The 225557-nt window shown below is 58.1% G+C and carries 232 protein-coding genes and 2 pseudogenes (2 of these 234 cut by a window edge); 126 read left to right on the top strand and 108 right to left on the bottom strand.

Features of this window, described 5'->3' with window-relative positions; all coding sequences use genetic code 11:
* The 6 genes from pyrC to Q0903_RS03025 all read right to left on the bottom strand — a co-directional run.
* On the bottom strand, positions 1–1073 hold the 5' portion of the coding sequence (gene pyrC, locus Q0903_RS03050; protein WP_299412746.1) for a dihydroorotase. Its footprint begins 202 nt before the window's first position; the window shows 1073 of its 1275 coding nt (coding positions 1–1073); the start codon lies at positions 1071–1073; the stop codon falls past the left edge of the window.
* Positions 1070–1579, bottom strand: coding sequence for a hypothetical protein (locus tag Q0903_RS03045; protein ID WP_299412743.1), 510 nt, complete (start codon positions 1577–1579; stop codon positions 1070–1072). The genes pyrC and Q0903_RS03045 overlap by 4 nt, the downstream gene beginning before the upstream one ends.
* Entirely contained in the window at positions 1576–2010 is a 435-nt protein-coding gene (locus tag Q0903_RS03040) for a hypothetical protein (protein WP_299025008.1), read from the bottom strand. The genes Q0903_RS03045 and Q0903_RS03040 overlap by 4 nt, the downstream gene beginning before the upstream one ends.
* Positions 2011–2107: 97 nt before the next feature.
* Positions 2108–2641 (bottom strand): hypothetical protein, encoded by a 534-nt coding sequence (locus Q0903_RS03035; protein WP_299412740.1) that lies wholly within the window; start codon positions 2639–2641, stop codon positions 2108–2110.
* Positions 2638–3132 carry a hypothetical protein gene (locus tag Q0903_RS03030; protein WP_299412738.1) on the bottom strand — a complete coding sequence of 165 codons (495 nt, stop codon included), beginning with the start codon at positions 3130–3132 and terminating at the stop codon, positions 2638–2640. The genes Q0903_RS03035 and Q0903_RS03030 overlap by 4 nt, the downstream gene beginning before the upstream one ends.
* Positions 3129–4067 carry an aspartate carbamoyltransferase catalytic subunit gene (locus tag Q0903_RS03025; protein ID WP_299412735.1) on the bottom strand — a complete coding sequence of 313 codons (939 nt, stop codon included), beginning with the start codon at positions 4065–4067 and terminating at the stop codon, positions 3129–3131. Before Q0903_RS03025 ends, Q0903_RS03030 begins: the two co-directional genes overlap by 4 nt.
* Before the next feature lie 108 nt (positions 4068–4175).
* On the opposite strand from Q0903_RS03025, the gene Q0903_RS03020 reads away from it, so the two are divergent.
* From Q0903_RS03020 to Q0903_RS03000, 5 genes are all read left to right on the top strand, one after another.
* Positions 4176–4958 carry a uracil-DNA glycosylase gene (locus tag Q0903_RS03020; protein WP_299412733.1) on the top strand — a complete coding sequence of 261 codons (783 nt, stop codon included), beginning with the start codon at positions 4176–4178 and terminating at the stop codon, positions 4956–4958.
* The gene (locus Q0903_RS03015; RefSeq protein ID WP_299412730.1) at positions 4955–5560 is read left to right on the top strand and encodes a LysE family translocator; all 606 of its coding nucleotides are present in this window, start codon (positions 4955–4957) and stop codon (positions 5558–5560) included. The genes Q0903_RS03020 and Q0903_RS03015 overlap by 4 nt, the downstream gene beginning before the upstream one ends.
* A 3-nt stretch (positions 5561–5563) precedes the next feature.
* Positions 5564–6106, top strand: coding sequence for a molybdenum cofactor biosynthesis protein B (moaB, locus tag Q0903_RS03010; protein ID WP_299024997.1), 543 nt, complete (start codon positions 5564–5566; stop codon positions 6104–6106).
* 119 nt (positions 6107–6225) lie between these two features.
* Entirely contained in the window at positions 6226–7677 is a 1452-nt protein-coding gene (locus Q0903_RS03005) for an HlyD family efflux transporter periplasmic adaptor subunit (protein ID WP_299412727.1), read from the top strand.
* 3 nt (positions 7678–7680) lie between these two features.
* Entirely contained in the window at positions 7681–11337 is a 3657-nt protein-coding gene (locus Q0903_RS03000; RefSeq protein ID WP_299412724.1) for an efflux RND transporter permease subunit, read from the top strand.
* A gap of 18 nt (positions 11338–11355) precedes the next feature.
* Here the strand turns inward: Q0903_RS03000 and Q0903_RS02995 are convergent, their stop codons facing one another.
* Positions 11356–12165, bottom strand: coding sequence for a protein-disulfide reductase DsbD domain-containing protein (locus Q0903_RS02995; RefSeq protein WP_299412721.1), 810 nt, complete (start codon positions 12163–12165; stop codon positions 11356–11358).
* 130 nt (positions 12166–12295) lie between these two features.
* Here Q0903_RS02995 and Q0903_RS02990 point away from each other — a divergent pair, with 130 nt between their 5' ends.
* On the top strand, positions 12296–12850 hold the full coding sequence (locus Q0903_RS02990; RefSeq protein ID WP_299024989.1) for a YqgE/AlgH family protein: 555 nt from the start codon (positions 12296–12298) through the stop codon (positions 12848–12850).
* On the opposite strand, the gene Q0903_RS02985 is transcribed toward Q0903_RS02990, so the two are convergent.
* Complete coding sequence (locus Q0903_RS02985; protein ID WP_299412718.1) at positions 12847–13791, bottom strand: L-threonylcarbamoyladenylate synthase; 945 nt, start codon at positions 13789–13791, stop codon at positions 12847–12849. The two genes, Q0903_RS02990 and Q0903_RS02985, sit on opposite strands and share 4 nt — an antisense overlap.
* Before the next feature lie 138 nt (positions 13792–13929).
* Here Q0903_RS02985 and Q0903_RS02980 point away from each other — a divergent pair, with 138 nt between their 5' ends.
* From Q0903_RS02980 to Q0903_RS02960, 5 genes are all read left to right on the top strand, one after another.
* Positions 13930–15645 carry an acyl-CoA dehydrogenase gene (locus Q0903_RS02980; RefSeq protein ID WP_299024985.1) on the top strand — a complete coding sequence of 572 codons (1716 nt, stop codon included), beginning with the start codon at positions 13930–13932 and terminating at the stop codon, positions 15643–15645.
* Positions 15645–16697, top strand: a complete 1053-nt coding sequence (locus tag Q0903_RS02975) for an MBL fold metallo-hydrolase (protein WP_299024983.1) — start codon at positions 15645–15647, stop codon at positions 16695–16697. Before Q0903_RS02980 ends, Q0903_RS02975 begins: the two co-directional genes overlap by 1 nt.
* Before the next feature lie 3 nt (positions 16698–16700).
* Positions 16701–17165 (top strand): DUF6173 family protein, encoded by a 465-nt coding sequence (locus tag Q0903_RS02970; protein ID WP_299024981.1) that lies wholly within the window; start codon positions 16701–16703, stop codon positions 17163–17165.
* 110 nt (positions 17166–17275) lie between these two features.
* Positions 17276–17410, top strand: a complete 135-nt coding sequence (locus tag Q0903_RS02965; protein ID WP_299024979.1) for an aa3-type cytochrome c oxidase subunit IV — start codon at positions 17276–17278, stop codon at positions 17408–17410.
* A gap of 25 nt (positions 17411–17435) precedes the next feature.
* Positions 17436–18032 carry a hypothetical protein gene (locus Q0903_RS02960; protein WP_299024977.1) on the top strand — a complete coding sequence of 199 codons (597 nt, stop codon included), beginning with the start codon at positions 17436–17438 and terminating at the stop codon, positions 18030–18032.
* On the opposite strand, the gene Q0903_RS02955 is transcribed toward Q0903_RS02960, so the two are convergent.
* On the bottom strand, positions 18021–18350 hold the full coding sequence (locus Q0903_RS02955; RefSeq protein ID WP_299024975.1) for an AzlD domain-containing protein: 330 nt from the start codon (positions 18348–18350) through the stop codon (positions 18021–18023). The genes Q0903_RS02960 and Q0903_RS02955 overlap by 12 nt on opposite strands.
* Positions 18347–19063 carry an AzlC family ABC transporter permease gene (locus tag Q0903_RS02950; protein ID WP_299412714.1) on the bottom strand — a complete coding sequence of 239 codons (717 nt, stop codon included), beginning with the start codon at positions 19061–19063 and terminating at the stop codon, positions 18347–18349. The genes Q0903_RS02955 and Q0903_RS02950 overlap by 4 nt, the downstream gene beginning before the upstream one ends.
* 54 nt (positions 19064–19117) lie before the next feature.
* On the opposite strand from Q0903_RS02950, the gene fdhD reads away from it, so the two are divergent.
* The 7 genes from fdhD to Q0903_RS02915 are packed head-to-tail and all read left to right on the top strand — an operon-like array spanning position 19118 to position 24792.
* Positions 19118–19999 carry a formate dehydrogenase accessory sulfurtransferase FdhD gene (gene fdhD, locus Q0903_RS02945; protein WP_299412711.1) on the top strand — a complete coding sequence of 294 codons (882 nt, stop codon included), beginning with the start codon at positions 19118–19120 and terminating at the stop codon, positions 19997–19999.
* A complete protein-coding gene (locus tag Q0903_RS02940) occupies positions 19996–20547 on the top strand; it encodes a hypothetical protein (protein WP_299024969.1) in 552 nt (183 codons plus the stop codon). Before fdhD ends, Q0903_RS02940 begins: the two co-directional genes overlap by 4 nt.
* Positions 20544–21101: a hypothetical protein gene (locus Q0903_RS02935; protein ID WP_299412708.1), complete on the top strand. Its 558-nt coding sequence runs from the start codon at positions 20544–20546 to the stop codon at positions 21099–21101. Before Q0903_RS02940 ends, Q0903_RS02935 begins: the two co-directional genes overlap by 4 nt.
* On the top strand, positions 21098–21700 hold the full coding sequence (gene mobA, locus Q0903_RS02930) for a molybdenum cofactor guanylyltransferase MobA (RefSeq protein ID WP_299412706.1): 603 nt from the start codon (positions 21098–21100) through the stop codon (positions 21698–21700). Before Q0903_RS02935 ends, mobA begins: the two co-directional genes overlap by 4 nt.
* The gene (gene mobB / locus Q0903_RS02925) at positions 21697–22188 is read left to right on the top strand and encodes a molybdopterin-guanine dinucleotide biosynthesis protein B (RefSeq protein WP_299412704.1); all 492 of its coding nucleotides are present in this window, start codon (positions 21697–21699) and stop codon (positions 22186–22188) included. The genes mobA and mobB overlap by 4 nt, the downstream gene beginning before the upstream one ends.
* Entirely contained in the window at positions 22185–24296 is a 2112-nt protein-coding gene (gene glp, locus Q0903_RS02920) for a gephyrin-like molybdotransferase Glp (RefSeq protein ID WP_299412702.1), read from the top strand. The genes mobB and glp overlap by 4 nt, the downstream gene beginning before the upstream one ends.
* Positions 24297–24303: 7 nt before the next feature.
* Positions 24304–24792, top strand: a complete 489-nt coding sequence (locus tag Q0903_RS02915) for an aggregation factor core (RefSeq protein WP_299412699.1) — start codon at positions 24304–24306, stop codon at positions 24790–24792.
* Positions 24793–24812: 20 nt separating this feature from the next.
* On the opposite strand, the gene Q0903_RS02910 is transcribed toward Q0903_RS02915, so the two are convergent.
* The 3 genes from Q0903_RS02910 to Q0903_RS02900 form a co-directional block, all read right to left on the bottom strand.
* Positions 24813–25883, bottom strand: a complete 1071-nt coding sequence (locus Q0903_RS02910) for a hypothetical protein (protein WP_299412697.1) — start codon at positions 25881–25883, stop codon at positions 24813–24815.
* 41 nt (positions 25884–25924) lie between these two features.
* On the bottom strand, positions 25925–26395 hold the full coding sequence (gene greA, locus Q0903_RS02905; RefSeq protein WP_299024956.1) for a transcription elongation factor GreA: 471 nt from the start codon (positions 26393–26395) through the stop codon (positions 25925–25927).
* A 143-nt stretch (positions 26396–26538) separates the two neighbouring features.
* Entirely contained in the window at positions 26539–26919 is a 381-nt protein-coding gene (locus Q0903_RS02900) for a VOC family protein (protein WP_299024954.1), read from the bottom strand.
* 87 nt (positions 26920–27006) lie between these two features.
* Between Q0903_RS02900 and soxR the strand changes: the two genes are divergently transcribed.
* From soxR to Q0903_RS02875, 5 genes are all read left to right on the top strand, one after another.
* Complete coding sequence (gene soxR / locus Q0903_RS02895; RefSeq protein WP_299412694.1) at positions 27007–27471, top strand: redox-sensitive transcriptional activator SoxR; 465 nt, start codon at positions 27007–27009, stop codon at positions 27469–27471.
* 128 nt (positions 27472–27599) lie between these two features.
* A complete protein-coding gene (locus Q0903_RS02890; RefSeq protein ID WP_299412692.1) occupies positions 27600–29252 on the top strand; it encodes an electron transfer flavoprotein-ubiquinone oxidoreductase in 1653 nt (550 codons plus the stop codon).
* Positions 29253–29254: 2 nt separating this feature from the next.
* Positions 29255–29671: a DUF1493 family protein gene (locus tag Q0903_RS02885; RefSeq protein ID WP_299412689.1), complete on the top strand. Its 417-nt coding sequence runs from the start codon at positions 29255–29257 to the stop codon at positions 29669–29671.
* A 95-nt stretch (positions 29672–29766) separates the two neighbouring features.
* A complete protein-coding gene (locus Q0903_RS02880) occupies positions 29767–31491 on the top strand; it encodes a tetratricopeptide repeat protein (RefSeq protein WP_299412686.1) in 1725 nt (574 codons plus the stop codon).
* Entirely contained in the window at positions 31481–32287 is an 807-nt protein-coding gene (locus tag Q0903_RS02875) for a 4-(cytidine 5'-diphospho)-2-C-methyl-D-erythritol kinase (protein ID WP_299414457.1), read from the top strand. Before Q0903_RS02880 ends, Q0903_RS02875 begins: the two co-directional genes overlap by 11 nt.
* Here the strand turns inward: Q0903_RS02875 and Q0903_RS02870 are convergent.
* Positions 32280–33278: a polyprenyl synthetase family protein gene (locus tag Q0903_RS02870; RefSeq protein ID WP_299412684.1), complete on the bottom strand. Its 999-nt coding sequence runs from the start codon at positions 33276–33278 to the stop codon at positions 32280–32282. The two genes, Q0903_RS02875 and Q0903_RS02870, sit on opposite strands and share 8 nt — an antisense overlap.
* A 52-nt stretch (positions 33279–33330) precedes the next feature.
* Here Q0903_RS02870 and Q0903_RS02865 point away from each other — a divergent pair, with 52 nt between their 5' ends.
* The 3 genes from Q0903_RS02865 (at position 33331) to Q0903_RS02855 (ending at position 34557) form a co-directional block, all read left to right on the top strand.
* A complete protein-coding gene (locus Q0903_RS02865) occupies positions 33331–33546 on the top strand; it encodes a DUF2007 domain-containing protein (RefSeq protein WP_299024942.1) in 216 nt (71 codons plus the stop codon).
* Positions 33543–34283: a methyltransferase gene (locus Q0903_RS02860; RefSeq protein WP_299412681.1), complete on the top strand. Its 741-nt coding sequence runs from the start codon at positions 33543–33545 to the stop codon at positions 34281–34283. Before Q0903_RS02865 ends, Q0903_RS02860 begins: the two co-directional genes overlap by 4 nt.
* Positions 34284–34392: 109 nt before the next feature.
* Positions 34393–34557 carry a DUF465 domain-containing protein gene (locus tag Q0903_RS02855; protein WP_299024938.1) on the top strand — a complete coding sequence of 55 codons (165 nt, stop codon included), beginning with the start codon at positions 34393–34395 and terminating at the stop codon, positions 34555–34557.
* On the opposite strand, the gene Q0903_RS02850 is transcribed toward Q0903_RS02855, so the two are convergent.
* The 5 genes from Q0903_RS02850 to Q0903_RS02830 form a co-directional block, all read right to left on the bottom strand.
* Entirely contained in the window at positions 34558–35424 is an 867-nt protein-coding gene (locus tag Q0903_RS02850; protein ID WP_299412678.1) for an EamA family transporter, read from the bottom strand.
* On the bottom strand, positions 35421–36359 hold the full coding sequence (locus Q0903_RS02845) for a transcriptional regulator GcvA (protein ID WP_299412676.1): 939 nt from the start codon (positions 36357–36359) through the stop codon (positions 35421–35423). Before Q0903_RS02845 ends, Q0903_RS02850 begins: the two co-directional genes overlap by 4 nt.
* A 336-nt stretch (positions 36360–36695) precedes the next feature.
* A complete protein-coding gene (gene phbB / locus Q0903_RS02840) occupies positions 36696–37418 on the bottom strand; it encodes an acetoacetyl-CoA reductase (RefSeq protein WP_299024932.1) in 723 nt (240 codons plus the stop codon).
* Positions 37419–37504: 86 nt separating this feature from the next.
* On the bottom strand, positions 37505–38680 hold the full coding sequence (locus Q0903_RS02835) for an acetyl-CoA C-acetyltransferase (RefSeq protein WP_299024930.1): 1176 nt from the start codon (positions 38678–38680) through the stop codon (positions 37505–37507).
* Positions 38681–38839: 159 nt separating this feature from the next.
* Positions 38840–39682, bottom strand: coding sequence for an EAL domain-containing protein (locus tag Q0903_RS02830; RefSeq protein WP_299024928.1), 843 nt, complete (start codon positions 39680–39682; stop codon positions 38840–38842).
* A gap of 114 nt (positions 39683–39796) precedes the next feature.
* Here Q0903_RS02830 and Q0903_RS02825 point away from each other — a divergent pair, with 114 nt between their 5' ends.
* The gene (locus tag Q0903_RS02825) at positions 39797–40384 is read left to right on the top strand and encodes a DNA-3-methyladenine glycosylase I (RefSeq protein ID WP_299024926.1); all 588 of its coding nucleotides are present in this window, start codon (positions 39797–39799) and stop codon (positions 40382–40384) included.
* A gap of 34 nt (positions 40385–40418) precedes the next feature.
* On the opposite strand, the gene Q0903_RS02820 is transcribed toward Q0903_RS02825, so the two are convergent.
* Positions 40419–41279 (bottom strand): hypothetical protein, encoded by an 861-nt coding sequence (locus Q0903_RS02820; protein WP_299412671.1) that lies wholly within the window; start codon positions 41277–41279, stop codon positions 40419–40421.
* A gap of 319 nt (positions 41280–41598) precedes the next feature.
* On the opposite strand from Q0903_RS02820, the gene rpsD reads away from it, so the two are divergent.
* From rpsD to Q0903_RS02800, 4 genes are all read left to right on the top strand, one after another.
* Positions 41599–42219, top strand: coding sequence for a 30S ribosomal protein S4 (gene rpsD / locus Q0903_RS02815; RefSeq protein ID WP_299412669.1), 621 nt, complete (start codon positions 41599–41601; stop codon positions 42217–42219).
* Positions 42220–42389: 170 nt separating this feature from the next.
* Positions 42390–43472: a histidinol-phosphate transaminase gene (gene hisC / locus Q0903_RS02810; protein ID WP_299412666.1), complete on the top strand. Its 1083-nt coding sequence runs from the start codon at positions 42390–42392 to the stop codon at positions 43470–43472.
* A gap of 3 nt (positions 43473–43475) precedes the next feature.
* Positions 43476–44399, top strand: a complete 924-nt coding sequence (locus Q0903_RS02805; RefSeq protein WP_299412664.1) for a prephenate/arogenate dehydrogenase family protein — start codon at positions 43476–43478, stop codon at positions 44397–44399.
* Entirely contained in the window at positions 44396–45157 is a 762-nt protein-coding gene (locus Q0903_RS02800) for an extensin family protein (RefSeq protein ID WP_299024917.1), read from the top strand. The genes Q0903_RS02805 and Q0903_RS02800 overlap by 4 nt, the downstream gene beginning before the upstream one ends.
* On the opposite strand, the gene Q0903_RS02795 is transcribed toward Q0903_RS02800, so the two are convergent.
* A complete protein-coding gene (locus Q0903_RS02795; protein WP_299412661.1) occupies positions 45154–46149 on the bottom strand; it encodes a DUF2125 domain-containing protein in 996 nt (331 codons plus the stop codon). The two genes, Q0903_RS02800 and Q0903_RS02795, sit on opposite strands and share 4 nt — an antisense overlap.
* Positions 46150–46215: 66 nt before the next feature.
* Here Q0903_RS02795 and Q0903_RS02790 point away from each other — a divergent pair, with 66 nt between their 5' ends.
* The 3 genes from Q0903_RS02790 (at position 46216) to Q0903_RS02780 (ending at position 49878) form a co-directional block, all read left to right on the top strand.
* Positions 46216–46746: a gamma-glutamylcyclotransferase gene (locus tag Q0903_RS02790; protein ID WP_299024914.1), complete on the top strand. Its 531-nt coding sequence runs from the start codon at positions 46216–46218 to the stop codon at positions 46744–46746.
* 70 nt (positions 46747–46816) lie between these two features.
* Entirely contained in the window at positions 46817–48040 is a 1224-nt protein-coding gene (locus tag Q0903_RS02785) for a biopolymer transporter ExbB (RefSeq protein ID WP_299024912.1), read from the top strand.
* A 2-nt stretch (positions 48041–48042) separates the two neighbouring features.
* The gene (locus Q0903_RS02780) at positions 48043–49878 is read left to right on the top strand and encodes a peptidoglycan -binding protein (protein WP_299412658.1); all 1836 of its coding nucleotides are present in this window, start codon (positions 48043–48045) and stop codon (positions 49876–49878) included.
* Positions 49879–49937: 59 nt separating this feature from the next.
* Here Q0903_RS02780 and Q0903_RS02775 read toward each other — a convergent pair whose 3' ends face one another.
* From Q0903_RS02775 to gloB, 3 genes are all read right to left on the bottom strand, one after another.
* A complete protein-coding gene (locus Q0903_RS02775; protein WP_299412655.1) occupies positions 49938–50870 on the bottom strand; it encodes a M23 family metallopeptidase in 933 nt (310 codons plus the stop codon).
* A 23-nt stretch (positions 50871–50893) separates the two neighbouring features.
* Positions 50894–53215 (bottom strand): ATP-dependent Clp protease ATP-binding subunit ClpA, encoded by a 2322-nt coding sequence (gene clpA / locus Q0903_RS02770; protein WP_299024906.1) that lies wholly within the window; start codon positions 53213–53215, stop codon positions 50894–50896.
* A 215-nt stretch (positions 53216–53430) separates the two neighbouring features.
* Complete coding sequence (gene gloB, locus Q0903_RS02765) at positions 53431–54240, bottom strand: hydroxyacylglutathione hydrolase (RefSeq protein WP_299412653.1); 810 nt, start codon at positions 54238–54240, stop codon at positions 53431–53433.
* Positions 54241–54300: 60 nt separating this feature from the next.
* On the opposite strand from gloB, the gene Q0903_RS02760 reads away from it, so the two are divergent.
* The gene (locus tag Q0903_RS02760; RefSeq protein WP_299024902.1) at positions 54301–55035 is read left to right on the top strand and encodes a methyltransferase domain-containing protein; all 735 of its coding nucleotides are present in this window, start codon (positions 54301–54303) and stop codon (positions 55033–55035) included.
* Position 55036: 1 nt separating this feature from the next.
* Here Q0903_RS02760 and Q0903_RS02755 read toward each other — a convergent pair whose 3' ends face one another.
* Positions 55037–56947, bottom strand: coding sequence for a calcium-binding protein (locus Q0903_RS02755; protein ID WP_299412650.1), 1911 nt, complete (start codon positions 56945–56947; stop codon positions 55037–55039).
* A gap of 458 nt (positions 56948–57405) precedes the next feature.
* Between Q0903_RS02755 and Q0903_RS02750 the strand changes: the two genes are divergently transcribed.
* The 6 genes from Q0903_RS02750 to Q0903_RS02725 all read left to right on the top strand — a co-directional run bounded on the left by Q0903_RS02750 (position 57406) and on the right by Q0903_RS02725 (position 62752).
* A complete protein-coding gene (locus tag Q0903_RS02750; RefSeq protein WP_299412648.1) occupies positions 57406–57966 on the top strand; it encodes a F0F1 ATP synthase subunit delta in 561 nt (186 codons plus the stop codon).
* The gene (atpA, locus tag Q0903_RS02745) at positions 57967–59505 is read left to right on the top strand and encodes a F0F1 ATP synthase subunit alpha (RefSeq protein WP_299412645.1); all 1539 of its coding nucleotides are present in this window, start codon (positions 57967–57969) and stop codon (positions 59503–59505) included.
* A gap of 14 nt (positions 59506–59519) precedes the next feature.
* Positions 59520–60395 carry a F0F1 ATP synthase subunit gamma gene (locus Q0903_RS02740; RefSeq protein ID WP_299024896.1) on the top strand — a complete coding sequence of 292 codons (876 nt, stop codon included), beginning with the start codon at positions 59520–59522 and terminating at the stop codon, positions 60393–60395.
* 19 nt (positions 60396–60414) lie between these two features.
* Positions 60415–61839: a F0F1 ATP synthase subunit beta gene (gene atpD, locus Q0903_RS02735; RefSeq protein ID WP_299024894.1), complete on the top strand. Its 1425-nt coding sequence runs from the start codon at positions 60415–60417 to the stop codon at positions 61837–61839.
* Positions 61840–61851: 12 nt separating this feature from the next.
* Positions 61852–62280 carry a F0F1 ATP synthase subunit epsilon gene (locus Q0903_RS02730; protein ID WP_299024892.1) on the top strand — a complete coding sequence of 143 codons (429 nt, stop codon included), beginning with the start codon at positions 61852–61854 and terminating at the stop codon, positions 62278–62280.
* A gap of 121 nt (positions 62281–62401) precedes the next feature.
* Positions 62402–62752, top strand: coding sequence for an H-type lectin domain-containing protein (locus Q0903_RS02725; RefSeq protein ID WP_299024890.1), 351 nt, complete (start codon positions 62402–62404; stop codon positions 62750–62752).
* A gap of 103 nt (positions 62753–62855) precedes the next feature.
* Here Q0903_RS02725 and Q0903_RS02720 read toward each other — a convergent pair whose 3' ends face one another.
* Entirely contained in the window at positions 62856–63875 is a 1020-nt protein-coding gene (locus tag Q0903_RS02720; RefSeq protein WP_299024888.1) for a ribose-phosphate pyrophosphokinase, read from the bottom strand.
* A 106-nt stretch (positions 63876–63981) separates the two neighbouring features.
* Here Q0903_RS02720 and Q0903_RS02715 point away from each other — a divergent pair, with 106 nt between their 5' ends.
* On the top strand, positions 63982–64578 hold the full coding sequence (locus Q0903_RS02715; protein ID WP_299412642.1) for a 2-hydroxychromene-2-carboxylate isomerase: 597 nt from the start codon (positions 63982–63984) through the stop codon (positions 64576–64578).
* A complete protein-coding gene (locus Q0903_RS02710) occupies positions 64575–65363 on the top strand; it encodes an alpha/beta hydrolase (RefSeq protein ID WP_299024885.1) in 789 nt (262 codons plus the stop codon). The genes Q0903_RS02715 and Q0903_RS02710 overlap by 4 nt, the downstream gene beginning before the upstream one ends.
* A 52-nt stretch (positions 65364–65415) precedes the next feature.
* Here Q0903_RS02710 and Q0903_RS02705 read toward each other — a convergent pair whose 3' ends face one another.
* From Q0903_RS02705 to Q0903_RS02675, 7 genes are all read right to left on the bottom strand, one after another.
* Positions 65416–66456 (bottom strand): beta-eliminating lyase-related protein, encoded by a 1041-nt coding sequence (locus Q0903_RS02705; RefSeq protein WP_299412640.1) that lies wholly within the window; start codon positions 66454–66456, stop codon positions 65416–65418.
* Positions 66457–66927, bottom strand: a complete 471-nt coding sequence (locus Q0903_RS02700) for a YcgN family cysteine cluster protein (RefSeq protein ID WP_299024881.1) — start codon at positions 66925–66927, stop codon at positions 66457–66459.
* Positions 66924–67856 (bottom strand): bifunctional riboflavin kinase/FAD synthetase, encoded by a 933-nt coding sequence (locus tag Q0903_RS02695; RefSeq protein ID WP_299412638.1) that lies wholly within the window; start codon positions 67854–67856, stop codon positions 66924–66926. Before Q0903_RS02695 ends, Q0903_RS02700 begins: the two co-directional genes overlap by 4 nt.
* A gap of 37 nt (positions 67857–67893) precedes the next feature.
* Positions 67894–68337, bottom strand: coding sequence for a MaoC family dehydratase (locus tag Q0903_RS02690; RefSeq protein WP_298858094.1), 444 nt, complete (start codon positions 68335–68337; stop codon positions 67894–67896).
* 90 nt (positions 68338–68427) lie between these two features.
* Entirely contained in the window at positions 68428–69300 is an 873-nt protein-coding gene (locus Q0903_RS02685; protein WP_299412637.1) for a TIGR01459 family HAD-type hydrolase, read from the bottom strand.
* Between the two features lie 138 nt (positions 69301–69438).
* A complete protein-coding gene (locus tag Q0903_RS02680; RefSeq protein WP_299412635.1) occupies positions 69439–70359 on the bottom strand; it encodes a manganese-dependent inorganic pyrophosphatase in 921 nt (306 codons plus the stop codon).
* A gap of 173 nt (positions 70360–70532) precedes the next feature.
* On the bottom strand, positions 70533–70889 hold the full coding sequence (locus Q0903_RS02675) for an MmcQ/YjbR family DNA-binding protein (RefSeq protein WP_299024872.1): 357 nt from the start codon (positions 70887–70889) through the stop codon (positions 70533–70535).
* A 54-nt stretch (positions 70890–70943) separates the two neighbouring features.
* Here Q0903_RS02675 and Q0903_RS02670 point away from each other — a divergent pair, with 54 nt between their 5' ends.
* From Q0903_RS02670 to Q0903_RS02645, 6 genes are all read left to right on the top strand, one after another.
* Positions 70944–71621 (top strand): DUF2161 family putative PD-(D/E)XK-type phosphodiesterase, encoded by a 678-nt coding sequence (locus tag Q0903_RS02670; RefSeq protein ID WP_299412633.1) that lies wholly within the window; start codon positions 70944–70946, stop codon positions 71619–71621.
* Positions 71622–71799: 178 nt separating this feature from the next.
* Complete coding sequence (locus Q0903_RS02665) at positions 71800–72087, top strand: co-chaperone GroES (RefSeq protein ID WP_299024869.1); 288 nt, start codon at positions 71800–71802, stop codon at positions 72085–72087.
* 73 nt (positions 72088–72160) lie between these two features.
* Positions 72161–73807 (top strand): chaperonin GroEL, encoded by a 1647-nt coding sequence (gene groL / locus Q0903_RS02660; protein WP_299024867.1) that lies wholly within the window; start codon positions 72161–72163, stop codon positions 73805–73807.
* Between the two features lie 314 nt (positions 73808–74121).
* On the top strand, positions 74122–74850 hold the full coding sequence (locus tag Q0903_RS02655) for a HAMP domain-containing sensor histidine kinase (protein ID WP_299412631.1): 729 nt from the start codon (positions 74122–74124) through the stop codon (positions 74848–74850).
* Positions 74851–75026: 176 nt separating this feature from the next.
* The gene (locus Q0903_RS02650; protein ID WP_299412629.1) at positions 75027–75680 is read left to right on the top strand and encodes a response regulator; all 654 of its coding nucleotides are present in this window, start codon (positions 75027–75029) and stop codon (positions 75678–75680) included.
* 56 nt (positions 75681–75736) lie between these two features.
* Complete coding sequence (locus Q0903_RS02645; protein WP_299412627.1) at positions 75737–76567, top strand: DMT family transporter; 831 nt, start codon at positions 75737–75739, stop codon at positions 76565–76567.
* On the opposite strand, the gene Q0903_RS02640 is transcribed toward Q0903_RS02645, so the two are convergent.
* Positions 76557–77015 (bottom strand): NUDIX hydrolase, encoded by a 459-nt coding sequence (locus tag Q0903_RS02640; RefSeq protein WP_299024859.1) that lies wholly within the window; start codon positions 77013–77015, stop codon positions 76557–76559. The two genes, Q0903_RS02645 and Q0903_RS02640, sit on opposite strands and share 11 nt — an antisense overlap.
* A gap of 71 nt (positions 77016–77086) precedes the next feature.
* Here Q0903_RS02640 and Q0903_RS02635 point away from each other — a divergent pair, with 71 nt between their 5' ends.
* Together Q0903_RS02635 and Q0903_RS02630 are read left to right on the top strand one after the other, a co-directional pair.
* Positions 77087–77872 (top strand): alpha/beta fold hydrolase, encoded by a 786-nt coding sequence (locus Q0903_RS02635; protein WP_299024858.1) that lies wholly within the window; start codon positions 77087–77089, stop codon positions 77870–77872.
* A complete protein-coding gene (locus Q0903_RS02630) occupies positions 77859–79001 on the top strand; it encodes an alpha-D-ribose 1-methylphosphonate 5-triphosphate diphosphatase (protein ID WP_299412625.1) in 1143 nt (380 codons plus the stop codon). Before Q0903_RS02635 ends, Q0903_RS02630 begins: the two co-directional genes overlap by 14 nt.
* A gap of 69 nt (positions 79002–79070) precedes the next feature.
* Here Q0903_RS02630 and Q0903_RS02625 read toward each other — a convergent pair whose 3' ends face one another.
* From Q0903_RS02625 to Q0903_RS02615, 3 genes are all read right to left on the bottom strand, one after another.
* Complete coding sequence (locus tag Q0903_RS02625) at positions 79071–80138, bottom strand: 5-(carboxyamino)imidazole ribonucleotide synthase (protein WP_299412613.1); 1068 nt, start codon at positions 80136–80138, stop codon at positions 79071–79073.
* Positions 80131–80619, bottom strand: a complete 489-nt coding sequence (gene purE / locus Q0903_RS02620; protein WP_299024853.1) for a 5-(carboxyamino)imidazole ribonucleotide mutase — start codon at positions 80617–80619, stop codon at positions 80131–80133. The genes Q0903_RS02625 and purE overlap by 8 nt, the downstream gene beginning before the upstream one ends.
* Positions 80620–80723: 104 nt before the next feature.
* Positions 80724–80948, bottom strand: a complete 225-nt coding sequence (locus Q0903_RS02615) for a YdcH family protein (RefSeq protein WP_299024851.1) — start codon at positions 80946–80948, stop codon at positions 80724–80726.
* Positions 80949–81112: 164 nt separating this feature from the next.
* Here Q0903_RS02615 and Q0903_RS02610 point away from each other — a divergent pair, with 164 nt between their 5' ends.
* From Q0903_RS02610 to Q0903_RS02600, 3 genes are all read left to right on the top strand, one after another.
* Positions 81113–81526 (top strand): Hsp20 family protein, encoded by a 414-nt coding sequence (locus tag Q0903_RS02610; RefSeq protein ID WP_299024849.1) that lies wholly within the window; start codon positions 81113–81115, stop codon positions 81524–81526.
* A 4-nt stretch (positions 81527–81530) separates the two neighbouring features.
* Positions 81531–81752 carry a DUF1150 family protein gene (locus Q0903_RS02605; protein WP_299024847.1) on the top strand — a complete coding sequence of 74 codons (222 nt, stop codon included), beginning with the start codon at positions 81531–81533 and terminating at the stop codon, positions 81750–81752.
* A gap of 80 nt (positions 81753–81832) precedes the next feature.
* Positions 81833–82705 (top strand): PhzF family phenazine biosynthesis protein, encoded by an 873-nt coding sequence (locus Q0903_RS02600; protein ID WP_299412609.1) that lies wholly within the window; start codon positions 81833–81835, stop codon positions 82703–82705.
* Positions 82706–82730: 25 nt separating this feature from the next.
* Here Q0903_RS02600 and Q0903_RS02595 read toward each other — a convergent pair whose 3' ends face one another.
* The 5 genes from Q0903_RS02595 to trxB all read right to left on the bottom strand — a co-directional run bounded on the left by Q0903_RS02595 (position 82731) and on the right by trxB (position 87705).
* Positions 82731–83111, bottom strand: a complete 381-nt coding sequence (locus Q0903_RS02595) for a VOC family protein (RefSeq protein WP_299024843.1) — start codon at positions 83109–83111, stop codon at positions 82731–82733.
* Positions 83112–83179: 68 nt separating this feature from the next.
* Complete coding sequence (locus Q0903_RS02590; protein WP_299412605.1) at positions 83180–83920, bottom strand: AraC family transcriptional regulator; 741 nt, start codon at positions 83918–83920, stop codon at positions 83180–83182.
* Positions 83921–84052: 132 nt separating this feature from the next.
* Positions 84053–86128 (bottom strand): bifunctional sulfate adenylyltransferase/adenylylsulfate kinase, encoded by a 2076-nt coding sequence (locus Q0903_RS02585; protein ID WP_299024839.1) that lies wholly within the window; start codon positions 86126–86128, stop codon positions 84053–84055.
* A 129-nt stretch (positions 86129–86257) separates the two neighbouring features.
* Positions 86258–86704: a ribose 5-phosphate isomerase B gene (gene rpiB / locus Q0903_RS02580; protein WP_299412602.1), complete on the bottom strand. Its 447-nt coding sequence runs from the start codon at positions 86702–86704 to the stop codon at positions 86258–86260.
* A complete protein-coding gene (gene trxB, locus Q0903_RS02575; RefSeq protein WP_299024837.1) occupies positions 86701–87705 on the bottom strand; it encodes a thioredoxin-disulfide reductase in 1005 nt (334 codons plus the stop codon). The genes rpiB and trxB overlap by 4 nt, the downstream gene beginning before the upstream one ends.
* A gap of 275 nt (positions 87706–87980) precedes the next feature.
* On the opposite strand from trxB, the gene Q0903_RS02570 reads away from it, so the two are divergent.
* Positions 87981–88481 carry an Lrp/AsnC family transcriptional regulator gene (locus Q0903_RS02570; RefSeq protein WP_299024836.1) on the top strand — a complete coding sequence of 167 codons (501 nt, stop codon included), beginning with the start codon at positions 87981–87983 and terminating at the stop codon, positions 88479–88481.
* Positions 88482–88510: 29 nt separating this feature from the next.
* Here Q0903_RS02570 and Q0903_RS02565 read toward each other — a convergent pair whose 3' ends face one another.
* The 5 genes from Q0903_RS02565 to lgt form a co-directional block, all read right to left on the bottom strand.
* On the bottom strand, positions 88511–89287 hold the full coding sequence (locus Q0903_RS02565) for a Hint domain-containing protein (protein ID WP_299412600.1): 777 nt from the start codon (positions 89285–89287) through the stop codon (positions 88511–88513).
* A 327-nt stretch (positions 89288–89614) separates the two neighbouring features.
* Positions 89615–89761, bottom strand: a complete 147-nt coding sequence (locus Q0903_RS02560; protein WP_299024834.1) for a hypothetical protein — start codon at positions 89759–89761, stop codon at positions 89615–89617.
* A 293-nt stretch (positions 89762–90054) separates the two neighbouring features.
* Entirely contained in the window at positions 90055–90807 is a 753-nt protein-coding gene (gene pgeF, locus Q0903_RS02555) for a peptidoglycan editing factor PgeF (protein ID WP_299024833.1), read from the bottom strand.
* Positions 90804–91865 (bottom strand): SAM-dependent methyltransferase, encoded by a 1062-nt coding sequence (locus Q0903_RS02550; RefSeq protein WP_299412597.1) that lies wholly within the window; start codon positions 91863–91865, stop codon positions 90804–90806. Before Q0903_RS02550 ends, pgeF begins: the two co-directional genes overlap by 4 nt.
* Positions 91862–92746, bottom strand: coding sequence for a prolipoprotein diacylglyceryl transferase (lgt, locus tag Q0903_RS02545; protein WP_299024829.1), 885 nt, complete (start codon positions 92744–92746; stop codon positions 91862–91864). The genes Q0903_RS02550 and lgt overlap by 4 nt, the downstream gene beginning before the upstream one ends.
* Positions 92747–92837: 91 nt before the next feature.
* On the opposite strand from lgt, the gene Q0903_RS02540 reads away from it, so the two are divergent.
* From Q0903_RS02540 to Q0903_RS02520, 5 genes are all read left to right on the top strand, one after another.
* Entirely contained in the window at positions 92838–93077 is a 240-nt protein-coding gene (locus Q0903_RS02540; RefSeq protein ID WP_299024827.1) for an accessory factor UbiK family protein, read from the top strand.
* Positions 93078–93403: 326 nt separating this feature from the next.
* Positions 93404–93904, top strand: coding sequence for a YbjN domain-containing protein (locus Q0903_RS02535; RefSeq protein WP_299024825.1), 501 nt, complete (start codon positions 93404–93406; stop codon positions 93902–93904).
* Positions 93905–93936: 32 nt separating this feature from the next.
* Positions 93937–94752 carry a pyrroline-5-carboxylate reductase gene (gene proC, locus Q0903_RS02530; protein WP_299412594.1) on the top strand — a complete coding sequence of 272 codons (816 nt, stop codon included), beginning with the start codon at positions 93937–93939 and terminating at the stop codon, positions 94750–94752.
* Positions 94745–95083, top strand: coding sequence for a tRNA-binding protein (locus Q0903_RS02525; RefSeq protein ID WP_299412592.1), 339 nt, complete (start codon positions 94745–94747; stop codon positions 95081–95083). The genes proC and Q0903_RS02525 overlap by 8 nt, the downstream gene beginning before the upstream one ends.
* Positions 95080–96030 (top strand): D-glycerate dehydrogenase, encoded by a 951-nt coding sequence (locus Q0903_RS02520; protein WP_299412589.1) that lies wholly within the window; start codon positions 95080–95082, stop codon positions 96028–96030. Before Q0903_RS02525 ends, Q0903_RS02520 begins: the two co-directional genes overlap by 4 nt.
* Here the strand turns inward: Q0903_RS02520 and Q0903_RS02515 are convergent.
* Positions 96027–96608, bottom strand: coding sequence for a thymidine kinase (locus Q0903_RS02515; RefSeq protein WP_299024817.1), 582 nt, complete (start codon positions 96606–96608; stop codon positions 96027–96029). The genes Q0903_RS02520 and Q0903_RS02515 overlap by 4 nt on opposite strands.
* A gap of 139 nt (positions 96609–96747) precedes the next feature.
* On the opposite strand from Q0903_RS02515, the gene Q0903_RS02510 reads away from it, so the two are divergent.
* Together Q0903_RS02510 and arsH are read left to right on the top strand one after the other, a co-directional pair.
* Positions 96748–97206: a hypothetical protein gene (locus Q0903_RS02510; RefSeq protein WP_299024815.1), complete on the top strand. Its 459-nt coding sequence runs from the start codon at positions 96748–96750 to the stop codon at positions 97204–97206.
* Positions 97193–97915, top strand: a complete 723-nt coding sequence (arsH, locus tag Q0903_RS02505) for an arsenical resistance protein ArsH (RefSeq protein WP_299412585.1) — start codon at positions 97193–97195, stop codon at positions 97913–97915. The genes Q0903_RS02510 and arsH overlap by 14 nt, the downstream gene beginning before the upstream one ends.
* Here the strand turns inward: arsH and Q0903_RS02500 are convergent.
* From Q0903_RS02500 to carB, 3 genes are all read right to left on the bottom strand, one after another.
* Positions 97912–99036, bottom strand: a complete 1125-nt coding sequence (locus Q0903_RS02500) for a beta-ketoacyl-ACP synthase III (RefSeq protein WP_299412583.1) — start codon at positions 99034–99036, stop codon at positions 97912–97914. The two genes, arsH and Q0903_RS02500, sit on opposite strands and share 4 nt — an antisense overlap.
* 212 nt (positions 99037–99248) lie before the next feature.
* Positions 99249–99719: a DM13 domain-containing protein gene (locus Q0903_RS02495; RefSeq protein ID WP_299024808.1), complete on the bottom strand. Its 471-nt coding sequence runs from the start codon at positions 99717–99719 to the stop codon at positions 99249–99251.
* A 71-nt stretch (positions 99720–99790) separates the two neighbouring features.
* Positions 99791–103123 carry a carbamoyl-phosphate synthase large subunit gene (gene carB / locus Q0903_RS02490; protein ID WP_299412580.1) on the bottom strand — a complete coding sequence of 1111 codons (3333 nt, stop codon included), beginning with the start codon at positions 103121–103123 and terminating at the stop codon, positions 99791–99793.
* 180 nt (positions 103124–103303) lie between these two features.
* Between carB and Q0903_RS02485 the strand changes: the two genes are divergently transcribed.
* On the top strand, positions 103304–104155 hold the full coding sequence (locus Q0903_RS02485; RefSeq protein ID WP_299412577.1) for an EamA family transporter: 852 nt from the start codon (positions 103304–103306) through the stop codon (positions 104153–104155).
* Between the two features lie 12 nt (positions 104156–104167).
* Here Q0903_RS02485 and Q0903_RS02480 read toward each other — a convergent pair whose 3' ends face one another.
* Positions 104168–104929 carry an alpha/beta fold hydrolase gene (locus Q0903_RS02480; RefSeq protein ID WP_299024804.1) on the bottom strand — a complete coding sequence of 254 codons (762 nt, stop codon included), beginning with the start codon at positions 104927–104929 and terminating at the stop codon, positions 104168–104170.
* 55 nt (positions 104930–104984) lie between these two features.
* On the opposite strand from Q0903_RS02480, the gene Q0903_RS02475 reads away from it, so the two are divergent.
* The gene (locus Q0903_RS02475) at positions 104985–105359 is read left to right on the top strand and encodes a hypothetical protein (protein ID WP_299024802.1); all 375 of its coding nucleotides are present in this window, start codon (positions 104985–104987) and stop codon (positions 105357–105359) included.
* 21 nt (positions 105360–105380) lie between these two features.
* On the opposite strand, the gene Q0903_RS02470 is transcribed toward Q0903_RS02475, so the two are convergent.
* Positions 105381–105785 carry a cupin domain-containing protein gene (locus Q0903_RS02470; protein WP_299412574.1) on the bottom strand — a complete coding sequence of 135 codons (405 nt, stop codon included), beginning with the start codon at positions 105783–105785 and terminating at the stop codon, positions 105381–105383.
* Positions 105786–105968: 183 nt separating this feature from the next.
* On the bottom strand, positions 105969–106808 hold the full coding sequence (locus tag Q0903_RS02465; protein WP_299412571.1) for a LysR family transcriptional regulator: 840 nt from the start codon (positions 106806–106808) through the stop codon (positions 105969–105971).
* Between the two features lie 106 nt (positions 106809–106914).
* Between Q0903_RS02465 and Q0903_RS02460 the strand changes: the two genes are divergently transcribed.
* From Q0903_RS02460 to Q0903_RS02440, 5 genes are read left to right on the top strand one after another with little or no spacing between them, the layout of a single operon-like run.
* Complete coding sequence (locus Q0903_RS02460) at positions 106915–107514, top strand: amino acid synthesis family protein (RefSeq protein ID WP_299412568.1); 600 nt, start codon at positions 106915–106917, stop codon at positions 107512–107514.
* Positions 107486–108262: an alpha/beta hydrolase gene (locus Q0903_RS02455; protein ID WP_299412565.1), complete on the top strand. Its 777-nt coding sequence runs from the start codon at positions 107486–107488 to the stop codon at positions 108260–108262. The genes Q0903_RS02460 and Q0903_RS02455 overlap by 29 nt, the downstream gene beginning before the upstream one ends.
* On the top strand, positions 108259–108777 hold the full coding sequence (locus Q0903_RS02450) for a flavin reductase family protein (protein WP_299412562.1): 519 nt from the start codon (positions 108259–108261) through the stop codon (positions 108775–108777). The genes Q0903_RS02455 and Q0903_RS02450 overlap by 4 nt, the downstream gene beginning before the upstream one ends.
* A gap of 2 nt (positions 108778–108779) precedes the next feature.
* On the top strand, positions 108780–109814 hold the full coding sequence (locus Q0903_RS02445; protein WP_299412559.1) for an LLM class flavin-dependent oxidoreductase: 1035 nt from the start codon (positions 108780–108782) through the stop codon (positions 109812–109814).
* Between the two features lie 25 nt (positions 109815–109839).
* Entirely contained in the window at positions 109840–111318 is a 1479-nt protein-coding gene (locus Q0903_RS02440) for an aldehyde dehydrogenase (protein WP_299412556.1), read from the top strand.
* 169 nt (positions 111319–111487) lie between these two features.
* On the opposite strand, the gene glyA is transcribed toward Q0903_RS02440, so the two are convergent.
* Complete coding sequence (gene glyA, locus Q0903_RS02435) at positions 111488–112777, bottom strand: serine hydroxymethyltransferase (protein WP_299024785.1); 1290 nt, start codon at positions 112775–112777, stop codon at positions 111488–111490.
* Between the two features lie 217 nt (positions 112778–112994).
* Between glyA and Q0903_RS02430 the strand changes: the two genes are divergently transcribed.
* Positions 112995–113756 (top strand): NAD kinase, encoded by a 762-nt coding sequence (locus tag Q0903_RS02430; RefSeq protein WP_299024782.1) that lies wholly within the window; start codon positions 112995–112997, stop codon positions 113754–113756.
* 76 nt (positions 113757–113832) lie between these two features.
* Here Q0903_RS02430 and Q0903_RS02425 read toward each other — a convergent pair whose 3' ends face one another.
* The 3 genes from Q0903_RS02425 to Q0903_RS02415 are packed head-to-tail and all read right to left on the bottom strand — an operon-like array spanning position 113833 to position 115414.
* A complete protein-coding gene (locus Q0903_RS02425; protein WP_299412553.1) occupies positions 113833–114396 on the bottom strand; it encodes an SCO family protein in 564 nt (187 codons plus the stop codon).
* Positions 114393–114968 carry a hypothetical protein gene (locus Q0903_RS02420; protein ID WP_299412550.1) on the bottom strand — a complete coding sequence of 192 codons (576 nt, stop codon included), beginning with the start codon at positions 114966–114968 and terminating at the stop codon, positions 114393–114395. Before Q0903_RS02420 ends, Q0903_RS02425 begins: the two co-directional genes overlap by 4 nt.
* Positions 114965–115414, bottom strand: coding sequence for a hypothetical protein (locus Q0903_RS02415; RefSeq protein ID WP_299024776.1), 450 nt, complete (start codon positions 115412–115414; stop codon positions 114965–114967). Before Q0903_RS02415 ends, Q0903_RS02420 begins: the two co-directional genes overlap by 4 nt.
* Before the next feature lie 178 nt (positions 115415–115592).
* Here Q0903_RS02415 and Q0903_RS02410 point away from each other — a divergent pair, with 178 nt between their 5' ends.
* Positions 115593–115790, top strand: a complete 198-nt coding sequence (locus tag Q0903_RS02410) for a CsbD family protein (protein ID WP_299024775.1) — start codon at positions 115593–115595, stop codon at positions 115788–115790.
* Positions 115791–115842: 52 nt separating this feature from the next.
* Here the strand turns inward: Q0903_RS02410 and Q0903_RS02405 are convergent, their stop codons facing one another.
* Positions 115843–117735: a propionyl-CoA synthetase gene (locus tag Q0903_RS02405; protein WP_299024773.1), complete on the bottom strand. Its 1893-nt coding sequence runs from the start codon at positions 117733–117735 to the stop codon at positions 115843–115845.
* Positions 117736–117954: 219 nt separating this feature from the next.
* Between Q0903_RS02405 and Q0903_RS02400 the strand changes: the two genes are divergently transcribed.
* The gene (locus Q0903_RS02400; protein WP_299024771.1) at positions 117955–118422 is read left to right on the top strand and encodes a hypothetical protein; all 468 of its coding nucleotides are present in this window, start codon (positions 117955–117957) and stop codon (positions 118420–118422) included.
* Between the two features lie 67 nt (positions 118423–118489).
* Here the strand turns inward: Q0903_RS02400 and Q0903_RS02395 are convergent, their stop codons facing one another.
* Entirely contained in the window at positions 118490–120763 is a 2274-nt protein-coding gene (locus Q0903_RS02395; RefSeq protein WP_299412546.1) for an NADP-dependent malic enzyme, read from the bottom strand.
* A gap of 176 nt (positions 120764–120939) precedes the next feature.
* Between Q0903_RS02395 and Q0903_RS02390 the strand changes: the two genes are divergently transcribed.
* From Q0903_RS02390 to Q0903_RS02370, 5 genes are all read left to right on the top strand, one after another.
* Positions 120940–121332, top strand: a complete 393-nt coding sequence (locus tag Q0903_RS02390; RefSeq protein WP_299412543.1) for a cytidine deaminase — start codon at positions 120940–120942, stop codon at positions 121330–121332.
* The gene (locus tag Q0903_RS02385) at positions 121333–122637 is read left to right on the top strand and encodes a thymidine phosphorylase (protein ID WP_299412540.1); all 1305 of its coding nucleotides are present in this window, start codon (positions 121333–121335) and stop codon (positions 122635–122637) included.
* Positions 122637–123854: a phosphopentomutase gene (locus Q0903_RS02380; protein ID WP_299412538.1), complete on the top strand. Its 1218-nt coding sequence runs from the start codon at positions 122637–122639 to the stop codon at positions 123852–123854. Before Q0903_RS02385 ends, Q0903_RS02380 begins: the two co-directional genes overlap by 1 nt.
* On the top strand, positions 123851–124486 hold the full coding sequence (gene upp / locus Q0903_RS02375; protein ID WP_299024761.1) for a uracil phosphoribosyltransferase: 636 nt from the start codon (positions 123851–123853) through the stop codon (positions 124484–124486). The genes Q0903_RS02380 and upp overlap by 4 nt, the downstream gene beginning before the upstream one ends.
* A 202-nt stretch (positions 124487–124688) precedes the next feature.
* Positions 124689–126077: an SPOR domain-containing protein gene (locus Q0903_RS02370; protein WP_299024759.1), complete on the top strand. Its 1389-nt coding sequence runs from the start codon at positions 124689–124691 to the stop codon at positions 126075–126077.
* A gap of 17 nt (positions 126078–126094) precedes the next feature.
* On the opposite strand, the gene Q0903_RS02365 is transcribed toward Q0903_RS02370, so the two are convergent.
* On the bottom strand, positions 126095–126805 hold the full coding sequence (locus Q0903_RS02365; RefSeq protein WP_299412536.1) for an SGNH/GDSL hydrolase family protein: 711 nt from the start codon (positions 126803–126805) through the stop codon (positions 126095–126097).
* The gene (locus tag Q0903_RS02360; protein WP_299412533.1) at positions 126802–127815 is read right to left on the bottom strand and encodes a hypothetical protein; all 1014 of its coding nucleotides are present in this window, start codon (positions 127813–127815) and stop codon (positions 126802–126804) included. Before Q0903_RS02360 ends, Q0903_RS02365 begins: the two co-directional genes overlap by 4 nt.
* Before the next feature lie 79 nt (positions 127816–127894).
* Between Q0903_RS02360 and Q0903_RS02355 the strand changes: the two genes are divergently transcribed.
* Positions 127895–128356, top strand: a complete 462-nt coding sequence (locus Q0903_RS02355) for a GNAT family N-acetyltransferase (RefSeq protein ID WP_299024753.1) — start codon at positions 127895–127897, stop codon at positions 128354–128356.
* 54 nt (positions 128357–128410) lie between these two features.
* On the opposite strand, the gene Q0903_RS02350 is transcribed toward Q0903_RS02355, so the two are convergent.
* Complete coding sequence (locus tag Q0903_RS02350; RefSeq protein WP_299412530.1) at positions 128411–130039, bottom strand: AMP-binding protein; 1629 nt, start codon at positions 130037–130039, stop codon at positions 128411–128413.
* Between the two features lie 102 nt (positions 130040–130141).
* On the opposite strand from Q0903_RS02350, the gene Q0903_RS02345 reads away from it, so the two are divergent.
* The 4 genes from Q0903_RS02345 (at position 130142) to Q0903_RS02330 (ending at position 135364) form a co-directional block, all read left to right on the top strand.
* A complete protein-coding gene (locus Q0903_RS02345; protein WP_299412527.1) occupies positions 130142–131077 on the top strand; it encodes a DMT family transporter in 936 nt (311 codons plus the stop codon).
* Positions 131074–131724 (top strand): sulfotransferase family 2 domain-containing protein, encoded by a 651-nt coding sequence (locus Q0903_RS02340; RefSeq protein WP_299412524.1) that lies wholly within the window; start codon positions 131074–131076, stop codon positions 131722–131724. Before Q0903_RS02345 ends, Q0903_RS02340 begins: the two co-directional genes overlap by 4 nt.
* Positions 131725–131992: 268 nt before the next feature.
* Entirely contained in the window at positions 131993–132676 is a 684-nt protein-coding gene (locus Q0903_RS02335; RefSeq protein ID WP_299412521.1) for a Hint domain-containing protein, read from the top strand.
* A gap of 306 nt (positions 132677–132982) precedes the next feature.
* A complete protein-coding gene (locus Q0903_RS02330) occupies positions 132983–135364 on the top strand; it encodes a M10 family metallopeptidase C-terminal domain-containing protein (protein WP_299412518.1) in 2382 nt (793 codons plus the stop codon).
* A gap of 67 nt (positions 135365–135431) precedes the next feature.
* On the opposite strand, the gene Q0903_RS02325 is transcribed toward Q0903_RS02330, so the two are convergent.
* From Q0903_RS02325 to Q0903_RS02280, 11 genes are all read right to left on the bottom strand, one after another.
* On the bottom strand, positions 135432–137636 hold the full coding sequence (locus tag Q0903_RS02325) for a 3-hydroxyacyl-CoA dehydrogenase NAD-binding domain-containing protein (RefSeq protein ID WP_299412515.1): 2205 nt from the start codon (positions 137634–137636) through the stop codon (positions 135432–135434).
* Positions 137637–137650: 14 nt separating this feature from the next.
* On the bottom strand, positions 137651–138115 hold the full coding sequence (locus Q0903_RS02320) for a hypothetical protein (protein ID WP_299412513.1): 465 nt from the start codon (positions 138113–138115) through the stop codon (positions 137651–137653).
* A gap of 4 nt (positions 138116–138119) precedes the next feature.
* Positions 138120–139331, bottom strand: coding sequence for an acetyl-CoA C-acetyltransferase (locus Q0903_RS02315; RefSeq protein ID WP_299024738.1), 1212 nt, complete (start codon positions 139329–139331; stop codon positions 138120–138122).
* 27 nt (positions 139332–139358) lie between these two features.
* The gene (gene yidD / locus Q0903_RS19730) at positions 139359–139736 is read right to left on the bottom strand and encodes a membrane protein insertion efficiency factor YidD (protein ID WP_366141470.1); all 378 of its coding nucleotides are present in this window, start codon (positions 139734–139736) and stop codon (positions 139359–139361) included.
* Between the two features lie 3 nt (positions 139737–139739).
* Positions 139740–140378 carry a glutathione S-transferase family protein gene (locus Q0903_RS02310; RefSeq protein ID WP_299412508.1) on the bottom strand — a complete coding sequence of 213 codons (639 nt, stop codon included), beginning with the start codon at positions 140376–140378 and terminating at the stop codon, positions 139740–139742.
* A 165-nt stretch (positions 140379–140543) separates the two neighbouring features.
* Positions 140544–141701, bottom strand: a complete 1158-nt coding sequence (locus Q0903_RS02305; RefSeq protein WP_299412506.1) for an acyl-CoA dehydrogenase family protein — start codon at positions 141699–141701, stop codon at positions 140544–140546.
* 4 nt (positions 141702–141705) lie between these two features.
* Positions 141706–142239 carry a hypothetical protein gene (locus tag Q0903_RS02300; RefSeq protein WP_299412503.1) on the bottom strand — a complete coding sequence of 178 codons (534 nt, stop codon included), beginning with the start codon at positions 142237–142239 and terminating at the stop codon, positions 141706–141708.
* A gap of 58 nt (positions 142240–142297) precedes the next feature.
* On the bottom strand, positions 142298–142510 hold the full coding sequence (locus Q0903_RS02295; protein WP_299024730.1) for a hypothetical protein: 213 nt from the start codon (positions 142508–142510) through the stop codon (positions 142298–142300).
* 51 nt (positions 142511–142561) lie between these two features.
* A complete protein-coding gene (locus Q0903_RS02290; RefSeq protein ID WP_299412501.1) occupies positions 142562–144343 on the bottom strand; it encodes an acyl-CoA dehydrogenase C-terminal domain-containing protein in 1782 nt (593 codons plus the stop codon).
* Positions 144344–144376: 33 nt separating this feature from the next.
* Entirely contained in the window at positions 144377–144775 is a 399-nt protein-coding gene (locus tag Q0903_RS02285; protein WP_299024726.1) for a MerR family DNA-binding transcriptional regulator, read from the bottom strand.
* Between the two features lie 484 nt (positions 144776–145259).
* Positions 145260–145640, bottom strand: coding sequence for a MerR family DNA-binding transcriptional regulator (locus tag Q0903_RS02280; RefSeq protein WP_299024724.1), 381 nt, complete (start codon positions 145638–145640; stop codon positions 145260–145262).
* Positions 145641–145773: 133 nt separating this feature from the next.
* Between Q0903_RS02280 and Q0903_RS02275 the strand changes: the two genes are divergently transcribed.
* The 3 genes from Q0903_RS02275 to Q0903_RS02265 are packed head-to-tail and all read left to right on the top strand — an operon-like array spanning position 145774 to position 148029.
* Positions 145774–146196 (top strand): PaaI family thioesterase, encoded by a 423-nt coding sequence (locus Q0903_RS02275; protein WP_299412497.1) that lies wholly within the window; start codon positions 145774–145776, stop codon positions 146194–146196.
* Positions 146193–146717 (top strand): PaaI family thioesterase, encoded by a 525-nt coding sequence (locus Q0903_RS02270; protein WP_299024720.1) that lies wholly within the window; start codon positions 146193–146195, stop codon positions 146715–146717. The genes Q0903_RS02275 and Q0903_RS02270 overlap by 4 nt, the downstream gene beginning before the upstream one ends.
* Positions 146710–148029 carry an MATE family efflux transporter gene (locus tag Q0903_RS02265; protein ID WP_299412493.1) on the top strand — a complete coding sequence of 440 codons (1320 nt, stop codon included), beginning with the start codon at positions 146710–146712 and terminating at the stop codon, positions 148027–148029. The genes Q0903_RS02270 and Q0903_RS02265 overlap by 8 nt, the downstream gene beginning before the upstream one ends.
* Before the next feature lie 2 nt (positions 148030–148031).
* Here the strand turns inward: Q0903_RS02265 and Q0903_RS02260 are convergent, their stop codons facing one another.
* From Q0903_RS02260 to Q0903_RS02250, 3 genes are read right to left on the bottom strand one after another with little or no spacing between them, the layout of a single operon-like run.
* On the bottom strand, positions 148032–149075 hold the full coding sequence (locus tag Q0903_RS02260; RefSeq protein WP_299024716.1) for a quinone-dependent dihydroorotate dehydrogenase: 1044 nt from the start codon (positions 149073–149075) through the stop codon (positions 148032–148034).
* Positions 149072–149503, bottom strand: coding sequence for a DUF1330 domain-containing protein (locus Q0903_RS02255; RefSeq protein ID WP_299024714.1), 432 nt, complete (start codon positions 149501–149503; stop codon positions 149072–149074). Before Q0903_RS02255 ends, Q0903_RS02260 begins: the two co-directional genes overlap by 4 nt.
* Positions 149500–149850, bottom strand: a complete 351-nt coding sequence (locus tag Q0903_RS02250; protein WP_299024712.1) for a DUF952 domain-containing protein — start codon at positions 149848–149850, stop codon at positions 149500–149502. The genes Q0903_RS02255 and Q0903_RS02250 overlap by 4 nt, the downstream gene beginning before the upstream one ends.
* A gap of 82 nt (positions 149851–149932) precedes the next feature.
* On the opposite strand from Q0903_RS02250, the gene Q0903_RS02245 reads away from it, so the two are divergent.
* Positions 149933–150400 carry a hypothetical protein gene (locus Q0903_RS02245; RefSeq protein ID WP_299412491.1) on the top strand — a complete coding sequence of 156 codons (468 nt, stop codon included), beginning with the start codon at positions 149933–149935 and terminating at the stop codon, positions 150398–150400.
* A 105-nt stretch (positions 150401–150505) separates the two neighbouring features.
* Complete coding sequence (locus tag Q0903_RS02240) at positions 150506–152062, top strand: bifunctional metallophosphatase/5'-nucleotidase (RefSeq protein WP_299024708.1); 1557 nt, start codon at positions 150506–150508, stop codon at positions 152060–152062.
* Between the two features lie 57 nt (positions 152063–152119).
* Here the strand turns inward: Q0903_RS02240 and Q0903_RS02235 are convergent, their stop codons facing one another.
* On the bottom strand, positions 152120–152593 hold the full coding sequence (locus tag Q0903_RS02235; RefSeq protein WP_299024706.1) for a DUF1203 domain-containing protein: 474 nt from the start codon (positions 152591–152593) through the stop codon (positions 152120–152122).
* Positions 152594–152697: 104 nt separating this feature from the next.
* Here Q0903_RS02235 and Q0903_RS02230 point away from each other — a divergent pair, with 104 nt between their 5' ends.
* A complete protein-coding gene (locus tag Q0903_RS02230; RefSeq protein WP_299412488.1) occupies positions 152698–153384 on the top strand; it encodes an SOS response-associated peptidase in 687 nt (228 codons plus the stop codon).
* A gap of 15 nt (positions 153385–153399) precedes the next feature.
* On the opposite strand, the gene Q0903_RS02225 is transcribed toward Q0903_RS02230, so the two are convergent.
* Both Q0903_RS02225 and Q0903_RS02220 read right to left on the bottom strand, forming a co-directional pair.
* On the bottom strand, positions 153400–153783 hold the full coding sequence (locus tag Q0903_RS02225; protein WP_299024702.1) for a hypothetical protein: 384 nt from the start codon (positions 153781–153783) through the stop codon (positions 153400–153402).
* 117 nt (positions 153784–153900) lie between these two features.
* Entirely contained in the window at positions 153901–154794 is an 894-nt protein-coding gene (locus Q0903_RS02220; RefSeq protein WP_299412485.1) for a LysR substrate-binding domain-containing protein, read from the bottom strand.
* Positions 154795–154902: 108 nt separating this feature from the next.
* Here Q0903_RS02220 and Q0903_RS02215 point away from each other — a divergent pair, with 108 nt between their 5' ends.
* The 17 genes from Q0903_RS02215 to Q0903_RS02135 all read left to right on the top strand — a co-directional run bounded on the left by Q0903_RS02215 (position 154903) and on the right by Q0903_RS02135 (position 171639).
* Positions 154903–156126 (top strand): acyl-CoA dehydrogenase, encoded by a 1224-nt coding sequence (locus Q0903_RS02215; RefSeq protein ID WP_299412483.1) that lies wholly within the window; start codon positions 154903–154905, stop codon positions 156124–156126.
* A 272-nt stretch (positions 156127–156398) separates the two neighbouring features.
* Complete coding sequence (locus Q0903_RS02210) at positions 156399–157445, top strand: ABC transporter ATP-binding protein (RefSeq protein WP_299024696.1); 1047 nt, start codon at positions 156399–156401, stop codon at positions 157443–157445.
* A gap of 94 nt (positions 157446–157539) precedes the next feature.
* The gene (locus tag Q0903_RS02205) at positions 157540–158757 is read left to right on the top strand and encodes an extracellular solute-binding protein (protein ID WP_299412480.1); all 1218 of its coding nucleotides are present in this window, start codon (positions 157540–157542) and stop codon (positions 158755–158757) included.
* A 184-nt stretch (positions 158758–158941) separates the two neighbouring features.
* Complete coding sequence (locus Q0903_RS02200) at positions 158942–159967, top strand: sugar ABC transporter permease (RefSeq protein ID WP_299024692.1); 1026 nt, start codon at positions 158942–158944, stop codon at positions 159965–159967.
* On the top strand, positions 159967–161127 hold the full coding sequence (locus tag Q0903_RS02195; RefSeq protein ID WP_299412477.1) for a carbohydrate ABC transporter permease: 1161 nt from the start codon (positions 159967–159969) through the stop codon (positions 161125–161127). The genes Q0903_RS02200 and Q0903_RS02195 overlap by 1 nt, the downstream gene beginning before the upstream one ends.
* A gap of 85 nt (positions 161128–161212) precedes the next feature.
* On the top strand, positions 161213–161746 hold the full coding sequence (locus Q0903_RS02190) for an ester cyclase (RefSeq protein ID WP_299412474.1): 534 nt from the start codon (positions 161213–161215) through the stop codon (positions 161744–161746).
* Positions 161747–161816: 70 nt separating this feature from the next.
* Positions 161817–163145, top strand: a complete 1329-nt coding sequence (hisD, locus tag Q0903_RS02185; protein WP_299412472.1) for a histidinol dehydrogenase — start codon at positions 161817–161819, stop codon at positions 163143–163145.
* Positions 163146–163238: 93 nt separating this feature from the next.
* Positions 163239–164288 carry an ester cyclase gene (locus Q0903_RS02180; RefSeq protein ID WP_299414454.1) on the top strand — a complete coding sequence of 350 codons (1050 nt, stop codon included), beginning with the start codon at positions 163239–163241 and terminating at the stop codon, positions 164286–164288.
* Positions 164285–165046: an SDR family oxidoreductase gene (locus Q0903_RS02175; RefSeq protein ID WP_299412469.1), complete on the top strand. Its 762-nt coding sequence runs from the start codon at positions 164285–164287 to the stop codon at positions 165044–165046. Before Q0903_RS02180 ends, Q0903_RS02175 begins: the two co-directional genes overlap by 4 nt.
* A complete protein-coding gene (locus Q0903_RS02170) occupies positions 165046–166062 on the top strand; it encodes a LacI family DNA-binding transcriptional regulator (protein WP_299412467.1) in 1017 nt (338 codons plus the stop codon). Before Q0903_RS02175 ends, Q0903_RS02170 begins: the two co-directional genes overlap by 1 nt.
* Entirely contained in the window at positions 166059–167027 is a 969-nt protein-coding gene (locus Q0903_RS02165) for an ester cyclase (protein ID WP_299412464.1), read from the top strand. Before Q0903_RS02170 ends, Q0903_RS02165 begins: the two co-directional genes overlap by 4 nt.
* A gap of 42 nt (positions 167028–167069) precedes the next feature.
* Entirely contained in the window at positions 167070–167492 is a 423-nt protein-coding gene (locus Q0903_RS02160; RefSeq protein ID WP_299024679.1) for a RidA family protein, read from the top strand.
* Positions 167489–168472, top strand: coding sequence for a cupin domain-containing protein (locus Q0903_RS02155; RefSeq protein ID WP_299412461.1), 984 nt, complete (start codon positions 167489–167491; stop codon positions 168470–168472). The genes Q0903_RS02160 and Q0903_RS02155 overlap by 4 nt, the downstream gene beginning before the upstream one ends.
* Positions 168472–169500, top strand: a complete 1029-nt coding sequence (locus Q0903_RS02150) for a membrane dipeptidase (protein WP_299412458.1) — start codon at positions 168472–168474, stop codon at positions 169498–169500. Before Q0903_RS02155 ends, Q0903_RS02150 begins: the two co-directional genes overlap by 1 nt.
* 12 nt (positions 169501–169512) lie before the next feature.
* Entirely contained in the window at positions 169513–170640 is a 1128-nt protein-coding gene (locus Q0903_RS02145; protein WP_299412454.1) for a cobalamin-independent methionine synthase II family protein, read from the top strand.
* Positions 170637–171329 carry an RraA family protein gene (locus Q0903_RS02140; RefSeq protein ID WP_299412451.1) on the top strand — a complete coding sequence of 231 codons (693 nt, stop codon included), beginning with the start codon at positions 170637–170639 and terminating at the stop codon, positions 171327–171329. Before Q0903_RS02145 ends, Q0903_RS02140 begins: the two co-directional genes overlap by 4 nt.
* A 58-nt stretch (positions 171330–171387) precedes the next feature.
* A complete protein-coding gene (locus Q0903_RS02135; protein WP_299024669.1) occupies positions 171388–171639 on the top strand; it encodes a hypothetical protein in 252 nt (83 codons plus the stop codon).
* A 1-nt stretch (position 171640) separates the two neighbouring features.
* Here Q0903_RS02135 and Q0903_RS02130 read toward each other — a convergent pair whose 3' ends face one another.
* The 9 genes from Q0903_RS02130 to Q0903_RS02090 all read right to left on the bottom strand — a co-directional run bounded on the left by Q0903_RS02130 (position 171641) and on the right by Q0903_RS02090 (position 181179).
* Complete coding sequence (locus Q0903_RS02130) at positions 171641–172873, bottom strand: mandelate racemase/muconate lactonizing enzyme family protein (protein ID WP_299412448.1); 1233 nt, start codon at positions 172871–172873, stop codon at positions 171641–171643.
* A gap of 102 nt (positions 172874–172975) precedes the next feature.
* On the bottom strand, positions 172976–174064 hold the full coding sequence (locus tag Q0903_RS02125; protein WP_299412445.1) for a zinc-binding dehydrogenase: 1089 nt from the start codon (positions 174062–174064) through the stop codon (positions 172976–172978).
* 101 nt (positions 174065–174165) lie between these two features.
* On the bottom strand, positions 174166–175365 hold the full coding sequence (locus Q0903_RS02120) for a TCR/Tet family MFS transporter (protein ID WP_299024663.1): 1200 nt from the start codon (positions 175363–175365) through the stop codon (positions 174166–174168).
* A gap of 4 nt (positions 175366–175369) precedes the next feature.
* Entirely contained in the window at positions 175370–176695 is a 1326-nt protein-coding gene (locus Q0903_RS02115) for a lyase family protein (RefSeq protein ID WP_299412444.1), read from the bottom strand.
* Positions 176696–176725: 30 nt separating this feature from the next.
* Positions 176726–177514, bottom strand: coding sequence for a 3-oxoadipate enol-lactonase (gene pcaD, locus Q0903_RS02110; protein ID WP_299412441.1), 789 nt, complete (start codon positions 177512–177514; stop codon positions 176726–176728).
* Complete coding sequence (locus Q0903_RS02105) at positions 177514–178707, bottom strand: endonuclease/exonuclease/phosphatase family protein (RefSeq protein ID WP_299412438.1); 1194 nt, start codon at positions 178705–178707, stop codon at positions 177514–177516. The genes pcaD and Q0903_RS02105 overlap by 1 nt, the downstream gene beginning before the upstream one ends.
* Positions 178704–179672 (bottom strand): threonine/serine dehydratase, encoded by a 969-nt coding sequence (locus Q0903_RS02100; RefSeq protein ID WP_299412435.1) that lies wholly within the window; start codon positions 179670–179672, stop codon positions 178704–178706. Before Q0903_RS02100 ends, Q0903_RS02105 begins: the two co-directional genes overlap by 4 nt.
* Positions 179669–180493 carry an alpha/beta hydrolase gene (locus tag Q0903_RS02095; protein WP_299412432.1) on the bottom strand — a complete coding sequence of 275 codons (825 nt, stop codon included), beginning with the start codon at positions 180491–180493 and terminating at the stop codon, positions 179669–179671. Before Q0903_RS02095 ends, Q0903_RS02100 begins: the two co-directional genes overlap by 4 nt.
* A complete protein-coding gene (locus Q0903_RS02090) occupies positions 180493–181179 on the bottom strand; it encodes a haloacid dehalogenase type II (RefSeq protein ID WP_299024652.1) in 687 nt (228 codons plus the stop codon). The genes Q0903_RS02095 and Q0903_RS02090 overlap by 1 nt, the downstream gene beginning before the upstream one ends.
* Positions 181180–181359: 180 nt before the next feature.
* Here Q0903_RS02090 and Q0903_RS02085 point away from each other — a divergent pair, with 180 nt between their 5' ends.
* Complete coding sequence (locus Q0903_RS02085) at positions 181360–181794, top strand: peptidylprolyl isomerase (protein ID WP_299024650.1); 435 nt, start codon at positions 181360–181362, stop codon at positions 181792–181794.
* Between the two features lie 165 nt (positions 181795–181959).
* On the opposite strand, the gene irrA is transcribed toward Q0903_RS02085, so the two are convergent.
* A complete protein-coding gene (irrA, locus tag Q0903_RS02080) occupies positions 181960–182379 on the bottom strand; it encodes an iron response transcriptional regulator IrrA (protein ID WP_299412429.1) in 420 nt (139 codons plus the stop codon).
* Between the two features lie 205 nt (positions 182380–182584).
* Between irrA and fabA the strand changes: the two genes are divergently transcribed.
* Entirely contained in the window at positions 182585–183094 is a 510-nt protein-coding gene (fabA, locus tag Q0903_RS02075) for a bifunctional 3-hydroxydecanoyl-ACP dehydratase/trans-2-decenoyl-ACP isomerase (RefSeq protein WP_299412426.1), read from the top strand.
* Positions 183095–183485: 391 nt separating this feature from the next.
* On the opposite strand, the gene Q0903_RS02070 is transcribed toward fabA, so the two are convergent.
* From Q0903_RS02070 to Q0903_RS02060, 3 genes are all read right to left on the bottom strand, one after another.
* Positions 183486–183947, bottom strand: coding sequence for a hypothetical protein (locus Q0903_RS02070; protein ID WP_299412423.1), 462 nt, complete (start codon positions 183945–183947; stop codon positions 183486–183488).
* Positions 183948–184210: 263 nt separating this feature from the next.
* Positions 184211–185065, bottom strand: a complete 855-nt coding sequence (locus Q0903_RS02065; protein WP_299412421.1) for a DUF481 domain-containing protein — start codon at positions 185063–185065, stop codon at positions 184211–184213.
* 128 nt (positions 185066–185193) lie between these two features.
* Positions 185194–186123 carry a LysR family transcriptional regulator gene (locus Q0903_RS02060; RefSeq protein WP_299412418.1) on the bottom strand — a complete coding sequence of 310 codons (930 nt, stop codon included), beginning with the start codon at positions 186121–186123 and terminating at the stop codon, positions 185194–185196.
* 713 nt (positions 186124–186836) lie between these two features.
* On the opposite strand from Q0903_RS02060, the gene Q0903_RS02055 reads away from it, so the two are divergent.
* Positions 186837–187031 carry a hypothetical protein gene (locus Q0903_RS02055; protein WP_299024637.1) on the top strand — a complete coding sequence of 65 codons (195 nt, stop codon included), beginning with the start codon at positions 186837–186839 and terminating at the stop codon, positions 187029–187031.
* A 776-nt stretch (positions 187032–187807) separates the two neighbouring features.
* On the opposite strand, the gene Q0903_RS02050 is transcribed toward Q0903_RS02055, so the two are convergent.
* Positions 187808–190645: a DUF4214 domain-containing protein gene (locus Q0903_RS02050; RefSeq protein WP_299412415.1), complete on the bottom strand. Its 2838-nt coding sequence runs from the start codon at positions 190643–190645 to the stop codon at positions 187808–187810.
* Positions 190646–190970: 325 nt separating this feature from the next.
* Here Q0903_RS02050 and Q0903_RS02045 point away from each other — a divergent pair.
* A pseudogene (locus tag Q0903_RS02045) lies at positions 190971–191304 on the top strand (transposase); the annotation flags it as partial.
* Between the two features lie 541 nt (positions 191305–191845).
* Positions 191846–192472 (top strand): annotated as a pseudogene (locus Q0903_RS02040) (terminase small subunit); the annotation flags it as partial.
* Between the two features lie 667 nt (positions 192473–193139).
* On the opposite strand, the gene Q0903_RS19725 reads toward Q0903_RS02040, so the two are convergent.
* From Q0903_RS19725 to Q0903_RS02000, 9 genes are all read right to left on the bottom strand, one after another.
* The gene (locus tag Q0903_RS19725; protein WP_366141469.1) at positions 193140–193310 is read right to left on the bottom strand and encodes an SPW repeat protein; all 171 of its coding nucleotides are present in this window, start codon (positions 193308–193310) and stop codon (positions 193140–193142) included.
* A 21-nt stretch (positions 193311–193331) separates the two neighbouring features.
* Entirely contained in the window at positions 193332–193526 is a 195-nt protein-coding gene (locus tag Q0903_RS02035; protein ID WP_299412413.1) for a hypothetical protein, read from the bottom strand.
* Positions 193523–193771: an EF-hand domain-containing protein gene (locus tag Q0903_RS02030; protein WP_299412410.1), complete on the bottom strand. Its 249-nt coding sequence runs from the start codon at positions 193769–193771 to the stop codon at positions 193523–193525. The genes Q0903_RS02035 and Q0903_RS02030 overlap by 4 nt, the downstream gene beginning before the upstream one ends.
* 114 nt (positions 193772–193885) lie before the next feature.
* Positions 193886–195529: a chaperonin GroEL gene (groL, locus tag Q0903_RS02025; protein ID WP_299412408.1), complete on the bottom strand. Its 1644-nt coding sequence runs from the start codon at positions 195527–195529 to the stop codon at positions 193886–193888.
* 44 nt (positions 195530–195573) lie between these two features.
* A complete protein-coding gene (locus Q0903_RS02020; protein WP_299412405.1) occupies positions 195574–195861 on the bottom strand; it encodes a co-chaperone GroES in 288 nt (95 codons plus the stop codon).
* A 189-nt stretch (positions 195862–196050) separates the two neighbouring features.
* Positions 196051–196179 (bottom strand): hypothetical protein, encoded by a 129-nt coding sequence (locus Q0903_RS02015; protein WP_299412402.1) that lies wholly within the window; start codon positions 196177–196179, stop codon positions 196051–196053.
* Between the two features lie 109 nt (positions 196180–196288).
* On the bottom strand, positions 196289–197110 hold the full coding sequence (locus Q0903_RS02010; RefSeq protein WP_299412399.1) for a phosphocholine cytidylyltransferase family protein: 822 nt from the start codon (positions 197108–197110) through the stop codon (positions 196289–196291).
* 35 nt (positions 197111–197145) lie between these two features.
* On the bottom strand, positions 197146–197913 hold the full coding sequence (locus tag Q0903_RS02005; RefSeq protein WP_299412396.1) for a CDP-alcohol phosphatidyltransferase family protein: 768 nt from the start codon (positions 197911–197913) through the stop codon (positions 197146–197148).
* A complete protein-coding gene (locus tag Q0903_RS02000) occupies positions 197910–199100 on the bottom strand; it encodes an alanine--glyoxylate aminotransferase family protein (protein ID WP_299412394.1) in 1191 nt (396 codons plus the stop codon). The genes Q0903_RS02005 and Q0903_RS02000 overlap by 4 nt, the downstream gene beginning before the upstream one ends.
* A gap of 554 nt (positions 199101–199654) precedes the next feature.
* Between Q0903_RS02000 and Q0903_RS01995 the strand changes: the two genes are divergently transcribed.
* From Q0903_RS01995 to Q0903_RS01940, 12 genes are all read left to right on the top strand, one after another.
* Positions 199655–200539 (top strand): TIGR01459 family HAD-type hydrolase, encoded by an 885-nt coding sequence (locus Q0903_RS01995; RefSeq protein WP_299412393.1) that lies wholly within the window; start codon positions 199655–199657, stop codon positions 200537–200539.
* A 957-nt stretch (positions 200540–201496) separates the two neighbouring features.
* Positions 201497–201664: a hypothetical protein gene (locus Q0903_RS01990; RefSeq protein ID WP_299412390.1), complete on the top strand. Its 168-nt coding sequence runs from the start codon at positions 201497–201499 to the stop codon at positions 201662–201664.
* A complete protein-coding gene (locus tag Q0903_RS01985) occupies positions 201661–201825 on the top strand; it encodes a hemin uptake protein HemP (protein WP_299412388.1) in 165 nt (54 codons plus the stop codon). Before Q0903_RS01990 ends, Q0903_RS01985 begins: the two co-directional genes overlap by 4 nt.
* Positions 201822–202301, top strand: a complete 480-nt coding sequence (locus Q0903_RS01980) for a hypothetical protein (RefSeq protein ID WP_299412385.1) — start codon at positions 201822–201824, stop codon at positions 202299–202301. Before Q0903_RS01985 ends, Q0903_RS01980 begins: the two co-directional genes overlap by 4 nt.
* 11 nt (positions 202302–202312) lie before the next feature.
* On the top strand, positions 202313–203575 hold the full coding sequence (locus Q0903_RS01975) for an imelysin family protein (protein ID WP_299412383.1): 1263 nt from the start codon (positions 202313–202315) through the stop codon (positions 203573–203575).
* A gap of 60 nt (positions 203576–203635) precedes the next feature.
* A complete protein-coding gene (locus tag Q0903_RS01970; RefSeq protein ID WP_299412380.1) occupies positions 203636–204643 on the top strand; it encodes a porin in 1008 nt (335 codons plus the stop codon).
* A gap of 10 nt (positions 204644–204653) precedes the next feature.
* Positions 204654–204920 carry a (2Fe-2S)-binding protein gene (locus Q0903_RS01965; protein WP_299412378.1) on the top strand — a complete coding sequence of 89 codons (267 nt, stop codon included), beginning with the start codon at positions 204654–204656 and terminating at the stop codon, positions 204918–204920.
* Positions 204895–205380, top strand: coding sequence for a bacterioferritin (gene bfr / locus Q0903_RS01960; protein WP_299024580.1), 486 nt, complete (start codon positions 204895–204897; stop codon positions 205378–205380). Before Q0903_RS01965 ends, bfr begins: the two co-directional genes overlap by 26 nt.
* Complete coding sequence (locus Q0903_RS01955; RefSeq protein ID WP_299412374.1) at positions 205367–206893, top strand: di-heme oxidoredictase family protein; 1527 nt, start codon at positions 205367–205369, stop codon at positions 206891–206893. Before bfr ends, Q0903_RS01955 begins: the two co-directional genes overlap by 14 nt.
* On the top strand, positions 206890–207906 hold the full coding sequence (locus Q0903_RS01950; protein WP_299412372.1) for an imelysin family protein: 1017 nt from the start codon (positions 206890–206892) through the stop codon (positions 207904–207906). Before Q0903_RS01955 ends, Q0903_RS01950 begins: the two co-directional genes overlap by 4 nt.
* Before the next feature lies 1 nt (position 207907).
* A complete protein-coding gene (locus Q0903_RS01945) occupies positions 207908–208990 on the top strand; it encodes a DUF1513 domain-containing protein (protein WP_366141468.1) in 1083 nt (360 codons plus the stop codon).
* A 372-nt stretch (positions 208991–209362) separates the two neighbouring features.
* On the top strand, positions 209363–210265 hold the full coding sequence (locus Q0903_RS01940; RefSeq protein WP_299412370.1) for a polysaccharide deacetylase family protein: 903 nt from the start codon (positions 209363–209365) through the stop codon (positions 210263–210265).
* A 106-nt stretch (positions 210266–210371) separates the two neighbouring features.
* On the opposite strand, the gene Q0903_RS01935 is transcribed toward Q0903_RS01940, so the two are convergent.
* From Q0903_RS01935 to Q0903_RS01915, 5 genes are all read right to left on the bottom strand, one after another.
* Positions 210372–212009, bottom strand: coding sequence for an ABC transporter ATP-binding protein (locus tag Q0903_RS01935; protein ID WP_299024573.1), 1638 nt, complete (start codon positions 212007–212009; stop codon positions 210372–210374).
* Positions 212006–212821, bottom strand: a complete 816-nt coding sequence (locus tag Q0903_RS01930) for an ABC transporter permease (RefSeq protein WP_299024571.1) — start codon at positions 212819–212821, stop codon at positions 212006–212008. The genes Q0903_RS01935 and Q0903_RS01930 overlap by 4 nt, the downstream gene beginning before the upstream one ends.
* A 121-nt stretch (positions 212822–212942) precedes the next feature.
* Positions 212943–213899 (bottom strand): ABC transporter permease, encoded by a 957-nt coding sequence (locus tag Q0903_RS01925; RefSeq protein WP_299024569.1) that lies wholly within the window; start codon positions 213897–213899, stop codon positions 212943–212945.
* 4 nt (positions 213900–213903) lie between these two features.
* Positions 213904–215511: an ABC transporter substrate-binding protein gene (locus Q0903_RS01920; RefSeq protein WP_299412367.1), complete on the bottom strand. Its 1608-nt coding sequence runs from the start codon at positions 215509–215511 to the stop codon at positions 213904–213906.
* A 122-nt stretch (positions 215512–215633) separates the two neighbouring features.
* The gene (locus tag Q0903_RS01915) at positions 215634–217631 is read right to left on the bottom strand and encodes a CocE/NonD family hydrolase (protein ID WP_299412364.1); all 1998 of its coding nucleotides are present in this window, start codon (positions 217629–217631) and stop codon (positions 215634–215636) included.
* Between the two features lie 328 nt (positions 217632–217959).
* On the opposite strand from Q0903_RS01915, the gene Q0903_RS01910 reads away from it, so the two are divergent.
* From Q0903_RS01910 to Q0903_RS01895, 4 genes are all read left to right on the top strand, one after another.
* Complete coding sequence (locus tag Q0903_RS01910; RefSeq protein WP_299412361.1) at positions 217960–221142, top strand: Ig-like domain-containing protein; 3183 nt, start codon at positions 217960–217962, stop codon at positions 221140–221142.
* A gap of 141 nt (positions 221143–221283) precedes the next feature.
* On the top strand, positions 221284–222576 hold the full coding sequence (locus Q0903_RS01905) for a TolC family protein (RefSeq protein WP_299412359.1): 1293 nt from the start codon (positions 221284–221286) through the stop codon (positions 222574–222576).
* The gene (locus Q0903_RS01900; protein ID WP_299024560.1) at positions 222573–224792 is read left to right on the top strand and encodes an ATP-binding cassette domain-containing protein; all 2220 of its coding nucleotides are present in this window, start codon (positions 222573–222575) and stop codon (positions 224790–224792) included. The genes Q0903_RS01905 and Q0903_RS01900 overlap by 4 nt, the downstream gene beginning before the upstream one ends.
* Positions 224789–225557, top strand: partial view of an HlyD family efflux transporter periplasmic adaptor subunit gene (locus Q0903_RS01895; RefSeq protein WP_299024558.1) — the 5' portion only. Its footprint extends 413 nt past the window's final position; only the first 769 of its 1182 coding nucleotides appear in the window; it begins with the start codon at positions 224789–224791; the stop codon falls past the right edge of the window. The genes Q0903_RS01900 and Q0903_RS01895 overlap by 4 nt, the downstream gene beginning before the upstream one ends.

The raw sequence follows: 225557 nt of genomic DNA, 5'->3' as shown, positions 1-225557 counted from the left end.
GGATTATACGATAGGGCACGCCAGAGCTGGGGTAGGGGTATCATATCCGAATGCCAAAGGCGCAGTGCTGCGGGCAACAGGGTTTCCAGCCCCACAGCGCCTGAAGCCGCCTCTTCAAAAGGCAGTCGTTTGCTTTCTTCGTCCTGTGGTGTGTGCATGGAGCAAACAATATCAATCAGTCCGCTCGCAACGGCATCAACCATGGCAAGCCTGTCATCTTCATCACGCAAGGGCGGCTTTAGCTTGAAGAATGTGCGGTAGTCGGCCACGTCTAGGGCGTTGAGCGTCAGGTGATGGATGCCGATACCGGCTGTCACATCCAGCCCGTTGGCTTTGGCCCGTTCCAGCGCAGGCAGCGCGCGCGCGGTTGTGATCTGGTCCGCGTGATAGCGAGCGCCCGTCATTTCGACCAAGGCCATATCGCGGTCCAGCCCCATACGCTCAGCCATGGGTGAAACGGCTGGCAGCCCGCGCAACGAAGCGAATTTGCCTGACGTCGCAACCGCGCCACGGCTTAGCACGGGTTCTTGGCAATGGGCGATCACCAGCGCTCCCAAGCTGCGTGCATATGTAAGTGCGCGCGAAAAAACCCGCGTGTCGGATATGACATGATCGCAATCGGTAAAGGCCACCGCACCGGCATCCATCAAAAAACCGATTTCAGTCATCTCGCGGCCTGCGCGTTCCTTTGTCAGTGCGGCCATGGGCAGCACATTCACGGGAGAGGCTTCATTTGCGCGGCGGGTTACAAACTCGAGTGTTTCGGGGCTGTCGATAGCAGGGTTGGTATCGGGGCGGGTTATCATGGTGGTTACACCGCCTTTTGCCGCCGCCAACCCCGCCGACCGATAGCTTTCTTTGTGCCGTTCGCCTGGCTCACATACTTTGACACCCAGATCCACGATGCCCGGAGCAAGGTATTTGCCGCCGCAATCCACGACCTGGCCTTTGGGGTTGGCGATGCCGCCTATTGTGACGGCGGTAATACGGTTGCCCTCGACGCTGACCGATCCGGTACTTTCTGTCTGTGTTTCAGGATCAATCAGGGTTGCATTGATGAAATGAAGCGTCATGGCGTGTCTTTCTGGATCTCTTGCATCAGGCTGAGCACATTTTCTGCATCGTCAATGCGCGTGAATTGCGGTCTGCGCAACGGTAAAGGATACAGCGAACTGTACTTTGGGACACCGAAAACAACAGTGTGGCCGCGCTGCAAGTGGATGGGTGTACGAGAAGTGACTTTGGTTATCATCAGCCTCTTGAAAGACCATGGATACGAAGTCCCCACAATCGCCCGCTGATTGGTGAGAGTATAAAAGCTGTAGCGCCTTGCGACTGTGTCGCGCAGAACTGAATAGCATGTGAACGCAATTCCGATGCCCAACGGGACCAGATCCAGCCATGTAAAGCGCCCTGCATCGCTAACCATCATGATCCAGAACACGCTAAAGGCCAGACAACATAAACCGTATATCAATGCCGGTATATCGGGCTGGGCCAAAGCAAATCCGTGTGCAGGGGTGCCTTGCCACAGGATCTCTTCGTCCTCGTTCAATATGCCGTCCCACGGATCACTCAAGGCGTTAGCCGTGTCCGCGCGGCGAGAATTTGTGAAACGATCTCGGCAGGTTTGCGGACATACACGATCCGTACCCGCATTCCGCCTTTCAGAAATACAACAACGCTCCACCCCAACCGTTTTCGCACGTCGGTAATGTCTGCCAACGGGATGCGTGTTTCCTCGTCTGGGCCATAGTGGATCAAGGCATCACTGCGCAGATGCCAGCGGTTCTGGCGTGCGGCACGCCAGCGGGCCGGGTCCTCAAAGCCGATGTTATAGGCCAGGGCCAGAACCGGCCCCACGTAAAGCGCCTGCCAATAGCCCGTAGTGGTGCCGATACCCCAGCCAGCCAGTGCGACAACCAACAATGTCAGCACCCCGACAATCAGGCAACGGCGGAGAAACACCGGCAAGGACGGTGTCCATGCTGCCAGCGCGTCACTGTTCATCCGGCCATCCATACCATGCCTGCTGCAACAGCAAAAGCGACCAGCAAGGCGATTGTCGCCACACGGCCGGACATTTTCGGATCGGGTTTCGGCTCTTTCATCTCAGTATCCAATATATCAGAATTGCGATTATTATAGCTGCAAGTGCTGTAAAGATGCTGCCGCGCGGGCCGCGTTTGGTTGGCTGTGTAGATGCTGCAACGCCAGAATAAGGTTTGGCTGCCTCGGCCGCAATCGGCACAGCGCTATGGGCCGCCTTTGGCTCGCTATAGGTGCCGATCAGCGTCAAGTCTGCGGAGGGGTTCAATGTAACGTCCCCTGTTTCGCTGACCTTTGAAAACAACAGCAGCACATAGCCATCCAATGCCTCCAGCCGCGCACGGTCGGCTTGTATCACGTCGTCGTCCACATCATATCCATCGTTCAGATAGCGGGGCAGACCTACACCTGTGAGGTCAGCCAAAGCAAAAAGCTCTACTGCTTCGTCTTTGATATCATGACCTAAAAGATCAGACGCAATCATCGCCTTGGGGCGCTGTTTGAGCGCGCGCGCCATATCGGACATGGGTCTTGAGATTGAAAAGATGCGGATAACACCGCTCTCGTACTGGGGGATGAATAGGGTGCTCACTGTGTCATCCGCTCCAAATGGGTGCGTAAATCACCGGATTTCTCGACATAATCAAATCCGATCCTGTAGTCCTTGCCGCTGCCTAACTGCAAAAAAGTGATGCTGGGTGGCAATGTGTTGCGTCTTTTGGGCGCGGTCATTGCGCTGGCAGGATATGCTTTCACGCGGGTTTCTTGCGCGCCAACATGAAAAAACAGCGCGCGCCTGTCGGTGAGAGCATAGCGTGTCGCAGCATAAGTTTGCAGCTGTTGTCGTGTCGCACGCAGGGGGATCAGCACCAACAAGGCAGGCAGGATCAGCAGCCACATGTCGCCCTCTGCACCGACAGTGGCAATAATAAACCAAGCCGCCACAAGCAGGCCAGTTGCGGCCATAGGAGCCGAACCATAGAGGCGCCAGTTGCGCCAGTGCAGCCTTGGTTTGGGCCGACCCGTCCAGAGCAGCTCTTCATCTTGCTCCAGAACGTTATCCCAAAAGTTCGCGCTGCTCATGCGCGGTTGGCCGCCAAGTTGCGCGCGAGCAAATCCATTGCTGCCATGCGCACGGCCACGCCCATCTCGACCTGATCCTGAATAACACTGCGATTGATGTCATCGGCCAGCGTCCCGTCGATCTCGACGCCGCGATTCATCGGGCCAGGATGCATCACAATAGCATCGGGCTTGGCGTGGGATAACTTCTCCGCGTCAAGCCCGTAGCGGTGGTAATATTCCCTTTCGCTGGGGATAAACCCGCCATCCATGCGCTCTTTTTGCAAGCGAAGCATCATGACAACATCTACGTCTTTCAGCCCTTCTTGCATGTTATCAAAAACCTCGACGCCGAATTCGCTGATACCCGAGGGCATAAGCGTAGGTGGACCTATCAGGCGGATGCGGTTTTCCATCTTGCCCAGCAACATGATGTTGGACCGCGCCACACGGCTGTGTGCAATATCACCGCAGATCGCGATAGACAGGCGATGCAGGCGGCCTTTGGCGCGGCGGATGGTCAACGCATCCAGCAACGCCTGCGTCGGGTGTTCATGCCGTCCGTCACCTGCATTGAGCACTGCGCAGTTCACCTTTTGCGCCAGCAGATCAACCGCGCCCGATTGCGGGTGGCGTACAACCAGCAGATCGGGGTGCATGGCGTTCAACGTCATGGCGGTATCAATTAGGGTCTCGCCCTTTTTAATGCTGCTGGCCTGCATTGCCATGTTCATGACATCTGCGCCCAGCCGCTTGCCTGCAATCTCGAAACTGGCCTGTGTGCGTGTCGAGTTTTCAAAGAACATGTTAATCTGGGTTAGGCCATGCAGGGCTGATCCGTGCTTGTCAGGCTTGCGGTTCTGCTCGGCATAGCTGTCGGCAAGGTCCAGCAATGTGGTGATTTCGGTCGGGTGCAGCGGCTCGATGCCAAGCAGATGGCGGTGGGCGAAACTCATGCGGGGAAACCTTAGACTGTTTGCGGTGTTATAGGGGCCTGTGTACAGCGCGGCAAGAAGCGCACGAAGGCCATTTTGATCTGGGCGGGTGAGGCGTAGAGTGCGCTTATGGAATCACTGGATTTTCACACAAGCCGTGCATTGCTGGAATGGCAGATGGAACTGGGGGCGGACGAGTGTATCGTTGATGCGCCCGTGGACAGATATGCCTTGCCGGACCGTTTGGCCAAACCCAAGGCAAAGCAGGAAGAGGCGAAACCACACCTTACCAAAGGCCCCGTCGCTTTGAGCGAGAGGGATGCAGTCGCCGAAGCGCGTGCTGCCGCGGAGGGGGCTGTGACGCTGGAGGACTTGAAGGCTGCGATGCAGGCGTTCGACCTGTGTGATCTCAAACGTGGTGCACGCAAAATGGTTTTCAGCGATGGGATTGCAGGCGCGCCTGTCATGATTATCGGCGAGGCACCGGGGCGTGAGGAAGACCGATCCGGCAAACCGTTTGTCGGCGCAGCGGGGCAACTGCTGGACCGTATGTTTGATGCCATCGGCATGGGGCGAAATAATCCGGCTGCACCGCTATATATCACCAATATTCTACCTTGGCGTCCGCCGCACAACCGCGACCCCAAGCCGGAAGAGATAGCGATGATGCAGCCATTCTTGATGCGCCACATTGCGCTGGCTGATCCAAAAGTTCTTGTGGTGATGGGGAATTGGGCCTGTCAGGCGCTGCTCGCGAAACGCGGCATTACACGGCTGCGCGGGCAGTGGACCACGGCTGTGGATAAACCTGCTCTGCCGATGTTTCACCCTGCCTACCTTTTGCGAAATCCGCCAGCAAAGCGAGAGGCTTGGGCCGACCTTTTAAGCCTCAGAAATGCTGTGGATAAATGATAGATCCCGTTGTCCTGATCGCTTTCCTGCCTGCGGCGCTTGCGCTGATCCTGACCCCGGGACCAGACATGATGCTGTGCCTTGCGCAAGGTCTGCGCTCGGATCGTACTGCGGCATGGGCGGCAAGCGCGGGGATCAGCACCGGCTCTATGGTGCACGTGACCATCGCGGGTCTGGGGCTGGGCGCAGTAGTGGCCGCTTTTCCATGGGCATTCGAGGTCATTCGCTGGATAGGTGTCTGCTACCTCGTCTATCTCGCGGTGCAAGCCATACGCCCTCAGCCGCCGCATGTGAAAGGCAAGGGGATGAACCCGTTGCGGGCCTTTCGCGCGGGACTATTTACAAATCTGAGCAATTTCAAAGTGATCTGGTTCGTACTTGCCTTCATCCCGCAATTCGTTGTGCCGTCTGCGGGGCCTGTGTTTGTGCAGTTCCTTGCATTTGGCATGATGATCGCGATTGGGGGTTTTTTCGTAAACGGCATGGTCGGCGCGTTCGCAGGCAGCCTTGGAGCCAAGCTGTTACGCTCTAGCAGAGTTTTGGGCTATGTGACGGGCAGTATATATGCCGCATTGGCCGCGCGGCTGGCTGTGATGGAGTGATTGATGAGCAGAATTGACGAAACCGAAACGTTTATCCCTGTGCGCATCGCAGTGCTGACCGTGTCCGATACCCGCAGCGCAGGCGAGGACCGCTCGGGCGATGTGCTCGTGGCGCGGTTGCAAGCGGCAGGTCACGTTCTGGCTGCGCGCGCAATTATCCGCGATGAACGCGTCGAGATTGCCGATCAATTACGCGCGTGGTGTGCAGACTCCGCTATTGATGTGGTAATCTCGACGGGTGGGACGGGCCTGACGGGGCGTGATGTCACCGTGGAGGCGCACCGCGATGTATATGAAAAAGAGATTGATGCCTTCGGGACCATCTTTACGATCGTTTCGATGCAAAAGATCGGCACAAGCGCCGTGCAATCACGGGCAACGGGGGGGGTGGCAAATGGCACTTACCTGTTCGCCCTGCCAGGCAGCCCGGGTGCATGCAAGGATGCATGGGATGAGATATTGCTCAAGCAGCTGGATTATCGCCATAAACCCTGCAATTTCGTCGAAATCCTGCCAAGGCTGGACGAGCATCAGCGGCGGAAATAGCCACCCGTCACAATTTTTGCCGTAAATGTGACGGAAAGATCGGGTAGCTGCGTATATACTAGGCTTGGAAGCGCCGCATGCCGCGCTATTTTCAAGTGTAACACAAAGGCAAAGACGCAATGCGTTTCTTACGACAAAGCATGATTGGTCTGTTTCTGGCGTCGGTGACGCTGGGCCTGTTGGTCTGGGCAGTGCAAATGGTTGGCGGGGCTGTGCAAACCCGCATGGCCGACAGCCCCGCTGGTCCGCCCGCGCGGGAACGTGTTTTTGCGGTAAATGTTCTAACTGCCCAGGCGGACACCCATTCTCCCGTATTAACCAGCTTTGGTGAAGTCGCGAGCCGCCGGACACTAGAGCTGCGTGCGCCCGAAACAGGGCGCGTCATAGCTCTTGCTGAGGGATTTGAAAACGGCGGCACGGTACGCAAGGGCGATGTTCTGGTGCGTCTTGATCCCGCGGACGCACAGTCTGCCGCGTCCAGCAGTGAAAGCGATCTGGCCGATGCAAAAGCAGAGCAGCGCGATGCCGCGCGTGGCCTTGATCTTGCCCGAGATGAACTGTCGGCGGCGGAAGAGCAGGCTGCATTGCGGGTGCGCGCCGCCCAGCGTCAGGTCGATCTGGCAGCGCGCGGTGTCGGCACTACCGCTGCATCCGAGACTGCCGAGCTTGCGGCCTCTGCTGCGCGTCAAGCTGTGCTGGCGCGTCGTCAGGCGCTCGCTCAGGCCGAGGCCCGCGTGGACCAAGCGGCGACGCGTACTGCACGTGTCGAGATTGCATTGGCAGAGGCACAGCGGCGTTTGGATGAAACCGTTCTGCGCGCCCCGTTTACCGGCACGTTAAGCGGTACGAATGTTGTCGAAGGTCGCCTTGCCACTGCAAACGAGCGTTTGGCAGATCTAATTGATCCAGAAGATCTGGAAGTGTCGTTTCGCCTGTCCACCGCGCAATATGCGCGTTTGCTGGATGCTCAGGGCGCGATTATCAAAGCCGAGGTGCGCGTTCTGCTTGATGTAACAGGCGTTGATCTGGTGGCGCGTGGCCGCATCACCCGTACCGCTGCGGCGGCTGGTGAAGGGCTGACTGGGCGGCTTGTATTTGCTGCACTTGAAACCTCGGCGGGGTTTAAGCCAGGGGATTTTGTGACCGTAGAAGTGCAAGAGCCGCCGATCGAGAATGTAGTCCTTTTGCCTGCATCGGCGGTCGATGCATCGGGCAACGTGCTGGTTCTGGGTGCTGAAGACCGTCTTGAGGCAGCTACTGTGCAGGTCCTGCGCCGTCAGGGTGATGACGTTCTGGTGCGCGGGGATATCGTGGGTCGCGAAGTAGTCGAGGCAAGATCGCCTTTGCTGGGGGTTGGTATATCGGTCAAGCCACTGCGCAAAGACACTAAACCCCCCGAAACACCTGCGATGCTGGAATTGACCGAAGAGCGCCGCGCAAAACTGGTGGCCTTTGTTGAGGGAAACAAGCGGATGCCAAAGGATGCCAAAGCACGTGTTCTAGCCAAATTGGCCGAGCCTCAGGTCCCCGCCCGTATGGTTGAGCGGATCGAGAGCCGGATGGGGGGCTAGACCATGGCGCGGCCAATCTCCAAAACTGCAGGTGGTATCCTGTCCTATTTTACGCGGCACAAGACCGTCGCGAACCTGCTTTTGGTACTGATGTTGGTCGCAGGGATCAGTGCCGCCCCGAACATGCGCGCCCAGTTCTTTCCCGACGTGATTGTCGACAGTGTGACGGTCAATACCGTCTGGCAAGGCGCGGGTGCAGAAGATGTGGACGAGGCGATCAGTCAGGTGCTGGAAACCGCGCTGCTGTCGTTGGAAGGCGTCGAAAGCTCGACCAGTACGGCAAGAGAGGGGAGTAGTTCGATCTGGCTTGAGTTTGAGCCAGGTTGGGACATGGCGCGTGCCACCGCAGATGTGCAAACCGCAATAGATGCAATCACCAGTCTTCCGTCGGAGGCAGAGGACCCGAATGTGCGCCGTGGCGCATGGCGTGATCGTGTGACCGATGTCGTGATCACAGGGCCGGTTGCGCCTGAGCAGTTGGGTCGTTTTGCAGATGAATTTGTGACGCGCCTCTTTGCGGCAGGGGTGACGCGCACAACAATCCAAGGTGTCGCATCGCCGCAAACACTGGTTGAGGTGCCCTCGTCGAAACTTATCGCCTATGATGTCAGCATGGCCGAGATCGCAGCGGCCATTGCCGAGGAAGTGGATGCCGATCCCGCGGGCGATGTAACGGGGGCAAACGCACGCGTGCGTACAGGCACAGCGAAACGCACGCCGCAGGAAATTGCAGCGATTACACTGCGCTCTAATCCTGATGGGTCCAAATTGCTGATTGGCGATGTGGCGGTTGTGCGTGCGCAAGGTATTGACCGCGAGCGCAGCTATTTTGTCGGCAATGACCCCGCGATGTCCGTGCGGGTTGACCGCTCGGACCGTGGTGACGCTATCGCCATCCAAGAGCAGGTTGAAAAGGTGGCAGAGCAGTTGCAAGCAAGCCTGCCTGCGTCGGTCTCGGTTGAGCTGATACGCACCCGCTCTGCTGCTATTTCCGGTCGATTGGACCTGCTTATCGATAATGGGCTTATGGGCCTCGGGCTTGTTGTCTCGCTGCTCTTTTTGTTTTTGAACGCACGCACGGCCTTCTGGGTGGCGGCGGGTATTCCGGTGGCGATGGGGGCGGCTATTGCTTTCATGTATCTGGGTGGTTTGACGATCAACATGATCTCGCTGTTCGGGCTGATCATCACATTGGGCATTGTCGTTGATGATGCTATTGTGGTGGGCGAACATGCGGACCATCGCTATCGCCTTGGCGGGATGAGTGCGGCAGAAGCGGCCGAGGGTGCTGCACAGCGTATGGCGATGCCTGTTTTTGCAGCCACGCTGACGACGGTTATCGCGTTCTTTGGCCTTGTAGCCGTGGGCGGGCGGTTTGGCGATTTGATCCGCGATATTCCATTTACAGTGATCGCTGTGCTGATTGCCTCGCTGATCGAGTGCTTCCTGATCCTGCCCCATCATATGAACCACGCGCTTGCAGGTGTCGAGAAACGCTCGAAATTCTCGGTTGCCAAGCTGGTTGTAGGCGGAATCGTGAGTGCGCTTGTCCTGAGCGTGTTTCTTTGCGCTGTCATTTTTGGCGGCAGCTACCTCATGCTGCAGATCACGGGGGCGGATACCACTTTTTCCTATGAGGGGTATCTGGCCTACGCCGGCGTTGTGCCCTTTGTGATTGCGGCACTTTTGCTAGGGGTTGTGGTTTCGCAGAGGGGTGGCGTACGGGGGGCTGTCCAGACCATCGGACAACACGGTATTGATACACCTTCCTATGTGGTCAACACAGGGTTTGTCTGGGTGCGCGAACGCCTTTTTCGACCCTTCATGGCGGGGGTGATAAAGGCACGTTATGTCGTGCTGGCAGGCGTTATGGTGGTGCTGGCCAGTCAGGTTTCCTTATTTATCAAGGGTGATGTCCAATGGCGTTTCTTCAATGCGCCCGAGCGTGGATCGGTCACCGGTAACTTCATTATGGCCGAAGGGGCTACCCGCGCTGACACGCTGGAGATGATGCGCGAGATGCAGCGCGCTACCGATGCAGTCGCCGCGCGACTTGAGACCGAGCACGGTGTTAACCCGCTTGATTACGTCATGGCGCAGATCGGTGGCAACGGCGGGCGTGGTATGGCGGGGGCTGACAACAAAGATGCCGATCTGCTGGGCGGCATCGCGATTGAGCTGATCGACGCCGATCTGCGGCCCTATTCCAGCTTTGCGTTTGTAGCTGAGTTGCAAGACGAGGTTGTGAACCACCCGCTTGCCGAAGCTGTCAGCTTTCGCGGTTGGCGGTCTGGACCCGGTGGCGATGCGCTGGATGTTCAGTTTTATGGCGCACAAACACAAACGCTAAAAGACGCCTCGGAGGCTTTGAAAACCGCGCTTTTGCAATACCCCGAAGTCAGTGCCGTCGAGGACAATCTGGCCTATGACAAGGAGGAATTGATCCTTGATCTGACACCACAAGGTTTGTCGCTGGGATTTACCATTGACCAGTTGGGCCGCGTGTTGCGCAACCGTTTGGGCGGGATCGAGGCGGCGACCTATCCCGATGGTCCCCGTTCGGCCGCGATACGGGTGGAGCTGCCAGAGGGTGAATTGACGGCTGACTTCCTTGACCGGACCCAGCTGCGCACGCCTGCGGGCAACTATGTGGCGCTGGGCGATATTGTGAGCGTTCAGCAGCGCACAGGTTTTAGCACCGTGCGGCGCGAAAACGGGATCAGGCTGATATCGGTGACGGGGGATATCTCGGAGGATGATGCAAACCGCGCAACCGAAATCAACACAGCGTTGGTCGAAGATATCCTGCCGCGTATCGCGTCGGAATATCAGGTAGAATACCGCGTTGCTGGGCTGAGCGAGCAGGAAGACCAGTTTCTGAACGATGCGATGACGGGGCTTATTCTCTGCCTTACAGGGATTTTTCTGGTGCTGGCATGGGTGTTTGGCAGCTGGACGCGGCCCTTGGTTGTGATGGCGATCATTCCGTTCGGGCTGGTTGGGACGATCTATGGTCACAACGCATGGGATGTGCCGCTGAGCATGTTCACGGTCGTGGGATTGCTGGGCATGACCGGCATTATCATCAACGATTCCATTGTGCTGGTCACAACCATTGACGAATACGCGCAAGATCGCGGGTTGATCCCATCCATCATCGACGGCGCGGCTGACCGTTTGCGCCCTGTGATGCTAACCACGCTGACAACGGTGCTGGGCATGGCACCCTTGCTGTTTGAGCGGAGCCAGCAGGCGCAGTTTCTCAAACCAACGGTCATTACGCTGGTCTATGGTTTGGCGTTCGGGATGTTCCTTGTGTTGCTGGTGGTGCCTGCACTTGTGGCAGCCCAGCATGATATTTCGCGCCAGATCATCGCAATGCGCCGTGGCCTGCGCGCACCTGCGCGTGGGTTGCAAGTTGGGCTGGCACTGCTTTGGGCGCTTGTTCTGGGTTGGGGGGCTGCGACTTTGGGGTATGCTGCCGTCACGGGGGGCTTGCTGGCGCAGATATCGGATGCTTTGCCGGCTGTCGCAGATATGTCGGCGATGCTGGCAGGGTTTTTGCTGTTTGTCGCGGGGGCAGCGGTGATTGCGCTACTGGGGTATATCTTGGGGGCGTTCGCGATGCTGATGCGGGGCCGCAGGACCCAGCGCGGCTAAAGACACGTCGCCGCTGCCTTAGCTCGGCGTGCAGCCTTTGATGTCCACTGCATGGGAAGCGCCCAGCACGGTAAAGCGCATGGCGGAACGATCTAGCGCCAGCGCGCCTTTGCGGTTTGGGATCATTTCGGCTTTTGCGGTTAGTGTGCTGCCGCTGCGGGTCGCTGTGGCCTCTGAAACCCAGACATCCGCACGACCAGCTTCTATCACTACAAATTCCGTTCCGCCCGCGTGTGGCACGGTTATGTGTGCCGTGATGTTCAAGCCGTCTTCCGATGGGCTGATCGCACACACCACGCCGCCTGCGCCTGCTTCACTCGCGGTATAAGGCCGCTCGGCAAGTGCTGCTGCGATCGCTGGTACGGGTGTATTGCCTGATGGTGCTATCGTGCCCGTGACCTTTAATGTCTGCGGCACGCAAATATCTTTGCAGACCCCGATTTCAAGCGCGAGCTTTATATGCACGGGTTTGCCGGACCGCTTTGCCGCAATAGACAGTGGCAATGTCACCCGATTTGCGTAGCCGACCGACCGCATACCGTTCTGCCCAAATACTTTTGGTGTTGGCCAGCTGACTGCTACTCCTACCAGATTGCGTGAACCATTCCAGTTGAACGCGGGGGGTATCCCTGCGTCGCCCGGCGCGCGCCAGTAGGTTTTCCACCCGTCCTCCAACGTGATCTGGACCGCACTTACGATTGTTCCATCCGCCTGCTGCCACCCTTCAATCAGGGTGGCGGTGGCAGGAGCGCCCACGGGATCCGCCGCAAAGGCCGCGGTGGAGGTAATGGCAAAAAGCGCTGCTGCGCAAAGGGATGATCTTTTCATCCGTCATATGTGGCTGTGCGCGCACCATTTGCCAAGTCACAACTCGGTCAGCCATGTTTCGCTGATCGTGCTTGCAGCCGCTGGTTGCGCTGGGCAAACTGCGCAGGACAAGCGCGGCAGAGGGGCAGACATGGATATTTCAGGGCAGCTATTGATCGCCATGCCTGGCATGGGCGATCCGCGGTTTGCGCGCTCGGTAATCTTTATGTGCGCCCATTCTGATGAAGGTGCGATGGGGCTGATGCTTAACAAACGCGCGGGCGATATGACCCTGCGGGAAGTGTTTTCGCGTTTGGATATTGCAGGTGCCAAGGATGCGGGGCGAACGCCCGTACATATCGGCGGCCCTGTCGAGACCGAGCGGGGGTTTGTGTTGCATGGCGACAAACGGCGGCTGGCACCTGATGCGTTGGCCATTGACGGGCAGTATGTTTTGACAGCAACGCAAGATATTCTGAAAGACATCGGAAACGGCAAAGGGCCGCTGCCGTTCTTTTTTGCGCTGGGATATGCAGGGTGGTCGGCAGGGCAGCTAGAAGGTGAGATCGCCCAGAACGGTTGGCTCACTGCGCCTGCGACGCCTGATCTGGTATTTGCAACATCGCATGACGCACTTTGGGATGCTGCGCTGCGCAGCATCGGGATTGATCCGGTCACATTGTCCGCGACTGCAGGACGCGCCTAACCGCGTGGCGCTGCGGCGCGGGCCAATCGGTCATTGATTGCGCGGCCCAATCCCATTTGTGGGATCGGTGCGACAGCTATAGCGCCACCCAATGCGTCAAGACGGTGGAAATATTCGAACAGATTTGCTGCGGCTTCGGCCAGATCGCCGTCAGGTGACAGGTTTAGCACACCATCGACAGCGCCAAAGCCCAGCATATGCTCTCCCTTATGCGGGGTCTGCGCGTTCAGTCGCACATTGCCGCGCGGTGCATAGTGCGAGGCCAACTGACCGGGGGCGGTGATATTGCTGCCTTGCGGCGCAGCGGGTGCTTGGCCCAGCAGATCGGTGATCTGCTCACAGGTGATACCACCTTCGCGCAACAGTACGGGCGTCGACCCGTCAAATCCGATAATCGTACTTTCTACGCCGACAGTGCACGGTCCATCGTCAAGTACAGCCGCTATGCGCCCTGACAAACCCTCTAATACGTGACCCGCCGTTGTCGGGCTGATCTGTCCCGACGGATTGGCCGATGGCGCAGCAACAGGTCCGCCGAATGCAGTTAGCAGGCGATGGGAAGTTGGATGGGCAGGCACCCGTAGAGCCACCGTAGGTAGGCCTGCAGTGACCAGCGAGGACAACCCGTGGTCTGGCAAAAGGGGTAATACAAGGGTCAACGGGCCAGGCCAGAAGGCGCGCGCCAAGGCCTGTGCGGGTGCGTTCCAGACGACATACTTCTTTGCGTCGTCTGGTGCTGCCAGATGCACAATCAAAGGGTTAAAAGAAGGGCGTCCTTTAGCGGTATAAATCGCAGCGACTGCCGTACCATTGCGCGCATCAGCTCCAAGGCCATAGACAGTCTCCGTAGGAAGCGCGACCAGAGCGCCGTCCTTCAACAGCTGTGCTGCACGGTCCAATCCGGTGTCTGTTGCATGCAGGTGGAGCGTCTGCTGGGGCATGGCTTGATCCTGTTGCTATGACGCCGCGTTTTGGTTGCGCTAGCATGTGTGCCTCTTCATGCTGGTAGTGTATGGCGTGGGGTGGCAGGTTTAGTCTGTTTGGTCCTTGGGGCCGCACATTGTTTGAGGATCACTACTATGACGTATCGCGCGCCTGTTGAAGACTACAATTTTCTGTTCGACCATGTGGTCGGGCTTGAGGCGCTACGCCAAACAGAGAAATTCAGTGATGCAACGGCAGATGTGACGCGCGCAATTCTTACCGAAGCGGGCAAAATGTGCGAAGAGGTTCTCGCTCCACTCCAACGCTCGGGTGATCGCAACCCTGCCTATCTGGAAAACGGTGTAGTGCGCACATCGCCAGGTTTTCGTGAAGGTCTGAAAGCGATTGGTGAGGGGGGCTGGGTCGGCATGTCGGCTGATCCCGAATACGGCGGAATGGGGCTGCCGATGGCACTGACCGCCGCCGTGGGCGAAATGATGAGCGGCGCGTGCCTGTCGCTGCAGCTTGCGCCGATGTTGACGCAAGGCCAGATTGAGGCGCTGGAACATCACGCAAGTGACACGCTCAAAGAGATATACCTGCCAAAGCTCATCAGCGGTGAATGGACAGGCACGATGAACCTGACAGAGCCGCAGGCAGGTTCCGACGTTGGCGCGCTGAGTACCAAAGCTGTCGATCAGGGCGACGGGACCTATGCTGTCACGGGGCAAAAGATTTATATTTCATGGGGGGATCACGATCTGGGCGGCAATGTCTGCCATCTGGTGCTGGCGCGCTTGCCCGATGCCCCCGCGGGTGTGCGCGGAATCAGCCTGTTTATGGTGCCGAAACTGCTGCCTGATGCGCAGGGCAATCCCGGTGCGCGTAATGGCGTCAGTGTGGTCAGCCTAGAGCATAAGATGGGGCTGCATGGCTCACCTACCTGCGTAATGCAGTATGACAATGCCACCGGTTGGCTGGTGGGCGAGCTGAACGGCGGCATGGCTGCGATGTTCACAATGATGAACAATGCGCGGCTTGGGGTCGGCGGGCAGGGGATCGGGGTGGCGGATGCTTCGTATCAGCACGCGCTGGCCTATGCCACGGACCGCAAGCAGGGCAAAACCTCGGCTCCGGCTGAAAAGGATTCGATTCTCGGCCATGCAGATGTGCGGCGGATGCTCACGATGATGAAGGCCGATGTATTTGCTGCCCGTGCGATTGCTGTTTGCAATGCTGTGGCGATTGATATGGCGCAGGCTACGGGTGATACTGCATGGAAGGCCCGTGCCGCGTTGTTGACGCCGATCACCAAAGCCTTCGGGACGGATACGGGCATTGCTGTTGCCGATATGGGCCTTCAGGTGCATGGCGGTATGGGGTTTGTCGAGGAAACAGGTGCTGCGCAATTCTGCCGCGATGTTCGGGTGACGGCGATTTACGAAGGCACCAACGGTATTCAGGCTATGGATCTTGTCGCACGCAAAATGATGGACGGGGGCGAAGCGGCAATGGCCTTGCTCGACGAGATCGAGGATGACGTGGAACAGGCGCGGCAAGTCTTTCCGCGCCTTGCCGAAGATGTCTGGCAGTCATGCGAAAGCATGCGCGAGGCGACAGAATGGCTTGTTTCACAGACGGACCTGCAAGAGCGGTTTGCTGGGGCTGTGCCGTATTTGCACGCCTTTGCACGTGTTTTGGGGGCACATTTGCACCTCAAGGCTGCGCTGGCAGACCAGGGCGGTGCGCGTGAAAAACTGGCAAGGTTTTACATCCAGCGCATGTTGCCCGAATACGCGGCCTTGTTGGCTCATGCGCAAGCGGGGGCGGAAGATCTATACGCCCTTACGGCGGAAGAGTTGGCAATCTGATGTCGCAACACGTCAAAACACCGCAAGGTCTGCGCTATCCATGGGAGACACCGCCAAGCGGCGCCGAGGCCATAGAGGTGGCCGAAGGTGTGCTTTGGATGCGTCTGCCCCTGCCGATGAAGCTGGACCATGTGAATGTGTATGCTTTGGATGAGGGCGACAGTTGGACCATTATCGACACAGGGTTCGCGTCTAAGAAAACCAAGGCCATCTGGCAAGAAATTATGGAAGGCCCACTGGGAGGCAAGCCTGTATCGCGTGTTGTAGTCACGCACCATCATCCCGACCATATCGGGCTTGCGGGCTGGTTCCAGAGCGAGCATGGGGCCGATTTGGTAACAACCCGTACCGCATGGTTGACTGCGCGGATGCTGACGCTGGACGTGCAGGATGTGCCGAACACCGAAAGCCTTGCTTTCTACCGATCAGCTGGGATGGCCGCCGAGATTTACACCAAACGTAGCACGGACCGTCCGTTCAACTTTGCCGATATCGTAGCTCCGCTGCCATTGGGCTATACCCGCATCAAGCAGGATGACACGATCACCATGGGGGGGCGGCGTTGGCAGATCCATATGGGCAACGGCCACGCCCCCGAACATGCGACGTTCTGGAGCCTGGATGACAATCTGGTGATTGCCGGCGACCAAATCCTTCCCTCCATCAGTCCCAATGTGGGCGTATACGCGACCGAGCCTATGGCCGATCCCATCGGTGAGTGGCTTGAGGCCTGTGAGCGGTTGGCCCAACTGGGGCGTGCGGATCACCTTGTATTAGGGGGCCACAAGCTGCCATTCACGGGGTTGCCCACGCGAATGCGACAGCTGATCGACAATCATCATGGCGCGCTAAAACGACTGCTTGCCTATATCGACACGCCCAAAACCGCAGGCGAGGTTTTCCCCCCCTTGTTCAAAAGAGCGATAGGTGAGGGGGAATATGGCCTCGCACTGGTTGAAGCCTTTGCGCATTTAAGTCACCTTCACCAAGAAGGTCAGGCCATTCGCACCCAGCGCGAAGATGGCGCATGGCTATACCAGCGTAAGGGGTGATCCATGGGTGAAAAGATAGAAACCGCAGCCGAAGCGGCCGAGGCCAACGCATTGCCGCGTGTGCATGAGGTTCACAATGATCCGGCGGCCAAAAATGCCAAGGACCAGCCCGTGCCAAAAGGTGTGTCGGGAAAACCCGTAGCACAGAAGTCACCTGCACAATGGGCTTATGAACGCACTGTTTTGTACCTCAAGAAATTTGAGGAAGGACTGGACGAGAACCATGAAATCGCCATGGGTTTTGCGGGAACGGACGCAGGTGTGCTCAAGATCGAAGGCATGGGCTATTTTGACCCCGATGTTGTGACTTTCTACGGCGCCGATCCTGCGGGGGGCAAGATGCAGCTTGTACAACATGTGAGCCAGCTGAGCGTTGTCTTCCGCGCGGTGCCCAAAGCCGTAGAGTCCGAGACACCCAACCGCATCGGCTTCAAGCTGCTTGCTGATTTGGAGCAAGGCGAGGCCTGAAGCATACGCGGCATCTTAGACACATTCGCCAAATCTGGCGTGACAGGGCAGACGAAATGCCGTAACCCCTGCGCAAACGACCAGCCAAAGAAGACGAAAGGGACTTTCCAATGGCCGAACATGAACATGGTACAATGAACTCCGACAGCCAGCAGAAAACCTTTGACGGTTTTGTCACCTTTGTGACACGTGCCGTTATCGTGATTATCGGTATCCTTGTCTTTATGGCGATTTTCGCGCGCTGAACTGACTGAGACTGAGACTGTGAATATGAAAACTTTTCTGGCGCTAAGCCTGTCTGCCGTGCTGCTTGCTGGATGTGCGGAAGCGGTAAAAGAATCATCTTCACAGGCGATAGACGCAGCTGCGTTTGCGCATACTGGCCAGCCAAAGCTGACGTTGATTACCATGATCAACAACCGTACTGGCGCGGGCGGGCATACCGCATTGCTGGTTCAGGGCAAACAATCGGTCATGTTTGATCCCGCAGGCTCGTTCGAGCATGAGCGGATCCCCGAGCGCGGTGATGTTCTGTATGGCATGTCACCGAAATGGATCCAGATTTACAAATCTGCCCATGCACGCACGAATTTCCATGTCGTTAGCCAAGAATTTACCGTGACACCTGCGCAGGCCGCGCGGGCGATGCAGCTTGTTGAGGCGAGCGGCCCTGTTTCAGGCGCCTTCTGTGCCAGCGCCACTTCGGGTATTCTGCGCCAGATACCCGGATTTCAATCGATCAAGCAGGGTTTCTATCCCGTTAAGTTGATGGAGCAGGCAGCCAAGCTGCCCGGTGTCAAAACCACCCGCTACTATGAGGATGACGAGGGCAACGTCACGGACGGGATCGTCGCCTCAGCCGAGTAGATAGAGCAATCCGTAGAGTGTGATTGCGCCGCTTAACATCGCCATAATGACATTTCGCGTGTAAAGCCCCACCGCAAACGCGACGGAGGCCGCCGCCGCGCGGGGAATATCGAACACACCATCCGTAGCGACAGGCCAGACAACCTGTGGCGCCACCAAAGCAGGCAGTATTGCCACCGCTGTGTAACGCAGATGCCGTATCAGCCAGTCGGGCATGGCGCGATCACCGACCAGTCCGGTGAAGACAAAGCGCAGGCCAAAGCTGCCTAACCCCAGCAGGATGATTACAGTCCAGAGTGTGCCCGTCTCGATGTTCATTTCGCTGCCCCCCTACGCTCTGCCCACAACTCGGTTTGTGCACCTGCCATCATGCCAGCTATCCCTGCGATGATCAGGCCCAGTGAATAAGGGACGCCAGCCGCCAGCAACGCGACCACCACTGCCACCAATGCGGCAACGATATGGGCAGCCGTGCGGAACATTGGCGCGATCATCGCCAGAAAGGCGATGGGAATGGCAAAATCCAAAGCCCAGCTATCGGGGATGCGTGTGCCAAGCAGCGCACCGATGAGGGTAAAGGCATACCACAACGGTACAATTGGTGTGACCGCCCCTAGAAAATAGGCCACACGTTCGGGTACGGTCATGTCCGGTTCTCTTTCGAACTTTGACACGGCCACGACATAGGATTGATCCACCGTCATATAGGCACACAGCGCGCGCTGCCACAGGGGCGCTGCCCCGATGTAGGGCGTCAGCGATGCAGAATACATCGCCATGCGCAGGTTCACCGCTAGCGCCGAGATCAGCACGATGGCCGTCGGCACGTTTTCTTGCAGTAATTGCAGTGCAGTGAACTGCGCGGCCCCCGCAATGACAACAATAGAAAAGGCCATCGTCTCGACCACATTCAGGCCCGCCTCGGTTGCCAATACGCCAAAAAGGCTGGCGAAGGGGATAATGATCAAAATGAACGGGGCCGAGTCTATCACACCTTGGCTGTAGGGGGATTTGCGGGTGGAACTGCTCATGCGATAGCCCTAGGTTGCTGTAACCTGCGTAGCGTTTTGCCGAAGGAGGCGCAATTGGCTGAACTTGAAGATTTGTCCGACTACCTGATTGCGCCTGACCCCGCCGCGCGGCGCTTGACGCGGGCCGTGACAGGCACTGATCATTTGGGCGAGAGCCAACAAATCAACGTGGTCGAGGAACGGCCTTTGACCATCTACCTCAACGGGCAGGAAATCGTGACCGCCATGACGATCGGCGATTACCCTGATTATCTTGCGCTGGGTTTTTTGCGTAATCAGGGCATGTTACGCAGCAATGATGAAATCACGCGCGTCGACTACGACGAAGAACTTGAAACAGTTGTGGTCCGTACCGCACGCAAGACCGACTACGAGGATAAGATGCGCCGCAAGACCCGCACCAGCGGATGTGCTGTGGGCACCGTCTTTGGCGATATGATGGAGGGGCTGGAGGGCGTTGTGCTGCCGCAGACCCAAGTGCGCACCTCATGGCTTTATGCGCTGTCGGCCAAGATCAACCGCACACCCAGCCTGTATTTGGAGGCGGGGGCAATACACGGCACGGTTCTGTGCCACGCGGACCGCCCGCTGGTCTATATGGAGGATGTGGGCCGTCACAACGCCGTTGATAAGATCGCGGGCTGGATGATGGCCGAAGGGATCAGCGCGGAGGACAAAATCCTCTATACAACGGGCCGTCTAACTTCCGAGATGGTGATCAAAACGGCGATGATGGGTATTCCTGTGCTTGCCTCGCGCTCGGGCTTCACGGCTTGGGGCGTGGAGATTGCACAACAGGTGGGGCTGACGCTGATCGGGCGTATGAAGGGGCGGCGCTTTATGTGTCTGTCGGGCGAAGCACGGCTGCTGCGCGATGCCGATCCCGCCGCAATCGCGGACGAGCCAAAGCGCAGCGGTCGAAAGGCTGCATCTTGAGCGTGCCGCGATGGGATTTGTCGGTCGCCCCAACCGCGGCTGAGAATTATGACGCCATGATCACTGCGGGTCGGCATGTGATCAAGGGACGGGGCCGTTTGTTGATGATGCTACAGTCCCTTTTCGTCGGATGCTTTGCACCAATCGGGGCCTGCCTGTTCTTTTGGGCTATTGCCAGTGGTGTAAGTGGCATCGAGTTCTCGGAACTTCCTATTGCTACAATTCCCGTGACAGTGATCGTTTTTGCCATTTTGGCGATCTGGCTTCTGCGGCAGGGGCATATGATCACTGCGCGGGCCACTGCTGCCTCGCGGTTCGGGCGGGCCTATAATCTGCTGATCTCGCAGGACGGCGTAACGCTTACGACCGATCACAGCCGCTGGCACTCGGGCTGGCATGATGTTGAGGTTGTGAGGGCTGGCAAAAAGACCCTGACAATCGGGATATCGGGCATCGCGATCCCCGTGCCGCGCCACGCATTTCTGGGGCCACAGGATGCCGACGAGGCGCTGCGGGTCATGCAAGGCTGGCAGGGGGCCACAAGATGACGCAATACGAGGTACGCTTCCAGCTGCCGCCAGCCATGCTGGAAGCTGCCATGCGCTCGTTCGGTGCGCCAGACACACAAGAAAAGCCGAAACGCAAAAACCCTGTTTTCGGCCTGCTCCTTTGGGTGGCTTTGTTTATTGCTACCTTTCTGCTTTTCAACCTAGAGATCATCGTGATCAGTTCCGACCTTTTCGACCTTTTCGACCTTACGGTGGTGCTTTTCACGGTGCTCGGGTTTTGTGCGGGGTTTCTGGTGGTGGACAGGATTTATAAAGGTCAGATGCGGACGATTGTTAAAACTGCGCAGGACGCGGCAGCGCGGCAGGGACCTGTTCACATGGTTTTGCGCCCCGAACAGGTCACGGTCTCATCCAGGCTGAGCGAGACGACAATGGACTGGCGCTCTGTCGATAGAATTGTGCGCTTGCCGGATGCAACGGTATTGCAGCTTGGCGGCGGTGTAACCGCGGTGCCAGATAGCGCGCTGCCGGAGGGTGTGACGCCCGAGCAGTTTCACAACGATGTGACCAAATGGCTGGAGGCCGCACAATGAAGCAACCTTTGGGTGTTATCCTTGCAGGGGGGCAGGCCACGCGCATGGGCGGTGGCGACAAAGGGCTGCGCGTATTGGGCGGCCAGACCTTGCTGGCGCGTGTACATGCGCGCCTGGCACCGCAAGTGGCGGATGTCGCATTGAACGCAAACGGGGATGCTGGGCGGTTCGCGGACGTCGGACTGCCCGTAGTTTCTGATAGCATAGATGGCTTTGCAGGACCGCTGGCCGGTGTGCTGGCTGGCCTTGATTGGGCTGCGGAACAGGGGGCGGATACAATCGTCACGGCAGCGGCGGATACGCCGTTCTTTCCCTGTGATCTGGTCCCGCAACTGCAGCTGGCCTCCGAAGGGATGATCCATCCGCTTGTCCTTGCTGCCACCCCTGATCCCAAGCGCGGCACAGCGCGCCATCCTACCTTTGGTCTCTGGCCTGTCGCCTTGCGCGATGATTTGCGGGCTGCATTAAACGGTGGTCTGCGCAAGGTTGTTCTGTGGACCGCAGAGCATGGTGGCCGCGAGGCAGTGTTCCCAGAGGAGGAGGCGTTTTTCAACGTGAACACACCTGATGATCTGGCCCGAGCCGAGGCGATGTTATGAAAGTCTATGGCGTTGTCGGCTGGAAGAATGCGGGCAAGACGGGCCTGATGGAGCGGTTGGTAACGGATATCACCCAACGCGGCTATTCTGTCTCGACGGTCAAACATGCCCATCACAGCTTTGATGTGGATCACGCAGGCAAAGACAGCTATCGCCACCGTGTGGCGGGGGCCACGCAGGTCTTGTTGGCCTCGCGCAATCGCATCGCCTTGATGCATGAACTGCGCAATGCGCCCGAGCCGCCGTTGGAGGCGCTGCTGGCGCAGCTTGCGCCCGTAGATCTCGTACTGATCGAAGGATACAAGCGTGATGCGCACCCCAAGGTTGAGGCGCACCGTGCTGTCACAGGTAATCCGCTGATTGCGGTGGACGATCCGACAATTCGCGCCGTGGCCAGTGATATTGCGCTTGAACTCGACCGGCCGGTTTTCGATCTGGATGATACTGCCGCTATTGGTGATTTCATTCTGGCCGAGGTCGGTTTGTGAAAGGGTTTGACACTGTCCTTGTGGCCGATTGGTCCGCTGGAAAACGCGCAGGCCCCACGCCGCGCAAAGATGCCATATGGCTGGGTGTGACCCGCAGCGGGGTCAGCCAACCGCCACGCTATTGCCGCTCGCGCCAGGAAGCCGAAGCACTAATCGCCGAAATTATCACGCATGAGCAAGCCGCGGGTCGCCGCTTGCTCTGCGCATTTGATTTCCCGTTTGGCTATCCTGCGGGGTTCGGGCGGCGTGTCACGGGCTCGGATGATCCATTTGCGCTATGGGACTGGTTTGAGGCTCGGATAACCGATGCGCCCGACGGCTCGAACAACCGATATGACGTGGCCGAAGAACTAAACCGCCTGTTCGTAGGCGTGGGACCATTCTGGGGCAAACCACACAAGGACAGATGGCCCGACATCCCCTACCGCAAGGAGGGGATCATCTATGATGAAGTGGCCGAAAAACGCGAATGTGATAGCATCGCCAAGGCGTCCTCATCTTGTTTTCAGCTGGCATTTCCACCGACAGTTGGCGGCCAGATGATGATGGGGCTGCCGACGCTCAACCGCTTGCGGCGGATCGGGGGCGTGGGGGTATGGCCCTTCGAGCGCACAGAAAACACTGGGGTTGTCCTCGCTGAAATATGGCCTGGTGTGATCGAAGATGCGGTCAAAGCTACGCTTAAATCCCATGAAACGAAGGCGATCCGCGATAGTGTTCAGGTCCGGTTGTTGGCTGACGCGATCGCGCGCATGCCCGCAGAGGAGCTGGCAGCGCATATGCGCGATGTCCCGGATGCAGCGGCGCAAGAGGCGTGGATCTTGGGCGCTGGCTTGTCTGATAAGCTCAACGCACTGGCGGGCGCGCCCCCGCCCCTGCGCAACGATTGTTTTGCATTGCCCCAAGGCGTTGTCTGGACACCCGTTGAGGATGCCTTGGCACTGCTGCGCGACAGGTTAGAGTGTGTGACACCTGTCCAGACCGTGCCATTAGGCGATGCAATCGGGCGGATCGCTGCCAAAGATATCTATGCACAGCGCGCCAATCCACCGCTGCCAAATACGGCAGTGGATGGGTATGGCTTTGCCGGAGCGCGCGACGAGGGCGTGCATCGGTTGCCTTTGGTGCAAGGGCGCGCAGCAGCGGGGGATGCGCCTGTGAACGTGCCGCAGGGCCATGCCATCCGTGTGCTGACGGGGGCTGCGCTGCCCGAAGGTGTGGATACTGTGATCTTGCAAGAAGACGTCACAGTGAATGGTGAATCCATCGCCTTCCACGGTCCGCTGAAACTGGGGGCCAACTGCCGCCAAGCGGGAGAGGACGTGCAGGAAGGCGACGAGATTTTGCCTGCGGGTCGGGTGATCACGGCTGCAGATCTGGCACTTCTTTCTGCAACGGGTGTGTCGCGTGTTTGTGTGCGTATGCCGTTGCGGGTGGGTGTTCTGTCCACGGGGGACGAGTTGGTTGAGGCTGGTGAGCCAGCCCGTGCAGGCCAGATCTACGACGCGAACCGCCCGATGCTGTTGGCTCTTTTGGCGCAAATGGGGTTTCAGACGGTTGATCTGGGCCGCGCGCCCGATGATCGTGACGCGCTGCGGGCAATGATGGACCATGCCGCGACACAGGTAGATGCCATCCTGACCAGTGGCGGGGCGTCTGCTGGCGACGAAGATCACGTCTCGGCCCTGTTGGAAGAGACAGGCAGCATGACGCTGTGGCGGATTGCCATCAAACCGGGCCGTCCGCTTGCGTTGGGTTTGTGGGGCGGTGTGCCTGTTTTCGGTCTGCCGGGTAATCCTGTGGCCGCGATGGTCTGTACCTTGGTATTTGCGCGGCCTGCGCTGGATGTGCTTGGTGGCGCGGCATGGGCGCAGCCGCAGGGCTTTGACGTCCCCGCCGCCTTTGCCAAGCGAAAAAAGGCAGGACGCCGTGAATATTTGCGTGCACGCATGCGCAGTGGTCAGGTTGAGGTCTTTTCGTCAGAAGGGTCGGGACGCATTAGCGGGTTAAGCTGGGCAGAAGGACTGGTCGAGCTAACTGAAGAGGCGCAGGAAATTAAAGTTGGGGATATGGTACGTTTTATCCCGTGGGCAAGTTTTGGAATTTAGGAGAGATATGATGTGGAAGGCCGGATTGGTACTGCTGATAACAGCAACAGGCGCGCAGGCGGCGGAATGCACGGGCGCTTCGTTGCAGTTCATTGAGAGCGCACCGCGCGACCGCTTTGAAATTTCGGTTGGCGGCGAGCCTCTGCGCGCGGTGAGCATTGACTTGCGCGGCTCTGCGGGCCGGTTGATTTTTGACACGGCAAGTGGTGGCACAGGTGTCGAAGTATTCCAGCCGTTGCGTGACGAGGGCGGTACAGTGGCAGGTAATGTGGCCGATGGCGCCGAAGTTATCAAAGTCGGGCTGCGCAGCGCAAAAGCGGGAGGGCGTGCTGCGTTCTCGATTGATGTTGATGACAGGCTTGCTGCGTCCGATCTGGGGCAAATACGTGTGACGGGCGGTGAGATGGCAGGCGCCGTTGCAACGTTTGAAACCGTGAATGGTCAAGTATTTACGGCAGTCTTTGATGCCAAAAACCGCGCTGTTGCCTGTCCCTAAGGCTCCTTCGCAGGTGCGTTTTAGTCGAACGTACCTGCGACACGGCCCAACAGCATAAACGCACGCGCAGTACGTGTGTCGGCCATGGCTGAAATCTCGCTGTCGGTGGCGACCTTTTCGAAATCCGCGAACAGCTTGTCAAAGCGGCGCAGGAAGTGGTGGGCCGCATCGCGGAAGATGGGGTCTTGCTTCATACGCCCCGCCGTCAGAGCCAATGAGGATCGGTCGCGGATGCCACCCAAGGCTGCGACGGGGCGGCCCCGCGCCCCTTGACCGAACATGCGCCAGATTTCCGGCCGCGCGCGGTCTGGGCGCAGATCATCCATGTAAATGCCGTCTTGGCTCAGCAGGGTAAGAATATCCTGTGCCGCCTGAATGAGCTGTGCAGCGTTGCGATCTTTCATGGCGCGGCGCAGCGCGGCAAAGCCCGCTTCGTCTTCGGCGGTCTCGGGGAAATTAAGTGCGCGGATCAGGTCATCGCCCTCTACTGGGGGGGCGGTGTCGACACTCTGGGTGCCGAGCGCCAGTGTCGGCTGATCCTCTGCGGGGGGGGGCTCAACAGGTTGGGCTGAGCGAGGCGCCTCTTCGCGGCGGGTCGAAAATGTTGCGAGCGCTGTTTCGGTTTTGCGCGTTGCAGCTGCAATTTCATCCAGCTTGCGGCTGACGGATGGCTCGGACGTAAGTCGCCCGCCTTGCTGCTGCGCAATATAGGCGTGGCGGATTGCATCAATAGCAGCCTGCAAACGCTGGCTTTCCTCGCGCATGACGCGGCTGGCGCGGGCTGCCGTGGCAGCAACCCAGATCATCGCGACAGGCATAAATACGGCCAGCATAGTCATCAGGAAGCGCAAGCCACCCTGACCCTCGACAGCGGGAGCCTGATCCATGAAGACAAAAAAGATCAAACATCCCAGCAGCCAAACAGCGGACAGTGCAATTGCCACAATCTCGATGCTGGTGATCCCGTCAGGGCGCGCTTTGTCATAAATGCCCAGCGGTGTAGGTCGCGCGCTCGCAGGTTTTGCTGCACCAGTGGCGCGGGCACCAGCGGAGGGGGCGCGCACTGTTTCAGGTGGGGTGGCGTCAGACATGATATCTGCTCCGCTCTGGGGTCGCGATGCTGCTGTTGCGCTCAGGCGTAAACGATTTTGAGAACTTCATAGGATTTCTGGCCCCCCGGTGTGCGGACTTCGACACTATCGCCCTCGTCCTTGCCAATCAACGCACGCGCAATCGGCGATTTGATGTTCAGCAAGCCCTGCTCGATATTGGCCTCGTATTCGCCAACAATCTGGTAGGTCTTTTCCTCGTCGGTGTCCTCATCCACTAACGTGACACGCGCCCCGAATTTGATCGTGCCCGACAGCTTTGCCGGATCAATGACCTCGGCCAGCGAAATAACACCTTCCAACTCTTTCACGCGCCCTTCGATAAAGGACTGTTTTTCCTTGGCCGAGTGATACTCTGCGTTCTCGGATAGATCGCCATGCTCGCGGGCTTCGGCAATGGCTTTGATGATGGCAGGACGTTCCACTGTCTTGAGATGCTTCAATTCAGTCTCAAGGGCGGTGTGACCGCTACGGGTCATCGGGATTTTTTCCATGCGCGTCTGTCCGTCATACTAAGGCGCGCCCCGAAGGAGGTTCGGGGCGCGCGTTTGCGTTTAACTTAACTGACCCAACTTGACCGCCAAATGCAAGCGGATAAGGCGCGCGGGCGGGCGCGGTTTCGCCGAAGCACGCGGTGTTAGTCGTATTGAACTACCTCGTACTCGATCCCGTCGGCATCATAGAAATAGAACCTGCGTCCTGGCTCGTAGTCATGGTGCGTGCCCATCTTGAAGCCATGCGCGCGTACTTTGGCCTCAACAGCGTCCAGATTGTCGACAACCACTGCGATATGGTTCAATCCGCCAGTGCAGGAATATGTATCGGGTTTTGGCGCAAGCGCCTCTTTCGGTTTATAGAGCGCCAGATATTGCTCCTTTGTGCCCACATGGATCGAGTGGCCGTCAGTGAGGGACGCGCCCTGCCATCTGATGTGCCAACCAAATATTTCCTCCATCCATGCCGCTGTGGCGGCGGTATCCGAGACTGTGTAATTTGCGTGTTCCAATAGCGCTTTCATGGTGGGGTTTTCCTTTTTAAATGACGTGACCCCTCTTACCGTAATTGCTAAACCTAACTTTAGGTCAAGGAACAAATTGGAGAATTTATGGGTGTGTCTGACGGGCTCTCAATCGGCGCATTGGCGCAGCGAACCGGCCTCGCTGTTTCTGCTATCAGATATTACGAGGCGCAGGGGCTGATTAAGCCGTGGCGCAATGCGGGCGGGCAGCGGCGGTTTGCACGCGCGGACCTTAGACGCCTCAGCTTTGTGATGATCGCTCAGCAATTCGGCTTTACCTTGCCGCAGATCCGCGCGCAGCTCGACCAGCTGCCAAACGGGCGTACACCGACCAAGGCTGACTGGGCCGCGATAAGTGCGGGGTTCCGTGAGAGCCTAGATGCCCGCATCGCTACCCTGACCAAGCTGCGGGACAATCTGGATGGATGCATCGGCTGCGGTTGTCTCAGCCTTGAGGCCTGTGCGCTATACAACCCTCACGATGCCGCAGCAGCGCGGGGGCAGGGGCCACGTTATTTGATGGGGGACACACCATCGCAGACTTCTCGTTAGCGCTCACTGGGCAAAGTTTACGCAAAAAGCCCCGCCTGCGACCATTTTAACGCTTCGTCGTGATTGCAATGACGGGTGCCAGCCGCTACCTCGGATAAAACCGTTTTTAGGGATTGGGAGCGCCTGATATGTCTGAGATTGAACGCGAAGCGATGGAATATGACGTTGTGATTGTCGGAGCGGGTCCTGCGGGCCTGTCGGCGGCGATCCGTCTGAAGCAGCTTGATGCTGACTGTAGCGTCGTCGTCTTGGAAAAAGGCTCCGAAGTGGGCGCGCATATCCTGTCTGGTGCAGTGCTCGATCCTTGCGGTCTGGACGCCCTTATGCCCGATTGGAAGGAAAAAGGTGCGCCGCTGAACGTGCCTGTGATCGAAGACAACTTTTATGCTCTGGGTGAAGCAGGCGAAGTGCGCATCCCCAACTTCCCCATGCCACCGCTGATGAACAATCACGGCAACTATATCGTCTCCATGGGCAACGTATGCCGTTGGATGGCCGAACAAGCCGAGGAAATGGGCGTTGAAATCTTCCCTGGTATGGCGTGTTCCGAGATCGTCTATGGTGACAACGGCGAGGTCAAAGGTGTGGTTGCCGGCGAGATGGGCCTTGGTGCCGATGGCAAACCTGGCCCCAGCTATGAGCCCGGAATGGAGCTGCACGGCAAATACGTGTTCCTCTCCGAAGGCGTGCGCGGCAGCTTGTCCAAGCAGGTGATCGCGAAATACGATCTGGCAAAAGGCAAAGAGCCACAGAAATACGGCCTCGGCATGAAAGAAATCTGGGAGATTGACCCCGCCAAGCACAAAGAGGGTTCGGTCACGCATACGATGGGCTGGCCGCTGGGCAAAAAGGCGGGCGGAGGATCGTTCATCTACCACCTTGAGAACAATCAGGTCTATGTAGGCTTTGTGGTGCACCTTGGCTACAAAAACCCGCATGTCTTTCCGTACATGGAATTCCAGCAGTTCAAGCATCACCCGATGGTTGCCGAGTTGCTCAAAGGCGGAAAGCGCGTGGCCTATGGCGCGCGCGCGATCACCGAGGGTGGATACCAGTCCATGCCCAAAATGGTAGCCCCCGGTGTGGCGCTGCTGGGCTGTTCCGTCGGCATGGTCAACGTGCCGCGGATCAAGGGCAACCACAACGCGATGCTGTCCGGCAAAGCCGCAGCAGAAGCAGCCTACGCAGCAATCACGGCAGGCCGTTCCGGAGACGAGCTGCCTGATTACGAAAAAGATGTGCGCGAAGGCGAGATCGGCAAAGACTTGTGGAAGGTGCGCAACGTCAAGCCGCTGTGGTCCAAATTCGGGCTCTCCGCGTCTCTGGCGATTGGCGGCTTTGACATGTGGTGCAATACGCTGTTCAACTTCTCTATCCTCGGCACAATGCACCACGGAAAATCCGATGCCGACGCGACAGAGGAAGCGTCGAGGCATCAAGAGGTCGCCTATCCAAAGCCCGACGGCAAACTCAGCTTTGACAGGCTTACCAATGTGGCGTTCTCCTTTACGAACCATGAGGAAAGCCAGCCTGCGCACCTGACTTTGAAAGACGACACAGTGCCGGTCGGTGTGAACCTTGCGAAATACGCAGGCCCCTCAGCGCGGTATTGCCCTGCCGGTGTTTACGAATTCGTTGAAGAAGCTGGCAAGGACACGCGCTTTGTCATCAACTTCCAGAACTGCGTGCACTGCAAAACATGTGACATCAAGGACCCTAGCCAGAACATCGTCTGGACGACACCTCAGGGCGGAGATGGGCCGAACTATCCCAACATGTAATCGTGTCACACCGCGATGAAATCATACAAATGCTGTCCGAGGAAATCGGGCAGCATTTTATCGTTGAGCCAGATGAAGATTTGTTTGGTAAGCTGTATCTTTCGGGCGATGATGTGAATGAATTTCTCGAGGCCTATGCCTTGCGGTTCAACGTCGATATGAGTGCATTTTTATGGTATTTCCACTATAACGCGGATGAGCCACCGCAAGGCCGCCGTGTTTTGCCCGTGCTGTCAGATGGCCGCGTGGCGGACTACATGCCGATCAGCCTCGATCATCTTGTTGATGCCGCGCAGGCGGGGCGGTTGGCCTACGCCTATCCTGAACATAGCCTGCGCCTGAACCGCTTTTACTGGATCACGCCGCTTGTGATTGTTTGCAGCCTCATGGTTCTTTTGATGGCATGGGTTATTTTTTGATCCGAATGCTTCACAGCCCTGTGTGTGCGGACTGATCCCATTGCGCGGGCGCGGAAACATGCTAGCCTGACAAGAAAACAACGAGGCCCGAGCAAATGAGACATTTCCTGCAATCTGTAAGCGTGGCCGCCCTTGTGCTGAGCCTTGGCGTCGGCACAGCGGCACCTGTTGCCGCCCAATCGTTGGCAGGGTCCTATCTGGCGGGTCGCAGTGCGACTGTCGGGAATGACTTTGAGGCGGCTGCACAGTATTTTGCAGCAGCCCTTGCGCGCGACTCCGCCAATCTAGAACTGATGGATAACACAACCCTAGCCTATATTGCGCTGGGTGAAGTCGAAAAAGCAGTGCCCTTGGGCCGCGCGATACTCGCGACAGGTCAGCAATCGCAAGCTGCGCGTATGGCTGTCACGGCGGGTCTGATCGGGGCGGGCGACTACGCGGCGATCATTGATATGGATGTGCGCTCGGACGGGATCAACCCTTGGGTCGACGGGCTGATAAGAGCTTGGGCTTTTATTGGTGCAGATCAGGTTGATGCGGCGATTACTGAATTTGACGGCATTTCCGTAGATGGCGGAATGCAGGGCGTAGTGATGTTTCACAAAGCTTTGGCGTTGGCCACTGTCGGCCGCTATGATGATGCCGAAGCTGTGTTTGGCGCGGATGGCCCCGGTGCTGCAGCGCGTACGCGGCGTGGCGTGTTGGCGCGCACAGAAATCCTGTCTCAGCTGGGGCGTAACGACGACGCGGTCCAGATGATTGGCGATGTTTTCAATGGTGCGACCGATCCTGAACTTGATGTGCTGATCGAAAGGCTGAAGGCTGGCGAGACGCTGCCTTTTACCCATGCGCCAACCGCGCGTGCAGGTCTGGCCGAAGTGTTCTATACCTTTGCGGCGCTTCTGCGGGGCGAACGCGCCAGCGACTATTATACACTTCTTTATGCCCGTGTGGCCCGCCATCTACGCTCCGATCATGTAGATGCATTGCTGCTCACCGCAGATCTGCTGGAAGATTTGGGCCAATATAAACTGGCCATTCAGGAGTTTCGCGCCGTTCCAGCAGATGATCCCGCCTACCATGTCGCAGAGCTGGGCCGTGCCGCCGCTTTGCGCCGTTTGGAGAAGGCAGATCAGGCAATCGAGGTACTGGAGCAACTGACGCGCAGCCACGGTGATCTGGCTGTGGTTCATTCAACGCTGGGTGATACACTGCGCAGTCAGGACGAGGATCAGGCGGCTATTGCTGCCTATACCCGCGCACTGGACCTCACCGCCGAAGGCGACAACCGCGCGTGGTTTTTGTATTTCTCGCGGGGCATCGCCTATTCCCAAGACGGCGACAGCGTCGCCGCCGAGGCCGATTTCCGTGCTGCACTGGCCATCAATCCCGATCAGCCGCAGGTTCTCAACTATCTGGGATATTCGCTGGTTGAGGAAAAGCGCAAGCTGGACGAAGCGTTGGATATGATTGAACGTGCTGTCGCTGCCAGCCCTGACAGTGGCTACATCGTTGATAGTCTTGGCTGGGTTTATTACCGCCTTGGCCGCTATGACGAAGCTGTCGTGCAAATGGAGCGCGCAGTAGAGCTGGAAGCGGTAGATCCCGTAGTCAACGACCACCTTGGTGATGTCTACTGGGCAGTTGGCCGCAAGCGCGAGGCGCAGTTTCAGTGGCAGCGTGCATTGTCATTCATCGAATACGGCCAGACCGATACCGAAGCCGAGCCAGAGCGCATCCGCCGAAAGCTCGAAGTAGGGCTGGACGCTGTCTTGAAAGAAGAAGGTGCAGCGCCGCTAAATGTCGCCAATGACGACTGAGGGGTTTGCGCCAGCCAAGATCAATCTCACTCTGCATGTGACTGGTCAACGTGCAGACGGTTATCATCTGCTCGACAGTCTGGTCGTGTTTGCTGATCGAGCGGACCGTTTGTGGTTCACGCCTGAAACGCAAATGCAGATCACCGTCACTGGCCCGTTCGCGGATGGTGTCCCGCTGGATCACCGAAATCTTGTTTGGCAAGCAGCTGAACTGTCAGGCTGGACGGGTCATATCAAGCTGGAAAAGAACCTGCCCCATGGTGCAGGTATCGGCGGGGGGTCTTCTGATGCGGCTGCTGTATTGCGGGCTTTTGGCGGTGCTGAAAACGCCTTGACGTTAGGTGCTGATGTGCCCGTGTGCATGCATCGGCGAGCGGCGCATATGTCTGGAATAGGTGAGGTCGTGACGCCTGTTAAGGATGACCTGACTTTCTTTGCTGTACTGGTTAATCCGGCGGCTCATGTGCCGACACCAGACGTTTTCCGCGCCTTGCGGAAAAAGGAAAATCCGCAAATGACAATCTTTCCCGAGGTTGGATCATCGCTAAAAGACTGGTTGGAATGGCTTCGTCGTCAGCGCAATGATCTAGAAGCACCGGCGGTCGCAGTCGCTCCGGTGATTGCTGATGTTCTGCGGGTGCTTGGTGACACACCCGATATCCTGCTGGCGCGCATGTCTGGTTCGGGTTCAACCTGTTTTGGGCTTTACCCTACACGACAGGCTGCACGTGATGCTGCGTCCGCCATCGCGGTGAGCCATCCGGACTGGTGGGCTGTAGAAACAACGCTTAGCTAATGCGTGCAACCACGTAGTCTGCGAGATCGACCAGCATATCCTTGATGTCATGCGCGGGTAGGGGGGCAAGTGCATCCTTGGCCTTTGCAGCCCATGCAAATGCGTCTGCTTGTGTGGCGGCAAGTGTGCCGTGTTTGTTCAGCAGGGCCAACGCATGGTCCAGATCGCCGTCTTCTTGCTTACCTTTCTCGATGGTGCGCACCCAAAAGGCACGCTCTTCCTCATCGGCCTGTGCAACAGCTTTGATGACGGGGAGGGTAAGTTTGCGTTCGCGGAAATCATCACCGACGTTCTTGCCAGTGGCACCTGTATCGCCCTGATAATCCAGCAGGTCATCGACAATCTGGAAGGCAATTCCAAGCGCGTCACCATACTCGAACAACGCGCTGACATGCGCCTCTGGCGCATCGGCAATCACGCCACCGACCTCGGTCGCGGCCGAAAACAATGCAGCTGTTTTCCCGCGAACGACCTGCAAATATATCGCCTCATCCGTGGCCAGATTTCGCGCTGCTGTCAGTTGCAGCACTTCGCCCTCGGCGATGGTGGCGGCGGCGTTTGAAAGGATGCGCATTACGGGCATCGAGCCTGGCTCGGTCATCAGCTGGAAGCTGCGGGCAAACAGATAGTCGCCCACCAGAACTGACGACTGGTTGTCCCATAACAGGTTCGCAGTGGGCCGCCCGCGGCGCTGCTGGCTTTCGTCGACCACGTCGTCATGCAGCAGCGTAGCAGTGTGGATGAACTCTACCGTTGCGGCCAGATGGATGTGGTAAGGGCCAGTGTAGCCGCACATCGTAGCCGCAGCGAGCGTCATCAAAGGACGCAATCGTTTGCCGCCGGCCTCGACGAGATGTGCTGTGACTTGGGGAATGCGTGGCGCGTGTTTGGAGGCCATACGTTCACGGATCAGAAGGTTCACGGCCTCCATCTCGTCTGCAAGTGCAGCAGCGAGGCGGTCATGTGGCTTCTGGCTTAACTCGCTGGTCATTTTCCCGCGTCCTACCTCGACAAGGGGCGCTGCCCCAGATTACATCACTGCCATGAAAGAACTTTTACGCAGCACCGATCCTACGATCATCGCCTTCGCTTCAGCCCTGTTGCAGGGCGAGGATATAGACTGCTTTCAAATGGACGTAAACATGAGCATCCTTGAGGGTGGCATCGGAATTTTCCCGCGCCGCCTGATGGTCCGCACTGATGATCTGGATGCAGCGCAGCGCGTCATGCGCGATAACGAGATCCCGCTAGGCCTATGAGCGACGCGCATCTGAGTTATGATGCATTCCTCGGGGGGCTGGTGCAGCTGTGGCAACCTCGAAACGGATACCGCGCTGGCGTGGATCCTGTGCTGCTTGCAGCCACTATACCTGCGGTTTCAGGGCAAAATGTGCTTGAATTGGGCTGCGGTGCGGGGGCTGCCATCTTGTGTCTGGGGGCACGGGTAAAAGGTCTGAACCTGACAGGGGTCGAGCGCGAAGCAAGCTATGCCGATCTGGCCTTGCGCAACGGGAAAGGCACGTTGGAGGTGGTGACAGCCGATATTGCGGCCCTCCCGCTGACGTTGCGGCAGCGGCAATTTGACCATGTGCTTGCCAATCCGCCCTATTGGCGACGCGACGCCTCGGTGGCTGCAAACGATCCCACTCGGGAAGCTGCGTTGGGTGAACAGACACCGCTGGTCCGATGGGTCGAGGTTGCGGCAAAGCGGCTGGTCCCTAAGGGCATGTTGCACATTATCCACCGCGCTGAACGTCTGCCTGATCTGCTGGCCGCTTTGCCCCATGACATGGGAAGCATTGAAGTGCTGCCCATTGCTGCCCGCACAGGCCGCGCCGCAGAGCGGGTGATTGTGCGTGCGCGCAAGTCGGGACGCGCGGATTTCCGCCTGCATGCACCGCTTATTCTGCACCGCGGCGATGTCCATATAGATGGGGACCAGTATACGCCTGCGGTCCGCGCTGCACTGCGCACAGGCGCTGCGCTACCTTTTTGAGCGGTATTAACCGTCTGTTCACCATACCTCGCGTTATGCTGCGGGGCGGCGTGACTTTGAAAACACTTCATGCTTCACTGAACCTGCACTTTTAACAACCGGAGGAAGTATGTCCCTAAACGCACATCTTGAAACGTTGAAGAAAAAGCACCGAGACATGAGCGAGGCAATCGAGCAAGCCCAGCGTGCGCCCGGCGTTGACGGCCTTGAAGTCGCTGCAATGAAAAAGAAAAAGATGCGACTGAAAGAAGAGATCAACCGATTGTCGGACTGACTACTTTTCGGCAAAGCTGGCGCGCGCTGCAATCAGCGCGCCGCCAGTAATAAGCAGGGCGGCCCAAAGCAGTGTCATGCTTGGTACTGCGGTTCCCGCGATGATGAGCACGAGCGTAGAGAGCAATGGCGCCGCATACGAGCTGGTGCCAAGCAGCTGGATATCGCCACGCTTGCATCCGATATCCCACACATAAAACGCAAAGCCTACAGGCCCAAGTCCCAGACCAGCGATGCTGGCCCATCCTAGTAGCGATGCAGGCAGCACAGTTTCTTCAAAGATAAAGTGAAGCGGCAAGGACAGCGCGGCAGTGGCAAGGCAAAACACGGCAACACTTGCCGTCGGGGCGGTTCCTACAAGCCGTGAGAGAACAGAATAGCCAGCCCATGTAAATGCAGCCAACAACGCCAGCAGATACCCCGACAGATACGCGGGGCTGAGGCCTATGCCCCCACCTGTGATGATCAGTGCAGCACCGGCAAAGCCCAGCACAGCGCCAATCACATGCCCTGCGCGCAACCGCTCGGACGGAAGCAGGCCCGAAAACACGACGATAAGCAATGGCCACAAATAAGCGATCAAGCCCGCCTCGGCGGCAGGGGCAAGGCGCAGCGCCGAGAAATAGAGCAGGTGGTACGCGAAAAGGCCAAGCGCCCCAAAGACGTAAACGCGCAGCGGCACAGCGCGGAGTTGTGATGCGCTGTCCGTGATCCATGCCCAGATCAGCCCGACACATCCGCCGATGCCAAAACAAAGAGCATTTAGTAGCAAGGGAGGCGTAGGAGCAGACCCTACGGTAAACAGCGCTAAAAGGGACCAAAGCAGCACTGCGACAAATCCCGTTCCGGTGGCCTGCGCGCGCGTCATGGTGTGGCGGGGTCCAGAATGGTGAGGCCTAGCGTGACATGGGCGGTCTTTTCAATTTCGGCCAAAATCCATTCCCTAAAAACTTTTATCTGCGGACGGTTTTCCATACCTTTCAGGCATAGGAAACTAAATCGCGCCGAGGTTTTGAGTGCCGTCGGGAAGGGGGCGACCAAACGCCCCTCTGCCAAATCTTTAATTACCAACGCGCGGCGGCCCAGCACCACACCCACGCCCGCCATTGCAGCATCAATCGCATGATCTGCCTGAGAGAAACGGGGCCCCAGCGTGGGTGAAAAAGCCACGCCCATCGCCTCAAACCACTGGGACCACCCAATGGGCGGCGTCAAAAAGTTGATCGAATCGTCAAAAATTATCGGCGCATCCTGCAAGCTTTTGATTGTTGGATACTGGGCTGCCATTGCGGGGGTCATAACGGGCATGACCCATTCTTCGGCCAAAGGCAGCGCATAGAGATCGGGCGTCTGCGCACTGCTAAACCTGATCGCCACATCGACGTTGTCTCGTGTCAGGTCCATCCGGCTCAGCGATGCGGCAAACCGCAATTCAATCTCTGGATGGGCCTGTGCAAATTCGTACAAGCGTGGCGCAAGCCATTTGGCGGTGAAGGCAGGACCTGCTGTGACAGTGAGCGTTTGTGTGTCCTGTGTGCGCTGTGCGGCGCGCCATGCGGTCGCCAAAGTCTGAAATCCCTCTGCTGCCCCTTGCGACAGAGCGGCCCCTGCCTCCGTAAGCTCTACCGCGCGGTTGAGGCGACGAAACAATGGCGCGCCCAAATGTTCTTCCAGCGATTTGATCTGAAAAGACAGCGCAGCAGGTGTCACGTTCAGCTCAGCCGCCGCTTGCGCGAAAGACATATGGCGCGCGGCAGCATCAAAAGCGCGCAAAGCGGTGAGCGGAGGCAAACGACTGGACATGGTCAGTTAAGTATATCTTATCTGATGGGTTGGAAAGTCTCGTTTGTAAGAAATGATTGCGAAGGACATATTGAGTTCAAGAAAGACACACTGATCCGATCTGGATCGCAATCAGGAGAAGATGACATGTTCGAAGGTACAACAAACCCTGCCGCCCGTGACGCAATGAAGACCGCTCATGCCGAGCGCAGCCGTGCGATCAGTGACTTCTTTGCATGGTTGCGCGGCCCGATGCGCCGCTAAAGTTTTCCGCTGGCTGTGTGCACACGGTCTTACGGAATAGCAAAGGGCCAGTGGTTTGATCCACTGGCCCTTTTTTTGTCATACGCGACTAAATTAAACGAAAAACTGTGCGCCGTTCGCCGAAATTGTGGAGCCGTTGATAAAGCCCGCATCGTCGGCCACAAGGAAGGCCACCGCGCGTGCGATCTCCTCAGGCTCGCCCAAACGGCCAGCCGGGATTTGTGCAATGATGCTTTCGCGAACTTTCTCCGGCACGGCCATAACCATATCTGTACCGATATAGCCGGGGCAGATGGCGTTGGCTGTGATGTTCGCGCGTGCGCCTTCTTGGGCCAGTGATTTCACAATGCCCAGATCGCCTGCTTTTGTTGCAGCATAGTTTACCTGTGCAAACTGGCCTTTTTGACCGTTGATTGACGAGATAACGACGATGCGACCGAATTTGCGCTCGCGCATGCCGGGCCAGATCGGGTGCACTGTGTTGAATACGCCGGTAAGGTTTGTATCGACGACCTCGTGCCACTGCTCTGGCGTCATTTTGTGGAAAGGCGCATCGCGTGTGATGCCTGCGTTTGCCACGACGATTTCAACAGGGCCTAGATCTGCCTCGACTTGTGCAATACCCGCTTTGGAGCTGTCATAGTCGGCGACATTCCATTTGTAGGTCTTGATGCCTGTTTCCGCAGTAAATGCTGCGGCGGCGTCATCATTGCCTGCGTAGGTCGCAGCGACCGAATAGCCTTTTTCTTTCAGCTCTTTGGATATAGCAGCGCCAATACCGCGGCTGCCTCCGGTAACTAGTGCGACACGCGACATATGATTCTCCTGATCTGCAATTCTTGCGGTAATGTTATTGCCCCGAGGGGCGTAGGCGCGCAATTATCTTGCGCACCCATTCCGTTTTAGGGGCGTTCAAGGCACATGGCAACACCCATACCGCCACCAATACACAGTGTGGCGAGACCTTTTTTCGCATCGCGGCGTTTCATCTCGAACAACAGCGTATTCAGAATACGTGCGCCTGAAGCACCGATAGGGTGGCCGATCGCGATGGCGCCGCCGTTCACGTTCACAATTGCAGGGTCCCAGCCCATGTCCTTGTTCACGGCGCAGGCTTGGGCTGCAAAGGCCTCATTGGCTTCTACGAGGTCAAGATCTTCGGCATTCCAGCCTGCTTTCTCAAGCGCTTTGCGTGATGCATAGATCGGTCCCACGCCCATGATCGACGGGTCCAAACCAGCAGTTGCATAGGAGGCGATGCGCGCAAGTGGCTCGATCCCGCGCTTTTCCGCTTCTTCCGCGCTCATCAACAATGCACCTGCCGCGCCATCGTTCAGGCCCGAGGCATTGGCAGCAGTAACCGTGCCGTCTTTTGTGAAAGCGGGGCGCATTTTGGCCATCGCGTCAATGTTTGCACCGTGACGGATGTACTCATCGGCGTCGACGATCGTATCCCCTTTACGGCCCGGCACCGTGTAGGCAAAAATCTCGTCTGCAAAACGACCCTCTTTCTGGGCGGCCTCTGCCTTGTTCTGGGAAGCAACGGCAAATTCATCCTGCTGGTCGCGGGTGATCTGCCATTTGTTCGCGACGTTCTCGGCGGTCTGCCCCATGTGATAGCCGTTGAAGGCATCCCAAAGGCCGTCTTTGATCATGGTGTCGACCAATTTCATATCGCCCATCTTCTGACCTGCGCGCATCGCTTGGGCGTGGGGGGACATGGTCATATTTTCCTGGCCACCGGCAGCAACAATGTTCGCATCGCCCAATTGGATATGCTGGGCCGCAAGTGCAACTGCGCGCAAACCCGAGCCGCACACCTGATTGATCGACCAAGCGGCAGATTCGATGGGCAAGCCTGCATTTACATGCGCCTGACGGGCGGGGTTTTGCCCTTGGCCTGCGGTCAGGACCTGACCCAGAATTGTCTCGGACACTTCGGCGGCATCGACGCCTGCGCGCGCTACGATCTCTTTCAGCATCGCAGCGCCCAGATCATGGGCGGGCGTGTTGGCAAACGAGCCACCAAAGCTGCCGACGGCAGTTCGGGCAGCAGAAGCGATAACGACATTGGTCATGGAATGCAGTCCTCTCAATATGACGCATGGCCGAGGGAATGTATCGGCGCCTGCACGATTGGTCGTGCCGCCGCATCTCGGCCTTGTATCATTGAATTACCGCAACAGGCCCCGCGCGGCAAGAAGGCAGGCGCGACCATGGGGCCAAGTTACCTTTTGCTAGGCGTGCTTTTGCCTCTGGCGATCTTGCAGCCAATGGGGTTGGGTGGTGGGGGCTGCGAAAAAGTAGCCTTGCAAACAATCAATTCCGATCTGCGTGGCAAGTGCGGCGTCTTCGGCAGTCTCTACCGATTCCGCGACTGTTAGCATGCCCAGTTCGCGCGCGATGGCATTCAGGGCGCGGGCCAGCGATTGCTGGTCGGGGTCTTGTGCAATGCCGCGAATGAATTGCCCGTCAATTTTGAGGATATCAAAGTCAAACTCGCGAAAATACTTGATTGCAATCGCACCAGAACCGAAGTGGTCCATCGCAAAGCAGATGCCCTTTGGCTGCAAACGGTGCATGAAATCAACCACCAGTTCCGGCACCATCATGGCCGAGCTTTCAGTGATCTCAAGGATCAATCGCTCGCCCACTTCCGGTGCGTCGTTGAGAAACCTGTTGAGGCAGTTCATCCATGGTTTGTACCCGATAGAGCGTGCAGACATATTGATGGAGAGGCGCACCGAAGGGTTTTTCTTAAGAGTGTTTAGCCCGTGACGCAGGGCCAGCACATCAATCTCGCGGCCCGTTTCGGTGTCCTCGATCTTGCCCATAAACTCGCCTGCGGGAATGACGCGGCCCGTGGGGTCCAACACACGGATCAGCCCTTCGTAAAACCCGATGCTGGTCTGGTTGGAGCTGTGCATGACAGGCTGAAATGCAAGGAGGGTCTGGTTGTGTGCAATCGCCTCTTTCACCATGCCCAGTGCGCCCTTGTTGCGTTGGGTCACAGCATAGTCCAGCGGGCTATGTGTGCCAGGGGCCATGCCCGCCATCTGACGTTTGCTTGCGCCATTCATTCCCGCGTCCTTCCACTGTTTGGGTGATTTGTGCAGACATTGACGGCCAGCCGCTAAAAAGGTGTTAAGGCTCCAATTTTGTGCCAAATGTAGGCAAATAGCGGGGAGCATGAGATGACGCGGTGCGAATGGGCGGGGCCCGAGCAGATATACATCGACTATCACGACACCGAATGGGGCGTGCCCGAATTTGACAGCCGCGCGCTTTGGGAAAAGCTGATTCTGGACGGGTTTCAGGCGGGGCTGAGCTGGATCACGATTCTGAAGAAAAGGGAGGCGTTTCGGGAGGCATTTGAAGGGTTTGATCCGGACATCATCTCACAGTGGGGCGAGGCGGACGTGCAGCGGTTGTTGGGCAATGCAGGGATTATCCGCCATCGCGGCAAAATCGAAGCGGCCATCACAAACGCCCAAGCATGGCAGAACATCGAGGCCAATGGCGGTTTTGATACCTTCATGTGGCGCTATGTCGGCGGAACCCCGATGCAAAACAGGTTTGAGCGCCAGTCGGATGTACCGCCCAAAACCGCATTGTCAGAGCAGGTGAGCAAAGACCTCAAGAAAGCAGGCTTCAAATTCTGTGGCCCCACAATCGTCTATGCTTGGATGGAGGCCTGCGGGCTGGTCAATGATCATCTGGTGGGCTGCCCACGACATAGTGTTTGTGCCCAAGTAGGGCGTGAGGGCAATGAAGTTCCCTAGAGTAGAATAGAAACCTGACTTGCTTTCGCGGGGATTATACCGCGCAGTTGGATGGCGAAATGTTGAATTGTTCCAGGGTTGAGCCGTCTGGCTTCGCGATTGTGAGTGAGATTTCACCACCCTTTGCCATAAAGGCTTTGTTTCGGCGCGACTTGCAAAATGACTGCGCCCGTTCGCGAACAGCATCTTCGTCGTAGTGTTTAACAACAATTTCGGGGACTTTGTAGCTCAGACGGAGAATTCCACCAACTGCTGTTGCCTCTTTTAGCTGCGCACCGCGAAGCCAGTAGGCTTTCGGGCTACGTTTATATTCCAACGCCGCATAGAATGTTGCGTCCTCTAGTGTTGATGCGCGTTTTTCAAAAGCGAGGAGTGTTCTTTGCTGGAACGATATTTCGCCCAATTCATCCAGAATTTCATTGCCCGCGAAAAAGGGGATCACTGCTGCCGCCAAAATGAAAATATCGCGTACCCCGTGTTCCAGCCAGATGCGGTTTTCGCGCTGCTGGCCCTTTTTGAAGATCAACCATAGGTCGGCGATGGGAATAAACCCCAGCCATGCAAGGCTGGTATCGCTGGTGATGTCATTCGAACGGGCCGCCGACACATAGTAAAGTGCCACACCATAAAGCGGGAATATCAAGGCAAGACCGATGAACATGGGCACAAACAGCCCTTTTTCCGCGGCGGCAGGCAAAAAGCCGAACCCGATAAGAAAAATCGTAAAAGCGCAATAGATAAGTCCCAGTAACGCGTAATGGGTCACGCGGCGGTATTGCGCCTGCACGTTTATAAAACGGCTCGCAAGGAAACCGCCAAGGCCTACAAGTGCAAACAAGAGAAAAGTGATTAGAAACGGGCTTGCGAGCCAGAGGGTCAGAATTGTCTTATCCATGTCAATCTTCCTATCGCCTGTTTGCTGTTTATATCGCGGCGGCGCATGCGACCCCATGTTGCTGACATAAGGAACTGGATGCCTGACGCAAATTGGGCAGCTTTGTGTTTATTTGCAGCTGTGTAGCCGGCTGCGTGTAAAACAGGTTTTCTGTCCAAGTTGGGCAGATCTGCTAAACTGGCATTGACTCTGTCTTGGGCGCTTGTATACGGGCGCTTCATTGGTGTTGGTGGACTTCGCAAGAGGAACCCTGTCGGCGTAATAGCGCAGAGGACAACGCCCTTTACCGCCTTTCGAGGCTCTTAAAAGGAGAACAGCCGTGACCAAACGCACCGCTGCCAAGCACAAAATTGACCGCCGCATGGGCGAAAACATCTGGGGCCGTCCAAAGTCACCAGTAAACCGCCGTGAATATGGCCCCGGCCAGCACGGTCAGCGCCGCAAGGGCAAGATTTCCGACTTCGGTATCCAGTTGAGCGCCAAGCAGAAGCTCAAGGGCTACTACGGCGACCTGACCGAAAAGCAGTTCCGTCGCATCTACGGCGAAGCTGAGCGTGTAAAAGGCGATACAGGTGAGAACCTGATTGGTCTGCTCGAGCGCCGCTTGGACGCGGTTGTGTATCGCGCCAAGTTCGTTGCAACAGTATTTGCTGCGCGCCAGTTCGTGAACCACCGCCACGTCCGCGTGAACGGCAAGCTCGTGAACATCCCCTCCTACCGCGTGAAAGAGGGTGACGTGATCGAAGTGCGTGACCGCTCCAAGCAGATGGTCGCATTGATCGAAGCCACACAGCTGGCCGAGCGTGATGTTCCTGACTACCTCGATGTTGACCACTCTAAAATGACAGCAACATTCGTGCGTACGCCTGCGCTGGGCGATGTGCCATACCCTGTTGTCATGGAACCGAACCTCGTCGTGGAATTCTACGCGAAGAACTAATCTTCGCCGCCACGGAACACGATTTGCATGCGCCCTGTCGGTTCTCCGGCAGGGCGTTTTGCTATCTGTGATCCTCTCACAGTCGGACAGATGCGCGCGGGATGTAAATCGCGGGTGGTTGTGGCGGTGTGGAGCGGCTAAAAGACACCAAGCAACCAAAGAGCCTGTATATGACACATATGATCACGCCCCAGCCCGGTATTATGGATATCGCCCTGTATCAGGGGGGCGCGTCCCATGTGGCGGGTCATGATAACGCGCTCAAGCTCAGCTCTAACGAAAACCCGTTTGGCCCGTCGCCCGCAGCACTCAAAGCCTATGAGGCTGCCGGGCGCGAATTGCACCGCTATCCCAGTTCGGATCATGCCGGATTGCGCACGGCCATTGCCGATGTCTATGCCCTCGACCCCGCCCGTATTGTCTGCGGTGCGGGCTCGGACGAGATCATTTCATTTTTGTGCCAAGCCTATGCAGGGCCCAACACCGAAGTTGTGCACACCGAACACGGCTTTGCCATGTACCGCATTTCCGCGCTGGCCGCAGGGGCGACCCCTGTCGAAGTCAAAGAGCGCGAGCGCGTTACAGATGTGGATGCGATCCTTGCCGCGTGCAATGATAAGACGCGCCTTGTGTTTATGGCCAACCCCAACAATCCGACTGGCACCATGATCGGCCCTGCCGATATTGCGCGCCTTGCTGACGGCCTGCCGCCGCAGGCATTGCTGGTGTTGGACGGTGCTTATGCAGAATATGTCGAAGGCTATGATGGCGGTGCTGCGCTGGTGGATCAGCGTGAGAATGTCGTGATGACGCGCACGTTCTCCAAAATCTACGGGTTGGGCGGGCTGCGCATCGGTTGGGGCTATGGCCCTGCCCATGTGATTGACGTTCTGGGGCGGATGCGTGGGCCATTCAACCTCAGCAGTTCGGCGCTTGCTGCTGCCGAGGCCGCGGTGCGTGATGTATCCTATGTCGACCATTGCCGCGCCGAGAATGCGCGCTGGCGCGCTTGGATGGCTGATGCACTGGCCGAGATCGGTGTGCCCTCCGATGTTTCGATGGCGAACTTTATTCTTGCCCGGTTTGCCAGCCAGACCGAGGCGGAGGCCTGTGATATTCACCTGCAATCCCAAGGGCTGATCGTGCGGCGCGTAGCGGGTTACAAACTGCCTACATGTTTGCGCATTACCGTCGGCGACGAGAGCGGCTGCCGCCGTGTGGTGCATGCCGTGCGCCAGTTCAAGGAAGGCTGAGCAATGGCACATATTTATGACCGCGTGGCCCTGATTGGCCTCGGGCTGATCGCCTCGTCGATGTTTTGGGCGATGCGGCGTGGCGGCATCGTCGCCGAAGTTACCGGCTTTGCGCGCTCTGCCGAGACGCGCGATACAGCGCGCGAAATCGGGCTGTGCGATGTGGTTTATGACGACATCATAGATGCTGTACGCGATGCCGATCTGGTTGTGCTTTGCGTACCGGTGGGTGTGATGGGCAGTGTGATGCAGCAGATTGCAGGGGCGCTCAAGCCTGGGGCCACTGTAACTGACGTGGGCTCGGTCAAGCGTGATGTTATTGCGCAAGTGCTTCCACATCTGCCCGAAGGTGTGCATTTTGTCGCTGGCCACCCGCTGGCAGGGACGGAACACTCCGGCCCGCGCTCGGGCTTTGCCGAATTGTTTGATAACCGCTGGTGCCTGCTGGTCCCTGCTGAGGGGTCCGACCCCGAGGCCATTGCCCGCCTGCGTGCCTATTGGGAGGCGCTTGGCTCAAACGTCGAGGAAATGGAGGCCGAGCATCACGATCTGGTCGTCGCCGTGACCTCCCATGCCCCGCACCTGATTGCCTATACAATGGTGGGTGTTGCAGATGATCTGCGCCGTGTGACCGATGGCGAGGTGATCAAATATTCTGCGGGTGGATTTCGTGATTTTACCCGCATTGCCGCATCTGACCCTACCATGTGGCGCGATGTTTTTCTGACCAACAAAGATGCGACACTCGAAATACTGGGTCGCTTCACCGAAGAGCTGTTCGCACTGCAAAGGGCTATTCGACAGGGGGATGGCGATCACCTGCACGCCTACTTTACCCGTACACGTGCGATCCGCCGCGGTATCATCGAGGCAGGCCAAGACACTGACGCCCAAGACTTTGGTCGCGGTGGGGGGCGGAAGCCATGAAGCGTTTGGCAGTTCTGATGTGTGTTATGGCGACAGTATCATGTGCGGGGCCAGACCGGTCCGCGAGACCGGAGGCACGGCCCGGGACGGGCCAGCCTGAAATCGTTGCCGACGGGACAATTGACCGCTCGGCGCAGGAAAACAAGCAAGGCGGCTTTTGGAAATCCCTCCGACCTGTGTTCCGCTCACCCAAAGCAGGGCGCGAGTTGCGCCAACAGCAAGCAGTTCTGGCGGCAGGGGCTGTGTGCGGCGACATCTCCATTCAGGGCGAGGCCGTGGGCCGTGTGCCCGGGCGCATCGCAGGCTGCGGTGTGGACAATGCGGTCCGCATTTCTTCTGTTTCGGGCATATCGCTCAGCGTGAAATCGACGATGGATTGCCGCACGGCCCGTGCGCTCAAATCATGGATAGACGGCAGCGCAAAGCCTGCGTTGTCCAGCAAAGGCGGCGGTCTGCGCGAAATCAAAGTCGCCGCGCATTATGCCTGTCGGCGCCGGAATAACGCCAAAACGGGCAAGATTTCCGAACATGGCAAAGGCCGCGCGATTGATATCTCGGCCTTTCGTTTGATGGACGGAAGTGAAATTACAGTGTTAAAGGGGTGGAACGCGCGCAGCAGTCGCAAAGCGATGCGCCGGATGCACGCTGAAGCCTGTGGACCGTTCGGGACCGTGCTTGGCCCCAAGGCCAACCGATTTCATCTGGACCACTTCCATTTCGACACGGCGCAATACCGCTCGGGTAGCTACTGCCGCTAGCGGATAATCAGGCGCGGGGCAGGGCCGAGGGGGAAGAACCCCATGCGCATTTGGCCTTGGGCAATTGTGACGTTCAGGTTCAATGTGCCGTCGCTGTCCGACATGGATTGTAACCCAAGCTGGGCCGTTGCGGCCCACTGGGGCACCGTATCCAGACCCGCCATGGCCAGATCAAACAGCTGCTGCCAGTTGCGCAAGTTCACCGTTATGGTCCCAGTGGGCACGCCTGCGGCATCAACGGTCAGATCACCGGTCATACTGGCACCTATGTCGCCCCAAATTGCAGTGATCTGTTCAATCTGGATAACGCGGGGTTGGGGGCGACTGGCCTCTAGTGCGCTGCGGTCCCATGGGCGGTCAAAGGTTACGGTCATATCTGCGATAACAGGCTCGAACATGTCTGGCAGGGTGGCGGGGAGTTGCAAACCCTGACGGACAATGCTGCCGACCGACAGCCCCATCGCCGTAAGGTCAATGGTGTATGTCGAAGGGTTATCGCCCTGCTGAACCTCCGCTTGCAGCGATTGCAGAGCCAGAATGCGCCCTTCTACCAGATCAAGGGATACCGCACCGCTTTCGCTGCTCAAGGCTTCCAGCTGTAAAGACGTACCAGGATGAAGCTGCACCTGTGCATCCAGACCGGCAAGCGATAGCGTTGCCTCGGCCTGTGGCGTGCTCAGGATGATCGCTTGCTCTGGCATTTCGATCCGCGCGTCGCCAGGCCAGTAGATGGGGGTGGACAGGGTTGCAGCCGGAATTTGAACCGAGGTATTGCGCTGCGCGTCTGTCCACTGGGTGTTTTGCGCAGTGGTTGCGATCCGCAGTGGAAAGCCGCCGCGCGACCATGTCTCTGCTTGTGCTGTTATGCCTTGATCGCGCTGCGCCTCCAGCCATGCCGCCGCGCCGCGTTGCAAACCGCCTGTGGCAATCCACCACCATCCGCCCCATGCCAATGCCACCAGTACGAGTATTTTGATCGCCAGTCTGCGCATGGGCGGCTGCCCCTCTTTTCATTTGGTTGTGCATCGGGTTTACCTGTCCCAACACAGGAGAACCAGATGAGTATGTGGGTATTCGGCTATGGCAGCCTGCTTTGGAATCCGGGTTTCGAAGTCGCGGAGAGCGTGATTGCCACGCTGCCTGACTACGCGCGCTCGTTCTGCATGCGTTCGATCCATCACCGTGGCACGGTCGATGATCCGGGGCTGGTGCTGGCTTTGGACCAACAGGCAGGGGAGGCTTGCGAGGGCGTTGCCTTGCGTGTGGTGGCAGACCAAGAGGAGGAGACATTGGCCTATCTGCGCGCGCGGGAGCTGATTTCTTCTGCCTATATGGAGAAGGAGCTGGCGGTGCAATTGCAAGACGGACGTACGGTCACTGCGCTGGTCTATGTGATCGACGAAGATCATGACCAGTACTGTGGTGGCCTGCCGCTGGAGGAGCAGGCCCAGATCATCGCTCATGCGGTGGGCGGGCGCGGGCCTAATACGGAATACCTTTATAATACCGCCGAACATTTGACCTCTGTTGGTCTGCATGATCCGGCGCTGGAATGGTTGGCAGCACGGGTAAAAACCATCGCTGCATAAACGCTTTGGCTTGGCCCTGTTTCGGGGTAAGCTGCACGGCAATAACAATAAGGTCAGGAGCACGGAGCGCATGGCGCAGCCAGACCGCGAGGCAAAACCGCAATTCTCCCAGCCAGTGCGTCAGATCACTTTGATGCTGCTGGTTTTGGGGCTGTCAGGCTTTGGCGCCTTTATGGCGCTGCCACGGGTGCTGCCTGTGTTTCAGGCCAATCCCTATCTTAACGGGTTCATCGCCTTTGTTTTTCTAATCGGTGTTGTGGCTTGCTTCTATCAGGTTCTGCAGCTGATCGGCTCGGTTCGCTGGATTGAGAGCTTTGCCTCGGACAATGAAACAGCTGACGAAAAGCCACCGCAAATGCTGGCACCGCTGGCGGCTTTGTTGCGCACGCGCGGGGCGCGGATGCAGGTGAGCGCATCTTCGACCCGCTCTATCCTCGATTCAGTTTCTACCCGTATCGACGAGGCGCGCGAGATTACGCGATATATCGTCAACACGCTGATTTTCCTTGGCCTTTTGGGTACGTTTTACGGCTTGGCAACGACGGTCCCTGCCATTGTCGACACCATCCGCAGTCTTGCTCCGCAGGATGGCGAAGGCAGCACTGATGTGTTCAACCGGCTGATGACAGGTCTTGAATCACAGCTGTCAGGGATGGGCGTGGCTTTTGCCTCGTCGCTGCTCGGCTTGGCGGGATCGTTGATTGTGGGCCTGCTTGAGTTGTTCGCGGGCCATGGTCAGAACCGCTTTTATCAAGAGCTTGAGGATTGGCTCAGCTCTATCACGCGGGTCGGTTTTGCCTCGGGCGATGACAGCAGCCCCGAACAAGCGGTGATGGCGGGCATGGTTGATCACATGGCCGAGCAGATGGAGAACATGCAAGATATGTTCAGCCGTTCCGAAGCGGGGCGCGCAGAGGTTGAACAGCGACTGGGTAGTCTGGCACTGGCGATTGAGCGGATGGCGGTGCAGCTGGGTGATCAAGGCGGATCATCAGACGCGATAGACAGGATGGTCAACGCGCAGGAACGGATGATTGGCGCGCTGGAAGACAGCCGCACCGAGCATGCGGATACCAGTGGGCCGGATGCCGAAAGCCGGATGCGGCTGCGGTCAATAGACGTTCAGATGCTGCGCATTCTTGAGGAAATTTCAGCGGGTCGTCAGGAAACCATGGCGGAGCTACGGCAGGAATTGTCCTATCTGACCAAAGCGTTATCTTCGCCGCGCAGCAGCACCGAGCCGCGCCGCATGAGGGCCACCAGCTCCAAACCAACCGGCGGCGGGGAGCGTTAGGCATGGCCCTGTCGCGACGCACCGGCGCGCGGTTTCAGGCGTCCATCTGGCCTGGCTTTGTGGATGCCATGACAGGTCTTTTGCTGGTGCTGATGTTTGTGCTTACCATCTTTATGGTGGTGCAGTTTGTTCTGACCGAACAGATTTCGGGTCAAGAGACAGAGCTGGACGAGCTATCCTCTGAAGTGGCTGCGCTTGCGCAGGCTTTGGGATTGGAGCAGCGCGAAAACAGTGATCTCGAGGCGCGCGTCGGGGCGTTGCGGGCCTCGCTGGGCGATGAGCGGAGCCGCGTTGCCGAACAGGCTTCGCTGATCGCCTCGCTGCAATCCGAGCGTGATGCACAGGCAGAAGCCTTGGGGGCAGCGCAGACGCGCATCACCAGTTTTGAGGCGCAAGTCGCTGCTTTGATTGCAGATCGTGATACGGCTCAGGGTCAGGTTGCTGACCTCCAAGAGCAAACTGCAACACTGCTGAGCGAACAGGAAGCCCTGAACCTAGCCCTTGCCAGTAGCCGCGAAGAAGTGGATGCGCAGCAAGAGGCCGCCCGTCTGGCCGCCGCGCGCCGTGAAGCGTTGGAGGCCCTGATGGCCGACCTGCGCGCGCGAAACGCCGCAGCGGATGCCGAGATTGCAGACCTGACCGCTGATGTAACCCAAGCGCGGGAAGCATTGAGCGCGCAAGAGGCGCAGCAACTGGCGGATGCTGCCGCTGCCGAGGCGCTGCGTGCGCGGCTTGAAAATGCCGATACCGAATTGACAGCAATGACGCTGTCGCTGGAAGCGCAGCGCAAACGCGCGGAGGAAACTCTGACCCTTCTGGCCGCTGCACGGGCCGCTGAGGCGGAGCTGGATAGCCGTTTGGCTGCTGCGTTGAGTGATGCGCAAGATACTGAAACGACGCTACAAACCAGCCTGCAAGAGGCCGAGGCGCGTATTGCTGCGCTGGAGGCTCGGCTGGGTGCTGCACAGGCGGATGCGGGGGCGCAGATTGATGATCTGCAGACCCGTCTTGCGGCGGCGTTGGCGGCGAAACTGGCGGCTGAAACCGATGTCGGTCAGACCCAAACAGAGGCCGAGCGCCGCGCGGCTTTGCTGGCCCAAGCGCAGACAGATCTTGCACAAGAGCGGGAGACATCGCTGGCCGCCCAACGCCAGACAGAACTCCTCAACCAGCAGGTCGCGGCCTTGCGGGTGCAGCTGGGTGATTTGCAAGGCTTGCTGGATCAGGCCGTGGCCGAGGATACGGCCCGCGAGGTAGAGCTTCAATCGCTTGGATCGCAACTGAACACAGCACTTGCGCGGGTTGCCGCAGAAGAGCGCCGCCGCGCAGAACTGGAGGCGGCAGAGCGCAAGCGACTGGAGGCTGAGACGAAGAATCTTGAGCAGTATCGCTCTGAATTCTTTGGACAATTGCGAAGTGTTCTGGGTGCGCAAGAGGGGGTCCGGATTGAGGGCGACCGCTTCGTCTTTAGCTCTGAGGTGTTGTTCCCGCCCGGCGGCGCGGACCTGTCGCGCGCAGGGACACGCGAGATCGCCAAGGTCGCCACAATCTTGCGGAACGTGGCGGCAGATATCCCCGACGGGATCGATTGGGTGATCCGTGTGGATGGCCATACGGATAATGTGCCGCTGTCGGGTCTGGGCGAGTTTGCGGACAACTGGGAGCTGAGCCAGGCACGTGCTTTGTCGGTGGTCAAATATATGGCGAATTTTCTGGCTATTCCGCCTGACAGATTGTCGGCGAACGGGTTCGGACAGTACCAGCCTGTGGATACTGCCAACACCGATGAGGCGCGGGCGCGCAACCGCCGGATCGAGCTGAAATTCACCGAAAAATAGGGGGTGCCATCGGTACACCCCCTGTACACCCCTTGTGCAGCGTATGGCGGATGCGGATTTTAGGGCAGGGTGAGTGTCAGGCTCTGGCTGTCGATGGTCGCACCATCGCGCAGCAGGGTGGCCGTGCCGCTATACTCCCCCGCTGGCCAGCGGGGGCCGCGGCGCTTCTTCCCGATGGCGCGGAACGATTGGGCGCGCTTGCGGTCAAGCGATGCGTCGCGGGTTATGACGCTGCCTTCGGGGCCATCGAGGGACAGGCGGATCACATCGCCGGGCTGGGTACCGAACAAAAACGCATAGATCACCATCGCGTCACCGTCGGCTTGTGCGGGGGGGACCGTATTGGCGCGGATTGCGTCAAACTCGGGTACAGCGGCGGCGGTGCCTATGCTGACGATGCCGCCCGCGCGGTAGGGAGGCACATCGGACCAGAGGGTTTCTTCATCGCTTTGGCCGCAAATTATGGTGCCGTCGGGGTCATAGGGATCGACCACCTCGCCATTGCGGCGGACGGACAGATGCACATGGGGGAAGGCGGCGCGGCCTGACATGCCGACTTGGCCCAGCACATCGCCCGTATTGACCTGTTGACCGCGCTTTACGGTGATGGAGCCTTGGCGCAGGTGGCAATACTGGGTCTCCCAACCGTCTTCATGGCGCAGGACAACGCCATTGCCACACTCGCGGCCTTCGCTGGCAGCGGCGGTTTCAGAGGTATAGCGGATATCGGGCATGCCATCGCGCAGACCCGTCACCGTGCCTTTGGCCGAGGCTAGAACATCGACGCCTTGTTCGATCATATCATAGGTTGGAAGGGCAAAATCCGTACCCTTGTGGCCGTCATAGCTGAGGCCAGAGCATGTAAAATCGGAGGCTGTTTCGGACGGGTCATGATCAACGTATTGCTGAATATAGCAGGGGCCGTCGAGATCACAGTCGATGGGGGAGGATAACAAAAAATCCCCCGCCGTGGCGGGCACGGCGAGGGACATTAGGGCCAAAAGACCATTTCGCATTATTCAGCTGTGAGCAGTGGTGGCTTGTTACCTGTCAGGCGCGGGCTGTCGGGCCCTTCGGTTGTGATGTCCAACTCACCCTTCTTGACGCCAACCTTGACCACACCGCCTTTGGCGAGTTTGCCAAAGAGCAACTCCTCCGAGAGTGGCTTTTTGATGTATTCCTGAATGACGCGGCCCAGCGGACGCGCACCCATTTTATCATCGTAGCCTTTGTCGGCCAGCCACTCGGCGGCTTTCTTGCTCAGCTCGATGGTGACATTGCGGTCCATCAGCTGTGCCTCAAGCTGGAGCACGAATTTCTCGACGACCTGCATGATCACCTCTTTTGGCAGCGCGCCAAAGGAGATCACGGCATCCAGACGGTTGCGGAATTCCGGCGTGAAGGTTCGCTCGATCGCGGCGGTATCCTCGCCCGTGCGCCGATCGCGGCCAAAGCCGATTGCCTCTTTCGCCTGCTCGGATGCGCCTGCATTGGAGGTCATGATCAGGACGACATTGCGGAAATCCACTGTGCGCCCGTTGTGATCGGTCAGCTTGCCGTGGTCCATGACCTGCAACAGGATGTTGTAGACATCTGGGTGCGCTTTTTCCATCTCGTCCAGAAGCAGGACGCAGTGGGGGTCTTGGTCAACACCGTCTGTCAGCATGCCACCCTGATCAAAGCCCACATAACCCGGAGGGGCACCGATGAGGCGGGATACGGCGTGTTTCTCCATGTATTCGGACATATCAAAACGCAGCAGCTTCACACCAAGCGTATCGGCCAGCTGTTTGGCAACTTCGGTTTTACCCACACCTGTGGGGCCTGCGAACAGATAGTTGCCGATGGGCTTTTCAGGTTCGCGCAGGCCGGCGCGCGCCAGTTTGATCGCCGAGGACAGCGCATCGATTGCTGCATCCTGGCCAAACACAACGCGTTTGAGCGATGCCTCAAGATCACGCAGCACCAGCACATCGTCCTTGGAGACGTTCTTGGGCGGGATACGCGCGATTTTGGCGACGACGGCCTCGACCTCTTTGGTGCCGATGGTTTTGCGGCGTTTGGAGGCTGCGACCAGATGCTGGGCCGCACCTGCCTCGTCGATGACGTCAATCGCCGAGTCGGGCAGTTTGCGGTCGTTGATGTAGCGATGTGCAAGCTCCACCGAGGTTTTGATCGCGTCGGCGGTGTATTTCACGCCATGGTGATCCTCGAAGTAAGGTTTGATGCCCTTGAGGATTTTCTGCGCGTCCTCGACAGATGGCTCGGCCACGTCGATTTTCTGAAAGCGGCGCGACAGGGCGCGGTCTTTTTCAAAGTGCTGGCGGAACTCTTTGTAGGTGGTGGAGCCCATTGTGCGCAGCTTGCCGCCCGCAAGGGCGGGTTTGAGCAGGTTGGACGCATCCATGGCCCCGCCAGAGGTGGCACCTGCACCGATGACGGTGTGGATTTCATCGATAAACAGCACCGCGTCTTCGTGATCCTCAAGCTCGGTCACGACGGCCTTCAGGCGCTCTTCAAAATCACCGCGGTAGCGGGTGCCAGCCAGCAGCGCGCCCATGTCGAGCGAGAAGATGGTTGTGTTTGCCAGCACTTCGGGCGTCTCACCCGCAACAATCTTGCGCGCGAGGCCTTCGGCGATGGCGGTTTTGCCCACGCCCGGATCACCGACCAGCAGGGGGTTGTTCTTGCGGCGGCGGCACAGCACCTGAATACACCGCTCAACCTCGGAGTCGCGGCCGATGAGGGGGTCCACATCGCCGTCGCGTGATTTTTTGTTGAGGTCCACACAGTATTTGGCCAGTGCGGATTCTTTTTTGTCGCCCTCGGTGACGCCCTGGGCTTCTTCCTCGTGCTCGGGCGCGCCGGATACGGGGCGTGCTTCGCCATAGGCGGGGTCTTTTGCAACGCCGTGTGCGATGAAGTTGACGGCGTCATAGCGGGTCATATCCTGCTCTTGCAGGAAGTAGGCGGCGTTGCTTTCCCGTTCGGCAAAGATGGCGACGAGCACGTTTGCGCCTGTCACTTCGGTACGGCCAGAGGACTGAACGTGGATGGCTGCGCGCTGAATGACGCGCTGGAAGGCGGCTGTTGGCACAGCCTCGGAACCTTCGACATCGGTGACGAGATTGCTGAGGTCTTCGTCGATGAATTCGACAAGCGTCTCGCGCAGGTCGTCCACATCTACGGAACAGGCTTTCATCACCTGAAGTGCGTCAGGCTCGTCTACCAGCGAGAGCAAGAGATGCTCCAGCGTTGCGAATTCGTGTTTACGGGCGTTGGCAAGCGCCAAGGCTGCGTGAATGGACTGCTCTAGTGTGGTCGAGAATGAAGGCACGTGCGTGCTCCTTTTCGAAGGGGGTCGGGGGGGCGTGAAAGATACCAGCGCCTGCGGGCCAACCATGGTCTGATTGTATTAGAGTTTGGTTGATAGTGGCCGAGCTTCAAGTCTTTTTTGAAATAAAGTTGTCACATTTATTTTTTGGTGCGGTCTTAGCCGTTGTTTTGGGCGCGATTTGAGTCGGGATTGCAACAGTCTGTCGCAGGTTGGAATCAGAAGTTGTCTTTGAGCGCGCGGACCTTTGCAAAGACCTGCGCATCGGTTGCGTCGGACATGTTCAGACCGGCGCGAATTTTCGCATCATTGCTGCGCAGGAACGGGTTTGTAGCACGTTCCAGCGACATCAGCGAGGGCACGGTAAAGCGCCCCGCGGCGCGCGTGGTTTCAATATCGGCCACGCGGGCGATCAGGGCCGCATTATCGGGATCGACAGACAGCGCAAATTTGGCGTTGGATGTGGTGTATTCGTGACCCGAACAAATTTGCGTGTGATCGGGCCATGCATCCATCTTTCGCAGGCTGGCGTGCATCTGGTCGGGCGTGCCTTCGAACAAGCGGCCACATCCCAGCGCCATGAGGCTGTCAGCAGTAAAGGCAGCCTGTGCTGCGGCGGCGTGAAAGGCGATATGGCCGATGGTATGGCCCGAGACGTCTATGACATCGACCTGCGTATCACCCAGCGCAAAACGATCGCCATCGGACAGCGCATGGTCCAACGCGGGCAAGCGGTGGGTATCTGCGGCGGCGCCGTAGACAGGCGCGGGGTAGCTTTCCTGCAGGTGGGGCAGACCATCGATATGATCGTAGTGGTGGTGGGTCAGCCAGATCTGGTCAACAGTCCAACCGCGCGCGTCCAGTTCTGCCTTGATCGGGTCAGCCTCTGGCACGTCGATCAGGGCAACCGCGCCAGTTGCCTTGTCTTGCAACAAGAACGCATAGTTATCTGACAGACACGCGATGGTCACCAACGTATGGCTGTCTGTCTCGATTGTTTCGGATCGCTGGTGCGTGTCGGAAGGCATGGGCAAGGCTCCGTTGCTGGGCTAGTGTCTCTAGAAATGGCGCAATGAGGGGCCCTGTCAATGCATCTTGATGTGCAGGATCTTCGTAACTTTTATTACCGCAGTGCGCTGGGGCGTGCGGCGCAAAAATCCTTGCGTGACCGGATGATCGAGTTGTGGCCCGAAGCGAAGGGGCAAACGGTTGTGGGTTTCGGCTTTGCCGCGCCGTTGCTGCGGCCCTACCTGAAAGATGCGCGGCGGGTGATTACGCTGATGCCGGGACCGCAAGGGGTGATGCCGTGGCCTGCCGGAATGCCCAACACCTCGGTGTTGACCGAAGAAACATTATGGCCGCTGGAGACGGGCCATGTGGACAAGCTGGTGCTGCTGCACGGGCTGGAGACTTGTGAGCGGCCTTCGGACCTTTTGGAGGAATGCTGGCGCGTATTGGGGCCAGGAGGGAAGGCGCTGTTTATCGTGCCGAACCGAGCGGGGCTGTGGGCACGGCGGGACCGCACGCCGTTTGGCTACGGGCGGCCCTATTCGCCCGGTCAGCTGGATGCGCAACTGCGCAAGCACCAGTTCCTGCCCGAGCGGCACGCGGGCGCACTGTACCAATTCCCCAGCGGCCAGCGCATGTGGATGAAATCCAGCGGATTGTTCGAGCGGGTTGGCCGCAATGTACCCACGATTATGGCGGGTGGCGCGTTTATGGTGGAGGCGACCAAGCTGGTCTATCCCCCCAAGGGCCGCGTGGCGCGCAAGCGCGCCCGCGTGCCGATCGGGGTGATGGAGCCGAGCGCGAAGCCAGTCTAGATCAGGTCTCGCTTGTTGCGGTATAAAGATAGGACGGAATGGCCAGAGGATCGACAGAGCGGTCGGTCAGAGACACGCCGATGTCAGCACTGGACAACCCTATAAGCCCCTCAAGCCGCACTACGCCAGAGAAGACCAAACCATCGTCATCGTCGGTTAGCAGGATGCTGGCATCGGTATAGCCCTCCGAGAGGTTCTCGGTCAGCGTGACCGATTGTGTCAGCGCATCCACGGCGCCGCCTGTATCATAGGATGCCACGTCGATAACAATCAGATCTTCTGCGGGGGAGAAGTCTGTCACCCGTGCCACGATACCGTACTCGGCCTCTTGCCCGTTTGCCAAGAGCGGCGAGATTTCAACAGTATCGGCCCCTGCGCCAGTGGTGAAAGTATCGACTGTGTCCAGATTTGCAGGGGTAAAGAGCTGTGTTATCAACAGATCATCCCCCGTCCCGCCATCAAGGGTTGTGGGGTTGCTGAATTCGACCTCGTCCGCGATCAGGGTGTCATTGCCCGCGCCACCTTCCATGACGAGGCCGTCCGCATCGTCGCGGCCTTCGTGCAACAGCAGGTCATCGCCCAGACCCCCCGAGATTGTTGCATCGACATCCCTGTCGCCATCGACGCCGCCCGACGAAATATAGTCATTTCCCGCTGTGGTGGCGTCGCCTGTGCTGAGGTTGATATCGCTGAGCGCAAGATCGTCCACACCCAGCACGCGGATCACGGCGAGGGTGGGTGCGCTATCCGTGGTGGTAGAGCCATAGTTGGCGATGATGTCAGTATAGCTGCCATCCTCGGCCACCGATAATTCCAGTCCTTCGAATACAATCCCCGCGCTGTCAGGCTGCTGTGTCGTAATGTTGATGGTATCGCTCTCGCGGTCGAAATCCGTGATGGTCGCAATGTTGATGATGCCTGCGGGGATTGCGCCCTCAAGAAAGTCGAGCGAGATGTTGAAGCTTTCGCGCCCGATGCTTTCGGAGTTGATGTTCTCGCGCCCGCCCGTGAGCGTGTCAAAGCCGCCATCGACGCTGCGGCTGTTGACGAGGGCATCAACGATGAAGGTGTCATCGCCATCGCCGCCGCGCAGGGAGACATTGCCGCGGCTTTCTGCGGTGTCGCGGACCTCTAGCTGATCATCGCCGCCGTTGCCGACCAACGTGCCTGACAGGCCAGCGCCTGCTGGTGTGGCGATCAGCGTGTCGTCGCCGAGATTGCCGAATGCACCGCCTGTGGCCCCTGAATAGGTGATGGCATCATCGCCTATGTCGCCATTTATATTGATATCGGTACCAGCCGCGTTGATCGCATCTGCGCCCGGGCCGCCGTTAATCAGCGCGCCGTTCTGGTCGACGCCGCTGCGGATGATATCGTTGCCGTCGCCTCCGTTTATGGTTGTGTTCGTGCCGTCGAGGAAAAAGCTGTCATCCCCCGAGTTGCCGTTGGCTGTGGTGCCTGCGCCGCCGAGGTTGAACAGATCATCGCCGCGCCCGCCATTTGCAACATTGTTGTCGGCGTCGCGTTCAATGATGATTGTGTCGTTGTCCAGGCCGCCATTGAGGATTGCATCATCCCCGAAGCTATCGGCAGTGATTGTATCAGCGCCTGCAAAGCCGTCGACGGTCTGGTTTGACGAAGTGGTGAGGGTGTCGTCCCCGCTTGTGCCTGTAACGCTCGCCGGCGGGTCGACAGGTGCTACGGGATCGACGGGGTCTACAGGATCAACAGGGTTAACCGGATCGACGGGGACTACCGGATCTACCGGATCAATCGGGTCGACGGGATCAATCGGGTCTACAGGCTCTGCGGGATCTAGATCCTCGTCAAATGGTGGCTCGTCATCGTCATTGCTAAAGACGGGAATGAAAACAGTGAGGCCCAGAAGAGCGAGAAGAGCGAGGGGTGACATTGCGGCAGACTCCTTAAATATTCGTTAAGGTTTTCGTGGATGGGAGAAAGAGTCAATGAAATCAGGCGTTCGGACCGCGGAAGAAGCGATTTACCCTAAGTAATCGACATATTGTTCAGGATACGGAAACAATCGCGCGGGCTTGAGGCAATTTGTTGCTATTATAGCGTGTGTCCGTAGGATGACCGGAAGGTGCAACGCCCATGAAAGAATCGCTGTTGACAGCGCAAATGCTGCACCTGCACAAAATTTAGGCACTGGGTAAAAGGCCGCAATTGCGCCAAGTGCTTGAAAATTATGGCTGCGGCAGATTAGCGACATCACTATACTGTGTTGCGGCACCTAGAACGGTCTGCTACATCGCCCCTGATTTAATCGCTTGGTCACTTTTCCAAGCCGCGCCAACACACTGGTCTCGCCATGACGGCGATCCGGTGCAGACGTATGAGAGGATGGACGTGTCCGAACCAGCTTCGATCTCAACAGGCATCGCGCAACGCTATGCGAAAGCCGTATTCGAATTGGCCAAAGAGGCCAAAAAAGTCAAAGCCGTGGAAACGGATTTGACAGCTTTGCATGATGCAATGACCACCAGCGACGATTTTCGCGCGCTGATCCACTCGCCCATCTACACACGCGGGCAGCAGTCGGATGCGATCACTGCATTGGCAAAGAAAATGAAACTGTCGCCAATGATTGCCAACACGCTGGCATTGATGGCGCAGAAACGTCGTTTGTTTGTCTTGCCTCAACTGGTGCAGACTTTGCGCGATATTATCGCGGACGACAAAGGCGAAATCGCGGCTGACGTGACTTCTGCCAAGGCGCTGACGAAGGCACAGGCAGACAAGCTGGCCGCGTCGCTCAAAAAGACAACCGGCAAGACCGTGACACTGCACCAGACCGTTGATGAGACGCTCATCGGCGGTTTGATTGTTAAAGTAGGCTCCAAGATGATCGACACGTCGATCCGCTCGAAGCTAAATTCCCTCCAGAATGTAATGAAAGAGGTCGGATAAATGGGTATCCAAGCGGCAGAAATTTCTGCAATCCTGAAGGACCAGATCAAGAACTTTGGTCAAGAGGCCGAAGTCGCCGAAGTTGGTCGTGTGCTTTCCGTTGGTGACGGTATTGCGCGCGTCTATGGTTTGGACAATGTCCAAGCGGGCGAGATGGTCGAATTCCCCGGTGGTATTCAGGGCATGGCCCTGAACCTCGAAGCGGACAACGTCGGTGTTGTTATCTTCGGTTCCGACCGTGACATCAAAGAAGGCGACACCGTCAAGCGCACCAACTCCATCGTGGACGTGCCAATCGGTGACGAACTGTTGGGCCGTGTTGTGGACGGTCTGGGCAACCCCATTGACGGCAAAGGCCCGCTGGGCACGTCCAAGCGCGGTCTGGCTGAAGTCAAAGCGCCGGGCATCATCCCGCGTAAATCCGTACACGAGCCGATGGCCACTGGCCTCAAGTCCGTTGACGCGATGATCCCGATTGGCCGTGGCCAGCGCGAGCTGATCATTGGTGACCGCCAGACTGGTAAAACGGCTGTTGCGCTCGACGCGATGCTGAACCAGGCGCAGGTTAACAAAGCCGCGGGCGACGACGAGAGCAAGAAAATGTACTGCGTGTACGTTGCGATCGGTCAGAAACGCTCCACTGTTGCCCAGCTGGTTAAAAAGCTGGAAGAAACAGGCGCGATTGAATATTCCATCGTTGTTGCCGCGACAGCGTCCGAGCCTGCGCCTATGCAGTTCCTCGCGCCATACTCCGCGACAGCAATGGCAGAGCACTTCCGTGACAACGGCCGCCACGCTTTGATCGTATACGATGATCTCTCCAAGCAGGCTGTGTCCTATCGCCAGATGTCGCTGCTGCTGCGTCGTCCACCCGGGCGTGAAGCCTATCCAGGTGACGTTTTCTATCTCCACTCTCGTTTGCTTGAGCGTTCCGCCAAATTGGGTGATGACGCTGGCAACGGTTCCCTGACGGCGCTGCCGATCATTGAAACCCAAGGTGGTGACGTATCCGCGTTTATTCCAACCAACGTGATTTCGATCACCGACGGTCAGATCTTCCTTGAGACCGAATTGTTCTATCAAGGCATCCGCCCTGCTGTGAACACCGGTCTGTCGGTTTCGCGCGTTGGCTCCTCTGCCCAGACCAAGGCAATGTCTTCTGTTGCCGGTCCTGTTAAGTTGTCGCTCGCGCAGTACCGCGAAATGGCAGCCTTTGCACAGTTCGGTTCCGATCTGGATGCGGCCACCCAGCAGTTGCTGGCCCGTGGTGCGCGCCTGACCGAGCTGATGAAGCAGGCGCAGTACAACCCGCTGACCAATGCCGAGATCGTCTGCGTGATCTATGCAGGTACCAACGGCTATTTGGACAAAGTGGATGTAAAAGAGGTTGGCCGTTACGAGGCTGGTCTGCTCAAGCATCTGCGCGGCAAGCACGCCGACCTTCTGGACGACATCACCAACAACGACCGTAAGGTGAAAGACGAGCTGGAAGATAAAATCAAAGCGGCTCTCGACGCGTTCGCTGCTGACTTCGCTTAAGGAGAGATAAGCCAATGGCAAATCTCAAAGACCTTAAAAACAGGATCGCGAGTGTGAAGAACACGCGTAAGATCACTAAGGCCATGCAAATGGTTGCCGCGGCGAAGCTTCGCCGCGCGCAGGAAGCGGCTGAAGCGTCCCGTCCTTATACGGAGCGTTTCAACGCCGTTATGTCGTCGCTTGCGGCGTCTGTTGGTGGATCGGATTCCGCGCCCAAACTGCTGAGCGGTACGGGCAAGGATGATGTGCATCTGCTGTTGGTTCTCACGGCTGAAAAAGGTCTTTGCGGTGGCTTCAACGCCAACATCGCCAAGAAGGCCCGTGCGCATGCACAAAAGCTGATTGCGGATGGTAAGGAAGTGAAAATCCTGACCGTTGGCAAAAAGGGTCGTGACCAGCTGAAGCGGGATTTGTCGGCACATATGGTAGGTCACGTTGACCTGACCGAGGTCAAGCGGATCGGGTATACCGATGCGCAGGGCATCGCCAAAGATGTGTTGGGCCGTTTTGACGAAGGCGAATTTGATGTCGCCACTCTGTTCTATGCAGAATTTGTCAATGTGGTCAGCCAGATCCCAACGGCATTGCAGATCATTCCGGCCAAGTTCGAACAGTCCGAGGGCGATGCCCCCGATACGCTGTTTGATTACGAGCCGAGTGAGGAAGCGATCCTTGCTGATCTTCTGCCGCGTGGTGTGGCAACGGCGATCTTCTCGGCACTGTTGGAAAACGGTGCATCCGAGCAGGGCGCGCGCATGTCCGCGATGGACAATGCAACGCGCAACGCGGGCGAGATGATCGACAACCTGACAATCGAATACAACCGTTCACGTCAGGCCGTCATCACCAACGAGCTGATCGAAATCATTTCCGGCGCGGAAGCGCTGTAAGGTATTGGAGTTAAACGACATGGCACAAGCAGTCGGCAAAATCACCCAAGTCATCGGCGCGGTCGTTGACGTACAGTTCGAGGATCACCTGCCGGAGATTCTGAACGCTTTGACAACCGAGAACCAGGGCAAGAACCTGATCCTCGAAGTGGCGCAGCACCTTGGCGAAAACACGGTCCGCACCATTGCTATGGACGCGACCGAAGGTCTGGTTCGTGGCCAGAAAGTAACCGACAACGGCGAGCCTATCTCGATCCCTGTTGGTAACGCCACACTGGGCCGCATCATGAACGTTGTGGGCGAGCCTATTGACGAAAAAGGTCCTGTGAACGCGACCGAGCGCCGCTCGATCCACGCGGAAGCACCTGCATTCGCGGAACAGTCCACCACATCGGAAGTTCTAGAAACAGGCATTAAAGTGATCGACCTTCTGGCGCCTTACGCCAAGGGTGGTAAGATTGGTCTGTTCGGGGGTGCCGGTGTTGGCAAAACCGTTCTGATTATGGAACTGATCAACAACATCGCCAAAGTGCACTCTGGCTACTCCGTGTTTGCGGGTGTGGGCGAGCGTACGCGCGAAGGGAACGATCTGTATCACGAGATGATCGAATCCAACGTTATCAACCCTGACAACCTCGAAGATTCACAGGTTGCTCTGGTCTACGGCCAGATGAACGAGCCTCCAGGTGCGCGTATGCGTGTGGCGCTGACAGGTCTGACATTGGCCGAGCAGTTCCGCGACCAGTCCGGTACCGACGTTCTGTTCTTTGTGGACAACATCTTCCGCTTCACACAGGCCGGTTCCGAAGTTTCCGCTCTGTTGGGCCGTATTCCTTCTGCTGTGGGCTACCAGCCAACACTCGCCACCGACATGGGTGCGATGCAGGAGCGTATTACCTCCACGAAGTCAGGCTCGATTACCTCTGTTCAGGCCGTATATGTTCCTGCGGATGACTTGACCGACCCTGCGCCTGCGACATCCTTTGCGCACCTCGATGCGACAACGGTTCTCGACCGCTCGATCTCGGAAAAAGGCATCTATCCTGCGGTTGACCCGCTGGGCTCCACGTCGCGTCTGCTTGATCCGCTCGTGATCGGTGAAGAGCACTATAAAGTGGCGACCGACGTTCAGCAGGTTCTGCAGCGTTATAAATCCTTGCAGGATATCATTGCGATCCTCGGCATGGACGAACTCTCGGAAGACGACAAACTGGCCGTGGCCCGTGCGCGTAAGATCGAGCGTTTCTTGTCCCAGCCGTTTGACGTTGCAAAGGTCTTTACCGGCGCGGACGGCAAGCAGGTGCCACTGGCAGAGACTGTACAGTCGTTCAAAGCGGTTGTTGCCGGCGAGTATGACCACCTGCCAGAGGGTGCGTTCTACATGGTAGGCGGCATTGAAGAAGTGAAGGCGAAAGCCGAGAAAATGGCGGCAGACGCCGCTTAAGGAGCGCTCAAGATGGCAGACACGATGCAATTCGATCTGGTGTCGCCCGAGCGGCGCCTTGCCTCGGCTCAAGTGGCTTCGGTGCAGATTCCCGGTGCGGATGGCGATATGACGGCAATGCCCGATCATGCGCCAACCATCACCACCCTGCGCCCCGGTCTGTTGACTGTGGATGGCCCTGACGGTCAGTCGCAGTATGTGGTTACTGGCGGCTTTGCCGAGATCACAGCGACAGGCGTTTCGGTTTTGGCCGAGCGTGCACTGGCCAAGGCAGACATGACGCAAGAAACCATGGACGAGATCATGGAAGAAGCGCGGACCATGTACACGAAGGTGAAAGAAGCCTTTGAAAACGAGCCTGGCCCTGTGGATGATGCAGCCAAGCTGCTGTCGGACATGGTTGCTATGGGCGAGCACATGGGCTTGACCGCCAAAAACTGAGCTTTGGACATGAGAATTGAAGGGCCTCGCAGCAATGCGGGGCCTTTTGCATATGGAGCTGCCGTGAATTTGCCATAGAATCTCGGTAGGGCGTCGTCTGAAATACCACGGGAAAACCAAGATGAAAAAGTTGCGCAGTTTGATTGTCGGTGTGGACAGCGGAGACGAGGTACTGTTCGAGGATTTCGAGGATGGCGGCGAAATGTGGACCGGACGTGGCCAGCGGGAGCGGCGGCGGCGGATCAAGTTCTCGGAGAAATACCTCAGCGTGCCTACAGTGCAGCTGTCAATCTCGCTGTGGGATATGGATGCGGGCACGGTTTTGCGTGCCGATGTGACGGCGGAAGCCGTGACGGAGAAGGGTTTTGACATGGTGTTTCGCACATGGGGTGACACGAAGGTCGCCCGCGTGCGCATTGCATGGACAGCTTTGGGGGAGCTTGAGGACGCGGATGCGTGGGATGTCGGCTGACAGCGCCTGACGGGGCTGTTGTAATGATCTCTCCCTAAGGGGGAGAGATCAGGTGAGTTTATAGGAAAAATAAAGAAGCGGGGCTGTGTGGACGCGGCAGTGCTTATCCGTCGGTGTACATGCCGTCGTAGATCGGGCCCAGGGTGTCTTGCTCAAACAGAGACGACACGGAGGTCCCGTTCCAGATGTTCAGGATTGCCTGCGCGAAGATCGGGGCGGTGGGTACGATGCGGATGTTGGGGGCGTTTTTGACGGCATCCGTGGGCTGGATGCTGTCGGTGATGACAAGTGATTTCATGACCGAATTTGTAACACGCTCGACCGCCGGGCCGGACATCACGCCGTGGCTGATATAGGCGTGTACTTCCTTGGCACCGTTCTCCAGCAGCACTTCGGCGGCTTTGCACAGGGTGCCTGCGGTATCGCAGATGTCGTCAATGATGAGACAGGTTTTGCCCTTTACGTCGCCGATCACGGTCATTTCGCTGACTTCGCCTGCTTTTTCGCGGCGTTTGTCGACAATGGCGAGGGGCGCGTTCAGGCGTTTGGCCAATTCGCGGGCGCGGGCCACGCCGCCGACATCGGGCGAGATGATCAGCAAATCTTCCATCTGGTCTTTGAACGCGTGTTTGATATCGAGCGCGAAGACAGGCGAGGCGTAGAGGTTATCAACGGGAATATCGAAGAAGCCCTGAATTTGAGCGGCGTGCAGATCCATCGTGAGGATCCGTTCGATGCCTGTGCCAACCATCATGTTTGCGACCAGTTTGGCCGTGATTGGTGTGCGCGCCTTTGTCCGGCGATCCTGACGGGCATAGCCGAAGTAGGGCAATACCGCTGTCACCCGCTGGGCCGAAGAGCGGCGCAGGGCATCGGCCATAATCAGCAGCTCCATCAGGTTGTCATTGGCGGGGTTCGAAGTGGGCTGGATGATGAACATATCTTCACCGCGCACGTTCTCGAACACCTCGACAAAAATCTCGCCATCGTTAAACCGTTCGACCCGTGTGTCGACCAGACCGACATGTGTACCACGGTGCAACGACATCCGCCGTGCGATTGCTTTGGCAAGAGGCATGTTGGCATTGCCTGAGATCAGCTTTGGCTCGGGGGTGTTTGGCATGTTTGGGTCGCTCCGTGGCAGCGGTTTTACAGAATCGTTACATTGAACAGCACCTAACATGCGCCTAGGGTCAGGCAAAGCGGACACACCTTTATGGAGCTCTCAAATGGCCACGATCGACTATTATTTCGCAACCCTGTCACCCTATTGCTACCTTGCACAGACGCGGCTGGAGGAAGTGGCGGCGCGGCATGGGGCCGATATCAACTATAAGCCTTTCGATATCATTCAGGGATTCGGGCGCACGGGGGGCACACCGCCCAAGGACCGTCACATCAGCCGCATTGAATACCGCGCTCAAGAGCTGCCACGGCAGGCGAAAAAGCTGGGGCTGCCGTTCAATTTGCAACCTGCGCATTGGCCAACCAATGGGGCACCTGCGGCCTATGCATTTATCGCGGCGCAGAATGCAGGTGGCGGTGATCTGGGACTGTTGGCGCATATCATCACGCGCGCGGTCTGGGCTGAGGAAAAGGACATCGCCGAGGATGATGTGATTAAGGCGTTTCTGAGCGAGGCAGGGTTTGACCCTGCGCTGTCCGACAGCGGCCTGCTGACGGGGGCAGAGACCTATGCGCGCAATCTGGAAGATGCGGTTGAGGCTGGTGTATTCGGTGCGCCGTTCTATGTGGTAGACGGGCAGCGGTTCTGGGGGCAGGACCGGATTGCTGATCTGGATCTTCATCTGCAAGGAAAACTGTGACACTTCATACGCATACACATCTTTATGAGGGTGCGCCGCGGCGCGCGCTGGCCATTCACTGTACGCTGGGCCACGTGGGCGCATGGCGTGGTCTTGCGGCGGCGCTGAAGGAAGATTTGAGCCTGCTGGCGTTCGATTTGCCGAGCCATGGCAAATCGGGAGTCTGGGACCGGACGGGCAACGTACATGATGTGGCAACTGATATGGCGCTGGCGCTGATCGACGGGCCAATGGACCTGATCGGGCATTCATTCGGTGCGACGGTGGCGCTGCGCATCGCGGTGCAAAACCCCGAGCTGGTGCGCAGCCTAACGATGATCGAGCCTGTTTATTTCGCTGCGGCTATTCAGGACCGGCCCGAGTTGTTGGCGCAGCACCAAAAAGCCAATGCAGCACTGGACGCGGCCTTTGCCGAGGGGGATGAGCGGGAGGCCGCGCGTGTTTTCCATCGCGACTGGGGAGACGGCACAGCATGGGAGGACTTGCCCGCGCGGATGCAGGACCACATGGCCCGACTGGTGCATTATGTGCCTGCCAGTGCGGCCTTTTTGCATCATGATAGTGCAGGGTTGCTACAAGAAAGGCGGCTGGACCGCGCGGCGATGCCCTCACTCATCATCGAGGGCGATGCGTCCCCACCGATGAGCGGTCAGATCGCAGAATCGCTTGAGAAACGATTGCCCGATGTCGACAGGGTGATTGTGAAAGATGCGGGACATATGGTGCCGCTGACCCATGTGCAGGAGGTTGCCGCGCCGATCCGCGACCTGCTGGCGCGCAGTTAGGGCCGCGGGCGGATCCCAGAGGTGATGTGATGGCTTGCGGCGGTGCTAATGCCTAGAAATAGCTCAGGAACTGGTCAACCAGTTCGTTGGTCATCGACCAGTCACAAACCAGACGCGCGGCGAGCAATTCGTCGGGCGCACCTTGGTCGATATCGCCGTCCAGCACATAGTACTTAGCCCCCGCGGCATGCAGTGCCTGATGGGTGGCGCGGGGAAAGCGGGTAAAAATCATGTTGGCTTGGGGTGTGTGCATCATCTGCGCGCCCCGCGCTGTCAGCCCAGTGGCAAGCCGCGCGCAGGCGGAATTCGCGCTGCGCGCCATGTCCTGCCACAGGTCATCTGCTAGATACCCTGCCATCTGGGCCGAGAGATAGCGGTGTTTGGAAAACAGATGCGCGCCGCGCTTGCGCCGCAGTTCGAACTCCCATGCTTTGGAGGGGTCGAAAAAGACCACCGCCTCAACCCCCATGCAGCCGTTTTTGGTGCCACCGAAGCTGACCACATCGACGCCTGATTTCCACGTCATTTCAGCGGCGGTACAGTCTAGGGCGACCGCTGCATTTGCAAAGCGTGCGCCGTCGAGATGGACGGGCAGGTTTGCGTCTTTTGCCACGGCGGTCAGGGCGCGCAGTTCTTCAAGGCTGTGGACCGAGCCGAACTCGGTTACTTGGGTGATCGAGACGGCACCTGCTTGGGCCATGTGGACGTTGGCATTGTGGGGACGGCGGGCGATGGCATCGGCCAGTGCGTGGGGCGACATCTTGTTATCGGTAGGAATGAGGGTCAGTTTCGCGCCGCCCGCATAGAATTCTGGCGCGTTACATTCATCTTCCTCGATGTGACTGTATTGGGCGCAGAAAATCGTTTGCCACGGCTGGGTGTAGCACGCGAGTGCCAGCGCGTTAGCAGCGGTGCCGGTTGCCACCAGATAGACGGCGGCCTCGGGGGCCTCGAACGTGGCGCGGATACCCTCGCGGACCTCGTCCATAATCGGGTCGTTGCCGTAGGGCATGGCGTAGCCTGTATTTGCCTCCATCACGCGTTGCATGATTTTTGGATGCACGGGGCCGGAATTGTCAGAGGCAAAGAACATTCAGGTGGGCTCCTCTATGATGTGGTCTTCCCAATCTTCGAACGCGGTTTCCCATTCGCTGACCGTACGGCCGCGCATGGAGACGCCTGCGGCGGCGACGCTGTCGGGGGTGCCTGTTATCAGCGGGTGCCATTCGGGCAGGGGTAGCCCCTTCCACAACAAACGGTAGGCGCAGGTTTCTGGCATCCAGTAGGCATGGTCGTCGATATTGTCGGGTGTCATTACGATGCAATCGGGCACGAATTGGTGGCGGATATCGTATTGCGCGCAGCGGCAAGTGTCATCGTCCAGCAGGCGGCATGCGACATTGGTCAGGGCCACTGCACCTGTATCCTCGTCTTCCAGCTTGTTCAGGCAGCATTTGCCGCAGCCGTCGCACAACGCTTCCCATTCTTTTGTGTTAAGCGATTTCAACGGTTTGCGTTCCCAGAACCGTTTTGCCAGCCCGCTGCGTTCAATCGGATCGGTCATAGTGCTGTCAGGATGGCACGGGCGCGGGCACTGTCGGCGTCCATCTGGGTGATCAGCGTTTCCAGACTGTCGAATTTCTCTTCGCCGCGCAGATGCTCGACCAACGCGATAGACAGGGGCGTGCCATAAAGATCGCCTTTGAAATCGAAGATGAAGGTTTCGAGATTGGGTCTGTTTTCGCCAAACATCGGGCGCACGCCCATAGAGGCGACCCCATGATAGCTGCCCGTATGCGGCCCTTCGAGAACGTCGGCCAGCACGGCATAGACGCCAAAGGCGGGCGGGTGCAGGCCATCAATGCTCATATTCGCGGTGGGATAGCCCAATTCGCGGCCGCGCTGTTCGCCGCCAATCACAGGGCCTTCGATGCGGTGCCAATGGCCCAACATTGCGGCGGCATCGCGGGGGCGCGCATCAGTCAGCGCACGGCGAATTGCGGTCGAGGAAACGGTCTGATCAGATTGCGCCATAAGCGGTGCGATGGTCACGCCAAATCCCAGTTGTTCACCAAAGGAGACCAGATCGGCCGCTGTGCCAGCGCGCCCTTCGCCAAAGCAGAAATCGGCACCCACAACCACATGACGCAGGCCGAGGCCGCGGTGCAGGACTTTGTCCGCAAAATCAAACGGGGTGAGCGAGGCGAGCGCGGTATTGAACGGCAACTGATACAGCTTCTCAACGCCAACTTTTGCGAGGCGCGAGGCGCGTGCTGCACTGCTCATTAACCTGAACGGCGGGGCGGTGGGCGCGAAATAGGCGCGGGGGTGCGGATCAAACGTAACGATCCCCAAGGGTGCATCGGGCGCGGCGGCGCGGGCCTGTTCTATCACCGACAGGTGGCCCAGATGGACGCCATCAAAGTTGCCGATCGCGGCGGTGGCGCCACGATCCGTATCTGTTACATATTCATAGTCAGAAATAATCCGCATGGCGATTGAGTAGCCGCCCACGCGGATGCGTGCAAGGTCAGTCGAACTTGCGCGAGGGTGCCAATACGGTTGCTTCGCCCACCAGCACCTTTTTGCCGTCAACCGAGCAGTGGCAATCCATCTTTACGATGCGTTTGGCGGGGTCGATATCAGTGACCTTAACCTCCGCATACACGGTGTCGCCCGGGCGCACGGGACGCAGGAACTTCATCGTCTGACCAAGATATACAGTACCGTGGCCCGGCAGTTGCTCTCCGATCACGGCAGAGATCAGGCCAGCCGTCAGCATCCCATGGGCAATACGGCCCTGAAAGATCGTGTCCTGTGCATAGTCGTCATCAAGGTGGACAGGGTTACGGTCTGTCGAGATGGTCGCGAACATCTCGATATCCTCGTCCGTAACCTGCTTGCGCAGATAGCGGAACATACCGATTTCGATATCTTCAATAACGATGGTGCCGCGCGGAAGATTGTCCAACATGATTGCCCTCTCGGTAATAAAAGTACGGGCGCGATGCCCTGTTTGGAACTTAATTACTTCGCAGGCGCAGAAAGGCAAGCTTTATTTGGGTCAGCGCAGATGACCTATTGTGAAGGGGGGATCGGTCTTTTCTGTTTCCAGATAGGTGTTTAGGGCTTCTGCGTCCGGTTGGGTCACAGTTTTTGTCTCGGCGGCAGCCAGTCCGCCCGAGATGAAGAGAGAATCAATCCCCTCATCAATGCCACCTTTGATGTCCGTGGCGATACCATCCCCGATGGCAAGAATGCGGTCGTCGGCGATTTCGTTGCCCAGTTTGTGCAAGCGGCGGCGCGCCAGATCATAGATGGGGGCGTGTGGCTTGCCGAAATAGAGGCTCTCGCCGCCCATTTCAGTATAGAGCTTGGCCACAGCCCCTGCGCACCATTCACGCACCTCGCCCCGGTCCACAATGATATCGGGGTTGGCGCAGAGCAGTTTCAGGTCGCGTGCCAGCGCTTTTTCAAGATCGGGACGCCATGTGTCAGGGTCTGCCTGTGCGTCAAAGGGGCCAGTGCAGACAATGCCTGTTGCTTCCTCCAAAGGTACACGTGTTATCTCGACCGGATTGTCCAGAATTTCCAGCGGGTCGAAAAAGCGGCTGTCTGTCGCGGGGCCGTAGTGCCAGACGTTCTGGCCTACGACACCGCGATACATGGCCGAGCGCGCAGAATCGCCCGAGGTGGCGATATCGTCATAGGCGTCCAGCGGCACGCCGAAATGTACCAGTTGTTTGGTCACGCCTGCGCGGGGGCGCGGCGAATTGGTGACAAGGATCACGATGCCGCCGCGCTTGCGGTATTCTTGCAAGGCAGCAACCGCGCTGGGGATCGCGGCCACACCGTTGTGCACACATCCCCACAGATCGACGAACAGGGCGTCGTAATCTGATGAAATCTCGGACAGGGCGGTGATGATACGGGTCATTGGGCGGCTCCTCGGGCGCAGGGGTGTTGGCGCGGTGATAGCGGAGGTGGCGCACAATGCAAAGGGTGGGGCGGGCGGGCTACAAAAAAGGCCCCCGCAGTTGTGCGGAGGCCTTTCAAATGCGCAGCTGTTGCGCAATCAGGCCTTGAGGTTGGGGATGATCTGCTTCTTGCGGCTCATCACGCCGGGTAGAACCACGGTATCGCCCTCAACGGTGGCACCAAAAGATTTTTCCGCCACTGTTTTGCTCAGCTCGTTGGGGATCAGCATGGTCGCTTCTTCGTTGAGGATATCGACAACGAACAGCAGCACCTGATCCGCACCGTCTTCGGACGCAACATCGGGCATCGCGGCCATCAGCGCATCCTTGCGGTCCAGCACAGCAGAGGGGGATGTTGTTTCCAACACCGACACGCGGAACTGCTTGCCGTCTACTTCGTATTCCTTGCTGTCCATGCGCAGCAATTCCGCTTCCGAGAAGGATGACACATCGGATTTCGCCGCAAACATCGCCGCCGCATATTCAGCGATATCAATGCCAAGGCTCTCTGCCAGCGACCATGCAATGGCCTTGTCCTCTTGGGTGGTGGTGGGCGAGCGGAACTCAAGCGTGTCCGACAGGATGCAGGTCAGCATCGCGCCTTTGATCTCGGAAGGCATCTGCGCCATGTCTTTGCCGATCAATTTCCACATGATGGTGGCGGTACAGGCCAGCGGTTCGATGACCATGTGAATGGGGGCTTTTGTCTCCAATCCGCCGACCAGTTTGTGGTGGTCGATAATGGTGCGGATATCGGCGTTGTTGACGTTTGCAGGCAGCTCGGCGGGGTTGTTCGTGTCCACGATCACAACAGGCTGGTCGTCTTCCACATCCGAAATGATCTCGGGCTTGTCCAACTTCCAGTGGTCCAGCATGAACAAGGCTTCTGTATTCGGCTCGCCCAGCAAAACAGGCTTTGCCTCTTCACCGATGATATTGGTCAGATACCACGCCCAGATAATCGGGCTGCCTGTGCTGTCTGTATCTGGGGATTTATGGCCGAAAACGAGGGTGGTCATTATGCGCTCCTACGGAAAATAATCTCTGTTTGCGCGCCTTATAACAGGATCAAAGCCAGTGTCACGTGTCAGATATTGCACTGCCAGCACGTCCCGCACCGCTTCTTTATTTTTCCCTTAAACTCAATCCCGCACCCTCAAAACAGGCTAACAGAACTTGACCGGATGCGCCCTCACCCCAGCCCCAACTCGGCGCGCAGTTTACGTGTGAGGCCAGCGGCCACCATATCATAAGAGGCACGGATGTGGTCGCGCAGGCTCTGGTCGGTCAGGCCGGGTGGGCCGTAGTGCTGTATCCATTTAAGGCCGCGCGAGGCCAAATAGGGGGCGGGGCGCAGGCCGGGGCTGTCAGACAGGATTTCGAACGCCAGATGAGAGGTCTTGAACGTCACCGCATCCGCGTTGCCGCCCATCCCCACCACGGCGAACAGTTTGCCGCCAATTTTGTACACGTCCGATCCACCCCATTGCACCACATGTGTGGCGTGGGGCAGCGCGGCGCAAAATGATTTGATCTCGTCACGGGTCATCAGCCCACGTTAGGGGGTCGCGCGCGGTTTGGGAATGGTGATACTCTCTTGCGCATGAGCATACGCGAGACCGATCTATACCCGCCCGTGAAGGCTTTCCTTGAAGATCAGGGATATGTCGTAAAGGCCGAAGTGGGGGCTGCCGATGTGGTGGCAATCCGCGGGGCTGAGCCCCCTGTGGTCGTTGAGCTGAAGTTGGGGTTTTCGCTGGCGCTTTTTCATCAATGTGTTGAACGGCTCAAAATAAGTGATGATGTTTATCTTGCTGTGGCGCATAAGGCGGGCAAGCCGTTTTATAAGGCGGTAAAGGCCAATACCGCCTTGGCGCGGCGATTGGGGCTGGGTCTGATGACAGTGCGGCTGGAGGATAGTTTGGTCACTGTGCATTGCGACCCTGGCCCATATGCACCGCGTAAAAACATCAAGCGCCGCGCAACGCTGTTGCGCGAATTTGCGCGCCGGCAGGGCGACCCCAACGATGGCGGGCAGACGCGCGCCGGGTTGGTGACAGCCTACCGTCAGGATGCCGTCAAAATCGCCGTTTACCTGTTTGAGGTGGGGGCGTGCAAAGGCGCTGATGTGGCGCGCGAGACTGGCGTGGCGCGGGCCACGGCCATGATGCGCAGCAATCATTACGGCTGGTTCGAGAAAGTCGAAAAAGGGGTTTACGGCATCACGCCCGCAGGTGCCGAAGCTGTTGCTGTCTCTGCTCGGGTATTGGGCGCAGATTAAACCTGCCATGGGGCCTTCATCGGCTGCACATTTTTTCTGTGTTCAGGCGTTGACTCACGACCCGCTCCTCCATACTTACAGCTCGTTATCACTCGACCAATGTGAGTGATAACGGCTGGTCGCTTCGGGTGAAGGGCCGGTCAACAAAGATAACTTTGAGCATCAAGGAGCTACAAAGATGGCATTAACACCACTTCACGACCGCGTGCTGGTAAAACGCACAGAGGGCGAAGAGAAAACTTCCGGCGGGCTGATCATTCCCGATAGCGCAAAAGAAAAACCTTCCGAGGGCGAAGTTGTTTCCGTGGGCGCAGGCGCACGCAAAGACAACGGTGAGCTGATCGCACCAGCGGTAAAAGCCGGTGATCGTGTTCTGTTCGGCAAATGGTCCGGCACAGAGGTCACTGTAGACGGTGAAGAAATGCTTATGATGAAAGAATCCGACATCATGGGCATCCTTTCCTGAGCACAGGACAGGTGGCCGCAAGGCCGCACATGACACGGTTCTCATCATAAACAAATTTTAGGAGACTTCGAAAATGGCTGCAAAAGACGTCAAATTCGGTACAGACGCGCGCAACAAAATGCTTCAGGGTGTTAACATCCTTGCAGACGCCGTCAAAGTAACCCTCGGCCCCAAAGGCCGTAACGTGGTTCTGGACAAATCGTTCGGCGCCCCGCGCATCACAAAAGACGGTGTATCTGTCGCCAAAGAAATCGAGCTGGAAGACAAGTTCGAGAACATGGGCGCACAGATGGTTAAGGAAGTTGCTTCCCGCACCAATGACGAAGCAGGCGACGGTACAACAACCGCGACTGTACTGGCCCAAGCCATCGTTAAAGAAGGCATGAAATCAGTTGCAGCGGGCATGAACCCGATGGACCTGAAGCGCGGCATCGACATGGCGACAACAAAAGTTGTCGAGGCCATCAAAGCAGCGGCACGTCCTGTCACAGACAGCGACGAAGTTGCCCAGGTCGGTACGATCTCGGCCAACGGCGAAGCGGAAATCGGTCGCCAGATCGCGGACGCGATGCAGAAAGTCGGCAACGAGGGTGTTATCACCGTTGAAGAGAACAAAGGTCTGGAAACAGAGACCGATGTTGTTGAAGGCATGCAGTTCGACCGCGGCTACCTGTCGCCATATTTTGTCACCAACTCCGACAAAATGACTGTCGAGCTGGAAGACGCGATCATCCTGCTGCACGAGAAAAAGCTGTCTTCCTTGCAGCCAATGGTTCCACTGCTCGAGCAGGTGATCCAGTCGCAAAAGCCGCTTTTGATCATTTCGGAAGATGTTGAAGGCGAAGCACTGGCGACACTCGTCGTGAACAAACTGCGTGGCGGTCTGAAAATCGCAGCCGTGAAAGCACCTGGTTTCGGCGATCGCCGCAAAGCGATGCTGCAGGACCTTGCAGTTCTGACCGGCGGTCAGGTGATCTCGGATGATCTGGGTATGAAGCTGGAGTCCGTGACCATGGACATGCTGGGTTCCGCCAAGAAAGTGCAGATCACCAAAGACGAGACAACAATTGTTGAAGGTGCAGGCGCCAAAGCCGACATCGAAGCACGTGTTGCCCAGATCCGTAACCAGATCGAAGAGACAACATCCGACTACGACAAAGAGAAGCTGCAAGAGCGCGTTGCCAAACTGGCTGGCGGTGTTGCTGTTATCCGCGTCGGCGGCATGTCCGAAGTGGAAGTCAAAGAGCGTAAAGACCGCGTTGATGATGCACTGAACGCGACACGCGCTGCTGTACAAGAAGGCGTTGTTGTTGGTGGTGGTGTTGCCTTGATCCAGGGCGGCAAATCGCTTGACGGTCTCAAGGGTGCGAACTCTGACCAAGACGTAGGTATCGGCATTGTACGTCGTGCCATCGAAGCACCTCTGCGCCAGATCGCAGAGAACTCCGGTGTGGACGGCTCCGTTGTTGCGGGCAAAATCCGCGAGAGCGACGATGTGACCTTCGGCTTTAACGCGCAGACCGAAGAATATGGCGACATGTTCAAATTCGGCGTTATCGACCCTGCGAAAGTTGTGCGTACAGCACTGCAAGATGCAGCATCGGTTGCAGGCCTGCTGATCACGACAGAAGCGATGGTTGCTGATCGTCCCGCCAAAGAAGGCGCCGGTGGCGGCATGCCCGACATGGGCGGCATGGGCGGCATGGGCGGCATGATGTAAGCACCAAGGAGGCTGTAAGGCCGACTTGTGCAAGCACGCCAGTACAAAGGGGCCCACGGGCCCCTTTGTCATGAGAATATAAGACTATTTTGCTTTATTCTTTAGCAAAACGGTCGAAAGCCAATAGGGTCTTCCACCGAGAAATGTCCCGAAAGGCAAAGGTCATGACCTGTCCTGACCGACAGCGTAAAGAGCTCCCATCGGGGGCTCTTTTTTGCATCTGACCTCTTGTCACAATTTGCTGTTAACGGCGCAGAAACCAATCTGATGGTAGCGTCACGCCAATGGACCAGCAAAGGTGAGAAATGATGCGCATGGCTGCTGCAAAAGCCGAGGCCCCAGCGGGGATCACGGCGTCTGACACACAAGACATTAACGACTTTATCTATCTGATCAGTCACGATGTGCGTGCCTCGGTACGGGCGCTGCTCGAACTGCCACAGTGGATTGAGGAAGATCTGCGCAGCGCTGGCGTGGAGATGAGCGGATCGGTGGCGCAGTCTATCGAGATGATGAACCGCCACACGGCGCGGCTGGACAGGATGCTCATTGATCTGTTGGCCTATTCGCGTGTGGGGCGGATGCAAGATGTGGAGCGGGTCGACATTGCCGCTGCCCTCGACGAAGTGTTGGGCGATCTTCTGGTACCCGATACGATGAATCTGAGCTGTAATATCGGATGTGGCCATGTTCTGATGGGCCAGCAAGACATGCTGTTGATGCTCAGCGCGTTGATTGGCAATGCGGTAAAGCATCATCATGCGCGCGTCGGCCACATTTACCTGAGCACCGCGCAAGAGGGTGATATGATGCGCCTGACAGTCTGTGATGACGGACCGGGGATTCCCGCGCGGTTTCACTCCAAAGCGATTGGCGCAATGACAACCCTGCGTCCGCGCGATGAAGTTGAGGGTACGGGTATGGGCCTGGCCAATGTTGCCAAAATCGCTGCGCATTACGGTGGCAGTCTGCATTTATCCAAATCGCGTGAGGCGGCCAGTGGCTTGCGTGTGGATGTCTATCTGCCGTCTGCGGGCGGCTGATCTGCGCGGGCGCCTGTCCAGCTGCGCGCAGACGTCCCGCTGGACCCAGCCAATTTGATCTTATTTCGGTGTTAATATTTGCTAACTAATGCGCCTCTTACGGGGGCGTATTTATGATTTGATAGCCACTATTCCCTTATCCTGATCGTGGTGGATTTAAATGGGAGAGTGGCGCAATGGCATTGCTTGCAGAGATTATCGGCCCTGACGAACGGGCGCATCCGAGTATCATAAGAACGCTGCTGCTGGACGACAGCAGCTTTGACCGCGCGCGGATCAGACGGATGAGCGGGAACACGGACCTGATGGTCGACCTGACCGAAGTATGTGACATCATGCAGATGAAAGCGGCCGTTGCGACCCGTACTTTTGACCTGATCCTGATCGACTACCGCCTGCCCGAAGGCGACGGGCTGGATGTCTTGGCGCATATCAAGCAGAGCGAGTTGAACAGCGACGCAGCCACGATCATGATTACAGGGCAGGGTGATATGCAAACGGCAGTGACAGCCATGCGCAGTGGCTGCCATGATTTCCTGACCAAGGACGCTATGACAGCAGACCAGCTGCGCTTTGCTATGGTGGGCGCGATGCAGACCGCACAAGAACACCGCGATCTGGTCGCACAGAGCGCGCATCAGCGCGAAGTGATCCGGCAGGGCCTAACAGCCGCGTTGATGGACGATGAAGTGCAAGGCACCGTTGTGTCACTGTTCAAGAATGAGTTCAGCAAAGTCATGGGGCAGAGCATATTTGCCAACCAAGATCATAAAGCGCTGGAAGCACTGCTGGCCACGCTGGATGATGATGACGAGTTCATTTTTAATTGATCCCGCGGCATCAGTTTTGACTTGGCCCTTCGCAAACAGCGGGATAGGCCGATTGCATGCGACTTATCCTGCTGACTGCCCTGACAATGTGCGCCTTTGCTGCCAATTCGGTGTTGACCCGCGCCGCTGTTGAGGGCGGGCATCTGACGCCAGCGGCCTTTGCGATTATTCGTGTGGCTGCGGGGGCTGCAATGCTGGGAGGGATTGCGCTGTGGCGCGGAGTGACTTTGCCGTTACTGCGCCGCGCGCGGATCGTAGGTGCGGTGAGCTTGACCGCCTATATGGTTGGCTTTTCGCTGGCCTATCTGACACTGGATGCAGGGCTGGGTGCTTTGATCTTGTTCGGGGTCACGCAGATCACGATGTTTGGTCATGCGGCCGTGACGGGTGCTGCCCCGACGCTGCGCCAGATCGTGGGCGCAGGGGTTGCATTTGCAGGTCTGGTTTTGGTGCTGTGGCCTGCGGGTGGCAGCGGAACAGACCCTGTGGGGGCTGCACTCATGGTACTGGCGGGGCTTGGATGGGCTGCCTACAGCATTGCGGGGCGGGGCGCGCTAGACCCTCTGGCCGCAACGGGGGCGAGTTTTGTGTTGTGTCTGCCCGTGCTGACGGTGTTGTTGGCGGCAGCAGGCCTGTCGGGCAACGCATGGGGTGTGTTGCTGGCAGTGGTGTGCGGCGCGGTGACATCGGGGCTGGGATATGCGCTTTGGTACAGTGTGCTGCGCCAAATGAGGGGCACAACGGCAGCTGTGGTGCAGCTGAGCGTGCCTGTGATCGCGATTGTTGCAGGCGCGGTTTTACTGGGCGAGGCCGTCTCGACCTTGGTCATAATTGCAACGCTGCTGGTTCTCGGGGGGATTGGCTGGGCGGTGACTGCTAAACGATAAGCGGTTCTAGCGGGTCGTACATTGGCGCGTCCGCATCCCGCCATGCAACAGCGGCAAGGCTGTCCGGCTTGACGCGCAGCGCGGCCATTTGCGCGCGTGTCACCCAACGGCGGTCGGTCACGATATCATCCACATCCTGCCAGCCATGATCGAGGGTTGGTGCGCTGGTGAGGGCGCAGCGGAAATAGACATCAACCTGATGAAAGCTGCCTTTCGGGTCATGAAATTCGTTCACCAGACAAGGGTCTCCAACAGTGATGTGCAGGCCCGTTTCCTCGAATACCTCGCGGATCAGGTTGTCGGGCAGGGCGCTGCCACGCTCGACCCCGCCGCCTGGTGCGCACATCAGATCGCTTTTGCCAGTGGGCCAAGCATTGACAAGCAGCAATCGGTTTTCGTGCATAATGATTGCGCGCACGGCGAGGCGCGGAGGGTCGGTTGGCGTCATTTTGCGCCCCTTTCAGGATCACGCAGCGTTGGGGGATTACAACGCCGCGCAGAGGTATTACATACCGTGGCATGAGATTGACCCTGATCATATCCGCCCTGTGTCTGGCGGCAAGCACCGCACTGGCGGCGGACCCGCGTTGTGTCGTGTTGCTGCACGGTCTGGCGCGCACCGAAACGTCTTTTGCCCTAATGGAAGCGGCGCTGGAGGCTGAGGGCTGGCGCGTGGTGCGGCCCGGGTACCCTTCGACCGAGGCGCCGATTGAGGAGCTGACCCGCCAGACGTTGCCCGCTGCGGTGGCCGAGTGTGGCACGCCGAAGGTGGATTTTGTGACCCATTCCATGGGCGGTATTTTGTTGCGGCAGTGGGTGGCCGAGGTCGGACCTGACCGTGTGGGCCGCGCGGTCATGTTGGGGCCGCCCAATCAGGGTAGCGAAATTATTGATGAATTGCAGGACGTGATTGCATTTGACTGGATCAATGGACCTGCCGGAATGCAGATGGGAACAGGCGAGGGATCATTGCCGCGCAGCCTGCCTGCGGTGAATTTCGAACTCGCGGTGATCGCTGGGTCCCAATCGCTTAATCCCTATTTCTCGACCCTGCTGCCAGGGCCTGATGACGGCAAGGTTGCGGTCTCTTCAACCCGTGTAGACGGGATGAGCGCACATATGACCCTGCCTGTGACCCATACATTTATGATGAACAATCCACGGGTGATCACCCAGACCGTTAATTTCCTGCGCAGCGGGCGGTTTGACCCGCAGTTGACGCTGTTGGGTGCTGTGTTGGAGCAGTTGGGCTGCCCCGAGGGCGGGTGCCTGCCTGGTGTGGAGGCTCCGAGTGCTAAGCCTTGATTTGATTGGTGCGGACGTATTGGGGCCGAGCGGGCTGCACCGTGACGGGCTGTCGTTCGCGCAAGGCGTCATCACAGATGCGCCCGTGGGCCGTGCTGTTGACCTGTCTGGCTATCTGGTGCTGCCAGGCATCGTGGACGTGCATGGCGACGGGTTTGAACGGCATCTGGCCCCGCGCCGTGGTGCGATGAAGCAGATGGCCGAAGGCTTGATTGCTGTGGAGGCCGAGCTGGCTGCGAATGGCATCACCACCGCCACGCTGGCCCAGTTCATCAGCTGGGAAGGCGGCGTGCGCGGGTTGAAGTTTGCCGAGCAGGTTTTTAGCCATTTGCGCGATGTTGCCCCTGATATGGTGACGGATTTGCGCGGGCAGTTGCGGTTTGAGACTTATCAGCTTGAGCTGTTCTCGGAGCTGCCCGCAAAGATGGAAGAATGGGGCCTGCGCTATATCGTGTTTAACGATCATTTGCCGCACGCGCGTTTGCAGGCGGGGACGCAACCACGGCGGCTGGTGTCCCAAGCACTCAAAGCGCGGCGCAGCCCAGAGACGCATCTGGCACTGATGCAATCGTTGGAGGCGTGTCGTGATGAGGTGCCATCTGCGCTGGACTGGCTCTGTGCGCAGTTGAAAGCACGCGGGATCGCGATGGGCAGCCATGATGATACGACTGCGCAGGGCCGCGCTGCATGGGCTGCGCGCGGTGTGAATGTGGCTGAGTTTCCCGAAACGCTGGAAGCGGCAGAAGCTGCGCATGGAGACGGCGGTATTGTGGTGATGGGTGCGCCGAATGTGGTACGCGGCGGCTCGCATAACCTTAATGTCTCGGCAGTGGATCTGATCGCGATGGGATACTGTGATGCGCTGGCGTCTGATTATCATTACCCCAGCGCGCGGCGGGCAGCCTTGATGATGTGGCAAACGGGGCTGCGCGATCTGGCAGGCGCGTGGCATTTGGTATCAGCGGGGCCAGCAGCCGTGTTGGGCCTGACAGACCGCGGTGTGCTGGAGACAGGCAAGCGTGCTGATCTGGTCATATTGGAGCGCGAAAGCCTGCGCGTGGCAGCGACACTGGTGCAGGGGCGCGTCAGCTATATGCACGGGGAAATCGCCCAGCGGTTTATGGGTTAAACGCCTGCCACGAGAGCTGTTTTTTCAAAATATGGCCAGAAGTTTCGAAAATTCTGTTTCGCTGTGGGGTCAGGTCTTGATCCGGTTCACATGGCCCATCTTACGACCGGTCTTGGTTTCCACCTTGCCATACAGGTGGATCGCGCAATTCGCCTCGCGGGCGAGCTGGGGGACGCGGTCGACATCATTGCCGATAAGGTTTTCCATGATCACATCGGAGTGGCGTGTGCCATCGCCCAGCGGCCAGCCTGAAATCGCACGGATGTGCTGTTCGAACTGGTCCACGGTGCAACCGTTTTGCGTCCAGTGGCCCGAATTGTGCACCCGGGGGGCAATTTCGTTCACGATCAGCCCTTGGGGCGTGACAAACAGCTCAACGCCCATCACGCCAACATAATCCAGTGTATTCAGGATTTTGGCAGCAAGCAGCACGGCATCGGTGCGCAGGCTGGCGGGGATGCGGGCAGGCACATCTGTGGTGTGCAAAATGCCGTTGCGGTGGATATTCTCACCGGGATCATAGCAGGCGACCTCGCCCTGCGGGTTGCGCGCGGCGATGATTGAAATTTCGGCAGTGAAGGTAATGAACCCCTCCAGAACTGCAGGCGCACCTGACATATCGGCCAGCGCTGTCGCCGCATCCTCGGGCGAGGCAAGGCGCGACTGGCCTTTGCCATCATAGCCGAAGCGGCGGGTTTTCAGGATAGAGGGCGTGCCGATTTTGTTGAGTGCAGCGTCAAGACTGGCAGCATCTGTGATATCGGCATATGGCGCGACCTTCAGGCCAATGCTTTCCAGAAACTGTTTCTCGACCAGACGGTCTTGGGATGTGCCCAAAGCGCGGCGGTTGGGGTGGATGGGCGTGATCGCCTCAATGATGTCCAACGCTTCGGTCGGGATGTTCTCGAACTCGTATGTCACCAGATCAACGGCGCGGGCAAAGGCGGTCAGCGCCTCTGCATCTTCATAGGGCGCTGTCGTCACTGCGTGGGCCACATCTGCGGCAGGCGGGTTTGCACCTGGCTCATAAATGTGGGTGCGCAGGCCAAGACGGCTGGCTGCGACGCTGAGCATGCGGCCAAGCTGGCCACCGCCAAGAATACCGATGGTGGCACCAGTAGGAAGGGGGTTAGTCATCTGAAGGAACTTCCGGAATTGAGGCAGAGAGGTCAGCGCGCCATGTGTCCAGGCGCGCAGCAAGTGCCGCGTCCTGAAGGGCAAGGATGCCAGCGGCCATCAGGGCGGCATTGGCCGCACCCGGCGCACCGATTGCCATGGTCGCCACGGGAAAGCCGCGAGGCATTTGCAGGATCGAATAAAGGCTGTCGACGCCAGACAGGGCCTTTGTCTGCACGGGTACACCGATCACTGGCACACGGGTCTTGGAGGCCATCATGCCGGGCAGATGCGCCGCCCCGCCTGCACCCGCGATAATTACTTGCACCCCGCGGTCAACGGCGGTTTTGCCATACTCCCACAGACGGTCTGGTGTGCGGTGGGCCGACACGATGCGGCTTTCGTAAGCCACGCCCAGCTCGTCCAGCAGGGTTGCTGCCTCGCGCATGGTGGACCAGTCGGACTGGGAGCCCATGATGATGCCGACGGGGGGATTGCTCATGTCGCTGGGGCCTTTGCGTCAGGGATGGAACGCGCACTATAGCCATCTGCGGGGGCGGGGCAATGTAGAGCCAGCGCAAATTTTGTGCAGCCGCAGGGCGCGGTTCAGGCGATGATATCGGGCGTGAGGCGATCTTCGATCTGGGCAATGCGGTCTTTGAGCCTGAGTTTTTGTTTTTTCAACCGTCGCAGCGTGAGTTGGTCTGCTGTGCCGCGTTCGGACAGAGCACTTATTGCATCATCCAGATCGCGGTGCTCGCTGCGGAATACCTCCAGCTCGACCTTGAGGACCTCGTCGGTTTTCATGGACAGATCATCGGTGACGTTCATGGGTACTCTTTCTGACTAACATTTCGCCTTTTAGTCATAAGGCTTATCGGCTTTGACGCATAGCCCTTGCACTGCTGTTGGTGAATTCCCATATTCGTATGGTACCGCTGCCGAATGTGGGGTGGTGCGGGACTGTCGCTTGAGATGAAAAGGACGTGTCGAAGATGACGAAACTGACGCTTGCCTCTTATCCCCATATGCTGGGGTTCGAACAATTGGAACGTGTGCTGGAGCGTAGCGCAAAATCCGGCAATGAAGGCTATCCGCCTTTCAATATCGAACAAACCTCTGACCGCAGCTATCGTATATCGCTGGCGGTTGCAGGGTTCTCCCAAGATGATCTGTCGATCACTGTCGAAGACCGCCAACTGGTGATCCGTGGTCGACAAAATGACGATAGCGAAGGCCGTGTGTTTTTACACCGCGGCATCGCGGGCCGCCAGTTCCAGCGCAGTTTTGTGCTGGCTGATGGTGTCGAAGTGGGCGAGGCATTGATGGAAAACGGTCTGCTGCATGTGGACCTGACCCAAGCCAAACCCGAAACCGTTGTACAAACAATCAACATCCGAAAGGGGTAGAGATATGGAAAATACCGATATGACAGGACCGCAGGACCGGACCGTATATGTCAAAACAATTCTGGTGACCGATCTGCCCCGTGAGGTGCGCGATCAGGCGCAGGGGTTGGACCAACTGTACGCTGTGCATGATGCGAAGGGCCAGCAACTGGCGCTGGTCGGTGATCGCAAGCTGGCGTTCGATCTGGCGCGCGAGCATAACTACGCGCCTGTATTGGTACATTAACGCGCTTGACGGCGCGACACATTCACAGATGTTGAAAGGGCTGCTGCAACGCGGCCCTTTTTGCATCTGGAGACTGTGTGATGGCATATGAATTTGACTGGGTGGATGCGTTCACGAACAAGCCGTTTGGCGGCAACGGCTGTGCGGTGGTGCATGGCGGTGCTGGTTTGCCTGATGATGTCTGCATGGCCTATGTGCGCGAAACTTCCTTGGTAGAATGTACATTTACCGGCCCGTCTGATGTGGCGGACATACGTGTGCGGTATTTTCTGGCCAGCCGCGAGATCCCTTTTGCCGGCCATCCGACCGTGGCTACGGTGGTGGCGCTGCGCCGTCGCGGGATGATCGGGGATGGCCCGTTGGTGTTGGAGACAGCGGCAGGTTTGGTGCCTGTAGAGGTGCAGGGCGACCGTGTAACCATGACGCAGATCGCACCTGTCTTTGGTGCGCAGGTCGATCCCGCGCTGGTCGCCGCTGTGGGCGGGGTCGCGGTGGAAGATATCGTGCATACGCCGCAGATCGTCTCTACCGGTTTGCCGTTTTGTATTACTGTGGTCAGGGACCGCGCTGTGCTGGAGCGTGTTGTATTGAATGTGGATGCGCTGGGCGCATATGCGCGCGCACTTGGCCATGACGGCATTGATATTATGGAGCCTTTCTGGGTGTGCCAGACGGGGGCAACAGATGCAGGCGATACGTTCAGCCGTCTGTTGCTGGCGCCGCCCAGCCCTGCCGAGGATGCCTTTACAGGCTCGGCTACGGGCTGCATGGCGGCTTATCTCTGGTCGCAGGGTCTGATGGATAGCCCGCGTTTTGTGGCAGAGCAGGGGCATGGCATGGGCCGTGCGGGGCAGGCGCAAGTAGAAGTGCTGGGCCCGCGAGATGCCATCACGGGCGTCAAAGTCAGCGGGCAGGGCGCCTTGGTGATGTCGGGGCAGGTTTATCTGGAATAGGGGGCCGTAGCCCCCTGATCCCGTTTTATTGCATGGAGTTCAGACCGAACATGTTGCCTTCGGTATCCATGCAGAGCACGATAAATCCGAACTCGCCAATCGAGAATTTGGGCCGGACCACTTGGCCGCCTGCATCCGCGATGCGGGCCTGTTCATTCGCGCAGTCCTCAACCGAGAAATAGACAATTGTACCGCCCACACCCGGGCCTGCGTGGGGTGACTTGGTCAGCGCGCCACCTGCGCCGTAAGCTGCCATGTCGGCGGGAAAGCTCATCATCTGGCTTTCGCCAGTAGGATCGCCCATGGCTTCCATTTGCATGCCGAGGACGGTTTCATAAAAAGCTACGGCGCGGTCCAGATCGTCTACGTAGATGTCAAACCAGCCTACTGCGTTCATCTTGGTCATGTTCAATTCCTTTGTATTGACGTTATAACCCTTGTCTAAAGTGTTGCGCAGCGTCCGTATTGTAGATTTCAGACATCGAATTTTTTTGCGTATTTTCCTGGTGTGTATCCTGTGGCTTTGCGGAATGAGTGGATGAAATGGGATTGATCGGCATAGGACCATGTGTCGTTGCCGTTTAAAGATTGCTGCAATCTCAATACTTTAAGGAAGTCATGGGGGCTGAAGCCTGTGGTGCGCTTAAGTGTGCGCTGCAACTGGCGGGGCGACAGACTGCAGACTTCGGCCATCTCGGCCACAGAATTAATATCATCCAAATGCAGAAAAATCTGTTCGGTCACGGGGTTTGGAGCGACCAGACCGCGGGCGACCAAAATATCGACCAAATCCGCCAGCGCAGTCTGGCTGTCGGTAAAACCTTTGGCGATCAGTTGTGCGTTAGTGGTGATCAGCGGCAGGTCGCCCGAATAGGGCGTGTCGACCTGACCGTGGGCGATGGCATCCAGATCAGCCTGCCAGACACCGGGCAAAAAGCGGATGTTGATAAAATGAAAGCTGCGACCAAGGTTGAACTCCTCGGATTCTGCGCGCAGCTTCGAGATGCCCGCAACCTGCGGGTTCAGCTGGTCGAACACAACATATGTGCAGGCATCGGGCAGCGCATGAAAGCGGTAGTCCTCATCCAGCGGGCCGTTTGTGTTCAGCTCAAGAAAGCGGTGTACGATCCCGCGCAGGTGGGCGGGTGGCTCGACCTCGGTGAAGGCTACGCTGTCGACAGTCTTTTGCTTGCCGTTGCCCTTTGGGTCATACATGTGCGGTCTCTTGTGTCAGGGGCGGTGGTTTCTTTTAGCGGTGATGGGCGCGCGGCGAAAGCCGCCCCGTGCGCCACGAAAAAGGCCAGCCGCAAGGGGCTGGCCTTTGATTGTCGCGTGTGATCAGGCGGATTAGCCTTTGATCAGACCCATGCTTTCCAGCTTGAGCAGGACCTGATGGGCGCAGTTGTCTACATCCACATTCTCTGTCTCGACGCTCAGCTCGGGCTTTTCGGGTACATCATAGGGGTCTGAAATCCCTGTGAATTCCTTGATCTTGCCTTCGCGTGCCAGCTTGTACAGGCCTTTGCGGTCGCGGCGTTCACATTCCTCGATTGTGGTGGCGACGTGGACTTCGACGAAGGCACCAAATGCTTCTACGTCTTCACGCACGGCGCGGCGGGTTGTGGCATAGGGCGCGATGGGCGCACAGATGGCGATACCGCCGTTTTTGGTGATCTCCGAGGCGACATAGCCGATACGGCGGATGTTCAAATCGCGGTGCTCTTTGCTGAAACCCAGCTCGGAAGACAGGTTTTTGCGCACGATATCACCGTCAAGCAATGTTACAGGGCGACCGCCTTGCTCCATCAGTTTGACCATCAGGGCGTTGGCGATGGTGGATTTGCCAGAGCCGGAGAAGCCAGTGAAGAACACGGTGAAACCCTGCTGGGCGCGTGGTGGCTTGGTGCGGCGCAATTCCTTGACCACTTCGGGGAAGGAGAACCACTCGGGGATGTCCAGACCCTCTTGCAGACGGCGGCGAAGTTCGGTGCCCGAGATGTTGAGGATCGTGACATCGTCTTTGTCTTTGATCTCGTCCATGGCTTCATACTGGGCGCGCTCGGCGACCCAAACCATGTGTTTGAAATCGACCATTTCGATGCCCATTTCCTCTTGGTGCGCGCGGAACAGCTCTTGCGCATCATAGGGGCCGTAGAAATCTTCGCCTTGCGAGTTGTTGCCGGGGCCTGCGTGGTCGCGGCCAACGATGAAGTGCGTGCAGCCGTGGTTTTTGCGGATCAGGCCGTGCCAGACAGCCTCGCGCGGGCCAGCCATACGCATGGCGAGGTTCAGCAGGGACATAGCCGTTGTTGCCTGTGGGTACTGGTCAAGGACAGCCTCGTAGCAGCGCACGCGGGTGAAGTGATCAACGTCGCCCGGCTTGGTCAGGCCTACAACGGGGTGGATCAGCAGGTTGGCCTGTGCTTCGCGCGCGGCGCGGAAGGTCAACTCTTGGTGGGCGCGGTGCAGCGGGTTGCGCGTCTGGAAGGCAACCACTTTGCGCCAGCCCATTTTGCGGAAGTAGGCGCGCAATTCGTTTGGTGTGTCGCGGCGCGATTTGAAATCATAGTGGACCGGCTGCTGGATGCCAGTTACGGGGCCGCCAAGGTACACTTTGCCGGCTTGATTGTGCAGGTAGTTCACGGCGGGGTGTGCGCTGTCGTCGGCACCGAATACCATCTCGGCTTCGCGCGCTTTGTTCGGCACCCAGTTGTCGGTGACGGTCATGGTGGCGAGGATCACGCCTTCTTGGTCGCGCAGGGCGATGTCCTGACCAACTTCCAGTGATGCCGCGAAATCTTCGGACACGTCCAGCGTAATGGGCATGGGCCACAGGCTGCCATCTGCCAAACGCATGTTTTCAACAACGCCTTCATAATCCGCCTGAGACAAGAACCCTTTGAGCGGGTTGAAGCCACCGTTCATCAGCAGTTCCAGATCGCAGATCTGGCGTGGGGTCAGATCGTGGCTGACCAGATTGCCTGCGTCCACTTTCAGCTTTTGCGCGGAATCGTAGGAAACATAGAGTTCGGGGATCGGAGAAAGGTTGTGTTCCATTAGTTTGGTCCTGTTATTGAGGGGCGTCAGGCCCGAGGTCGTGCCAGTCAGTTCAGCATGTAATGCGTCGTATTCCATAAATTTTCTGGCTAAGAATTGATCGGTAAGGCGGTTCTTTTCCGCCGCACCGCGCGTGGTGATCGAATAGGCAAAACGCGCGCGTTTGTCGGGGCCTGCACGGTCGCTGATCTTGACCAGCCCCGCATCGGTGGCCGAGCGCAAAAGCGCATTCAACCGCCCCAGTGAAATACCGATTGCCGTAGCCATCCCGCGCTGGGACGCATCAGGTGCGCTGTCCAGCTGCCGCAGCAGGCGGAACATCTGGTCCTCCTGCTCGGAGATGATTTTGGCGGGCGACATTGCCATCGGTACGACTCACGTATTGTTCACGGATGAACGTATGCGTCGAAAGATGTGTTCATGAAAGAACAAACTTTTGTGATAGGCGGCGTTTCGCGTAGTGTGGGCCTTCGGCAACAGACAGCGCGTTCGGGGCTAGCCCTCCAGTGCGGTGATCATATCGACGCGGGTGGCGTGGCGCCCCCCCTCAAATTCGGCGTCCAGAAACGCATCAACGATATCCAGCGCCAGACCCGCACCGGTCACACGCGCGCCTATGGATAGCATATTGGCGTTGTTGTGCTGGCGGATCATACGGGCCGAGAAGGCATCAGCGCAGACGCCGCAGCGGATGCCCTTTACCTTGTTGGCGGCCATCATGATGCCCTGACCTGTGCCGCATACGATAATACCCAAGGCACAGTCACCCGAGGCTACATGCCGTGCTGCCGCCTCGCCATGCTTGGGGTAATCGGTGCTCTCGGCCGTGGTGGGGCCGATGTCGAGGACCTCATATCCGCGGTCCGTGATATGGGCGGCGATGGACTGCCGCAGTGCAATATCCGCGTGATCGCTGGATAGTACGATGCGCTTTTTGCTCATGCTTGCTCTTTCACTTCCGCGCCGTAGCCGAGGGGAAGAGAGGTATCCTTGCCCTCGCTATCGCCAGCTTCGGCCAGAAAACGCTCGGCCTCCAGTGCGGCCATGCAACCCATGCCGGCGCTTGTCACAGCTTGGCGGTATTTGTAATCGGTCAGGTCGCCAGCGGCAAAGATGCCGGGAATAGAGGTTTCCGTGCTGTCGGGTTTGGTGACGACATAACCGCCCATGTGGGTTTCCAGTGTATCTTTTACCAGCTCGTTTGCGGGCGCATGACCAATGGCCACAAAGACGCCCTTGCAAGGGATGTCTGTGATCTCGCCTGTTTTGGTGTGCTTTACCTTGATACCCTCGACGCCCAGCGGGTTGTCGGTGCCATAGACCTCTTCCAGCTGGTGGAACCACAGCGGCTCGATCTTGGGGTTTTTCATCAGACGGTCGATCAGGATCGCTTCTGCGCGCAACTCGTCACGGCGGTGGACCAGCGTAACCTTCGAAGCGAAATTGGTAAGGAACAGCGCCTCTTCTACAGCTGTATTGCCGCCGCCGATCACGACAATTTCCTGACCGCGATAAAAGAATCCGTCGCAGGTGGCACAGGCCGAAACGCCAAAGCCTTTGAACTTCTCCTCTGTCTCCAGCCCCAGCCATTTGGCGCGCGCGCCTGTGGCGAGGATCACCGCATCGGCCACGTATTTTGTGCCGCTGTCGCCAGTGGCCACAAAGGGGCGCTGGGACATGTCCAGATCGGTGATGATATCGCCGATAATCTCGGTGCCCATCGCTTTTGCGTGGGCTTCCATGCGGATCATCAGGTCGGGGCCCTGAACCTCGGTATCACCGGGCCAGTTTTCGACTTCGGTGGTAGTGGTCAGCTGGCCGCCCGGCTCGATCCCTTGCACAAGGATCGGGTCCAGCATGGCGCGGCTGGCATAGACGCCGGCAGTATAGCCTGTGGGGCCGGAGCCGATGATCAAAAGCTTGGTCTTGCGTGTCTCGGCCATGGGGCACCTTTATGTGGAGGAATCTGCGTTGGCCCCGATATATACGCCCGAGAGGCAGGCTTAAACCCCTGCATAGGACCCCCCTCACGGGACTGTGACGGCGCGAAGGGGTGAAGAAGGTCTGGGTGTTGGCCTAAAAATTTGCAGCAAAACTGGGCTTTTTCATAGATGCGTCGAATTTTGCCATTGTACTTGAACAATATTGCGCGCATGTGAAACTTTATTGCGCGTAGCTGCGTTGGCACTATAAGAATCGAAAAGCTGTAGGGGGGCATATGGCTGGAACGCGACTTGATCCGATTGACCGGAAAATTCTGGCAGAGCTTCAGGCGGATGGTCGGATGACCAACGTCGAGCTGGCCAAACGTGTCGGTATTTCCGCGCCGCCTTGCCTGCGCCGTGTGCGCACGCTGGAGGAGCAGGGCTATATTCGCGGCTATCACGCCGAGGTTGATGCGCGCGAATTGGGATTTGAAGTGCAGGTGTTTGCCATGGTCGGACTGAGCAGTCAGGCCGAGGCGGATTTGTCAGCCTTTGAAGAACGGTGCCGCGGCTGGTCACTGATCCGCGAATGTCACATGCTGAATGGTGAGGTGGATTTCATGCTGAAATGCGTGGCCCCCGATCTGTCCAGCTTTCAGAGCTTTCTGACAGGGCAGTTGTTGACCGCGCCCAATGTGGCGAGCGTCAAGACCTCTTTGGTGATCCGGAACGCCAAGGATGACCCCGGCGTTCCGTTCGACGTTTTGGAGGAACGTCTGCGCGTCGAGGCCTGATAGGGAACCGCAAGCGCGCAGGAGAGAGATTAGTGTGCGTCCAGATCGGGCGCGCGTGGATGGGCCAACGGGCCGAAATCCGACAAGTGGCTGATCCGTGGAAACAGCGAGATAAAGCGGTCGCGTAGCGAGTGGCTGACTTCCCGTGGCGCTTGTGCGCCAGGGTGGAATGTTTCCATCTCGATCCCGTCCACGTTGATCACCGCATGGCGCGACAGACAGATGTGGAACAAACGTGTGGGCGTGGGCGGTGTGATTTCGATCACGTTCACACCATCTATCAGCTTGGACGCGGGGGTGAGCAGCTGCTTGCCGTCTGCAATGCCGCGCAGTGCAGGGGGCGTATGCAAGATACGCGCGCCGGGCCCAACAGTGAGCGAGCGTTCGGGGCGCGACTGGCCCAGGGCATCAGGCATGATGCGGATCAGCGGCGTGCGTTTGCCAGCATCAGCAGGTGAAAACGTCGAGGTACCAACCCAAGTCAGCTCGGCCGCTTCGCCTGTTGCGGTCTGAACCATATCGCCGGGCTGGAGGTCTTCCACAGCGATTGGGCCCAGTGTTGTCTGGATCAGACTGCCATGGGTAAACGCCGAGAACGCGTTCTCAAACAGCGGGATCGCAGGTGCAGTGCTTTGGCCGATGAACAGCGATGTGTCTTCGCGCAATGCCGCTACCTCATAGGTGCGTTTTGGCATCTGCGCGGCCACTTTCGGACCGTTCGAGGATGGCATGGAAGAAGTCATCATTCCGTACCCTGTTTTACGTGCTGCGGGGCGAGCGGCAGCTGGATTGGCAGTCAATGTCATGTGCGTAACCTATCATGGTTTGTCACATCCTTCGTCGGCCCCCACCGACAACGACGGAAATAACGGTTGGGTCATTTCGTGTCTTTCGTGAGGCCTAATTCGCCACTATTGCGCCGCATTGTCAAAGTTTCCAACACATTCGGGCGGGCTGGGGCATCAATATCTGTAATTTGAGGTGTTTTGTTTCTGCATTTTCAGAAAATCCCGCCACATTCTGGTCGAGAATCAAAAAACCCCTCCCCGCGAATCGACGCGGAAAGGGGCAGTTGCGAGGGGCGGGCATACGAGGGGGAGGAGGTTTGCCCGTGCCTCAGGGAGAATTCGGGATCAGGCGCTTTTGCGCTGGGGGGCCTCGGCTGCACGACGCTTGGCGATGAAAGCAGCGCGGCGGCTACCGCGTGCCCAAGGCATGACGGTGTCGTTCTCGGCAGCGGCTTTTGTGATCGACTTGATGAAGCGTGCGTTGGTTTTCATGTCTCTGGTCCTCGGTAGCTGTTTTGTTGGTGCGGGTCGTTGCCCTTGCTTGAGACCGAATATGAAGGTGCAATCGGGCTGGTTTTGGGCATTTAACGAGAAATGTGGGGAAATTTGCGGGGCAGCGGAGCCGCAAATATGGTGTAGAGGCCATATTCGGCAAAAGAGCTAATAAAATATGGGGTTTCGGCCTGATTGTGCGCTGTTTGGCAACAGTGGGCGCAATTGTTTCTGGCTGGGAAATGAAAGAATGGGGCAGGCTTAGGGCTGGATTTGCCCCATTTGCGCCCAGATCACAGGGTGATGGCGGCGATCAGGCGGCCATAGTCCGCTTCTTTTGCGTGGGTGGTGCGGCGGTAGGAGTAGAATCGATCCGCATCAGAGAAGGTGCAGTGGCGTGTCCACTCTGCATGGCCAACGCCCGCTGCGCGTAAACGGTTCAGGCCAAAGCCCGGCAGATCAAACAGCATGCGATCACCCGCGCCGTTGATGAAGTAGCGGGCATAGTCGGGATCCTCGGCCATAAAGCTGTCCATAAACTCGGGTCCGACCTCATAGGCGCGCTGGCTGATGGCGGGGCCGATCACGGCGGTGATGTTGTCGCGCCGGGCACCCAACGCTTCCATTGCATCGACGGTGGCGTGCAAGACCCCGTCCAGCGCGCCGCGCCAGCCCGCATGCGCCGCACCGATCACGCCTGCATCCGTATCGGCAAAAAGCACAGGCTGGCAATCTGCGGTCAGCACTGACAGCGCGATGCCTTTGGTCGCTGTAACCAGCGCGTCGGCGCGGGGTTTCTCGGCCAACGGCGCATCAACGGTGATCGCCGTGGCAGAGTGGATCTGATGCACCCCGAGCAGATGATCGTGCGCGACGCCCATCGCATCGGCAACCCGCGCGCGGTTGATCGCCACAATTTCTGCCTGATCGGTAGAGCCTTGGCCACAGTTGAGCCCCGCAAACACGCCTGATGATGCCCCACCCCGTCTGGTGAAAAAACCGTGTTTGACGGGCAGCGCATCACAGGTGAGGATTTCGAGGGTCATGTTTCCAGTCCGGGCAGCATGGCAGCGCCTGTCGGGACGATCCCGAAGGTCTTGAACAGGTTTCCCATTTCTTGGGGGTGCGTCAAGCGGCGATGTGCAGCGATATGTGTGTCGAGTGCGGCACCTGTCAGAGATTTGGCCAAGGCCTGCGCGCGTGCCGTAATGCCCAGCCGTTCGAGGAAGATACCTTGGGGGGTAACGCGGCTGGGTTTTGCGGGGGCACTGGCGTTGATTAGTGCTTCAAAATCCACATGGGCAGTCAGGTCTGCCTGTCCGGGTGCGGTGAGCGGATCGCTGGGGTGGTGTTTGCGCACGGCCTGAAGGGTGTCGCCCAATGTGCGCCAATCGCCGTAGTCGAATATAAGTGCGGCACCGCCCTGCGCTTCGATCTGCGCAGCCAGCGTGCCGAGGATCGGGGTGGCTGCGGCGCAATCCTCGATCAGGTCGCCGTCTTTGGTATCTTCCAGACGGTGGGCCAAAGCGGGCTGTGGCTGTGCAGGACCGAGTCCAAAGACAAGTGCGCCATCTTCCAGACCGACCTGCCTTTCACGCCATAGGTGGCCATTACGCACAAACTGGCGGATGGGAAGGGCGTCGAAAAACTCGTTTGCTACGATGAATGTCGGTTGTGCGGGAAGGGCGCTCAGGTCGTCAAGCCAGAGGGGGCTGTGGGGCGCAAGTGTCTCGCGCTGCACATCGCGCAGGGCGGGTGATGCCTCGACCAGTATGAGTTGTGCGGCCTCGATAAAGTCCGGAACGCGGGCGCAGGCGCGCAGTATATCGGCCATGAGTGTGCCGCGGCCCGGCCCAAGCTCGGCCAGTGTGAAGGGGGCAGGGGCGCCTTGGTCCAGCCAGCTTTGCGCCAGTGCGAGGCCGACCAGTTCGCCGAACATCTGGCTGATCTCGGGGGCGGTGATGAAATCGCCCTGCGAGCCGAAGGGTTGGCGCGTTGTATAGTAGCCGTGCTCGGGGTGCAGCAGACAGGCGGACATGTAAGCGTCCAGCCGCATGGGGCCTTGCGCTGCGATCTGCGCTGTGAGCAGCTCCGCAAGGCTCATGCGGACCGCCGTGCGCGTAGAATGAACCACAGGCCGACGGCGATCATCGGCAGGCAGAGGATTTGGCCCATGGTCAGGCCGTAGCCGCCTATCTGCCATGCGAGGCCCAGCGGGTTGCCCTCGGTGATGAACTGCGCATCGGGCTGGCGCACAAATTCCACCGCAAAGCGGGCGATGCCGTAGCCTGCCAGAAACGTCCCCATGATAAGGCCGGGGGATTTGAACGCCTCGCGCCGCCAAGCGAGCCATATGAGGACGGCCCCCAGCAAAAGGCCCTCAAGGGCTGCCTCGTAGAGTTGTGAGGGGTGGCGCGCGCAGATGCCTATGACTTCGGGGCAGTATTGTGCGGCCTGCGTGGGAAATGCGACGCCCCAAGGCAGATCGGTCGGGCGCCCCCAAAGCTCGGCGTTGATGAAGTTTGCGATGCGGCCCAGCAGCAGCCCGGGAAAGATGCCCAAGGCCACCAGATCGCCCGCGCTGATACGGGGGATTTTATGGCGCGCTGTATAGATGAAAGCTGCGATGATGACGCCAAGCGCACCGCCATGAAAAGACATGCCCCCCTCCCAGACCCGCAAAATCTGACCGGGGTTCGACAGATAGAAGGCGGGCTGATAAAACAGGACATAGCCCAGACGCCCGCCCAAGATCACGCCGAGGATCACCCAGGTAAGCAAATCTTCGATTTGTTGCGGGGTCATGACGGGCGTATCATTGCGCCACAGGCGCGGCGTTCTGGCCGCGCGGACCACCAGACGCCACCCCAGCAGGATGCCCACCAGATAGGCCATGGCGTACCAGCGCAATGAAAAGCTCATCCCCAGTACGGTGATGGTGAATATCTCGGGCGCGATATCGGGAAAGGGGATCAAAGCGTGCATGCGATGATTGAGCGCGCCCGCGCGCGGAAGTCAACCTTGCATGGCGCCGCAAGCCACCCCATATAGAAGCCACACCAGTTGGAGAAACACGATGCAGACCCGCAACAAGATTTTTGACGATCTGAGCCAGATCATGACCAACGCCATGGGCGTGGCGCAGGGTGCCAAGGACGAGGCGGAGAATGCCATGAAAGGCATGATGGACCGCTGGTTGGCGGACCGTGATTTCGTAACACGCGAAGAATTCGACGCCGTTCGCGCAATGGCGCAAAAGGCACGCGAAGAGAACGAGGCGCTGAAGGCGCGTCTGGACGCGATGGACAAAGCTTAGGCCAAATCTCCCACCGCGTTTGACCTGATTGACGCGCTGCCGCGCGACATTTTTACTATTTGCCGCGTATCACGTGACCGCCCCTGATCAACGTCGGGGGCGTTTTGCTTTTTTCCGAGGCTCGAAATCGCGTTTTTGCGCAGGATTTCGGGCTTATCCCCGACTGATTCGGGTTATCCACAGAAAAAGACTTGCCAGAGTCTATCAGGACCGCCACCATATATTGTAGGACGCACAGGCAAACACGCGTCTTATTGCGTAAGCACCCAATGTGCAGGGGCCGGACACAGGCTCTACCACGTTGAGGATAACAAAAAGGTGGCACAATGGCCCTGTCCGAGCAGTACCTGGAAGACGACATTCACCCGATCGACATCGTCGAGACGCTGGCGGCCCATCACGATTGGGAATTCGACCGCATCTCTGACGAGCAGATATCCATGGCAGTCGAGGGCCAGTGGCGCACATATGCTGTCACGCTGGCATGGTCTGCCTATGACGAGACGTTGCGCCTCATCTGTACCTTCGAGATGGAGCCGCCGGAAGACAAAGTGCCTGCGCTCTATGGGTTGCTGAATGATGTGAATGATCGCTGCTGGGCTGGTGCCTTTACCTATTGGGCCGAGCAACAGATGATGGTTTACCGCTATGGCCTCGTGCTGGCAGGTGGCCATGTCGCCTGCCCCGAGCAGATTGACACGATGATCGCCGCCGCCGTGACCAGCGCCGAGCGCTATTATCCAGCGGTGCAGCTGGTGGTCTGGGGCGATAAATCGCCTAAAGACGCGCTGCAAGTCGCCATTGCGGAGGCCTACGGGCGCGCGTAATCCTGTTCCGCAAATATATTGCGGGGGAGAACATGGAAAATTCACGTATCGCCAAGGACGGTTTGGTTTTGCTGGGCTGTGGCAAGATGGGCTCGGCCATGCTGGAAGGGTGGTTGTCGCGCGGGCTGCCGCCTGCGTCTGTCAGGGTGGTCGACCCTGCGCCGTCTGATTGGCTGCGCGGTACTGGGGTTCATCTGAACGGTGATCTGCCCGCAGCACCTGCGATTGTGCTGGTCGCGGTCAAGCCGCAGATGATGGCCGATGCGCTGCCGACGTTGCAGCAGATGGGCAACGGATCGACGCTGTTCGTGAGTGTGGCTGCTGGTACGCCAATATCGTATTTTGAAAAGACTCTGGGCGCGCAGACCCCTGTGGTGCGCGCCATGCCTAATACCCCTGCAGCGATTGCGCAGGGCATCACGGCGATCGTCGGGAATGCCGAGGCGGGCGCTGACGGGTTGAACGAGGCAGAAGTATTGCTCAGTGCTGTGGGCGAGGTTGTCCGACTGACTGAGGAGGCACAGATTGATGCTGTTACCGGTGTCAGCGGGTCTGGCCCCGCCTATGTGTTTCACATGATCGAGACATTGGCCGCCGCAGGTGTGGAGCAGGGATTGCCCGAGGATTTGGCAATGCAACTGGCGCGTGCCACCGTTGCAGGGGCGGGCGCGCTGGCCATGGCCGCTGACGAAGGCCCCGACCAGCTGCGCGTAAATGTGACCAGCCCCAATGGTACAACGCAGGCGGCATTGGAGGTCTTGATGAACCCGCAAAGCGGATTTCCCGACCTGCTGCGCAGGGCCGTTGCAGCCGCTGCAGATCGCTCAAGGGAGTTGGCGCGTGGCTGAGATTTCTTTTGATGATTTTATGAAAGTTGACATTCGGACCGGCCGCGTCGTGAAGGCCGAACCCTTCCCCGAAGCACGCAAGCCCGCGATCAAACTCTGGATAGATTTCGGAGAAGAAATCGGGGTGAAAAAGACCTCGGCGCAGATCACAGCGCACTACGCGCCTGATGGGTTGATAGGGCGTCAGGTCATGGCAGTGGTGAATTTTCCACCCCGCCAGATTGGTCCGTTTATGTCGGAAGTTCTGGTGCTGGGTGTGCCTGATCAGACTGGTGAGATTGTTCTTGTTGCGCCGGATCAGGAGACACCAAGCGGAGGGCGGATGCATTGAAAAAAGTATTTATATCCAGAATATTGCCGGACGAAGTTTATCTATCACTTAAAGGTTTGGAGGTTGTGCGCCGTGACCAGACGCACCCTCTTTCGCGCGCAGAGATGTGCGCCGCGTTGCGCGATTATGATGCGGTGATGTGTACGCTGGGTGATCAGTTCAGCGCAGAGGTCTTTGCCGAGGTGCCACAGCCCCGCTGCAAGATACTGGCCAACTTCGGTGTGGGATATAACCACATCGACGTGGCTGCTGCACAGGCCGCTGGACTGGTGGTGACCAACACGCCGGGTGCTGTCACAGACGCCACTGCTGACATCGCCATGACACTGATGTTGATGAGCACGCGGCGCGCTGGTGAGGGTGAGCGACTGGTGCGGACAGATAGGTGGGAAGGGTGGCATCCGACCCAGATGTTGGGCCTTCATCTGACGGGCAAGGCTGTTGGTATTGTCGGTATGGGGCGGATTGGGCAAGCGATTGCGCGGCGCTGTCACTACGGGTTTGACATGTCTGTCAGCTACTTCGGGCGTGGGCCCAAAAAGTTGTCTTTTGATGCAACTTACTACGATGATCTATACGCGCTGGCGGCTCAGGTTGATGTGCTGGTCACTGCTGTTCCGGGCAGCCCGCAGACACATCATATTATCGATGCGGCCGTACTGGAGGCGATGCAACCGCATGCCCATCTGATCAATATTGCCCGCGGCGATGTGATTGACGAGGAGGCCCTTATTGCGGCGCTTCGGGCGGGCACTATAGGAGGGGCAGGTCTGGACGTTTATGAGTTTGAGCCGCGGGTGCCGCAGGTTCTGCGTGATCTGGATAACGTCGTCTTGTTGCCGCATTTAGGTACTGCAACGGACGAGGTTCGTGTGGATATGGGGCGCATGATGGTTGAAAATGTGCAAGCCTTCCTGCGTGGGGAAACGCCGCCAAATCCAGTCTAGCTGTCGCCGATCGCGGCGCGCCAATGGCGGCGGCACAGTGATACATAGCTTTCGTTGCCGCCGATCTGCACTTGCGCGCCTTCACGCATCACGTGGCCTTCCGCGTCCTGCCGCACGACCATGGTTGCCTTTTTTCCGCAATGACAAATCGTGCGGATTTCCCGCATCTCATCTGCGAGGGCCAGCAAGGCAGCAGACCCCGGAAAAAGCTGGCCCTGAAAATCAACCCGTAGACCGTAGCACATGATCGGTACGCCAAGATCGTCCACAGCGCGGGCCAGATCCCAGACCTGCGCATCACTGAGGAAGTGTGCCTCATCCACAAAGATGCATGCACAGGGGCCTGATTTCAGCCGCTTCTCAACCTTTTCAAAAAGGTTCTCGTTGGTGTGGTAGGTGTCCGCATCCTGGCCGATGCCAATGCGCGAAGCGATGCGACCTTCACCTGCGCGGTTGTCGAACTGCGCAGTCATCAAATAGGGCAGCATCCCGCGCTCACGATAGTTGTGGGCTGCTTGCAAAAGAACGGTCGATTTGCCCGCGTTCATGGTGGAATAGTTGAAATATAGCTTAGCCATTGGGGCATTTATCAGGCTCTGTTCCGCCTGTGCAAGTAAATCAGGTTGGTATTTCGGGCAATATGCTGAATTACCACTGGGACTTGGCTCAGATCAGCTATATGTTAGTGCGAATGTTGGGCCGATAGGGGTGATGGAAATGGATGCAGCTGGCAACTATTTGAAAAAGCATACGGAAGCCTTGGTGAAAGCTGTGGGTGTAGAAGCTGCGTGCGAAGTCACTGGCAAGTCCAAGGCGACGCTTGGTCGGTACTATTCCGATCATGACGAGCATGCAGATCGCTTTATGCCCGTGGATGCTGTGGCTGCGCTGGAGATTGCTGCGGGATATCCCCACCTGACCCAAGCGTTAGCCGAGCTTTCTGGTGCGCATCTTGATTTTGATGAACGTCGTCCGAACGATAATTCTGTCGGTGGGGTGAATGCCGATGTGATTGCGCTGAGCCAGCGTTTTGCGATGCTTATGGCCGAGTACCAGCAGTCTATCGCTGATGGCAAAATCACTGTGAATGAAGCCAAGCGCCTGCTCAAGGAAACGACGATGTTGCAGCAGGTTCTGGTGGACATGAAGCTGCATCTTGAAGATGAAAGTGTCTGAAGATCTGTCATCGCTGATTGCGGAGGCGCTGCCCCGCATAGATATCGATGCGTTGAAGTCTCCCGATGACCCTGGCCATAAGCCACGAATTCTATTGCTTTATGGCTCTCTTCGCGCGCAGAGCTATTCGCGCTGCGCTGTCGAGGAAGCAGCGCGTGTTCTTGAGTATTTGGGATGCGAGACCAAGGTCTACGACCCGCGCGGTCTGCCACAGCCCGATGATGCACCCCCCGAACATCCCAAGGTAGCAGAGCTGCGTGCGCTGGCTGTCTGGGCGGAAGGGATGGTTTGGTCCAGCCCAGAACGTCATGGCGCAATGACAGGCATCATAAAGACCCAGATCGACTGGTTGCCGCTGTCCTTACAGGGGGGTATTCGCCCAACGCAGGGCAAGACGCTAGCGATCATGCAGGTTTCGGGCGGGTCGCAGTCGTTTAACGCGGTCAACCAGATGCGTATTCTGGGTCGCTGGATGCGGATGGTCACGATCCCTAACCAGTCAAGTATTCCAAAGGCTTGGTTAGAGTTTGATGGCAAGGGGCGCCTGCCTGCTGGCCCGTTCTACGCCCGTCTGGTGGACGTGATGGAAGAGTTGGTCAAGTTCACGTGGCTGACGCGGGGGCGGGCAGAGTATCTGGTGGACCGCTACTCAGAGCGGGTTGAGAGCGCCGAGCAGGTCCATAAGCGGGTATCCAAGAAAGACGGTTAACCGTGTTTCTGCACGATGACGGAGCCCACAGAATATCCTGCGCCAAATGAGCAGATCAGCCCTGTGTCGCCATCCTCCAAGTCATTGGAATACTTTGAGAAAGCGATGATAGACCCTGCTGAAGACGTGTTGGCGTAGTCTTGCAGGATATTGGGTTGCTCGCCCGCTTCTGGCGTGCGGCCCAGAACCTTTTTGCCGATAAAGTCGTTCATGGACTTATTGGCCTGATGTAACCAAAGACGTTTGAGATCAGAGGCTTGGACACCTTCATCTGACATATGGTTGCCGATATGCTCGGACACCATGGGCAAAACTTCCTTAAAGACCTTTCGCCCGTTTTGCATAAACTGCATATCACGGCGGTCTGCTAACCCATCGGGGCGAGAGCGGCGCAGGAAGCCGTTATTGTTGCGGATGTTGTTGGAAAAATCCGTGGCGCAACGGGTTGATTTGATTTCAAAATAGGGGCCTGTCGCGTCCTCGGCGCGCTCGATCAGCGTGGCGGTTGCCACGTCACCAAAGATGAAATGGCAATCGCGGTCGCGCCATTCTAAGTGGGCAGAACATATTTCCGGGTTAACGACCAGTGCGCTGCGGATGGAGCCTGAGCGGATCATGTCTGCAGCGGCCTGAATCCCGAAGGTGGCGGAGGAGCAGGCGACGTTCATATCGAAAGCGAAGCCATTGATTTGTAACAAGTCTTGAATTTCGATCGCAACGGCGGGATAGGCGCGTTCCAGATTTGAGGCAGCGCAGATAACGGCGTCGACGTCCGATGCGGTCTTTCCTGCGGCTGTGAGGGCCTTTTGTGCAGCATCCAGCGCCATTTCAGCCATCTGGGATGGTTCATCATCGCTGCGCTGGCGCAGCAGCGGATGCATCACATTCGGATCGAGGATGCCAGTTTTATCAAGTACATAGCGCTGATTGATGCCCGACGCTTTGAAGATGAAATCTTCGGAAGAGTAGTCTTTTGCAGGCAATTCGCCTGAAGCAATCTGGGCTGCGTTTTTAGCGTTATAGATGTCCACGTAGGCGTTGAAGGCTTTGACCAGTTCGGCGTTGGTTATGACCTGTTCCGGGGTAAAGACGCCTGAGCCTGTAATTGCGGGTGTGTACATCTCTTATTCCTCTTTACTGGCAGGAGTTTAGGGGCCGCACTGCCTGTGGATAACGTAGTTTCATATTGGGGAGGTGCCATCGGTACACCCCTTGTACACCCCCTGTACACCATGTGTGCAGGGGGTGGGTTGCTGCCCGTTTTAACGGATTGTAAGGCAAGTGCCTATGGGGAAATGGTGGGTTCTGGCGCGCGCAAGATAATGTGGGAGGGTCACCGGAACTTCGCAGCGGTGATAAATTCGCTAAACGCTTCGCACCAGACCAAGACAGTGGTGTAGTCCGCCGGATCAATACCTTCCGGCACGGATAGGACAAAGCCGTTGAAGGTTTTGATATCACCGATCAGCTGCGCTTGATCTTTGATCGGCAAGAATTCGTCCTCATGCTCTACAAACTCGGTCAGAAGATACAGTTTGTAGTCTGGCCCCGGAGCGAGCTTACCTTCGTGGACGATGTTTGTAGGCGTTATGCTGATAGTCCCTTCGCCCCAATGCAGGATATCCGATCCTTTCAGCTCGCGTGTCAGTTCTGCGGTGAACATGGCGTCTTTTGCCTGCTCTTGCAGCACCGCCTGATCGGGGGACGGCGGCGCTGTGAGAATCGGGAGCAGATAAACGCCCAAGGCAAAGCCTGCGGCGAGAGCCGTAAGGTGCGTTAGGCCAAGTACTATAAAACGTCGCATGAGGTTCCCTTCGATGAGTTTGGCGCAAGCCTAGCAAAGCTACGAAATGGATCAACGCTGCGTCTTGTTTTCTAGCCCTGCAGCGACTTCACGCCGATCTCGTCCTCTGCCTGTGCTTTGATCGCCAAAGCCGCTGCATATGCCCCCGCGGCGGTCGTGTAGTAGGGGATTTTGTCATACAGAGCGATGGAGCGGATGCTCTTGCTGTCCTCGACGGCTTGGGCGCCTTCGGTTGTGTTCATCACCAGATGGATTTGCTCGTCCTTCATCATGTCGGTGATGTCGGGGCGGCCTTCGTAGACTTTGTTTACCGTATCGCAGGCGATGTTGTGTTCTGTCAGCCATGCAGCGGTGCCGCGTGTGGCGGTGATGGTGAAGGACTGCGCGATGAGGATGCGGGCGGCTTCTAGCACGTCATTGGTTTTGTCCATATCCTTGATCGAGAGGAAGGCAGTGCCGGTGCGCGGCAGGATGGTGCCAGCGCCCATCTGCGCCTTGAGGAAGGCGCGGGGGAAGTCGCGGTCCCAGCCCATGACCTCACCGGTGGAGCGCATTTCTGGCCCCAAGATGGTATCTACGCCCGGGAAGCGCGCGAAAGGCAGTACTGCCTCTTTGACCGAGAACCATGGCATGTTGGGGTCGGCCAGCGTCATCGGATCGCCCAGCGGGAGGACATCGTTATAGGCGGCGTCGGCATTGTAGGGGGCGCGCAGCGGGAAGGTCGACAACGGCTCTCCCGCCATGATGCGTGCGGCGATGGAGGCGATGGCGGAATCGGTGGCTTTGGCCACGAAAGGTACGGTGCGCGAGGCGCGCGGATTGACCTCGATCAGGTAGATATCGCCGTCTTTGATCGCGAACTGGATGTTCATCAGGCCAACAACGTTGAGCGCCTTGGCGAGGGCTTTTGTCTGGACCTCAACCTGTTCGATGATGTCGCGGGATAGGGAGTAGGGCGGCAGTGAACAGGCGCTGTCACCTGAGTGCACGCCCGCTTCTTCGATGTGCTGCATGATGCCTGCGACATGCACATCTGTGCCGTCCGACAGGGCGTCTACATCCAGCTCAACCGCGCCAGACAGATAGCTGTCGAGCAGTACGGGGCTGTCGCCCGAGACGACCACGGCTTCGGAGATATAGCGTTCAAGCTGTGTCTGGTCGCGGACGATTTCCATGGCGCGGCCGCCCAGAACGTAGGAGGGGCGGATGACCAACGGGAAACCGATCTCGGCTGCGATTTCCATGGCTTCGGCATCGGAATGCGCAATGCCGTTGTGCGGCTGCTTGAGGCCGAGCGACTGGATCAGATCGGCAAACCGTTCACGGTCTTCGGCGAGGTCGATCATGTCGGGCGTGGTGCCGAGGATCGGGATGCCTTCGTCGTGCAGGGCTTGGGCGATTTTGAGCGGGGTCTGGCCGCCGAACTGTACGATGACACCGTGCAATGTGCCGTTTTCCTGCTCTACGCGCAGGATTTCCATAACATGTTCGAATGTGAGCGGCTCGAAGTACAGACGGTCCGAGGTGTCATAATCGGTGCTAACAGTCTCGGGGTTGCAGTTGACCATGATCGTCTCATAGCCCGCGTCGGTGAGGGCATAGCAGGCGTGGCAACAGCAATAGTCAAATTCGATCCCCTGACCGATGCGGTTGGGGCCACCGCCCAGGATGACGACCTTTTTGCGGTCAGAAGGGCGGGCCTCGCACTCGGCCTCGCCCATCATGGGGGTTTCGTAAGTGGAGTACATGTAGGGCGTCTGCGCTTCGAACTCGGCGGCGCAGGTGTCGATGCGTTTGAATACGGCTTTGACGCCGAGGCCGAGGCGGGCTTTGCGCACGGCTTTTTCGGATTGTTCGGTCAGGGTCGCGAGGCGGGCATCGGTAAAGCCCATCATCTTGACGCGGCGCAGGGCGTCTTCATCGGTTGGCAGGCCATTTGTGCGGATGTCGTCCTCGGCTTCGATGATCTCGCGGATGCGGGCGAGGAACCATGGGTCAAACATGGTGGTGGCGTGGATATCGGCATCGGACATGCCGTGGCGCATTGCTTGTGCGATGGTCCGCATGCGGTCGGGCGTTGTCTTGGAAATGGCGGCGGTGATTGCGGCCATGTCGGGCGCACCTGGGATTTCGATTTCGTCAAAACCTGTCAGGCCCGACTCCATAGAGGCGAGGGCCTTTTGCAGGCTCTCGTGAATGGTGCGGCCAATGGACATTGCCTCGCCCACGGATTTCATCGCGGTGGTCAGGTAAGGCTCGGAGCCGGGGAATTTCTCGAAAGCGAATTTGGGGATTTTGGTGACGACATAGTCGATCGTCGGCTCAAAACTTGCAGGGGTCACGCCTGTGATGTCATTGTCCAGCTCGTCCAGCGTGAAACCCACGGCAAGTTTGGCCGCGATCTTGGCAATCGGGAAACCGGTGGCTTTGGACGCCAAGGCCGAGGAGCGCGACACGCGCGGGTTCATTTCGATCACAACCATGCGACCATCGTCGGGGTTCACGGCCCACTGCACGTTACTGCCGCCTGTCTCTACCCCGATTTCGCGCAGCACGGCGATGGAGTGGTTGCGCATGATCTGGTATTCTTTGTCAGTCAGCGTAAGGGCCGGAGCCACGGTGATGGAATCGCCTGTATGCACGCCCATCGGGTCCACGTTTTCGATGCTACAGACGATGATCGCGTTGTCAGCCGTGTCGCGCACGACCTCCATCTCGAACTCTTTCCAGCCCAGAAGCGATTCGTCGATCAGGATTTGCCCCATGGGCGAGGCGTCCATGCCCGAGCGGCAGTAGAACTCATAATCTTCGCGGTTATAGGCCACGCCGCCGCCTGTGCCGCCCATGGTAAAGGCGGGGCGGATGATGGCGGGCAGGCCGATCTCTTCGAGCGATTCGAGGGCCAGCGCCACACCTGCGGCGAGGTCTTTTTTGCCGCTTGCGTCTTTGGGCGCTGTGCAGATGGTGGCCTTGGGGTTTTCGATGCCCAAACGGTCCATCGCCTCGCGGAACAGCTTGCGGTCTTCTGCCATTTCAATGGCTTCGCGTTTCGCGCCGATCATTTCGACGTTGTATTTATCCAGTACGCCCATTTCTTCGAGGGCCAGCGAGGTGTTCAGGCCTGTTTGGCCACCCATGGTGGGCAGCAGCGCATCGGGGCGCTCTTTCTCGATGATTTTGGCGACGATTTCGGGCGTGATCGGCTCAATATACGTCGCATCGGCTAACCCTGGATCGGTCATGATGGTGGCAGGGTTGGAGTTGACGAGGATGACGCGGTAGCCTTCCTCTTTCAGTGCCTTGCAGGCCTGTGCGCCCGAGTAGTCGAATTCGCAGGCCTGTCCGATGACAATAGGCCCCGCACCAATGATCATGATCGACTGGATGTCGGTTCTCTTTGGCATGGCGGCCCCCTACAAAATTGGCAAACTTTCGCGGTTATAGGCATTGGGTGGCGGGGTGCAAGGGGTTTGGCGGAATAGACTGCACGATGCGCGGACTACCTGCCCGTTGGTTGTGTTTTGCCTGCCGGAGCGCGATAGAAATACAGGTGGGCATTTGCGCGCACGGATCGGGAGCGTTTCATGGGGCTGACTGTTTTTCTCGCCGTTTTGTGTGCTGCGTGTTTGCATGCGGGATGGAACGCGTTGGTCAAAAGCGGCGCGGACAAGCACATTGCCATGACGGGTGTTGTGATCGGGCATGTGCCGATTGCCTGCCTTGTGCTGCCGTTTGTACCGCTGCCTAATGCGCAAAGCGTGCCATGGCTCTTGGCGGGGGTTGCGCTGCATCTGGGGTATCAGCTGTTTTTGATTGCGGGCTACCGGATCGGTGATTTGACGCAGGTTTACCCGATTGCGCGCGGGGTCGCACCGTTGATCGTCACGGCGGTATCGGTTGCGATGGGGGTTACGCTGTCACCGTTGGAGATTGCGGCAGTGGTGCTGATTGCCGCTGGCATCATCTCGATTGCGCTGGTGCGCCGCGCGGACGGCACGCGCAACCCGCGTGCGGTGGTGATGGCGCTGACAACGGGGTGCTTTATCGCGGCCTATTCCCTGGTTGACGGGATTGGTGTGCGTCTGTCGGGGACGGCGCCGGGATATTGGTCATGGATCGCACTTGGCAATGCGGCAGCATTTGTTGCATGGACAGCCTGCACCAAGCGCGGGCTGTTGCTGCGGGTCGTTCGCGACCGTCGCACCATGTGGCAGGGGCTGCTGGGCGGGACGGCGTCGTATCTGGCCTATGGCATTGTAATCTGGGCCTTCACACAAGCGCCTATCGCGTTGGTCACGGCGCTGCGCGAGACGTCGATCATCTTTGCCCTGATGATCGGTGTGTTTTTCCTGCGCGAGCGTCTGGATTTGTCCAAGGTTGTCTCGACGATGGTGACGATTTGCGGGGCGGCTTTGCTACGTTATGCGCGGCCCTGAGGGCGGCGTGCCTCAGGCGTCGAGATACATGCGCACCGATGCTTCGAACGCGCGGGGGCGGTCGGCGTGCAGCCAGTGGCCTGCTTTGGGGATTTTGGCGAATTTCGCAGCAGGAAAGAGCGATTTGATCTGCGGGCGGTGCGCGGGTTGCACATAATCGCTGTCGCCGCCGCTGAGAAACAGGGTGGGGCCGGTAAACTGGCCTGTGACCTGTGGAAAGCCGATGATCTTGTCCATCTCGGCCTCCAGCACATCAAGATTGAGGCGCCAGCGTTTGCCTGCGACGTCCAGCGATTGGGTGAAAAAGCTCTGCAATGCGGGCTCAACCCCTTGTGCGCCAAGCTGTTCGGCTGCCTGCGCGCGGCGGGTGAGTGTGGTGAGGTCCACGGCGCGCATGGCGTCGATATGGTGGGTTTGCGTGTGGCTGTAGGGTACCGGCGCGATGTCGGCCACGATCAGGCGGCGGATCAGATCGGGGTATTCCAGCGCCATGACCATAGCCGCTTTGCCGCCCATAGAGTGGCCGCACAGGTCGATGGGTGCGCCGATGTGGCGTGCGAGATCGGCCAGATCGGCGGCCATGTCATGATAGCTCTGACTGGGCAGGGGGGCGTTGTGGCCATGGTTGCGCATGTCGGGCGTGACAACGCGACGGGTGTCGGACAGGCGTTTGGCGATCACGCCCCAGTTGCGCCCCGAGCCATATAGGCCATGGGCGATGATAAGGGGGGGCGTGGCGGGGGATGCTTCCCCGAATTCGGTATAGCTGAGCATAGCCACAGGCCTAGCGCCATTGCAGCCGCAACGCCAGCCGCTTAGACATGGCTCTATGATTACCGACAAGGATATGGCGGCCAAGTCGCGCAAGCTGCGCGGGTTGATGCAGCAAAAGCTGGACGTGCGCGGGCGCGACCTGCGGCAATCCTTGCGCCGCGCGGGCCGACGACTGCCCAAGCGTATCCGTAAATGCGGGGCCGCGTTGATGCGCGCCGAGATGCTGGCCCATAACCCCAAGACCGCGCGGCAGATTGATCTGGCCGAGGTTGAGGCCGCGTACGAGCAAATGCGCAGTTATCTTGAAGCGCTGGACGTGAACGAGATGCGCAAGACCCGCATCTTAAGCCTGACAGGCGCTGTGGTAGCAAACCTGATTGGCGTGGGCGTTCTGTTTATCGTCTGGCTGTGGTGGCGCGGCTACGTCTAGCGCGCCATTCTGCCGCTGGCTTTACCCACCCTGCGGGTCGTATTCGGCATCTGTCACATGCTCCATCCATGTCACAGCGCTGCCATCCAGTTCCTCTTGTAGAGCGATGTGGGTCATGGCCACGTCTGGCGCCGCACCGTGCCAGTGCTTCTCGTCCGGCTCGAAAAATACTGTGTCGCCGGGGCGGATTGTCTCGATAGGGCCGCCCGCACGTTGGACCAGACCCAAGCCTGCGGTTACGATCAGCGTCTGGCCCAACGGGTGCGTATGCCAAGCCGTGCGCGCGCCTGCCTCGAAGGTCACGGTCAGGCCGCGCAGGCGGGCGGGGGCGGGTGCTGTAATCAGCGGGTCCATGCGCACGCTGCCTGTGAAATATTCGGCGGGGCCTGTGCCCGAGGGGCGGGAGCCTGCGGGGTGGATAATCATTGGGGGTGTCCTTTGCTGCGTTGGCTGAGGCCACAATGGCGGGAACCTGCGGATATGGAAAGAGTGATGCAGCGCGTGTCTGTGTACGGTGTAGTTTGTGTAAGGCGAGGCGGGTTTGTCCATGCTGTTGATGATTGGACTTTATTCGTGGGGATGCGGCAGGGTGGTACCTGCGTTGGCAGCCTAGCGTTCTGTTTCAAGAAGCCAGTCGCGGAAATTGGTGGCCGCATTGTTCGTCTCGTCCGTGCGCAGGTAGTAGCCTTCGGCGCTGGGCAGCGCATCATCATGGGCGCGCACCAGCTGCCCCGAAGCAAGGGCCGACCGCGCAAGAACCTCGCTGACCAGTGCGACGCCGTTGCCGTGGCACGCCATGTTGAGGGCTGCGTCAAACGAATCGACAAAGATATGCGGCTGGAGCGCGTGGGCATCCGCGCCGGGCCAACCGCTCCACCCTGCCGAGGTGCCGACAGATTCGATCAGCGGCAGGGTATGAAGCGCACCGTGCAGGCTGGGCGATTTGAGAGCGACGAGGCCGTTCGGCTCTAGCAAAATCGAATTTTTACCGAATTGTTTGTGGGTGCCGAACGGGATTTCAATATCGGCGTAGATCATATGAAAATCATCCGGCCAGATGGTGCTGACAAAACGCAGGCGCGTGTTTGGGTGACGGTTGGTAAATTCTGTCAGGCGTGGGGCGATGACCCATTCCGCCACACTAACGGAGGTGGCGATTGTCAGCAGGTTTTCGGTTGGCCCTGTTTCGAAAAGTCGTGAGGCAGCGGCAAGGGTTTCAAGTGCCGAGGCAACCTGCGGGACCAGTTTGCGGCCATCATCAGTCAGCGACAGGCCGCGTGGTTTTCGGATGAACAGAGCGACGCCCAAGCGAGATTCGAGCGATTTTACATGCTGGCTGACCGCTGATTGGGTCATGCCGATCTCAACCGAGGCAGCTGTAAAGCTGAGGTTGCGCGCCGCCGCTTCAAACGCGCGAAACCATGTCAGCGGAGGGAGAGATTTTGCCATGAACAAGTCACCCATTAATATTTCTAATGGGTAAGCCTGCATTTCCTTCGTTTGTCAAATGGCGCGATAGGGCTTTGAGTGTTTCAAAGCACAAAGGGATGAAGCGATGCAGCCAGAAATCAGAAAAATAGTCACCTATGACGAAGAGGTCCTTATTGAGGGGTTCAAGCCTGCCACGACGCCTTGGCGGATGTTTGCGGTGGCAGCTGTTGTCAAAAACCCGTGGGCGGGGCGGTTTGTGGAAGATCTGAAGCCGGAAATCCACGCTTACGGTCCCATTCTGGGCGAGATGATGACAGCGCGGATGATTGCCCTTGCAGGGTCGGGCGAGGCGATCGAGGCTTATGGAAAGGCCGCTGTTGTTGGCCTGAACGGCGAGATCGAGCATGCGTCAGGCCTGATCCACACATTGCGGTTCGGCAATCACTACCGTGAGGCTGTCGGTGCTAAATCCTATCTGGCCTTTACCAATACACGCGGCGGGGCAAATGCGCCGATCATGGTGCCATTGATGGACAAGAACGATGCGGGGCGGCGGTCACATTATCTGACAATCCAGTTCTCTATTCCCGACGCGCCGCGCGACGATGAAATTGTTGTTGTTCTGGGGGCTGCCACCAACGGGCGTCCGCATCACCGGATCGGGGATCGCTATCAGGACCTGAAGGATTTGGGCCATGACCTGGACAATCCGGCAGCGGTCTAGCATCGGGCCTCTGGCAGCCATCACGGCTGGTGAGGGGCCTGTCGTGCTGTTGATCCATGGCGTGGGTCTGCGGGCAGAGGCGTGGGGTGCGCAGATGGACGCGCTGTCGCAGACCTGTCGCCTGATCGCCGTGGATATGCCGGGGCACGGGGCCAGCGCCGCCCTGCCTGCACGCCCAAGCCTTGCGGGGTTTGTCGATGCGATTGCGGGCGTTCTGGAGCAGCCTGCTGTGGTTGTTGGCCATTCCTTTGGCGCGATGATTGCGCTGGACATGGCGATCCGCCACCCCACCCGTGTGAAGGGGGTGGCTGCGCTGAATGCAATTTACCGCCGTAATGCAGCGGCGCAGGCGGCTGTTATGGCGCGCGCAGGCAGCCTTGACGGTGCGACCACCGCTGACCCCACCGCAACGCTGGACCGTTGGTTCGGGGCGCATGTCACGCCGCAGCGCATAGCCTGTGACGGCTGGTTGCGAATGGCCGACCCTGCCGGCTATCGCGCGGCCTACCGCGTCTTTGCCAGTCATAATGGCCCTGCCACGGCTGACCTGAGCGCGCTGCACTGCCCCGCGCTGTTCATGACTGGCGCAGATGAGCCGAATTCGACACCCGCAATGTCGCGCGAGATGGCCGACCTTGCCCCGAACGGGCGCGCCGAGATCATAGCGGATGCCGCGCATATGGCGCCGATGACCCATCCCGCCCGCGTCAATACTGTTTTGAGCGATTTCATCGGGGGCTGTGCATGACACTTCAGATCAACCCCCAAGAACTGCGCAGCGCATTCGGCAGCTTTTTGACAGGCGTGACTGTAGTCACGGCGCGGCGCGATGACGGTGCAATGGTGGGCTTTACGGCAAATTCATTCACCTCTGTTTCGATTGATCCGCCGCTGTTGCTGGTGTGTCCGGGCAAGTTTCTGTCAAGCTATGCGACGTTTGCCGCCTGCACACATTTTGCAGTCAATATTCTGGCGCAGGGCCAGCAGGATATCGCAAATATCTTTGCTTCGTACAAAGGGGACAGGTTTGCGCGGGTGGCGCACCGCCTTGATCAGCACGCGGTGGCGCTGATCGAGGGTGCGGCCGCGCATTTCTCCTGCACGCGTGTTCAGGCTCTGCCGATGGGAGATCACTGTATTCTGATTGGTCGGGTTGATGATTTCAGCCAGAGCAACTGCGCAGGGCTTGGCTATCACGCGGGGCAATACTTCCGAATTGGTTTTGACGGGGTGGCCCGCCAAGACGTTTTAGAAAGGACGTAGCGATGGATTTTTCACTTTTCGCCCATATGGAACGCATCACCCCCGATCAGGAGCAGTGCCACCTGCGCACCGAGTTGATCAGCCTTGCCAAAATGGCGGATGAGGGCGGGATGCGGGCGGTTTGGACGGGTGAGCATCACGGCATGGATTTTACCATCGCGCCCAACCCGTTTCTGACGCTTGTGGACCTGAGCCATCACACCAAAAACCTGCAGCTAGGGACGGGAACGGTGATCGCGCCGTTCTGGCATCCTATTGCGCTGGCGGGCGAGGCGGCTGCGGCTGATCTGATCACTGACGGACGGATTGAGCTGGGCGTCGCGCGGGGCGCGTACGCGTACGAATACGAGCGCCTGATTCCCGGTATGGACGCGTGGGAGGCGGGCCAGCGCATGCGCGAGACAACGCCGCTGCTGCGCAAGCTGTGGGAAGGTGATTGCGCCCATGAGGGGGAGTTCTATCAGTTTCCCGCGACGACTTGCGCGCCGAAGCCGGTGCAGGAGGGCGGGCCACCGATCTGGATCGCGGCGCGCGATATCAACAGCCATTCGTTTGGCGTCGACAATGGCTTTAACATACAGGTGACGCCACTGTGGCAGGGCATGGCCGAGATCGAGGATCTGATGGGCAAATTCAATCAAGCCTGTGCTGCATATGACGGGCCGCGCCCCAAAATCATGCTGCTGCACCACACCTATGTAGCCAGCGATGAAACCGACACAGTGCAAGCGGCCAAGGAGCTGTCGACCTTTTACAACTATTTCGGCGCGTGGTTCAAAAATGTGCGGCCCGTGCGTCAGGGCCTGATCGAGCGACTAAGCGAAGACGAAATGGCCGCCAACAAGATGATGTCACCCGAGAACATGCAGCGCGATCTGACCATCGGCACCGCGCAGGAAGTGATTGACCAGATCAAGCGTTACGAAGACCTTGGCTATGACGAATATGCGTTCTGGATAGACAGCGGCATGGATTTCGAGCGCAAGCGGGCCTCGCTTTCGCGGTTTATCGACGATGTGATGCCTGCATTCGCTTGAAGATCGAACTCTCTTAAGGACTGATATGACACAGCTTCCCCATTTCCAGCTCTATATTGATGGTGCGTTTACCGAGGGCCATGCGGGGCAGGTGATGGCCTCGCAAAACCCTGCGACGGGGGCGGATTGGGCGACATTCGCCTGTGCCGCACCGCAAGATGTGGCGCGCGCGGTAGCTGCGGCGCGGCGTGTGCTGGACGATCCTGCATGGCGTGACATGACCCAGACCCAGCGGGGCAAATTGCTTTATCGTCTGGGGGACCTGATCGCAGAGCATGCCGCCGAGCTTGGCCAGCTGGAGACGACAGACAGCGGCAAGCTGTTGGCCGAAACAGCAAGCCAGACAGGATATGTGGGCGACTATTACCGCTATTACGCAGGTCTGGCGGATAAGATCGAAGGCGCTGTGCTGCCGATAGACAAGCCTGACATGCATGTGTTTACCCGCCGCGAGCCTATTGGTGTGGTCGTGGCGGTTGTGCCGTGGAATGCGCAGATGTTTCTCACCGCGACCAAGTTGGGGCCTGCCCTTGCTGCGGGATGTTCTGTGGTGCTGAAAGCGTCCGAGATTGCACCCGCCCCGATGCTTGCGTTTGCGCGGCTGATCGAGCAGGCAGGCTTTCCACCCGGCGTGGTGTCGATTATCACGGGGGATGCTGAAAACTGTGCGATACCGTTGACGCGCCACGCGGATGTGGACCGTATCGCCTTTACCGGCGGGCCGGATACAGCGCGCCATGTGGTACGCAATTCGGCCGAGAATTTCGCGGTGACGTCGCTGGAGCTGGGAGGCAAATCACCCATCCTTGTTTTCGAGGATGCCGATCTGGATAGTGCCGCGAACGGTTTGATTGCGGGCAATTTCGGGGCATCGGGGCAAAGCTGTGTGGCGGGGTCACGTGGCCTGATCCACCGCCCCGTCATGGAGGCGCTGATCGCGCGGATTTCGCAGAACTGCGCAGATATTATCGTGGGTGATCCGCTTGATCCTGCGACGCATCTGGGGCCGTTATGTACCAAAGCACAGGTTGATCTGATCGTTGCCACCTTGGCCAAGGCAAAGGCACAAGGCGCGAAAATCCGCTTTGGGGGCGAGCCGTTGGAGCGTGTGGGCAACTACATGGCGCCGACCTTGGTTCATTGTGAAAACCACGATGTCGAGACGTTGCACGTCGAGCTTTTCGGACCTGTGATGTCGTTGATCCCGTTTGATACCGAAGAGGAGGCCATAGCACTTGCCAACAGCACGGCCTTTGGGTTGGGGTCCGGAGTTTTCACACAAAACCTTGCGCGTGCGCACCGTGTTTCGGCACGGCTGAAGGCGGGAATTTGTTGGGTGAATACCTATCGCGCCATCTCGCCCATCGCACCGTTCGGGGGGACCAATCATTCAGGCTATGGGCGCGAGGCGGGGATCGATGCGATCAATGATTATACCCGCACAAAAACAACGTGGATCAACACGTCGGATCAGCCCATGACGAACCCGTTTGTGATGCGGTGAATTCGGGCAGGGAACCAGACGGAGGCAATTTTTGAAAGGTTGAGGGCCCGTGTTTTGATCGGGCAGACACGCGGCGCAGGCACCATACGGTGGACTGAACTGTGGCCATGGAAACGAAAAGGCCCCGCACATTTCTGGCGGGGCCTTTGGTATATTGGTTGGGATTTTTTTACAGGTTGGGGTAGATCGGGAAACGGGCGCACATGGCCTCTACTTCCGCTTTTACCTTTGCCTCGACGGCTGCGTTGCCGTCTTCGCCGTTGGCGGCAAGACCGTCTACGACTTCGATGATCCAGTCAGCGATCTGGCGGAACTCGTCCTCACCAAAGCCGCGTGTCGTGCCTGCGGGAGAGCCGAGGCGGATGCCAGACGTGACCATTGGCTTTTCAGGATCAAACGGGACGCCGTTTTTGTTGCAGGTGATGTGGGCGCGCTCCAGCGCCTTTTCGGTGGCGTTGCCTTTGACGCCCTTGGGGCGCAGATCAACCAGCAGGACATGGGTGTCGGTGCCGTGTGTGATCGTGTCGAGACCGCCTTTGATCAACTGGTCTGACAGGGCTTGGGCGTTCTTGATAACCTGCTGGATGTAGGATTTGAACGACGGATCGAGCGCCTCTCCGAAGGCCACGGCTTTGGCCGCGATGACGTGCATCAGGGGGCCACCCTGAATACCGGGGAAAATGGCGGAGTTGAACTTTTTCGCCAATGCCTCGTCGTCCGTAAGGATCATGCCGCCGCGCGGGCCGCGCAGGGTTTTGTGGGTGGTTGTTGTCGCCACATGCACATGCGGGAACGGGTTGGGGTATTCACCCGCCGCGATGAGACCTGCAAAGTGGGCGATGTCGGCCAGCAGGTACGCGCCAACGCTGTCTGCGATTTCGCGCATCTTGGCGAAATCGAGGGCGCGGGGAATGGCGGAACCGCCTGCGATGATCATTTTTGGCTGATGCTCTGTGGCGAGGCGCTGGACCTCGTCATAGTCAATCAGGTTGTCTTCGCGCTTCACGCCGTACTGGATGGCGTTGAACCATTTGCCGGACTGGTTCGGCTTGGCGCCGTGGGTCAGGTGGCCGCCAGCGTCGAGGCTCATCCCGAGGATTGTATCACCGGGCTGGAGCAGGGCCTGAAACACACCCTGGTTGGCTTGGGAGCCGGAATTTGGCTGGACGTTGGCAAAGCCGCAGCCGAAAAGCTGGCAGGCGCGGTCGATGGCGAGTTGCTCGGCCACATCGACGTGCTGGCAGCCGCCATAGTAGCGACGGCCGGGGTAGCCTTCGGCGTATTTGTTGGTCATCACGCCGCCTTGCGCTTCCATTACGGCGGCCGAGACGATGTTCTCGGAGGCGATCAGCTCGATCTCGGTGCGCTGGCGGTGCAGTTCTTTGTTGGTCGCCTCCGCAATGGCGGGATCGGTGTCTGCGAGGCTTCGGGTGAAGAAATCGGATGTTTTGGTCAACATGTGCGTGGCTCCTTGAGCGTGGGGTCCGTCATTGCTAGTTTCGTATCGGAAACTGGCCCCTGCGTGAAGATGTGAAAACGACAGGTTCCGTGATAGTTGCGCCGCGTGCGGGGTGCAGCCGTCTTTTTGCCGCATCGGGCAAATTGCATGGGGGGTGCTGGTGCCACTGGGGCTTTTGTGGTTCTCTGGGTGGAACACGGTGCGGATCGGAAACACAATGCCTGAGAAAATTGCCTTTTTGGCCAGCCGCACGCCTGTGGCGCAGACCGCGCGGGCGGCATTGATCGGGCGCTATGGGGATGTGCCTGTAGCGCAGGCTGATGTGATTGTGGCATTGGGCGGGGACGGGTTTATGCTGCAAACCCTGCACGAGACCCAAGAGCTGCCTGCGCCTGTTTACGGTATGAACCGTGGGACTATCGGCTTTTTGATGAACACCTATGTGGAGAATGATCTGCGCGCGCGGTTGGCAGCGGCCGAGGAGGCGGTGATTAATCCACTGTCCATGAAGGCAACGCATGTAGACGGAAAAATATCACACGCGCTGGCGCTGAACGAAGTGGCGCTGTTGCGGCAGGGGCCGCAGGCGGCGAAATTGCAAATCACGGTAGATGCGCGGCTGCGGATGCAAGAGCTGGTGTGCGACGGGGCACTGGTGGCGACACCTGCGGGATCGACGGCTTACAACTACAGTGCGCATGGGCCGATTCTTCCCATCGGGGCGGATGTATTGGCGTTGACTGCGATGGCGGCATTTCGGCCGCGACGCTGGCGCGGTGCATTATTGCCCAAAACGGCAACTGTGCGGTTTGATGTGCTGGAGGCTGAGAAACGCCCTGTGATGGCGGATGCAGACGGGACCAGCTACCGCGATGTGGCCAGCGTCGAGATACGCTCGGAGCCGAGCATATCACACAGAATCTTGTTTGATCCGGGACATGGACTGGAAGAGCGGCTGATTTCGGAGCAGTTTAGCTAGGGCGCGTTTGGGTCTGACTGCGGGATTGAGTTTAAAGGAAAAGAAAAGAAGCGTGGGTTGGTGAGGCGGTTTGTCTTTAACCTGCGGGTTTGATGTATTTCCATGTGATGTCTGCTGCGCGTTTGGCATCGAGCACGGGCGGCAGGACGGTGAGGACATCGCCTGTGCTGTCCATCAGATAGATCAATGATCCGTGGCTGTAGACGGGTCCATATTCGGGATCATTGTAGGCCAGCTTATGCTCGACGTTGAAAGCGGCATAGGAAGCATCGAGAGCGGACTGCGCCCCTGTCAGGCCGATGAACTCGGGATGAAAATTTGCCAGCGGGTCGGCCATATTGTCGACTGTGTCACGGGCAGGGTCCACGGTAATCATCACGGGACGCACGGTCTGGCCGCGTTGTGCCATATCGTCCACCACATCTGCCATCAGCGGCATCGCCACCGAGCAGATGCCAGGGCAGTTGGCATAGCCGAAAAAGACAAGCTGCGGCAGGCCGTCGGGGTCGATCTGGGTTCGGGTCTGGCCGTGCTGGTTGGTCAGCTCATACGCGCCGCCCACTGCAAAAGGCAGGGGCGCTTCTGCATGGGCAGAAGATGCGGACAAGATAGCGCAAAGCGTGAAGGCCGTACGGATCATTCAAAATGCTCTTCGATAAAGGCCGCGTCCTTCTCCAGCCCGAGGCCGAGATAGCCATCGCGTGCAATTTCGGCCTGAACGCGCGGATCGCGGCGGAACCACGGCCCTTTGCCTGCTGCATCAGGATTGGCTGCGGCCCATTCCTTGGTCCATTTGTTTGCTTTGACCCAATCGTCCGTGCCTTCGGCCTTGATCATCTGGACGAGGTATATGTTTTTGGCATTCAGGTCGGGATCGTCGATCAGCAAGCCATCCACGGTGACGGTCTGGTTGCAGAACGGGGCAAGCTCCACCGCGGCACCAGTGAAGGCGGGTTGGTTGTTCTTCATTGCGAGTACCAGCACGTTATCTGCGCTGCGCAGCAGACCCATCTGGCGTTTGCCTGCGCCGCAATCTTCGGGGCAGTCGCCTGTGAGTTCGCACAAAAGATCCACGACCTTTGCATCAAAGCGGGCGGGAACTTCGGCATATAGATCCCATGATCTGGCTTCGGAGTTTTCGGAGAAGTCCTGTGCAGCCAGAGGGGCGGCAAAAGCGAGGGCGGCGAGGGGGGCTAGAAATTTCATCATCATTTCGGCTCCGGAATAGCAAAACCAGGAACGGGGCCGTAGTCCTCATGGGTGAGATTGCTGATTGTGTCTTCGGCGATCACATCGGCCACAACGATATATTTGATGCCGTCACGCTCGTAGAGCATCCCGTCGGCGGTCACATTGTAGCTGGCCAATTTGAGGGTTGTGTCGCCACCTGCAGACTGGTCGTCTTTGCCGACCTTCAGGACCATGTAAACCTCGCCGTCTTCACCAAGAATGCCGACGGGAATACCGCCTGCGCTGCACCATAATGCGCAGGTGTGATGTGCGGTGCCTACGACAGCGTCAGGGCCGCCCATGACGCCAGAATAGTAACACCAAGTGTCGATGACTTCACCTTTGACCTGAATACGCTCGGGGTCGGCTGCGTGGGCCGCTGTTGCGCCAAAGAAGAGTGCGGCGCAGAGGCCGAGAGAAAATCGCATGCGTATGCTCCTAATATGTAGACGCAGCGTAAGGCCGAAAACGCTGCTGCTGCAAGGATTGTTTTGAAATGATGGAACCATCGCGGCTGTGTCACGTTGGATAGGTGAAGCAGCTTGGCTGTGCGCACAGCGGCATTGGACGAGTTGGAAACACAGACAGATAGATTGGAGACCCGTTATGAACTGGGACACGATTCAAGGTAACTGGAAGCAATTCAAAGGTCAGGCGCAGCAGAAATGGGGCGATCTGACGGAAGACGATCTGGACAAGGCCGAGGGCAACCGCGAAGAGCTTGAAGGGCGTATTCAGGAAAAATACGGCAAGACAAAAGAGCAGGCCAAAAAAGAGGTCGACGAGTTTATGGCAAGCCTCTGAGGGCCGCCACAGACATGAAAAAGGCGGTCCCTTGCGGGGCCGCCTTTTTCGTTCATCCCTTGGCGTAGCCAATGGCCTGTAGGGCTGTTTTTATTTCGTCCAGAATGGCGGGATCGTCGATCGTGGCGGGGAGTTTGAAATCCTCGCTATCGGCGATTTTGACCATGGTCGCCCGCAGGATTTTGCCTGAGCGTGTTTTTGGCAGGCGGTCCACCACCAGCGCCAGTTTGAAGGCTGCAACGGGGCCGATCTGGTCGCGGATGCGCTTGACACATTCTGCAGTGATCTCGGCGTGGGGGCGGTTCACGCCATTGGTAAGGCATACAAAGCCCATCGGCGCTTGACCCTTGAGCGGATCGCTGACGCCGATCACGGCACATTCGGCCACGTCGGGGTGACCTGCGAGGACTTCCTCCATCGCGCCTGTGCTGAGGCGGTGGCCCGCCACGTTGATCACATCATCGGTGCGCGCCATAATGTAGAGGTATCCATCCTCGTCGATCATGCCTGCATCGCCTGTCTCGTAAAACCCCGGGAAAGTGGTGAGATAGCTTTTGCGGAAGCGGTCTTCGGCGTTCCAGAGCGTTGGCAGCGTGCCAGGCGGCAGGGGGAGTTTCACGGCAATCGCGCCCAGCTCTCCTGCGGGCATGGGGTGGCCTGCCTCGTCGAGGATTTGCACATCATAGCCCGGCATCGGCACGGTGGGAGAGCCGATCTTGACGGGCAGTGCCTCAAGCCCTGCAGGGTTGCCCGCGATGGTGAAGCCCGTTTCGGTCTGCCACCAGTGGTCATATACTGGTTTGCCCAGCACATCCTGCGCCCAGATGATTGTATCTGGATCGGCGCGTTCGCCCGCGAGGTAGAGGGCGCGCAGGCAGGTTAGATCGTATTTCTTGACCTCGAGGCCTTTGGGGTCTTCGCGTTTTACGGCGCGGATGGCTGTTGGTGCGGTGAAGAAGCTGCGCACGTTATGTTCCGAGATCACGCGCCAGAAAGTGCCTGCATCGGGGGTGCCGACGGGTTTGCCCTCAAACACAACGGTCGTGTTGCCGTGGATCAAGGGGCCGTAAGCGATATAGCTATGCCCGACGACCCAGCCCACATCCGAGGCGGCCCAGAAAACATCGCCGGGATCGACGTTGTAGATGTTCTTCATCGTCCAGTTGAGTGCGACGAGGTGGCCCGCCGTATGGCGTACAACACCTTTGGGCGCGCCTGTCGTGCCAGAAGTATAGAGAATATAGGCGGGATGGTTGCCTGCGACGGGCACGCAATCGGCAGGTGAACCTGCGGCAATGGCTGCGTGCCATTCGATATCGCGGCCCTCGACCAGTTCACAGATCTCCTGTTCACGTTGTAGAATGATGCAGGCTTCCGGCTTGTGGGTCGCCATGTCGATCGCGCCGTCGAGCAGGGGTTTGTAATGCACGGTGCGGTTCGGCTCCAGCCCGCATGAGGCGGCGATGATCGCCTTGGGCGCGCAATCGTCGATGCGCACGGCCAGTTCGTTTGCAGCGAAACCGCCAAAGACGACCGAATGCACGGCGCCAATGCGCGCACAGGCCAGCATGGCTTCGATCGCTTCGGGCACCATGGGCATATAGATGATAACGCGGTCGCCCTTTGTGACGCCTTGCGCCACCAGCGCCCCAGCAAGGCCAGCAACGCGGGTTTGCAGCTGGGCAAACGTGATGGTGTCTTTGGTGCCTGTGATGGGGCTGTCATAGATGATGGCGGCCTGATCGGCGCGGCCGTTTTCCACGTGGCGGTCTACGGCGTTGTAGCAGCCGTTTACCTGCGCATCCGCGTACCATTCATACAGATCGCCGCCTTTGTCGAACAGCGCGCGCTGGGGCGGCGTGACCCAATCGATGGCCTGTGCCTGTTCCAGCCAGAACGCCTCTGGATCGTCCTTTGCGGCCTTGTATACCTGTGCATAACCCATGCGATATCCTCCCTGAATTTGCACAAGTGGTGGCGCAGGTGCGCCGTGGCGGCAAGAGTAATACGCAATTTCGGAAGCTTCGATGTAAAATAATTTACTGCCCTGCTTTGTGTAATTACAGACCGTGCGGGGTTGCTCCGCTGTTGCAAAGCTGGCACCTTTTGCAGATGAGCCTCTGCTAGGGCTTTGAAAGTAAATATTTCCTTGGGGGGAAACACGATGAAGATTTCTTTTGCCTTTGTAGCGGCAGCGGGTCTGTTGTTGGCGGGGTGTACGCAGACGGTATATCCTGACGGGGTTTTGGCCGGTGACGCGCTGACCGAGCGGTTGACCAACACCAAACTGGTGCTGCGCCCTGTGATGGATACCAAGCCCCGCAAGGGGCAGGCGACTCAGTTCATCGTAAAAATGCTGCCTTCGGGCGAATCGACGTGGGAAAGCAACGGACGCTACCCGCGTGAGTCGCTGAGCCATTGGGAAGTCCGCGGCAACCTGCTGTGTCTTGAGGACCCTAACCGCCGTTTCCGCGATGCACAGCGCAGAAAAGACGGGCGCAAAGCAATCAAGCGGCCCAAAAATGCGGGCTGCGGTGTGGTTGCGATCAAGGGCAATTTGATCACCATTCACGCGCCAAAAGGGTCATATTCACCCAGCCGTGCGCTGACAGGGCGTATCAGCCCGCTGTAAGAGCGACCCAACAGCCAGAGTTATTGAAACCGCGCCAGATTTGGCGCGGTTTTTGTATCTGTATTGCCTAGCCGTATTGCGCCACGGGCGTCCCTGCGATGGCTGCCATGTTCAGCAGCCCGCGCGCAGTGATCGAGGGGGAGACGACGTGGGCACGGTTGCCCATGCCCATCAGGATGGGACCAACCTCCAGCCCGCCGCCCTTCATTTTCAGAATATTGCGCACGCCTGATGCGGCATCGGCGTGGGCAAAGATCAGCACGTTAGCCGGCCCTTCCATGCGGTTGCCGGGGAACTGGCGGGCGCGCAATTCGGGATCAAGCGCCGTGTCGATGTTCATCTCGCCTTCATAGCAGAAATCATGGTTGCCTTCGTCGAGGATCCGGATCGCTTTGCGCAGGCGGCTCCCTGATCCTTCACCCTGATTGCCGAACTGCGATTGCGAACACATGGCGACATTCGGTGTCAGGCCAAAGCGGCGGACATGGCGCGCGGCACCGATTGCGATTTCGGCCAGTTCTTCGGGGTTCGGGTGCTGGTGGACTTGGGTATCGGCAATAAAGAGCGGCCCGTCCTCAAGGATCATCATGGAAAGCGAGCCGTGCGGCGCGAGGCCGTCGCGGCCCAGCACCTGACCGATGTAATTGAGATGCCAGCGGGTTTCGCCAAAAGTGCCGCAAATCAGGCTGTCGGCCTCTTCGCGGTGGACCATGACCGCGCCAATGGCAGTGGTGTTTGTCCGCATCACAGCGCGCGCAATATCGGGCGAGACGCCGCGCCGCGCCATAAGGCTGTGATATGTCTCCCAATAGTCGCGGTAGCGGGGATCGTTCTCGGGGTTCACCACATCCAGATCGCGCCCCAGCTTCAGCGTCAGACCTGCCCGTTCCATTCGCCGCTCGATCACTTCGGGGCGGCCAATGAGGATGGGCCGCTCGGAGGTTTCTTCCAGCATGGCTTGGGCGCAGCGCAGCACGCGCTCGTCCTCGCCTTCGGCAAAGACGATGCGGCGGGAGGTGGCGCGGGCGGCTTGGAACACGGGCCGCATGAGCAGCGCGGATTTGAAGACCGAGCTGTCGAGATTGGCTTTATAGGCCTCGATGTCGGCGATGGGGCGGGTTGCAACGCCTGTCTCCATGGCGGCCTTTGCCACGGCGGAAGAAACGATGCCTACAAGGCGCGGATCAAAGGGTTTGGGGATCAGATAATCCGCCCCGAAGGTCAGCTGTTCGCCACGGTACGCGGCGGCGGCCTCGGCGCTTGTGGTTTCGCGGGCAAGGGCGGCGATGCCTTCGATACAGGCGATCTTCATCTCGTCGTTGATGGTGGTCGCCCCTACATCCAACGCCCCGCGAAAGATGAAGGGGAAGCACAGCACGTTATTGACCTGATTGGGAAAATCCGAGCGGCCCGTGGCGATGATCGCGTCAGGAGCTACGGCGCGGGCGGCGTCTGGCATGATTTCCGGATTGGGATTTGCCAGTGCAAAGATGATCGGGCGCGGGGCCATTTTGGCGACCATATCGGCGGAAAGAACATTGGCACCCGACAGGCCGAGGAACAGATCGGCATCATGGATCACATCGTCCAGCGTCCGCAGATCGGAGCTTTGGGCGTATTCTGATTTGATCGGGTTCATATCGATTTCGCGGCCCTCATGGACCAGCCCGTGAATATCGCACAGCCAGACGTTCTCACGCTTGACCCCCAGCTTGAGCAGCATGTTGAGGCAGGCAATGCCCGCCGCACCGCCGCCTGTGCTGACGATTTTGATATCCTCGAATTTCTTGCCTGCCACATGCAGCGCGTTGGTGGCCGCAGCCCCCACAACAATGGCTGTGCCGTGCTGGTCGTCGTGGAAAACGGGGATGTTCATCCGCTCGTTGCAAATCCGCTCAACCGTGAAGCAATCGGGGGCTTTGATGTCTTCGAGATTGATGGCGCCGAATGAGGGCTCCAGCGCGCAGACGATATCGGCCAGTTTTTCGGGGTCGGACTGGTCTACCTCGATGTCGAAACAGTCTATACCTGCGAATTTCTTGAACAATACGGCCTTCCCCTCCATCACGGGTTTGGAGGCCAGCGCGCCGATGTTGCCAAGACCCAAAACGGCTGTGCCGTTTGTCACCACCGCCACCAGATTCGCACGGGACGTATACAGAGCGGCGGTAGAGGGATCTTTCTGGATTTCGATACAGGCCTCTGCCACGCCAGGGCTGTAGGCACGGGCCAGATCGCGGCCATTTGCCAAGGGCTTGGTTGCGCGGATCTCTAATTTGCCGGGTTTGGGAAGCGCGTGATAGTCTAGCGCGGCCTGACGTGTGTTGGCATTATCGGTCATTTTTAGCCTCCTGCGGATATTAGTTTAATATTAAACTATTGCTCTGGAAACGCTAGCGCAGATTTATGAAGGTGTGGTTGTCTTTGCGCTGCTGCTGGGAAAATTCATGCGGAAAACCCTTCGCATCTGTGCGCAGCTAAGGCTAGGGTAGAGAGCCAATCGGTGAGGAGACCAGCGTGACAGATTTGCGGCAAGCGGCCATGGCGGTGCGGGAAAACGCCCATGCGCCCTATTCGAATTTCAAGGTAGGGGCCGCGTTGCGCGGGGCGTCTGGCACGATCTATCGTGGCTGTAACGTCGAGAATGTAGCCTATCCCGAAGGCACTTGTGCCGAGGCGGGCGCAATCGCTGCGATGGTAGCCGCGGGTGAAACCGTGTTCACCGAAGCCTATGTGGTGGCGGGATCGCCGCTGCCTGTGACACCCTGCGGCGGCTGCCGACAAAAGCTGGCAGAGTTCGGGGCAGGCGATGTGGTTGTGACTATGGCCACCGTTGACGGGGTTGAGCGGTGCCTGAGCATCGCCGGGCTGTTGCCCGGTGCTTTTGACCCATCGTTTCTGGGGGGCTGAATGGACGCGCAAACAATACTGGCCAAACTGCGCCATGATGTGGCGCTTGATGCGCAGGAATTGACATGGATCGCGGGCGCGCTGGCAGATCAGAGCCTGAATGATGCGCAGGCAGGGGCCTTTGCCATGGGGGTCTGCCGCAACGGGCTGGATGAGGCGGGGCGCGTGGCGCTGACGCAGGCCATGTGCGCCTCGGGGCAAGTGCTGGCGTGGGATCTGGACAAGCCTGTGCTGGATAAACACTCCACCGGCGGGGTGGGCGATTGCACCAGTCTGGTGCTGGCCCCTGCGCTGGCGGCTTGCGGCGCTTATGTGCCGATGATTTCGGGGCGCGGATTGGGCCACACCGGTGGCACACTGGATAAACTGGAGGCTATCCCCGGCGTAGGGGTGATGCTGGACGAGGCGCGGCTGCGCGCGGTTGTGGGGCAGGTTGGCTGTGCCATAGTGGGCGCCACGGGCGATATCGCTCCGGCGGACAAGCGGCTTTATGCGGTGCGCGATGTCACCTCGACCGTGGACAGTCTGGATCTGATCACGGCCTCTATCCTCAGCAAGAAACTGGCGGCGGGGCTGGATCGACTGGTGCTGGATGTCAAAACGGGCTCTGGCGCGTTTATGAAAGACATCGGTGCTGCTCGGAAGTTGGCGCAGGCGCTGGTGGGCACGGCAAATGCCGCTGGATGCCCCACGCGTGCGATCATCACGGATATGAGCCAGCCTGTTGTGCCGAGCCTTGGCAATGCGCTGGAGGTGGCCGAGGTGATGGCGGTGCTGTGCGGTGGTGGCGCTGGCCCGATTGTTGACCTTTGCGCGGCGCTGGGCGGTGTGCTGTTGGCGGGCGCGGGGCTGGCGCGGGACGGCGATGCGGGCGCTGCACAGATCAGGCAGGCCATCGCCAGCGGTGCCGCCGCCGAGCGGTTCGGCGCGATGATTGCTGCACTGGGCGGTCCTGTACGTTTTGTCGAGGAATGGCAGCGGTTCCTGCCCGAAGCGACGGTGATGCGTGAAGTGACCGCACAAGAAGCAGGCGTTGTGCTGGGCATGGACGGTGCCGCCCTTGGCAGTGCTGTTGTCGCCTTGGGCGGTGGACGGCTGAACGTGGGCGACAGGATTGACCCAGCGGTGGGTCTGTCGGATGTGGTGCGTCTGGGGGCGCGGGTTGAAAAAGGCCAGCCGCTGGCGGTGGTACATGCCGCGCGGCCCATGCAGGCCGACCGTGCAGTTGCCGCCGTGCGCGCGGCGATCACGCTGGGCGAGGGGCCTGCGCGGTTGCCTGACCTGATATTGGAGCATGTAACCTGATGACTGCGCGGGCATTTTTGGTGGTGATGGATTCGGTGGGCATTGGCGGCGCGCCGGATGAGCATACATTTTTCAACGGGGATGTTCCTGATACGGGCGCCAACACACTCGGTCATATCGCGCTTGCCTGTGCCAAGGGTCTGGCTGAGGAAGGGCGCAGCGGGCCGCTGCGCGTGCCTACGCTGACCAGCCTCGGGATCGGGGCCGCGCTGGAAGATGCGAGCGGTCTGGAACTTGCTGATTTGGATGCGGATATTTATGGCACATGGGGCGCCGCAACAGAAATATCGCGGGGCAAGGATACCCCGTCAGGCCATTGGGAGTTAGCGGGACTGCCCGTGCCGTGGGAGTGGAAGTATTTCGAGCGGGTTGAGGACTCGTTCGATGCCGATCTGGTCGCCGCTGTGTGCAAGGCAGCTGGGACGGACGGTATCCTCGGGAACTGTCACGCGCCCGGCACCGCGATTATTGAGGAGTTGGGCGCAGAGCATATGCGCAGTGGCTGGCCCATCTGCTATACTTCGGCAGATAGTGTGTTTCAGATTGCCGCGCATGAAGAGACATTCGGGCGGGAGCGGTTGTTGCAATTGTGCGCGGATATCGCGCCCTTGCTGCATGCGCAGCGTGTGGGCCGTGTGATTGCGCGCCCTTTTGTGGGGGATGCGGCGCGCGGTTTTGAACGGACCGCCCACCGCCGCGACTATGCCATTATGCCGCCGCGCCCTGTGCTGAGCAACTGGGTGCAGGACGCGGGGCGTGCCACGTTTGCGGTGGGCAAGATTGGTGACATTTTCTCGATGCAGGGGTTTGACGAGGTGCGCAAAGGTACGGATGCGCAGCTGATGGGGCATCTTGGTGATCTGGTTCGTGACGCGCCCGACGGCAGCCTGACCTTCGCCAATTTTGTGGAGTTCGACAGCCTTTATGGGCATCGCCGCGATGTGTCGGGCTATGCCCGCGCGCTGGAATGGTTCGACGCCGAAATTGGTGTATTGCTGGGCGAGCTGCGTGAGGGTGATATCATGGTGCTGACCGCAGATCACGGAAATGACCCCACTTGGGTCGGCACCGACCACACGCGTGAGCGTGTGCCTGTGCTGGTATCAGGCGTAGGGGCGGGCAGCCTCGGGCATATCGGATTTGCGGATGTGGCGGCTTTTGTTGCGCGCCATCTCGGGGTAAGGGTGCCCGCAACACATCAAGGAGCAATAACATGAGCGAGCAACATCTGACTGTGGTGGATCACCCGCTGGTACAGCACAAGCTGACCATTATGCGTGACCGCGAAACGCCGACGGCCGTGTTCCGGCAGCTGCTGCGCGAGATCAGTCAGTTGCTGGCCTATGAGGTGACGCGCAATCTGGCGATGACCACCAAGCGGATCGAGACGCCCATGCAGGCAATGGATGCGCCAACGCTGGACGGCAAGAAGCTGGCCTTGATCAGTATCTTGCGTGCGGGCAATGGATTGCTGGATGGTGTTTTGGAATTGATCCCCTCGGCGCGGGTAGGGTTTGTCGGGCTCTACCGTGACGAAGAAACGCTGCAACCTGTGCAGTATTATTTCAAAGTGCCTGACGCCATGGAAGACCGCTTGGTGATTGCGGTAGATCCGATGCTGGCCACGGGCAACTCTTCTGTTGCGGCGATTGATTTGCTGAAGCAGTCGGGGGCGACGAATATCCGCTTTTTGTGTCTGCTGGCAGCGCCCGAAGGTATTGCGCGGATGAAAGAGGCGCATCCCGATGTGCCGATCGTCACGGCCTCGGTCGATGAAAAGCTGAACGAGGTCGGATATATCGTGCCGGGCCTTGGGGATGCGGGCGACAGGATGTTCGGCACCAAGTAACGCGCGGCAGGACGGATCGCGGCGACGATTCGGGGCAGAATAGGGCCAAGCGCCGCTCTGCCCCCAAGATGTTGCGGCTCGGCGTAGGTAATTACGCGAAATTCCTGCATAATGTGGCGAAACTGTGGCGATTGTTGCGACGACAGCTAGACTCCCCCGCGGGGCTTTGACATTCTGGCCTCTATATTCTGTGGGGGCATGAATGAAACTTACTAGACTTGTTGTAATCGCACTTATTTCCGGATCGCTGAGTGCGGGGGCCGCGATGGCCCAGACCCGTCCGGGCAGTGAGCCGGCGGAGTTTCCGCCATCGTCCTACAAGGGCAAACAATATGTAGACAGCAAGGGCTGTGTGTTCATCCGCGCGGGCATTGATGGCAACGTATCCTGGGTGCCACGTGTGACGCGCAAACGCTCGGGCGTTTGCGGGTTCAAGCCGACCTTTGCCGGCGCGGTGAGTGAGCCTACACCTGTCGAAACCGCCGCCTCTACGCAGATTACCATTCCTGCGCCGGTTGCAGCGGCTGCCACACCCAAGCCTGTATCGCGTCCCGCCCCCAAGCGTGTGGTACGTGCAGCACCAGCACCCAAGCCCAAGCCGAAAGTTGTGCGTCAGGTAGCAAAGCGTCCGCCGCCCATTGTTGAGAAAGTAGCTCAGCCTGCGCCGGTAATGCGCAAAACGGTCAAAGTTGCGCAAAGTGGCAATGCGGCCTGTTCCGGTGCTTCGGCGATCAGCAGCCGTTACTTGCAGCGTGGCAAATTGGCTGTGCGCTGTGGCCCGCAAACAGCGCCGATTGTTGGGGCGCGGATTTCCAGCGCGCCTGTTCCGCGTGCGGCGGCACCCGTCGTTGTGCGCCGCGAGGTTGCGGCAGCACCGCAGCAACCTGTGCGCGTATCCCAGCATCGCCGTATCGTGCCGCGTCATGTTGCCGTGAAGCGTGTGAATACCACGAATGTACATGTGCCGCGCGGGTACAAGAAGGTCTGGACGGATGGCCGCCTGAACCCCAAGCGCGCCGAGCAGACGCTGGCGGGCCACAAGGCGATGAACCTGATTTGGACATCGACCGTACCGCGCCGTCTGATCAATCAGGCGGATGGCAGCGATGTGACTGCCTCGGTGCCGCTGGTCTACCCCTATACGGATTATGCAGCGCAGCAGCGCAATCTCGGCGAAGTCACTATTGTCCAACGCAATGGTCAGACGCTCAAGCGGATCGTGCGGAACGTGACGGATGTGTTCAGCGCACCGCAGCGTCAGGCGCGTGTGGCCACTGTGCAGCGCCAGCCCACGTATTCGAGCCGGTCTGCCCCCAAAGCCGCCCCCAAGGCGACAGCGAAGCGTGCCCAGCCCAAAGCCGAAGTCGCAGGGCGTGGTTTTGTACAGGTTGGTGCCTTCACAGATACCGAGGCAGCGCACCGTCTGGCTAAAAAGGTGCAGCGTATGGGCATGCCAGTGCGTGTGGGCCGCTATACCCGCAACGGTCAGACAACGCGTCTGGTTATCGCTGGTCCCTTCGGCGGTCAGGGTGATGTGAGCCGCGCGGTCAATCGTTTGCGTGGCGCAGGCTACAACGCTTTCGCCCGCTGAACGCGGTCACAGAAAGACTATACTGGCCCGTCAGAGAGGATCTGGCGGGCCATTTCTTTTGCCCAAGTGGCATAGATGACAGGGCCGGGGTGAAAGCCGTCTTCTGCCATGTCGGTGACGTCCAGCATGTCGGGTAAAAGGACATAGCGGGTGTCCGGCTCATGTCCGAGCGCGGTGCGCAGGGCCATATCAAAGCGCACAGCGCGGCGGCCCAGCAACCATCGCAAGGGGTTGGGCAGCAGCGGGAAAGCCCCGAGGGGTGGCACTTGGGAGATATAGAGCCGTTGAGCGCCTTTGCGGTCACGCAAAACTGCGCGCAGGAGGCTGTGTGTGCGCAGCCATCGCGGCATGGGACCGCCACGGATGACGTCATTCACGCCAAGGATCACGATTGCGATGTCGGCGGCGGGCAGCGTCTCGGCTTGCAAGCGTGCCAGCGTTGTGGGGGTGGTGGCACCTGTGCTGGCAATCAGGTGCCAGTGGACTGTGTGATGGGATGACAGGGCGGCAGCGAGCTGCCCTGCAAGGGCTGCGTCTTGGGTGGGCGCCCCGACACCAGCGGCAGAGCTGTCGCCGACAATCAACACGCGGAGCGGTGGCCCTGACCCGCAGGTCGCGTTGCGCGGGCCTGTGGCCTCTGGCAAGCGCAGGGCCGCTTTGCGCACGCCAATGGCCTGGATCAATAGCAGGGGAGACAAGATCACGGTGGTGAGGGTATCGAGGATCACCCGCCGCAGACCCCTTGCAGGCGCAACCATGTGCTATCGGCCAGCAGCGGTTCGGTCTCGCGGTTTTGCATGGGGTCGCCCTCAATCAGGTCCAGCACGGATTCGCCCGTGATGTCGCGGGCGCGGGCGTAGGGTGTGGACCGCAGATCGGAGGCCTCGAACAAGGCCAGTAGATTGGCAGTATCGGGGATGCCAGAAGGCGCGGTCATGAGGTATTCGGCGTAGGCATCCAATGCGCCCCCCGATATTTCGCCTGTGGTGAGCAGACGGAAGTTCTCCCAAGGGCCTGTCACATCCAGCAGATCGGCCAGCGGATCACGCTCTACCTGCAAGGCCAGCTCGGCGAGGATGTAGCCAGCGGCGACATCGGGCTCTTCCCAGTCTTCGAACACAGAGCGGTCCAGCACGATCACGCCTCCGGGCAGGTGCAGGGCCGCACGGCCCAAGGCGGGGACGACCGCCAGCTTGGGTGTGTCAAGCCGCCCGCCCAAGCGCCGCAGGGCGCGCAGGCCTGCACTGTCGCTGCACAGCGGGCCTGTGACGCGCTGCATCCGCTCGATCAGGGCGACGCCGATTGCTTCGCGTTTGACCTGTGGCACGACACGCAAGGTGTTGTCGCGCATGGCACCCGGCAGCCAGAACACCACCAATGCCGCCACAGCAGCAACAGACAGGCCTGCCCCCAGCCAGCGCAGACGGCCCGGGCGCGGGCGGCTTTTTGCGATGGCGCGGCGCAGGGTCTCGATGGCGTCGATCATCTCGTTCTCATGCTCGGGCAGCTCAAGCGTTTCGCCAGGATCACCATCGGGATGGAAGATTGCGGTGGTGGTTTTATCCTCTCGGCGCGCGACCGCAGCGAGAGACCAATGAGTGATCGCCTGATCGTTCATGTCTGCGATCATCAGCGTGGCATTCCCGATAGAAACAATCACTTCGCGCCGCTGCCCGTCAGGCGTTGCGCGCCACAGGCCTGTAGCCTCTAGCCTGTCATATTTGGTCAGCGCAGTCATTCGGGGTGTATGCTCGGGGTTGTTTCAGACGCTACATTAGCATTTGGTTGGGGCAGGGCAATGGGACGAAAGGATGGTTATGAAGATCAGGTTAGCGACAAACGACGATGCAGCGGCGATTGCGCAGATGTGGCACTTGGGCTGGCATCAGGGCCATGCGGCTGTAGTGGACGCGGAACTGGTGCGATTGCGCACACCGCAAGAGTTTGCGACCCGCACGCTGGCGCATCTGGCCCAGTGCCATGTGGCCGAGAGTGATGGCGTATTGGCAGGTTTCTTTATGCTGGAGGGGGACGAGCTTTATCAGTTTTATGTGGGTGCGGATCATCAGGGCAGCGGCGCGGCCACCAAGCTGATGGCAGCAGCCGAGGCTGAACTGGTGGGGCGTCGCGCATGGCTTGCGTGTGCTGTAGGCAACGAGCGTGCCGCAGCCTTTTACCGCAAGGCAGGCTGGCAGCATGTGCGCACAGGCCCCTACGAGGTCGAGACATCAGGTGGCCCACGCCAAGTGCAGGAATGGCGGTTCGAAAAGCAGCTATAGACCTGATGCTGAGCAGGTTTTTTGGCAATATCGGCAAAAATTTCGTCGCCCGTCTCAGAGGGTAGCGGCGAGTTTGCGCAGCTCGAACTTCTGGATTTTGCCGGTAGAGGTTTTTGGCAGTTCCTGAAACACCACCTTTTTGGGTGCTTTGAACCCTGCCAGCGTTTCGCGGGTAAAGGCGATAAGCGTTGCCTCGTCCACCTGCGCACCTTCTTTCAGCTCGATAAACGCGCAAGGCACCTCTCCCCATTTCTCGTCGGGTTTGGCGACCACAGCGGCCAGCATCACGGCGTCGTGGCCCATTAGCGTGCTTTCCACCTCAACGGACGAGATGTTCTCGCCGCCCGAGATGATGATGTCTTTGGCGCGATCCGCGATCTGGATATAGCCGTCGGGGTGCTGGATCGCCAGATCGCCCGAATGGAAGTACCCGCCCGCAAAGGCTTCTTGTGTGGCTTGCGGATTTTTCAGATAGCCTTTCATAACCGAGTTGCCGCGGATCATGATTTCGCCCTGTGAGGCGGCATCGCGGGGCACCTCGGCCATGCCGGTGTCCATGACGGTGATGTGCTCCATCTGGGGAAAGGCCACGCCCTGTCGGGATTTCACAGCGGCAAGTGCGGGTTTGTCGAGGCTTGCCCAGTCTTCCTCGCGCCAGATGCATTCAGTCACGTGGCCGTAGGTTTCGGTCAGGCCGTATACGTGGGTGACGTTGAAACCCAACGCTTCGATCTTGCCCAGCGTTGCGGGTGCGGGGGGCGCGCCTGCGGTGAAAATCTCGACTGCGTGGTCAAAGCTGCGCCGCTCGCCCTCGGGCGCGTTGACCAGCATGTTCAGCACGATGGGTGCGCCGCCGAAATGTGTCACACGCTCATCCGCGATGGCGTTGAAGATTGCGCTGGCGGTGATGTCGCGGCAGCAGACAAGGGTGCCGCCGATCAGAGGCATCATCCAAGTGTGGTTCCAGCCGTTGCAGTGAAACAGCGGCACGATCTGCATGAACACCGGATGCAGCACCATGCGCCAGCTGATCACGGTGCCCATTGTCATCAGATACGCCCCACGGTGGTGATACACCACGCCCTTGGGCCGCCCCGTGGTTCCCGAAGTGTAGTTGAGTGCGAGGCTCTCCCACTCATCCTCGGGCATCACCCAGTCAAAACCCGCATCGCCGCCTGCGATCATATCTTCGTAGCAGGGATGGCGGCCTGTGGCGGGAAAGCCTGCGGGAGCATCGGGAACTTCGATGATTTTCGGGGCAGGGCCATCCATGCGGCCAATCGCGGCCTCGGCCAGATCAACAAACTGGGTGTCTGCCAGCACAACAGACGCGCCGCCGTGATCAAAGATATAGGCGACAGTATCTACATCAAGGCGGGTGTTGATCGTGTTGAGAACCGCCCCGCAGGCCGGCACGCCAAAATGTGCCTCCGCTTGCGCGGGAGTGTTGGGCAGCAGAGTGGCGACCACATCGCCCGTGCCAACCCCCATGTTCGACAGGGCCGAGGCCAGCTGCGTGCAGCGCGCGTGATATTGCGCATATGTAACGTGGTGATCGCCATAGACGACGGCCTCGCGCTGGGCAAATACATCGGCCGCGCGGCGCAGGTGCGAGAGCGGGCTGAGGGCCACATAGTTGGCTGCGCATTTCTCCAGCCCTGTTTCGTCTTTCATCCAGCCCATCTTCAGCCCTCCCGACAAGAATATTGCGATTGCGTCAAAGCACGATATGCAGGGGGAAGAAATTTGCAATCGCCAAGTTGGCGGAGCGTGGGGAACAGACGGATGAGTGATACAGCCTTGCGGCCCGGTGCGGCGGCTCTTTCCATTCTGGTAGGGATGTTTGCGCTGGGTATTACTGACAATTTTGTCCCCTACATCAGCGAGACAGGATCGCTGTGGCAGTTTCATATGGTCCGTGGTGCGCTGGCCGTTGTCTTGTTGGTGCTGGTCGCTGCGATGGGTATCGGTGTGATCCGTCCCGTCAGCCTGCGCGCCGTGTTGGGGCGCAGCCTGTTTCCGGCCAGTGCGATGTTGATCTACTTTGGCTGTCTGTCGGTGCTGCCCATCGGCGTGGTGGTGGCGGGGCTGTTTACGGCCCCGTTGTTTGTGCTGCTGATCTCTGTCGTGTTTCAGGGTGCCAAGGTCGGGCCAGTGCGCCTTGGTGCGGTGCTGCTGGGGTTTATCGGGGCGCTGATGGTGATCCAGCCTGATCCGCGGAGCCTTGATCCTGTAGCGTTCCCGCCGATTGTGGCGGGGATGCTCTATGCCGTTGGTGCGGTCGTAACCCGTATATGGTGCGCGCAAGAAAGCACGATTGCCTTGTCGGCGGGGTTTTTCGGAATGCTGACACTGTTCGGGGCGATTGGTCTGCTGGTGCTACCATCGGGAGGGCCAGAAGGGTTTGAGGGATTTGTGCAGCGTGGCTGGGTGCCGCTGACGGGCTCGATGTGGTTCTGGATCGCGGTGCAGGCGGTGGGCAGCATTATCGGAATCGGCCTCATCTTTCGCGGCTATCTGCTGGGCGAGGCGGGATATGTCGCTGTGTTTGAATACTCGCTGCTGGTTTTTGCGAGCTTTTGGGCATGGATCCTTTGGGATCAGGCGGTGGGGCCACTGGCAATGGCTGGCATGGTGCTGATTGCGGGCGCGGGAGCGGTGATTACCCTGCGCAGCGATGACGCAATATCTGTGCGGGCTGTAAAGGTGCCAGAGGAATGATCCTGTCACGCGGGCGGCGATACCTCTTTATCCATGCGCCCAAGACGGGCGGCACATCGCTGTCGCTGGCGCTGGAGGCGCGGGCGATGAAGGATGACATCATGCTGGGTGACACGCCCAAAGCAAGGCAACGGCGCAAGCGGCTGGAGGGAGTGAAGGCCGCAGGCAGGCTGTGGAAGCACGCAACGCTGGCCGATTTGAATGGCTTGGTCACCCTCGGGGAGTTGGACGATCTGTTTATCTTTACCCTCGTGCGCAATCCGTGGGACCGGATGGTCAGTTATTATCACTGGCTGCAGGAGCAGTCGTTTCAGCACCCTGCCGTGGACTTGGCCAAGGCGGTGCCGTTTGACCGCTTTGTGGCCGCGCCCCTCATCCACGAGAGTTTTGCCGCATCGCCTGCCGCATCCTACGTAACCGATGCGCAGGGGCGCGCGCGGGCCAGCCTTTATATCAGGTTGGAGCATCTGGCGCAGGATATTGAACCGCTTGAGGCGCATTTGGGCTTTGCGCTGGATATCCCGCATGTGAATCGCAGCGCGCGGATGCGGGATTATCGTTCTGCCTATTCGGATGCGACCCGTGCACTGGTGGCGCAGATGTGTGCCAAAGATATCGCGCAATTCGGATATCGTTTTGAGCCTTAGGCGCGGGCGCCGCTGTTAACCCTGCAAGAAGAATCACATTGACCCGCCTGTCTGGAGGAAAGTTGGCCTGTTTTTCCTAAATCGGCCTGTGAGTGGTGTGTATTGTCCACGCTCTCAAGCAAATCTTTAGGTTTTTGGGAGAATTGTGGGGGTGCTGGGCGACAATGCCCCAAATCTGCCCTGATCATGGCGTTTGGTTGCCCTGAGAATCATAGCAATTGGGTTCATCAAAACAACGCATCACAAAGAGGGTGCAACACTTAGGGGAATGGAAATTATGTTCGGAATGGGTTTCAAAGCGACACAGCCAAACCGCCGCACTGTGGAGATGACAGGCGCTTATGACGGGGGCATGGCCACGCAAAGCCACGGATTGATGGCAGGCACGCGGGTTGCCAGCAATCTGGGATGGCGCGCAATTGATGCGCTGGCCGTGGGCGACAAGGTGCTGACGTTTGATCACGGTATGCAGGTTATCACCGAAATCCGCCGCGCCCATGTCTGGCTGGATGCGCCGGAAACAGCCGAAGCGATGTGGCCTGTTGTGATCCCTGTTGGTGCGCTGGGCAACCGCGAAGAGTTGGTTCTGCTGCCCGATCAGGGTGTGATGGTCGAGAGCGATGCAGCGCAGGATATGCACGGTGATCCTTTTGCCATTTTGACCGCCAACAGCCTTGTTGGTCTGCGCGGTATCCGTCGCCGCCAGCCTATGCAGCGGGTTGAACTGATCGCGGTCTATTTCGCCCATGACGAAGTGATCTATGCCGAAGGTGGCGCGTTGATCCATTGCCCTGCAGATATGTCCACACTGGACAAGTTTCTTGAGGCGGGTGCGCAAACCTATCAGGTTCTCAGCGGTGAAGTTGCAGAAGAGCTGGCCGATATGATCTATCTGGAAGATGAAATTATGATGCCGCAGGAGCATGCGCAGGCGCAGTATGCGGCGATGTAATATGCACCGCTAAAAGTTGTTTTGATACCATCCCCATGGTTGAAACAAGGGTCGCTTTGGCGGCCCTTTTTTCGTGTGGTTGCCATTTTTCGGGCTGCAGCCCGCATGGGAGCAGAGGGGCAGGCAAGCTGACCCATTGCACCGTTCGAACCCGCTAATTCACCTCGAATACCCGTAAAACCGGGCCTGTGCGAAACAGTCTGTTTCAGCTGCCTTGCCGCATTTGGGACATGATCACCATCTAGGCCAACGCCAGCTATGGCCTTGCCATGGTGTGTTATTTGTAAAGATTGATGGAACCACAGTATGCCAGCAGACGGGCACGAAAGCGCGCACGATCACGACCGTAGCCATGGGACAGGTATGGCAGACCAGCCTGCTGCGCTGGCTGGAAACATTGAGATCCATGCAGGCGACACTGCGCAGTCTGCCTATAGCGAAATGCACAACGATTTGCCTGTCTGGTCACTGACACAGATGGTTAATGACATCGACAAGCTGTCCAACTGGACCGTCGATACCGTCACGTTCGCCTTTCCGGTTGATGAATCCAGTGATTACATCGGCAACTCGCGTGAGGGGACGCTGGCGGGCTTCACTGCCGCGCAGGCAGCTGCGGGCCGCGAGGTGATGGACCTGTTTCAGGATCTGATCAACGTGGAGTTTGTTGATCTGGGCGCCAATGCCGATCCCGCGGATGATGTGGATGCGGAAATACGGTTTTACAATTCTACCTTGTCAGGCACTGCGGGGGGCGCGCCAGCAGGCAGCGGCACCGCCGGAGACATCTGGGTGTACAACTATGAACCTGCAAAGGCCGAAGGCTATAACCTCACGCCGGGGGGCTATCACTATCATATTTTGCTGCACGAGATGGGCCATGTGATGGGCCTGTCCCATACCTCGTTCAAATCGGGCGATAGCTATGCCGAGCGGGCGAACTACCTGCAAAACAATGCCGCTTACAGCATGATGAGCTATCTGACCGCAGGGTCGGGCGGCTTGGATTGGGATACCGGATATTCGTCGACGCCGATGCTGGTGGATGTGGCAGCCCTGCAATCGGTTTACGGCGCGAACATGGGCACGCGGACAGGTGATACTGTCTATGGGTTTAACGCCACCGCTGACCGTAATGCGTTTGATTTTGACGCGCTTTTGGCGGAACACGGCAAGATTGGTGCTGTGACGATCTGGGATGCGGGCGGGACCGATACGCTGGATATGTCCAAGTTTGCACAGAACGGATATATCAGTTTGGTCGACGGCACCCATTCCAGCGTGGGGGGGCATGACCTTAACCTTGCCATCGCCAAAGGCGCGGTGATCGAGAATGCTATTGCAGGCAGCGGGGATGACCGTCTGCTGGGCAATGCGGCGGCTAATGTGCTGACGGGTGGCATGGGCGCAGATACGCTCTTGGGTGCGGCAGGCGACGATTTTCTGACCGGAGATATGAGCACGGCAGACGCGCGTGATTTTACCGTTACGGCTGCGGTGTTGCATGGCGCGCAGGGTTTGGACTTCACGTTTGACGGCGCGGGCTCGACCGCGCTGACCATAGAGATGCTGATCGCTTTTGACGCTGATGTGGCGGGCGGGCAGTGGTTTGCGGATATGCCTGGCGATTGGACTATTGTGTATGACCGCGGCAACGGGGGCCTGTGGTACCGTGCCAACGGCACTTGGGCCAAGGTTGATATCCGTCCCTCGGATGTTGATGACGAGGGGCTTCACCGCTTGTCCATCGCCTATGATGGCGCGGGTGGGAAGGTGGCCTTTTATCTGGACGGGATCCTGAGATCTGAGTTCAAAGGAGAGATCGTGCCGCAACTGGTACTGGACACTGCCGAGAGTTTTGGCGTGGACCATGATGGTATGATCGCCGATGTGCGCATTTTTGATGGGCTGCGCAGTGCCGATGACATCTATGAAAACCATCTCAACAGCATTGCCGCCGATACCGAAGGTTTGCTGTCATATGTGGTGTTTGACGATGATAAGGCACGCGATCTGGTAGGTGACGGTGATGTGACATTGCACGCCGATGCGACTTTCCTCACTTCTGAAACGATCACGCGTGACGATACGCTGATCGGGGGGGCGGGGAGAGATACGCTCGTTGGGGGTGAAGGTGCGGACCATATAAATGGCGGTCCGGGCACTGATCTGGCCGATTACCGCAGCTCTGCCGCCGCTATTGAGATCGACCTCGCCAAGGGTGTGGGTCTTGGGGGGGATGCCGAAGGTGATATGCTTAAAAACATTGAATGGGTCATCGGATCAGGCGGTGCGGATGTTTTGGGCGGAAGTGCAAAGAAAGACACCCTCAGCGGTGCAAGCGGTGATGATACCCTATCTGGTCAAGGCGGGAATGACCGTCTTTTCGGGGGCAACGGGCATGACCATCTTGAAGGGGGCGCTGGCGATGATCGTCTTACTGGCGGGGGTGGGCGTGATCACTTTGTCTTCTTCAATGAGGGCGGGACCGATATGGTGACCGACTTTGACCTCAAAAAGGACACGCTGACCTTTGCTGATGCAGATGACTTTGATGCGCTTGCGATCTCGTCGCATAATCTGGGCGCATTCGTGCAAGCGGGGAGTGTTGCGGCAATTATCATGGGGGTTGATGCGGCAGACCTGACAGACACGCACTTTGATTACACCGTGTTTGACGTGGCTTGAGGTTGCTCTGTTTCGAATAATAAAAAGGGCGCCGCTGTGGCGCCCTTTTTTGTTTCAATATAGCGGTTTAGGCCGCAACGCTGTCCTTGGGTCCAAAGCGGCCATAGAAGGTCTGGTTTTTGGCGGCCATTTCGCGCAGCAGGGCAGGTGGTTCGAAACGCTCCCCGTATTTCGCGGCCAGTTCTTCGCAACGCTCCACTGCGTAGGGCGTGCCGATCATATCGAGCCATGACAGCGGGCCACCGGACCAAGGTGCAAAGCCCCAGCCGAGGATCGCGCCCACATCGCCTTCGCGGATATCCATGAGCACGCCTTCTTCAAGCGCACGGACGGCCTCAAGGACCTGAACGAACATCAGGCGGTCTTGGACGTCTTGCAAGGTAGGCTGCTCTTCGGCCAGCGGGTATTTGTCCTGCATGCCTTTCCAATACCCAAGGCGCTTGCCCTTTTCGTCATAGTCGAAATAGCCTGCTTTGGTCTTGCGGCCCAAGCGGCCTTTCTCTTCGAGCCAGACGATCAGATCATCGGCCTCGGAGGCAGGATAGGCGTTGCCCATTGCGGCCTTGGTGGCGCGCATGATTTTGGTGGCAAGGTCCACGGATGTCTCGTCGCCCAACTGCACCGGCCCCACGGGGAAGCCCAGCATTTGTGCCGCTTGGTCGATGTACCACGGGGCCACGCCTTCGGTAATCATGCGGTTTGCCTCGCCACCGTAAGGGATGATGCAGCGGTTGGCGTAGAAGAAGCGCGCATCGTTGACCACGATCGGCGTCTTGCGGATCTGGCGCACATAATCGAGTGCCTTTGCCACCGCGCGGTCACCTGTGTTGGCTCCTTTGATGATTTCCACCAGCAACATACGCTCCACGGGAGAGAAGAAGTGGATGCCGATGAATTGCTCTTGGCGGCTGGACGCTTTGGCCAGATCGGTGATCGGCAGGGTGGAGGTGTTGGAGGCGTAGATGCAATCCTCGGGGATGACTGCCTCAACCTTTTTGGTCATCTCGGCCTTCACGGCGGGGTCCTCGAACACGGCCTCGATGATCAGATCACAGCCTTTGAGCGCATCAAGGTCAGGCGTGGCGGTGATGAGTGACAGCAGCGCCTCTTTCTTCTCTACCGTGCCTTTTTTGCGGGCGATGCCTTTGTCCATATAAGCTTCGGAATAGGCTTTGCCTTTGTCGGCTGCGGCTTGATCGCGGTCGATCAGCACAACCTCGATGCCAGCCTGCGCAGAAACAAGCGCAATGCCCGCGCCCATCATGCCAGCACCTAGCACGCCCAGCTTTTTGACGCGCTGGTCGGGGATGCCTTCGGGCCGGACGGCGCCTTTTTCCAATGCTTCCTTGTTCAAAAAGAGCGAGCGGATCATGGCGGAGGAGGAGGGGTTCATCAAAACGGAAGTGAACCAGCGTGCCTCGATCTTGAGGGCTGTGTCGAAGGGCACCAGCGCGCCTTCGTATACGGCCGAGAGCAGTGCCTTGGCGGCAGGGTAGACGCCTTTGGTCTTGCCATGCACCATGGCCGAGGCACCAACAAAGGTCATAAAACCAGCAGGATGATAGGGCGCACCGCCAGGCATTTTGTACCCTTTTGCGTCCCATGGCTTTAAGATGTCGGCATCTTTCGCGGCCAGAACCCAAGCGCGGGCATCTGCCATTGGATCATCGCTAACCTCATGGATGATGCCAGCCTTTTGCGCCGCGGCAGGTGCCAGCATTTTGCCTTCCAGCAGCAGTGGAGAGGCGGCCATTGCGCCCAGCATACGGACCAGACGTGTGGTGCCACCTGCACCCGGAAAAATACCGACCTGAATTTCGGGTAGGCCGATGCGCGCCTTGGGGTTATTCGCCACAAAGATGCGGTGCGTGGCCAGCGGCAGCTCCAGCCCGATGCCAGCAGCCGTGCCGGGCAGGACGGAGGCAATCGGCTTGCCGCCCTTGTTGGTCTTGGGGTCCATCCCCGCACGCTCGATCTTGCGCAGCAGGGCGTGCATGCGCATCGTACCCTCAAACAGGCCCTTGGCGGGATCGTCGCCAGCGTCGGATTTCATTTTTGCCAGCAGGTTGAGATCCATGCCGCCCGCAAATGAGCCTGCCTTGCCGGATGTGATGATAATGCCTTTTACAGCATCGTCAGCCAGCGCTTCGTCCGTCAGACGGTCCAGATCTTCGAGCCCTTCAACGGACATCACGTTCATGGATTTATCGTCTACGTCCCATGTGATGGTGGCGATGCCGTCGGCATCTGTGATCATTGTAAAATCGGTCATGTGGTGTTCCTGACTTATGTCTGTTTGGCAGGCGCGTTGGCATTGAGCGCGTTCAGCGCGGCGCCTACGGCCATATTTTTATCGAGGGCGTATTGGCTGGAAGTGATTTTCCATTCGCCGTCAATCAGTTCGATTGTCGAAAATGTTGGATACGGGTCAGTGATCCGCTGCGCTGCGCACATCAAATGGGTTACATGCGTTGAACCTATTTGTGTTTCACTGCGGTATTCACTGGATTCGCAGACGCGCACCAGATCCGTCACACCCTTGAGTCTGAAATCGCAGATTGTCCGGTCAAATAGCTCTCTGAACGCCTCCGGAGTATCTATCGAAGCCTTGTGATCTGATGTCGCGATGAAATAGGGGAGCTGAAAACACGCAGCAAACTTGTCAAAATCATCGGAGAGCAAAGCATCACCGGTGATTTTGAGCAACCGTTCGCAGATACCGCTCACTTCGTTTTCAGCGCCCCCATGCATAGCATTAAACCCGTTCGATGATTGTTGCGGCTCCCATACCGGATGCGATGCAAAGCGTGGCTAGGCCGACCTCTTTGTCCGCGCGCTCAAGCTCGTCCAACAGGGTGCCGATGATCATCGCACCTGTGGCACCCAGCGGGTGACCCATCGCGATAGAGCCGCCGTTTACGTTGACCTTGTCATGATCCACATCAAACGCCTGCATGAAACGCATAACGACCGAGGCGAAGGCTTCGTTCACTTCGAACAGGTCAATGTCGTCGATGGTCATGCCATTGTCCGCGAGGATTTTCTCGGTCACTGGCACGGGGCCTGTCAGCATGATCGTAGGATCGGTGCCGATCTTTGCGGTAGCTCGGATGCGTGCACGCGGCTTGAGGCCGTATTTCTCGCCGAATTCCTTGTTGCCAATCAGCACAGCTGCGGCACCGTCCACGATACCGCTGGAGTTGCCCGCGTGGTGGATGTGATTGATCTTTTCCAGATGCGGGTATTTCAGCAAAGCAATGTTATCAAAGCCCGGCATCACTTCGCCCATTTGCTGAAACGCAGGGTTCAGGCTGCCGAGGGACTGCATGTCGGTCTGAGGGCGCATGTATTCGTCATGGCTGAGGATCTCTAGGCCGTTTTGGTCGCGGATGGTGATGACGGAATTGGCAAACCGCCCTTCGTCCCACGCCTTTTTCGCGCGCTGCTGGCTGGCGATGGCAAGCTGGTCAGCGTCTGTGCGGCTAAAGCCGTATTCGGTCGCGATGATATCTGCGGAAATGCCTTGGGGTACGAAATACTGGTCAATCGCGATCGAGGGATCGGCGGCAATCGCAGCGCCGTCACTGCCCATGGCCACACGGCCCATCATCTCCACGCCGCCTGCGATATAGGCCATGCCTGCGCCGCCCTTAACCTGGTTTGCGGCCAGATTAACTGCTTCCATGCCCGAGGCACAGAAACGGTTGATAGCAAGGCCTGGAATACGCTCGTCGAGGTCCGAGGCCAGCACGGCAGAGCGGGCAAGACAGCCGCCTTGCTCCATCACTTGGGTCACATTGCCCCAAATCACATCCTCCACGGCATGGCCTTCGAGGTTGTTGCGTTCTTTCACAGCGTTCAATGTCAAGGCGGACAGGCGCAGCGATGTCAGTTCGTGCAGGGCGCCATCTTTTCGGCCTTTGCCACGCGGAGTGCGCAGGGCGTCGTAGATATATGCTTCGGTCATGGGGGATGTCCTTTTGTTATTCTTAGGTCAGAGACTGCAGCAATCTGGGCTACAATCAGGTGAGCAATCTGGCGATGTGTCCGCGCTGCTGCTTTTGCCGCGAGGGCAGGAGCAGATGCCGCAATAGTCGCAATAATCGTACCAGCGGGACTTCTTTTTGTGGTTTGACTTGTCCTCGTCTTTGGTGTGGTCGTGAAGCGCTAGGGCTGCTTTCCTGCAATCTTCAAAGCGCTTTAGGATGAGTGGAATGGCCTTGAACGTGCCCAGATCGGAAATCGCGTATTTTGCAAAGCCCGAGCACCCCGTACCGCCATGCGCCAACCTGTAGGCGCAGCCATACCCTTTGCGCGGTGAGAGATACCGCTGATAGGCACCGATGGCCAATAGAGCAGGAGCGCGCAACATACCTCATGCGCGATCTGCAGGAGAGCCAGGCATGAGGTCATACGGTGCCTTCCAGCCCGGTGTTTCAGACAGGCGGGTGAGCCATGCATCGATGTTGGCATATGCGCCGCGGTCAAAGCCGAAAGGCTCAGGATAGTACAAATAGCCACAGCAGCTCAGATCGGCATTGGTGATGCCGTCGCCGACGATCCAGTCGCGCCCCTCAAGGTGAGTGTTGAGCAAATCATATGCCGCTGCGAGACGACCTTGGTTGAATGCAATGACTTCTTTGGGTTGTTTGTCCGCTGGCAGGAAATTCATCAAGAACCGCGTCATGCCGGCCATGGAGCTAAGCTTATGGTTGTCCCAAAGCACCCAGCGCATGATCTCGCGCCGCTCTGTCGCGTCTTTGCCGCCGAACTTGCCGGATTGCTCGGAAATATAGTCCTGAATGACACCTGATTGTGTAAGCGTTACATCGCCGTCTACCATTACAGGTACTTCACCCAGCGAGTTTATGGTGCTGCGGTATTCTGGCGTGCGCGTCTCACCTCCAAAAAAGTCGACCTTTACAGGTTCCCACGCCAGACCTGAAAGCTCCAGCGCCAGTGCAGCCTTATACGCGTTTCCGCTTTCGCCGAAGCAGTAGAGTTTGATTGTCATGGTCGGGTTCCTGTTGCTGATGTCGAAAGCGGGCAAGCCCGCGTGAGTTTATAGGAAAAATAAAGAAGCGGGGGCCGTGTGCGACGTCGAGAAGGGGCGCTGTCAGTAAGGGCTTCTTTATTTTTCCCTTAAACTCAATCCCGTCCTGTGAGCGCGCGCCGCTCGTTACAGATTGCGTGCAATCAGCTCCTTCATGATCTCGTTTGTGCCGCCGTATATCCGCTGCACACGTGCGTCTGCCCACATCTCTCCGATGGCGTATTCTTGCATGAACCCATAGCCGCCGTGCAGTTGCAGGCATTCATCCAGAACCTTGCCTTGGGTGTCGGTGAGCCAGTATTTCGCCATGGCTGCACGGTCTACGGTCAGCTCACCGCGCAGATGTTCAGCGATGCATTGGTCGAGGAAAGCGCGGGCGACGGTGGTTTTGGTTTTGCATTCGGCCAGTTTGAAGCGGGTGTTCTGAAACTGTGTCAGCGGGCCGCCAAAGGCTTCGCGCTCTTGGCAGTATTCTATTGTACGGGCAAGCGCGCCTTCCATGGCCCCAACCGCTTCGCAGCCGATGATCAGGCGTTCCTGAGGCAGCTGCTGCATCATTTGGTAGAACCCTTTGCCCTCTTCCCCGCCAAGGATGTTTTCGGGCGGGATTTCGACGTTGTCGAAGAAGAGTTCGGAGGTATCAGAGGCGTGTTTGCCAATTTTCTCGAGGTTCCGGCCGCGCTGGAAGCCCGCAGCGCCGTCGGTTTCGACCACAACGAGGCTCACACCCTTGGAGCCTTCGGCAGGGTTGGTTTTGGCCGCGACGATGATCAGGTTGGCGTGCTGACCATTGGTGATAAAGGTCTTTTGGCCCGACAAGCGGTAGGCATTACCGTCTTTGATGGCTTTGGTCTTGATGCGTTGCAGGTCCGATCCGGTTGAGGGTTCGGTCATCGCCAGTGCGCCGACTAACTCTCCCGTCATCATCTTGGGCAGCCAGCGTTTCTTCTGCTCTTCAGAGCCGTAGTTCAGCACGTAATGTGCCACAATGCCGGAATGTATGCTGTGGCCCCAACTCGCCAGATTGGCGCGGGCTGCTTCGATCAGGATCGCGGCTTCGTGGCCAAAATCACCACCCGCGCCGCCGTATTCTTCTGGCACCGATGGACAGAGCAGGCCCAGTTCGCCCGCTTGATACCATGCGTCGCGGTCCATCTCGGACTGCTTGCGCCATTTCTCGAATTTCGGCGCCCATTCGGTATTGATGAAGCTGGCTGTCATCTCGGCCAGCATCTTGTGCTCGTCGGTCATCCATGTGGACGTTGCGGGGGCGAAATCTTTCATCTGCTTATCCGATCACTTTCGTTGTGCCTTTGGGAAAGCTGACACCTTTGAAATCGGGGTATACCTCGCGCATCAGGTCGATTTGCTGGGCATCGTCGATACGGATCAGATACCACTTACCGCCGTCTTCCAGCGTGAGCGTGCTGTTGTTTGACTGCAGCTTGGTGCCGTTCGGGGTTTGTACAACTGTCTGCGTGGGGATCAAACCGTAGGGGCGGCCCGAGGGGGTGGTCAGAAATTTTGCCTGATCAAGCGCCATGCCAAAGGAGACAACCTTGATCTTGGCAGTGGCTTCGCGGGTCAGCTTGGCCATTTCGCGGCGCAATACACGCTCGGACACACCGCCACGGGCTGCAATCGCGGTGATCATGCGCGGGGGGACGACATTGATAATCTCGGTGGTGTTGCCGCGCACAAATGCACGCTCGAAACTGGCGATGCGCTGCGCGATATCGGCGCGGTCTTGGGACGGCAGATTGTAGGGCGCGGCGCATGCGGCCACAAAAAGAGTGGCAGCGATAAGCAGGGTACGGATCATTTTGGTATCTCCTCTGTCACGTTCGGCGCCTTTTCAGCGCTCTGGTTGTGGGGGGCGGTTATCTTTTGCGATTCTCCAAATCGGAGTTGAACAGCCGCAGGCGGGCGGTCAGGTTTTCTTCGTTCATGACGGATGAAAAGTTCTCGAACAAAAACGACAGGGCTTCGCCTTCGTCCAGCCCTGCATCGGCGCTGAATTTCTTGAGGCGGCGATAACCGTCTTCCGTCATGGCGACGGGAAAGCGGCGGGTAAGGCGAAATCGTTTTGGCACAGGTCTCTCCAGATAGGGCAGGCGGAGGGATGTGCCCCCGCCTGCACCAGTTTAGAAGTTTGCCGCGTCCAGCGCCATCACCGTGTCTGCACCGGATTGAATGCGTGTCAGGTGCAGGGCAGTAGCAGGCAGTTGGCGTGCCATATAGTAGCGTCCTGTTGCCAACTTTGTCTCATAGAACGTGGCGTCGGATGCGCCGTTTGCCAGCGCCTCGACCGATGCTTTGCCCATCATCGCCCACATCAGACCAAGGCAGGTATGACCGAACATGTGCATAAAGTCGTTGGAGCCAGCCAGCGCATTATTGGGGTTTTTCATACCGTTCTGCATGAAATACATACCTGCGGCCTGCAAATCCTTTGAGGCGGCTTTCAGTGGTTCGATAAAGTCTTTGTCGAACGCCTCGTCCTTGCCGGCATTATCTTTGCAGAAGCCTTTGACCAGATCAAAGAAGGCCATCACATGCTTGCCGCCGTCCTGTGCCAGCTTGCGACCAACCAGATCAAGCGCCTGTACGCCGTTGGCCCCCTCATAGATCATTGCAATACGGGCATCGCGGGTGAACTGGGACATGCCCCATTCCTCGATATAGCCGTGGCCGCCGTAAACCTGCTGGGCCTTCACGGTCATGTCATAGCCGACATCGGTCAGGAAGCCTTTGATTACGGGAGTGAGCAGGGACACAAGGCCGTCTGCGTCTTTATCTTCGGAGCGGTGTGCGGCGTCGATCATTGTGGCGCCCCAGAGGATGAAGGCACGCGCGCCCTCTGCAAAGCTCTTTTGATCCATCAGCGAGCGGCGGATATCAGGATGCACGATCAGCGGATCGGCAGGCTTTTCGGGTGCTTCGACACCGGTGACAGCACGGCCCTGAAGGCGGTCATGCGCATAGGCCAGTGCGTTTTGATAGGCGACATCTGCCTGTGCCAGACCCTGCATGCCGACACCCAGACGGGCCTCGTTCATCATGGTGAACATGGCGCGCATGCCCTTATGCTCTTCGCCCAGCAAATAGCCTGTGGCGTCGTCATAGTTCATAACGCAGGTGGAGTTGCCGTGGATGCCCATCTTTTCCTCGATGGAACCGACTGCCGCGCCGTTGCGCGTGCCGATGCTGCCATCTTCGTTCACGTTGAATTTGGGCACGATAAACAGGGAGACACCCTTGATCCCCTCAGGGCCGCCTTCGATTTTGGCCAGCACCAGATGGATGATGTTGTCGGCCATGTCATGCTCGCCCGAGGAGATAAAGATCTTCTGACCAGTGATTTTATAGCTGCCATCATCCTGAGGCACGGCTTTGGTGCGCATCAGGCCCAGATCGGTGCCGCAATGCGGCTCGGTCAGGTTCATTGTGCCTGTCCACTCACAGCTGACCATTTTTGGCAGATAGGTGTCTTTTTGCGCGTCAGTACCGTGGGCAAGGATTGCGGAGGCCGCACCGTGGGTCAGGCCCTGATACATCGTAAACGCCATGTTGGAGGCCGAGAACATCTCGCCCACCGCAGAGCCGATGACTGTAGGCATGTTCTGCCCGCCGTATTGCTCGGGCATGTCCAGACCGGGCCAGCCGCCCTCTTTTACCTTCTCGAACGCGTCCTTGAAGCCTGCGGGCGTGTAGACCACGCCATTCTCCAGACGGCAGCCTTCTTTGTCGCCACTGACGTTCAGCGGCGCAAGAACCTCGGAGGTCAGCTTGCCTGCTTCTTCGAGGATTGCGGCTGTGAAATCAGGCTCCAGATCGGCATACCCCGGGATCGAGGCCTCAGTGACTTTCAGCACGTCATGCAGCACGAATTGCATGTCTTTCGTGGGGGCGGTGTATGTTGGCATTCGGTTTCTCCCTAGGTCGTTCGGTGTATGGCTTTATCCGGCTTTGCGAGGTTGACGCAGGGAGGAGATCATCTTTTCCCCCCATTTCAGCTGCTCGCGCAGATCGGTGATGGCGCTTTCGATGTCGGCGCGTTGCGCCTCGAGGTCTTGCAGGCGCTTGCCGGCCAATTCATAGCTTTTCTCAAGCTGGCTCAGCTGACCGTCGCCTTTGTAATATAGATCAAGCAGTTGGCGAATCTCTTCTAGAGAAAAGCCAAAACGCTTGCCGCGCAGAATCAGTTTCAGGCGTGCGCGGTCACGCTTGGTAAACAGGCGCTTTTGACCGATACGCTGTGGAAACAGCAGTTCTTTGGCCTCGTAAAAGCGCAGGGTACGGGGTGTCACATCAAAAGTGTCACACATTTCCCGGATCGTCAGTGTGTCGTTACTCATCAGGTTTCTCGCAATCGCGGCAGTCGGCGCCGCTTCGTCTGTTTCAGGGGATATCGCATTTCTGAGGGGTTACGTAGTGAGACGCCGCGTCAATTCATAGCCTTACGCATGGTGACTTAACGTCAACTTTTAGCGAGTTCATTTTTTGCGCGAAATTTTGCTGTCACGTGATCACGTGGTTGTGTGATGCGACGGGAATATTCGTTGTTTGATCCCGCTTCTTGTCCTGATTCAAAATTGTGTTTGCGCAATCAGGCCTTATGGCGATTTGCCCTGCTTTACACGCTAGCTTTACGGGCATGCCTATTGATGGCTGTTTTGGTTCAATGAGGGGCGTTGTTACAGAGTACTACCTTTGGTGGAAATTGCACGGATTTTCCCCTTACACCGGATTTCGCCCGAAACGGGTCAGTCTGGCGGTGCGCAAAGAGGCATCAAACTGCGAATCACTGGGTGCAGATAGCCTTATGGGCTGATGGGCGCGCTACGCTTTGGCAGCCAACGCTTCCACTGTCTCGTCGCGCAGGCGGGTCAATTCGCGTAGCGCTTCGTCCAGTTGTTTGCGCTTTTCGACCAGCTCGTCGATCTGGCCATTGGCCATGTCGACCCACGCGCGCATCTGCGCTTCGGTGCCCTCATGCTCATAAATAAGCAACCACTGGCGGATATCCTCCAGTGCGAAGCCAAAGCTGCGACCGCGCAAGATCAGCTCCATCCGTGCGCGTTCGCGCGCTGTGTAAAAGCGGGCGCGTCCCTCGCGGTCGGGCGTTAGCAGTTCGATATATTCGTAATACCGCAACGTGCGCGGGGTCACATCGAATTTTGCACACATTTCTTTGAAGGTCAGGCGTAAGTCTTCGCTCATGGCTGGGTCATCCTCCTGCCGCCTAAGCTAGAAGTGTCGGGCGGGATGTGCAACGGCTGCTCTTGCCCTTTGTTGGGGTGGCTGGTGTAAGGGTGTTGAAAACAGGTCATTTGCAGACCCGTCAGGAGAGATAATGGCTGACAAGACAGCGATTGCACGGCAATTCATTCAAGCACTGCCACATTCTGTAATGTTGGGCATGGAACCGCAGGAAATGGGCGGCGGGGTTGCATCAATCAGTATGCCTTACAGCGCCGATCTGGTAGGAGATCCTGTCACAGGCGTTATTCACGGGGGTGCGGTATCGGCGTTGATGGACACCTGTTGTGGTGCGGCGGTGATGTGCCATCCCGAAAACGCAGGTGGGACAGCCACGATTGATTTACGCATTGATTACATGCGCCCTGCGACACCGGGCCAGACGATCACGGCGCGGGCCACATGCTATCACATCACCCGCTCGGTTGCGTTTGTGCGCGCCGTTGCGCTGGATGACGATGCGGAAAATCCGGTGGCCACGGCCACAGGCGCTTTTACAGTGGAGGCCCGAAGATGAGCCCGCGCAAAAGACCCGAGCCTGTGCAAGTGATCAAGCAACGCCGCGATGCTGCGCTGCGCGCGCTGGCAGGCGCTGTGCCCTATATCCGGTTTCTGGGGATCGAGTTCGAGCGGCGTGGTGATGAGTTGACGGGGATCATGCCCTTTCGCCAACAGTTGATCGGAAATCCGCTACTGCCCGCGCTGCATGGCGGGGCCACTGCGGCGTTTCTGGAGATCACAGCTGTGATGACCCTGAACTGGGCGCATCTGTGGGACGATCTGGAGGCAGGCAAGCTGGATCTTGAGGACTGCGCGCCGGAAGAGTTGCCGCGGCTGCCAAAGACAGTAGATTTCACGGTAGATTATCTGCGCACCGGACTGCCGCGCGATGCCTATGCGCGGGCGCGGATCACACGGGCGGGTCGGCGCTATGCATCTGTGCAGGTTGAGGCGTGGCAGGACAACCGTGACCGTTTGTATGCGCAGGCGATGGGGCATTTTGTAATGCCAGCACCGCGCGATGCCTCCAGTGGCTAACACCCCGACTGAGCGGTTGAGCCATCGGCGGGTCCTGAGCATTGCTGTACCGATTGTTCTGTCCAATGCGACTGTTCCCATTCTGGGGGCCGTGGATACCGGTGTGGTTGGGCAAATGGGGTTGGCTGCCCCTATCGGCGCGGTGGGTATTGGTGCGGTTATCTTGTCGGCGTTCTACTGGGTTTTTGGTTTTTTACGCATGGGGACGGTGGGCCTGACAGCGCAGGCTGACGGGCAGGGCGACGCGGGCGAGGTCGCGGCCCTGCTGAGCCGCGCATTGATGATCGGGCTGGGCGCGGGCGTGGTTATTATCGCGCTACAATCAGTGCTGTTCTGGGCGGCATTCCATGTCTCGCCCGCCAGTGCCGAAGTCGAGGGGCTGGCGCGTCAGTATATGGCGTTGCGCGTCTGGTCGGCCCCTGCGGCCATCGCGCTCTATGGCATTACAGGCTGGCTGATCGCGCAGGAGCGGACGCGTGCCGTTCTGGTACTTCAACTGTGGATGAACGGGCTGAATATCGCGCTGGATTTCTGGTTTGTCATCGGGCTGGGCTGGGGCGTGCAGGGTGTGGCCTTTGCCACCACACTCGCCGAGTGGAGCGGCTTTGCGCTGGGTCTGTGGTTTTGCCGCGCCGTGTTTGCTGGGGCTGCGTGGCGGGCATGGGCGCAGGTGTTTGACAGTGCGCGGTGGCGGCGGATGATGGGGGTGAACTCTGACATTCTGGTGCGCTCGCTCCTGCTGCAGGCGATTTTTGTCAGCTTCATGTTTTTGGGCGCGGGGCAGGGTGACGCGACGCTGGCGGCCAATCAGGTGTTGATCCAGTTCTTGATGATCGCAAGCTATGCGCTGGACGGCTTTGCCTTTTCCGCCGAGACCTTGGTGGGTAAGGCATATGGTGCACGCGCGCCTGCGCGGGTACGGCGTGCGGCTTTGCTGGTTTGGGGCTGGGGTATGGCATCGGCTGTGGTTATGGGATGCGCTTTCGCAATATTCGGCATGATTATTATCGAGATCATGACCACGGCCCCCGACGTGCGCGATATTGCGCGGCTTTATCTGCCGTATCTGGTTGTGCTGCCCGTGATCGGGTGCAGTGCATTTATGCTGGACGGTATTTTCGTGGGTGCCACGCGCAGCCGCGACATGCGCAACATGATGGCGCTGTCTTTTGTCGTATACATAGCGTCGGTGATGCTGCTGGTGCCTACGCTGGGCAATCATGGTTTGTGGTTGGCCATGCTGATCTCGTTCATCGCGCGGGCGGTGACGCTGGGCGCGCGGTATCCCGCGCTGGAGCGTTCGGCTGCGTGATATTACAACCAGTCGTCGCGGCGCGATCCGATGGCTTCTGTGACGTGGGCAAATCCGTCACGCTCCAGATGCGCGTCGATGCCGCGCGCGATTTGTGCCACCATGGACAGACCGCCGAACACAAGTGCTGTGTATAGTTGTACAGCACAGGCGCCCGCGCAGATTTTCGCATAGGCCTGATCTGCATCGCTGATCCCGCCCACACCGATGATCGGCACGTCCGTGAGTGTGGACAAACGCGCCAGCACGCGGGTCGATTTCTCGAACAGGGGCGCGCCAGACAGCCCGCCCGCCTGATCGCGGTGGACCGAGCGTAGACCTTCGCGTGACAATGTCGTGTTGGTTGCAATGATCGCATCAACGCCTGCGTCTTGGGCCACCTGTGCCACATCGGCGATCTCGGCCTCGGTCAGGTCGGGGGCAATTTTGAGCATCACAGGCGTGGTGCCGCGCACCTCCATCACGCCAGCCAGCAAACCGGCAAGGGCGGCCTTGCCTTGCAGATCGCGCAGCTTTTCAGTGTTGGGCGAGGAGACATTGACGGTTGCGAAATCAACATGATCGCGGGCTGCTTCCATCACGCGGGCGAAATCGGCGGCGCGGTCGGTGCTGGTCTTGTTGGCGCCAAGGTTCAGGCCGACAGGGATGGTGCGTTTGGCCGCGGCGATGCGCGCGCAGATCGCATCCATGCCCTCGTTGTTAAAGCCGAAGCGGTTGATCGCGGCGCGATCCTCGGTCAGGCGAAAGAGGCGTGGTTTGTCATTGCCCGGCTGTGGAAGGGGCGTCGCGGCCCCCACTTCGATAAAGCCGAAACCCGCAGCACTGAGCGGGGCAATTGCCGTAGCGTTTTTGTCAAAGCCGGCGGCGAGGCCTACGGGGTTTGGCAGGTGCATACCTGCAAGCGTGCATGCCAGACGCTGCGAAGTGACAGGACCGGGGCGCGGGGTGAGACCCGCGCGCAACGCGCGGATGGCCAGACCGTGTGCTGCTTCGGGGTCAAAACGGCGCAGAACGCTCAGGCCCGCAGCCTCGATCAACGAATTCATGCGAACAGATCCGATGCGCCCAGTGGTTTTGCGCGCACCAACCGCGAGTTCAGCACAGCGGCCTGACGGTGGACGACTGCGCGCTGATATTCAGGATCAGTGACCATGGCCAGAAAGGCACCGGCGTCGGGATAATGCGCGATAAACATTGCATCCCAGACTTCTGCCGGATCACCGATGAGAGTGACATCAAAACCGCCGCGCCAAATGATACTGCCACCAACACGTTTCAGAACGGGGCCGCTGGCCGCGCCGTAGTTTTTGTAGGCCTGCGCACCGCTCAGCCCCTCGGCGGCCAAGGCATGACCTTGCGGATAGGCGGCGTGTTCGTGAAACTGTACAAGGTTGAGCATGTTGATCGGCGTGTCGCGGGGCAGGGATTTGAACATCTCGAACTGCGCGCGGTCGGTATCTGAATAATTGGTCATTCTGCTGCCTCTGCAAGACCCGCAGGAAATTGGTGCGCGCCATCCTCTAACGGCAGAGGCTGTGCCCAAACCACATCTGCCATGGTCATTTTGCGATAGAGGTGGGGGAACAGCGCATCGCCGCGCGATACTTCCCATTCCAGCGCCTCGCCCAACGCGTCTGTTTCGGCGGCAATCAGAAACAAGCCTTCCTGTCCTGCAAAATGCTTGGCGGCAGTCTCGGCGGCCTGCTGTGCGGTGGAGAAGTGGATGTAGCCATCAGCGACATCAATGGGCGCGCCTGTGGTTTCGCCCTGCGCGCGCAGGGTTTGCCATTCGTCGGTGCGGAAAATTTTGAATATAAGCATGGGCGTTGTGATGCCGTGCGCTGTCTCAGGGGTCAAGGCCTCTTGCTGCGCGGTTCAGGCAAGCGTATTGAAGGCGCGTCCAATGACAGGAGCCGTGATGCCCTATGCTGTCACCCTGCGCGCGGTCTATCCGCGTGATCCCGATACCGTCTTTGCCGAAGCGCTGCATTTTGGCGAGATGAAGCAAGCCATGGCCAAGATTGCGATTTATGAGGGCTTGCCAGACGGTGAGGTCGCGGCGGGTGAACGCTTTACCGTCGATGTGTTGATGTGGGGTTTTTTGCGCACAAAAAACCATGTGATGTATGTAGAAAGCCTTGATTGTGCAGCCCGCGTATTGCAAAGCCGCGAACACAATCCAAGCGTGGCGCGCTGGGATCATACGCTGAGCCTTGATCCGCATCCCCAAGGCGCGCTGTGGACCGACCATATCGTGCTTGAGGCGGGCTGGCAGACGCCTTTTGTGGCGCGGTTCTGTCGGTACGTATACAGCCACCGGCACCGAACGCGCGGCGCGCTGAGCCTGACCCGAGAGATAATCAGGCAGTAGTTCGCTGCTGACGCAACGGGAAGGGGACAGCGCCGATGCAATCTTTGACACAGGCGCGGCCGCTTGTCAGGGTAGGGCCATTCAATCCAACCTTGGGGGACTACCATGAAGCGATTCCTTTTGAGTGCTGCCGCGCTGGGCCTGACAGCAGGTATGGCCAGCGCCGACTACACGTTGACCATTTTGCACACCAATGATTTCCATGCGCGGTTCGAGCCGATCAGCAAATATGACGGTCCTTGCGGCGCGGAGGACAATACCGAAGGCAAATGTTTTGGTGGCACGGCCCGTTTGGTCAACGCCATCGCAGAGGCCCGTGGCCGCACCAATAATGCCATTCTGGTAGACGGCGGCGACCAGTTTCAGGGCACGCTATTCTATTCTTACTACAAGGGTAAAATGGCCGCCGAGTTTATGAACAAACTGGGCTATGACGGCATGACTGTGGGCAACCACGAATTTGACGACGGCCCTGAAGTGCTGGCTGGTTTCATGGATGCGGTGAATTTCCCCATCCTGATGTCGAATGCCGATGTGAGCGCCGAGCCGCTGTTGGCAGACAAGCTGGCGAAATCCACGGTGATCGAGCGGGGCGGCGAAAAGATCGGCCTGATCGGCCTGACGCCCGAAGACACGGACGAGCTGGCCAGCCCCGGCGATAACGTGACCTTTTCCGATCCCGTCACTGCGGTGCAGGGCGAGGTTGATGCGCTCACCGCGCAGGGCGTGAACAAGATCATCGTTCTCAGCCACTCCAGCTATGCGGTGGACCAGCGGGTTGCGGCAGAGACGACAGGCGTGGATGTGATTGTGGGCGGGCACTCCAACACCTTGCTGAGCAACACAAACGAGCGTGCAGAAGGGCCTTATCCGACGATGGTCGGCAATACAGCGATTGTGCAGGCCTATGCCTACGGCAAATATCTGGGTGAGTTGAATGTCACTTTTGATGATGCAGGCAATGTGACCGAAGCCAAAGGCGAGCCGATCCTGATTGATGCCTCTGTGACCGAGGATGCGGCGACAGTTGCGCGTATTTCCGAATTGGCCACCCCTCTGGAAGAGATCCGCAACAAGGTTGTAGCCGACACAGCCGAGCCGATTGGCGGGGACCGTGCGGTGTGCCGCGCGCAGGAATGTTCTATGGGTAATCTGATCGCTGACGCCATGTTGGCCCGTGTGGCCGATCAGGGCATTAGCGTTGCCATCCAGAACGGTGGCGGCATCCGCGCCAGCATCGACGCAGGCCAGGTCACCATGGGTGATGTTCTGACGGTTCTGCCCTTCCAGAACACACTCTCCACTTTCGAGGTGACGGGTGCCGTGCTGGTAGAAGCGCTTGAAAATGGTGTGAGCCAAGTTGAAGAAGGCGCAGGTCGCTTCCCGCAAGTGGCGGGCATGACATTTGCCTTTGATGCCTCAGCCGAGGCAGGCAGCCGTGTGTCGGATGTAATGATCGGCGGCATGGCGGTCGAGATGGACAAGGTCTACGGCGTTGTCTCGAACAACTATGTGCGCAACGGCGGGGATGGCTACTCGATGTTCAAAACCGCCGCCAACCCCTATGACTTCGGCCCTGATCTGGCAGATGTCACGGCCGAGTTCTTGGCCGAGAATGCGCCATACAAGCCCTATACAGATGGCCGCATTACGGTGAAGTAAGCGTCAGGCTGTTTGATACTATGAATGAAGGCGCGCCGTGCAAAGGGCGCGCCTTTTTCAAATGCTCTGGGTAATGCGTGTCAAAAAGCAGTTGTTGCTGGCAGAGCGGACATCGACAAAGGCGATCTCGTCGCGGGCAAGCAGCTCTGCTGCGTAGGATGCGATACCATCGGGTGCTGTGATTTGCCCCGTGCCATAGCGGATACGCGCGTCACTGGTGTACCCTTTTAGCAGGTAGCCTGCGCTGGTTTGCAATATTGGTGGCAGGCCGTTACCTGCAAACGGTAAGCAGGGATCTGCACACAAAAAGATCGGTCCTGTTTCGGCGTAGGGCTGTAACGCGCCAAAGGGACGGTGGGCAAGGATCAGCATCTCGGCGCCTTCGGGGATATTTCCCAGACAGTGCCGGCAGGGCATGCCTGCACCGGATGAGACTGCCCTCTCTGGCGGGTTGCCGTAAGCGTCTGCACCGCCTTGGCGTAATGCCTCGACGGCAGCTGTGGGCAGGGGATGGAATGTGATCTGTGTCATGGTTGCTCTCCTTTTGCTGATTATGGCAAAAGGTCGGGGCATGCGGCGATCCGCTTTGTGCGCATTGGGGCGCGGTGGTGGATCAAAGGCAGGAGGGCAAAGACATGTGTGGACGTATGGCGTTGACCCTGCCACCCGAGGCAATGGCCCAGATGTTTGAGGCGGCCCCCGCGAATACACTGCCCGAGGGGCCGAATTATAACATTTGTCCGACCAATGACGTGGTGGTTGTCACAGGCGGCCCAGACCAGCCGCGACGGATGGAAGCAATGCGCTGGGGGCTGATCCCCCATTGGTACAAAAAGCCGAATGATGGCCCGCTGCTGATTAATGCGCGCGCCGAAACGGTGCTGGACAAGCCCGCCTTTCGCTCGGCCGTGCATGCGCGTCGGGTGTTGGTGGTAGCTAACGGGTTCTATGAGTGGACCAAAGACGCTGAGGGCGGCCGCGATCCGTGGTACATCACACGCCGTGATGGCGCGCCGCTGGCTTTTGCGGGGCTGTGGCAGGGCTGGCGCAACCCCGCCAGTGGCGAGGACTTGCGTACGGTTGCCGCGCTGACGGTTGCCGCAAACACGCCGATGCAGGCGATCCATCACAGGATGCCTGTTATCATCGAGCCTGCCGATCATGCTCTATGGCTTGGTGAACAGGGCAAGGGCGCCGCACCGCTGATGCGGGCGGCGGCGGATGATGTGCTGCACTGGCACCGTGTCGACCGCGCGGTCAATTCCAACCGCGCGTCCGGCCCCGAGCTGATAGAGCCTTGGGATCCAATCGAAAGCGATTGACCCGCCGGGTTGCTATCAGTCGTCTGCGGCTTGGGGCGGGCCGTTGAAGTTCATGGTGCCGACAACGCGCACATTGCCGTTCTCATCCACGGTGTCGCCTGCGCCTCCGGGTACAAAGCTGAAGTATTTGGTAGGCATGCCTTCGGTGATGGTCAGCGCAACGGTTGCACCATCGGCAAGATCATTGATGGACCATGTATCATTGTTGGACACAACGCTACGTTCCGAGCCCGAAATGTTTTCAAACACAATCACATCACCCGGCTGGACATAGCTGGTTTCTGGAAAAAAGGCATAGTCCATCATCAGAACACGAAGTTCGTCGGCAGAAGCGGCGCTGGCCGTTCCCGCAAATGCGGCAGCCGTCAGGGTCGCGCGCAGAATAAATTTGCTAAGCATCGCTATGCTCCTTGGTGTCGGCCCCCACCGTCACGAAGACTTGCTATAGGCCGTGAATGTGGCCGAAGTGAGGCAGCGGGGGCTTTTGTTAACCCTGTTTGCCTTGTCTTGTACCGGTTACACGTGGGGCGTCGTCTGGGTTTTTAGCCAGTCACAAAAGGCGATCAGTGGTGGGGGCGCGGGGCGGTCGGCTGGCCAGACCAGATAGTAACTGCCGATGCTCTCGGTGGTTTTGTCCGATGCCAGCACCAGCTGTCCGTCTTTAAGGTAGGGTTCGGCCACAAATGTGGGAAGCAGCGCGATGCCCAGCCCGTGCAGGGCGGCCTGTGCCATGGTGGCGAACTGGTCAAACATCATACCTTGGGGCGGATCGCATGGCTCGCCCACCGCCTCGAACCACCGCGCCCATGCGCGGGGACGCGTTTCCAGGTGGAGCAAGGGGTAGTTGCGCAAATGCGCAGGGCTGTCAAAGGGCGCACCCACCAGATCGGGCGCGCAGACAGGCACAACAATTTCAGGCATCAGGGGCATGTATTGCACACCTGGCCAATCTTCGTGACCAAAGTGGATCGCGGCGTCAAATCCGCTCCCGCCGAGTGAGAAAGGGCGCAAACGGGTGGATAGGTTTACCGTTACTTCACGGTGGGCGGCAGCGAAATCGGACAGTCGGGGGGCCAGCCAGTGCATCCCGAAGGCAGGTAGGATTGCCAGCGTCAGTGCGCCTGATTGCGCTTGGGTCGAGGCATTGACCGACGCTTGCGCCAGCCTGCCCAACACCTCGCGCACTTCGCGGACATATTCCGTTCCCGCCTGTGTAAGGGTCAGGCGGCGGCCTTGTCGCGCCATAAGCTGCACACCGATCTGCCCCTCAAGTGCTTTGATCTGGCGGCTGATGGCCGATTGCGTCAACGACAGCTCTGTCGCGGCCAAAGTGGCGCTGCCCAGCCGTGCGCAGGCCTCGAATGCGAGCAGGGCAGAGACAGACGGCAGATAACGGCGCGGAGCGATCATGTATGACTAAAACTCATAGGTTGAGGACGAAGCATCGTTAGAGGTTTGTGTGCGAATGTGCAATATTGACGTCAAAGCAATCCGCACTCCCACTTGAAAGGTACCGCTATGAACGCCGAAACACCTATCCTGAAAGCAAAAGACGCCCCCGATCTGGGGACGTTCGACTGGACTGATCCGCTGCGCCTGAATGACCAGCTGTCCGAGGACGAGCGGATGATCATGGACAGTGCCAAGGCCTATGCACAAGAAAAGCTGCAACCGCGCATTATCAAGGCCTTTGCCGAGGAAGAAACCGACGAGAGTATCTTCCGCGAGATGGGCGATATGGGTTTGCTGGGTGTGACCGTGCCCGAGGAGTACGGCGGGCTGGGCGGCTCTTATGTCTCTTACGGTCTGGTCGCGCGCGAGGTTGAGCGTGTGGACAGTGGTTATCGTTCTATGATGTCGGTGCAGTCGTCGCTGGTCATGTACCCGATCTACGCTTACGGCTCCGAGGCGCAGCGCAAAAAGTATCTGCCCAAGCTGGCCAGCGGCGAATCAATCGGCTGCTTTGGTCTGACAGAGCCGGATGCAGGGTCTGATCCTGCGGGCATGAAAACCCGCGCTGTGAAAACGGCAAATGGCTATAAGCTGACCGGTTCGAAAATGTGGATTAGTAACGCGCCGATTGCGGATGTGTTCGTGGTATGGGCAAAATCCGAAGAGCATGGCGGCAAAATCCGTGGCTTCATCCTTGAGAAAGGCATGAAGGGTCTTAGCGCACCGAAAGTCGGTAACAAATTGTCCCTGCGTGCTTCGATCACTGGTGAGATCGTTATGGACAATGTAGAGGTTGGCGATGACGCGTTGCTGCCCAATGTCCAAGGCCTCAAAGGGCCATTCGGGTGTTTGAACCGTGCGCGTTATGGCATCAGCTGGGGTGTCATGGGGTCGGCCGAGTTCTGCTGGCATGCGGCACGTCAGTACGGTCTGGACCGCCACCAGTTTAACAAGCCACTGGCCCAGACACAGCTGTTCCAGAAAAAGCTCGCAGATATGATGACTGAAATCAGCCTCGGTTTGCAGGCCAGCCTGCAAGTGGGCCGTCTGATGGATGCCGCCAACGCGGCCCCCGAGATGGTCAGCATCGTAAAGCGCAATAACTGCGGCAAGGCGCTGGAAATCGCGCGCCACAGCCGCGACATGCACGGCGGCAACGGCATCTCGGGCGAGTTTCAGGTCATGCGCCACATGATGAACCTTGAAACGGTCAACACCTATGAGGGCACCCATGACGTTCACGCGCTGATCCTTGGCCGTGCGCAGACTGGCTTGCAGGCATTTTTCTAAACCGCAATCCGTTTGATCTGTACTCTTAAGAAGCACCCGCGCAGGTATCTGTGCGGGTGTTTTACGTCATGCATTGCGTGCCATGATTCTTTTTTCGGGGTTTCGGCGCGAGGGTTTTTCAGCTTCGCGATGGCCACTTGATCCTCCAAATATTTCGTTCTTTCATACGCGTAAGTGATTTTTGCACACGTGTGCAAAAATGCGTTGCATTGGAGCTATGTCTCTCACTAGGGTGGAGCAGCAGGGCAAAAGTGCTGTGAACGGGGGACACGATGGCAGAGATTCAGCTGAAGGGCGTGAACAAGCGCTGGGGCAATTTCGTCGGGGTTGATAATTTCAATCTGACAATCGCGGATGAGGAATTTCTGGTGCTGCTTGGCCCCTCGGGCTGTGGCAAGACGACGACCATGCGGATGATTGCAGGCCTTGAGGATGTGACCGAAGGCGAGATCATCATCGATGGCAAAGTCATCAACGATCTGGACCCCAAAGACCGCGATGTTGCGATGGTTTTCCAGAGCTATGGCCTGTATCCGCACCTCAATGTCTACGACAACATCCGCTTTCCTCTGAAAGTGCGCAAAGTCGACCCAGCGACCCATGACGAACGGGTGCGCCGTGCCAGTGCGATGGTCGAGCTGGACGATTTCCTGCACCGCAAACCTGCCGAATTGTCGGGCGGCCAGCGCCAGCGCGTGGCCCTTGCCCGCGCCATTGTGCGCGAGCCGAATGTGTTCTTGATGGATGAGCCGCTGTCAAATCTGGACGCCAAGCTGCGCGTCAGCACCCGCGCACAGATCAAGAACCTCAGCCATGAGTTGAAAGTTACCACCGTCTATGTGACCCACGACCAGATCGAAGCGATGACGCTGGCAGACCGTGTGGTCGTGATGAAAGCGGGCAAGGTGCAGCAGGTCGGCACACCGACCGAGATCTATGACAACCCCGCCAACACCTTTGTGGCGAGCTTTATCGGCTCGCCCGCGATGAACCTGATGGATGGTGATATCAAGGACGGCGTGTTTACCGGAACCAATGTACGGGTTGAGGGGCTGGATGCCGCAGACGGTGCTGTTACGCTTGGGTTTCGGGCCGAGGATGCGGCGGTGTCCGAAGCGGATGCAGGCCAGATCACGGCACCAATCTACACAATCGAGCTGCTGGGCGATGCAGTTATGCTGGCGGTCCGCGCAGGCGGGCAGTTGGTATCAGTGAAAGCCTCCAAAGAATTCAGGGCCAATATCGGCGAGCCGATCAGTTTTTCTGTGACGCCGGATATTTGCCACGTATTTGACCGCGCAACAGGCGAAAGGGTCTGAAGCGCAGTTGATGTGCTCCGATACAAATCGGGGTCAATGACGGTGCAGTCTTGCAAGATGCACCTCACATAATAGCAAAACAGGGAGTTTGCACATGTTGAAGAACCTAGTCCTCGCGGGCGTTGTATCCTTGATGGGATCAACCGCATTTGCCGCGTGTTCCTATGAAAACACAGTCGAGATCAAGAGCCTGTCCGCAGGTTTTGAAGCGTGGAAAGCCGTCACAGACGCCATGGCGGAGTGCGGTAATTTCCAGGCCGAGCTGGATCAGGAGTTCCGGACCAAGCAGCCTGCGGCCTTTGAAGCGAACCCGTCGCTTTATCACATCGGCGGCGTGTCCAACGGCACCGTCACACCTTTGCTGAATGCAGGCACGATCCGCCCGCTGGATGATCTGGTCGCTAAATACGGTCAGAACCTCTCGCCCAACCAGTTGATTAAAATCGACGGCAAGATCATGGCCGTTGCCATGATGGTGAACACACAGCACCTGATGTACCGCGAAGACATTCTGGCTGATCTCGATATTGCGGTGCCGACGACTTGGGAAGAAGTCTATGCTGCTGCGGCCAAGATCAAGGAAGCCGGTGCCGTAGATGTGCCGCTGGGTGCGACGATGAAATCGGGCTGGAACCTCGCGCAGGAGATGGTCAACATGTTGCCCGCGCATGGTGGCAAGTTCTTCAACGAAGACAACACACCTGCGGTCAACTCCGATGCGGGTATCAAGGCGCTTGAAACCATGAAGGCTGGTCTGGAATTCATGGATCCCGAAGTGCTGGTCAGCGACTCCACATATGTGCAGCAGCAGTTCCAGCAGGGCAAAATCGCCATGGCGAACCTGTGGGCTTCGCGCGCGGGTGCCATGAATGACGAGGCCGAAAGCCAGGTTATTGGCAAAGTGAAGATGGCTGCCGCTCCGATGGCAATGGCTGGTGGCGCGCCTGCTACGACCCTTTGGTGGGATGGAATCGTAATCGCGTCGAACATCACCGACGAGGAAGCTGACGCTGCCTTCCGTCTGGCTATGGAAGGCATGGATGAGGAAATGGTCAAGGCAAACAACGACGCCGCGATCTGGTTGGTGAAGGGCTTTGAGCCGGGCGCATTGTCCGAAGGCGCTATTGCAACAGCAACGGCAAACCCGCCCGCGCCTGCCTATCCGTCCACCACACGTATGGGACTGATGCACACTGTTCTGGGCAACGAGATCCCTGCCTTCCTGACAGGCGAGCGTGACGCAGCAGCGACACTGACTGCCATCGAAGAAGGCTACGTAACTGCCGCAAAAGAAGCAGGCGTTCTGCAATAAGCGACTGGTCGGTGGCCCCTGTGCGCAGCAGGGGCCGCCGATACCAGAAAACCGGATTTTGCCAGAGGCATGGGCCTCTCGCCAAGTGCGGCACCGATGATGCGCCGGGCCTATGTGTGGGCTTGCCGCGTATGGCCAGTGGCAGGGTCTGTAAGCAGGCCGATAGTGGGGGAGGACAACAGCAATGAAGTTCAAGACATTTGCAGCATTCGTCGGACCTTCGGTTTTGATGATGATCCTTTTCATTGCTTTGCCGTTGATCTCGGTTTTCATGCAGAGCTTTCAGGTGACACAGCCCATCATGCAGAATGTCGAGGTCGAGACCTGCACTCCGGGCTTTATCACCCAGACCTGTGTGACCGAACTAAAGACGATTCCGACCATCGGTGAGGATGGCAAGGTTATCACCAAAACGGAATGGACGGGCTTGCAAAGCTATCGCAATGTTTTGCAAATGGACAAAGTCTGGGAAGCGGTGAGTGCGGGCACCCCGCGTGACATCCTGCAAATCGATTTCTGGAAAGCGCTGCGGTTTACGCTGATGTTCACGCTGGTCACCCTGCCTCTGGTGATCGGGGTGGGTCTGCTGATCGCGCTGACGGTAAACAACGCAGCACGGGCTGCGCGCGGGCCCGTAATCTTTGTATCGCTGCTGCCCTTCATTATCACACCCGTTGTCGGATCCCTTTCGATTTACTGGCTCTTTGTGGGTGACGGTATTCTGACAGCCATGATGGAGCGGTGGACAGGCACCAATATCTCGATGTTTGCACAAGCGTGGACGATCGAGCTTTTGATGTATTTCTACCGTGTCTGGCACGTGGCGCCCTTTGCCTTTGTAATCTTCTATGCAGGTCTGCAATCGGTGAATATGGATACGTTGGAGAGTGCTGTAATCGACGGGGCAAACCGTTTCCAGCGCCTGCGCCATGTGATCATTCCGCATTTGATGCCGCTGATCGTATTTATCGCGCTGATCCACCTGATGGATTGCTATCGCGTGTTTGAGGAAATCATCGGCTTCCGCAGCCAGGCGCATGTCATTTCGCTGCAATGGCTCACGTTCGATCTGCTCACGCCGGATGATGCGGGCAACCGTGCGATCAGCCGCGCCTCGGCCAGTGCCATGCTTACGATGATCGGGATTGTGTTCCTGTTGATCTGGCCGCTGCGCCGCACGTGGCGCGAACACAAAGAAGGGTCACACTGATGTCAAATACTGCAAAAGCAATGCGCCAGTCGTTCGGGCTGCGCTTGGCCTCGAACACCTTCCTGCTGTTCTGGTGTGTGGTCGCGATCTTCCCGATCCTGTGGATCACGGTGATGAGCTTCAAATCGCCCGTTGATGCCTTTGCCGCCAGCCCGCTGGATGTGATCCTTGGACCAAACACATTGGCAGGGGGCAATGGGCTGTCGGTGCTGGATATCGTTGTGGGGCTTTCGGTGCTGTATTTCGCGTTGCGTTGGGCATTCACCTGGCTGCCTGCGTTTGTTGTCCAGATGACCCCCAAAGGCCTGATCGTGGTTGGGTGGCTGATCGGGGCTGCGGCCTATGCGATTGTGTTCTTGGTCGTGTTCTTCGGAGTGCTGCCATTGGTTCTGTCGCCGCTCAACAGCGTGCTTGGTCCGCTGGGCACGCCTGTGCTTGGCCTGACGACCGAACACTATGTTTCGGTCTGGGTCGAAAACGAGTTCTTCCGCAATTTTGGCAACTCTATGCTGGTCACGGCCGGTGTTGTGACGATCTCGCTGACGGTGGGTACGCTGGCAGGTTACGGGCTTGCGCGCTCCGGTTCCGATCTTGCATTCTGGCTCCTCATTCTTGCACTCGTCTTCCGCGCGCTTCCGCATTCGGTGCTGGTGGCGGGATACTTGCCGTGGTTCATTAACTCGGCCGAAATTCTTCGCCCGATCTTCGGAGAGCTTTCGCCAACGCTATATGGCCAGCCATGGGCGGTCATTGCGGTGCTGGTCGCGATCAATCAACCCTTCACCATCTGGATGCTGCGCAGCTTCTTTCAAAACATCCCCTCAGAGCTGGACGAGGCCGCGCGCGTCGACGGCTGTTCGCATTTTCAGGCGTTCCGCCGTGTGATCATGCCCGTCATGTGGCCCGGTGTGATCACCACAGGTCTGTTCAGTTTCCTGCTGGGGTATAATGACTTTTTGGTCACAGCCCTGTTGCTGGATGCGCAGAACCAGACGATGGTGCCTGCCATTGCAGGCTACTTTAACCGCGAGACCACAACCACCGATCAGGTGGAGGCCGTGGCCGCTGCCGTGTCCATCACTGCGCCGCTGTTCTTGCTGGTCATGGTGTTCCAGCGCCAGATCGTAAGTGGCCTGACAGCTGGTGCGGTAAAAGGCTGATGTCCTGCTTCTTTATTTTTCCCTTAAACTCCGGGGTCCGGGGCTGGCCCCGGTCCGCGGTTAACCAAACAGAAAGGCCTCTCGCATGAAAGGTTCCCGACCCGAACAAGCCGTGCTGACCAAAGACACGGACATGAGCAAAACAGACGAGACCCGCGCCGTGATTGAAAACATGGTCGATGGACTCAATGACCATTCTATCGACGGCATCGGCGCATTCTTCCATGAGAATTTTCGTTGGCTCGGCAATCAGGGCTGCGGAACCAAGAACGGGCTGACCGAATTTCAGAACAACTGGCAACGCCCGTTTCAGGCGGCTTTTTCCGACAAGGTTTGCATCGACGAGGCGCGGATGTTCATGGGCGAATGGGCAGCAGCTTTTGGCCGTCAGGAAGCGACCCATTCGGGCACCTTTATGGGCATCGCACCCACAGGTAAAAAGGTTGAAATCCGGTACATGGATTTCTGGAAAGTCTCGGACGGCAAGATCGAAGACAACTGGGTGATGGTCGATTTTCCGCATGTGATGGCGCAGCTGGGCGTGGATGTGTTCGGCGCAGAGGGCTGGGAAGCCTTTGACCGTGGTGAAAAAACACCGCCCAAGCCCGAGACTGCGTAAGACAGATCAGGGTGGGCGCCATGCGCCCGCCCGTATCAGGAGTTTAAGTTGATATGACACAGGTGATCCAATGACGATCGAATATCTCAAGCGTGGTAAGTCAGACGCGGAGCGCGGCGAAGATGACGCCAAAACACGAGCCGCCGTGGAGGCGACCTTGGCCGATATCGAAGCACGCGGCGACGCGGCCGTGCGTGAGCTGAGTGAAAAATTCGACAACTATAGCCCGGAAAATTTCAAACTCTCGCAAGACGAGATTGACGCGCTGATTGCGCAGGTCACGCCGCAAGAGATGATTGACCTGAAATTCGCTCAGGAGAACGTGCGGAAATTTGCTCAGGCGCAACGCGACTCGATGCTGGATATCGAGGTCGAGATGCAGCCGGGTGTGATATTGGGGCACAAGAACATCCCCGTACAATCCGTGGGCTGCTATGTGCCCGGCGGGAAGTTTCCGATGGTAGCATCTGCGCATATGTCTGTTGCAACCGCCGCTGTAGCAGGTGTGCCGCGCATCATTGCCTGCACGCCGCCCTTCAACGGCAAGCCGAACCCCGCCGTGATCGCGGCGATGCATCTGGGCGGTGCGCATGAGATTTATGTGATGGGTGGCATTCAGGCTGTGGGCGCCATGGCGATTGGCACACAGACGATAGACCCCGTGCATCTGCTGGTCGGCCCCGGCAATGCCTTTGTGGCCGAGGCCAAGCGACAACTGTTTGGTCGTGTGGGCATTGATTTGTTTGCCGGTCCTACCGAAACGATGGTCATTGCGGATGAGACAGTCGATGCAGAGATTTGCGCAACTGATCTTCTGGGGCAAGCCGAGCATGGCTATAACAGCCCATGTGTTTTGCTTACCAACAGCCGAAAGCTGGCTGAGGCAACGCTCGCCGAGATTGACCGTTTGTTGCAGATCCTGCCGACTGCGGGAACAGCGCGCGTCAGCTGGGAGGAGTATGGCGAGGTGATCGTCTGCGATACCTATGACGAGATGCTGCACATGGCCGACGAGATTGCCAGCGAGCATGTGCAGGTCATGACCGACCGCGATGACTGGTTCCTTGAGCATATGACTTGCTATGGTGCGCTGTTCCTTGGTGCGCGCACCAATGTTGCCAATGGCGACAAAGTGATTGGCACCAACCACACGCTGCCAACCAAGAAGGCGGGCCGTTACACGGGTGGTTTGTGGGTGGGGAAATACCTCAAGACCCACAGCTATCAGAAGATCACGACTGATGAAGCCGCAGCGGAGATCGGTGCCTATGGCTCTCGCCTTTGTATGCTTGAGGGGTTCGTCGGCCATGCCGAGCAATGCAATGTGCGTGTACGCCGCTATGGCGGGGTAAATGTGCCTTACGGTGAAGGTGCGCCAGTGGGGCAGGTGGCGGAGTGAAGGTTTATGTCGCCCCTTTGAGGGGCGGCCTAAACCTATGGAGGCTCTGCCTCCAGACCACCGGAGGATTTATGGCCAAAAGAAATAGGGGATATCGTGGATAGGCATACGCGCCATAAAGAGCTGATCGCGTCTGTACGAGCGGCGATGTACGATTTTGATGCGGATGCTCTGCGTGCGGCCTTGCATGAGGTTTGTGCAGCAGATGTTGTGTTTCATTTGGCCTATCCGTTTGAGACGATTGTTGGGGTGGACGCTTATTTTGACGCGGTCTACGCGCCATTGCTGCGTGCGATGCCTGATCTAGAGCGGCGCGATCATATCGTGATGTCCGGCCCGACAGAGGCGGGCGATGACTGGATCGGCTGCGGGGGCTATTACTGCGGTGTGTTCAAGGCACCCTGGCTTGATATTCCGCCCACGGGCCATTTGATGCATATGCGGTTTCACGAGTTCTACCGCGTGGTGGATGGCAAGATCACCGAGATGCAGGCGCTGTGGGACATTCCAGAAGTCATGATGCAGGCGCGTGCTTGGCCCATGACACCTGCGTTGGGGCGCGAATGGCACGTGCCGGGTCCTGCCAGCTGTGACGGGATTATCGGCGGCCCTTATGATGCGCAGGCGGGCGCGGCGACCTGCAAGCATATTGTTGACATGCTGGATCACATGACACGGCATCCGGGGCAGGGCGGGCCGGAAGTGATGGAAATGCCGCGGTTTTGGCACCCAAAGATGAGCTGGTATGGGCCTGCGGGCATCGGAACTGCGCGGGGGATAGAGGGGTTTCGCAACTGGCATCAGAAACCGTTTCTGGCGGCCATGCCTGATCGCGGGACTCACGACGATGACGTAACCTTTCATTTCTTTGGCGACCAGCAATACGCCGCCGTCACGGGTTGGCCCGATATGTACCAGACCATCAGTCAGGGTGGGTGGCTTGGCACTGCACCTGCGGGCAAGAAGATCGCCATGCGGAGTCTGGATTTCTGGCGTCTGGAGAACGGTCTGATCCGCGAGAACTGGGTGCTGGTGGATTTGCTACACGTCTACGACCAGATCGGTGTTGATGTGCTGGGGCGGATGCGCGAGTTCAACAAGGCAAGGGCGGGATATGATCCTGAGACGGGGAGAGCGCTGTGACAGTTTTGCCAAAAACACCTTCTTTTGATCTGGGCGGCAAGCGGGCTTTGGTGACGGGCGCGTCATCGGGCATCGGGCTGGCCTGTGCGGCGGCCCTTGCGCAGGCGGGCGCGCATGTTGTGCTGGCCGCGCGGCGTGGTGATGTGCTGGCAGACTGCGTGCAAGCGATGCAGGCCGAGGGTTGGCAGGCGGAGGCCCTGGTGCTGGATCAAAGCGATCTGGAAGCGGTGGCTGGCGCGTGCGCAGCGCCTTTTGACATCGTGGTGAATTCTGCCGGATTGGCGCGCCACAGTGCGGCGGTTGATACCACGGTGCAGGATTATGATGCGGTCATGGGGATTAACCTGCGCGGCGCGTATTTTCTATCGAGCCATGCTGCACGTGCGATGATCGCGGCGGGCAGGGGGGGTAGCATTATACATATCTCCAGCCAGATGGGCCATGTGGGTGGTGTGGAGCGCGCGCTCTATTGCGCGTCCAAGCACGGGCTGGAAGGCATGGTAAAGGCTATGGCCGTTGAATGGGGTAAGGCAGGCGTGCGGATCAATACCGTTTGTCCGACATTCATCAGAACAGCACTGACGCAATCGACATTCGACAACCCCGAGCGTCTGGCGTGGATTATGGACAAGATCAAGCTGCCGCGTGTGGGCGAGGTGGAAGACATTATGGGAGCCGTTTTATTTCTGGCCTCTGATGCCAGTGCGATGGTGACGGGATCGGCGATGATGATCGACGGCGGCTGGACGGCGGACTGATGGGGCGCATTACTTCTCTTGATGTGGCTGAAAAGGCGGGGGTGAGCCGCTCGGCGGTGAGCCGTGTATTCACGCCCGGTGCCTCGGTGAGTAAGGATACGGCGGCCAAGGTACGCCGCGCAGCGGGCGAGCTGGGGTATCGCCCGAACGTGCTGGCACGCAGTCTGAATACCGGGCAAAGCCGGATTATCGGGCTGGTGGTCGCCTATCTGGAGAACCAGTTTTATCCCGAAGCCATAGAGAAACTGTCGAAATCCCTGCAAGAGCGCGGGTATCATGTGCTGGTTTTCATGGCCTCCAACGACAGCGAAAGTACCCAGACAGTGATCGAGGAATTACTGGATTATCAGGTGGACGGAATCATCGCTGCGTCGGTGGGTCTGGGGAATGATCTGACGCAGCGCTGTGCAGCGGCGGGCATTCCCGTTCTGCTGTTCAACCGTCGTCAGGAGGGCGCGCGGTTTTCCTCTGTCACCTCTGACAACGCGGGCGGGGGTCGGCAGCTGGCGGAGTTTTTGTTGGCGGGCGGCCATCAGCGCATTGGTCATATCGCGGGATGGGAAGGCGCCTCGACGCAAGTGGACCGGGAATCCGGATTTGTGGGTGCGCTGCGTGCTGCGGGCACTGATCTGGTGGCGCGGGAAGCTGGGAATTACCACTATGCGCAGGCGCAGGCCGCAGCGCGGGCGATGTTTGATGTCGATGCGCCACCCGATGCTGTATTTGTCGCCAACGATCATATGGCCTTTGCCGTTATGGATGTGTTGCGGTTTGAATTGGGGATTGATGTGCCCAACGATGTCTCTGTTGTGGGGTTTGACGATGTCCCCCTCAGCGCATGGCCCACCTATGACCTGACCACTGTGCGCCAGCGTGCCAATGCGATGGTGGCGCACACGGTAGATATTCTGCTGGAGCGGATTGCGGCGCCGCAGACCGCTGCTCACCATGCGTCGATCGACGCGCCCCTCATTATCCGCGGCTCTGCCCGCTTGCCTGAAGGACAAACGCCATGAAGGGTTTTGACCCCAAGTTCAAAGACTTTCCCGATTACATCATTGGGATCACCAAAGAGATTTGGGAGGATCGCAACATCGCGACGCTGCACCACTATTACAGCGATGACATTGTAGTGCGTACCCCGTCGTCGGTGGTGGTGGGCAATAAGGGGGTGATCGGGGCGACAATGGCAACGCTGGCCGAGTTCCCTGACCGCACGCTGCTGGGTGAGGATGTAATCTGGTCCGGCACGCCAGAGGAGGGGATGCTAAGCTCGCACCGTTTGTTGTCCACGGCGACCCATGCGCGGGACGGGGTTTATGGTGCAGCAACAGGGAAAAAGCTGGTATACCGTATCCTTGCTGACTGTCATGCGATCAACAACCAGATCAACGATGAATGGCTGATCCGCGATCAGGCGGCGATTGTGAAGCAGTTGGGTGTCGAGCCGAAGGCTTATGCCGCTGATCTGATCGAGCGCGAAGGTGGCCCAGAGGCTTGTGTGCGGCCAATGCACCCTGACCGTGACATTGAAGGCCCCTATAAAGGGCGCGGCAATGACAACGAATGGGGCGCGAAATACGCTGATATCATCACACGGATCATGGGGGCAGATATGGCTGCGATCCCTAATGAGTATGACCGCGCAGTGCACAGCGAATACCCGGGCGGTGTCACAGGCCACAGCCACGGGCCCGTGGACGAGTTCTGGATGGGTCTGCGCGCGTCCTTTCCTGATGCGGTATTTACTGTCGACCACGTGATCGGGCGCGAGGATGCGATGCTGTCACCGCGCGCGGCTGTTCGGTGGAGCTTGCAGGGCAAACATTCGGGCTGGGGAACCTTTGGCACGCCGACGGGTGCAGAAGTTTACATCATGGGCATCAGCCACGCTGAATTCGGCCCTTGGGGCCTGCGCCGTGAATATACGCTGATCGACGAAACCGCCGTTTGGAAACAGATTTTGCTGGCGACGGGCTAAGGCTCATCGCTGCCCTGCGGGCGCTCTTCGCAGGGCAGCGCAATGGAGATTGAGACGAATGATATGACCCCGAATGATGCCGTCGTGCCTGCGGGCATGGAGAACTATGTCACTGATTGGCAGATGTCGCCCGCGATCTGGGCGGGAGATATGCTGTTTCTCACGGGCATGACGGGTGCTGGCCCTGATGGCGGCGTGTCGGACGATCCGCAAACGCAGATCACGCTGGCGTTCGAGCGTGCCTCGGCCGTGTTGGCGCATGCAGGTCTTAGCTTTGATGATGTGGTTGAAATGACCAGCTATCACAAAGACATCGCAGGCCATATCGACGTCTTTCGAAGCATCCGCGCACAATATGTCAAAACGCCGTTTCCTGCATGGACGGCGATCGAAGTAACCGGTTTCGTGACCCCCGGAACACTTGTGGAATTGCGCATCGTCGCACACAAAAGGAAAGACCCATGACCCAAGACATGACCCAACGCATCGTGCGTTACGGTGAATTGCAGCCCTGCAAGACCGCCTTTATCGACGCGCATACGCCGGGCAGTGACCAGAAAGAGAATTTCACGATCATTGGTGGTGGTGTCTCGGAGAGCCCTGACCAGCATGTGCATATCGCGCTGCCACACGGGTTCAATATTGGTGCTGCAGGCCAACCGCCGAAATGCCGCAACTCCCTGCACAGCCATCGCACGGCAGAGGTGTTTTTTGTGCTATCGGGCCGCTGGCGGTTTTTCTGGGGCCGTTGGGGTGACGCGGGTGAAGTCGTGTTGGAGCAGGGCGACATCATCAACATCCCCACCGGCATGTTCCGCGGGTTCGAGAACATCGGCACCGACTACGGCATGATAATGGCTGTGTTGGGCGGCGATGATGCAGGCGGCGGTGTGATTTGGGCGCCGCAGGTGATCGAGGACGCGCAGGACCATGGCCTTGTGCTGGGCGAGAATGGCAAGCTCTATGATACCAAGAAGGGCGCGACACTGCCCGAGGGGGTTGGCCCGATGCCTGTGCTGAGCGAAGAAGAGCTAAGGGATTTCCCCGAGCCTACAGCGCAGCAGGTGGTCGGCGGCTATGTGCGACGCTACTGGGATATGGTCGCGCTCGCGGACAAAAAGCCTGCGAAAGTCATTGGCGAGCATGGCATCATCCGTGACAAGCCGGGGTTCGAGATCGATCTGCTGACACGCAGCAGTGCGACCGCTGACATGCATAGCCACGACAGACCGTCGGTGTTGATGCCTGTGCGCGGCCACTGGCGCGTGGAATGGGAAGGTAACAGCGACTTCGCCGCAGGCCACACGGTACTGGCACCGGGCGATACAATGTCGGTGCCTGAAAATCTCAAGCACTGCGCGGTACCGTCGATGACGGGTGAGGCATCGCTATATCATGTTGTTGCAACAGGTGACCCTGCTGGTCTGACGTGGAACGGCGCTTGATGCAGGTATTTGACGGTCACAACGACGTGCTGAGCAGGCTTTGGGGGACCAGTGCTGATCCAGTTGCAGATTTTGACCGACCCATCGGCCATGTGAACCGCCCTGCTGCCCGTGCAGGTGGGCTGGCGGGCGGTTTCTTTGCGCTTTATTCGGCAGCGGCCAAGGGCGCATTTGATTTCTCGGTCTTTGACAATGGGATGTCGGAATTGCCTTTGCCGCCTGCCATGCCTGCTGCTGCGGCGCTGGAGCCGGTGATTGCCCAAGCGGGTATTGCGCAAAAGCTGCACGTCGCAGGTCAGATCGAGATTTGTACAACTGCCGCGCAACTGGGTCGCGCTTTTGTCAGTGATCCGTTGGCCTGTGTACTGCATCTGGAAGGGGCCGATTGCATTGGCCCAGAGCTGTGGGAGCTGGATGCGCTTTACGCCATGGGGCTGCGCTCGCTCGGGCCGGTCTGGTCAAGACCTACGATATTCGGGGAAGGCGTGCCGTTCCTGCACGGCGGTGACGGGGATACGGGCGCTGGGCTGACGGCGCTGGGCCGTGCACTGGTGGCCAGATGCAAGGACATGGGCATTATGGTCGATACCTCGCACCTTAATGTCAAAGGTTTCTGGGATGTGGCAGATGGGGGCATTCCGCTGGTTGCGACCCATTCCAACGCCTGTGCTGTATCGATGAACGCACGCAATCTGACCGATGATCAACTCCGCGCCATTGGTCAGACGGGTGGAATGGCGGGGCTAAACTTTGCCACGCTGTTCCTTAGCGATACAGGCTGGACGCGTGGCCACGCGACGCTGGATGATTGTCTGCGCCAGCTAGACCATATGATTGATCTGGCGGGCGAGGATCACGTCGGGCTAGGGTCGGATTTTGACGGCGCACCGATGCCGCAGGGGCTGGCGGATGCGGGCGATCTGCCAAATCTTATCAGCGCCATGCGCGCGCACGGCTATGGTGAGGCGCTTATCGCCAAGCTGTCACACGAAAACTGGTTGGGCTTTCTAAGCCGTCACCTGAACTAAGGAAATAACACCATGGTCACTACGACACACACAGGATCTCTGCCGCGCACACAAGAGGTTGTCGACTTCATCTTTGCCCGCGAGCATGGCAAAGACTATGACGCTGGCGCATTTGACGCCTGCATGACCGCCGCCGTGGACGCCACGGTCAAGCGGCAGGTCGAGGCAGGGATCAACGTGGTCAGCGATGGCGAGACCTCCAAGATTTCCTACGCCACCTATGTGAAAGACCGCTACACAGGTTTCTCGGGTGACAGCCCGCGCAATGCGCCTGCCGATCTCAAGCAGTTCCCGACGTTCCTCAAACGCCTCGCCGAAGGCGGCGGCACCCCGCAATATGCACGCCCCATGTGTACGGGCGAGGTCCGCTCAAAAGGGCAGGAGGAGCTGGGCAAAGACATTGCCAACCTCAAGGCCGGCATGGCCGCCCATGGGGCCAAGCGCGGGTTTATGAATGCAGCCTCTCCCGGTGTGATCTCGCTTTTCTTGCAAAACGATCACTATAAAACGCGCGACGCCTATCTGGCCGCTCTCGCGGATGCGATGAAGGAAGAATATGAGACGATCGTCGCTGCGGGCCTTGATCTGCAACTCGATTGCCCTGATCTGGCCTTGTCGCGCCACATGCTGTTCAACGATCTGTCCGATGCCGAATTCCTCAAAATCGCCGCCAGCCATGTTGAGGCGCTCAACCATGCGTTGCGCGATGTGCCAGAGGACAAGGTACGCATCCACATCTGCTGGGGAAATTACGAGGGGCCGCATACTTGTGACATTGGTATGGACAAAGTGTTCGACACGCTAATGGGCGCCAAGGCCCGCTATGTTCTGTTCGAGACGTCAAACCCGCGCCATGCCCATGAATGGACCGTCTTCCGTGACCGCAAGAGTGATATCCCTGAAGGCAAAGTGCTGGTCCCCGGTGTGGTCGATACCACGTCGAATTTCGTAGAGCACCCCGAGGTCGTCGCCCAGCGGATCGAGCGGTTTACCGGCATCGTTGGTGCGGACCGCGTGATCGCGGGCAGTGATTGCGGCTTTGGCACATTTGCAGGTTTTGGCGCCGTTGATCCCGAAATCGCCTATGCCAAACTGAACGCGCTGACAGAGGGGGCTGCGATTGCGCAGGCGCGCGCATGAATGACAGCCTGCTTGCGCTGTTGCGCCGTGTCGATACGCCCACAGTCTGCAATGCCATCGAAGTGGCACAGGGTAAGCGCGGTTTCGATGATTTCACCCGTGGCACCATGCTGGCGTCTGATCCCTCGCAGGTGATGGTCGGTTACGCCCGCACTGCGCGCATCCAGGCCGTGAACCCACCATCCGAGCCGCCGGAAGAGATCCGCGCGCGGCGCATGGGCTATTATGAGTACATGGCCGCAGGCCCGCGCCCGGCCATTGCGGTCGTTCAGGACATGGATGTGCCGAATGCCATCGGCGCCTATTGGGGCGAAATCAACACGAACATCCACAAGTCATTCGGCCTGTCGGGCGCACTGACCGACGGTGTGATGCGCGATCTGGGCGATATGCCTGACGGCTTTCCGGTGGTGGCAGGCTCTATCGGCCCCAGCCACGGTTTTGTACATGTGATCGACTATGACCAGCCTGTGATAGTACACGGTATGCCCGTTGCGCCGGGTGCGCTTGTCCATGCCGATCGTCACGGCGCTGTCGTGATCCCGCAGGATGTGGTACCCCAGCTTGAAGACGCGATCACCCAGCTATTCGCCTCGGAAAAGATCGTGTTGGACAAGGTCAAAGGGCAGCGCATCGACTTTGCTGAATTCGAAGCGATCTGGGCCGCGTTCGAGGCATCGCGCACCTAACGCTGCTCTTTCTGAGCCCTACAAACACTCCATAATATTTCTGAATAAGGACATACACATGCGTTCTACCCTCGCCATTGTCATGCTGGCCTTTTTGGCCGCATGTGGATCTGCAACCTCTCCGAACGAGCTGGCCTTCACGACCAAGGATGGGTTGTCCAGCGGGCGCGCTGGCGCCGAATGGTCCGACAATGACTTGCGTTCGAATGCATTCGGCGCTCTGTGCCGACAGGGCCAAAAAGTCACGGATCTCAAGATCACGCGCGCGGCAGATGGTACCGCTGAATTCACCTTCAGGTGCAAAGCATAGCCTAATCTCGTGGAGCAGGCGCACCGCCTTCGAAATTATTGCCGTTCACATAGTCACAAGGCGCTTCTTGCATCTCCAGATGCAAGCCGTCGCCCGTGTAGGGATGCGCGCGGGCCAGATCCTCATCCACCTCGATGCCCAAGCCTGCCGCAGTAGGGGCTGTGATATAGCCACCCTCCACACGAATGCTGCCCTTGATCAAGGCATCATGGAAAGGTGTCTCGATGGTTTCAGCCATCAGCAGGTTGGGGATGCTTACACCCAAATGAATGTTGGCAGCCCACTCAACAGGCCCCGCATAAAGATGCGGTGCCATCTGCGCGTTATAGACTTCGGCCATGGCTGCGACCTTTTTCATCTCCCATATCCCGCCAGCGCGCCCCAAAGCAGGCTGGAGAATGGTTGCCGCGCCACTGCGCAGCACTGGCGCGAATTCGGCCTTGGTGGTGAGGCGTTCGCCCGTGGCGATGGGGATGCGCACGGCCCCCGCAACCTTCGCCATTTCCGCCACATTGTCGGGCGGAATAGGCTCTTCATACCAAAGCGGGCTATAGGGTTCCAACGCTTGACCCAAACGGATCGCCCCCGCAGTAGTGAACTGACCGTGTGTGCCAAACAGCAGATCGGCACGGTCTCCCACGGCCTCGCGGATCGCCTTGCAAAATGCCACCGACTGGGTGATGTCGCTCATCGCAGGCATATGCCCGCCGCGCCGCGTGTAGGGGCCAGCAGGGTCAAACTTCACCGCCGTATAACCACGGTCAACGGCATCCAACGCTGATTCCGCCGCCATCTCGGGTGAGGTCCAGAAATCAGCCAGATTGTGATGCGGCAACGGATAAAGGTACGTATAGGCACGCACCCGTGCGTTCATCACCCCGCCCAGCAACGCATAAACAGGCCGATCCCGTGCCTTACCCAGAATGTCCCAACAAGCAATCTCAAGCCCCGAAAAGGCGCCCATCACCGTCAGATCAGGCCGCTGGGTAAAGCCGGATGAATAGGCGCGGCGGAACATCATCTCGATGTTCTCGGGGTTCTCGCCCGCCATATGGCGCGCAAACACATCCTCGATCACCGCGCACATCGCCACCGGCCCGACAGAGGAGGCATAACACTCCCCCCAGCCCACGATTCCGCAATCGGTGCGCACCTTGACCAAAATCCAATACCGCCCGCCCCATCCGGGCGCAGGTGGTGCCGTGACGATGACCTCCAGATCCTTCAGCCGCATCGCATCCCCCGTCTCATATTAAACACTGTCCAAGGGCTTCTTTATTTTTCCCTTAAACTCAATCCCACAGTCTCAAACCGCGCAAACAGGCGCAGAAAGAGCCTAGCGATCAAACATAATCACATTGCGCCGCGCCGCGCCCGTTTTGGTGTCGGCAATCGCCTCGTTGATCTGGCCCAGCTCCCACCGCCCCGAAATCAGCTCGTCCAGCTTGAGGCGCCCTTGGGAATACAAGTCGACCATCCAGGGAATATCACGCTGGATCACCACATCGCCCATCTTTGAGCCGACCATGCCCTGACCAACAGCCGCCAGCATAACAGGCTCATAAGTCGAAACCGCCCCCGAATGGGGCATACCCACCATCACAACCTTACCGCCATAAGCGAGGTATTTCGGCGCAGTGTCATAGGCAGGGATTGCCCCGACAGTCACAATCACCGCATCGGCGCCGCGCCCCATTGCGCGCTTGGCCTCTGACCATGGCTTGGCCCCCGTGGCCAACACACCGTCTGTCGCACCGAATTCGCGGGCGATCTCCAGCTTGTCCTCGCTCATGTCCACGGCGACGATCCGGCGTGCGCCTGCAATCCGTGCACCTTGAATAGCGTTCAGGCCCACGCCCCCCGCGCCAATCACAACTACGTCTTGGCCTGCGCGCAGACCGGCGGCGTTGACCACAGCGCCCACGCCCGTAATCACACCACAGGCAATCAATGCTGCACAGTCTTTGGGGATTTCTTCGCCGATCCTGACCACTTGGCGCTGGTCCACCACCACAGCTTCGGCAAAGGCACCACAGGCCATGGCCTGATGCAGCTTGCCGCCATCTGCGGTTTTGATCGGGCCGTGATCGCCATCATAGGGCGTGCTGCACAGGGTCGGCGCACCACCTGCACAGGACGGGCAGGTCCCACAGGACCGGATCAGCGTGACAACCACGCTGTCGCCCACGCTCAGCCCGTTCACCCCTTCACCGATTGCCGCCACTTTGCCCGCGGCCTCATGGCCATAGACAGCTGGCAGCGATCCGCCCCACGCGCCTTCCGCGAACGAGATATCCGAGTGGCAGATTGCTACCGCATCAAGACTGACTTCGACCTCGCCCGCTTGGGGCGCACGCAGCGTGATCTCTTCGAGTTTCAGGGGCGCGCCAAATTCATGGCATACAGCGGCTTTGATCTTTTTCATGGCAGGTCCTCTTGCGTGTTGCTTTGCAGCGTTGCGCAGATACGGGACACTCACAAGCGTTTTTCGCGGCCTCTAAACGCGTCACGGAAAACGACGCGGCGTCAGTCGGTGCGTCGGGTAAACGCAACCAGCGCAGCCAACCCCAGTGTGCTGAGACAGGCGGCCAGCAAAAAGGGCGCGCCAGGCAGGTATACAGGGGCATCCGCATCGGTGAATTGCGCGAAAGTGTAGGTCATCACCAAAGGCGACAGCATCATTGCCAGCGCCGAGGCCGAGGTGAGCGCGCCTTGCAATTCGCCCTGCGCATCATCGGCCACACGCGCCGACATAATCCCCTGTAACGCAGGTGGAATGATGCCGCCCATCGCCGCAAGCGGGGTCAGCACCAAAACCCAGAACCCCGATGTAATCATCGCAATCCCGATCAGGCTGACGATGCTGAACGCATGCCCGACAATCACTGTCCCGCGTTCGCCAAAGGCGCGCAGCACAGGGCGGATCAACCCGCCTTGGATGATGGCCATGGTTACGCCAAACAGGGCCAGCGACAGGCCGATCGTGGCGGGCGACCAGTCAAAACGCTCTTTCCCGAAGTAGGACCAGACGGCGGGATAGACTGCAAAACCAACGTAATAAATGAAATACACCAGCAATAATGGCGTAACCCCCGGCAAGCGGCCTAGCGAACGCAGCGCGCCCAATGGGTTTGCCCGCCGCCAGCTGAATGCGCGCTGCCGCTCGGGGGTGACAGTTTCTTTCAGCACAATCCAGCCAAACAGCGCGTTGCCTGCCGCCAGACCCGCAGCCAGCCAGAAAGGCGCGCGCGTGCCGTATTCGGCCAGAAACCCGCCCAGCAGCGGACCAAGCACAAAACCCGCGCCAAAGGCGGCACCGACCAGCCCGAAACGCGCCGCACGCTCGTGCGGGGCAGAGATATCGGCCATATAGGCCGAGGCGGTGGATTGTGTCGCGGCGGTGATGCCGCCCACCACCCGTCCCAGCAGTAGCAGCCAGATGCTACCCGCAACCGCCATCACCACATAGTCCATCGCCATCACCAGCAGCGCCAGCAAAAGCACGGGGCGGCGGCCAAAACGGTCTGACAACCCGCCCATCACAGGGCCAAAAAGAAACTGCATCACCGCAAATGTTGTCGACAGAATGCCACCCCAAATCGCAGCTTCCGCCAGCGTTCCGCCGCCCAGTTCCTGTATCAGATCCGGCATCACGGGAATAATCAGACCGATGCCCATGGCATCAATCATCACTGTGAGCAGGATAAAGATGATTGGCAGACGCATCCGTTCAGACGGTCTGTGCGCGCGCGACAAAGGCCTGCGCCTCGGACGGGGCAAGCCCCAGAGAGCTGGCCGTGTCAAACAGCCCTTTGGGCAGGTCGGGATAGGCGTCATACGCCAATGCTGCCAAAGAAACACCCTGCTCTTGGGCGGCGCGGCACAGGGTTTTGGTTTCGGCCTGCGCTTGGGGGCGCTGCATCTGCTCGGACAGCGCAAAACTGAGGGCTTCTGCATGGATCAGGCCCAGCCCGTTCTCCAGCGTCGCGGCCATGGCGGCGGTGTTGGGGGCCATGGCACTGGTAATCAGTTTGGCGTGCTGCAAGGCCGACGCCGTTCCGAGTGCGATTTGCGGCAGCACCATCCACTCGGCAAACCATGCAGCTCCGTCACGCTGGTGCAGATGTTGGGTGGCGGGTGCAAGGGCAGCTCGCAGGCCTGTCGCCTGATGGCCCAAACTATGCAAAACAGACGGGCCAACCGGGTTTTGCTTTTGCGGCATGGTAGAGGATGCCCCCGCACCGCCCAGTGTAATTTCCGCAACTTCGCTACCTGTGAGAGCCACCAACGTCGCCCCCATGCGGGCCAGAACCGAGGTGACCTGTATCAGCCAATCGGCAATGCGAAGGATCGGGCCACGGTCCACGTGCCAGCTGCGCTCTGGATCATTCAGACCCAACCCCTCAGCCAGTGCGCTGCGCGTCGCGGCAGCATGGGCCCCCAGCGCCGATGACGTGCCAGCTGCACCGGAAAGCGATACCAATAGTGACGTATTGCGAAGAGCGGGCAAAGCATCCAGCAAATCGCACAGGGCATGGCCCCAATCGGCAACAACAGCGCCCCAGCTGGTCGGGGTGGCATGTTGCCCGTAGGTACGGGCGGCCATCGGGGTTGCCGCATGTGCCTGCGCTTGGGCCGCGAGCGAGGCGATTATGGCACGCAGATCGTTCTCTGCCAGCAACAACAACTGGCGCAGGCGCAGCATGAGGCCTGTGTCCATAATATCTTGTGAAGTTGCGCCCCAATGCACGAATTGCGCATGTTCGGGCGCATTCATTTCGCTGCGGAAGGCGGCGACGAGGGCTGGCACAGGCACGCCGTTCTCGCCTGTGGCGCGGGCAATCGCGCCGGGGTCGATTTGTATCTCCATCGTGGCGCGCTGGATCGCCTTGGCGCTCAGCTCGGGGATGATGCCTTGCGCGCCTTGGGCCTTGGCCAAAGCACCCTCGACAAGCAGCATCGCACGAATGGCAGCGGTGTCGGAAAACAGTCGCCCTGCTTCGCCCGTTGGAAACAGATGCGCGTAAAGCGGGCTGTCGAAAACACTCGCGGACATCAGGCGTTGCCCAGGCTGTTGAAGAACAAATCAGACATGGCCAACACCGGTCAGAAAATCTGTCAGCACGCGGGCGAACTCGGCGGGTTGCTCGACGCAGGGCAGGTGGCCCGCGCGGCGGATCAGATGGAATTTAGAGCCGGGGATCAGATCTGTGGTCTCGCGGACCAGATCAGGCGGGGTCGAGCCATCCTCGGAGCCTGCGATGCCCAGACAGGGCAGACGCAAGCCGCTGGTCGGCGTAAAGAAATCAGTGCCCGATATGGCCGCTGAACACCCCGCATAGCCGTCGTCTGCCTGTTGCACCAACATGTTGCGCCACAACTCCAGCTCGGGCGTGGCGCGGAACTGGTCCGAGAACCAGCGCTCCATCACTGCGTCGGCAAGGCTCTCCACGCCGTTTGCTTTGACGGCGGCAATGCGTTCGTCCCACAACGCAGGATTGCCGATTTTGGCGGCAGTATTGCTCAGCACCACTGCGCGGATCAGGTCGAGACGTTTGACCGCCAAGCCCTGCGCGATCATCCCGCCAATGCTGAGGCCGACAAACACGGCATCTTTCACTTCAAGGTGATCGAGCAGGCGTTCACAATCGCTGATGAGCGATCCCATCTTGTACGGCCCGCTGGGAACCGTTGACAGGCCATGGCCGCGCTTGTCCCAGCGAATGATGCGCAGGCCCTTGGGCAGCAACGGCATGATCGGATCCCAAAGGCGCAAATCTGTGCCCAGCGAATTGGCGAATACAACTGGCACACCATCTGCGGGGCCGTCCACGCGGTAGTGGATGCGTACATCCCCTGCGTCAAATATCTGCATCAGCTTTCTCCCTTCAGGATCATATGTGCCATGATCTGCCCATGGTCCGAGGCCAGTTTGTTATACGGTGCCTCCGCATGGCTGCCATCGGTCAGATGGTCGTTCAGCACACTGAAATACTCCATTTCGCCTATGTTGCCGGCGTATTCAGGCAGGAAGTGGCGTGACATATAAATCTGGTCGATGCTTTCATAGACCCCGCCAAACGCTGCGGTAAAGACCATATCGCGCAAGGATTTGCGTACAAACAGCTTTTCCGCGGCGTGCAGGCGCACAGCCTCGATATCTTCGGTGATTTGCTGTGCCTCGGCTTCGGAATAGCGATCCCCGCGGTGTTCCGCGTCATGGCGCAGCATCCATTGATAGTTTTTGAACGGATGCTCGCCCGAGATGATCTCGCTGCTCACTGCGTTTTCGGCATCGTTGAAATCACCCAGCACCATAACGGGATGACCCATGCGCAGCTCTTGTACGATAGCGCCGCGCAAGACCCACGCCTCGGCCATACGGCGCATGGCTGCGCGTGCCGATCCCAGCGCGCGGCCTACCGGATCATATTGGGTCAGGTCCGCCTCGGGGGCTATGCCGCCGTCATCTGGGCGGATGAATTCGCCCAGTTTGGATTTCAGGTGGCAGTTGAAAACGGTGATGATCCGACCGCCGACAGGGATGCGCACTTTGAGGATCGGGCGGCTCAGACGACTGATGCGGAAAAAGCCGCCGTCCTCGGCTCCGTCAGAGAACGGAATATCCAACGGCTGGCCCAAATCCTGAATGATCTCTGGCTCGTCTGCGAAACCGTAGCGCGACAGGATTGCCACGCCGGGGCGCCGGTGGCCTGCCTCTCCATCATTCATATTGGGCGCAAAGGCGATTTCGGCGCTGCGGTAGCTGCCATAGGCCAGCTTGTCAAAAATTGCGCGCTTGCGGTAGCGTTTGGTCCCGTCGGGCAGCGAGAACTCATTTTGTGCCTCGCCGTATTTATCAGCAAGCGTGATCACATCGCGCAGGGAATCTTCGTCGAAAATCTCTTGAAAGCCGACAATATCGGCATCCAGCGTGACCATCTGATCGGCCAGCCAGTCGCGCTTCCATGCGTATTCTTCGGGGGTATAGGACTGGAACTGGTAATATTCGCTATCCGCAACGATCAGGTTTTTCACGTTAAAGCTGGCGATGGTGAAACGGGTCATAAGGTCTCCAAGCTGCGGGCGAACATGGCGGGGTCCACGTTGCCGCCTGATATGGTGACGATCACGTCATCCCCCTCAATCTCGTCGTGACGATAGAGTGCGGCAGCAAGCGCAGCGGCACCGCCCGGCTCTGCCACCAGTTTTAGATGCACAAAGGCTTGCGCCATCGCCATCAGCGCCTCTTGGTCGCTGATGGCCAGCCCTGCACCGCACAGGCGACTGAGTACGGGCCATGTCAGATCACCGGGTTGCGGTGTGACAATCGCATCACATATGCTGCCCGACAGGGCGTTGTTTCGCACGATCCCGCCTGATTGCAGCGAACGCTTCACATCCTCAAACCCCTCTGGCTCGGCAGAGCGGGCGCGCAGGGTGGGGGCGTCAGCCTCAAGCGCAAGGGCGATGCCCGAGGTGAGACCCCCGCCACCACAACAAACGATTACATCGGCATGCTTGATACCGAGCGCATTGGCGTCCTGCGCGATTTCCAGACCGCAGGTGCCTTGGCCCGCCATGACGTTTGGATCGTCATAGGGTTTGACCAGCGTCAGGCCCCGCTCGGCGCTCAGTTTTGCGCCGATCTCGTCGCGCGACTCAGTCTCGCGGTCATACAGGATGACTTCCGCACCATACGCTTGCGTATTGTTTATCTTGAGGGCAGGGGCGTCTGCGGGCATTACGATGACCGCAGAGGTGCCGTGCATTTTTGCGGCAAGGGCCACGCCCTGCGCATGGTTGCCCGACGAGAAAGCAATGACCCCGTTTGCGCGGGTGTCAGGATCAAGCGCAGAGAGCGCCGCATAGGCGCCGCGAAACTTGAAACTTCCCGTGCGCTGCAAACACTCGGGTTTGACCCAGACACGGCGGCCTGCGATGTCGTCCAGAAAGGGCGCGTTTAGCAGGGGTGTACGCACGGCGTGGCTTTTGATGCGATTGGCAGCAGCGCGGATCATGTCGATGTTCATTGCATCGCTCCGATCCACTCGCGCAGGGCGCTTATGGCTTCTTCTTCGTCCAGAAACGGGATGTGTCCGCGATCAGGGACGCGGGCAAGGATCAAATCCGGTCGGCGCTTTTGCATTTCGGCCACCGTATCCGCGCTCAGCAGGTTTGAGTTCAATCCCCAGATCAGCGCCAATGGCAGGCCTTCCATCGCATCAAAGAACGGCCAGAGGTCGGGCATCATCTGCGCGCCCGCCGCCAGCACCGCATCGCGCAGGTGCGGGTCATAGGTGATGTGCAGGCCCTCCGCGTCTTGGGTGTAATGCTTGCGCGCTTCCTCCAGCCAGCGGCCTTCAGGCATATTGGCAAATTCCGGAAAGGCGCGGGCCATTGCGGCGGCGGCGTCCTCATGGGTTTTGGCTGCGGGGTTGCGGCCAATGTAATCCTTGATGAACGCCATCCCTTTGGGATCAATCACAGGCCCCACGTCATTCAGGGCGATGCCCAGCAGGCGATGTTTTGCGCCCATGGCCAGCCCCATAGCGTTCAGCCCCCCGCGCGAGGTGCCAAGGATCGCGACCTGCTCCAGCCCCAGATGATCCAGCAGTTCGGTCACATCGCGGCATTCGACGGGCAGCGTGTAGTTTTTCCAGTTGGGGTCAAAATCCGATTGCCCACGTCCGCGATAATCAAGCTTGATCAGGCGATGTGCGCTGAGGTGCGGCGTGACATAGTCAAAATCCGCCGTGGTGCGCGTCAGCCCCGCAAGGCACAGGATCGGCAGGCCTTGGCCTTCGTCGGTATAGTAGAGTTTCAGCCCGTCGGATGTGGTGAAATGTGCCATTAGATGCCTGCCAGTTTAGGAATGCCAGTGAGGTCGGAGAGCGTATGTGCGGGTGTCCACGGCAAGCGATCCATCGGATCGCCCGCACGGTTCACCCAAACGGTGGTAAACCCGTATCCCGTAGCTGCTGCCGCGTCCCATCCGTTGGAAGAGACGAAGAGGACGTCCTCTTTGGCGCAACTGAATTCTGCCCCAACCAAATCATAGACGCGCGCGTCGGGCTTGAAGATGCCAACGCTCTGAACAGACAAGAGCGCATCCAGCACACCGTCGATCCCCGCACTGTCCACAGCACCACGCAGCATCGCGGGCGAGCCGTTGGAGAGTATGCCTGTGTTCAATCCAGCCGCTTTGAGGGTTTGCAGCATGGCAGGGACCTCCGGGTATGCGCCCAGCTCCCAATAAAGCTGCAATAGACGCTCGCGCAGGGCGGTGTCGCCGTGATGGCCTGTTTTCTCCAGCGCCCAGTCCAGACCTTCCTGCGTGACCTGCCAGAAGTCGCAATGTGCATCTGCTACGGCACGCAACCAGCTGTATTGCAACTGTTTGAGGCGCCAATGCTCCGCCAGCTGCGGCCAGTCGTCTTTGATCGCAGCATATTCAGGCTCTGAGGCCGCTTGTCGTGCTGCAGCGGCTACGTCAAACAAAGTGCCGTAGGCGTCAAAGATACAGGTCGTGATGGGCATGGAGCCTCCGCAGGGTTTGTGCGCGTCTGGTATACAGTGGCATGGGGCGAGCAGGTGGAAAAGGGTGAAATGGGGGTTGCGATTTGGCTGCAGGCTTGAAAAGGTGCGGCCAGAATTTGGAGCACCTGCGCAGATACGCGGCCTCCACCCTTATCCCCCTTATCAGATTGGAGACGACCTATGGCCGAAGTCAAGGCAGGCGATACCGTGCATTTGCACTATACTGGCACATTGCTGGATGGCACCACATTCGACAGTTCCGAAGGGCGTGACCCTTTGCAGTTCGAGGTTGGTTCTGGCCAGATCATTCCAGGTCTTGATGTAGCAATTCCTGGGATGAAGGTCGGCGACAAGAAAATCGTCAAAATCGGTGCCGATGATGCCTACGGCCAGTTGAACCCTGAAATGCGCCAAGCAGTGCCTCGCGAAGGTATTCCGGCGGATATTCCGCTGGAAGTTGGCACACAGCTGCAAATGCAGACACCTGACGGGCAAGCGATGCCTGTGACTGTCGTTGAAGTTGACGAAGCAACAGTGACGCTGGATGCCAATCACCCACTGGCTGGCAAAGATCTGCAGTTCGATATCGAGTTGATGAAAATCGACGCAGCTTGATCATTTTACAGGGAAAGGGCGCTGCCCCCCGCCCTTGGTTTGTGCCAAGGGCTCTCCCTGAGAATATACGGCTGAAAAATACAGAAGTTTCAACTTATCGCGCGGTCCGGAATTTCAGGCCGCGCGTTTTCTATAAATATGCAGTCGTTTCGGCAGGGGGCGGCGTCAGGCTTTCTTGCGCAGGCGTATGACAACATCAACCGAGGCGATTTCGGCGCCTTCGGGCGCGTCGGGCAGTTGCGCTATGACCAACTGGTCAGAGGGGGCATCAGTAAGACGCGCCTCGTCTTCCCAAAAGAAATGGGGGTGGTCATGGGTGTTGGTGTCAAAATAGCTGCGCGAGCCGTCAACGGTGACTTCTTGCAGCAGTCCGGCATGGCAGAAGGCGCGCAGGGTATTGTAGACTGTGGCCAGTGATACGCTATCGCCGCCGTCTTTGGCGGCTTCAAACAGGCTTTCTGCGGTGACATGGCGGTGCTGGCCATCGCCGACCAGCAGGGTCGCCAGCGTCAGGCGCTGGCGTGTCGGGCGCAGCCCCGCAGTGGCGAGCCACTTGGTTCCGGTTTCCAGCTGTGTTTCAGACATTTTTGGCCTCACTACGAATTGGCTCTAATATAGGGGTTTGCAAGGGGGATTTTCAATTGCAAATGCTGCGGCAGATCGTACAGGGCCGGAAGGTGCGTGAATCCTGCCGCTATTGGGGCGCTCCGCGCATTGGCCTGCCTCTTGCAGCGGTGGCGGACAGGGTGTTAGGTGGGGCGCAATATTCAGACGTGCAGGAGTGCGACCCATGGCAGACTATCCCACCAGTTTTGACAAAGAAGACCTGTTGAAATGCGCGCGCGGCGAGCTGTTTGGCGAGGGCAACGCGCAGTTGCCAGCCCCGCCCATGCTGATGATGGATCGCATTGCCGAGGTATCCGCCGATGGCGGTGCGCATGGTAAAGGCCATATTGTGGCCGAGTTCGATATCACGCCCGATCTGTGGTTTTTTGACTGTCACTTCCCGGGTAATCCGATCATGCCAGGGTGTCTTGGGTTGGACGGATTGTGGCAGCTCACGGGGTTTAACCTCGGCTGGCGTGGCTGGCAGGGGCGCGGCTATGCGCTGGGCGTGGGCGAGGTCAAGCTGACAGGCATGGTGCGCCCCGACCGCAAGATGCTGACCTACAAGATTGATTTCACCAAAGCCATCCAGACGCGCCGCCTGACAATGGGTGTGGCCAGTGGTACGGTGGAGGCGGACGGCGAAGTGATCTATCAGGTGACTGACATGAAGGTAGCCCTCAGCGAAAGCTGAGAGGCACTGCGGTCAGCGAGTGAAGCAATGGTTGCTGTCTGCTTTGCGGACAAGGTTACCCTTGCCGGCCACGTTGCTAATGGCCGCATTTTCAAATGCCGCACTGGCGGAAAAATGCAGTGCTGGCGGCAACCAGACTTTCGTTGCGGTTGCGAAGATATCAGTCCGCCCCACAAAAAGCGGACCTTCAGTTTAGCGATATTGTGCGACATGAACGAATAGCAGCTTCGAGCCTAATGTTCATAACTCTGCATTCCGCATGAATACCCGGTGCGGTATCACTACAATACCGCGAGCTTGCGTAGTCGTTGATCCATAGCTGCCTAAGCCTTTCTTTTTCATCAACAACTATCTCAAGAGAAACTTGAGGGGGCGATTGGGTCGTTTGATTTCAATGTAATGCTCTGGTGATCTGGTTTCCGGAAGGTTTGACCCCACGTCCTTCGATCATCCCAAGCTGGCTGCACAGGCGCAGGCCTGCCCAATAACCATCTTCAATCGCAGCATCAAGGCCTCCATCGCTCCGTGCGTAGGGCAGCATGATCAGCCCATCCACTTTCACTTCTAGAAGACATGTTTGCAACTCGTGTAGATTGGCACTCTCGATGAACTCAAGAGAGACAAGGTGCAGACGCCCCCACATCCATGGCAAAGTAGGAATCGCCATGAAGCGCTCGAAAAGGGCTTCGATCAAGGCTGGGTCACCAGCAAGAACCGCGCTTGGCCCCGGACGGCCACCGCCAATTCGATATCCGATCAATTCACCGAAATCCTCCGATGTCAGCACTTCGACAAATTTGCTTTCTTCCACAAAAGTGGGGGCACATGTGTTGATAGCGAAGTTCATGGTCATTCCCGTCTCTTAAAGAAACCCTTGCTTGGGCGGTGCATCCGGTCTTCGGACCTTCTGTAAGTGAGATTATCCGAGCATATAGAACCAGTAAAATTCAAATTACTTAACCATAAAGAGAGTATGGCGAATGCATTAGGGAAAATCGGGAGATGCGGCTTTTGGACAGCAAAAGGGAAGGATGTAATTCAACATCCTTCCCATCTGATCCTCCTCCGGCTTTACGAGGCCACAAGCCACCGGAAGAGTTTTGATTTTGCCGTGCCTTAGAAGCCGAGAACCAGAGACACACCAATGGTGTTGTCTGTGGATTTCACACCAGCAACTGGATCGGTGTTATAGTCTGTGCGGTAGCTGACCCGTGTCGACAGGTTGTTTGACAGCTTGTAGTTAATACCCGCATCGTTGGAGACCAATGTGTTTACGTCAGAACCCAGAACGTCTGTGTCCATTGTGAACGACATTACATCGTTTATCGCATAAAAATAACGCGAGGAAGCAATGAAGCCTACTTCGGTCTCCGAAGCACCCGTGACGTCCTTAAAGTAGCGAACGCCAGGACCCGCTTGAACACGCCATGTTTGATTTGGCTTATTCAGGATGCGGTAACCTGGTCCAAAACCCAAGAATGCGTTTGTCTCGTCACCATCAATGGCAACGTTATCAGCGTCTGTCAGGTAGCCATCATACTGGTAGCGACCAACAGCAAAGCCGTAAAGCTCCGGTGTGAAATAGCGGTTGGCTTCATAGGTCATGAAGAATTTCTCTTCGGATTTGATACCGTTGGCTTCACCGTACTCAATCGCGAAACCTACGAGGTGGTTCCAATCACCGATGCCATAAGTCAAACGGCCAGCACCAGAGACTTCGCCGTTGTCCGTGTTGCCGTTTGTGCCGGATGCGGACAGAGCAAACGAGCCCTTCCAGCCTTGCGCCACACCGTTTGGGCCAAAGCGATCAGCGTCTGTGCCGCGCTCGATATCTTCATTCACATCATCGGTGATGTCGTCGATCTGGTCGTTAAGTGCCTCGACGCCGGTAAGTGCTGTCTGTGCCATCGCAGGGGCGGCAACCATCAGTGCCAATGCGGAGACTGTGGCGAACTTCAAAAGAGTGTTCATTGGGGTATTCCTTTCCCAAAAAGAAGTGATCCGATCCGAGAGTCGTTCGGAAGCATTTCTGCTGAGACAGGTATAATCGACATCAGTGGAGTGAGTTAAACGAGTTTAATTGATGCTTATGGTGATAATTACTCGTTTGTAATTGCGAGACTCTCTACAGGTTGAAAATTTTCCATCGTTTCCATGTCCTCCGTAACAGTTTCCTGTTCAATCTCAGCGGCTTGAACGACCTCTGCCAAAGTCGCGCGCGCGGCCTCCGCAATGTCGCTGGGCAGATCATTCCGCCAAACGACCCAAGAGGGATACGGAAAGCGTGGCGCGTCTGCTACAAGGTGTAGTTTTCCTTCGTCCATATAACGCTTCGCAGACCGCGCAGGCAGAAATGCAGCGGCTTTCCTGTTAACGATATATTCGGCTGCCAAGGCTCCCAGTGCCATAGACCGGCCCGAATCCGTTAGGTGTGGCAGCGCGGTCGTCAGCGCATGGGTGAATTCGGGACCCCAGTCAATTGAAACGAAGTCTCGCTTCAGATCGAGTGTCGCCCCCGGATACGATGCAACAAGGATAAGTTCGTCATCCAAGGCGTGCTCCACCGTCAGGCCAGGTCTAAGTTGCGGAGTGTATAGCAGAGCTGCCTGCACGACTCCTTCTACCAGATAACGCGTGATCCTGTCTGTCATGCCCAGTTCAGCATGAACACTGAGTTCGGGCATCCTGATCTGCAAAGCATCGAGCCATCGAAATCCCAGCCGCGGCCACAAGGAGTACTGCGCACCGATGGATATTGCGCGGCTGTACCCTTCAGGAATTGCGATTTGTTGCCGCGCTTCTTCCCAGATTTTCAGAAGGCTTAAGGCATAGCGTTCAAACTGCTTACCTTCAGAAGTCAGGACTGCGCCTGCCTTTGACCGAATGAAGAGGGGATGGCCCAAACTGTCTTCCAACCGCTGTATACGCAAGCTGACGGCCGACTGGGTTACAAATAGGCGATCACATGCCGCCACAAACGATCCGGTGTTTGCAACTTCAATGAATGTTTTGACAAGTGTAATATCCATGGTTCATCCGTAAGCAATACGCGCTTCAATCACAAATATTATTCATTTGAGTGTAGTTAATCTTGGTAAGATTTAAACTGCGCGTGCCCCTTGTTCGTGCGCTGCTAACACCTTTGCATGCGCAGGTCGCCGCATCGCACATATAGAAGTAATGAACCGCAGTGAAATCCAAACGCCCCTTATCACGCCGCCGTCTTGTGCTCGCAATCGGTATCAGCCTCTCGGGAATGCAGGCCTGCACTGTTGTTCAAGTTGCAGAGAACGCAGTCGATGCAACTGTCTTCGTCGGGAAAACGGCCGTCAAGGGAACTGTAGGTGCGGGGAAGCTGGCAGTTAAGGGCACCAAGCTCGCTATTCGGACATCCAGAGCACCAATGACCTGCATAGATAGTGTCGGGGTCTCTTATGTTGCACCCAAGGGTCCTGATGGTCTCTATTTCTGCCCTACCTGACGTCGAATGACACCGCCTCTGTCCAAGTGAAGAGGTGAATCGCATGCCGACACGATAATACATGAGGTAAACTCGCCTCAACTATAATTAATATTCGTTTTTATGCCCTTAAGTTTCTCGCTATACGGGTTTCAACAAAGACGAACTGAAGCAGGTTTTCATGACTGTTTCATACGGCACGAAGGGCGTCGCGCCTGAAACCGTATCCCTCGTTCGTCTTTGACCATGAAACCGAGCGACGCAAACAAAGTGAGTAAGACCATGTTTAATGCAAAGAAAATGATGATCATCGCAATGGTTGGCGCAATGGTAACAGTGTCAGCCTGCTCGACAGAGCAAGTAGCCAACAACACCGGTGCCACAGCTGGGTTCGTCGCTAAAACCGCCGTCAAAGGCACCGTTGGCGCAGGCAAGCTGGCCGTGAAGGGTGTTAAAAAGGTAGCTGGTTCCGAATAATAAAGCCTTCTGACAGGCCTGCCAACTATTGCGGCGCGATCATTCGCGCCGCCTTTTTTAGTGAATGGGATAATTTCCCTGATCAGCGCTGAGAACTATCATCAACGCGCCCACAAAATGGAGAGATCGACAGTACACGATAGTTATTCGCAGCAACTCTCCTGACTGCCGCCATGCCGCTTCAAGCTTGCTATGGTGAGAAAACTGCAGACAATTCCGCCGATGTGACCGTAGTCGAGGGGGAAACAGCGGTTAACGAACTTAGTTGCAACTGAGGGCAACAGTCCTTTACCCGAATAGCAGACCTCTTTGCCGCCAGAATTCTGCATAAATAACGAACGGCAGCTTTGGGGACGCCGCAACGCTGCTTGAAATGCCAGCGCAAAGGTCGGCTAGGGGCCGTTCATGTTGCTCAACACTTTGGGCGAAAGCGGACCTTCGCTGCGCTCTGCGCCGATGGCTGCAATGCGGACTTTTCAGACATTCGTTTTTCTCACTTCGCTGACGCAGTATTTTCTCGCGCGTGCGGCATGTCTTTCGCAGCCCTGCAGCATGTGTCATCAAAGCGGTCGTTCAATCGAGATATTATAGGCCAAATCCAAACTGTACTTTCGCTGCGCGATGCTGGAACCGACGAGAGGCGGACAAATTGATCATTCGCTGCAGCAGCGCCAAAGGTGTCAGTTCGCAACGCAAATCAACAGATCTGTCCCGATCCGGCAACGGTAAGCCCGCGTTTTCGCGCGTCCTTCTCTGCAACACCAATAGCCGGAACGTTAGACAGACACATCGTCCAGACCCAACTGCAAGTTCAGATCCTCAATACTGGACAATGCTGTGCCCGCTGCGGGCCGCAGGTCCACAATAACACCAAAGTCCGAGAACCGCAGACCTTCGGTTGTGACCTCAAAGTGCTCGCGTGCCTCGCCGTCGCTGGCATACCCAAAGCCAGAAAGATCAAGGATGTCCCAAGGCTCGAAATCGCCAATCGTCGTGTGCCCCTTCACCTCGGGAGCGAACAAAAACTCATCCGACAAGATTCCACCAAACGCCATGTCCACACCACCCGCAGTCACGATTTCATCGTGCACACCCAGCGACATAATCCAGTCCCGCAGGCCCATTTGCGAGGCGATCACAAACTCCTGGCTTTGCGAAAAGCCCATAACGACGGAGGCGCGGTCGGCCCCCTCTGCCAAGAACTGCAACCACGACGTCAAACCACCCGCGTCCGGTTCGCGCCCCAAGACGTTATTGTATAGCAACGTGACGAAGGCTTCGTCCGTCAGGCCGCCATATGTCTGGCTGAACTCTGCGCTGTTCACAAAACCACCGATCACTACCTCAAGCGGCGTGCCGTCTGCCAATCGATCCGACCAAGCTGTGAATCCGCCAATATCAGGTGCGCGGTCCAACGTCGCTAGGTACAAGCGGAAAACATCATCCGACCACGACGCCGGATCCGCACCCGCCGCAAAGGAACGCGCGTCCGCAGTGGTGCTTTGGATGAACTCGCGGCTTTGGGAAAAGCCCAGCACCACACTTTCGCGCGAAGCTCCGCCTGCTAAGTTGCTGGTCCAGCTGGCAAGCCCCGCCGCATCGGGATCGCGGCCCAGTACGTTTTGATAGAGCAACGTCACAAAGGCAGAGGCATCAAGCCCGCCATATTGCGACTGAAACTCTCGACTGCCTACGAAGCCTTGCGCGATCTGGTCAAGGCTCGTCTCGTCCATGGCGATCTGCGTGGTCCATTGGACGTGACCGGCAGCATCGGGTGCACGGCCCAACGTGGCTTGGTACAGGCGGAAGACGGCGTTTGCCTCTGTGTCGAAATACTGAGCCCGCAGCCCGTCTCCGTGGATGATGTCGCCAATGCTGCTGCCGATCAAGCGCCCGCCGCCCTCAGTGCCGTAAACGCGCACGGTCTCGGTGGCGCGGGGTGCGGGGGCGATATTCTCACCCCAAAGCTCGGCAAAACGGTAGGTGACCAGCGTGTCAAAGTTACCCGCTTCAAAGGCAACTTGTTCCACATCTGAGAGCACCAGATCACTGCCCTCAGATGATGTAATCCGCAAGGCGGTGCCTTCGCGCGCGATCGTGACATCGTCGCGCCGGTCAAGGAAATATGCGATGTCGATGCCCATGCCCCCCGACACAGTGTCATCGCCGTCAGCCCGTATGTCGTCAAGGGTTGTGCCAGAGAACAATGTATCGTCTCCTGCCCCGCCTTCCAAAAGATCCGCCCCAGCGCCACCGACGATAAAGTCCTGGCCCGCCTCGCCGCGCAGGGTGTCTTTACCCCAACCGCCATCGATCCAGTCGCCTCCGCTCGATCCGGTATAGGTTTCGTCCAACATGGTTTCGACAAAGCCCGCACTGCCAAAGTCGGGGTGGGTCCAGCTTTCCTCTAACCCTCCGGTCTCAGTCCCATAGCCGAAAAAGAAGCCTTCGTAGGAGGTGATTTCGAGCGACTTGAATTGGACATCACCGTCAGGTTCAACGATGTAGTAGTTGAGATAATCAAAGCGGAACGTGTCGAATTCTGCGCGCGGAGTGTAGACTAACCTGTTGCCGCGGACCTCCAGCTCTCCATAGATCGCTGCGGGCAAATCAGGTGCGCCCAAATAGCCCGCGAACACCTCGACGTCTTCGTAGCCCGCGCTCGCGCCAATCACATTGAAACTGAAAGATCCCCCATCCAAGCTGCGATAGGTCGGCACAACAACATAGTCGTTAACCGTGTGCTGAAACACAGGCTGGGGTTCAAAGGCGATGTTCTCGGGCCAGCGGCGATAGGTGTAATCGGGCAGATCAATGTAGTTGAACTGCGCCGACACTCCGCGTGAGATTTCACCGTCGAACTCGCCCGATCCAATGGTGAATTCTTCATAGCTGGTGTCACCGACCTTGACAGGTCCATCAATCCCTTCATCGACATCGAATTCCAGCGCGGGAATGGTGTATTCGCCAATAAAGTTAAAGTACGGATTGGTCCAAACCGGAGTGATATCCACCGTTTGAATGCGTAACTGCTCATTAGGGTCGGCCAGACCTTCGGTTTGGCTGTTCAGGTCCGCATAGTCAGAGGACAAGTGGAATTCACTGCGCAGACGGTTGTTCCACGCATCGGCGCTGTAGATGCTATCGAGCTGTGTACGGAGCGTAAACGTATCGAACCCATTGACGCTCTCAAGCTCCATTGACGCGTTTTCGAAGTCCATGAGGTCCGCCCCGTAATAGAGGCTCCATTCTCCCGTATCCTTGGACGACCCTTGGTCGATCCCCGTCAGCCGGATTGATATCTCATGGTCCTCATACCAGCTTTTGCCCCAATCGCGCCACCAGCCCGAGATCGGCGCATCCGTGACCTGATTGATCAAGCCATGGTAAAACTGGACTGAATCGCCCTCGTAGACCGCAAGATTGCCGGGCCGCATCGGGTCCGAGATATCAATCCAGCCCGATTCAGAGATGTCGACTGTGTTGACCGCATCAAAATTCAGCTTGCTGACAGGGGAGCGCCAGACCTTTGCCAGAACGCCGAAATCAACGATGCTTGGGTCCAGATCGTTTGCAGAAGCTACTTTGCGAATAAGCTCATCAAAATATGTCAAATCCCCGTCGCCCTTTGCTTGCGACGCTTGACGCGTTGCCGGTCTCTATCGATTTGGTCCATAGGTGATATATTCCGACAGTCTCGGGTCCAAGATCAAGCATTTTTGCGCAGCCCATCGCATTTTGGAACTGCCTCTTGCGGTCAGCCGCCCGTCGCCGCACGCGCATCGCGCGCCGTGTCATAGGTTGGCAGGTCAGCCACAGTCTTGCCGTGGGCCGTCACCAACGTATCGAAGACTGTCTGACGTCAGCGCTTATGGGGCCAAAGAGGGCAATTTGCGAAAAGAGTGTTCTTGGCTCATCGTAACCACTGAGGAGTGGAAGATGAGACAGACCAATGGAACATTGCAAAAACCCTGGCGAGAAGATCGTCAAAGATATCAAACGTGCCACCCGCAAGCATTATTCATCTGAAGAGAAGATCCGCATCGCGCTGGATGGCCTGTGCGGTGAGGACAGCATCGCTGAACTGTGCCGCCGTGAGGGGAGTTCTCAGGGCATCTATTACAAATGGTCCAAGGACTTCATAGAAGCTGGTAAGCGGCGGCTGGCAGCTGACACAGCGCGTGCTGCGATAACTGAATAGGTAACGGATCTACGCTGCGAAGCCAGTGATCTGAAGAAAGTCGTGCCTGAGCAGACGCTCGAACTGCGGCTTCCATTCACCGAGTTCTGACAGCCCAAGAAAAAAACATTCGCTGCTGGCTGACTTATGACAATTTGGGCTCTCAGACCTGATTAGATCAGTGGCAGCATTTGTTGCATTGACCGCTCTTTGAGCGGCTGCTTTCTTGAGATGGCCCCAGAGCGCTCAAATCCGCAGCGAATGACTGCTGTCCGCCCAATTTGATGCGCATACGGCTTCAGACGTTGCAAATTATGGCGCTGAAAGCCTAAGCCCTGCTTGCCATTGAAGAGTTGCGTGACGGTCAGAGCGCCGCTGTGCGTGCGCTGCGTGAGGATTTTGACCGCCTGTCAGGGACCATTGCCGCGGGAGCGACGACACGGCGCCGCAGGTAGATCAGGAGGCCAGTGCGGCCCTTTGTTTCGTCTCAATAAGGCGTGTTTGACCGAGGCGATAGGTTTGCAGATACTTCGCAAGCGATATCATGTTCAGCCGCAGCGAGAGAGAGCGCCCGTAGGCCCCGTCAAAATCCCTTCGACAGCCCCGCACAAAGACACCTAGCCCCAGAGAGCGGGAGTTCGTGCGCCAGTACATGAAGCTGAGCAATGGCACCGAGGCGTATGTCAGAGCGGGTTACACCGCAAAAACGCGACAGACTGCAGCTGCAGAGTCCTACAAACTCCTCAGAAAACCTCATATCGTCCAGATGCTCAGCAGTTTGCACGCCGAAGCTGACGCGAAGGTTGTTGATGATTATGCCGAACAGTTGCGGCTGTGGCGTGCTGTGGTGAACCATGATCCGTGCGAGCTGTCAGAGATTGTCTATGACGCATGCCGATACTGTCACGGCGATCACCACGAATATCATTGGCGAGTACCAGCAGAGTTTGAGAAGGAACTTGCGGCTTACAACCGCCTTCCCGACAAGATTAAAGAAGTTGAAACCGCACCAAACGACATGGGCGGCTATGGATATTCACGCAAGCTGTTACCGCACCCAGACTGCCCGATGTGCGACGGAGAAGGCGAAATGCGCGTTGTGTTCCACCCGAGCGCCATGCTGGACAAAGACGCGGCGCTGGCCTTCGGCGGCGTGCAGATCACACAGAACAGCATAAAGGTGATGACCATCGACCGCATGGCCGCGTCCAAGAAGATTGCAAAGCATCTCGGCATGTTCCGACAAGAAGCTAAGGACTAGGTTGTCGACGCTATTTCTGAAATGCTGACTGATATCCAGCAGAAAGGGTCCAAAGCCCCCTTAAACGGTGGCGGAGACAACGTTACGGGCGAGAATAGCGCCCCGTTGGCTGATGATGGACCACCACTGGCGCCAGAATGAGCGCGCCGTCTCTGTATCAAGGGGGTGCGGGAGAAGACGTGCCGTAGAGGCCGAACGGGAAAGCGTTGCTGGAGCAACAGGTTCAGGCTGTAGGTAGAGGCTGATCCAGATCAGCGCGAAACACGACCGCATTGATACGGCGATCACGGGCAATGCCCTATTTCTTCGTGAGCCAACCTCAAAGGCGAGCTATGTAAGAGACAGTAGCCCAGCTAGAGTGTAGTTCGCAATTGCAGCGAAGGTCGGCTTCGAGCCCATTTTGACCGATGCTGCAAAGGGAACGAACGTCAGCTTTCTTTCGTTCATGTTTCGGGCTTCCGAAGCGGCACGCACTTCTACGATGGGTTCAAGATTAGAGACATCCATAAAGTTCTAAGGACACATTTCACCTGTTTCAGTCCAGCGAAGCTATCTGAATTCAGACGTTAGGTAGGCCAGTTCTTTATCAAACTTGAGTTGAAGGGATAGCCTTTGGCAGATGCGCAGCAAGGCGATGTGTGGGACGTTTTACGCCCCACACAGTTTATCATCGATTACTAGGTGCTGGTTGGTCGTGCAGTAACTCGAAGAATGCGACCACAGACAGGATCACCCCAATAACTGCGGCATTCCAGGTTACCAACCTATCGGCGAATTCGGCAAGCCATGGTGCGAGAAACACACCAAGTCCCAGAACGAGGCCCAAGTACGGCGGCATCAGATTATGTCTGCTACAACTCTAGCCTGCGATGACAAGAGCCAGAAAGCCCGAAATCATCATCAGCCCTGCCTCACCGACGAAAAGATCGTTTTTGGCTGCCTCGCCCGCAAAAAGCAAAAATGGGGATAACATCAGCCATAGGCCGGATGCAGCAAAGGTCCATCTGAACACTGCAAGGTGCTGCATGGGGTGAACTGTAAAATCGGGCTTCATACATCGATGTCCGGATCGGCAAGCATGCCAAGATCAACAGCAATGGCCATCTCTTCGTCGTTTATTAAACCATCACCATCTGTGTCCATTTCGCGGAATAATTCTTCCGTGAGTTCTGGGTAGAAAACCAAAAGCTCCGAAAGCGAGGCCATCCCATCTCCATCGGTATCAATCTCGGTTGTCATAGCATTTGCAGAGAAAGCAACAGAAGCCGCAAGCGCAGCAACAAGAGTTACGTTTTTCATGGGTTTTCCAATTGAAACAGTGCCGTCCATTTTGGACAGCATCTATTAAGTTATATATCCACGCGGGCGAGACAGCCCGCAGACACATGCCTGCGGACCTTGTTTGCGGTTGGTTTACATCATGCCGCCCATACCACCCATGCCGTCCATACCGGACATCGCGTTCCCGCCAGCTTTCGCTGGTTTGTCAGCAACCATCGCCTCGGTGGTGATCAACAGCCCCGCAACTGACGCGGCATATTGCAGTGCAATCCGAACGACCTTGGTCGGGTCGATGATGCCAGCTTTGAGCATATCGCCGTACTGTTCTGACTGCGCATCATAGCCAAACGTCTTGCTGGTGTTCTCGACGATCTTTCCAGCAACGACCGATCCATCAACACCCGCGTTTTCAGCGATCTGACGCAGAGGGGCCTGTAGCGCTTTGCGAATGATCGCGATCCCAGCCGACTGATCCGGGTTGTCACCTGTAAGGCTCTGCAAGACCTTGCCTGCATGCACCAGTGCGACACCACCACCCGGTACGACTCCTTCTTCGACAGCCGCGCGTGTTGCGTTCAAAGCGTCGTCAACACGGTCTTTGCGCTCCTTTACCTCAATCTCGGTCGCACCACCGACCTTGATCACCGCAACACCGCCCGCAAGTTTGGCGAGGCGCTCTTGCAGTTTTTCCTTGTCGTAGTCGGAGGTCGTGTCTTCAATCTGCGCACGGATCTGCGTGACCCGCGCTGCGATTTCCGACTTTTCACCAGCGCCATCTATGATGGTCGTCGTATCTTTGGTGATGTTGATCTTCTTGGCGTCTCCCAGCATGTCCATCGTGACATTCTCAAGCTTGATACCCAATTCGTCCGAGATCACCGTTCCGCCTGTCAGGACGGCAAGGTCTTGCATCATCGCCTTGCGACGATCCCCGAAACCGGGGGCTTTGACGCCAGCAACTTTCAACCCACCACGCAATTTGTTCACAACAAGCGTTGCAAGCGCTTCGCCGTCGATGTCTTCGGCAATGACAAGCAACTGCTTGTCCGCCTGCATGACGGCTTCAAGCAAAGGCACCATTGGCGCAAGGGATGTCAGCTTTTTCTCGTGAAGCAGGATGACACAGTCTTCGAGGTTGGCCGTCATTTTGGCAGGTTCCGTGACGAAGTAAGGGCTGAGGTAGCCGCGATCAAATTGCATGCCCTCAACAACTTCGGTCTCTGTCTCAAGACCTTTGTTTTCTTCGACGGTAATGACGCCTTCGTTACCGACCTTTGCCATCGCGTCAGCGATCTGTTGACCGATTGCTTCTTCGCCATTGGCAGAGATGGTCCCGACTTTGGCAATCTCAGCCGTATCACCTACCGGACGTGACATGGTTTTGATCTCGGCAACAACAGCGGTGACAGCTCTGTCGATGCCACGTTTCAGATCCATCGGGTTCATGCCCGCTGCAACTGACTTCATGCCTTCTTTGACGATGGCTTGGGCCAGAACTGTCGCTGTGGTTGTGCCATCGCCAGCCTCATCATTGGTGCGGGATGCGACGTCCTTAACGAGCTGCGCACCCATATTCTCAAAGGGGTCCGCCAGTTCGATTTCCTTGGCGACTGTAACGCCGTCCTTGGTGATACGGGGTGCACCGTAGGACTTGTCGATCACCACATTGCGGCCCTTTGGCCCCAGCGTTACCTTTACAGCGTTGGCAAGTGTGTTGATGCCTTTGAGCATGCGGTCACGGGAGTCCGTGCCGAATTTGACGTCTTTTGCAGACATGTCGGTATTCCTATTTGAAAATTATGTGAAAGAGACAGCGTCGTTCAGGCCATAATGCCCAAGATGTCGCTCTCCTTCATGATCATCAGCTCTTCGCCGTCGATCTTAATTTCAGTGCCAGACCATTTCCCGAACAGGATTTGGTCGCCCGCTTTGACGTCCATCGAAATGCGTGCGCCAGTTTCATCTTTGGCACCTGCACCGACAGACACAACTTCACCGCGTTGCGGTTTTTCCTTGGCCGTTTCGGGGATGATCAAGCCGCCGGATGTCTTTTCGTCTTCTTCGGTGCGGCGCACCAAGACACGGTCATGTAGGGGGGTAAACAGCATGGAAATACTCCTTTTGAAGATTTCCGGATAGGGGTGGCATGCTTAGAAACGTATTGGCACTCGCCACACCTGAGTGCCAATATTGTTGAGTTGGCTATGGTGAGAGGCGACTACAATAGGGCCAAGAAGTATATTTCATCGGAATTGCTTTTTCCGAGAATGAGCCTCGTTGCAGTCGACCTCAAAGCGTTACTTCACCTTTTTACCAGCAATGGAAAGATCAGCTTTTCCTGCGTTTGAATTTGCTGTCGCCAACACTTTCGGCTTTTCTTGCTTTGGCTTCTTTGCCTCTTTGTTACTGTTTTTACCTTTGGCCATGGAACGTCCTTCCAAATTGCAGCGATCCGGTGCCGGAATGGCAGCGGTTTGACTGCGGTCGTCCACCCATTGCCCATACATGGCGCAGGATGGTGTTGACTGGTGAGGGCTACGCAGACGTGCCTGCCTTTTCGGCGGCCTCGTCGATCGCTTTTTGTTGCCCACGTGAAATGGTCGAGATCGGCGTTCCGAACATCGCGTTTGCCGCAGCATAATCTGTCGCGGTATCAATCTCGGTCCAGTTCAGTCCGGTGATATCAAGTGCACGAAAGACCGTCCCTTGCACCACCAGCCGCGCATAAGCGGCCTCGTAATACTCCTGAAAATGCTCTCGTTTTTCCATCATCTCGTCGAGTTCCGCAAAAAGCAGGGGACCCGTCTTGGCGCTGATTTTCTCGATCCCAATGGACTCACCAAGTGCCAGCTTGGGATCAACGGACTTGCCAACTTCAAGCACCTGCATCTGGTCATCTGTGATGACCTTAACCTCTTCGTCTTCAAGGGCGATATTTTGATCAATGCACAAGACGTTTGCATAGTCGCTATCAACAAGTTGGCGCAGAATTTTCACGTCAAACACAACGTCTGCATCGAACTTGATGAACTCGGACGTGCCAATGGCGGGTGCGGCAAGCATCAGGGAATAGCCCGTGTTTGTATCGCGGTAGCGGTCGTTGATCACATAGGTCACGCGTATGCCGCGAAAGGTTTTGTCGACGAATTGCTTGATTTCATCCGCGCGGTGACCCAACACTAACACGAACTGGGACATGCCGCAGCTCAGGCAATTGCGAATCATCCGTTCCAGAATGACAGATCCACCTACAGACAGCAGGCTTTTTGGGCAGTTGTCGGTCAGCGGGCTGAGCCGCGAGCCGGTGCCTGCGGCCAGAATAACGGCCATGGGCGGGCGATTGATTTCATTTTTCATATCGTTGCGTCCTATATAAAGCAGAAGGAGAGATACTATTTTGGGAAGAACAGTTTTCGGTTTTTCCCGATATTCTTGCCTCTAGACCATGCCTTGTAGGCGCCCCAGAAGAGTTGGCTGGCCGCAAAAACCCAAAGCATCGGGCTGAGTTGGTCTAGGACGAGGGCGGCAGAGAGCATGAAGATGAACACTCCCTCATCGAATGCGAAAACTTTGCGCTGCTCCCTGAGAAACCACGTCCAGTTAGCGCGCAGGCCAAAACCCAAGCCCGCTGCTGTTTCCACCTGTTTCAAACGCGCCATATCCTTGGGATAATTTGGATCACGGGCCGTTTCGATCTCAAGGGCCACGTATTTGGCGTATCCGCGCAACCCGTAGAACGCGATGCCGATCATAGCGAGGAAGACGGGAACCACACTGGCTGTTTGAGCATACGCGGCGTAACCAGCGGCCCCGAACCAAAGGGTGACCTGCACCTGATCGGTCAGGCGGTCATAGTAACTGCCTTCGGGTGAGGAAACGCGGCGATACCGCGCCAGTTGTCCGTCCATACAATCAAGGATGTGACTGAGGTGGATCAGAACTGCCGCCGCGATGAAACATGCCGTGCCCCCAACAAGAATCCCGATGCTCGCCACCACAGCCACCAAGAATGAAGCCGCGGTAATCCGGTTCGGCGTGATCCATGACACATCTACGGCAGTATAATTGGCAAGGATGCCCAGCGGTGCCGTGACAAACGACGACCACCATTCATCGTCTTTGGTCTTGGTAGCCCAAAGCTGTGTCAGCTTACCTGTCATGATACTACCTTCGCTTGCAGGCGATCTGGTGTGGGCAGCCTGACCAAGGTTGCACCTTTTGAAGTCACAGGGGCGACAAGTTCAGCTGCCTCAGCCTGCAATGTCAGCAACACGTCTTTGAGGGCGGCAAGGAAAAATTGGATGTCGTAGTCAGACAGCTCACCGATATTACCGACCTGAAAGACCTTCCCTGCAAAGCACCCTTTACCTTCGTAGATGATGATCGATTTCTCCCGCAGCCGGTCGCGTAGATCGGCTACGGAAATCGATGGCGGCACCCGCACCGTAGTCAGGATCGAACACATGTCCGCCTCGTCGATCAAGAAGTCGAGGTTCAGCCTGCGCATGCCGATCCGCAGCAGATCCGCACGGGTCTTGATGCGCGCATAGCGTTTGACCACACCCTCCCGCAGGATATCTTTCAGCGCCTGATCCAGAGCAAAGAACAGCGGCACAGCGGGTGTGTTCGGTGTCTGGCTGTGGTTCTTCAAAAAGGCATAGAAGGTTGCGAGGTTCAGATAGGTTGTTTTTGCTGCATGGCGTTCAAGCCGTTTGAACTGTTTTTTGCGTCCAACCACGAACGACAGGCCAGGATAGGAGCCGATGGCCTTGGAACTGGAACTGGACACGAATGCGATATGACAGGCTTCCATGTCGATCACTTCTGCGCCAACTGAGCTGACACCATCGACCACAAACAAGGCTCCCGCCGATTTCGCCAAAGCGCCGATTTTCTTCAACGGATTCAACATACCCGAACAGGTCTCGTGATGGACCATCGCCACAACGTCTATCTTGTGGGTGGCCAGATACACGGCAATCTGGGCAGGATCGAACGGCGTACCCCAAGGCATCTCAATCAGATGTGTATGTTTGTTGTGGATACACGATGTCTTGTGCAGTCGCCCGCCAAATTCGCCATTCGACAGGATCAGGATCGCGCCTTTGCCAACCACAGAAGACAGGATCGCCTCGTTTGCTGCAGTGCCGGAACCGGTGATCACTACAGCACGATATCGCGCGCGGTTTCTGATCTGAAACAGCGAGAGCAGTTTATCTTCTATGCTCACCATAAGCGCATCAAAGTCTGGTTCGCGGTGGCAGATGTCTTCCTTACAGATGGCCGCGCGCAAGGTTTCGGCCACGTTCACAGGGCCCGGGGTGAAAAGCAGATACTTGTCTAACATTTGGTCATGCTCCAACCGCCACATGAACGGAGCCATGAGGCAGTCACGCCCATGATACGTCCGCGCCCGAGGGTCGGCCGGAGACATCGAGAGGGCACAAATCGAGTTCGAAAGCGCAGCACCTACGGGGGTGCTGTTGATAAATCGTCCGGAAATTGAACGTTTGCAGAAATAATTCGCAAAATAAGCAAAAGACACCTGATCTCGGCAATACGTGCGGATCAGGCGGGCCTCATGTGCTGTAAAACAGCCTCAGAACAGTAGTAGAGCAAAATCGAAGGTCGCAAGGGGTGGCCAACGCGCAACTTTATGGATGGCGTTGGGTTTTGACCGGAAACATCCAGCTGCAGTTTCAGACATCCTGATCTGCTACGATTGACCTTAGAAGAACGTATCGGCGCTTTGATAGAGCGCCTGAGGATCAAGCCGTATGGACAAACGGGTAAGATAGCAAGGAATAGATGCACTCTATCCGATGATATGAATACCGAGGACTTCCCCACTCCAAGGTTCCGCTTGACCAGAGACCTGCTGAAACCTACCCCATCTTATCCATGGATCACATCAGCCCCCTATTGCACCCGTCTGCCCGAATTGCTCCGTTGAGTGAACTCCTTGATCGCTACGATGGCCTGCTCTGTGACATATGGGGAGTGCTTCATAACGGGGATGCCGCGTTCAGCGATGCCGTCGATGCGTTGTGCAGGGCCCGTGCCTCTGGTCGGGTTGTGATTTTGATTACCAATGCGCCGCGCCTTTCCAAAGATATCTACCCTCAGTTGGCGCGGCTCGGCGTTCCGCGTGAATCGTTCGATAGTATTATTACATCTGGCGACGTCACCGCGCAGTTGATTGCGAAACAACCCGACGCGCCGTTGTTCCACTTTGGTCCGGAGCGGGATAGCTCCATTCTGGAGGGCCTGACGAACCCGATTGTCGATCATTCAGACGCCAAGCTATGCCTGCTGACCGGTCCGCTGGACGACATGATTGAAACTACTGATATATACCACGACCTTCTTGAGCAAATGCACGAAAACGCCGTCGAGATGATTTGCGCAAATCCCGATTTGGTTGTGCGAAGCGGCAACCGCATGGTGATCTGTGCAGGCTCTATCGCACAGCGTTATGGACATCTGGGTGGCAAAGTGAGCTTTGCAGGAAAGCCGGAACAGGCAATTTATGAAGAGGCGTTGAGAAGAGCAGCTTCTTTGACGGGTCGAGATATCCCAAAAAGCAGATTGCTGGCCATCGGTGATGGGTTGGCAACGGATATCAAAGGCGCTGCTGACAACGGGTTAGATGCCTATTTTATTGTAAGTGGCATTCATGCAAGTGAGTTTGACGAGCTGAATGCACAGGAGGCTGTAAACCGCATCAAGACCAAATTCCTTGGTCTCAATCTCGTCGGGGTCAGCGATCGGTTAAGCTGGAGCTGAACTTTTCTGAGTATGGGCGGTACCCGCAATCAAGCAGGTTTGAGGTGGTATTTCCTTTCAGCTGAAAAAATGCCCAACAGTCAGGATTGAACTGCGATGGGTCTGTTTAAAGCTACTCAATTTTTTGGAAGCTGCCGGTTTTTGTTTTGCCAATATCGTACGCAATTTCTCTCAGGCAAGAATACTATAAAAATAACCTCCATTTCCAAATGCGGCCATTGGCGCAAGTGTAGCGAAAGCTAGGTTTGTCCGCATTGTGGTCATCGAACCATTTAAATGCTGCGCACCTTTGGCAATGTCCGCTTCGGGGAAGCTGCACTGCGGCGTGGCGACCATTCGTCAATGGCTGGTTTGGGCCGTCCATGTCGGGGGTCATTTTATCAATTTCTCAAAACCGGACTTTGGCTGCGATGCAGAAAAGCGGTACTTTGGGCTCAAAGCTGGCGTTGTCGGGGACGATGGCAAGTTTTAGGTGATATGGCCGATGGCGGCCGCTCTTCGTGTGCAGAAATGCGGGTTTTGGTCGGCAACTCGATCTATGCTGTGATTTGCATGGAGTTCTGCGATGCCGAAAGACGCGGCTTTTGGATTTAGTTTTATACTGTTCACAGATTGCTGACCTTTAACGGCAGCGGTGCTTTGGCGCTGTGTCTCCAGTGCGCAAACCCCATGTTTACGGCGATGGATGAACCGATGGGTCGGGGTGGCAGAATCCGAGCCTTATTCTGATGTAAGGTACGGGTATCTAGTCATTATTGCTGACGAATTCGCTGCCATACGCGTTGGCTGTCGGGGCTGCGGAGTTGGATATGCGTTTGACGGGGTATTGAAACTGTATCCTGACTAAAATAGTCAGATTGACATATCTGACTAATTCAATCAGGTTTAGGTTCAAGTCAAGCCACCCCGAGTCGAACGAGGGGAAGCCCGACATGCTTTGAATGTAAGGACTTCCAAATGACGATTTCACGTGAGGCGCGCCCTGTCGCCATAGTTGACCCTTCCCCATCTCGCCTTCCTTGGTGGCAGCTGAAAGAACTGATCGACACCTCAGAGCTTCCTGCTGATGTGTCTGTTGAGTGGATGTTGGACCATGCCCGATCAAGCGATGGGGCGCGCCCATGAGCTTTCACACGCCGCCGCCCAAAAAGCTGCAAGCGCCCAACCTGCCTACATACGCAGCCAGCGATCTGACGGATGGTGGGGATCTGGCGCAGATCGTTTTGGACGGCCAGATTTACACCCTTCGCATAACGCGCGCCAAAAAACTGATCCTCACCAAATGAGCGCGCCTGCAAACAAGCGTGGTGGCGCACCGGTCGGGTTCATTACCGAACTGGACGGGATAGAGGCCGCAAGTGTCATTTATCTGCGTCTCTGGTCAGATGGTGCAGATGCACAAGCACAGGTGCGCGATGATTTTGTTACCGCTTTGGGGCATCATCGTGGTGAGCAGGCCGTTCAGTCGTTCGAGCAGATATGCAGTCTTTGCTCTGCCCATGGCCGCCGTCCTTTGATGCGCCATGCGCTACAATGCAAATGCCTTGGCGCGGACGAATCCTGTTTTGCCAATTTCATTGCGACGGCCTCTGAAGGCGCGCGCGAAGACGCCATGCTGATTGCCACATTGCTGGTCCGCGCAGACGTGGCACCGCTGCTTGCGTCCTGTGCATTTGATTTCGGCCTTGCCCTCAAACGGATGCGTCTAGGTGCGCCGCGTGACTATGCCGCCATCCATCCCCAGCCCACAATATTTCACTGAAGGAACTTTCCATGAAACGTCTCACTTTGCTGGCAACGGTTGCTGCCGCTTCTTTTGCGCTCCCTGCGTTTGCTGTCGAAAAGACCGATATGCTTGCGAATTATGCCAATATCGCTGCTGCGAAATATGGCGATAGCCTGATTACTGCGCAGCGTTTGAAAGCAGCTGTAGATGCGTTGGTCGCCAACCCTTCTGCAGAGAACCTCACGGCAGCGCGGCACGCATGGCTTGCCGCCCGTGTGCCATATCAGCAGACCGAGGTTTACCGCTTTGGCAATGCGATTGTTGATGACTGGGAGGGCAAAGTAAACGCATGGCCCTTGGATGAAGGGCTCATCGACTATGTGGATGCTTCTTATGGCGGCCCCTCAGACGAGAACGAGTTTGCGGCCCTGAACGTCGTGGCGAACACGACTTTCGATTTGTCCGGCAGCGACATTGATGCCTCGGCGATTACGCCTGATTTCCTGTCAGAGACACTGCACGAAGCGGACGGGGTGGAGGCAAATGTCGCTACTGGCTATCACGCGATTGAATTCCTGCTGTGGGGTCAGGACCTCAACGGCCATGGTGCAGGCGCGGGCAACCGACCCTGGACGGATTATGCGATGGCGGCGGACTGCACCAACGGCAATTGTGACCGCCGTGGCGCATACCTGATTGCTGCGACTGATCTGCTTGTGTCCGATCTGGAGTGGATGGCTGCACAATGGGCCGAAGGCGGCGCTGCGCGCACGGAACTGACGTTAGACACGGATGCAGGCCTTGCGGCGATCCTGACGGGCATGGGCTCGCTCTCCTATGGCGAGCAGGCGGGCGAGCGGATGCGCCTTGGCCTGATGCTCAATGATCCCGAAGAAGAACATGACTGCTTTTCGGACAATACGCACAACAGCCATTACTATGACGGGCTGGGCATCCAGAATGTCTATCTGGGTGAATATGTGCGGGTTGATGGCACGCTGGTGTCGGGCGCGTCTGTGTCGGATATGGTTGCAGCCGCCGACGCAGCCCTTGATGTCGAAATGCAAGGTAAGCTGAGTACCACTATGACGGCGCTCGGGCGGATCAAGACGGCAGCCGAGGCAGGGTTTGCCTATGATCAGATGCTAGAGCGCGGCAATGTAGCGGGTGAAGCTCTGATTATGGGCGGTGTGAATGGTTTGATCGACCAGACGCGCTCTATCGAGCGTGTTGTGACCACCCTTGGCCTTGATGGCATCGCGTTTGAGGGCTCAGACAGTCTCGATGATCCGAACGCTGTATTTCAGTAAAACATCACCCTGCCAGCAGAGCGCCAGCCAAACGGGTCCACCAAATGCAGGACAATAGACATGAAGAATAAACTACTTAAGACGGGGCTTTGCAGCATCGTTTTGGCTGGCGGTACATCTGTGGCAGCACAAGAAGCGCGCGTTACTTGGGAAGGCAGCGTGGAAGTCGGTGTGGACAGCACCCTGCGCGCCGATGATCCGACTGCCGAAGTTACGGACGCGTATATCTCGGCCGAGGCGGCCTTTGAGGCTGCCATTACTGATCGCATCACGGCGTTTGGGGGGCTGACGCTGGAATCTGTAACCGACGCCGGGGATGACCGCGCGTTTGAGGACATGGGGCTTTATATCAGCGAGCTTGGTCTGCGCTTTGGCTTTGGCGACACATTCGTTTCGGTCGGTAAAATCAGCCCCGTCTTTGCTGTCGCATGGGACGAAGCACCGGGGTTTTACGGCACTTCGCTGGCGGAAGACTATGAGCTGAGCGAGATGATCGGTGTGAGCATTGATACGCCTGTGGGCACAGGGGGAGGCACTCTGTCGGTCGCTATATTCTATGCGGATGATACGGCGCTGAGTAACAGCATTGGCCACAAGCGGGGACGCAACACCACCGCGGCTGGTGGTGTTGGAAACACAGGTGAATTGAATAATGTCGCCCTGCAATACTCACACGAATTTGGCGCGACGACCGCTTGGATTGGTGCGCGGCATTTGTCTGCGGGTCTTGGCGATACGTCCGACGAGACAGGCATCGTCGCGGGGGCATCGCGTGAATTTGCCAACGGGTTCAACATGATCGGCGAAGTCGCGCATTTTGATGGTGTCGGCGGTGCTGCGGGGGATGCCACCTATGCCACGCTGGGCGGTGCCTATGCGCTGGACGACTGGACATTTTCTGCATCCGCAACCGTGGTGGATGCCCCCGATACGACCGACAGCATGATCGCAGTGGGTGTGGACCGCACCATCACTGAAAATATCGAAGTCAATTTCGGCCTCGCGCGGTTTGATGTGGGCGGCGAAAAATCCACTTCGCTCGGCCTTGCTGCGGTGGTTTCATTCTAAGGAGAGCATGATGATTGTCTGTCACTGCCAGAACATTTCCGATCACGACATAGATGCCGCGATCAACTGGATGCGCGCAGCAGATGCGCAGACGATCATCACCCCCGGAAAACTCTACCGCGCACTTGGCAAGGCGGCCGATTGTGGCGGCTGTATGCCGCTGTTTTTGGCGACAATGCGCGGCAACACCAACATGGAAGTCCCCATGCAACTCCGCGAGCTACGATGCGGAATAACACAGGAAAACCCGAATGAACGGCGACAAGAAAGTAATTGAGTACCTCAACGATGCCCTGCGCAGTGAATTAACAGCTGTCAGTCAGTACTGGCTGCACTACCGCATGCAGGAGGATTGGGGCCTTGGCCACATGGCCAAAAAGTCACGTGAAGAAAGCATTGAGGAAATGGTGCATGCCGACAAGATCATCGCGCGCATTCTCTTTCTGGGCGGCCATCCCAACCTGCAAAAGCTTGATCCGCTGCGCATCGGCCAGACCCCGAAAGAGACGCTTGAATGTGATCTGGCGTCCGAGCATGGCGCGCGGGACCTTTATATGGCGGCGCGCAAGCACTGCGAAGAAGTCGGTGATTTTGTCACCAAAAACATCTTCGAGGCCCTGCTGACCGATGAGGAAGGTCACATCGACTTTCTTGAGACGCAGCTTGGTCTTGTGGCGAAACTTGGTGAAGAACAATATGCCCTTCTCAATGCATCAAAAATGGATGAAGCGGAGTAGTACCTTCGCGCTGGTAGCGGTTCTTGCAACCGCTGCCACGGCGCAAGATAACGCCCTGCGCCTTGGTGATCCGCACCTGAATGTAATCCCTCGCACTGCGGAGGAGGCGGCGCGTGTTGCGGCTGTGACCAGACCTGCGACGACCTTTGGCACGGCCCAGAAGTTCGAGCAGAACGCGGCTGGTGCTGCGACTGTACGTGCGCGCAGCGATGCTGATGCCTTTTCGCTACCGTCCGGCAACATCACCTTTGAGGATGAGTTGAATTTCAAAGTCGGCAACGGGCTGTTTCGCAAGCTCTGGGTGTCTTCGCCATCCTCCACACTTGCATCTGACGGGCTAGGGCCGCTTTACAATGCGCGTTCATGCCAGCGGTGCCATATCAAGGACGGTCGCGGCCACCCGCCAGAAAATGCCGCCGACAATTCGATTTCGATGTTCTTGCGTGTCTCTGTCCCCGGCACACAGGCGGACGCGATAGAGCAGATCGAAGGATATTTTGCGACGCGACCCGACCCGACGTATGGCACACAGCTTCAGGATTTTGCAGTGCAGGGGCACCCGTCGGAATACCGTTTGGACATTACATATAAAGAAGAAGTGATCACTTTGGCGGACGGGACCAGTGTTTCGCTCAGACACCCGACTTATAGGGCTGCCGACCTCGGCTATGGCCCTTTGCACAAAGACGCGATGCTGAGCCCGCGGATTGCACCGCAGATGATTGGTTTGGGGCTGTTGGAAGCGATATCCACCGCCGATATCCTTGCACATGCCGATCCGGAGGATGCGGACGGGGACGGCATTTCGGGCCGCCCTAACATCGTATGGTCGCAGGTCCACAACCAACCCATGCTGGGCCGTTTCGGCCTCAAAGCAGGTAACCCGACCATTCTGGAGCAATCCGCGAGCGCCTTTGCAGGCGATATCGGTATCTCCAATCCGATTTTTCAGGCGGGTGCAGGCGAATGCACAGACCTGCAAACCGACTGCATTGCAGCCGTCCACGGGGATGGTGATGACCGCGTCTTCGAGATTGATCAGGTTGGGCTCGATCTTGTCACGTTTTATAGCCGTAATCTTGGTGTCCCTGCGCGCAGAGGGGTGGATGACCCTGTGGTCCTGGCTGGCAAGCAGGTCTTCTACGAGACCGGCTGTACCTCGTGCCACACGCCGTCTTTCGTCACGCAGCGGTTGGCAGATCAGCCCGAGCAGAGTTTTCAGCTGATCTGGCCCTACACGGACATGCTGCTGCACGACATGGGGCCTGACCTTGCTGACAACCGCCCAGAGGCCCGCGCAACGGGCAGGGAATGGCGCACGCCGCCGCTCTGGGGCATCGGTCTGACGCAGCAGGTCAGCGGGCACAGCTATTTTCTGCACGACGGTCGTGCGCGATCCTTGTTGGAGGCCGTGCTATGGCACGGGGGTGAAGCGGCTGCGCAGCGCGACAGAGTTATCGCGCTGCCAACATCCGAGCGCGAGGCGCTGATTGCTTATCTGGAGAGCTTATGAAACGCTTTTTGCTCAGCGCTGCGCTTGCCCTTTTCGCGGGACCATCACACGCACAGACCCGGAACGAGATGATAACAGGCATCGTTGTCGATCACGTTCTGGCGGGGGCCGATACGCTTGCAGCGCAGACTGCAAAACTTGATGAAACGGCCCGATCCGATTGTGATCCGGCATCCCAGACCTTGCGGAGCCGTTATTCAGAAGCCTTTGACGCGTGGCTGGCTGTGAGCCATCTGCGCTTTGGCCCAACCGAGGTTGGTGACCGCGCGTTTGCACTGGCATTCTGGCCTGACAGTCGCGGGGCAACACCCCGTGCGCTTGCTTCGCTTATGTCTGCGCAAGACCCCGTTGCGCAGAACGCGGACGCTTATGCGCAGGTTTCTATTGCTGCGCGGGGGTTTTATGCGATGGAGCTTTTGCTGTTTGATGAGGCAACTACCTCTGGTGCCAGTCACGAATACCTCTGCACGCTTGTTCGGACTGTGGCTGCAGATATAGCCAACAACAGTGCTGCAATTGCGCAGGACTGGCAGACAGACTATGCAGCCGCACTGCTAGAGCCTGCGGTACAAGGTGTTTACCGGTCGGATGATGAAGTTCTGCAAGAGCTGTTCAAGGCACTGGCGACAGGTTTGCAATTCACGTCAGAGACACGCCTTGGCCGCCCTCTTGGCACATACGATCGCCCGCGGCCTGCACGTGCCGAAGCTTGGCGGTCTGGCCGTTCTGCGCGCAACGTCGCATTGAGCCTTGAGGCCCTGCGCGACCTTGCGCGGCATCTGTCAGCAAATGATGCTGACCTGAGCGCACGAATTGAGGGTCGTTTCAACAAAGCGGTCATCCAGCTCAATGATCTCAAAGACCCAATCTTTGCAGGTGTGTCAGCGCCGCAGACCCGCCTGAAAGTTGAAGTCTTGCAACAATCTGTGGACGCAATCCGCGCTTTGGTGACTGAAGAGCTTGGTCCCACGCTTGGGGTTGCTGCGGGTTTCAACGCGCTGGACGGTGATTGATGTGAAAATACGTGAAACGCATCGGCGCGGCTTTGTGGCGGGTTTGCTGGCGGTTGGTGTCGTCCCCGCCCCGACATGGGCCGATGCTGGAAAGCCTGCTTTCCTTTCGGCTGCTGCAAGACCTGACGGTTCCTACATGCTGTGCGGTCTTAGTGACGCGTTGGAGGTTTTGTTTCGGATACCATTGCCTGCGCGCGGGCATGCTGCTGCTGGACATCCTGTGCGCCCCGAAGCTGTCGCATTCGCGCGCAGGCCCGGGACATTTGCCATCGTTATTGATTGCGTTTCGGGGAAAGAAAAAGCACGTCTGAAGGCGCAACAAGGCCGCCATTTCTATGGTCATGGTGCATTCTCGTCGGGTGGGGACTGGCTGTTTACCACCGAGAACGACTTTGAAGGCGGGCGGGGCCGTATTGGCGTTTGGGATGTTCATGCAGGCTACACGCGTGTGGCCGAGTTCGACAGTGGCGGTATCGGGCCACATGACATCAAGCGGATGCCGAATTCGGATATACTGGTTGTTGCAAACGGGGGTATTGATACCCACCCTGATACGGGCCGAACCAAGCTCAACATTGCCACAATGCAATCAAACCTCTCGTATATCGAGGGTGGTGTTGTCGTCGAGGTGGCTGGATTGACGGCTGAGCATCAGAAAAGCTCAATGCGGCATCTGGCGATAAACAGCGCAGGCGAGGTGGCGATCGGGATGCAGTGGCAGGGTTATGGCACAGCGCCCGCGCTTGTTGCGCGCCATAAGCGAGGGCAAAAGATCGGCTTTGCCGCACTCTCGGCGGATATGCTGCGGGCGCTTGACGGATACATCGGTAGCATCGCCTACGCCCAAGACGGCGCCTCAATCGGTGTGACCTCCCCTCGGGGCAATATGGTCGACAGGTATGACACCGCGACACTGGCGCTGTCTTCCAGATCTACCATTCTCGATGTATGTGGAATTGCGCCAAGTGCGCAGGGGTTTGCCGTGACAACGGGGCAGGGCCGCCTTGGATTCTACAAAAGGACTGATCCAGTCCTGCAAAGGCCAGCAGGTCATGCTTGGGATAATCATCTGATTGTTGTGTAACTGGCCGCGTATTATTCGGGCAGTGAGAAGTGTAACCTTCGGCTGGCGTCGGGCTTGTGTGCATTGCCTCAAGTGTCCATTCCTTTTTGAGCGAAATGCTAAAGGTCTGTGCAGTGTCAGAGTCTACCAAGGGTAGGGAGGCGAGGGTGTTGTTACATATTTTCACCAGCCTTACTTTGCTGCATGGTTCAACAAGCGCACTGTGGGGGCGGTGTTGCAGGACACTGCTACAGCGCCGTTGACCTGTTTCAGGCGACCCAGCCCAAGGCCGCTTGTCCAAAAACTGCGGCAGGTGGCAATCGAGAGAAACGCCTATCGTGCGACGAACAGATCAGCAACCAGCAGGTAACGGATATGCTAAGACGAAGGGCTATGCGAAACCTCTTTGGATTGTCGCTGTTGCTGGGGGTTGGCGTTCTTCTGGCTGCCTGCAACGAGGACGACAGCAGGCCAGTCTCGAGCGTTCCAGCGGTTCCTGTTTCCACAATCCCGTCCCGCATAGCCATTACCGTTGACGATCTTCCGTATGTTACGTTTGGAGGGGCAAGCCCCGAGGACGGGTTGGAATATGCAAGGAACATTGTATCAGCTCTTAGAGAGCACAGGATTGTGGCGACCGGTTTTGTCATAGGACAGAACGTCAAACCCGAAACGCGGCCTGCGCTGCAAGCGTTTGCCGATGCTGGCCATACCATCGGAAACCACAGCTGGTCACACCCGGATTATGGAACCCTGACGCCTGATGCGTTCCTTGAAGAAACGCGCAAGACGGATGATGTGTTGGCCGAGTGGATTGACGGGCCAAAATATTACCGCTTTCCCTATCTGCGCCAAGGAGAAACTGCCGCCAAGAGAGCGGCTGCGACGCAAATCCTAAGCGGCCTTGGCTACCAGAACGTGCCTGTTACAATCGACAACGATGAATGGCAGTTTAATGCCGACTATACGAAGGCTGTCTCGGACGGTGACACGGAGGCTGCCGCGATCATCGCGCAGAATTACCTTGCCCACATGTACGAACGCACATCCTATTTCCAGACACTTGCCGTGGACGAACTGGGCGGGGATGTCGATCATATCCTGCTTGTTCATCTTAACCGGATCAATGCAGATCACTTGGCGACGCTGCTTGATTGGTACGAAGCGCAGGGTTGGACGTTTATCACAGTGCGCGATGCCTTGGCTCATCCGGTGTTTTCGCGCGCAGAGCTTTATGAAGGCCCTCGCGGCCTGTCACAGATCGAGAGAATTTTCGGTGGTCAACGTAGTCAGTAGACCAGACGCTATCTTTTAGAAATCCGCTACCTGCGTGAACAGCGGCATCAGTCTGAACGGGTTTTGAGGCGATATTTGCAGCGACGCATACCGCCCGTCGCTGATGCTAGTTACCGGCGCTTTCCATTTTGCGGTTGGCGATGACTTCCTCCAACCAGCCGAGGCGCATTTCCGGTACGGAGCTGAGCAGCAGATCGGTGTAATCGTCGAAGGGAGGGGACAAGACCTGCGATTTGGGGCCGTAGCGGACGACTTCGCCCTGAAACATCACGGCGATGCTGTCGGCGATGGCTTTTACAGTGGCCAGATCGTGGGTGATGAAGAGGTATGCCACGTCCTCGACCTTTTGCAGGCGCAACAGCAGTTTGAGGATGCCGTCGGCGACCAGCGGATCAAGCGCGGATGTTACCTCGTCGCAGATGATGAGCTTGGGTTTGGCGGCCAGTGCGCGGGCGATGCATACGCGTTGTTTTTGCCCGCCCGACAGCTCGGCCGGATAACGGTCCTGAAACCCTTCGCCCAATTCGATTTCGTCCAGCAGCTGCTGGATGCGTTCTTGTTTGGCTTTGCCTTTGAGGCCGAAGTAGAACTCAAGCGGGCGGCCGATGATGGTGCCGACGGTCTGGCGCGGGTTCATGGCCGTGTCGGCCATCTGGTAGATCATCTGCAACTCGCGCAGATCATCCACGGGCCGCGTGGCCAGATCGGGGGTGAGTGTGCGGCCATCAAAGGTAATTTGCCCCGCGCTGGGCGGCAGCAGGCCTGTGATCACGCGCGCCAGCGTTGATTTGCCTGATCCGCTTTCGCCCACTACAGCAAGGGTCTGGCCTGCGTGGATATCGACGTTGATGTTCTTGAGCACGTCGAATGTCGTGCCGCTGTAGCGCGCGGTGACGCCTTCGACCTTGAGGATCGGATCGTCGGTCGGCGCTTTTTCAACGTGTTTGATCGAGCGGACAGAGACAAGCGCCTGCGTATATTCCTCACGCGGGGCGTTGATGATCTGATCGGTGGTGCCGTATTCGACCATGGCACCCTGTTGCAGCACCATGATGTGGTCGCTGACCTGCGCCACAACCGCCAGATCGTGTGTGATATAGAGGGCGGCAACGCCTGTGTCGCGGATCGCATCCTTGATCGCCTTGAGAACGTCGATCTGGGTGGTGACATCGAGGGCTGTCGTCGGCTCGTCAAAGACCACAAGATCAGGCTGCGGGCAGAGTGCAAGGGCGGTCATGCACCGCTGGAGCTGGCCACCCGACACTTGGTGTGGATAGCGTGAGCCGATGTTTTCGGGATCGGGCAGGCCGAGTTTGTCAAACAGGGCAACGGCGCGGTCTTCGGCGTCTTTCTTGGAGAACTTGCCTTGGCCGACTGCTGCCTCAATCACTTGTTCCATGATCCGTTTGGCAGGGTTGAAAGAGGCCGCAGCGGACTGCGAGACGTAAGTGACTTCGGCACCGCGCAGGCGGCGCTTGTCCGACATGCCCGATTGCAGCACGTCGCGCCCGTTGACCCAGACCTCGCCGCCCGTAAGCTCGACCCCGCCGCGCCCGTAGGCCATGGCGGCCAGACCGATGGTGGACTTACCCGCGCCGGATTCCCCGATGAGGCCGAGGACCTTACCCGCCTCCAGATCAAAATCGACACCATGCACGATTTCGATGTCGCGTGATTTCTCTCCGGGGGGATAGATCGTCGCGCCGATTTTCAGGCCGCGTACTTTTAGCAGTGGCTCGCTCATCCGCGGCCCCCTTTCAGCGATGTGGTGCGGCTGAGAACCCAATCGGCCACGAGGTTAATCGAGATGCACAGGGCTGCGATGGCGTAGGCGGGGTAAAGGGCCGCCTGAATACCATAGTTGATGCCTTCCTTGTTCTCTTTCACGATGCCGCCCCAGTCGGCCTGTGGTGGCTGAACGCCAAGGCCGAGGAATGACAGGGTGGAAACAAAGAGCACCATGAAGATGAAACGCAGGCCCATCTCGGCCACCAGCGGCGACAGGGCGTTGGGCAGCGTTTCGCGGAAGATGATCCAGCCGATTTTCTCGCCGCGCAGACGTGCGGCTTCGACGTAATCCATGACGGTGATATCAACGGCCACCGCACGGGCGAGGCGGAAGACGCGGGTGCTGTCCAAAAGCCCCATCAAAACGATCAGGGTAAGGATGGTTGTGGGCAGGACCGACAGGACCACCAGCGCAAAGATAAGCGACGGGATGGACATGATAAGGTCGATGAAGCGGCTGAGCGCCTGATCGATCCAGCCGCCTGATACGGCGGCGAAGAAGCCAAGAACCGCGCCCGTGGTAAAGCTGAGGATGGTTGCGGCTGTCGCAATAAAGATCGTCGTGCGCCCACCCCATATCATACGGCTGAGCAGGTCGCGCCCGATGCTGTCGGTGCCGAGCAGGAATTCGTCCGAGGAAGGCTCCCAAACGTCGCCGACAACTTCGGCCATGCCATAGGGGGCGATCCATGGGGCGAAGATGGCGCAGAAGAAGAATACGCCAGTGAATACTAGCCCAATCAGGGCGGCGGGGGGGATGCGGATCATTTAGATGTGCTCCGTTTGAGGGGCGGAGTGTGTGGGGCGGTAAACGCTGCGAGGCGCCTCCCGGCGCTTTTGCCCAGCAACACCGCTGGGCCGCGCGAAACGAGTTTCTTCGGAGAAAAACTCATTTTGGATGCCTCAGGCGGGGGTTGGTGACGATGGAGACGATATCGGCTACAAGGTTCAAACCGATGTAGACCGCGGCAAAGATCAGACCGCAGGCCTGCACCACCGGCACATCGCGTTTGCTGACGTGATCCACCAGATATTGGCCCATGCCGGGGTAGGCAAAGACCACCTCGACAACCACAACACCGACGACCAGATAGGCCATGTTGATCATCACTACATTAACGATAGGGGCGACAGCGTTCGGAAAGGCGTGTTTGCGGATCACGGTGAGCATGCGCAGGCCCTTAAGCTCGGCTGTCTCGATGTAGGCGGATTGCATCACATTGAGGATTGCTGCGCGCGTCATGCGCATCATGTGTGCCAACACAACGAGCGTCAGGACCATGACGGGGATGGCGATGGCGTTCAGCTTTTCGCCGAGGCTCATGGAGTCGTTCATGATGGCGACGGACGGAAACCAGCGTGTTTTGATCGCCAGCCAGTACACAAGGATATAGCCGATCATGAATTCGGGGATGGAGATGGTGGTGAGCGTGACCGCCGAGATCAGCTTGTCGGGCCAGCGGTCTTTGTAGCGCACGGCCAGCAGGCCAAGGAAAATCGCCAACGGGACCGAAATGACGGCCGCCCAGAAGGCAAGGAACATGGTATTCTTGAGGCGTCCGCCGATGCTTTCGGCGATGTCGCGGCCATTGGTCAGCGCGGTGCCTAGATCGCCCTGCATAATGCCACCCAGCCATTGGAAATAGCGGGTGAGGGGCGGGTCGTTCAGGCCCAGCTCGGCACGCAGGTTGGCGAGGTTTTCCGGTGTAGCACCTTGCCCGAGAATTTGTTGCGCCACATCACCCGGCAGCATGGTCGTGCCAGCAAAGATCAGGATGGACGCGGCGAAGAGCAGTAGGATGCCCAGCGTTAAACGCTGGGCAACCAGTTTGATAATGGGATGCACGGGCTTATGCCGTCTTCCACGTGTATTTGAACGTCTTCCAGTACATCTGCGGGCCGCTCGGGTTGCCCACATAGCCTTGAACGTCATTGGAGATCGCATCGACGAAGTCGTTGAACATCGGAAGGATAACGCCGCCCTCTTCGTTCAGCATCTTGCTCATTGCGGCGTAGATTTCTTTACGCTTTGCATCGTCCAGCTCGGCGCGTGCTTCCATCAGCATGGCGTCAAATTCGTCACGCTTCCAGCGGGTGTCGTTCCAGTCGGCGGTGGACAGATATGCTGTTGCAAACATCTGGTCCTGCACCGGACGGCCACCCCAATAGGACGCACAGAAGGGCTGTACGTTCCAGACTTCGGACCAATAGCCATCGTTTGGCTCACGCTTGATTTCCAGCGGGATGCCTGCCGCTTGGGCGGACTGCTGGAACAAGGCTGCGGCATCGACCGCACCGGGGAAGGCACCATCTGCGACGCGCAGAACGATGGGGCTGCCATCATGGCCGGACTTTTTGTAGTGCTCGGCGGCTTTCTCAAGCGAGAATTCGCGCTGTGGCAGGCTGTCGTCAAACAACGGGTAGGCCGCGTTGATCGGTGTGTCGTTGCCGACGCCGCCGTAACCCTGAAGGATCTTGTCGACCATTTCCTGACGGTTGATCGCGTATTTCAGTGCCAGACGCAGATCGTTGTTATCCAGCGGTGCTGTGTCGACGTGTGCGATGAACACATAGTGGCCACGGCCCGATACGTTTTTGACCGAGAGCGTTGGTGCGCGGTCCAGCAGCTTGGCGATCTTGGGTTCAACGCGGTTGATCGCGTCGACCTGACCCGACTGCAACGCGGCAGTACGGGCTGTGGCGTCGTTCAGGACGATCAGCTCGACCTTGTCATAGTGGGCCACTTCTTCTTGTGAGCCACCCCAATAGTCGGCGCGACGTACCGCCGTGGCACGCACGCCAGGCTCGTAGTCTTCCATGGTGTAGGCGCCGGTGCCGATTGCTGCTGTTGGATCGTCAAAGCCGCCACCGGGCTGGATGATGAGGTGATAGTCGGCCATCAGGAACGGAAGGTCGGCGTTGCCTGTCTCCAGCTCGCAGATGAAGTTGTCGCCATCCACGGACATCGCCTTGATGCCTTTCATGATGCCGAGCGCGCCTGATTTGGAATCTTCGTTGGAGTGACGCTCCATCGTTTTCATAACGTCTTCGGCTGTGACCTGTGCGCCATCCGAGAAGGTGCAGCCCTGACGGACCTTGAACGTCCAGACGGAGGCATCGGCAGAGCCTTCCCAGCTTTCTGCAACAAGACCGCGCAGTGTGCCGTCATTGGCCAGCTCGACCAGTGGTTCGCCCCAGAAGAAACCTGTGGCGAGCGGCGCATCGGAGGCCCAGCTTGCAGGGTCTTGGGTGTTTGTGCTTTCGCCGCCCGAGACGCCCATGCGGAATGTGCCGCCGGCAACTGGTTTGGCGTGGCCGTCCGCTTGTGCTGCGTTGGCAAGCATCGAGTTGGCAACAGCGGCGGTCACGCCGAGGGCTGCCGCGCGGGCAACAAACTCACGGCGGGTCATCAGACCCTCGGTGACGGCTGTGCTCAGCTGTTTGAGTTGATCGTTCATAGTGTCGTTCTCCCAGTTGGAATCGCACGTCTTTTGCGTGCGCTCTTTTATGTTGGTGCGTAAGGGTTACGCATTTGGGGGCATCCCGCAAGGGGTAATGCCCCAGAGGCGAAACAGCGTGATTACAAGTTGTCCCGTGCGATTTCGTCATTGCGATCGCGTGTATAAACGAGCGTGTCGTTCTCCCACGCCTCGATTTTCGCGCTCAGGTAGAAGGTATCGGCGTCGGACCACATACTGCATTCTGTGCGTGTGCGCAGCTGGATATCGCCGCGCTGCATCTCGTCTTCCCACAGGCAGTGACCGCGTGCCGAGAGCGGATCATCGGGGTGGATATCCCACCGTTCGCGCGCGCAAGATCCCGATATCAAGCCATGCTCGGCATCCTGCTGCTTGCCGAAATCATCCTCGATCACGAGGCTGTGTATGCCGGTGACCATGTCGGTTTCTTGACGGCGGATGTGGTTTTCGGGACGCAGGGTATGTGTTTGCCACGGATCTGCGGCATCTGGCGGCAGAAATGATGTCTCGTCCCCGCCTTTTGTCGGGCGTTGCGGAATTGCGATGCTGCCGCTGGTCAGCGTGAGCGTTGTTGCCTGTGGCGCGGGCCAGATCAGGGGCCAATAGGATGAAGAGAGTGAGATACGGATGCTGTGGCCTGCCGGTACACGGTAGGCGATATGATCCAGATCAAGCGTGATCTGTTCGGGCTGGTCCGGTGTCATGGGGTGAGGCGCCGCTGCGCCGCCACGGTGCGACAGGTTCAGCACGCCATAGGTGATCCGCGTGGCGGCGCCGTCGGGGTGGATATGATTGAGGCGTACAGCAATCTGGCCTTGTGGTTTGTCGCACGATAGCGCCAGCGTCAGGCGCGGCGCACCAACAATATCCATATCCGCATCCAGCGGAGCAGAGGTGAATGTGCTGGATAGTGCATCATCGCCGCGCTGATCCCCGGGCATTTCAGGCCCTAGCCAGATCGCACAGTACTCACCCGCTGCCGCCCCGCAATGAGCGGGAGAGGCGACATGGGCATTTATCGTCTGGGGCGCGTCGATGAGTGTGCCGTTCGCGCCGAGATTCAGGGTTTGTACGGGGAGGTGGCTGGTGGCGCCTGTGGCTTCGGCAATCCAGCGGCCATCGCGCCGCGTGTACCATGCGGCGGGGCGCACGCCGTCCATCAGATAGGCGCGGTAATCAGGATCTTCTGTAACGCCTGTGTCGATGTCTTTTAGCCAGTGATCCCACCAGCGCAGCGCCTCTTGCAGAAAGCCGATGCGCGGTTCGGGCACGGCGAAATGGGGGTATTTGTGTACCCACGGCCCAACGATGCCTTTGGCCCCGTCCAGCGCCTCGACCAGTTGCGGCACGGCATTCTTGTAGGCGTCGCCCCAGCCACCAACCGCCAGCACTTTGGCTTTGATTTTCGAATAGTCTTCGCTGACGGAGCCGTGCTGCCAATAGGCATCGCGGCGTTGGTGACGCAGCCATGTGGAGGGCAGGAACGGCTCGTTCTCCAACCGCTCCAGCCACATCTCGCGCCAGTTTTCACGCAGGGCGGGGTCGGGCGCGCGCGACGAATAGCTCCACATCGTTGCCCCCCAGCCGAGGTTTTCGTTCAAAAGGCAGCCGCCCTTGTAGTGAATATCGTCGGCAAAACGGTCTACAGTAGAGCAGAGTGTAATGATTGCCTTAAGCGCATCGGGAGCGAGGGCAGCAACCTGAAGCGAATTGAACCCGCCCCAACTGATGCCCATCATACCGACACGGCCATTGCACCACGGCTGTTTTGCGGCCCATTGGATCACCTCGACCGCGTCCGAGAGTTCTTGCGCGGTATATTCGTCTTCCATCAGCCCTTCGCTATCACCGTTGCCGCGCATGTCGACCCGCGCACAGGCATACCCCCGGGCGGCGAAATAGGGATGGGTCAGCGCATCGCGCGCACAGGTGCCATTGCGTTTGCGGTAGGGGAGAAACTCAAGGATGAGCGGCACTGGATCGCTCTGCGCATCTTCGGGGTGCCACAGGCGGGCGGACAGACGTACACCGTCGGAGAGCGTTATGGTGTGGTCGGGGTCTTCGATCAGCGGGCGCAGCGCGTTATTTTTATCATTCATTCGCTTAAGGTGCAGTTGGTTAGGGGGGATGTCAACGCGCCTGCACAGGTGCGCGATAAGCTATTGATCGGACTCTCAGATTGACCTGACGGGTTCCATGGTAATGCTGGGCATATCATGTGTGTGTTTGTGCCACAGAGCGCAGATATATGTATTTACGGGGAATCTTTCGCAAATTAACACTAGATTTTAGCAAATCGGGGCAATAGTGTGCAGGAATAACGGTGAAATCACGGCACGCTTGAACGGGCCGGGTAGCAGCAAAACAAAAAATTATGAACCAAGTGACCTGCAAAAGTAGGCGCTTTCGAGGTAGAGTGGTAGAACTATGAAGGCGATTGATTTCGTCGTCCGCGGAAGTGCGGGCGGTATGCAGCGTGGCAAGGTGTCACCTGACGTACAAAACCAAGTGATTGTTGCTGGCGCAGGTCAGGAGATATCGATCAACGCGCGGCAGTCGGACTTTGCGAGCCAAGTGCGCGCAGGGGATCAGCTGGTGATCACGTTGGCAGATGGTCGTACGATCACCATCGACAACTTCTTTAATGACAGCGGTGCAGCAAACCGCCTGTTCGTCTCGGCGGATGGCTACCTGAACGAGGTCAGCTTTGTCGACGCGGGTCAGGGTAATCTGTATGCACAGTACGGACCAACTGCCGAGTGGGGCAAATGGAGCCCTTCCGACGATCTGATCTTTCTTGGCAATTCGGAAGTCGCTGGTGTGCCGCTGGCGCAGGGTGGCGACGATGTGTCCATGTTGGGTGCGGCCCTGTTGGGTGGTGGTAGCCTGCTGGGAACCGGCGGCGCGATTGCTGCTGGTTTGGGCGGCGCTGCGATTATCGGCGCGGCAGGCGGCGGCGGCGATGATGGCCCCGCAGCCCCGTTTGTAAACGATAGCGACGCCAACGTCACAATCGGCGGTGACGGCGAAGAGAGGATCCTGACCATCACAGGCGGCGGTGAGCCGGGTGATAGCGTAACAGTGACTGTTGGTGACAAGAGTGTTGACACGGTCATTGATGATGATGGCAAATTCGTAGCTGTTTTCGATGGCGACAATTTCCCTGACGACGGTGTCTACGACTCGGATGTCACGGTAACGGACCCCGACGGGAACGATACTGATCTGGACGGTCCTTCGTTTGAGATCGATACAACAGCGCCAGAGATTACCTTTACCGAAGGTACTGAATCGGTTGGTGATTTCTTCAACGCTTCGAGCTTTTCGGATGGTGTTACACTGTCTGGTACGGGCGAGGCGGGTGCAACGCTTGACGTGACAATTGCGGGCATCACCCAGACAACTGTCGTGTCCGAGACCGGCACATGGACTGTTTCCTGGCCCGCAGGCGCATTGGACGCTGGCGAGTACACAACAGGCATCACAGCTGTCACAACAGACAGCTTTGGCAACACACGCAGCTATTCCGAAACACTGGTCGTAGACACAGTCACATCCGTGACCGTGGAAACGGCAACAGTGGGCGGTGACGGCACCATCAACGGTGTCGAGCATGCGGACGGCGTTACGTTCACCGGTACTGCGCAGGCAAACTCGTCTGTTGAGGTGACAATCGGTGGTGTGACACAGACCGTGACCGCAACAAGCAGCGGCACATGGAGCACGACATTCTCTTCCACCGATCTGGCGGAGGGCGAATACACGGGCACTGTTTCGGTTGTTGCAACTGACACATATGGCAACACAGCTACGACATCGGGCACTTTCGAGGTCGACACACTTGTGCGCGACTTCTCGATCACGTCCAGCACCGGTGGTGCAGATGGTGTGATCAACGCCGAAGAAGCAGGCCAGGCGCTGACTGTATCGGGTATGACCGAGCCAGGCTCTTCCGTTGTGGTTGAGCTGGGTGGTGCGACGGCGACAGCTGTTGTTTCGGCAAATGGCAGCTGGACAGCAACATTCGCTGCGGGCAGCGTTGCGGCTGGTACATACACTGCGACAATGACAGCGACTGCCACGGACGCCGCTGGCAACGTGGATACTGCTTCGACTTCCGTTCAGGTTGATACGGAAGCTGGTGTTTTGACCATCGATAGCACGCCTGTCGAGACTGATGACATCGTGAACGAGGTTGAAGCCAGCGATGGTGTGACCCTGACAGGTACAGCAGATGCAGGCGCTGTGGTCACTGTGACCATGGAAGGTGTCAGCAAGAATGTTGTCGCTGACAACGCAGGCAAATGGTCGGCATTCTACTCGGCTGGTGATGTGGCTGCAGGCGTCTATACTGCTGAAATCACAGCAACAACGACAGATGCCTATGGCAATAGCCGTTCTGCTACAGACAGTGTCGAAGTGGACACTCGCGTGGACAACCTCAGCGTTGTTGCGGATACGATTGCAACTGACAACATCATCAGCGCCAGCGAATATGGTGGCAATGTTACTGTGACAGGCACCACGGAAGTAGGCTCTACTTCTGTTATGGTAAGGATGGGCGGTGTAACCGTGCCTGCGTCAATCGATGCGGCGGGTAACTGGAGCGCCGTATTCAGCGCGAATGTTCTGGCCGAAGGCACCTACACAGCCGATGTTGATGTTGTGGCAACGGATGCTGCGGGCAACACCAAAGACGCAAGTGCTACTGTGGATGTTGATACCGAAGTTGTGCCACTGACCATGACCAGCAATTCTGCGGGTGCCGATCAGGTTGTGAACGCAGCCGAAGCGGCGGCGGGCATTGATCTGGGTGGTTCGGTCGAGGCGGGATCGACTGTCGAAGTCACATTCGACGGCAAAACCTACACTGCGGACGTCGATGCGGCGGGTAACTGGTCGGTCACTGTGCCTGCGGGCGATGTGCGCGGCGGTGCTTATGCGGCCAACATCTCGGTTGAGGCGACAGACCATGTGGGCAACGTGGCCGTGATCGAGGACACGCTGTCCATCGACACAGCGGCACCGGACGGGCCTGTCATTGCATCCTTCACCCGCGCGGGTGACGGTATTCGTGGCATCTCGATCGAGACTGTTATGGAAAACGGATCACCGACCTCCGATGCGCAGACTGTTGTGCAGGTTCAGACCGATGGTTCCATCGCAGAAGTAGCGGGCCAGCAGGGGTTCAACTCTCTGCGCGGCGAGACGGATTTCGTGTTCAACGAAAACGTGCCGAACGGTTCGCAGCTGATTGTGAATGCAACGGATGATGCGGGCAACACATCGGGCACTTATCTGGTGCTGGACGATGAGGCGGCCACCAACTCGGTTGATCTGACCAACATGAACCTTGGCGACTACCAGATCGAAAACCTCGATCTTGATTTTGCCGAAGCGGCCAGTGTTGTGATTGACGAGGCCAGCCTGCTGGCACTGTCGACCGAGACCAATACGCTGACCATCCACGGCTCGTCCGAGGATCAGGTCACTATTCAGGGTGGCGTGGCGCAAGGTACACAAGACGTCGATGGCCAGACATACAATGTTTATGCTGTTGGCGCCGAGGGTACGCTGCTGGTCGATCAGGAAATTCCTGTCACCATCTAATGCGTGCCTGAGCAAAGATAACGGGATGCGGCGGGGCCAAACCACCGCCGCACCCGACACATGACAAATAATAATAAAAATATAACAATATCGGCACGTTAAGGGCAGGATATGGGGCAGTGTAGGCTAAAGACAGCAGCGATGTGCGCAAGTGCGCTCGCGCTTGCTGGGTGTTTATCGGATATGGGTGGCAACGGCGGCGCCAGCGATGTGGTGGCTATGCAAAGCACCACGTCCAACACGGCAACGGCCAAGCCCACACATTCCGAAAAGATCAACGCGCAAAGCGAAATTATTCAGGGCCTTCTGGCCCGTCGTACGGTTCTGCCTGCGGGCAGTCCCTATAGCCGCGTGGCGACTGCCGTGCTGGCCGCAAATTCCCGCGCCGCGGAAAGCGAGCTGCGCGCAGCGCAGTTGCGCGCGCGTGCTGCATCAAAAAACTGGCTCCCTTCAATTGGCCCCAACATCAGCCTGACCTCGCTCGGCTCGGTTGTGGCAAATCTGATTGTCGAGCAGGTGATTTATGACAATGGCCGCAAGAAGGGCGAGCGCGAGTTTGCCGTGGCCGATGTTGAAGTGGCCGCCGTTGCGTTGGCATCGGATACCAACGCACGGGTTCGCACGGGGTTGGACCTGTATATCAACGCTGTTGAGGCGCGCGAAAAGCAGGTGCTGGCGACCAAGAGCGCCAAAGACATCGGGCATTTTGAATGGATCATGCAGCAGCGCGTGAATGGAGGTGTCTCTGACAGCTCTGATCTGCATGTGCTGCGCCAGAAATTGCTGGAAATCCGCGCTAGCCAGTCGGCTGCGTCCGAGACGGCCAGCACGGCTATTTCAGAACTCAACGCCATGGCTGTAGGTGATCTGAGCAGTGTGCGCGGCGTCTCGCCCCTGCCGGTAAGCGCAGGTCTGGCCCAGCCGCTGAGTGTGACGCAGGCAGAGGCCGAGAAAATCCGCGCCATTGCCGCCGCAAAAGTCGACCGTGCGGGGCAACTGCCGGGTCTGAGTGCCAGCGGCACCGTAGGGCAGGACAGCACATTCGGGCTCCGCATCAAATCCGACGGGTTGCTGGGCCTTGGCACAGGCGACCGTTTGAAAGCGATTGAAGCCACCAAAGAGGCGGCGGGCCGTTACGTGGCCCAGGCCACCGAAGACGCAAACCGCCAATTGCGCAAATTCGAAGGTCAGATAGCCTCGAAAGAGCGGCAAGCAGCAGAAGCGTCCGGTCTGACGGCGCAGGCCAAGAAGAACCTTGATCTGTTTCAGGCGCAATATGATGCAGGCCAGCGGCAGGTGATGGATGTTGTCGGTGTTTATGAGACATTCGCCCGCCAGCAAGAGGCCGAAGTTACCCTGAAATATGAAGCGATCCGTTTGCGTGTGGCCATGGCCGAGCTTTTGGGCGTGTTGGCCGATGGATCCGCGATATGAGCAAACCCTTTACCCTGACAATCGTAAACGGCAATTCGGGGCGTCTGAAACCAGCACCACTTGAAGAGTTGCCCAAGGCCGACAACACATCGAGCTTTGAGGATCGCCTGCGCGCACGCGGCGCTTTGATTGCGACATATGGCAGTGTGCTGGGCGCAGAGATTTCGCAATCCGATCTGGCCGATGCGCTGGCAAAGCGCCTGAAACCCGACGCGACCGAACAGGACGAAGCACAGATCATCACCATGCTGCTGCGCCGCAATGGATTGCAGGCCGAAATGCAGCGCGCCACATCGCTTGATGCGCAGAGCTTTCCTGCGCTGGTGTATATGACATCGGGCCAGTTGCTGCTGGTGATGGGACGCGACCGCGATGATCTGGTGGTGTATGACACAACCTGTCCCGACAACCGCGCGCTGGTGCCAGCGGCGGATTTTGTGCCGTTCTTTTCTGGGCTGACCCTGCGGGCGCAGATGCCTATCGAAAAAGTTGCAGAAGTACATAAGACAGCCGAAAAACCGGCCCATTGGTTCTGGGGACAGTTCCCAAAGTTCAAGCGCCAGTTGGGCGAGGTTGCATTGGGATCGTTCGTGGCGAATCTTTTGGCGGTCGCTGTGGCGCTGTTTTCGCTACAGGTTTATGACCGCGTGATCCCGCACCAGTCCGAGGCGACGTTGTGGGTGCTGGCCGCAGGGGCTGTGCTGGCGCTGTTGATGGAGGCGTTTATCAAGATCGCCCGCGCGCAGCTGATGGATGGTGCCGGCCGCCAGATCGAATTGTCGGTGCTGGAATTGCTAATGAACCGCATTCTCGGCATGCGCAGCGACAAGCGCCCCCAAGCGCCGTCCGATCTGTTTTCCTCCATGCGCGAATTCGGGTCTGTGCGCGAGTTCTTCACTGCGTCAACCATCGGAACGATCGCGGATATTCCGTTTATCTTTGTGTTTCTGTTCCTTGTGGCGTCGATCGCGGGGAACGTAGTGTGGGTGTTGGTGATTGGTGGCATCCTGATGGTTGTGCCCGGCTTTTTCATGCAAAAGCGTATGATCCGCCTGACGCAGGAGACCCAAGGTGCCACGGCCAAATCATCGCGCCTGCTGCACGAGGCGATATTCGAGCTGGATACGGTCAAGACGCAGCGCGGCGAGGACCGTGTTCAGCGGCTGTGGAGCGAACTGACCACGCTGTCTGCCGTGAAGTCTTCCGAGCAGCGCAAGCTGGCATCGGTGCTGACCTTCTGGAGCCAAGGGGTGCAGCAAGGCACCTATGTGGCGGCTGTGATTATGGGCACTTATCTGGTGTTTGCAGGGCAGTTCACTGTTGGCTCGATCATCGCTACGGGGATCCTGACCTCGCGCACGCTGGCGCCTTTGACGCAGCTGGCGGGTACGATGGCACGCTGGGGCAATGTGAAATCGGCGCTGGACGGGTTGGAGCATATTGCAGGCTCAGAGCAGGACGCCATGGAAGGGCGCACATACATGCGCCGTGACCATCTGGCGGGTAACTTCGAGCTGCGCGATGTGACTTTCCGCTATATGGAAGAGGGCGCGCCGACACTGGATTTGCCGGGCATCAATATTCTGCCGGGTCAGCGGATTGCCATTCTGGGGGCCAATGGCTCGGGCAAGTCGTCCTTGCTGAAGGTCTTGAGCGGGCTTTATGCGCCGACGACGGGGCGGGTGTTGATCGATGGCACGGAGATGACCCAGATCGAGCCGCGTGATCTGCGCCGTCTGGTGGGGTATCTGGGCCAGGACGTACGGCTGTTTTCCGGCACATTGCGCGATAACCTGAACCTGACCATGCTGGAGCGCGATGATGCGCGGCTGATGAAATCGCTTGATTTTGCAGGGCTGGGCGAGTTTGTGCGCAATCACCCCAAGGGTCTGGACCTAGAGATCATGGACGCAGGCGCAGGCCTGTCTATCGGGCAGCGCCAGTCCATTGGTTGGGCGCGGTTGTGGCTGCAAGATCCCAAGATCTGTTTGCTGGACGAGCCTACCGCTGCGCTGGATCAAAAGCTGGAAACTGGTTTGGTAGCACGGCTTGAGACATGGATGGCAGGCCGTACGGCCGTGATCGCCACGCACCGCGCGCCGATTCTGGCGCTGACGACCCGCACGATCATCCTGCACAATGGGCGGATGAGTATCGACGGGCCGAAAGACGAGGTCATGGCGCATCTTACCGCCATCAAGGGAGGTGCGGCATGAGCAGTGTTGGAATGGACGACCACATGACGCGCCAGTTGCGCGGCCCGTCTATGGTGGTCTGGCTGAGCGCAGCTACGGTGATCGTGTTTCTGATCTGGGCGTTTTTCGCATGGGTGGACGAGATTGTGCGCGCCGAAGGCAGTATGATCAGTAGTTCGCGCCCGCAGATTATCCAGAACCTTGAAGGCGGTATTCTGGCAGAACTGACCGTTGGTGAGGGCGATATTGTCGAGGCGGGCGATGTGCTCGCGCGGTTGCACAACACTCAGTTCCAATCCTCGGTTGATGATCTACAGGACCAGATCAGTGCGTTCGAGATCCGCCGTCTGCGGCTGGAGGCCGAGATTGACGGTGAGTATACGTTTGATGTGCCAAGCGAATGGCGCAGCCGGACGCCTAATATGGTCGCATCAGAAGCGGCATTGTTGCAAGCGCGGCAGTCGGATTATGTGACGTCTGTAGACGGTGCGCGGCAGGTGCTGGTAGAGGCGCAGCGAGAGCGCGACCTGATGGACGGGCTGCTCAAGAACAAGATTGTATCGCTTATCGAGGCCACGCGCGCCCGCAAAGCCTATGCGGATGCAAAGATCAAATATGACGATGTCGTAACCAGCACCGAGCTGGACCGTGCGCAGGAGTATTCGGACGTTCTGCGTGAGCTGTCGACCCTGCGCCAGAACCTCAAATCGAGTACGGACCAGTTGGACCGTACCTTGCTGCGCGCGCCGATGCGCGGGATTGTAAACAACTTGCAAGTCACCACCA

Source organism: uncultured Sulfitobacter sp., from assembly GCF_947502895.1.
In the GTDB taxonomy this organism is placed as follows: domain Bacteria; phylum Pseudomonadota; class Alphaproteobacteria; order Rhodobacterales; family Rhodobacteraceae; genus Sulfitobacter.
Note: the sequence above shows the minus strand (reverse complement) of the source record. Positions and strands in the feature narration are given on the sequence as shown.

Excerpts from the sequence above, each read along its gene's own strand:
- Q0903_RS03040 (WP_299025008.1), bottom strand. The coding sequence starts at position 2,010 with ATGAACAGTGACGCGCTGGCAGCATGGACACCGTCCTTGCCGGTGTTT.
- Q0903_RS03030 (WP_299412738.1), bottom strand. The coding sequence starts at position 3,132 with ATGAGCAGCGCGAACTTTTGGGATAACGTTCTGGAGCAAGATGAAGAG.
- Q0903_RS03025 (WP_299412735.1), bottom strand. The coding sequence starts at position 4,067 with ATGAGTTTCGCCCACCGCCATCTGCTTGGCATCGAGCCGCTGCACCCG.
- Q0903_RS03020 (WP_299412733.1), top strand. The coding sequence starts at position 4,176 with ATGGAATCACTGGATTTTCACACAAGCCGTGCATTGCTGGAATGGCAG.
- Q0903_RS03015 (WP_299412730.1), top strand. The coding sequence starts at position 4,955 with ATGATAGATCCCGTTGTCCTGATCGCTTTCCTGCCTGCGGCGCTTGCG.
- moaB (WP_299024997.1), top strand. The coding sequence starts at position 5,564 with ATGAGCAGAATTGACGAAACCGAAACGTTTATCCCTGTGCGCATCGCA.
- Q0903_RS03005 (WP_299412727.1), top strand. The coding sequence starts at position 6,226 with ATGCGTTTCTTACGACAAAGCATGATTGGTCTGTTTCTGGCGTCGGTG.
- Q0903_RS03000 (WP_299412724.1), top strand. The coding sequence starts at position 7,681 with ATGGCGCGGCCAATCTCCAAAACTGCAGGTGGTATCCTGTCCTATTTT.
- Q0903_RS02995 (WP_299412721.1), bottom strand. The coding sequence starts at position 12,165 with ATGAAAAGATCATCCCTTTGCGCAGCAGCGCTTTTTGCCATTACCTCC.
- Q0903_RS02990 (WP_299024989.1), top strand. The coding sequence starts at position 12,296 with ATGGATATTTCAGGGCAGCTATTGATCGCCATGCCTGGCATGGGCGAT.
- Q0903_RS02985 (WP_299412718.1), bottom strand. The coding sequence starts at position 13,791 with ATGCCCCAGCAGACGCTCCACCTGCATGCAACAGACACCGGATTGGAC.
- Q0903_RS02980 (WP_299024985.1), top strand. The coding sequence starts at position 13,930 with ATGACGTATCGCGCGCCTGTTGAAGACTACAATTTTCTGTTCGACCAT.
- Q0903_RS02975 (WP_299024983.1), top strand. The coding sequence starts at position 15,645 with ATGTCGCAACACGTCAAAACACCGCAAGGTCTGCGCTATCCATGGGAG.
- Q0903_RS02970 (WP_299024981.1), top strand. The coding sequence starts at position 16,701 with ATGGGTGAAAAGATAGAAACCGCAGCCGAAGCGGCCGAGGCCAACGCA.
- Q0903_RS02965 (WP_299024979.1), top strand. The coding sequence starts at position 17,276 with ATGGCCGAACATGAACATGGTACAATGAACTCCGACAGCCAGCAGAAA.
- Q0903_RS02960 (WP_299024977.1), top strand. The coding sequence starts at position 17,436 with ATGAAAACTTTTCTGGCGCTAAGCCTGTCTGCCGTGCTGCTTGCTGGA.
- Q0903_RS02955 (WP_299024975.1), bottom strand. The coding sequence starts at position 18,350 with ATGAACATCGAGACGGGCACACTCTGGACTGTAATCATCCTGCTGGGG.
- Q0903_RS02950 (WP_299412714.1), bottom strand. The coding sequence starts at position 19,063 with ATGAGCAGTTCCACCCGCAAATCCCCCTACAGCCAAGGTGTGATAGAC.
- Q0903_RS02935 (WP_299412708.1), top strand. The coding sequence starts at position 20,544 with ATGACGCAATACGAGGTACGCTTCCAGCTGCCGCCAGCCATGCTGGAA.
- mobA (WP_299412706.1), top strand. The coding sequence starts at position 21,098 with ATGAAGCAACCTTTGGGTGTTATCCTTGCAGGGGGGCAGGCCACGCGC.
- mobB (WP_299412704.1), top strand. The coding sequence starts at position 21,697 with ATGAAAGTCTATGGCGTTGTCGGCTGGAAGAATGCGGGCAAGACGGGC.
- Q0903_RS02915 (WP_299412699.1), top strand. The coding sequence starts at position 24,304 with ATGATGTGGAAGGCCGGATTGGTACTGCTGATAACAGCAACAGGCGCG.
- Q0903_RS02910 (WP_299412697.1), bottom strand. The coding sequence starts at position 25,883 with ATGTCTGACGCCACCCCACCTGAAACAGTGCGCGCCCCCTCCGCTGGT.
- greA (WP_299024956.1), bottom strand. The coding sequence starts at position 26,395 with ATGGAAAAAATCCCGATGACCCGTAGCGGTCACACCGCCCTTGAGACT.
- Q0903_RS02900 (WP_299024954.1), bottom strand. The coding sequence starts at position 26,919 with ATGAAAGCGCTATTGGAACACGCAAATTACACAGTCTCGGATACCGCC.
- soxR (WP_299412694.1), top strand. The coding sequence starts at position 27,007 with ATGGGTGTGTCTGACGGGCTCTCAATCGGCGCATTGGCGCAGCGAACC.
- Q0903_RS02890 (WP_299412692.1), top strand. The coding sequence starts at position 27,600 with ATGTCTGAGATTGAACGCGAAGCGATGGAATATGACGTTGTGATTGTC.
- Q0903_RS02880 (WP_299412686.1), top strand. The coding sequence starts at position 29,767 with ATGAGACATTTCCTGCAATCTGTAAGCGTGGCCGCCCTTGTGCTGAGC.
- Q0903_RS02875 (WP_299414457.1), top strand. The coding sequence starts at position 31,481 with ATGACGACTGAGGGGTTTGCGCCAGCCAAGATCAATCTCACTCTGCAT.
- Q0903_RS02870 (WP_299412684.1), bottom strand. The coding sequence starts at position 33,278 with ATGACCAGCGAGTTAAGCCAGAAGCCACATGACCGCCTCGCTGCTGCA.
- Q0903_RS02865 (WP_299024942.1), top strand. The coding sequence starts at position 33,331 with ATGAAAGAACTTTTACGCAGCACCGATCCTACGATCATCGCCTTCGCT.
- Q0903_RS02860 (WP_299412681.1), top strand. The coding sequence starts at position 33,543 with ATGAGCGACGCGCATCTGAGTTATGATGCATTCCTCGGGGGGCTGGTG.
- Q0903_RS02855 (WP_299024938.1), top strand. The coding sequence starts at position 34,393 with ATGTCCCTAAACGCACATCTTGAAACGTTGAAGAAAAAGCACCGAGAC.
- Q0903_RS02850 (WP_299412678.1), bottom strand. The coding sequence starts at position 35,424 with ATGACGCGCGCGCAGGCCACCGGAACGGGATTTGTCGCAGTGCTGCTT.
- Q0903_RS02845 (WP_299412676.1), bottom strand. The coding sequence starts at position 36,359 with ATGTCCAGTCGTTTGCCTCCGCTCACCGCTTTGCGCGCTTTTGATGCT.
- phbB (WP_299024932.1), bottom strand. The coding sequence starts at position 37,418 with ATGTCGCGTGTCGCACTAGTTACCGGAGGCAGCCGCGGTATTGGCGCT.
- Q0903_RS02835 (WP_299024930.1), bottom strand. The coding sequence starts at position 38,680 with ATGACCAATGTCGTTATCGCTTCTGCTGCCCGAACTGCCGTCGGCAGC.
- Q0903_RS02830 (WP_299024928.1), bottom strand. The coding sequence starts at position 39,682 with ATGAATGGCGCAAGCAAACGTCAGATGGCGGGCATGGCCCCTGGCACA.
- Q0903_RS02825 (WP_299024926.1), top strand. The coding sequence starts at position 39,797 with ATGACGCGGTGCGAATGGGCGGGGCCCGAGCAGATATACATCGACTAT.
- Q0903_RS02820 (WP_299412671.1), bottom strand. The coding sequence starts at position 41,279 with ATGGATAAGACAATTCTGACCCTCTGGCTCGCAAGCCCGTTTCTAATC.
- hisC (WP_299412666.1), top strand. The coding sequence starts at position 42,390 with ATGACACATATGATCACGCCCCAGCCCGGTATTATGGATATCGCCCTG.
- Q0903_RS02805 (WP_299412664.1), top strand. The coding sequence starts at position 43,476 with ATGGCACATATTTATGACCGCGTGGCCCTGATTGGCCTCGGGCTGATC.
- Q0903_RS02800 (WP_299024917.1), top strand. The coding sequence starts at position 44,396 with ATGAAGCGTTTGGCAGTTCTGATGTGTGTTATGGCGACAGTATCATGT.
- Q0903_RS02795 (WP_299412661.1), bottom strand. The coding sequence starts at position 46,149 with ATGCGCAGACTGGCGATCAAAATACTCGTACTGGTGGCATTGGCATGG.
- Q0903_RS02790 (WP_299024914.1), top strand. The coding sequence starts at position 46,216 with ATGAGTATGTGGGTATTCGGCTATGGCAGCCTGCTTTGGAATCCGGGT.
- Q0903_RS02785 (WP_299024912.1), top strand. The coding sequence starts at position 46,817 with ATGGCGCAGCCAGACCGCGAGGCAAAACCGCAATTCTCCCAGCCAGTG.
- Q0903_RS02780 (WP_299412658.1), top strand. The coding sequence starts at position 48,043 with ATGGCCCTGTCGCGACGCACCGGCGCGCGGTTTCAGGCGTCCATCTGG.
- Q0903_RS02775 (WP_299412655.1), bottom strand. The coding sequence starts at position 50,870 with ATGTCCCTCGCCGTGCCCGCCACGGCGGGGGATTTTTTGTTATCCTCC.
- gloB (WP_299412653.1), bottom strand. The coding sequence starts at position 54,240 with ATGCCTTCCGACACGCACCAGCGATCCGAAACAATCGAGACAGACAGC.
- Q0903_RS02760 (WP_299024902.1), top strand. The coding sequence starts at position 54,301 with ATGCATCTTGATGTGCAGGATCTTCGTAACTTTTATTACCGCAGTGCG.
- Q0903_RS02755 (WP_299412650.1), bottom strand. The coding sequence starts at position 56,947 with ATGTCACCCCTCGCTCTTCTCGCTCTTCTGGGCCTCACTGTTTTCATT.
- atpA (WP_299412645.1), top strand. The coding sequence starts at position 57,967 with ATGGGTATCCAAGCGGCAGAAATTTCTGCAATCCTGAAGGACCAGATC.
- Q0903_RS02740 (WP_299024896.1), top strand. The coding sequence starts at position 59,520 with ATGGCAAATCTCAAAGACCTTAAAAACAGGATCGCGAGTGTGAAGAAC.
- atpD (WP_299024894.1), top strand. The coding sequence starts at position 60,415 with ATGGCACAAGCAGTCGGCAAAATCACCCAAGTCATCGGCGCGGTCGTT.
- Q0903_RS02730 (WP_299024892.1), top strand. The coding sequence starts at position 61,852 with ATGGCAGACACGATGCAATTCGATCTGGTGTCGCCCGAGCGGCGCCTT.
- Q0903_RS02725 (WP_299024890.1), top strand. The coding sequence starts at position 62,402 with ATGAAAAAGTTGCGCAGTTTGATTGTCGGTGTGGACAGCGGAGACGAG.
- Q0903_RS02720 (WP_299024888.1), bottom strand. The coding sequence starts at position 63,875 with ATGCCAAACACCCCCGAGCCAAAGCTGATCTCAGGCAATGCCAACATG.
- Q0903_RS02715 (WP_299412642.1), top strand. The coding sequence starts at position 63,982 with ATGGCCACGATCGACTATTATTTCGCAACCCTGTCACCCTATTGCTAC.
- Q0903_RS02705 (WP_299412640.1), bottom strand. The coding sequence starts at position 66,456 with ATGTTCTTTGCCTCTGACAATTCCGGCCCCGTGCATCCAAAAATCATG.
- Q0903_RS02700 (WP_299024881.1), bottom strand. The coding sequence starts at position 66,927 with ATGACCGATCCGATTGAACGCAGCGGGCTGGCAAAACGGTTCTGGGAA.
- Q0903_RS02695 (WP_299412638.1), bottom strand. The coding sequence starts at position 67,856 with ATGCGGATTATTTCTGACTATGAATATGTAACAGATACGGATCGTGGC.
- Q0903_RS02690 (WP_298858094.1), bottom strand. The coding sequence starts at position 68,337 with ATGTTGGACAATCTTCCGCGCGGCACCATCGTTATTGAAGATATCGAA.
- Q0903_RS02685 (WP_299412637.1), bottom strand. The coding sequence starts at position 69,300 with ATGACCCGTATCATCACCGCCCTGTCCGAGATTTCATCAGATTACGAC.
- Q0903_RS02680 (WP_299412635.1), bottom strand. The coding sequence starts at position 70,359 with ATGACCACCCTCGTTTTCGGCCATAAATCCCCAGATACAGACAGCACA.
- Q0903_RS02675 (WP_299024872.1), bottom strand. The coding sequence starts at position 70,889 with ATGACCCGTGACGAGATCAAATCATTTTGCGCCGCGCTGCCCCACGCC.
- Q0903_RS02670 (WP_299412633.1), top strand. The coding sequence starts at position 70,944 with ATGAGCATACGCGAGACCGATCTATACCCGCCCGTGAAGGCTTTCCTT.
- Q0903_RS02665 (WP_299024869.1), top strand. The coding sequence starts at position 71,800 with ATGGCATTAACACCACTTCACGACCGCGTGCTGGTAAAACGCACAGAG.
- groL (WP_299024867.1), top strand. The coding sequence starts at position 72,161 with ATGGCTGCAAAAGACGTCAAATTCGGTACAGACGCGCGCAACAAAATG.
- Q0903_RS02655 (WP_299412631.1), top strand. The coding sequence starts at position 74,122 with ATGGCTGCTGCAAAAGCCGAGGCCCCAGCGGGGATCACGGCGTCTGAC.
- Q0903_RS02650 (WP_299412629.1), top strand. The coding sequence starts at position 75,027 with ATGGCATTGCTTGCAGAGATTATCGGCCCTGACGAACGGGCGCATCCG.
- Q0903_RS02645 (WP_299412627.1), top strand. The coding sequence starts at position 75,737 with ATGCGACTTATCCTGCTGACTGCCCTGACAATGTGCGCCTTTGCTGCC.
- Q0903_RS02640 (WP_299024859.1), bottom strand. The coding sequence starts at position 77,015 with ATGACGCCAACCGACCCTCCGCGCCTCGCCGTGCGCGCAATCATTATG.
- Q0903_RS02635 (WP_299024858.1), top strand. The coding sequence starts at position 77,087 with ATGAGATTGACCCTGATCATATCCGCCCTGTGTCTGGCGGCAAGCACC.
- Q0903_RS02625 (WP_299412613.1), bottom strand. The coding sequence starts at position 80,138 with ATGACTAACCCCCTTCCTACTGGTGCCACCATCGGTATTCTTGGCGGT.
- purE (WP_299024853.1), bottom strand. The coding sequence starts at position 80,619 with ATGAGCAATCCCCCCGTCGGCATCATCATGGGCTCCCAGTCCGACTGG.
- Q0903_RS02615 (WP_299024851.1), bottom strand. The coding sequence starts at position 80,948 with ATGAACGTCACCGATGATCTGTCCATGAAAACCGACGAGGTCCTCAAG.
- Q0903_RS02610 (WP_299024849.1), top strand. The coding sequence starts at position 81,113 with ATGACGAAACTGACGCTTGCCTCTTATCCCCATATGCTGGGGTTCGAA.
- Q0903_RS02605 (WP_299024847.1), top strand. The coding sequence starts at position 81,531 with ATGGAAAATACCGATATGACAGGACCGCAGGACCGGACCGTATATGTC.
- Q0903_RS02600 (WP_299412609.1), top strand. The coding sequence starts at position 81,833 with ATGGCATATGAATTTGACTGGGTGGATGCGTTCACGAACAAGCCGTTT.
- Q0903_RS02595 (WP_299024843.1), bottom strand. The coding sequence starts at position 83,111 with ATGACCAAGATGAACGCAGTAGGCTGGTTTGACATCTACGTAGACGAT.
- Q0903_RS02590 (WP_299412605.1), bottom strand. The coding sequence starts at position 83,920 with ATGTATGACCCAAAGGGCAACGGCAAGCAAAAGACTGTCGACAGCGTA.
- Q0903_RS02585 (WP_299024839.1), bottom strand. The coding sequence starts at position 86,128 with ATGGCAATGTCGCCCGCCAAAATCATCTCCGAGCAGGAGGACCAGATG.
- rpiB (WP_299412602.1), bottom strand. The coding sequence starts at position 86,704 with ATGAGCAAAAAGCGCATCGTACTATCCAGCGATCACGCGGATATTGCA.
- trxB (WP_299024837.1), bottom strand. The coding sequence starts at position 87,705 with ATGGCCGAGACACGCAAGACCAAGCTTTTGATCATCGGCTCCGGCCCC.
- Q0903_RS02570 (WP_299024836.1), top strand. The coding sequence starts at position 87,981 with ATGGCTGGAACGCGACTTGATCCGATTGACCGGAAAATTCTGGCAGAG.
- Q0903_RS02565 (WP_299412600.1), bottom strand. The coding sequence starts at position 89,287 with ATGACATTGACTGCCAATCCAGCTGCCGCTCGCCCCGCAGCACGTAAA.
- Q0903_RS02560 (WP_299024834.1), bottom strand. The coding sequence starts at position 89,761 with ATGAAAACCAACGCACGCTTCATCAAGTCGATCACAAAAGCCGCTGCC.
- pgeF (WP_299024833.1), bottom strand. The coding sequence starts at position 90,807 with ATGACCCTCGAAATCCTCACCTGTGATGCGCTGCCCGTCAAACACGGT.
- Q0903_RS02550 (WP_299412597.1), bottom strand. The coding sequence starts at position 91,865 with ATGAGCCTTGCGGAGCTGCTCACAGCGCAGATCGCAGCGCAAGGCCCC.
- lgt (WP_299024829.1), bottom strand. The coding sequence starts at position 92,746 with ATGCACGCTTTGATCCCCTTTCCCGATATCGCGCCCGAGATATTCACC.
- Q0903_RS02540 (WP_299024827.1), top strand. The coding sequence starts at position 92,838 with ATGCAGACCCGCAACAAGATTTTTGACGATCTGAGCCAGATCATGACC.
- Q0903_RS02535 (WP_299024825.1), top strand. The coding sequence starts at position 93,404 with ATGGCCCTGTCCGAGCAGTACCTGGAAGACGACATTCACCCGATCGAC.
- proC (WP_299412594.1), top strand. The coding sequence starts at position 93,937 with ATGGAAAATTCACGTATCGCCAAGGACGGTTTGGTTTTGCTGGGCTGT.
- Q0903_RS02515 (WP_299024817.1), bottom strand. The coding sequence starts at position 96,608 with ATGGCTAAGCTATATTTCAACTATTCCACCATGAACGCGGGCAAATCG.
- Q0903_RS02510 (WP_299024815.1), top strand. The coding sequence starts at position 96,748 with ATGGATGCAGCTGGCAACTATTTGAAAAAGCATACGGAAGCCTTGGTG.
- arsH (WP_299412585.1), top strand. The coding sequence starts at position 97,193 with ATGAAAGTGTCTGAAGATCTGTCATCGCTGATTGCGGAGGCGCTGCCC.
- Q0903_RS02500 (WP_299412583.1), bottom strand. The coding sequence starts at position 99,036 with ATGTACACACCCGCAATTACAGGCTCAGGCGTCTTTACCCCGGAACAG.
- Q0903_RS02495 (WP_299024808.1), bottom strand. The coding sequence starts at position 99,719 with ATGCGACGTTTTATAGTACTTGGCCTAACGCACCTTACGGCTCTCGCC.
- carB (WP_299412580.1), bottom strand. The coding sequence starts at position 103,123 with ATGCCAAAGAGAACCGACATCCAGTCGATCATGATCATTGGTGCGGGG.
- Q0903_RS02485 (WP_299412577.1), top strand. The coding sequence starts at position 103,304 with ATGGGGCTGACTGTTTTTCTCGCCGTTTTGTGTGCTGCGTGTTTGCAT.
- Q0903_RS02480 (WP_299024804.1), bottom strand. The coding sequence starts at position 104,929 with ATGCTCAGCTATACCGAATTCGGGGAAGCATCCCCCGCCACGCCCCCC.
- Q0903_RS02475 (WP_299024802.1), top strand. The coding sequence starts at position 104,985 with ATGATTACCGACAAGGATATGGCGGCCAAGTCGCGCAAGCTGCGCGGG.
- Q0903_RS02470 (WP_299412574.1), bottom strand. The coding sequence starts at position 105,785 with ATGATTATCCACCCCGCAGGCTCCCGCCCCTCGGGCACAGGCCCCGCC.
- Q0903_RS02465 (WP_299412571.1), bottom strand. The coding sequence starts at position 106,808 with ATGGCAAAATCTCTCCCTCCGCTGACATGGTTTCGCGCGTTTGAAGCG.
- Q0903_RS02460 (WP_299412568.1), top strand. The coding sequence starts at position 106,915 with ATGCAGCCAGAAATCAGAAAAATAGTCACCTATGACGAAGAGGTCCTT.
- Q0903_RS02455 (WP_299412565.1), top strand. The coding sequence starts at position 107,486 with ATGACCTGGACAATCCGGCAGCGGTCTAGCATCGGGCCTCTGGCAGCC.
- Q0903_RS02450 (WP_299412562.1), top strand. The coding sequence starts at position 108,259 with ATGACACTTCAGATCAACCCCCAAGAACTGCGCAGCGCATTCGGCAGC.
- Q0903_RS02445 (WP_299412559.1), top strand. The coding sequence starts at position 108,780 with ATGGATTTTTCACTTTTCGCCCATATGGAACGCATCACCCCCGATCAG.
- Q0903_RS02440 (WP_299412556.1), top strand. The coding sequence starts at position 109,840 with ATGACACAGCTTCCCCATTTCCAGCTCTATATTGATGGTGCGTTTACC.
- glyA (WP_299024785.1), bottom strand. The coding sequence starts at position 112,777 with ATGTTGACCAAAACATCCGATTTCTTCACCCGAAGCCTCGCAGACACC.
- Q0903_RS02430 (WP_299024782.1), top strand. The coding sequence starts at position 112,995 with ATGCCTGAGAAAATTGCCTTTTTGGCCAGCCGCACGCCTGTGGCGCAG.
- Q0903_RS02425 (WP_299412553.1), bottom strand. The coding sequence starts at position 114,396 with ATGATCCGTACGGCCTTCACGCTTTGCGCTATCTTGTCCGCATCTTCT.
- Q0903_RS02420 (WP_299412550.1), bottom strand. The coding sequence starts at position 114,968 with ATGATGATGAAATTTCTAGCCCCCCTCGCCGCCCTCGCTTTTGCCGCC.
- Q0903_RS02415 (WP_299024776.1), bottom strand. The coding sequence starts at position 115,414 with ATGCGATTTTCTCTCGGCCTCTGCGCCGCACTCTTCTTTGGCGCAACA.
- Q0903_RS02410 (WP_299024775.1), top strand. The coding sequence starts at position 115,593 with ATGAACTGGGACACGATTCAAGGTAACTGGAAGCAATTCAAAGGTCAG.
- Q0903_RS02405 (WP_299024773.1), bottom strand. The coding sequence starts at position 117,735 with ATGGGTTATGCACAGGTATACAAGGCCGCAAAGGACGATCCAGAGGCG.
- Q0903_RS02400 (WP_299024771.1), top strand. The coding sequence starts at position 117,955 with ATGAAGATTTCTTTTGCCTTTGTAGCGGCAGCGGGTCTGTTGTTGGCG.
- Q0903_RS02395 (WP_299412546.1), bottom strand. The coding sequence starts at position 120,763 with ATGACCGATAATGCCAACACACGTCAGGCCGCGCTAGACTATCACGCG.
- Q0903_RS02385 (WP_299412540.1), top strand. The coding sequence starts at position 121,333 with ATGGACGCGCAAACAATACTGGCCAAACTGCGCCATGATGTGGCGCTT.
- Q0903_RS02380 (WP_299412538.1), top strand. The coding sequence starts at position 122,637 with ATGACTGCGCGGGCATTTTTGGTGGTGATGGATTCGGTGGGCATTGGC.
- upp (WP_299024761.1), top strand. The coding sequence starts at position 123,851 with ATGAGCGAGCAACATCTGACTGTGGTGGATCACCCGCTGGTACAGCAC.
- Q0903_RS02370 (WP_299024759.1), top strand. The coding sequence starts at position 124,689 with ATGAAACTTACTAGACTTGTTGTAATCGCACTTATTTCCGGATCGCTG.
- Q0903_RS02360 (WP_299412533.1), bottom strand. The coding sequence starts at position 127,815 with ATGACTGCGCTGACCAAATATGACAGGCTAGAGGCTACAGGCCTGTGG.
- Q0903_RS02355 (WP_299024753.1), top strand. The coding sequence starts at position 127,895 with ATGAAGATCAGGTTAGCGACAAACGACGATGCAGCGGCGATTGCGCAG.
- Q0903_RS02350 (WP_299412530.1), bottom strand. The coding sequence starts at position 130,039 with ATGGGCTGGATGAAAGACGAAACAGGGCTGGAGAAATGCGCAGCCAAC.
- Q0903_RS02345 (WP_299412527.1), top strand. The coding sequence starts at position 130,142 with ATGAGTGATACAGCCTTGCGGCCCGGTGCGGCGGCTCTTTCCATTCTG.
- Q0903_RS02340 (WP_299412524.1), top strand. The coding sequence starts at position 131,074 with ATGATCCTGTCACGCGGGCGGCGATACCTCTTTATCCATGCGCCCAAG.
- Q0903_RS02335 (WP_299412521.1), top strand. The coding sequence starts at position 131,993 with ATGGAAATTATGTTCGGAATGGGTTTCAAAGCGACACAGCCAAACCGC.
- Q0903_RS02330 (WP_299412518.1), top strand. The coding sequence starts at position 132,983 with ATGCCAGCAGACGGGCACGAAAGCGCGCACGATCACGACCGTAGCCAT.
- Q0903_RS02325 (WP_299412515.1), bottom strand. The coding sequence starts at position 137,636 with ATGACCGATTTTACAATGATCACAGATGCCGACGGCATCGCCACCATC.
- Q0903_RS02320 (WP_299412513.1), bottom strand. The coding sequence starts at position 138,115 with ATGCATGGGGGCGCTGAAAACGAAGTGAGCGGTATCTGCGAACGGTTG.
- Q0903_RS02315 (WP_299024738.1), bottom strand. The coding sequence starts at position 139,331 with ATGACCGAAGCATATATCTACGACGCCCTGCGCACTCCGCGTGGCAAA.
- yidD (WP_366141470.1), bottom strand. The coding sequence starts at position 139,736 with ATGTTGCGCGCTCCTGCTCTATTGGCCATCGGTGCCTATCAGCGGTAT.
- Q0903_RS02310 (WP_299412508.1), bottom strand. The coding sequence starts at position 140,378 with ATGACAATCAAACTCTACTGCTTCGGCGAAAGCGGAAACGCGTATAAG.
- Q0903_RS02305 (WP_299412506.1), bottom strand. The coding sequence starts at position 141,701 with ATGAAAGATTTCGCCCCCGCAACGTCCACATGGATGACCGACGAGCAC.
- Q0903_RS02300 (WP_299412503.1), bottom strand. The coding sequence starts at position 142,239 with ATGATCCGTACCCTGCTTATCGCTGCCACTCTTTTTGTGGCCGCATGC.
- Q0903_RS02290 (WP_299412501.1), bottom strand. The coding sequence starts at position 144,343 with ATGCCAACATACACCGCCCCCACGAAAGACATGCAATTCGTGCTGCAT.
- Q0903_RS02285 (WP_299024726.1), bottom strand. The coding sequence starts at position 144,775 with ATGAGTAACGACACACTGACGATCCGGGAAATGTGTGACACTTTTGAT.
- Q0903_RS02280 (WP_299024724.1), bottom strand. The coding sequence starts at position 145,640 with ATGAGCGAAGACTTACGCCTGACCTTCAAAGAAATGTGTGCAAAATTC.
- Q0903_RS02275 (WP_299412497.1), top strand. The coding sequence starts at position 145,774 with ATGGCTGACAAGACAGCGATTGCACGGCAATTCATTCAAGCACTGCCA.
- Q0903_RS02270 (WP_299024720.1), top strand. The coding sequence starts at position 146,193 with ATGAGCCCGCGCAAAAGACCCGAGCCTGTGCAAGTGATCAAGCAACGC.
- Q0903_RS02260 (WP_299024716.1), bottom strand. The coding sequence starts at position 149,075 with ATGAATTCGTTGATCGAGGCTGCGGGCCTGAGCGTTCTGCGCCGTTTT.
- Q0903_RS02255 (WP_299024714.1), bottom strand. The coding sequence starts at position 149,503 with ATGACCAATTATTCAGATACCGACCGCGCGCAGTTCGAGATGTTCAAA.
- Q0903_RS02250 (WP_299024712.1), bottom strand. The coding sequence starts at position 149,850 with ATGCTTATATTCAAAATTTTCCGCACCGACGAATGGCAAACCCTGCGC.
- Q0903_RS02245 (WP_299412491.1), top strand. The coding sequence starts at position 149,933 with ATGACAGGAGCCGTGATGCCCTATGCTGTCACCCTGCGCGCGGTCTAT.
- Q0903_RS02240 (WP_299024708.1), top strand. The coding sequence starts at position 150,506 with ATGAAGCGATTCCTTTTGAGTGCTGCCGCGCTGGGCCTGACAGCAGGT.
- Q0903_RS02235 (WP_299024706.1), bottom strand. The coding sequence starts at position 152,593 with ATGACACAGATCACATTCCATCCCCTGCCCACAGCTGCCGTCGAGGCA.
- Q0903_RS02230 (WP_299412488.1), top strand. The coding sequence starts at position 152,698 with ATGTGTGGACGTATGGCGTTGACCCTGCCACCCGAGGCAATGGCCCAG.
- Q0903_RS02225 (WP_299024702.1), bottom strand. The coding sequence starts at position 153,783 with ATGCTTAGCAAATTTATTCTGCGCGCGACCCTGACGGCTGCCGCATTT.
- Q0903_RS02220 (WP_299412485.1), bottom strand. The coding sequence starts at position 154,794 with ATGATCGCTCCGCGCCGTTATCTGCCGTCTGTCTCTGCCCTGCTCGCA.
- Q0903_RS02215 (WP_299412483.1), top strand. The coding sequence starts at position 154,903 with ATGAACGCCGAAACACCTATCCTGAAAGCAAAAGACGCCCCCGATCTG.
- Q0903_RS02210 (WP_299024696.1), top strand. The coding sequence starts at position 156,399 with ATGGCAGAGATTCAGCTGAAGGGCGTGAACAAGCGCTGGGGCAATTTC.
- Q0903_RS02205 (WP_299412480.1), top strand. The coding sequence starts at position 157,540 with ATGTTGAAGAACCTAGTCCTCGCGGGCGTTGTATCCTTGATGGGATCA.
- Q0903_RS02200 (WP_299024692.1), top strand. The coding sequence starts at position 158,942 with ATGAAGTTCAAGACATTTGCAGCATTCGTCGGACCTTCGGTTTTGATG.
- Q0903_RS02195 (WP_299412477.1), top strand. The coding sequence starts at position 159,967 with ATGTCAAATACTGCAAAAGCAATGCGCCAGTCGTTCGGGCTGCGCTTG.
- Q0903_RS02190 (WP_299412474.1), top strand. The coding sequence starts at position 161,213 with ATGAAAGGTTCCCGACCCGAACAAGCCGTGCTGACCAAAGACACGGAC.
- hisD (WP_299412472.1), top strand. The coding sequence starts at position 161,817 with ATGACGATCGAATATCTCAAGCGTGGTAAGTCAGACGCGGAGCGCGGC.
- Q0903_RS02170 (WP_299412467.1), top strand. The coding sequence starts at position 165,046 with ATGGGGCGCATTACTTCTCTTGATGTGGCTGAAAAGGCGGGGGTGAGC.
- Q0903_RS02165 (WP_299412464.1), top strand. The coding sequence starts at position 166,059 with ATGAAGGGTTTTGACCCCAAGTTCAAAGACTTTCCCGATTACATCATT.
- Q0903_RS02160 (WP_299024679.1), top strand. The coding sequence starts at position 167,070 with ATGGAGATTGAGACGAATGATATGACCCCGAATGATGCCGTCGTGCCT.
- Q0903_RS02155 (WP_299412461.1), top strand. The coding sequence starts at position 167,489 with ATGACCCAAGACATGACCCAACGCATCGTGCGTTACGGTGAATTGCAG.
- Q0903_RS02150 (WP_299412458.1), top strand. The coding sequence starts at position 168,472 with ATGCAGGTATTTGACGGTCACAACGACGTGCTGAGCAGGCTTTGGGGG.
- Q0903_RS02145 (WP_299412454.1), top strand. The coding sequence starts at position 169,513 with ATGGTCACTACGACACACACAGGATCTCTGCCGCGCACACAAGAGGTT.
- Q0903_RS02140 (WP_299412451.1), top strand. The coding sequence starts at position 170,637 with ATGAATGACAGCCTGCTTGCGCTGTTGCGCCGTGTCGATACGCCCACA.
- Q0903_RS02135 (WP_299024669.1), top strand. The coding sequence starts at position 171,388 with ATGCGTTCTACCCTCGCCATTGTCATGCTGGCCTTTTTGGCCGCATGT.
- Q0903_RS02130 (WP_299412448.1), bottom strand. The coding sequence starts at position 172,873 with ATGCGGCTGAAGGATCTGGAGGTCATCGTCACGGCACCACCTGCGCCC.
- Q0903_RS02125 (WP_299412445.1), bottom strand. The coding sequence starts at position 174,064 with ATGAAAAAGATCAAAGCCGCTGTATGCCATGAATTTGGCGCGCCCCTG.
- Q0903_RS02120 (WP_299024663.1), bottom strand. The coding sequence starts at position 175,365 with ATGCGTCTGCCAATCATCTTTATCCTGCTCACAGTGATGATTGATGCC.
- Q0903_RS02115 (WP_299412444.1), bottom strand. The coding sequence starts at position 176,695 with ATGTCCGCGAGTGTTTTCGACAGCCCGCTTTACGCGCATCTGTTTCCA.
- pcaD (WP_299412441.1), bottom strand. The coding sequence starts at position 177,514 with ATGCAGATATTTGACGCAGGGGATGTACGCATCCACTACCGCGTGGAC.
- Q0903_RS02105 (WP_299412438.1), bottom strand. The coding sequence starts at position 178,707 with ATGACCCGTTTCACCATCGCCAGCTTTAACGTGAAAAACCTGATCGTT.
- Q0903_RS02100 (WP_299412435.1), bottom strand. The coding sequence starts at position 179,672 with ATGAACATCGACATGATCCGCGCTGCTGCCAATCGCATCAAAAGCCAC.
- Q0903_RS02095 (WP_299412432.1), bottom strand. The coding sequence starts at position 180,493 with ATGGCACATTTCACCACATCCGACGGGCTGAAACTCTACTATACCGAC.
- Q0903_RS02090 (WP_299024652.1), bottom strand. The coding sequence starts at position 181,179 with ATGCCCATCACGACCTGTATCTTTGACGCCTACGGCACTTTGTTTGAC.
- Q0903_RS02085 (WP_299024650.1), top strand. The coding sequence starts at position 181,360 with ATGGCCGAAGTCAAGGCAGGCGATACCGTGCATTTGCACTATACTGGC.
- irrA (WP_299412429.1), bottom strand. The coding sequence starts at position 182,379 with ATGTCTGAAACACAGCTGGAAACCGGAACCAAGTGGCTCGCCACTGCG.
- fabA (WP_299412426.1), top strand. The coding sequence starts at position 182,585 with ATGGCAGACTATCCCACCAGTTTTGACAAAGAAGACCTGTTGAAATGC.
- Q0903_RS02070 (WP_299412423.1), bottom strand. The coding sequence starts at position 183,947 with ATGACCATGAACTTCGCTATCAACACATGTGCCCCCACTTTTGTGGAA.
- Q0903_RS02065 (WP_299412421.1), bottom strand. The coding sequence starts at position 185,065 with ATGAACACTCTTTTGAAGTTCGCCACAGTCTCCGCATTGGCACTGATG.
- Q0903_RS02060 (WP_299412418.1), bottom strand. The coding sequence starts at position 186,123 with ATGGATATTACACTTGTCAAAACATTCATTGAAGTTGCAAACACCGGA.
- Q0903_RS02055 (WP_299024637.1), top strand. The coding sequence starts at position 186,837 with ATGTTTAATGCAAAGAAAATGATGATCATCGCAATGGTTGGCGCAATG.
- Q0903_RS19725 (WP_366141469.1), bottom strand. The coding sequence starts at position 193,310 with ATGCCGCCGTACTTGGGCCTCGTTCTGGGACTTGGTGTGTTTCTCGCA.
- Q0903_RS02035 (WP_299412413.1), bottom strand. The coding sequence starts at position 193,526 with ATGAAGCCCGATTTTACAGTTCACCCCATGCAGCACCTTGCAGTGTTC.
- Q0903_RS02030 (WP_299412410.1), bottom strand. The coding sequence starts at position 193,771 with ATGAAAAACGTAACTCTTGTTGCTGCGCTTGCGGCTTCTGTTGCTTTC.
- groL (WP_299412408.1), bottom strand. The coding sequence starts at position 195,529 with ATGTCTGCAAAAGACGTCAAATTCGGCACGGACTCCCGTGACCGCATG.
- Q0903_RS02020 (WP_299412405.1), bottom strand. The coding sequence starts at position 195,861 with ATGCTGTTTACCCCCCTACATGACCGTGTCTTGGTGCGCCGCACCGAA.
- Q0903_RS02015 (WP_299412402.1), bottom strand. The coding sequence starts at position 196,179 with ATGGCCAAAGGTAAAAACAGTAACAAAGAGGCAAAGAAGCCAAAGCAA.
- Q0903_RS02010 (WP_299412399.1), bottom strand. The coding sequence starts at position 197,110 with ATGAAAAATGAAATCAATCGCCCGCCCATGGCCGTTATTCTGGCCGCA.
- Q0903_RS02005 (WP_299412396.1), bottom strand. The coding sequence starts at position 197,913 with ATGACAGGTAAGCTGACACAGCTTTGGGCTACCAAGACCAAAGACGAT.
- Q0903_RS02000 (WP_299412394.1), bottom strand. The coding sequence starts at position 199,100 with ATGTTAGACAAGTATCTGCTTTTCACCCCGGGCCCTGTGAACGTGGCC.
- Q0903_RS01995 (WP_299412393.1), top strand. The coding sequence starts at position 199,655 with ATGGATCACATCAGCCCCCTATTGCACCCGTCTGCCCGAATTGCTCCG.
- Q0903_RS01990 (WP_299412390.1), top strand. The coding sequence starts at position 201,497 with ATGACGATTTCACGTGAGGCGCGCCCTGTCGCCATAGTTGACCCTTCC.
- Q0903_RS01985 (WP_299412388.1), top strand. The coding sequence starts at position 201,661 with ATGAGCTTTCACACGCCGCCGCCCAAAAAGCTGCAAGCGCCCAACCTG.
- Q0903_RS01980 (WP_299412385.1), top strand. The coding sequence starts at position 201,822 with ATGAGCGCGCCTGCAAACAAGCGTGGTGGCGCACCGGTCGGGTTCATT.
- Q0903_RS01975 (WP_299412383.1), top strand. The coding sequence starts at position 202,313 with ATGAAACGTCTCACTTTGCTGGCAACGGTTGCTGCCGCTTCTTTTGCG.
- Q0903_RS01970 (WP_299412380.1), top strand. The coding sequence starts at position 203,636 with ATGAAGAATAAACTACTTAAGACGGGGCTTTGCAGCATCGTTTTGGCT.
- Q0903_RS01965 (WP_299412378.1), top strand. The coding sequence starts at position 204,654 with ATGATTGTCTGTCACTGCCAGAACATTTCCGATCACGACATAGATGCC.
- bfr (WP_299024580.1), top strand. The coding sequence starts at position 204,895 with ATGAACGGCGACAAGAAAGTAATTGAGTACCTCAACGATGCCCTGCGC.
- Q0903_RS01955 (WP_299412374.1), top strand. The coding sequence starts at position 205,367 with ATGAAGCGGAGTAGTACCTTCGCGCTGGTAGCGGTTCTTGCAACCGCT.
- Q0903_RS01950 (WP_299412372.1), top strand. The coding sequence starts at position 206,890 with ATGAAACGCTTTTTGCTCAGCGCTGCGCTTGCCCTTTTCGCGGGACCA.
- Q0903_RS01940 (WP_299412370.1), top strand. The coding sequence starts at position 209,363 with ATGCGAAACCTCTTTGGATTGTCGCTGTTGCTGGGGGTTGGCGTTCTT.
- Q0903_RS01935 (WP_299024573.1), bottom strand. The coding sequence starts at position 212,009 with ATGAGCGAGCCACTGCTAAAAGTACGCGGCCTGAAAATCGGCGCGACG.
- Q0903_RS01930 (WP_299024571.1), bottom strand. The coding sequence starts at position 212,821 with ATGATCCGCATCCCCCCCGCCGCCCTGATTGGGCTAGTATTCACTGGC.
- Q0903_RS01920 (WP_299412367.1), bottom strand. The coding sequence starts at position 215,511 with ATGAACGATCAACTCAAACAGCTGAGCACAGCCGTCACCGAGGGTCTG.
- Q0903_RS01915 (WP_299412364.1), bottom strand. The coding sequence starts at position 217,631 with ATGAATGATAAAAATAACGCGCTGCGCCCGCTGATCGAAGACCCCGAC.
- Q0903_RS01910 (WP_299412361.1), top strand. The coding sequence starts at position 217,960 with ATGAAGGCGATTGATTTCGTCGTCCGCGGAAGTGCGGGCGGTATGCAG.
- Q0903_RS01905 (WP_299412359.1), top strand. The coding sequence starts at position 221,284 with ATGTGCGCAAGTGCGCTCGCGCTTGCTGGGTGTTTATCGGATATGGGT.
- Q0903_RS01900 (WP_299024560.1), top strand. The coding sequence starts at position 222,573 with ATGAGCAAACCCTTTACCCTGACAATCGTAAACGGCAATTCGGGGCGT.